Annotated in this window: 214 protein-coding genes, 3 pseudogenes, 1 CRISPR repeat array, 1 riboswitch and 1 other annotated feature; of the genes and pseudogenes, 60 read left to right on the top strand and 157 right to left on the bottom strand. The window is 46.1% G+C overall.

Annotated features, from left to right (window positions below; genetic code table 11):
* Window positions 1–106 precede the first annotated feature (106 nt).
* The 4 genes from M3212_RS08840 to M3212_RS08825 all read right to left on the bottom strand — a co-directional run bounded on the left by M3212_RS08840 (window position 107) and on the right by M3212_RS08825 (window position 2,982).
* A complete protein-coding gene (locus tag M3212_RS08840; RefSeq protein WP_251193597.1) occupies window positions 107–415 on the bottom strand; it encodes a hypothetical protein in 309 nt (102 codons plus the stop codon).
* Between the two features lie 253 nt (window positions 416–668).
* A complete protein-coding gene (locus tag M3212_RS08835; RefSeq protein ID WP_251193596.1) occupies window positions 669–863 on the bottom strand; it encodes a hypothetical protein in 195 nt (64 codons plus the stop codon).
* On the bottom strand, window positions 860–2,272 hold the full coding sequence (locus M3212_RS08830) for a sensor histidine kinase (RefSeq protein ID WP_251193595.1): 1,413 nt from the start codon (window positions 2,270–2,272) through the stop codon (window positions 860–862). The genes M3212_RS08835 and M3212_RS08830 overlap by 4 nt, the downstream gene beginning before the upstream one ends.
* Before the next feature lie 14 nt (window positions 2,273–2,286).
* On the bottom strand, window positions 2,287–2,982 hold the full coding sequence (locus tag M3212_RS08825) for a response regulator transcription factor (protein ID WP_251193594.1): 696 nt from the start codon (window positions 2,980–2,982) through the stop codon (window positions 2,287–2,289).
* 145 nt (window positions 2,983–3,127) lie between these two features.
* On the opposite strand from M3212_RS08825, the gene M3212_RS08820 reads away from it, so the two are divergent.
* Window positions 3,128–3,841 (top strand): DsbA family protein, encoded by a 714-nt coding sequence (locus M3212_RS08820; RefSeq protein WP_251193593.1) that lies wholly within the window; start codon window positions 3,128–3,130, stop codon window positions 3,839–3,841.
* Complete coding sequence (locus M3212_RS08815; protein WP_251193592.1) at window positions 3,841–4,260, top strand: disulfide oxidoreductase; 420 nt, start codon at window positions 3,841–3,843, stop codon at window positions 4,258–4,260. The genes M3212_RS08820 and M3212_RS08815 overlap by 1 nt, the downstream gene beginning before the upstream one ends.
* A gap of 382 nt (window positions 4,261–4,642) precedes the next feature.
* Here the strand turns inward: M3212_RS08815 and M3212_RS08810 are convergent, their stop codons facing one another.
* A complete protein-coding gene (locus M3212_RS08810) occupies window positions 4,643–5,110 on the bottom strand; it encodes a carboxymuconolactone decarboxylase family protein (protein ID WP_251193591.1) in 468 nt (155 codons plus the stop codon).
* Window positions 5,111–5,257: 147 nt separating this feature from the next.
* Here M3212_RS08810 and M3212_RS08805 point away from each other — a divergent pair, with 147 nt between their 5' ends.
* The gene (locus M3212_RS08805) at window positions 5,258–5,614 is read left to right on the top strand and encodes a winged helix-turn-helix transcriptional regulator (RefSeq protein WP_251193590.1); all 357 of its coding nucleotides are present in this window, start codon (window positions 5,258–5,260) and stop codon (window positions 5,612–5,614) included.
* A gap of 35 nt (window positions 5,615–5,649) precedes the next feature.
* Here M3212_RS08805 and M3212_RS08800 read toward each other — a convergent pair whose 3' ends face one another.
* The 3 genes from M3212_RS08800 to M3212_RS08790 all read right to left on the bottom strand — a co-directional run bounded on the left by M3212_RS08800 (window position 5,650) and on the right by M3212_RS08790 (window position 9,494).
* Entirely contained in the window at window positions 5,650–6,048 is a 399-nt protein-coding gene (locus tag M3212_RS08800; protein WP_251193589.1) for a RidA family protein, read from the bottom strand.
* A 240-nt stretch (window positions 6,049–6,288) separates the two neighbouring features.
* Window positions 6,289–6,852 (bottom strand): NAD(P)H-dependent oxidoreductase, encoded by a 564-nt coding sequence (locus M3212_RS08795; protein ID WP_251193588.1) that lies wholly within the window; start codon window positions 6,850–6,852, stop codon window positions 6,289–6,291.
* A 335-nt stretch (window positions 6,853–7,187) separates the two neighbouring features.
* Window positions 7,188–9,494 carry an NTTRR-F1 domain gene (locus tag M3212_RS08790; RefSeq protein ID WP_285874140.1) on the bottom strand — a complete coding sequence of 769 codons (2,307 nt, stop codon included), beginning with the start codon at window positions 9,492–9,494 and terminating at the stop codon, window positions 7,188–7,190.
* 345 nt (window positions 9,495–9,839) lie between these two features.
* Between M3212_RS08790 and M3212_RS08780 the strand changes: the two genes are divergently transcribed.
* From M3212_RS08780 to tatC, 3 genes are all read left to right on the top strand, one after another.
* Entirely contained in the window at window positions 9,840–11,480 is a 1,641-nt protein-coding gene (locus M3212_RS08780; RefSeq protein ID WP_251193587.1) for a PhoX family protein, read from the top strand.
* 12 nt (window positions 11,481–11,492) lie between these two features.
* The gene (locus M3212_RS08775; RefSeq protein ID WP_251193586.1) at window positions 11,493–11,699 is read left to right on the top strand and encodes a twin-arginine translocase TatA/TatE family subunit; all 207 of its coding nucleotides are present in this window, start codon (window positions 11,493–11,495) and stop codon (window positions 11,697–11,699) included.
* 77 nt (window positions 11,700–11,776) lie between these two features.
* Window positions 11,777–12,505, top strand: a complete 729-nt coding sequence (gene tatC, locus M3212_RS08770) for a twin-arginine translocase subunit TatC (RefSeq protein WP_251193585.1) — start codon at window positions 11,777–11,779, stop codon at window positions 12,503–12,505.
* Window positions 12,506–12,588: 83 nt separating this feature from the next.
* On the opposite strand, the gene M3212_RS08765 is transcribed toward tatC, so the two are convergent.
* Both M3212_RS08765 and M3212_RS22395 read right to left on the bottom strand, forming a co-directional pair.
* Window positions 12,589–13,383: an ATP-binding protein gene (locus M3212_RS08765; protein ID WP_251193584.1), complete on the bottom strand. Its 795-nt coding sequence runs from the start codon at window positions 13,381–13,383 to the stop codon at window positions 12,589–12,591.
* Window positions 13,380–14,051, bottom strand: a pseudogene (locus tag M3212_RS22395) (MEDS domain-containing protein); the annotation flags it as partial. The pseudogene M3212_RS22395 and the gene M3212_RS08765, both read right to left, overlap by 4 nt.
* A gap of 171 nt (window positions 14,052–14,222) precedes the next feature.
* On the opposite strand from M3212_RS22395, the gene M3212_RS08760 reads away from it, so the two are divergent.
* The gene (locus tag M3212_RS08760) at window positions 14,223–15,338 is read left to right on the top strand and encodes an IS4 family transposase (protein ID WP_251193583.1); all 1,116 of its coding nucleotides are present in this window, start codon (window positions 14,223–14,225) and stop codon (window positions 15,336–15,338) included.
* A 132-nt stretch (window positions 15,339–15,470) separates the two neighbouring features.
* On the opposite strand, the gene M3212_RS08755 is transcribed toward M3212_RS08760, so the two are convergent.
* From M3212_RS08755 to M3212_RS08695, 13 genes are all read right to left on the bottom strand, one after another.
* The gene (locus M3212_RS08755) at window positions 15,471–15,749 is read right to left on the bottom strand and encodes a hypothetical protein (protein WP_251193582.1); all 279 of its coding nucleotides are present in this window, start codon (window positions 15,747–15,749) and stop codon (window positions 15,471–15,473) included.
* A 246-nt stretch (window positions 15,750–15,995) separates the two neighbouring features.
* Window positions 15,996–16,310 (bottom strand): YbjQ family protein, encoded by a 315-nt coding sequence (locus M3212_RS08750; RefSeq protein ID WP_251193581.1) that lies wholly within the window; start codon window positions 16,308–16,310, stop codon window positions 15,996–15,998.
* A 233-nt stretch (window positions 16,311–16,543) separates the two neighbouring features.
* Window positions 16,544–17,251, bottom strand: coding sequence for a DNA alkylation repair protein (locus M3212_RS08745; protein WP_251193580.1), 708 nt, complete (start codon window positions 17,249–17,251; stop codon window positions 16,544–16,546).
* 177 nt (window positions 17,252–17,428) lie between these two features.
* On the bottom strand, window positions 17,429–18,463 hold the full coding sequence (locus M3212_RS08740) for an LCP family protein (protein ID WP_251193579.1): 1,035 nt from the start codon (window positions 18,461–18,463) through the stop codon (window positions 17,429–17,431).
* 66 nt (window positions 18,464–18,529) lie between these two features.
* Window positions 18,530–19,375, bottom strand: a complete 846-nt coding sequence (locus M3212_RS08735) for a polysaccharide deacetylase family protein (RefSeq protein WP_251193578.1) — start codon at window positions 19,373–19,375, stop codon at window positions 18,530–18,532.
* A gap of 285 nt (window positions 19,376–19,660) precedes the next feature.
* Window positions 19,661–20,785: a WD40 repeat domain-containing protein gene (locus M3212_RS08730; RefSeq protein WP_251193577.1), complete on the bottom strand. Its 1,125-nt coding sequence runs from the start codon at window positions 20,783–20,785 to the stop codon at window positions 19,661–19,663.
* Window positions 20,782–22,236, bottom strand: coding sequence for a HAMP domain-containing sensor histidine kinase (locus M3212_RS08725; protein WP_251193576.1), 1,455 nt, complete (start codon window positions 22,234–22,236; stop codon window positions 20,782–20,784). Before M3212_RS08725 ends, M3212_RS08730 begins: the two co-directional genes overlap by 4 nt.
* A 4-nt stretch (window positions 22,237–22,240) precedes the next feature.
* The gene (locus M3212_RS08720) at window positions 22,241–22,945 is read right to left on the bottom strand and encodes a response regulator transcription factor (protein WP_251193575.1); all 705 of its coding nucleotides are present in this window, start codon (window positions 22,943–22,945) and stop codon (window positions 22,241–22,243) included.
* 198 nt (window positions 22,946–23,143) lie between these two features.
* Window positions 23,144–24,202, bottom strand: a complete 1,059-nt coding sequence (locus M3212_RS08715) for a DUF4179 domain-containing protein (RefSeq protein WP_251193574.1) — start codon at window positions 24,200–24,202, stop codon at window positions 23,144–23,146.
* Complete coding sequence (locus tag M3212_RS08710) at window positions 24,177–24,725, bottom strand: sigma-70 family RNA polymerase sigma factor (RefSeq protein ID WP_251193573.1); 549 nt, start codon at window positions 24,723–24,725, stop codon at window positions 24,177–24,179. The genes M3212_RS08715 and M3212_RS08710 overlap by 26 nt, the downstream gene beginning before the upstream one ends.
* A 62-nt stretch (window positions 24,726–24,787) precedes the next feature.
* On the bottom strand, window positions 24,788–26,539 hold the full coding sequence (locus tag M3212_RS08705) for an ABC transporter ATP-binding protein (RefSeq protein WP_251193572.1): 1,752 nt from the start codon (window positions 26,537–26,539) through the stop codon (window positions 24,788–24,790).
* A gap of 41 nt (window positions 26,540–26,580) precedes the next feature.
* Window positions 26,581–27,336 (bottom strand): MerR family transcriptional regulator, encoded by a 756-nt coding sequence (locus tag M3212_RS08700; protein ID WP_251193571.1) that lies wholly within the window; start codon window positions 27,334–27,336, stop codon window positions 26,581–26,583.
* 116 nt (window positions 27,337–27,452) lie between these two features.
* A complete protein-coding gene (locus tag M3212_RS08695) occupies window positions 27,453–29,417 on the bottom strand; it encodes a methyl-accepting chemotaxis protein (RefSeq protein ID WP_251193570.1) in 1,965 nt (654 codons plus the stop codon).
* 301 nt (window positions 29,418–29,718) lie between these two features.
* On the opposite strand from M3212_RS08695, the gene M3212_RS08690 reads away from it, so the two are divergent.
* Window positions 29,719–30,837 carry a hypothetical protein gene (locus tag M3212_RS08690; RefSeq protein WP_251193569.1) on the top strand — a complete coding sequence of 373 codons (1,119 nt, stop codon included), beginning with the start codon at window positions 29,719–29,721 and terminating at the stop codon, window positions 30,835–30,837.
* A 79-nt stretch (window positions 30,838–30,916) separates the two neighbouring features.
* A complete protein-coding gene (locus tag M3212_RS08685) occupies window positions 30,917–31,201 on the top strand; it encodes a hypothetical protein (RefSeq protein ID WP_251193568.1) in 285 nt (94 codons plus the stop codon).
* 331 nt (window positions 31,202–31,532) lie between these two features.
* Here the strand turns inward: M3212_RS08685 and M3212_RS08680 are convergent, their stop codons facing one another.
* Both M3212_RS08680 and M3212_RS08675 read right to left on the bottom strand, forming a co-directional pair.
* Window positions 31,533–32,414 (bottom strand): LysR family transcriptional regulator, encoded by an 882-nt coding sequence (locus M3212_RS08680; RefSeq protein WP_251193567.1) that lies wholly within the window; start codon window positions 32,412–32,414, stop codon window positions 31,533–31,535.
* Window positions 32,415–32,586: 172 nt separating this feature from the next.
* Window positions 32,587–33,627 (bottom strand): acyltransferase family protein, encoded by a 1,041-nt coding sequence (locus M3212_RS08675; RefSeq protein WP_251193566.1) that lies wholly within the window; start codon window positions 33,625–33,627, stop codon window positions 32,587–32,589.
* 215 nt (window positions 33,628–33,842) lie between these two features.
* On the opposite strand from M3212_RS08675, the gene M3212_RS08670 reads away from it, so the two are divergent.
* Window positions 33,843–36,545: a UxaA family hydrolase gene (locus M3212_RS08670; RefSeq protein WP_251193565.1), complete on the top strand. Its 2,703-nt coding sequence runs from the start codon at window positions 33,843–33,845 to the stop codon at window positions 36,543–36,545.
* A gap of 134 nt (window positions 36,546–36,679) precedes the next feature.
* On the opposite strand, the gene M3212_RS08665 is transcribed toward M3212_RS08670, so the two are convergent.
* Together M3212_RS08665 and M3212_RS08660 are read right to left on the bottom strand one after the other, a co-directional pair.
* Window positions 36,680–37,312, bottom strand: coding sequence for a LysE family translocator (locus tag M3212_RS08665; protein WP_251193564.1), 633 nt, complete (start codon window positions 37,310–37,312; stop codon window positions 36,680–36,682).
* Window positions 37,313–37,608: 296 nt separating this feature from the next.
* Window positions 37,609–39,054, bottom strand: a complete 1,446-nt coding sequence (locus M3212_RS08660) for a DHA2 family efflux MFS transporter permease subunit (RefSeq protein ID WP_251193563.1) — start codon at window positions 39,052–39,054, stop codon at window positions 37,609–37,611.
* A 397-nt stretch (window positions 39,055–39,451) separates the two neighbouring features.
* On the opposite strand from M3212_RS08660, the gene M3212_RS08655 reads away from it, so the two are divergent.
* Window positions 39,452–40,861 (top strand): LysM peptidoglycan-binding domain-containing protein, encoded by a 1,410-nt coding sequence (locus M3212_RS08655; protein ID WP_251193562.1) that lies wholly within the window; start codon window positions 39,452–39,454, stop codon window positions 40,859–40,861.
* Window positions 40,862–40,872: 11 nt separating this feature from the next.
* Here M3212_RS08655 and M3212_RS08650 read toward each other — a convergent pair whose 3' ends face one another.
* The 10 genes from M3212_RS08650 to M3212_RS08600 form a co-directional block, all read right to left on the bottom strand.
* Window positions 40,873–41,652 (bottom strand): HpcH/HpaI aldolase family protein, encoded by a 780-nt coding sequence (locus M3212_RS08650; RefSeq protein ID WP_251193561.1) that lies wholly within the window; start codon window positions 41,650–41,652, stop codon window positions 40,873–40,875.
* Between the two features lie 35 nt (window positions 41,653–41,687).
* Window positions 41,688–42,725: an NAD(P)-dependent oxidoreductase gene (locus M3212_RS08645; RefSeq protein WP_251193560.1), complete on the bottom strand. Its 1,038-nt coding sequence runs from the start codon at window positions 42,723–42,725 to the stop codon at window positions 41,688–41,690.
* A gap of 165 nt (window positions 42,726–42,890) precedes the next feature.
* Window positions 42,891–44,591, bottom strand: coding sequence for a 2-isopropylmalate synthase (gene leuA, locus M3212_RS08640; RefSeq protein WP_251193559.1), 1,701 nt, complete (start codon window positions 44,589–44,591; stop codon window positions 42,891–42,893).
* Between the two features lie 60 nt (window positions 44,592–44,651).
* Window positions 44,652–44,907 (bottom strand) — a binding site (T-box leader).
* 79 nt (window positions 44,908–44,986) lie between these two features.
* Window positions 44,987–45,988 carry a methyl-accepting chemotaxis protein gene (locus M3212_RS08635; RefSeq protein ID WP_349774179.1) on the bottom strand — a complete coding sequence of 334 codons (1,002 nt, stop codon included), beginning with the start codon at window positions 45,986–45,988 and terminating at the stop codon, window positions 44,987–44,989.
* A 743-nt stretch (window positions 45,989–46,731) separates the two neighbouring features.
* Window positions 46,732–47,724 carry a DUF4179 domain-containing protein gene (locus M3212_RS08625; protein ID WP_251193558.1) on the bottom strand — a complete coding sequence of 331 codons (993 nt, stop codon included), beginning with the start codon at window positions 47,722–47,724 and terminating at the stop codon, window positions 46,732–46,734.
* 13 nt (window positions 47,725–47,737) lie between these two features.
* The gene (locus tag M3212_RS08620; protein ID WP_251193557.1) at window positions 47,738–48,250 is read right to left on the bottom strand and encodes an RNA polymerase sigma factor; all 513 of its coding nucleotides are present in this window, start codon (window positions 48,248–48,250) and stop codon (window positions 47,738–47,740) included.
* Between the two features lie 192 nt (window positions 48,251–48,442).
* On the bottom strand, window positions 48,443–49,108 hold the full coding sequence (locus tag M3212_RS08615; protein ID WP_251193556.1) for a YczE/YyaS/YitT family protein: 666 nt from the start codon (window positions 49,106–49,108) through the stop codon (window positions 48,443–48,445).
* Between the two features lie 59 nt (window positions 49,109–49,167).
* A complete protein-coding gene (locus M3212_RS08610) occupies window positions 49,168–49,659 on the bottom strand; it encodes a YajQ family cyclic di-GMP-binding protein (protein ID WP_251193555.1) in 492 nt (163 codons plus the stop codon).
* Window positions 49,660–49,700: 41 nt separating this feature from the next.
* A complete protein-coding gene (locus M3212_RS08605; RefSeq protein ID WP_251193554.1) occupies window positions 49,701–49,859 on the bottom strand; it encodes a hypothetical protein in 159 nt (52 codons plus the stop codon).
* 206 nt (window positions 49,860–50,065) lie between these two features.
* Entirely contained in the window at window positions 50,066–50,350 is a 285-nt protein-coding gene (locus tag M3212_RS08600; RefSeq protein ID WP_251193553.1) for a DUF2642 domain-containing protein, read from the bottom strand.
* Between the two features lie 176 nt (window positions 50,351–50,526).
* On the opposite strand from M3212_RS08600, the gene M3212_RS08595 reads away from it, so the two are divergent.
* Window positions 50,527–51,246, top strand: coding sequence for a class I SAM-dependent methyltransferase (locus tag M3212_RS08595; protein ID WP_251193552.1), 720 nt, complete (start codon window positions 50,527–50,529; stop codon window positions 51,244–51,246).
* 198 nt (window positions 51,247–51,444) lie between these two features.
* On the opposite strand, the gene M3212_RS08590 is transcribed toward M3212_RS08595, so the two are convergent.
* From M3212_RS08590 to M3212_RS08580, 3 genes are read right to left on the bottom strand one after another with little or no spacing between them, the layout of a single operon-like run.
* Window positions 51,445–52,026: a TIGR00730 family Rossman fold protein gene (locus tag M3212_RS08590; protein WP_251193606.1), complete on the bottom strand. Its 582-nt coding sequence runs from the start codon at window positions 52,024–52,026 to the stop codon at window positions 51,445–51,447.
* Window positions 52,027–52,044: 18 nt separating this feature from the next.
* The gene (locus M3212_RS08585; protein WP_251193551.1) at window positions 52,045–52,290 is read right to left on the bottom strand and encodes a glutaredoxin family protein; all 246 of its coding nucleotides are present in this window, start codon (window positions 52,288–52,290) and stop codon (window positions 52,045–52,047) included.
* Entirely contained in the window at window positions 52,287–53,474 is a 1,188-nt protein-coding gene (locus M3212_RS08580) for an LL-diaminopimelate aminotransferase (protein WP_349774180.1), read from the bottom strand. Before M3212_RS08580 ends, M3212_RS08585 begins: the two co-directional genes overlap by 4 nt.
* 267 nt (window positions 53,475–53,741) lie before the next feature.
* Between M3212_RS08580 and M3212_RS08575 the strand changes: the two genes are divergently transcribed.
* The 3 genes from M3212_RS08575 (at window position 53,742) to M3212_RS08565 (ending at window position 57,267) form a co-directional block, all read left to right on the top strand.
* Window positions 53,742–55,721, top strand: coding sequence for a YjhG/YagF family D-xylonate dehydratase (locus M3212_RS08575; protein ID WP_251193550.1), 1,980 nt, complete (start codon window positions 53,742–53,744; stop codon window positions 55,719–55,721).
* A 189-nt stretch (window positions 55,722–55,910) separates the two neighbouring features.
* Window positions 55,911–56,975, top strand: coding sequence for an AbrB family transcriptional regulator (locus M3212_RS08570; protein ID WP_251193549.1), 1,065 nt, complete (start codon window positions 55,911–55,913; stop codon window positions 56,973–56,975).
* A gap of 115 nt (window positions 56,976–57,090) precedes the next feature.
* Window positions 57,091–57,267 carry a hypothetical protein gene (locus tag M3212_RS08565; RefSeq protein ID WP_251193548.1) on the top strand — a complete coding sequence of 59 codons (177 nt, stop codon included), beginning with the start codon at window positions 57,091–57,093 and terminating at the stop codon, window positions 57,265–57,267.
* A 148-nt stretch (window positions 57,268–57,415) separates the two neighbouring features.
* Here the strand turns inward: M3212_RS08565 and M3212_RS08560 are convergent, their stop codons facing one another.
* The 3 genes from M3212_RS08560 to M3212_RS08550 all read right to left on the bottom strand — a co-directional run bounded on the left by M3212_RS08560 (window position 57,416) and on the right by M3212_RS08550 (window position 60,864).
* Window positions 57,416–57,802: a VOC family protein gene (locus tag M3212_RS08560; RefSeq protein WP_251193547.1), complete on the bottom strand. Its 387-nt coding sequence runs from the start codon at window positions 57,800–57,802 to the stop codon at window positions 57,416–57,418.
* Window positions 57,803–57,831: 29 nt separating this feature from the next.
* Window positions 57,832–59,241 carry a hypothetical protein gene (locus M3212_RS08555; protein ID WP_251193546.1) on the bottom strand — a complete coding sequence of 470 codons (1,410 nt, stop codon included), beginning with the start codon at window positions 59,239–59,241 and terminating at the stop codon, window positions 57,832–57,834.
* Window positions 59,242–59,493: 252 nt separating this feature from the next.
* Window positions 59,494–60,864, bottom strand: coding sequence for a hypothetical protein (locus M3212_RS08550; RefSeq protein ID WP_251193545.1), 1,371 nt, complete (start codon window positions 60,862–60,864; stop codon window positions 59,494–59,496).
* A 209-nt stretch (window positions 60,865–61,073) separates the two neighbouring features.
* On the opposite strand from M3212_RS08550, the gene safA reads away from it, so the two are divergent.
* Window positions 61,074–61,697, top strand: coding sequence for a SafA/ExsA family spore coat assembly protein (gene safA / locus M3212_RS08545; RefSeq protein ID WP_251193604.1), 624 nt, complete (start codon window positions 61,074–61,076; stop codon window positions 61,695–61,697).
* Window positions 61,698–61,779: 82 nt separating this feature from the next.
* On the opposite strand, the gene nikR is transcribed toward safA, so the two are convergent.
* Window positions 61,780–62,202: a nickel-responsive transcriptional regulator NikR gene (nikR, locus tag M3212_RS08540; protein WP_251193544.1), complete on the bottom strand. Its 423-nt coding sequence runs from the start codon at window positions 62,200–62,202 to the stop codon at window positions 61,780–61,782.
* 196 nt (window positions 62,203–62,398) lie between these two features.
* Between nikR and M3212_RS08535 the strand changes: the two genes are divergently transcribed.
* On the top strand, window positions 62,399–63,595 hold the full coding sequence (locus M3212_RS08535; protein WP_251193543.1) for a cation:proton antiporter: 1,197 nt from the start codon (window positions 62,399–62,401) through the stop codon (window positions 63,593–63,595).
* A gap of 57 nt (window positions 63,596–63,652) precedes the next feature.
* Window positions 63,653–64,129, top strand: a complete 477-nt coding sequence (locus tag M3212_RS08530) for a TraR/DksA C4-type zinc finger protein (RefSeq protein WP_251193542.1) — start codon at window positions 63,653–63,655, stop codon at window positions 64,127–64,129.
* A 102-nt stretch (window positions 64,130–64,231) separates the two neighbouring features.
* Here M3212_RS08530 and M3212_RS08525 read toward each other — a convergent pair whose 3' ends face one another.
* Window positions 64,232–65,107 carry a DMT family transporter gene (locus M3212_RS08525; RefSeq protein ID WP_251193541.1) on the bottom strand — a complete coding sequence of 292 codons (876 nt, stop codon included), beginning with the start codon at window positions 65,105–65,107 and terminating at the stop codon, window positions 64,232–64,234.
* 339 nt (window positions 65,108–65,446) lie between these two features.
* Here M3212_RS08525 and M3212_RS08520 point away from each other — a divergent pair, with 339 nt between their 5' ends.
* Entirely contained in the window at window positions 65,447–66,271 is an 825-nt protein-coding gene (locus tag M3212_RS08520; RefSeq protein WP_251193540.1) for a uroporphyrinogen-III synthase, read from the top strand.
* A 60-nt stretch (window positions 66,272–66,331) separates the two neighbouring features.
* On the opposite strand, the gene M3212_RS08515 is transcribed toward M3212_RS08520, so the two are convergent.
* The 4 genes from M3212_RS08515 to thpD all read right to left on the bottom strand — a co-directional run bounded on the left by M3212_RS08515 (window position 66,332) and on the right by thpD (window position 70,207).
* Window positions 66,332–66,901: a GNAT family N-acetyltransferase gene (locus M3212_RS08515; RefSeq protein ID WP_251193539.1), complete on the bottom strand. Its 570-nt coding sequence runs from the start codon at window positions 66,899–66,901 to the stop codon at window positions 66,332–66,334.
* Window positions 66,902–67,434: 533 nt separating this feature from the next.
* On the bottom strand, window positions 67,435–68,343 hold the full coding sequence (locus tag M3212_RS08510) for a copper amine oxidase N-terminal domain-containing protein (RefSeq protein WP_251193538.1): 909 nt from the start codon (window positions 68,341–68,343) through the stop codon (window positions 67,435–67,437).
* Window positions 68,344–68,426: 83 nt separating this feature from the next.
* Window positions 68,427–69,122, bottom strand: a complete 696-nt coding sequence (locus M3212_RS08505) for an AIM24 family protein (RefSeq protein WP_251193537.1) — start codon at window positions 69,120–69,122, stop codon at window positions 68,427–68,429.
* A gap of 140 nt (window positions 69,123–69,262) precedes the next feature.
* The gene (thpD, locus tag M3212_RS08500; RefSeq protein ID WP_251193536.1) at window positions 69,263–70,207 is read right to left on the bottom strand and encodes an ectoine hydroxylase; all 945 of its coding nucleotides are present in this window, start codon (window positions 70,205–70,207) and stop codon (window positions 69,263–69,265) included.
* Between the two features lie 271 nt (window positions 70,208–70,478).
* On the opposite strand from thpD, the gene M3212_RS08495 reads away from it, so the two are divergent.
* The gene (locus tag M3212_RS08495; RefSeq protein ID WP_251193535.1) at window positions 70,479–71,885 is read left to right on the top strand and encodes a hypothetical protein; all 1,407 of its coding nucleotides are present in this window, start codon (window positions 70,479–70,481) and stop codon (window positions 71,883–71,885) included.
* Window positions 71,886–72,010: 125 nt separating this feature from the next.
* Here M3212_RS08495 and M3212_RS08490 read toward each other — a convergent pair whose 3' ends face one another.
* Window positions 72,011–72,412, bottom strand: a complete 402-nt coding sequence (locus M3212_RS08490; protein WP_251193534.1) for a DUF2203 domain-containing protein — start codon at window positions 72,410–72,412, stop codon at window positions 72,011–72,013.
* 236 nt (window positions 72,413–72,648) lie between these two features.
* On the opposite strand from M3212_RS08490, the gene M3212_RS08485 reads away from it, so the two are divergent.
* The 6 genes from M3212_RS08485 (at window position 72,649) to M3212_RS08460 (ending at window position 76,985) form a co-directional block, all read left to right on the top strand.
* A complete protein-coding gene (locus M3212_RS08485; RefSeq protein ID WP_251193533.1) occupies window positions 72,649–73,470 on the top strand; it encodes a hypothetical protein in 822 nt (273 codons plus the stop codon).
* Window positions 73,471–73,473: 3 nt separating this feature from the next.
* Window positions 73,474–73,857 carry a GntR family transcriptional regulator gene (locus tag M3212_RS08480; protein WP_251193532.1) on the top strand — a complete coding sequence of 128 codons (384 nt, stop codon included), beginning with the start codon at window positions 73,474–73,476 and terminating at the stop codon, window positions 73,855–73,857.
* Window positions 73,854–74,543: an ATP-binding cassette domain-containing protein gene (locus tag M3212_RS08475; protein WP_251193531.1), complete on the top strand. Its 690-nt coding sequence runs from the start codon at window positions 73,854–73,856 to the stop codon at window positions 74,541–74,543. Before M3212_RS08480 ends, M3212_RS08475 begins: the two co-directional genes overlap by 4 nt.
* A 76-nt stretch (window positions 74,544–74,619) precedes the next feature.
* Window positions 74,620–76,002, top strand: coding sequence for a hypothetical protein (locus tag M3212_RS08470; RefSeq protein WP_251193530.1), 1,383 nt, complete (start codon window positions 74,620–74,622; stop codon window positions 76,000–76,002).
* A gap of 18 nt (window positions 76,003–76,020) precedes the next feature.
* Window positions 76,021–76,719, top strand: coding sequence for an MmcB family DNA repair protein (locus M3212_RS08465; protein WP_251193529.1), 699 nt, complete (start codon window positions 76,021–76,023; stop codon window positions 76,717–76,719).
* Complete coding sequence (locus M3212_RS08460; RefSeq protein ID WP_251193528.1) at window positions 76,716–76,985, top strand: hypothetical protein; 270 nt, start codon at window positions 76,716–76,718, stop codon at window positions 76,983–76,985. The genes M3212_RS08465 and M3212_RS08460 overlap by 4 nt, the downstream gene beginning before the upstream one ends.
* A 146-nt stretch (window positions 76,986–77,131) precedes the next feature.
* Here the strand turns inward: M3212_RS08460 and M3212_RS08455 are convergent, their stop codons facing one another.
* Entirely contained in the window at window positions 77,132–77,884 is a 753-nt protein-coding gene (locus M3212_RS08455) for a PRC-barrel domain-containing protein (protein ID WP_251193527.1), read from the bottom strand.
* Window positions 77,885–78,055: 171 nt separating this feature from the next.
* Here M3212_RS08455 and M3212_RS08450 point away from each other — a divergent pair, with 171 nt between their 5' ends.
* Entirely contained in the window at window positions 78,056–78,688 is a 633-nt protein-coding gene (locus tag M3212_RS08450; RefSeq protein ID WP_251193526.1) for an SIMPL domain-containing protein, read from the top strand.
* Window positions 78,689–78,823: 135 nt separating this feature from the next.
* Here M3212_RS08450 and M3212_RS08445 read toward each other — a convergent pair whose 3' ends face one another.
* Window positions 78,824–79,579: an exodeoxyribonuclease III gene (locus tag M3212_RS08445; RefSeq protein WP_251193525.1), complete on the bottom strand. Its 756-nt coding sequence runs from the start codon at window positions 79,577–79,579 to the stop codon at window positions 78,824–78,826.
* A gap of 167 nt (window positions 79,580–79,746) precedes the next feature.
* Window positions 79,747–80,577 (bottom strand): Ku protein, encoded by an 831-nt coding sequence (locus M3212_RS08440; RefSeq protein WP_251193524.1) that lies wholly within the window; start codon window positions 80,575–80,577, stop codon window positions 79,747–79,749.
* A 113-nt stretch (window positions 80,578–80,690) separates the two neighbouring features.
* Here M3212_RS08440 and M3212_RS08435 point away from each other — a divergent pair, with 113 nt between their 5' ends.
* Both M3212_RS08435 and M3212_RS08430 read left to right on the top strand, forming a co-directional pair.
* Complete coding sequence (locus M3212_RS08435; RefSeq protein WP_251193523.1) at window positions 80,691–82,532, top strand: DNA ligase D; 1,842 nt, start codon at window positions 80,691–80,693, stop codon at window positions 82,530–82,532.
* A gap of 63 nt (window positions 82,533–82,595) precedes the next feature.
* A complete protein-coding gene (locus tag M3212_RS08430) occupies window positions 82,596–83,459 on the top strand; it encodes a dimethylarginine dimethylaminohydrolase family protein (protein ID WP_251193522.1) in 864 nt (287 codons plus the stop codon).
* Window positions 83,460–83,688: 229 nt separating this feature from the next.
* Here M3212_RS08430 and pepF read toward each other — a convergent pair whose 3' ends face one another.
* Complete coding sequence (gene pepF, locus M3212_RS08425) at window positions 83,689–85,476, bottom strand: oligoendopeptidase F (RefSeq protein WP_251193521.1); 1,788 nt, start codon at window positions 85,474–85,476, stop codon at window positions 83,689–83,691.
* A 236-nt stretch (window positions 85,477–85,712) separates the two neighbouring features.
* On the bottom strand, window positions 85,713–85,928 hold the full coding sequence (locus tag M3212_RS08420; protein WP_251193520.1) for a YozQ family protein: 216 nt from the start codon (window positions 85,926–85,928) through the stop codon (window positions 85,713–85,715).
* Between the two features lie 146 nt (window positions 85,929–86,074).
* Here M3212_RS08420 and M3212_RS08415 point away from each other — a divergent pair, with 146 nt between their 5' ends.
* On the top strand, window positions 86,075–87,442 hold the full coding sequence (locus M3212_RS08415) for an amino acid permease (protein WP_251193519.1): 1,368 nt from the start codon (window positions 86,075–86,077) through the stop codon (window positions 87,440–87,442).
* Here M3212_RS08415 and M3212_RS08410 read toward each other — a convergent pair.
* The 9 genes from M3212_RS08410 to M3212_RS08370 all read right to left on the bottom strand — a co-directional run bounded on the left by M3212_RS08410 (window position 87,423) and on the right by M3212_RS08370 (window position 96,491).
* The gene (locus tag M3212_RS08410; RefSeq protein ID WP_251193518.1) at window positions 87,423–88,052 is read right to left on the bottom strand and encodes a LysE family transporter; all 630 of its coding nucleotides are present in this window, start codon (window positions 88,050–88,052) and stop codon (window positions 87,423–87,425) included. The two genes, M3212_RS08415 and M3212_RS08410, sit on opposite strands and share 20 nt — an antisense overlap.
* A 240-nt stretch (window positions 88,053–88,292) precedes the next feature.
* The gene (locus M3212_RS08405) at window positions 88,293–88,421 is read right to left on the bottom strand and encodes a YjcZ family sporulation protein (protein WP_251193517.1); all 129 of its coding nucleotides are present in this window, start codon (window positions 88,419–88,421) and stop codon (window positions 88,293–88,295) included.
* Between the two features lie 130 nt (window positions 88,422–88,551).
* Window positions 88,552–90,210 (bottom strand): nucleoside recognition domain-containing protein, encoded by a 1,659-nt coding sequence (locus M3212_RS22265; RefSeq protein ID WP_251193516.1) that lies wholly within the window; start codon window positions 90,208–90,210, stop codon window positions 88,552–88,554.
* Window positions 90,200–91,318, bottom strand: a complete 1,119-nt coding sequence (locus M3212_RS08395) for an NAD(P)/FAD-dependent oxidoreductase (RefSeq protein WP_251193515.1) — start codon at window positions 91,316–91,318, stop codon at window positions 90,200–90,202. The genes M3212_RS22265 and M3212_RS08395 overlap by 11 nt, the downstream gene beginning before the upstream one ends.
* A gap of 74 nt (window positions 91,319–91,392) precedes the next feature.
* A complete protein-coding gene (locus tag M3212_RS08390; RefSeq protein WP_251193514.1) occupies window positions 91,393–92,709 on the bottom strand; it encodes a metal ABC transporter solute-binding protein, Zn/Mn family in 1,317 nt (438 codons plus the stop codon).
* A 211-nt stretch (window positions 92,710–92,920) separates the two neighbouring features.
* A complete protein-coding gene (dcd, locus tag M3212_RS08385) occupies window positions 92,921–93,451 on the bottom strand; it encodes a dCTP deaminase (RefSeq protein WP_251193513.1) in 531 nt (176 codons plus the stop codon).
* Window positions 93,452–93,466: 15 nt separating this feature from the next.
* A complete protein-coding gene (locus M3212_RS08380; RefSeq protein WP_251193512.1) occupies window positions 93,467–94,669 on the bottom strand; it encodes a GTP-binding protein in 1,203 nt (400 codons plus the stop codon).
* Between the two features lie 174 nt (window positions 94,670–94,843).
* Window positions 94,844–95,839: a zinc-binding dehydrogenase gene (locus M3212_RS08375; RefSeq protein ID WP_251193511.1), complete on the bottom strand. Its 996-nt coding sequence runs from the start codon at window positions 95,837–95,839 to the stop codon at window positions 94,844–94,846.
* 16 nt (window positions 95,840–95,855) lie between these two features.
* Complete coding sequence (locus M3212_RS08370) at window positions 95,856–96,491, bottom strand: phosphatase PAP2 family protein (protein WP_251193510.1); 636 nt, start codon at window positions 96,489–96,491, stop codon at window positions 95,856–95,858.
* Window positions 96,492–96,692: 201 nt separating this feature from the next.
* Here M3212_RS08370 and mobA point away from each other — a divergent pair, with 201 nt between their 5' ends.
* From mobA to M3212_RS08355, 3 genes are all read left to right on the top strand, one after another.
* Window positions 96,693–97,322: a molybdenum cofactor guanylyltransferase gene (gene mobA / locus M3212_RS08365; protein ID WP_251193509.1), complete on the top strand. Its 630-nt coding sequence runs from the start codon at window positions 96,693–96,695 to the stop codon at window positions 97,320–97,322.
* 33 nt (window positions 97,323–97,355) lie between these two features.
* Complete coding sequence (locus M3212_RS08360) at window positions 97,356–98,264, top strand: diacylglycerol/lipid kinase family protein (protein ID WP_251193508.1); 909 nt, start codon at window positions 97,356–97,358, stop codon at window positions 98,262–98,264.
* A gap of 87 nt (window positions 98,265–98,351) precedes the next feature.
* A complete protein-coding gene (locus tag M3212_RS08355) occupies window positions 98,352–98,780 on the top strand; it encodes a CBS domain-containing protein (RefSeq protein WP_251193507.1) in 429 nt (142 codons plus the stop codon).
* 190 nt (window positions 98,781–98,970) lie between these two features.
* On the opposite strand, the gene M3212_RS08350 is transcribed toward M3212_RS08355, so the two are convergent.
* From M3212_RS08350 to M3212_RS08335, 4 genes are all read right to left on the bottom strand, one after another.
* Window positions 98,971–99,468, bottom strand: coding sequence for a L,D-transpeptidase family protein (locus M3212_RS08350; RefSeq protein ID WP_251193506.1), 498 nt, complete (start codon window positions 99,466–99,468; stop codon window positions 98,971–98,973).
* A 46-nt stretch (window positions 99,469–99,514) separates the two neighbouring features.
* Window positions 99,515–100,858, bottom strand: coding sequence for a sensor histidine kinase (locus M3212_RS08345; protein WP_251193505.1), 1,344 nt, complete (start codon window positions 100,856–100,858; stop codon window positions 99,515–99,517).
* 28 nt (window positions 100,859–100,886) lie between these two features.
* Window positions 100,887–101,279, bottom strand: a complete 393-nt coding sequence (locus M3212_RS08340; RefSeq protein ID WP_251193504.1) for a hypothetical protein — start codon at window positions 101,277–101,279, stop codon at window positions 100,887–100,889.
* Between the two features lie 225 nt (window positions 101,280–101,504).
* Window positions 101,505–102,221 (bottom strand): LytR/AlgR family response regulator transcription factor, encoded by a 717-nt coding sequence (locus M3212_RS08335; RefSeq protein WP_251193503.1) that lies wholly within the window; start codon window positions 102,219–102,221, stop codon window positions 101,505–101,507.
* Window positions 102,222–102,396: 175 nt separating this feature from the next.
* Between M3212_RS08335 and M3212_RS08330 the strand changes: the two genes are divergently transcribed.
* Complete coding sequence (locus tag M3212_RS08330; RefSeq protein ID WP_251193502.1) at window positions 102,397–104,025, top strand: GAF domain-containing sensor histidine kinase; 1,629 nt, start codon at window positions 102,397–102,399, stop codon at window positions 104,023–104,025.
* Between the two features lie 116 nt (window positions 104,026–104,141).
* Here the strand turns inward: M3212_RS08330 and M3212_RS08325 are convergent, their stop codons facing one another.
* From M3212_RS08325 to M3212_RS08300, 6 genes are all read right to left on the bottom strand, one after another.
* Window positions 104,142–105,008 carry a 5'-3' exonuclease gene (locus M3212_RS08325; protein ID WP_251193501.1) on the bottom strand — a complete coding sequence of 289 codons (867 nt, stop codon included), beginning with the start codon at window positions 105,006–105,008 and terminating at the stop codon, window positions 104,142–104,144.
* Window positions 105,009–105,103: 95 nt separating this feature from the next.
* Window positions 105,104–106,237 (bottom strand): zinc-dependent alcohol dehydrogenase, encoded by a 1,134-nt coding sequence (locus M3212_RS08320; protein ID WP_251193500.1) that lies wholly within the window; start codon window positions 106,235–106,237, stop codon window positions 105,104–105,106.
* 70 nt (window positions 106,238–106,307) lie between these two features.
* Window positions 106,308–107,021, bottom strand: a complete 714-nt coding sequence (locus M3212_RS08315) for an MgtC/SapB family protein (RefSeq protein ID WP_251193499.1) — start codon at window positions 107,019–107,021, stop codon at window positions 106,308–106,310.
* Between the two features lie 187 nt (window positions 107,022–107,208).
* Window positions 107,209–107,994: an HAD family hydrolase gene (locus tag M3212_RS08310; protein WP_251193498.1), complete on the bottom strand. Its 786-nt coding sequence runs from the start codon at window positions 107,992–107,994 to the stop codon at window positions 107,209–107,211.
* A gap of 43 nt (window positions 107,995–108,037) precedes the next feature.
* Complete coding sequence (locus M3212_RS08305) at window positions 108,038–110,047, bottom strand: ATP-dependent DNA helicase (RefSeq protein WP_251193497.1); 2,010 nt, start codon at window positions 110,045–110,047, stop codon at window positions 108,038–108,040.
* A gap of 145 nt (window positions 110,048–110,192) precedes the next feature.
* Window positions 110,193–111,263: a branched-chain amino acid aminotransferase gene (locus M3212_RS08300; RefSeq protein WP_251193496.1), complete on the bottom strand. Its 1,071-nt coding sequence runs from the start codon at window positions 111,261–111,263 to the stop codon at window positions 110,193–110,195.
* Between the two features lie 167 nt (window positions 111,264–111,430).
* Here M3212_RS08300 and M3212_RS08295 point away from each other — a divergent pair, with 167 nt between their 5' ends.
* Complete coding sequence (locus M3212_RS08295) at window positions 111,431–112,225, top strand: glycoside hydrolase domain-containing protein (protein WP_251193495.1); 795 nt, start codon at window positions 111,431–111,433, stop codon at window positions 112,223–112,225.
* 331 nt (window positions 112,226–112,556) lie between these two features.
* Here the strand turns inward: M3212_RS08295 and M3212_RS08290 are convergent, their stop codons facing one another.
* Together M3212_RS08290 and M3212_RS08285 are read right to left on the bottom strand one after the other, a co-directional pair.
* Window positions 112,557–112,919 (bottom strand): hypothetical protein, encoded by a 363-nt coding sequence (locus M3212_RS08290; protein WP_251193494.1) that lies wholly within the window; start codon window positions 112,917–112,919, stop codon window positions 112,557–112,559.
* 240 nt (window positions 112,920–113,159) lie between these two features.
* Entirely contained in the window at window positions 113,160–113,285 is a 126-nt protein-coding gene (locus M3212_RS08285; RefSeq protein WP_251193493.1) for a DUF4025 domain-containing protein, read from the bottom strand.
* A 139-nt stretch (window positions 113,286–113,424) separates the two neighbouring features.
* Here M3212_RS08285 and M3212_RS08280 point away from each other — a divergent pair, with 139 nt between their 5' ends.
* Window positions 113,425–114,819 carry a hypothetical protein gene (locus tag M3212_RS08280; protein WP_251193492.1) on the top strand — a complete coding sequence of 465 codons (1,395 nt, stop codon included), beginning with the start codon at window positions 113,425–113,427 and terminating at the stop codon, window positions 114,817–114,819.
* Window positions 114,820–115,019: 200 nt separating this feature from the next.
* Here the strand turns inward: M3212_RS08280 and M3212_RS08275 are convergent, their stop codons facing one another.
* From M3212_RS08275 to M3212_RS08260, 4 genes are all read right to left on the bottom strand, one after another.
* Window positions 115,020–115,229, bottom strand: coding sequence for a YwbE family protein (locus tag M3212_RS08275; protein ID WP_251193491.1), 210 nt, complete (start codon window positions 115,227–115,229; stop codon window positions 115,020–115,022).
* A gap of 231 nt (window positions 115,230–115,460) precedes the next feature.
* On the bottom strand, window positions 115,461–115,676 hold the full coding sequence (gene copZ / locus M3212_RS08270) for a copper chaperone CopZ (RefSeq protein WP_251193490.1): 216 nt from the start codon (window positions 115,674–115,676) through the stop codon (window positions 115,461–115,463).
* A gap of 42 nt (window positions 115,677–115,718) precedes the next feature.
* Complete coding sequence (locus tag M3212_RS08265) at window positions 115,719–116,015, bottom strand: metal-sensing transcriptional repressor (protein ID WP_251193489.1); 297 nt, start codon at window positions 116,013–116,015, stop codon at window positions 115,719–115,721.
* Between the two features lie 129 nt (window positions 116,016–116,144).
* The gene (locus tag M3212_RS08260) at window positions 116,145–116,954 is read right to left on the bottom strand and encodes a S1C family serine protease (RefSeq protein WP_251193488.1); all 810 of its coding nucleotides are present in this window, start codon (window positions 116,952–116,954) and stop codon (window positions 116,145–116,147) included.
* A 146-nt stretch (window positions 116,955–117,100) separates the two neighbouring features.
* Here M3212_RS08260 and M3212_RS08255 point away from each other — a divergent pair, with 146 nt between their 5' ends.
* The 3 genes from M3212_RS08255 (at window position 117,101) to M3212_RS08245 (ending at window position 118,796) form a co-directional block, all read left to right on the top strand.
* Window positions 117,101–117,448, top strand: a complete 348-nt coding sequence (locus tag M3212_RS08255; protein WP_251193487.1) for a YojF family protein — start codon at window positions 117,101–117,103, stop codon at window positions 117,446–117,448.
* A gap of 15 nt (window positions 117,449–117,463) precedes the next feature.
* Complete coding sequence (bshB2, locus tag M3212_RS08250) at window positions 117,464–118,135, top strand: bacillithiol biosynthesis deacetylase BshB2 (protein ID WP_251193486.1); 672 nt, start codon at window positions 117,464–117,466, stop codon at window positions 118,133–118,135.
* A gap of 139 nt (window positions 118,136–118,274) precedes the next feature.
* Entirely contained in the window at window positions 118,275–118,796 is a 522-nt protein-coding gene (locus tag M3212_RS08245; RefSeq protein WP_251193485.1) for a GNAT family N-acetyltransferase, read from the top strand.
* 172 nt (window positions 118,797–118,968) lie between these two features.
* Here the strand turns inward: M3212_RS08245 and M3212_RS08240 are convergent, their stop codons facing one another.
* The 10 genes from M3212_RS08240 to recQ form a co-directional block, all read right to left on the bottom strand.
* A complete protein-coding gene (locus M3212_RS08240) occupies window positions 118,969–120,078 on the bottom strand; it encodes an isocitrate/isopropylmalate dehydrogenase family protein (RefSeq protein ID WP_251193484.1) in 1,110 nt (369 codons plus the stop codon).
* A gap of 17 nt (window positions 120,079–120,095) precedes the next feature.
* Window positions 120,096–121,298: a CaiB/BaiF CoA transferase family protein gene (locus M3212_RS08235; RefSeq protein ID WP_251193483.1), complete on the bottom strand. Its 1,203-nt coding sequence runs from the start codon at window positions 121,296–121,298 to the stop codon at window positions 120,096–120,098.
* A gap of 234 nt (window positions 121,299–121,532) precedes the next feature.
* Entirely contained in the window at window positions 121,533–122,378 is an 846-nt protein-coding gene (locus M3212_RS08230; RefSeq protein WP_251193482.1) for an HpcH/HpaI aldolase/citrate lyase family protein, read from the bottom strand.
* 227 nt (window positions 122,379–122,605) lie between these two features.
* Window positions 122,606–123,643, bottom strand: a complete 1,038-nt coding sequence (locus M3212_RS08225; RefSeq protein WP_251193481.1) for a LacI family DNA-binding transcriptional regulator — start codon at window positions 123,641–123,643, stop codon at window positions 122,606–122,608.
* 281 nt (window positions 123,644–123,924) lie between these two features.
* Window positions 123,925–124,407 carry a hypothetical protein gene (locus tag M3212_RS08220; protein WP_251193480.1) on the bottom strand — a complete coding sequence of 161 codons (483 nt, stop codon included), beginning with the start codon at window positions 124,405–124,407 and terminating at the stop codon, window positions 123,925–123,927.
* A gap of 137 nt (window positions 124,408–124,544) precedes the next feature.
* Window positions 124,545–125,192 (bottom strand): hypothetical protein, encoded by a 648-nt coding sequence (locus M3212_RS08215; protein WP_251193479.1) that lies wholly within the window; start codon window positions 125,190–125,192, stop codon window positions 124,545–124,547.
* Window positions 125,193–125,264: 72 nt separating this feature from the next.
* The gene (locus M3212_RS08210) at window positions 125,265–126,722 is read right to left on the bottom strand and encodes a hypothetical protein (RefSeq protein ID WP_251193478.1); all 1,458 of its coding nucleotides are present in this window, start codon (window positions 126,720–126,722) and stop codon (window positions 125,265–125,267) included.
* A 15-nt stretch (window positions 126,723–126,737) separates the two neighbouring features.
* Complete coding sequence (locus tag M3212_RS08205; protein ID WP_251193477.1) at window positions 126,738–127,676, bottom strand: hypothetical protein; 939 nt, start codon at window positions 127,674–127,676, stop codon at window positions 126,738–126,740.
* 237 nt (window positions 127,677–127,913) lie between these two features.
* Window positions 127,914–128,252, bottom strand: coding sequence for a bacillithiol system redox-active protein YtxJ (ytxJ, locus tag M3212_RS08200; RefSeq protein WP_251193476.1), 339 nt, complete (start codon window positions 128,250–128,252; stop codon window positions 127,914–127,916).
* A gap of 78 nt (window positions 128,253–128,330) precedes the next feature.
* The gene (gene recQ / locus M3212_RS08195; RefSeq protein WP_251193475.1) at window positions 128,331–130,451 is read right to left on the bottom strand and encodes a DNA helicase RecQ; all 2,121 of its coding nucleotides are present in this window, start codon (window positions 130,449–130,451) and stop codon (window positions 128,331–128,333) included.
* A gap of 173 nt (window positions 130,452–130,624) precedes the next feature.
* Between recQ and M3212_RS08190 the strand changes: the two genes are divergently transcribed.
* Both M3212_RS08190 and M3212_RS08185 read left to right on the top strand, forming a co-directional pair.
* Window positions 130,625–132,214 carry an ABC-F family ATP-binding cassette domain-containing protein gene (locus tag M3212_RS08190; RefSeq protein WP_251193474.1) on the top strand — a complete coding sequence of 530 codons (1,590 nt, stop codon included), beginning with the start codon at window positions 130,625–130,627 and terminating at the stop codon, window positions 132,212–132,214.
* A 212-nt stretch (window positions 132,215–132,426) separates the two neighbouring features.
* Window positions 132,427–132,724: direct repeats of the CRISPR family, unit length 27 nt; unit sequence ACTCTATGTGAGTGCGTGGATTGAAAT.
* 217 nt (window positions 132,725–132,941) lie between these two features.
* A complete protein-coding gene (locus tag M3212_RS08185; RefSeq protein WP_251193473.1) occupies window positions 132,942–133,856 on the top strand; it encodes a DMT family transporter in 915 nt (304 codons plus the stop codon).
* A 39-nt stretch (window positions 133,857–133,895) separates the two neighbouring features.
* Here the strand turns inward: M3212_RS08185 and M3212_RS08180 are convergent, their stop codons facing one another.
* The 8 genes from M3212_RS08180 to M3212_RS08145 form a co-directional block, all read right to left on the bottom strand.
* Window positions 133,896–134,495 (bottom strand): DedA family protein, encoded by a 600-nt coding sequence (locus M3212_RS08180; protein ID WP_251193603.1) that lies wholly within the window; start codon window positions 134,493–134,495, stop codon window positions 133,896–133,898.
* An 80-nt stretch (window positions 134,496–134,575) separates the two neighbouring features.
* Window positions 134,576–134,776: a DUF6501 family protein gene (locus M3212_RS08175; RefSeq protein WP_251193472.1), complete on the bottom strand. Its 201-nt coding sequence runs from the start codon at window positions 134,774–134,776 to the stop codon at window positions 134,576–134,578.
* 166 nt (window positions 134,777–134,942) lie between these two features.
* Window positions 134,943–136,187: a 2-oxoglutarate dehydrogenase complex dihydrolipoyllysine-residue succinyltransferase gene (gene odhB, locus M3212_RS08170; RefSeq protein ID WP_251193471.1), complete on the bottom strand. Its 1,245-nt coding sequence runs from the start codon at window positions 136,185–136,187 to the stop codon at window positions 134,943–134,945.
* A gap of 16 nt (window positions 136,188–136,203) precedes the next feature.
* Complete coding sequence (locus M3212_RS08165) at window positions 136,204–139,053, bottom strand: 2-oxoglutarate dehydrogenase E1 component (RefSeq protein ID WP_251193470.1); 2,850 nt, start codon at window positions 139,051–139,053, stop codon at window positions 136,204–136,206.
* A 304-nt stretch (window positions 139,054–139,357) separates the two neighbouring features.
* Window positions 139,358–139,648, bottom strand: coding sequence for a hypothetical protein (locus tag M3212_RS08160; RefSeq protein ID WP_251193469.1), 291 nt, complete (start codon window positions 139,646–139,648; stop codon window positions 139,358–139,360).
* Window positions 139,649–139,804: 156 nt separating this feature from the next.
* Window positions 139,805–140,449 (bottom strand): nitroreductase family protein, encoded by a 645-nt coding sequence (locus M3212_RS08155; RefSeq protein ID WP_251193602.1) that lies wholly within the window; start codon window positions 140,447–140,449, stop codon window positions 139,805–139,807.
* A gap of 136 nt (window positions 140,450–140,585) precedes the next feature.
* On the bottom strand, window positions 140,586–141,575 hold the full coding sequence (locus M3212_RS08150) for a class I SAM-dependent methyltransferase (RefSeq protein WP_251193468.1): 990 nt from the start codon (window positions 141,573–141,575) through the stop codon (window positions 140,586–140,588).
* Window positions 141,565–142,869, bottom strand: a complete 1,305-nt coding sequence (locus tag M3212_RS08145; protein WP_251193467.1) for an FAD-dependent oxidoreductase — start codon at window positions 142,867–142,869, stop codon at window positions 141,565–141,567. Before M3212_RS08145 ends, M3212_RS08150 begins: the two co-directional genes overlap by 11 nt.
* Before the next feature lie 139 nt (window positions 142,870–143,008).
* On the opposite strand from M3212_RS08145, the gene M3212_RS08140 reads away from it, so the two are divergent.
* Both M3212_RS08140 and M3212_RS08135 read left to right on the top strand, forming a co-directional pair.
* Window positions 143,009–143,623, top strand: coding sequence for a lytic transglycosylase domain-containing protein (locus M3212_RS08140; RefSeq protein WP_251193466.1), 615 nt, complete (start codon window positions 143,009–143,011; stop codon window positions 143,621–143,623).
* Between the two features lie 55 nt (window positions 143,624–143,678).
* Complete coding sequence (locus tag M3212_RS08135) at window positions 143,679–144,197, top strand: manganese efflux pump (RefSeq protein WP_251193465.1); 519 nt, start codon at window positions 143,679–143,681, stop codon at window positions 144,195–144,197.
* Window positions 144,198–144,218: 21 nt separating this feature from the next.
* Here M3212_RS08135 and M3212_RS08130 read toward each other — a convergent pair whose 3' ends face one another.
* From M3212_RS08130 to M3212_RS08120, 3 genes are read right to left on the bottom strand one after another with little or no spacing between them, the layout of a single operon-like run.
* A complete protein-coding gene (locus M3212_RS08130) occupies window positions 144,219–145,262 on the bottom strand; it encodes a TolB family protein (RefSeq protein WP_251193464.1) in 1,044 nt (347 codons plus the stop codon).
* A 13-nt stretch (window positions 145,263–145,275) separates the two neighbouring features.
* Window positions 145,276–146,133: a permease prefix domain 1-containing protein gene (locus M3212_RS08125; RefSeq protein ID WP_251193463.1), complete on the bottom strand. Its 858-nt coding sequence runs from the start codon at window positions 146,131–146,133 to the stop codon at window positions 145,276–145,278.
* On the bottom strand, window positions 146,130–146,456 hold the full coding sequence (locus tag M3212_RS08120; RefSeq protein ID WP_251193462.1) for a PadR family transcriptional regulator: 327 nt from the start codon (window positions 146,454–146,456) through the stop codon (window positions 146,130–146,132). Before M3212_RS08120 ends, M3212_RS08125 begins: the two co-directional genes overlap by 4 nt.
* 631 nt (window positions 146,457–147,087) lie before the next feature.
* On the opposite strand from M3212_RS08120, the gene bla reads away from it, so the two are divergent.
* Window positions 147,088–147,993, top strand: coding sequence for a class A beta-lactamase (gene bla, locus M3212_RS08115; protein ID WP_251193461.1), 906 nt, complete (start codon window positions 147,088–147,090; stop codon window positions 147,991–147,993).
* Window positions 147,994–148,395: 402 nt separating this feature from the next.
* Here the strand turns inward: bla and M3212_RS08110 are convergent, their stop codons facing one another.
* From M3212_RS08110 to M3212_RS08055, 12 genes and pseudogenes are all read right to left on the bottom strand, one after another.
* The gene (locus M3212_RS08110; RefSeq protein WP_251193460.1) at window positions 148,396–148,563 is read right to left on the bottom strand and encodes a hypothetical protein; all 168 of its coding nucleotides are present in this window, start codon (window positions 148,561–148,563) and stop codon (window positions 148,396–148,398) included.
* 424 nt (window positions 148,564–148,987) lie between these two features.
* On the bottom strand, window positions 148,988–149,929 hold the full coding sequence (locus tag M3212_RS08105) for a fumarylacetoacetate hydrolase family protein (RefSeq protein ID WP_251193459.1): 942 nt from the start codon (window positions 149,927–149,929) through the stop codon (window positions 148,988–148,990).
* A gap of 33 nt (window positions 149,930–149,962) precedes the next feature.
* Window positions 149,963–150,991 (bottom strand): zinc-dependent alcohol dehydrogenase, encoded by a 1,029-nt coding sequence (locus M3212_RS08100; protein WP_251193458.1) that lies wholly within the window; start codon window positions 150,989–150,991, stop codon window positions 149,963–149,965.
* A gap of 33 nt (window positions 150,992–151,024) precedes the next feature.
* Window positions 151,025–151,798, bottom strand: coding sequence for an SDR family NAD(P)-dependent oxidoreductase (locus tag M3212_RS08095; RefSeq protein WP_251193457.1), 774 nt, complete (start codon window positions 151,796–151,798; stop codon window positions 151,025–151,027).
* A gap of 4 nt (window positions 151,799–151,802) precedes the next feature.
* A complete protein-coding gene (locus tag M3212_RS08090) occupies window positions 151,803–152,576 on the bottom strand; it encodes an IclR family transcriptional regulator (protein ID WP_251193456.1) in 774 nt (257 codons plus the stop codon).
* 248 nt (window positions 152,577–152,824) lie between these two features.
* Window positions 152,825–153,565 (bottom strand): SDR family NAD(P)-dependent oxidoreductase, encoded by a 741-nt coding sequence (locus tag M3212_RS08085; RefSeq protein WP_251193455.1) that lies wholly within the window; start codon window positions 153,563–153,565, stop codon window positions 152,825–152,827.
* A 996-nt stretch (window positions 153,566–154,561) separates the two neighbouring features.
* Window positions 154,562–155,607: pseudogene (locus tag M3212_RS08080) on the bottom strand (GerAB/ArcD/ProY family transporter).
* Between the two features lie 56 nt (window positions 155,608–155,663).
* Window positions 155,664–155,879 (bottom strand): hypothetical protein, encoded by a 216-nt coding sequence (locus tag M3212_RS08075; protein ID WP_251193454.1) that lies wholly within the window; start codon window positions 155,877–155,879, stop codon window positions 155,664–155,666.
* 8 nt (window positions 155,880–155,887) lie between these two features.
* Window positions 155,888–157,171, bottom strand: coding sequence for a Ger(x)C family spore germination protein (locus M3212_RS08070; RefSeq protein WP_251193453.1), 1,284 nt, complete (start codon window positions 157,169–157,171; stop codon window positions 155,888–155,890).
* On the bottom strand, window positions 157,158–158,687 hold the full coding sequence (locus tag M3212_RS08065) for a spore germination protein (protein ID WP_251193452.1): 1,530 nt from the start codon (window positions 158,685–158,687) through the stop codon (window positions 157,158–157,160). Before M3212_RS08065 ends, M3212_RS08070 begins: the two co-directional genes overlap by 14 nt.
* A gap of 102 nt (window positions 158,688–158,789) precedes the next feature.
* Window positions 158,790–159,257: a DUF420 domain-containing protein gene (locus tag M3212_RS08060; protein ID WP_251193451.1), complete on the bottom strand. Its 468-nt coding sequence runs from the start codon at window positions 159,255–159,257 to the stop codon at window positions 158,790–158,792.
* 115 nt (window positions 159,258–159,372) lie between these two features.
* The gene (locus M3212_RS08055; RefSeq protein WP_251193450.1) at window positions 159,373–160,134 is read right to left on the bottom strand and encodes a carbonic anhydrase; all 762 of its coding nucleotides are present in this window, start codon (window positions 160,132–160,134) and stop codon (window positions 159,373–159,375) included.
* A gap of 336 nt (window positions 160,135–160,470) precedes the next feature.
* Between M3212_RS08055 and M3212_RS08050 the strand changes: the two genes are divergently transcribed.
* Window positions 160,471–162,378 carry a heavy metal translocating P-type ATPase gene (locus tag M3212_RS08050; RefSeq protein WP_251193449.1) on the top strand — a complete coding sequence of 636 codons (1,908 nt, stop codon included), beginning with the start codon at window positions 160,471–160,473 and terminating at the stop codon, window positions 162,376–162,378.
* A 125-nt stretch (window positions 162,379–162,503) separates the two neighbouring features.
* Here M3212_RS08050 and M3212_RS08045 read toward each other — a convergent pair whose 3' ends face one another.
* From M3212_RS08045 to queC, 8 genes are all read right to left on the bottom strand, one after another.
* Complete coding sequence (locus tag M3212_RS08045) at window positions 162,504–163,010, bottom strand: DinB family protein (RefSeq protein WP_251193448.1); 507 nt, start codon at window positions 163,008–163,010, stop codon at window positions 162,504–162,506.
* Between the two features lie 101 nt (window positions 163,011–163,111).
* Window positions 163,112–163,573, bottom strand: coding sequence for a hypothetical protein (locus M3212_RS08040; protein ID WP_251193447.1), 462 nt, complete (start codon window positions 163,571–163,573; stop codon window positions 163,112–163,114).
* Between the two features lie 42 nt (window positions 163,574–163,615).
* Window positions 163,616–164,098, bottom strand: a complete 483-nt coding sequence (locus tag M3212_RS08035; protein WP_251193446.1) for a PaaI family thioesterase — start codon at window positions 164,096–164,098, stop codon at window positions 163,616–163,618.
* A gap of 241 nt (window positions 164,099–164,339) precedes the next feature.
* Window positions 164,340–164,546 carry a hypothetical protein gene (locus M3212_RS08030; protein WP_251193445.1) on the bottom strand — a complete coding sequence of 69 codons (207 nt, stop codon included), beginning with the start codon at window positions 164,544–164,546 and terminating at the stop codon, window positions 164,340–164,342.
* A gap of 420 nt (window positions 164,547–164,966) precedes the next feature.
* A complete protein-coding gene (queF, locus tag M3212_RS08025) occupies window positions 164,967–165,464 on the bottom strand; it encodes a preQ(1) synthase (RefSeq protein ID WP_251193444.1) in 498 nt (165 codons plus the stop codon).
* Between the two features lie 17 nt (window positions 165,465–165,481).
* Complete coding sequence (queE, locus tag M3212_RS08020) at window positions 165,482–166,195, bottom strand: 7-carboxy-7-deazaguanine synthase QueE (protein ID WP_251193443.1); 714 nt, start codon at window positions 166,193–166,195, stop codon at window positions 165,482–165,484.
* A complete protein-coding gene (gene queD / locus M3212_RS08015) occupies window positions 166,192–166,617 on the bottom strand; it encodes a 6-carboxytetrahydropterin synthase QueD (protein WP_251193442.1) in 426 nt (141 codons plus the stop codon). Before queD ends, queE begins: the two co-directional genes overlap by 4 nt.
* Window positions 166,614–167,282, bottom strand: coding sequence for a 7-cyano-7-deazaguanine synthase QueC (gene queC, locus M3212_RS08010; RefSeq protein WP_251193441.1), 669 nt, complete (start codon window positions 167,280–167,282; stop codon window positions 166,614–166,616). Before queC ends, queD begins: the two co-directional genes overlap by 4 nt.
* Before the next feature lie 120 nt (window positions 167,283–167,402).
* Window positions 167,403–167,446: riboswitch (PreQ1 riboswitch) on the bottom strand.
* Window positions 167,447–167,559: 113 nt separating this feature from the next.
* Here queC and M3212_RS08005 point away from each other — a divergent pair.
* Window positions 167,560–168,792: an aminopeptidase gene (locus M3212_RS08005; protein WP_251193440.1), complete on the top strand. Its 1,233-nt coding sequence runs from the start codon at window positions 167,560–167,562 to the stop codon at window positions 168,790–168,792.
* 154 nt (window positions 168,793–168,946) lie between these two features.
* Here M3212_RS08005 and M3212_RS08000 read toward each other — a convergent pair whose 3' ends face one another.
* From M3212_RS08000 to M3212_RS07990, 3 genes are read right to left on the bottom strand one after another with little or no spacing between them, the layout of a single operon-like run.
* Window positions 168,947–169,393, bottom strand: a complete 447-nt coding sequence (locus M3212_RS08000; protein ID WP_251193439.1) for a DUF948 domain-containing protein — start codon at window positions 169,391–169,393, stop codon at window positions 168,947–168,949.
* A gap of 25 nt (window positions 169,394–169,418) precedes the next feature.
* Window positions 169,419–169,760: a DUF5665 domain-containing protein gene (locus M3212_RS07995; RefSeq protein ID WP_251193438.1), complete on the bottom strand. Its 342-nt coding sequence runs from the start codon at window positions 169,758–169,760 to the stop codon at window positions 169,419–169,421.
* 58 nt (window positions 169,761–169,818) lie between these two features.
* Entirely contained in the window at window positions 169,819–170,688 is an 870-nt protein-coding gene (locus tag M3212_RS07990; protein WP_251193437.1) for a VOC family protein, read from the bottom strand.
* A 119-nt stretch (window positions 170,689–170,807) separates the two neighbouring features.
* Between M3212_RS07990 and M3212_RS07985 the strand changes: the two genes are divergently transcribed.
* Window positions 170,808–171,047 carry a DNA alkylation repair protein gene (locus M3212_RS07985; RefSeq protein WP_251193436.1) on the top strand — a complete coding sequence of 80 codons (240 nt, stop codon included), beginning with the start codon at window positions 170,808–170,810 and terminating at the stop codon, window positions 171,045–171,047.
* Window positions 171,048–171,161: 114 nt separating this feature from the next.
* On the opposite strand, the gene M3212_RS07980 is transcribed toward M3212_RS07985, so the two are convergent.
* Both M3212_RS07980 and msrA read right to left on the bottom strand, forming a co-directional pair.
* On the bottom strand, window positions 171,162–172,346 hold the full coding sequence (locus tag M3212_RS07980; RefSeq protein ID WP_251193601.1) for an alpha/beta hydrolase: 1,185 nt from the start codon (window positions 172,344–172,346) through the stop codon (window positions 171,162–171,164).
* Window positions 172,347–172,607: 261 nt separating this feature from the next.
* The gene (gene msrA, locus M3212_RS07975; protein ID WP_251193435.1) at window positions 172,608–173,150 is read right to left on the bottom strand and encodes a peptide-methionine (S)-S-oxide reductase MsrA; all 543 of its coding nucleotides are present in this window, start codon (window positions 173,148–173,150) and stop codon (window positions 172,608–172,610) included.
* 95 nt (window positions 173,151–173,245) lie between these two features.
* Here msrA and M3212_RS07970 point away from each other — a divergent pair, with 95 nt between their 5' ends.
* Window positions 173,246–174,184, top strand: coding sequence for a nucleoside hydrolase (locus M3212_RS07970; protein ID WP_251193434.1), 939 nt, complete (start codon window positions 173,246–173,248; stop codon window positions 174,182–174,184).
* On the opposite strand, the gene M3212_RS07965 is transcribed toward M3212_RS07970, so the two are convergent.
* From M3212_RS07965 to M3212_RS07950, 5 genes are all read right to left on the bottom strand, one after another.
* On the bottom strand, window positions 174,166–174,471 hold the full coding sequence (locus M3212_RS07965) for a HesB/YadR/YfhF family protein (RefSeq protein WP_251193433.1): 306 nt from the start codon (window positions 174,469–174,471) through the stop codon (window positions 174,166–174,168). The two genes, M3212_RS07970 and M3212_RS07965, sit on opposite strands and share 19 nt — an antisense overlap.
* Window positions 174,472–174,791: 320 nt before the next feature.
* Window positions 174,792–175,727 carry a chemotaxis protein gene (locus M3212_RS07960; RefSeq protein WP_251193432.1) on the bottom strand — a complete coding sequence of 312 codons (936 nt, stop codon included), beginning with the start codon at window positions 175,725–175,727 and terminating at the stop codon, window positions 174,792–174,794.
* 308 nt (window positions 175,728–176,035) lie between these two features.
* Window positions 176,036–176,800, bottom strand: coding sequence for a SurA N-terminal domain-containing protein (locus M3212_RS07955; RefSeq protein ID WP_251193431.1), 765 nt, complete (start codon window positions 176,798–176,800; stop codon window positions 176,036–176,038).
* Between the two features lie 488 nt (window positions 176,801–177,288).
* Complete coding sequence (locus M3212_RS22390) at window positions 177,289–177,567, bottom strand: hypothetical protein (protein ID WP_354570804.1); 279 nt, start codon at window positions 177,565–177,567, stop codon at window positions 177,289–177,291.
* Between the two features lie 27 nt (window positions 177,568–177,594).
* Complete coding sequence (locus tag M3212_RS07950; RefSeq protein WP_349774178.1) at window positions 177,595–178,515, bottom strand: dipeptidase; 921 nt, start codon at window positions 178,513–178,515, stop codon at window positions 177,595–177,597.
* A gap of 142 nt (window positions 178,516–178,657) precedes the next feature.
* On the opposite strand from M3212_RS07950, the gene M3212_RS07945 reads away from it, so the two are divergent.
* A complete protein-coding gene (locus tag M3212_RS07945; protein ID WP_251193430.1) occupies window positions 178,658–179,089 on the top strand; it encodes an Hsp20/alpha crystallin family protein in 432 nt (143 codons plus the stop codon).
* Window positions 179,090–179,102: 13 nt separating this feature from the next.
* Window positions 179,103–179,405 carry a YppG family protein gene (locus tag M3212_RS07940; RefSeq protein WP_251193429.1) on the top strand — a complete coding sequence of 101 codons (303 nt, stop codon included), beginning with the start codon at window positions 179,103–179,105 and terminating at the stop codon, window positions 179,403–179,405.
* A 136-nt stretch (window positions 179,406–179,541) separates the two neighbouring features.
* Here the strand turns inward: M3212_RS07940 and M3212_RS07935 are convergent, their stop codons facing one another.
* Window positions 179,542–180,759, bottom strand: coding sequence for an EAL domain-containing protein (locus M3212_RS07935; protein ID WP_251193428.1), 1,218 nt, complete (start codon window positions 180,757–180,759; stop codon window positions 179,542–179,544).
* Between the two features lie 168 nt (window positions 180,760–180,927).
* Between M3212_RS07935 and M3212_RS07930 the strand changes: the two genes are divergently transcribed.
* Window positions 180,928–182,487: an HD domain-containing phosphohydrolase gene (locus tag M3212_RS07930; RefSeq protein WP_251193427.1), complete on the top strand. Its 1,560-nt coding sequence runs from the start codon at window positions 180,928–180,930 to the stop codon at window positions 182,485–182,487.
* A 28-nt stretch (window positions 182,488–182,515) separates the two neighbouring features.
* Here the strand turns inward: M3212_RS07930 and metA are convergent, their stop codons facing one another.
* Window positions 182,516–183,424 carry a homoserine O-acetyltransferase MetA gene (gene metA, locus M3212_RS07925; RefSeq protein ID WP_251193426.1) on the bottom strand — a complete coding sequence of 303 codons (909 nt, stop codon included), beginning with the start codon at window positions 183,422–183,424 and terminating at the stop codon, window positions 182,516–182,518.
* Window positions 183,425–183,601: 177 nt separating this feature from the next.
* Between metA and M3212_RS07920 the strand changes: the two genes are divergently transcribed.
* A complete protein-coding gene (locus M3212_RS07920; RefSeq protein ID WP_251193425.1) occupies window positions 183,602–184,279 on the top strand; it encodes a reverse transcriptase-like protein in 678 nt (225 codons plus the stop codon).
* Between the two features lie 55 nt (window positions 184,280–184,334).
* Here M3212_RS07920 and M3212_RS07915 read toward each other — a convergent pair whose 3' ends face one another.
* From M3212_RS07915 to M3212_RS07875, 9 genes are all read right to left on the bottom strand, one after another.
* Window positions 184,335–185,192, bottom strand: a complete 858-nt coding sequence (locus M3212_RS07915; protein ID WP_251193424.1) for a PHP domain-containing protein — start codon at window positions 185,190–185,192, stop codon at window positions 184,335–184,337.
* A gap of 4 nt (window positions 185,193–185,196) precedes the next feature.
* Window positions 185,197–185,670, bottom strand: coding sequence for a DUF4352 domain-containing protein (locus M3212_RS07910; protein ID WP_251193423.1), 474 nt, complete (start codon window positions 185,668–185,670; stop codon window positions 185,197–185,199).
* A gap of 68 nt (window positions 185,671–185,738) precedes the next feature.
* Window positions 185,739–186,566 (bottom strand): ammonia-dependent NAD(+) synthetase, encoded by an 828-nt coding sequence (gene nadE, locus M3212_RS07905; protein ID WP_251193422.1) that lies wholly within the window; start codon window positions 186,564–186,566, stop codon window positions 185,739–185,741.
* A gap of 37 nt (window positions 186,567–186,603) precedes the next feature.
* Complete coding sequence (locus tag M3212_RS07900; RefSeq protein ID WP_251193421.1) at window positions 186,604–186,924, bottom strand: hypothetical protein; 321 nt, start codon at window positions 186,922–186,924, stop codon at window positions 186,604–186,606.
* Between the two features lie 173 nt (window positions 186,925–187,097).
* Window positions 187,098–187,334 (bottom strand): small acid-soluble spore protein Tlp, encoded by a 237-nt coding sequence (gene tlp / locus M3212_RS07895; protein ID WP_251193420.1) that lies wholly within the window; start codon window positions 187,332–187,334, stop codon window positions 187,098–187,100.
* A 61-nt stretch (window positions 187,335–187,395) separates the two neighbouring features.
* Window positions 187,396–187,815 (bottom strand): acyl-CoA thioesterase, encoded by a 420-nt coding sequence (locus M3212_RS07890; RefSeq protein WP_251193419.1) that lies wholly within the window; start codon window positions 187,813–187,815, stop codon window positions 187,396–187,398.
* 1 nt (window position 187,816) lies between these two features.
* Window positions 187,817–190,129: an AAA family ATPase gene (locus M3212_RS07885; protein WP_251193418.1), complete on the bottom strand. Its 2,313-nt coding sequence runs from the start codon at window positions 190,127–190,129 to the stop codon at window positions 187,817–187,819.
* Window positions 190,130–190,179: 50 nt separating this feature from the next.
* Window positions 190,180–191,790, bottom strand: a complete 1,611-nt coding sequence (locus M3212_RS07880; protein ID WP_251193417.1) for a copper resistance D family protein — start codon at window positions 191,788–191,790, stop codon at window positions 190,180–190,182.
* A gap of 257 nt (window positions 191,791–192,047) precedes the next feature.
* Entirely contained in the window at window positions 192,048–193,331 is a 1,284-nt protein-coding gene (locus M3212_RS07875; protein ID WP_251193416.1) for a LysM peptidoglycan-binding domain-containing protein, read from the bottom strand.
* A gap of 156 nt (window positions 193,332–193,487) precedes the next feature.
* Between M3212_RS07875 and M3212_RS07870 the strand changes: the two genes are divergently transcribed.
* Window positions 193,488–194,129, top strand: a complete 642-nt coding sequence (locus M3212_RS07870) for a TVP38/TMEM64 family protein (RefSeq protein WP_251193415.1) — start codon at window positions 193,488–193,490, stop codon at window positions 194,127–194,129.
* A 4-nt stretch (window positions 194,130–194,133) separates the two neighbouring features.
* Here M3212_RS07870 and M3212_RS07865 read toward each other — a convergent pair whose 3' ends face one another.
* From M3212_RS07865 to acnA, 6 genes are all read right to left on the bottom strand, one after another.
* Window positions 194,134–194,592 (bottom strand): VanZ family protein, encoded by a 459-nt coding sequence (locus tag M3212_RS07865; RefSeq protein ID WP_251193414.1) that lies wholly within the window; start codon window positions 194,590–194,592, stop codon window positions 194,134–194,136.
* A 195-nt stretch (window positions 194,593–194,787) separates the two neighbouring features.
* Entirely contained in the window at window positions 194,788–194,928 is a 141-nt protein-coding gene (locus M3212_RS07860) for an acid-soluble spore protein N (protein WP_251193599.1), read from the bottom strand.
* A 60-nt stretch (window positions 194,929–194,988) separates the two neighbouring features.
* Window positions 194,989–195,132, bottom strand: a complete 144-nt coding sequence (locus M3212_RS07855; protein ID WP_251193413.1) for an FbpB family small basic protein — start codon at window positions 195,130–195,132, stop codon at window positions 194,989–194,991.
* 60 nt (window positions 195,133–195,192) lie between these two features.
* Entirely contained in the window at window positions 195,193–195,900 is a 708-nt protein-coding gene (locus M3212_RS07850) for a DUF421 domain-containing protein (RefSeq protein ID WP_251193412.1), read from the bottom strand.
* A 73-nt stretch (window positions 195,901–195,973) separates the two neighbouring features.
* Window positions 195,974–196,120 (bottom strand): hypothetical protein, encoded by a 147-nt coding sequence (locus M3212_RS07845; RefSeq protein ID WP_251193411.1) that lies wholly within the window; start codon window positions 196,118–196,120, stop codon window positions 195,974–195,976.
* A 249-nt stretch (window positions 196,121–196,369) separates the two neighbouring features.
* The gene (gene acnA / locus M3212_RS07840) at window positions 196,370–199,087 is read right to left on the bottom strand and encodes an aconitate hydratase AcnA (RefSeq protein WP_251193410.1); all 2,718 of its coding nucleotides are present in this window, start codon (window positions 199,085–199,087) and stop codon (window positions 196,370–196,372) included.
* 262 nt (window positions 199,088–199,349) lie between these two features.
* On the opposite strand from acnA, the gene sspO reads away from it, so the two are divergent.
* On the top strand, window positions 199,350–199,511 hold the full coding sequence (gene sspO, locus M3212_RS07835) for a small acid-soluble spore protein O (protein WP_251193409.1): 162 nt from the start codon (window positions 199,350–199,352) through the stop codon (window positions 199,509–199,511).
* Between the two features lie 85 nt (window positions 199,512–199,596).
* Here the strand turns inward: sspO and M3212_RS07830 are convergent, their stop codons facing one another.
* A complete protein-coding gene (locus M3212_RS07830; RefSeq protein WP_251193408.1) occupies window positions 199,597–199,845 on the bottom strand; it encodes a DUF2524 family protein in 249 nt (82 codons plus the stop codon).
* Window positions 199,846–199,957: 112 nt separating this feature from the next.
* Here M3212_RS07830 and M3212_RS07825 point away from each other — a divergent pair, with 112 nt between their 5' ends.
* The 3 genes from M3212_RS07825 to M3212_RS07815 all read left to right on the top strand — a co-directional run bounded on the left by M3212_RS07825 (window position 199,958) and on the right by M3212_RS07815 (window position 201,249).
* Window positions 199,958–200,095 carry a small acid-soluble spore protein P gene (locus M3212_RS07825; protein ID WP_251193407.1) on the top strand — a complete coding sequence of 46 codons (138 nt, stop codon included), beginning with the start codon at window positions 199,958–199,960 and terminating at the stop codon, window positions 200,093–200,095.
* Between the two features lie 285 nt (window positions 200,096–200,380).
* Entirely contained in the window at window positions 200,381–200,836 is a 456-nt protein-coding gene (locus M3212_RS07820; RefSeq protein ID WP_251193406.1) for a LytTR family DNA-binding domain-containing protein, read from the top strand.
* Window positions 200,836–201,249: a DUF3021 domain-containing protein gene (locus M3212_RS07815; protein WP_251193405.1), complete on the top strand. Its 414-nt coding sequence runs from the start codon at window positions 200,836–200,838 to the stop codon at window positions 201,247–201,249. Before M3212_RS07820 ends, M3212_RS07815 begins: the two co-directional genes overlap by 1 nt.
* A gap of 47 nt (window positions 201,250–201,296) precedes the next feature.
* Here M3212_RS07815 and M3212_RS07810 read toward each other — a convergent pair whose 3' ends face one another.
* The 3 genes from M3212_RS07810 to selA are packed head-to-tail and all read right to left on the bottom strand — an operon-like array spanning window position 201,297 to window position 204,121.
* Complete coding sequence (locus M3212_RS07810; RefSeq protein ID WP_251193404.1) at window positions 201,297–202,175, bottom strand: TIGR01777 family oxidoreductase; 879 nt, start codon at window positions 202,173–202,175, stop codon at window positions 201,297–201,299.
* A gap of 37 nt (window positions 202,176–202,212) precedes the next feature.
* Window positions 202,213–202,722 (bottom strand): acyl-CoA thioesterase, encoded by a 510-nt coding sequence (locus M3212_RS07805; protein WP_251193403.1) that lies wholly within the window; start codon window positions 202,720–202,722, stop codon window positions 202,213–202,215.
* A gap of 1 nt (window position 202,723) precedes the next feature.
* Window positions 202,724–204,121 carry an L-seryl-tRNA(Sec) selenium transferase gene (selA, locus tag M3212_RS07800; protein WP_251193402.1) on the bottom strand — a complete coding sequence of 466 codons (1,398 nt, stop codon included), beginning with the start codon at window positions 204,119–204,121 and terminating at the stop codon, window positions 202,724–202,726.
* Window positions 204,122–204,271: 150 nt separating this feature from the next.
* Here selA and selD point away from each other — a divergent pair, with 150 nt between their 5' ends.
* Together selD and M3212_RS07790 are read left to right on the top strand one after the other, a co-directional pair.
* On the top strand, window positions 204,272–205,321 hold the full coding sequence (gene selD / locus M3212_RS07795; protein ID WP_251193401.1) for a selenide, water dikinase SelD: 1,050 nt from the start codon (window positions 204,272–204,274) through the stop codon (window positions 205,319–205,321).
* A 149-nt stretch (window positions 205,322–205,470) separates the two neighbouring features.
* Window positions 205,471–205,589, top strand: a pseudogene (locus M3212_RS07790) (transposase); the annotation flags it as partial.
* Between the two features lie 274 nt (window positions 205,590–205,863).
* Here the strand turns inward: M3212_RS07790 and M3212_RS07785 are convergent.
* Complete coding sequence (locus M3212_RS07785; protein ID WP_251193400.1) at window positions 205,864–206,598, bottom strand: hypothetical protein; 735 nt, start codon at window positions 206,596–206,598, stop codon at window positions 205,864–205,866.
* Window positions 206,599–206,772: 174 nt separating this feature from the next.
* On the opposite strand from M3212_RS07785, the gene M3212_RS07780 reads away from it, so the two are divergent.
* Window positions 206,773–208,290 (top strand): S-layer homology domain-containing protein, encoded by a 1,518-nt coding sequence (locus tag M3212_RS07780; protein ID WP_251193598.1) that lies wholly within the window; start codon window positions 206,773–206,775, stop codon window positions 208,288–208,290.
* Between the two features lie 196 nt (window positions 208,291–208,486).
* Here M3212_RS07780 and M3212_RS07775 read toward each other — a convergent pair whose 3' ends face one another.
* Genes M3212_RS07775 through M3212_RS07760 form a run of 4 tightly spaced genes read right to left on the bottom strand, consistent with a single transcriptional unit; the run spans window position 208,487 to window position 211,462 of the window.
* Window positions 208,487–209,377, bottom strand: a complete 891-nt coding sequence (locus M3212_RS07775; protein ID WP_251193399.1) for a hypothetical protein — start codon at window positions 209,375–209,377, stop codon at window positions 208,487–208,489.
* The gene (locus M3212_RS07770) at window positions 209,374–210,447 is read right to left on the bottom strand and encodes a hypothetical protein (protein WP_251193398.1); all 1,074 of its coding nucleotides are present in this window, start codon (window positions 210,445–210,447) and stop codon (window positions 209,374–209,376) included. The genes M3212_RS07775 and M3212_RS07770 overlap by 4 nt, the downstream gene beginning before the upstream one ends.
* Window positions 210,444–210,893: a hypothetical protein gene (locus M3212_RS07765; protein ID WP_251193397.1), complete on the bottom strand. Its 450-nt coding sequence runs from the start codon at window positions 210,891–210,893 to the stop codon at window positions 210,444–210,446. The genes M3212_RS07770 and M3212_RS07765 overlap by 4 nt, the downstream gene beginning before the upstream one ends.
* Window positions 210,893–211,462: an RNA polymerase sigma factor gene (locus M3212_RS07760; RefSeq protein WP_251193396.1), complete on the bottom strand. Its 570-nt coding sequence runs from the start codon at window positions 211,460–211,462 to the stop codon at window positions 210,893–210,895. The genes M3212_RS07765 and M3212_RS07760 overlap by 1 nt, the downstream gene beginning before the upstream one ends.
* Window positions 211,463–211,695: the final 233 nt, after the last annotated feature.

Raw genomic sequence — 211,695 nt, 5'->3', positions numbered from 1 at the left:
ATTTACTTACCTGCTGTCCTTTTTTCACTTGACTTGGATGATTAAAAAACTGAATGTTCAGACTTATTAGAGTGACTAAAAAACAGTGATTTGACATCAATAGAATTTATTTATGCAATGCTACTGAAATGATATAGAGAATGAGGAAGGCAAAGACAATCGTCATCCCTAAAAAAGTTGTATATTCAAACATATTGCTAACAGGAGCGTGGCCGGCAACGTACCATCTGGTTATAAAATAACTCAGCTGAGACAAGAAGCCGGTCAGAGCCAGTCCAAACCCCGTCCAGCCCCACGTCTTCCCTTTTTTCTGATTTTCGTTATTTTCATGAAACAATGACAGCGAGAACACCACCATAGCGGCAATATAAAATAAAAAGGCTACAAGTAATAAATTGCTGCTCAGTTCAATCATTTTATGCCTTCACTCCTTTTTAAAAAATTTTTTGACTATAGGAGGCTTCAACCTGAATTGAGCTGTTGTCATCAACCTAGCCAGTCGAATTATCGTGTTTCCAGAAATACTCCACCCCCTTATTTTTTTCTCCAGTAGTATAATAAGAGAATGTGAAGAATTGATGGAATTGTTCATTTTCAAAATAAATGACGATAAGAAAAAGGGTGCTTCCCAGATTGTTGGAAAGCACCAATGTTCCTTTTTCATTTGTTTACTTACGGGAACGGATAATGATATAAAGAGTAGCCGCACAAATAACCGGAATGAGAACATATATACAAATCGTTAAAAACATGAAACTAAAGTGGCGATGAAGCGCGGGCAAAATCCACGTAGCGGAGAAGGTCAAGCATAAGATGCCGGCTAAGATAAACAGCCCGCTAATCATCCATTCAATTTTTTTCATCGCTTATCCTCTCTCTTGTTCCTTCTGACTTCAGGAAGTGAAAGGGTAACGATTGTGCCTTGCCCAACTTCACTGTCTATGCTGACCGTGCCTCGATGTAGCTCGATCAGCTGTTTGACAATCGTTAACCCAAGTCCTGTACCGCCATACTCTCTCGAACGCGACTTTTCAACGCGGTAAAAACGTTCAAACAAATAAGCTACTTCTTCTTTGGGTATTCCCTTGCCAGTATCCTTAATGATAATCTGAACCTGACCAGCTCCGCTCTTTACAGAGATCACGATCTCACCTTCCTCCGTATAGCGGATTGCATTTTCGACGATATTCAGCAGCACTTGCTCCATCCGTAATGGATCAGCCATAACAAACAAACCTGGCAATGAATCAGATTCCAGTCTTAGGGAAAGCCCTTTTTCCAATGCCCGATAAGCAGTTTTTTGCAGAACCTGCTTTATCAGTTGCTCAAGTGCTACCTTCTCCAGCTTGAGCTTAAATCTTCCATCATCCATTTTCGCAAGGTCAAATAAATCGTTTACCAAGTAAGATAATCGGTTTGCTTCTTCTTCAATAATGGTCAAGTAGCGGTCTTTCTCCTCTTCTGTCTTCCACAGCCCTTTTCGCAATACTTTAGCGTATCCCTTTAAATACGTGATAGGGGTCTGCAGCTCATGCGAGATATTAGCGTAAAATTCAACCCGCTGTTTATTAATCCGGCTTAAATTAGCTGCTAAATCATTGATCGCTCCGGCAAGTGAGCCGACTTCGTCTTTTGATCGTTCCTCAACACGGGTATCGAGTTCTCCCCTTGCGATTTTTCGGGCCGCTTGTTCCATATTTATTAATGGCTGTGACAGCTTTCTCGAAAGGAAATAAGCTAGTCCAATCCCGACTAATAATGATCCGACTACTGAGATAAAGATTAAATATTGGACGGTTTGCATCGATTGAAGAATTCTTTCAAGCGATGCAAACATAATAACATGTCCTTGGTTACCATCGACTTCGATATGAGAGGAGGTTGCTAAATAAGTCACTCCATCCGTAGTTTGAAACGAATTTGTTAATAAAGGAGAATGACTCGATTCATTTAACAAACGTAAAAGTTCGATACGATCTGCAGAGCTCAGATTCATATTCGCATTTGCCCAAAGCTCCCCTTCTTTCTCTAAAATCAGCAATTTCTGATTGGACATGCGTGCGGCAACCTCCACTACTTCCATGCGGTTTTCAACTGAGCTGTCATTAATTAATGAGGCATATTGAGTAGACAGCTGTAGTGTCTCCTCCTGAGCCTGCTGAATATAGAACGCATAGAAAATCTGATTAATGACAAATCCTAATGGAAACAAAATGATCATAACCAAAAGAATCATTACAGCGCCTAACTTCAGATCAATTCGATTCATCATCTTATCATCACTTTTCAACTAAATTTGTAGCCTACTCCCCACACTGTTGCAATCCGATTCTCGGGTAACCCGGCCGCTTTTAATTTTGAGCGGAGATTTTTTATATGGGAGTCCACAGTTCGCGTTGCTCCGATATATTCAGCTCCCCAAATGAAATGAAGTAAATCATCTCTCGTAAAAACACGTTCAGGGGACGCTGCAAGTTTGTACAGCAGTTCGAACTCCTTTGCAGTCAATTCCACCAATGCTTCATTTATATACACCTGACGCTTCTCATAAAAGATCTGTAGCCCGTCAGGAAACAACAAGTTTCCATCTTTTTCCTCGGTTTGATAGCTGGTCCTCCTAAGCAACGCACGAATACGGGCTAGTAATTCTTCAGATTCAAAAGGCTTTGTCAAATAATCATCCGCTCCCACGTTTAAACCCTCAACCCGGTCGTGCAATTCTTTTCTGGCGGACAGCATTAGAATAGGAACAGCGGAGTGCGTTCGAATCTTCCGGCAAATATCAAATCCATCTTGTACAGGAAGCATAATATCCAGAATAACAAGATCAATCTTTTCCTTTTCATCAGCCAATTTCGTAAGAGCTTCTTGTCCATCCACAGCCTCAATCGTCTGAAATCCGGCATCCTGCAAATAAATTGTCAAAAGATTACGCATGTTCCATTCATCATCTACAAGTAAAATCGTGTGATCTGCATTCATGTATGAAACCCCTCATATTCGTTATACAGTAGAGTATAGACAAAAAATGTGTAAAAGGTATGAAAAAATAAAAAGTATCGAGCAACTTCATCGTTTCTCCACAATCGGTCTCTATACTAGTAGTGGTTCTTAAAGAGGTTTTGAAATGATAAAAGCTAACGAGGTGCAAAGGATGGCTACAAACACGGACAGTTTATCGAAAAGACTTGTTTGGATCACATTATTAATAATAGCAGCAGGTGTTTTAATCGTTCTTATCAGCAGTCAAAGAAATGAAGCTAGCCAGGATATTCGCTTGGGCGCTCATCCGGATATAGAAGGCCAACCAACGTTAGGAGAAATCGGCGCTCCTGTCTCCGTTGTGGAATTCGGCGATTATAAATGTCCAGCCTGTAAAGCGTGGGATGAATCGATTCTGCCCCAATTAACTGTCGATTACATTGAGACGGGTCAAGTGAAATATTCTTATATTAATACACTATTTCATGGAGAGGAATCAGGTTTGGCAGCCTTGGCCAGCGAATCAGTCTGGAATCAGAACCCTGAGGGATTTTGGCAGTTTCATAAAGAAATCTTTCGTCAGCAGCCACCAAGTCAAAATCACGATGAGTCTTGGATCACTCCTGAGAAATTAATAGACATTGCTAATGAGGTCGATGCAGATATTGACCTTGAACAGTTGGCAATTGATCTCGTTAATCAAACGTATATCGCTCATGTCATGGCCGACCAGGAGCAGGTCCAGGCATTCAATGTATCGTTAACTCCAAGTATTGTGATTAATGGAACGATGGTTGAAGACCCATTTGATTACGAGCACATGAAACAAGTAATCGAGGAAGCGCTGGAGGAACAGTAATGGGCATACGATTGTACGACAAGTTGTTCTTATATGGAGCGTGGTTAATTTCAATAATCGCGACAATGGGAAGCTTGTATTTTAGCGAAATTCGTCAGTTTATCCCATGCGAACTTTGTTGGTACCAGCGGATTATGATGTATCCGTTAACGGTTTTATTGGGGATTGCTGTCTATCACGGAGATATACAAATAAAAAAATATGTCCTCCCGCTTTCCATCATCGGAGGAAGTATTTCTCTTTATCACTACCTGGTGCAAAAGGTTCCTGCCTTTGCGCCAATTACGCTATGTGCAGAAGGAGTTCCTTGCAATATACAATACATTAATTGGTTTGGCTTTATAACGATTCCATTTCTCGCGTTAACCGCCTTTTTACTAATTATAATTCTGCTGCTCTTTGTGAAAAGTAAAAAGTAAGCATCTTTTAATCAGAAGAATGAAGATACATGGCAGCTATTTGGGAGGCAAACTCTTTCTACTTATTATTCAATTTACCAGATTGAAAAGCCTTGAAAAAAAGAAAGTCTCCTTTCTCCTCTGCGGTGCTGCTTCTAACCGGAACTGATATCGGATTCATCAGCATCTCAATTCTTGCCGCTACGGGAATAGCCGGATTTGTCGGAACCGTTGCATGGTGGAGGTTTGCTGAGCACAAGTAATGATTCCATGGGAGATTTACCACCACCCACCTTAGCCAGTTACATGCAGATGAGTTATACAAGCCCTCACCTCATTGTTGAGATGAGGGCTTGTGGCTGCTTACTTTCAGTTGGGATTAAGAGAAGCGATCTACGTATCCTTATTTAACCGCCTGAGCCTCGTAATCTTCTGGAAGCAGTTGGGCTGAAAGAGCTAATCGATTCCAGCCGTTTATCGTTATTATCATAGTAACAAGGTCGATATATTGCGTTTCATCGAAGTAGGTGCGGACGTTTTCATACACTCCATCCGGCACCGCGTCCTCTGAAATAGCCGTGACAGCTTCAGTCAATTCCAGAACTGCCCTCTCTTTTTCTGAATAAAAAGGTGTTTCACGCCATGCGCTCAAGCAATAGATTCTTTGCTCCGTTTCACCGATTGCCCGGGCATCTTTCGTATGCATATCGAGACAAAAGCCGCAGCCGTTGATTTGGTTAAGATCTGGAGTGAAATTCAAAAATAAATCCTGCACAGCATCTTCAGCATCGGTAACCGATCCAAGCATCCGATAGGCAATGGAAAAGAGAAATGGTTGATAGGTTTGATAAAGAGTATCTATTTCTGACATTTGTTCCTACATGATTATGTGCCTTTCCCCTTTTTAAGCTTCAACAACTATCATCATGTATAGTACACTCTTTTTAGACAAGTTTACACAAAAGAAGGAATTATTGCAGCTGGCTACTCAATTACCTTCCCGAAGGAGTGGATTTATATGAAAAATGAAACGGTAGAAACCTGTGTGCCATCAGGTGTAGAAATAAAGAAAACCGGGTTTGGCTATACGTTGTCTTTAATAGGTGGCAAATATAAAATGGTGATATTGTACTGGCTGGCTGAAAATAACGTTATGAGATTCAATGAGTTACAGCGTAAGATCGAAACGATTTCGTTTAAAACGCTGAGTGTCATGCTAAAAGAATTGGAAGCAGATGGGCTGATTAAACGAGAGGAATTCCCGCAAATTCCGCCAAAGGTTGAATATTCATTATCTGAGCGCGGGCGCTCGCTTCTCCCTATTCTCGATATGATGTGTGATTGGGGAGAAAAAAACATGGAACCTTTAAAATAGAAAGGTTCCATGTTCGGATGAAGTGTGGCTATCGTTTAAGCTTTAGCAGCCCATATTTCGATTTCTATCTTGATTTCAGGCAGCCCTAACGCCGTAATATAGGCTACCGTCATCGCCGGATATTCATTACTGAGCAGCTGCTCCCACTCTGAATAGAGGAAATTCCAATCAATCGGTTCAACTGCCCAAATGTTCACTTTAATAATATGTTCCGGACGTAACCCTTCCGCTGCCAATACTTTTTTAATGTTGGAAAAGGTATGCTCGATTTGTTCATTCATTTTTTCAGGGAATTGTCCGTTTTGGTCGACACCGACTTGCCCGGATGTCACGAATAATTCCGCACCTCTTGGAATTTTTGTAATATGGCTGTAATTGCCGACCGGTGCCGGCATGTTGTCCGGATTTTTGCGCGTGATTTTATTGTTCTCCATTGATCGTTCGTCTCCCGTCTCAAGAAAATTCTGCTGTTTCTTCAGCGATCTCTTTTTAGACACACTTCACCCATGAAGAGATCTCTAAAAGAAAACAGCAGTAGAGTATCCATAACCAGAGGATAAATCCTTCAGCGATCTTTTCTTCATAACTGGACACTCCTTTCTTCTGCATGGACGGATTTCTAAATTGGTAACCTTAGTATATCACAGTCGCTTAAGCAAAATCATTATCGTTTTTTATTTTTCAATTCCTTGAATGAAAGCGATATATTCGTTGGCACTTCGGCTAAGTATGTCACGATCAAGCTCCCATTCTTCTTCCTCAGTCGCTCCCGGTGCGTGTTCATTACCATAAAAGGCATAGACGGAGCGGTAATCTGCCTGGCAATAAGAGAATGTCGTTTCAAATGGAATCAACAGCTGCTCGAGCGTATATTGATATCTCCCCTGCTCGCTATAATCAGATTGCCTGATCCCAGCCGAAACAGCTAAAGCGACCTTGCGATTCTTTAAATGGCTCCCTTTTGATCCGTAAGCCCAGCCATAGGTAAAAACATCATCCAGCCATTGTTTTAGCAAGGCTGGACAGCTAAACCACTGAATCGGGAATTGCAAAATTAAGCTATCATGTGCTTCAATCAATTTCTGCTCTTTTTCGACATCAATCTTCCAGTCCGGATAAGCCTTATACAGGTCATGCACGGTATACTTCTCCGGCTGCGTCTTCAATTCTTTCAGCCACCGCTTATTGACGACCGATGCTTCCATACTCGGATGAGCAACAACGATAAGTGTTTTCATAACAAATCTCCTCCTTTAACTGAAGTATAGAAGACATCGTTCCAGCGCGTAAGTACGCACTTTTTCTTCAGCTACTTACCAAAAGGTAAGCTAAAGAATGTTGGACAGACTAAAAGAGTCCCTTCGCTCTTCCGTGTTTGAGATCAATGACTAAAAGGTTCCAACCGAAGCTGGTCCAGGTTGGCAGGATCAATGATTGCCGTCATGAGCGGATTTTTGTTTTCATCGGTTATCGTATATTTTCCGCTTGCAAATAAAGCAGAGGCTGGATTCAAATGCCCAAAAAGAAGCCTCCACATAATTGCAGAGACTTTTTTAAGCCGGCGGATTTGAGCTTAGCTCAAGGAGATCCCACCTGTATAATAAAAGAGATAAGAGGCTGCGAGTGGTGACCCTGTCGTTTCAAAGCCGCAAACGATCGCAACTCTTGTGCTCGCAGGGATGGTTTCACCAATTCCAGTCAGCTCACCAAATAAAATCGTGTTTGCCGGATAAGCTGTGCCTCCCATATATGGCGTACTGACAAAAGTTTGTGTCTCAGGAAGTATAGTGAATGTGTTACTGCCTGCTGGCGCAGTGGCTAAAGCGACATATGGGAAAATCTGCTGACCTGAAGGTGGTGTAAAGGCTAGATTTGTCACAGACATATATATGCTATCGACAGTGGCATCAAATGGCATGACAAAGGAATAAGCCTCGCCTGATGGAAAACTGAAAGTAGTTCCTCCTGTAACGGTCATAGAAGGGCTAAAGTTGCCAAACCCTGAAGCCAAAACTGTAGCGGATTCCCCTGTACTGTTAGTGGTAAGCGATACGGTATCCCCTGTTGCAAAGGTAATCAATCCTCCACCCGTACCTGCCGGTCCAGTTGCCCCTGTAGCTCCGGTTACTCCAGTAGGACCTGTTGCCCCAGTAACGCCGGTGACACCGGTGACACCAGTGACTCCTGTTGGCCCAGTAATCCCTGTGACTCCTGTGACTCCTGTGACTCCAGTGGGTCCGGTAACACCGGTTACTCCGGTTACTCCGGTAGGTCCAGTTATCCCGGTTGCTCCAGTGACTCCTGTTGGTCCAGTAGCACCAGTAACACCGGTTACTCCGGTGACACCCGTAGCTCCGGTAGGCCCGGTAATCCCAGTTGCTCCTGTTGGTCCGGTCGCACCAGTAACACCGGTTACTCCGGTGACACCCGTAGCTCCTGTAAGCCCGGTAATCCCAGTTGCTCCAGTGACACCTGTCGCTCCGGTAGCACCAGTCACTCCAGTAGCGCCAGTCACTCCAGTAGCACCAGTCACTCCAGTAACACCGGTTACTCCGGTAGGTCCCGTCACTCCGGTAGGCCCGGTAATCCCCGTGACTCCCGTAGGTCCGGTCGCACCTGTCACTCCGGTGACACCCGTGGCTCCTGTTGGCCCGGTCACACCAGTCACTCCAGTAGCGCCAGTAACACCGGTTACTCCGGTAGGTCCCGTTACTCCCGTTGGTCCAGTTATCCCCGTGGCTCCTGTGCCCCCGGTAACACCCGTCACTCCGGTGGACCCCGTAATCCCTGTTGCTCCAGTGACACCTGTCGCTCCGGTAGCACCAGTCACTCCAGTAGCGCCAGTAACACCGGTTACTCCGGTAGGTCCCGTTACTCCCGTTGGTCCAGTTATCCCCGTGGCTCCTGTGCCCCCGGTAACACCCGTCACTCCGGTGGACCCCGTAATCCCTGTTGCTCCAGTCACACCTGTGGCTCCGGTAGGCCCCGTTACTCCCGTAGGTCCAGTAATCCCCGTGACTCCTGTAACTCCAGTGACTCCCGTAGCGCCAGTAACACCCGTGGCTCCAGTAGGTCCGGTAACACCGGTTACTCCGGTAACACCGGTTACTCCGGTTACTCCGGTAGGTCCAGTTATCCCTGTTGCTCCAGTGACTCCTGTTGGTCCAGTAACACCCGTGGCTTCAGTAGGTCCGGTGACACCGGTTACTCCTGTAGCGCCCGTAGCGCCAGTAAACCCCGTGACTCCTGTTGGCCCGGTAGGCCCGGGCGCACCAGTGACACCTGTCGCTCCGGTAGCACCAGTAACCCCAGCCGGTCCAGCTGGTCCTTGAATCCCCTGTGGACCAATCGGCCCTTGGGGTCCTTGAGGTCCGGTAGGCCCGGGCGGTCCTGTCACTCCAGCACCGTTTCCAGTACCTGTTAGTAACGAAATGTCATCGACAATTACATCTGCTGAGCCTTCCGCCGGTAATGTGTTAATAAGAATTAAGGCTTGTGTCGCACCGGCCGGCGCCGGCAAACTCGTTTGGTAGACTTCAATCCAAGTATCGTTTTCAACATTTGGGATTCTGTCAACATCTATATGAGTGATTAAGCCATAGTCAATAAAATTGAAAGCACTGTCGTAGTAATTAATCGCCAATGTCATAGGCGGTGCCGGCATATCTCCTACTTTGGCCAGTGAGACAATAAGCTCAAAGCTCTCGCCAGGGGAAACAGGAACAATTTGATAAACGTATGAGTTTGTCATTCCTCCGCTTAGTTGAACCGCGCGAAACCCTGAGTGACTTTCATTACTTATGATTGTCCCATTTAGTGACACCCATGGTGATAACGTGTCCGATTCAAAACTTGTATTTGTAATGCGGTTTGTAACCATTGATTCCCTCCTTTACTCAAAAATTGATCCATCCAAATGTAGTGGAATCTCAATATTTTATGAAAACTCGGACGCGCTTGCTAACGGCTTATTATAAAATCCACCATATCCTACACATTAGTTTTAAAAAGGGCCACAAATCAGGGGGGCTAAGGACTTAAACAACAATGCGGCTCTCTCCTCGTTAGCCGGATACTTTTTTAAGATTTTGAACTAATAAGATCATATTATTGATAATCTTTTCAAAATAATAATAATTATTTACATAAAGTATACAACAAGTTAATACTTGGCCTGTACTATGTGGTATGTAAGAAAAATATGCAACTAGTGGAGGAATTAACCATGGACAAAAACCGACGTAAATTTTTAACATACGTAGGAACTGGAGTTACAGCTATGACTGTTGCTTCAACAGGATTAGGATTACTTGCGCCGAAGGCTGGAGCCGAAGAGAAAATAAGTGCAAGCAGTCATTTGTTTGGTTTCGACAAGAAAGTGTCTGGGTTGCAGTTTACACCGATCAAACCAACTGCGAAAGATGAGGTCGTTTTACCTAATGGCTTTACATATGATGTTGTCGCCGCATATGGTGATGTCATCAACCAAAAAGGTGAAACATTCGGCTTTAATAATGATTTTACCATGTATTTACCAATCAACGGCTCAAATAAACATGGGCTGCTTTGGGTCAATCACGAATATAGCAGTGATGTTTTTGTAACAGGACCAAAACAAAATGGCGCTTATACGAGCGAACAAATCAAGAAAATTCTAGAAGTACAAGGTGGTTCGATTATCGAGATTCAGCAGGATGAAGAAGGCGTTTGGAAAATGAAGACGGATTCTAAATACGCTCGCCGTATCACCGGATTGACTCCATTTGAATTAAGAGGACCAGCAGCAGGTTCAGCGGCTGTTAACGGCGCAACTACTGTACAAGGAACATTTGCTAACTGCTCTGGCGGGATGACGCCATGGAATACGGTGCTTTCCTGTGAAGAGAACTATGAAAGCACATCACGTGAAGCCGGCTTAGATGAAACTCATTATGGCTGGGTTGTCGAAATCGATCCGTTTGATGAATCTTTTACTCCGCGCAAGCATACCGGGCTTGGACGGTTTAATCATGAAAATGCTGCGGTAGGCCTGGCCAATGACGGACGTCTTGTCGTTTACATGGGCGACGATAAGAGAAACGCCGGCGTTTATAAATACATAAGTAAAGATAAATATGTGGCAGCGAACGGTAAACAAAACAGCCGTCTGCTTGATGAAGGTACATTATATGTAGCTGATATGAAAAAAGGACGCTGGATTCCGTTGACGTTGGATGTCGTTCGTGAAGCTGCTAATGGAGAGGCTGACCTGCTTGCCAAGTTCCAGACCCAAGCTGATATTTGCGTTCATACTCATGAAGCGGCGATGCTGGTTGGTGGTACACCGACGGACCGTCCTGAAGATGTGGAAATCAGTCCATTTGACAAGACAATTTTTATCGCCCATACGAATAATGATCAGCACGGAAATATTCATGGTCATATTACCCGTTTCATCGAAAAGAACGATGATCTCGGCTCTACTGAATTTTATTTCGAAATTTTTGCAGCTGGTGGACCGCAAAGCGGCTTCAGTGCGCCAGATAACCTGACATTCGACAGCGATGCAAATCTGTGGACGGTTACGGATATCTCTTCGGGCTCCTTGAACAAGGATGTATTTGAACCATTTGCCAATAATGGTATGTTCGTCATCCCTACCCTTGGAGATAAAACAGGAGAAGCTTATCAATTTGCGTCAGGCCCTGTTGAATCAGAGATGACCGGACCGTGGTTTACACCAGATGAAACGACTTTGTTCATAGCTGTTCAGCATCCTGGAGAAAATACAACGGACATCAATAACCCGACAAGCATGTGGCCACATCGTCAAGGCGACACAATGCCTCGTCCGGCAGTCATTGCGATAAAAGGTTTTAGATACTAGGAGGGTAAAGAAATGCTGTCAAACATCGGAATTCCCGGATTAATTCTAGTACTCGTTATCGCCTTAATCATTTTTGGGCCTTCAAAGCTCCCTGAAATTGGACGAGCCTTTGGAACGACGTTAAAAGAATTCAAAAAGTCGACACGTGAGCTTGTCAATGATGAACCAACTACTGAGGTCACTGACACTTCTAAAAGCGAAAAAGAAAAAGCGATTTAACTATGGACGCTGTTTACCCTCTTTAACAGGAAAAGGGTAAGCAGCGCTTCACTGTCATCATGAAAGGAGGAGATTCCATGACGGAGGAAAACGATTTTAATTTTGTCGAACAGTTAAGCGAGCTCAGGAAACGGCTGATGATCAGTGCCGGGGCCTTTCTGCTTTTTCTCGTTGTCGCTTTTATTTTTGTCCAGCCGATTTACGAATGGCTCGTAAAGGACCTTCCGATGACATTGGCCGTTCTTGGTCCGAGCGATATTCTCTGGGTTTATTTAATGCTGGCAACAGTTGTCGCCATTGCGGGTACGACTCCGGTGGCGGCCTACCAGATATGGCTTTTTGTCGCCCCGGCCTTGACCGAAAAAGAACGGAAAGTATCGCTCACTTATATCCCGGCGCTTTTTTTGTTATTTATTACTGGAATAGCATTTGGCTATTTTGTTCTCTTCCCGCTCGTATTCCGTTTTTTGCTGTCACTTTCGAGTGATTTGTTTATGACTTTTTTTACAACGGAGAAATATTTCAGCTTTTTGCTTCATATGACGTTGCCGTTCGGGTTTCTGTTTGAACTCCCGGTTATCATTATGTTTTTGACAAGCCTGGGCCTATTAAATCCTTACACTCTGAGAAAGTCGCGCAAATATGCTTACTTTTGTCTCGTTACGATTTCAGTGCTGATCACACCTCCTGATTTTCTCTCTGATGTACTTGTGATTATCCCTCTCATTTTTTTATATGAATGCAGCATGATCCTTTCCACTCATATTTACAAAAAGAAGCAAAAAGCATTATCCCTTGCTGCTTAAGGATCAAACGTTCTGTAATGACGTTTTTCATACGCGTAACCCTGTTGAGCGGAGAGAGCCGTCCAACAGGGTTATGGTTGCTTTTAACGGGTGATTGGTACTTGATACCTGGTAAGCTGCAAGCTTTCTTTGCTTGCCGGCAGCACAATCGTAAAGGTTGTACCGACATTCACTTCACTTTCAACGTGGATGATCCCCCCATGATTCTCAATAATTTGATAGCAAACCAACAGCCCGATGCCTGTTCCTTTTTCCTTTGTCGTATAAAAAGGTTCTCCAATTTTATGAAGTAACTCTTTTGGAATTCCGCTTCCGTGGTCAATGACTTGAATTTGTATCGCATCTCCGACCTTTTGTAGATTGATAAAAATACGCCCTCCATCCTCCATTGCTTCTATTGCGTTTTTAATTAAATTGATAAACACCTGTTTAATTTTTGTCATTTCACAATTCACATACATCTCCTGCGTACAGGACTGAATAACAATTTCGATACTTTTCATATTTGACTGTGGCGTTAGGAGTATCTTGACGTCTGTTATCAGCTTCAGAATATTATGATCACGACGATTCTCTGAGTGAGGCTTGGCCAGGATTAATAGTTCACTTGATATTTGTTCAATCCGGGAAAGCTCATCCCCGATAATCTGATAATACATTTCTTTATCGTCTGCTCCCTTTCGAATCATGTGAAAAAAACCTTTCACCGCAGTAAGAGGGTTTCGCAATTCATGGGCAATACTGGCCGCAAGCTCTCCGGCAATATTCATTTTCTCAGAACGGATCATTAGATGCTCATTTTCTTTTTCCTGGGTGATATCAACAAACGAATGCAGAATAGCTGGCCGTGCCTCAAATAAAATATCAATAGATTTCACGAGATAGTATCTCCTCTTATCATGACGAAGAATGAATTGATGTTTCTGTACTTTATTTCCTGATGAATGACGGTAATCCTCAAAAAAATCTTCGATTTCTCTCCAATTTCATTCTGCTCGGTAATGTGAAACTGCTTTTGTGCTTCATCATTGAAATAAAGAACAGTTGACTTGCTGCGAATTAAAATAGGAATTGGTATTTCGTTGATAATTGTTCTGAGTTTCTCCTCGTTTTGTTTGATCATTTCATTTTTGAATTTAACCAAGCTGTTTTCGAAGGTTAAATAGTGATTCTTTTGCTTTAAATACTGATTCTGCTTTTCCATTCTGTGAAGTCGGTCCAGTTCCGCCGGTGAAGGGGGCTTATGGTGATTCTGGTTGTATAGCGGGGAGATACAAAAGTCATCATCTGTCATAAAATGTGTATGGGATTTCAATAATTCGTTCTGTACATAGGAAGGGGTAGTGAATCCATTGTAGGAACAGACGGAGATGATCTTATGTTCGAAAATAAAATCATCACATCTACTTTCGTAATACCGTAATTCTTCGAGGAATGAGCCTGAAGCAGGCAGAGGAACCTGCCCCCAAGTCCATACGGGTAACCCCTGCGCCAGAAAGGGCTTGGTAAACGCTTTGAACTCTTCCCCGGCCCCTTTTTCATCAAATTGCTCCTTATTTTTTAAATAGAAGGTAAGACACTAGTATTGCATTAATTTATTTTCACTATAATAAATACTCAAAATGTTCAATTATCTTATTTTGTGCAAAGAAAAAGTCCTTTATAATGGATAAGTCAGGTGGTAACCCGTCCAAATCCACTAATAAAGGACCAACTCATGGACAAGATTACACGAAAAACTTCATTTGGACAATGGTTTTCACCAATAAATCTTCAATTATTTGAGGAACAAGTGAAAACATTGAAATTAGATTTCTATACGAAAAAACTTACGACGGAATCATTTTTAAAATTATTACTCTACGCACAGCTCGAAGAAGTAGAAAGTCTTCATGCACTGAGTGATTGTCTTTTCGATGACCAGCTTCAAAAAGGGGTCAACCTTGATTCGATCAGTATCTCTCAGCTCTCACGCCGTTTGAATGGCATGAATCCAGATCTATTTCAAAGGCTTTTCCTGGATTTAGTCGCAAAAATTCATGCCAAAACACACTACACCAAACTCATTATGCCGTTAAAAATCATTGATTCAAGCACATTGCCACTCAATTTGACTAATCATAAATGGGCAGAGTTCCGCAAAACAAAAGCGGGTGTAAAGCTGCATTTGCGCCTTGTGTTTATGGAAAAAGGGATTTCCTATCCTGAAAAGGCTGTGCTCACAATGGCAAAGGAACATGATCGTGGCCAACTAGAAATCATGGTAGACGACAAGGAATGCATGTATGTGTTTGATCGTGGCTATTTAGACTATGAACGTTTTGATCGCATGACTGATGATGGTTACTTTTTTCTATCTAGGCTCCGTAAAAACGCAGTCATACGAGAAGTTTACGATTTTAAACTAGCTGAGAATTCGACTGTTCTGTCCGATCAAATGGTGTTGATTGGTACAACTCAAAGCCGCACGGAGAACTACTTTCGTCTTCTACGAGTGCTTGATTCAAAAGGAAATGAACTTCAGTTACTGACAAATCGTTTCGATTTGAGTGCCGAAGAGATTTCAGAGATGTATAAATCACGCTGGGCGATTGAGTTGTTTTTCAAATGGATGAAGCAGCATCTCAGGATCAAAAAATTCTACGGTCAAAGTGAATGGGCGATCCACAATCAAGTGTTTATCGCATTAATCGTTTTTTGCCTACATGTACTCGTCCAACTTGAGACAAAAAGCAAGCGAAAAACCTTACAAATTAGCCGTTATCTGAGAGCAGCTTTGTGGAAGCCGGCGCATATTTGGCTTCGGAAAATTGAAGGAAAAGCCATTCCTTAATAAAGAATCAGTCGTCGTCACCAATGTCTAATTGTAAATAATATTCCAAATGGATGGAACCACCTTTAACTGGGTATTTACCTTTTTGGCTCTAAGCAGAACGAATACAGAAACTGAATATTCAGTCAAATTTTATGCAACGCTAGTGAAGGTAAGATTCTCTTTGAAATTGATTTGACTCAACTGTTTCTCTGTCAGCCCGCTTGAAGCGACCCGCTTTTTAAGGTTGGCTATGACCTCTTTCGTCTCAATGACTAAGATCACAGCGTTTTGCTGAATGCCTTTATAAATAAACTGATTTACGTTATCTATGTATTTTTCCATTTCACAAAACACATAAAGAGTATGGATTCCTCTTGTAACGCTCGCTGAATAATTTGTCAATTTGGGAATTGGACAAGTGTCACGCATAGTTTGTTCTCCTTACACATCAATTTAGCTAACGCGGGCAGTCATGCAAAAAGATCAACCCCTATACAGAATAGGACCTGATCCCTTTAGCTATAAATTCTTCATCATCATGCCATCCTTGATTGGGAACCGTCACTCGGTTTTATAATGTAAAATTCGATTCTTGCGTTTGACCAAACCGGGACCACCATATCTCTCAGGGCTCTCACTATTTTGTTTTCGCCCACTCTGTTAATAATAGAGCAGCTATGATAATTTGACAGCCGTACCTGTTGCGACGATCATCATCATGCCATCACGTAATGTTTCAAAGTCTAGGTCGATCCCGACTACTGCGTCGGCGCCCATTCGTCTTGCCTTACTCTCCAATTCTCGTAGAGCTTCCTCTCGCCCTTCTTGCAACTTGCTTTCATACGCTCCGCTTCTCCCACCAACGATGTCTGTTATTGAGGCAAAGAAATCCCTTACGACGTTAGCTCCTAAAATAATTTCACTCGTGACGATCCCCAAATACGAACTAACCGGTCTTCCTTCGACGATGGTAGTAGTTGTCATAATCATCGTACTGTCCCCACTCCTCAAAATAAGATAAACACTCTTTAAATTAATTCGCTTCTCTATTAAAAAAACCCTTCTTAAAATTGGTTCAAATTTCCTTTATTGCTTCGGTTTAGTCAATCAAACTGGCTGACGGCTTGATCGATTTGTACCGTGACGAGGAGTTCGCTGAAACGAGCACGCGTTAGAAACCGAAGTCAGGAAAATCCGGGTCGGTTCCGGCTCCTTGCCGGTTGTTACTTAGCTAAAGCTAAATAATAATCCCGCGTCTCCTTGTCAAACTTTTCAATCGCATACCTTAATGTTACTCTAGGCATAGTCGCCGCATGTTTGTCCAAAAAGCGTTTTAATGCATGATGATCCTTTTTACCAGCTTCACGAGTCCAGCTTCCTACAGCTTTCTGGATCAACTCTTCTTGATCATTGATAAGGAGCTCAGCTATTTTAAACGTATCTTCTATCTCTCCCTTTTTAATAAATGCATATGTACTAACAATTGCTGTTCTTCGTTCCCATAAATTATTTGAGCGCGCCAACTTATATAAAATATCTCTTGGTTTATCGAGAAGATAGATTCCGACCACTGAAGGAGCAGAGCGATCAACAAAATCCCAATTATTAATTCGTTCATGTCTGCGAATATACAAATCAAATAATGCCTTTCGTTCATCATTCGAAAGCTTTTTTTGTTTAGCCTGGTAATCCATAATACTGACAGCCCCCATCCTTACTTCATAATAAGGACTTTCCAATACCTTTTCAATCTCAGACAAAGGCATACCGATGAACTGTTTTGCTAACTGAAAAACCGTGCGCATGTTAAGCCCCAAACATAATGTATCAGGATCAGAACTTTTGAAAAATCGTTTCATTTTTTCCACATTCTGCTCATTTCGCTGCTTTTCTAATTCCTTAATAAAGTCATGTGCATAATAATCATTCATATCAGTGACATCCCCTTTCTTTCATAACACCTAACATTATAATAAAAGATTCCGCTAAATATTTATTTTATATTGCGGCCTTCAATATAGGATTGAGGACAGCAGCTAAAAATCCCGATTTATCTCAGGAAAAACGGATAAAATCGGGATCATGATTTTAAAATATCACCTATTCAATTATTCCCATTCTGTTTCGATATTGATTTTTTCCTGCTCGCTTAATTCTAGTTCCTCTTTTAGCCGTTGAGACGTATTGGATAACCCTTCCTCTGTCGGTATGAAATAGTAAATATTATTCACTCGTTGATCTTCACCCTCAATCTTAAACGTTTTTATAGTGGAAGTATTGATTGAGGCATATGTCTGCTGTAAACGGAAAATTTCCATCGGGCTCAGGCTCGTCTTAATGTTCTCTCCTAAAATATTTGCAATTTCGCCAATTTTAAAGAGCGTATTTGTTGAAATTACTTCGTCAATGCTCGCCTTAATAAATTGCCGTTGCCTTTCTTCACGCGAATAGACATTATTCACTTCACGTTTCCTCATTCGAACAAAGGCCAAAGCTTCCTCACCATCTAATTTCTTCTTCCCTTTTGTGAAATAAATTCGTTCTTCATCAACTGAATAGAAATTCTTTTCCCAGAACGGTTCCTTAATATCGACGGTTACGCCGCCCAATACATTGACAATATCTTTAAATCCATCAAAATTAACAGCGACATATTCGTCAATCGGTATATCAAGCAATTTTTCTACTTTTTCAACGGTAAGTTTATGACCCCCATGGTCAAACATAGAACCATACATGTACGCGGCATTTATTTTATGAAAGCCTGCATAGGGGCCGGCCTCTTCTGTTGAAAATTCCACCCTAGTATCTCTTGGGATCGTTGTCATTGTTATTTGTTTGGTATTCGGGTTTAACGTTACAACGATTAGTGAATCTGCACGACCATTATGACCACTCGGATCGTAATCATCCACTCCCATTAATAAAATAGATATTGGGTCCTCACTGCCGACTGTCACTGCTTCTTCTCTAAGCTCAGAATTTCCCTCTGGACGCTCTAACTCTACATAGGCTTCTTTTGTTGCTCCATATATCGTAATTAGAAAATAAGAAATATATATAACGCCTGCAACAGCCAGTAGTAAAATTCCCCATATTACATTCTTTCTCCATTTTTTACCTTTTGATACAGAAGTGCTCACGTGTATACTACCACCTTTAATTCTAGTAAAAATTGCTACTATTTTTGAAATCGTATTGTTCTCATGTTAATAGAATTGTACAGGTTCCACTGCTTCATCGATTGCCCTCATCTCATATCCATTATCCTGAAAATACGAGAGCAGTTTTTCTAAATGAGCGACAGTAGTTGCTTTCTCATGCATTAACACGACCAACGGCTTTTTGGAAATGTTGTTTACTTGGTTGATTACATGTTCAACGAATTCACCATTCGTCAGCTTCCAATCCTCTGAATCAATATTCCAATCCCACAGAATATGTTGTTCACGCTCAATGACAGCCTTGTAAGGGTCTGTAATGTAAGGAAATGAACCAAAAGGAGCTCTTATTAAACGAGTTTCTTGGTCCGTTATTTCTCTAATTAAATCAAGCGTCTCCTTCATTTCTCTCGCGAAGTCTTCAGGAGATTTATAGACTTGCGCTACATCATGAGTGATCCCGTGTGCACCGACAGCGTGACCGCTTTCGACCATCTTTCTTACGATCGTTGAGTTATTTTCGATGTTAGGTTTCAGCATAAAAAAGGTTGCTTTTGCATCGTAATGATTGAGCAAGTTTACAATTTCCTCTGAAATGGTTGAATGGGGTCCATCATCAAATGTTAAATAGACAACTTTTTCCGACTCCTGTGAAACGCTAGTATCGGCGCTTTCTTCTTCCATTGAATTGTTTTCGATTATTTGACTACTTTTTAAGAATGGTGTTTTTTCTTCATAGGACGCCGCTTCATGCACGATTTGATTCTTTTCTGTTGCTTCCTGCTTCTGGCCAATTACCATTGACCCTAATGAAAAACATATATATAACATCAGAAAAGCTAAAATTGATGCGGCTACTTTTCCTTTCTTGTTTAACTTGTACGTTCTTGACATTTCCTCACTCCTAAACTTCTTTGACCGATTAGCAATTTAATGTGATTCGGTAAACCAAAATCAGACAAAATCTGCTAAATTCTAATATCCTTTACTATAAAGTAAAGTTGTCATAGAAGTTTGACCTACTTGTAAACAAAATGTCACAAGATGATAGTGAGCAGAATAACGGCATCTTTTGGAGGTAGTAAAAAAGCGAAAGGGAAGGAAAAATACTTAGAATGGTGATTGATTTGATGAGGGAGTTTGCCAAAAGAAAAATCCTTTTGACACACTGGAGACTGGCTAAAATTCGACAATATAAGCCTGGTCACTGCTGTGGATAATTGGTGCTGCTGAGCTTTGACTTTGAATGGAGGAGGTTTGCTTTCGACCATAGATAAGAAGGTTGTTGCTAGTTGGACTCCAATACATGTCCATTGGAATGATTCCCTGGTAGACGGGCTCCTGATAAATGATGTTTTTCCCTTGTAATCTTCCGGCATAAATTGTGTCATTATCATACAAAGAATAAGCTATTTTTTTTCGGTCGTTCGATAATTTGAAAGTGGCTACTTTTTCGAGCAAAGAGGAAAGCTCCCCATTACGGTGATCATATTCGTATAATGTTTCCCCTTGACCGATAAACATGAACTGGTCATTTGTTAGCCATACAGGTTTCCCGCCGCCTATTTGGTTCTTATATTGAATAGTAATGCCGGTTTCAGTAATCTTTCCCATGAAAATAGTAAATTCCTGACGAGCGTGCGGCCAGCTGGTGATCAACAAACCTTTTCCATTATCAGAGATGGTAACTCCTGTAAGGGATTCATACTCCACCCCATCTAAAGAATATTTGCGATGAGTACCAGAGGCTGTGTCATATATCCCAATGTTAGCGTGATTACGGTCTTTGCCACCTATGATCAGATAGCTAACATACCGACTATTATTAGACCATGCAACGTCTTGGAGATAACCAAGGTTGTTAAGTTCAAAATCCCTTATTTCTGTCTTATTTCCGTTAGTCAATGAAAACAAATTTAAGGAGGCTCTCACCGAATCCACGGTTAACCCAACCATCTTCTTTCCATCGGGCGACATTGCTAGACTGAACGTGTTTTCGTCAATCTCTTTTAGAAGCTCAGGGTTTTCATAGGGAGCGGAGAGAGAGTAGAGGTCATTTTGTAATGACTCTGAAGACTCCTCTTCTCTAAAAACACCAACGACGGAATCGGAAAAGGACCAGCCAAACAGCTGAGTTAAGCTTGGTAACGAATAAATTGTTTTCACTTGAAAAAGTTGGCTATGTGGCTCTTCTGCATCTTTTTCTTCTAAATCTGGAATAATTATCGTTTCTGATCTTTCTCCATAACACCCGGAAGCCATTATAAAGAGAAAGAAGAGTACAATAAGGTGTCTCTGTTTCATGATGAATTCTCCTCCATATAAGCGAACTCGACATTGACGACAATATGTTCATCCGTGTTGGAGATTGTAATTGTTCCTCCATGTTCATCAACAATTGTTTTTACAATGCTCAGACCGAGGCCCACGCTTCCTTCCTCAGTGATTTTATGAGTTCCCGCGTAAAAAGGCTGAAAAAGCTTTGAATACTGGTCAGTTTCAAGTGGCGTACTTGGATTTTCGAACCGAAAATGGATACTGTCTTCTGCGATACCGGCTTTAACCAATATACTTGAAAAGGACGAACTGTATTTAATCGCATTGTCTATAAGATTTATAAAAAGTTGCCTTAATCTGTCCGGCTGCCCGGACATGTACAAGTTGTTTTCAATTTCACAATCTATATTCTTCTTATATCTCTCAGCTCGGAAAGCCATTGATTCACATACATCCCTTAAAATTTCACCAGCGTCAACTCGTTCAAATGAATGGCTGAAGGAGGTTCTTCTGGATACTTCAAGAAGCTTAATGACCAAATCGTGAAGCCGCTGACTTTCTTCTACAATATGGTTCATTCCTTTGTTAAAAAATGTATGATCTGCATCCCCTTTTTCTTTAATCATTTTGGCATATCCGATAATAGACGTTAGCGGTGTTTTAAGCTCGTGAGTGATATTATCAAAAAACCGTTTTTCCTGTTCATTAAGCTCCTTTAGCTGATCCCTGTCTCTTTCAATCGTTGATATCTGATCCCTTATTTTGTTGATCATGTCATTGAAATTTTCTGCTAGGCGCCCAATCTCATCCTGCCTGTTAAAATGGATATCAACATCTAAATTGCCTTTTTTTATTTCGGAAGAGGCTTCAGTCAGTTTAATGATTGGTTTTGTAATATGACCAGAGAGAATGTAGGAAAAGAGGAACGCTATACCAAAGATCAGAAGGGCGATGTAAAAAATAAAATTCAAAATTCCGCTACTTTGTTGATAGAGGAGGTTGAAATCTTTCGCAAACCGTAATATGCCTACTTTTGTACCGTCAATGATTACCGGATAAGAGAAACGAATCTCAGCCTGATCCTGCTTATAGGTAATATGATAAGCAGATTCACCTGCAATAGCCTGTTTAAGATCGTCATCTCTTTTTCCAGAAAACAAAGTCTCCTCTGAAGAAGACAACAAAACACCATCCACTGTATAGACACTAACCTCGCTGCCTGTAGCATGAGTTAAATCATTAACCATCTCATCAGCCATATCCATGAAATAAAATTCACTAATTGAATACTGGTTAATTAAAAATGCCTGGCGAACATACACGGTACTATTTTTCTTTAAATCTACCAGGTCTGAGGTAACGATCTTCTGATTATTGGACCAGATCGTTTCCTTTACAGTATGATTAAGCACGAGAAAAGAAAGGATAAAAATTAGAAAAAAGCCGAGTAAAAATTTTGCTTTGATCGTTCTCAGCATTTCTTTATTCCTCCTGTTTCTCGAACTTGTAGCCAACACCAAATACAGTTTTAATCAAATCTCCTGCGTTCAGTTTTTTACGGAGTCGTTGAATGTGGGTATCGACCGTTCGTGTATCTCCTGCAAAGTCATACCCCCAAACTAAATCTAATAATTCTGAACGTCTATAAATTTTCCCCCTGGAATCAATTAATGTTATAAGCAAATCAAACTCTTTAGGTGTTAATTCGACTGTTTTTCCTTCTTTCTTGACGAGCCTTTCATCTCGTATTATCGTGAGATGATTAACTTGAATTACCTTCTTATCATCTTCTGCTACTTGCTCGCTTGGTTTTGCTAGATGATCAAGCCGTCGAAGAATCGTCCGAATTCTGGCTACAATTTCCCGGACATCAAATGGCTTTGTTATATAATCATCAGCGCCGAATTCCAAACCTAGTACTTTGTCTGTAATATCTGATTTTGCTGTGATCATAAGAATGGGTATATTATATTTTTCCGTCACCATTTTACATAAATCTAAACCGCTACAATCTGGTAACATCCAGTCAAGAAGAAGAAGATTGGGTTTGAATTGATCCAAATGCCTCAATCCGGCGGCTCCGCTTGTCGCGATACAAGTCTGAAAGCCTTCTGCATTCAGACCATAAGACAGTAAATCAGCGATAGGTTCGTCGTCCTCGATGATGAGAATTTTTGTTTTATTCATGAACAAGTCACTCTTCCTTTGAAATTTGCAAATATGGGATCATTATAGCAGTCTAAATGAAACTAGTACACCGGCTCAATAGTGAAATAAACTTCATAATCTATGTACCAACGCGTAAAAATAAAAAATGACTGAACTTGTAAAGTCCAGTCATTTTAACGGTTAGAACATACCTTTCTTCGATCACTTCATTGAGTCTTACGGCAATGTCACAGTAAAGCTTTCAAACATCACAGCCTGCTGGTGGTGGTAATTCGTTGTCGTTTCTGAGCTGTTGGAGGTTGTACCGGTCGTCTCTTCCCTAATAAATGGGGTGATGGTTAATTGCTTCACTGTATCGTCAATTGGCGTAAAGACAGTTTTCCCTGAAAATATCGTCTCTTCGTCATTTACCTCTCCTGAACCGGCTCCTGAAATGACAGAAGTCAATTCTCTTCCTACATCATCAACGACAGTAAAATCTACAGAGGCAAATAGAGCAGCTTCTGATGGTGAAATCAAGTCAAAATGAATCGCGGTTCCACCTAGACCGGTTTCAATTGTTTTGACAACGAGCTCTAAATCTCCAGCTTCTTGTCGCTCGTCTACGTCAATGACGACATTGTTCTTTTGTGGCGTAACTGGGAAGGAAAAGTTCCACTTCTCTCCATTGCTACCTTCAAGTGTTAAATCAAGTGTAAATAATTCTGTCGGCAGACTATTTTCAGGATAATCGAGCTCGATTTCGAGCACACCGCTTTCCTGCCTATCATCTATTATTTCGTGTTGTGTGATACCACTTGCAACTGCCTTGGGCGTTTTTCCGTCTATCTTAATCGAGTCAAGCCCAAGCACATAGTTTTCAATCGGAGCGTCCGATTCCGCTCGATACCCGATGCTAAACCGTGTACCATCATAGAAAGCTTCGTCGATTACCACAGTAGTTCCATCGCTCTGATCAGACTGGCCAACCACCTGAGAAAGACCTTGCTCGCTGACTTTCTTCAACCCGTCATCGCCAATCTCGGTGAAAATCGAGCCGATCAGCGGAATTTGCGAGACGACATTGGCCATTGCCGGTGAAACGGAAGCTGAGCCGATCAGCAGCACACCCGCAAAAACTGCCGCGCCTGCACTATAGAGCCATACGTGCTTTCTCGATTTTTTTCGAATCGGTTCTGCTTCGTCTATCGTTTTCTCTATAATCGTATCGAGTTTATCAACTGGAACCTGAATTTGATCGATCGTTTCTTTAAATGAACGTGGCTCGTTTGTCATCTCCATCACTCTCCTTTAATTTTCCGCGCAAAAGCTGTAACGCTCTATGAATGTTTGTTTTGACCGTGCCTTCCGGATGGTTGAGCAAGGAAGCAATCTGCTTCACCGTGTAGTCTTCATAAAAACGCAGGAACAGGACGGTTTTATACTTTTCATCTAGCTTTCCGAGCGCATCGAGCAAATCAAGCTGATCCTCCGGCTGGACTCCATTGCGGGCGCTCGCCAGGCTATCGAATATTTCTTCGTTCATTGGCACAACGCACTGCTTTTTTCTTAAGTAATCAAGCGCGGTATTGATAAGTATTCGAGTGAGCCACGTTGAAAAATACTGCTCCTGTTTCAAGTCGGCGATCGCCATAAGCGCCTTATATACCGTCTCCTGAAAAATCTCCAGCGCTTCGTCTTCATTGCGGACATAGATATATGCCAGCTTATAAAGCTTGCTTTTCTCTTCCTCCATCAGCTCCTGAAAGGCTTGCTTATCTCCTCTTTTTGCTCGTTTGATTTGCGTTAGCTTTTCCAAATGTCTTGAACCTCCTTTCGTCCTCTATTAGAGAGTTGAGAGTGACAAAACGTTTCAATTTATTATTGATTAAATTGCTGCTCTGCCAGTTTTCGATAGAGAGGATGCTCTGCAAGCAGTTCTTCATGCTTACCCATCCCGGTAATTGAGCCTTTTTCCAGAATAATGATCTGATCGGCATTGATAACGGTCGACAGTCGGTGCGCAATCGCAATCGTTGTGCGCCCCTTCATTAACGTTTGCAAAGCTTTCTGAATAACGCGCTCGGATTCACTGTCCAAGCTGGAGGTCGCTTCATCAAGCATCAGGATTTTCGGATCACGGATCAATGCTCTGGCAATGGCAATTCGTTGTCTTTGACCTCCTGATAATTTCATCCCCCGTTCCCCGACCTTCGTTTCAAAGCCATTCGGAAAACCATCGATGAAATCAGCGGCATACGCCAATTCGGCAGCCTCTCTTACCCGCTCCTCCGGCACATTTTCCAACCCATAGCAAATATTTTCACGAATTGTACCATCCATTAATGGGCTCTCTTGTGAAACGTAACCAATTTGATTTCTCCAATCGGCCAGTGGTAAATTCTGCAAATTCGTGTCACCATAAAGAATCGCTCCTTCAACCGGCTGATAAAACCTTTCCAGCAAACCAAACATCGTCGTCTTCCCACTGCCGCTCGGTCCTACAACAGCTGTTACTTTTCCGGCAGGAATCGTACAGTTAATATCGGTAAGCACCCGCTCTTCTTCCTGTTGTGCTGAGGGATAATGAAATGCCACCTGTTGGAAGTGGATGTCCTGTTCCTCTGCCGGAATCGGCGTATATGTTTTTGTCTCTTCCTGGATTTGCAGCTCATCTGCATCTGAAAATAGCATCTGAATCCGCTCAGTGGCTCCCATCGCCTTTTGAAATTCCGTAAAAAACGATGTCAGCTGCGTAAAGGGGAAGATCAGCTGGAACAAATAGAGCATCATCATCACCATCGTTCCGGCAGTCAAGGCACCAGAGGCTACTTGGGATCCACCGTAGCCGATCAGTAGGACGAGCACAATCATCATCACCATTGTCATTAGCGGGCTGATGATCGCTAAAATTTTTGCCTGTCTGATTCCAAAGCGAAATAAACGGTCGACGGCCCTTGTCCCACGATTTCCTTCCTCCGATTCCGCATTATACGCTTTCACTAACCGGATATCACCAAGCACTCTCGCCATTCCTGCCGAGAAGGAGGCCATTTCATCCTGTGTCTTCAGCGAGACCTGATACATTTTTTGCCCGGCGGGATGGAGAACAACGATTGCCAGCGGTACGACAAGCAGCATCAAAAGCATCATTTTCCAATCAATAATCAGTAAAATAACAGCGGCCCCGACTACTGTAATAATCCCGGAGACGAACGATACAAGCTGATCGGTAATCAGTCGTTTCAATGTATCTGTATCATGGGTCATCCGGCTCATCGTTTCCCCAGACGGCGAAGCATCGAAATAAGAGATTGGCAAGTGCAAAATCCGCCGCCAAAGCTGCTTCCGCACATCGGCTACGACCCATTCCCCCATATAACTCATCAAATAATAGGAAATCGCACCCGCTACTGCTTGTAAAACGAAGGCTCCTATTAACACGGCAATAAGTAGAACATTCAGCTCCCCGAGCGCAAACTGATCCACAATATCACCTGTAAACACAGGCACAATCAAAATGCCCGCTGTCTCAATCAAGCTTAAAAGAAGCGCAACGGCTATCATCCATTTCGGAATTTTTGCCTGTTTAATATAAGATAAAAAAACGTTCCAATTATTCTTTTGTTTCATGTCCGTTCCTCCCTGTCGTGGCGGTTAAATCATTCTATCGGTTACGTCTCTTCTGCATAACTAACCGCCGCTGCATATAAATAGTAGACGAGTCCGAGCAGCTGCTGATCCAGCTTACTTCTATAAAACTCATCATTGATGATGACCCATGTCGCTTCAACAAAGCCGGTCGCATCGACGTCATCAACAAGATTGCTAATATAGCTGAGGCTGTTAATGTAACGAAGAAGGTCGGCAATCAAACTCTTTACTCGCTGATCACTTACCGCCCACCCTTGCTGCATGGCAAAGATCATTTTCTCTTGAAACTGCTGCTCCTGTTTCGCTGATTGCTCAAATTCCTCGCTGCGCACTTCGCTGAACACGTCCAATTGATACTTCACTCTCAAATGCGCATGATGCGCTTTCAGGCTTTCCTGCCAATGCTCTTTATTCAACCCTTTGAACATGCTTTCTTCATCCAAGTTCCTTCCGATTCTCTCAAAATGAATCGTTTCCTTAATTGTGTGTAAGATAAGGGTAATCCTTTTTACTTCCTTTTCCAGCAGGTCCTTTTGTTCTACTAAAAGCTGGTCGCGATTTTTCTTTTCCTGCAAAAGCAGTTGAATCGCATCCAACGTGAAATCCAACTCGCGGTAAAACAAAATATGCTGCAACCTTTCTAATTCCCTTTTGCCATATAGTCTGTAGCCGTTATCGGATATTTCAGCCGGCTCCAGCAAACCAATCTTATGATAATGATATAGAGCTTTCACCGTTACCCCCGTCAATTCCGCAACTTGCTTTACCGTGAGCAACGTCAACCACCTCCCTGTACATAAAACAATAGACCCTTACCTAAGGTAAGAGTCAATGGTTAGTTTAAAAAGATATCATGCTGTACGAAACCTTACAGAAAACCGGCTTTCATTCTTCAAATCTTAAATCGTTTCATTTTTTCATTCAATTCTTGAACTAGCTGGTCTAATGTATCGGTATTTTGGGCAATTTGTTCAATTGAACTTGCGGTTTGCTGAGTCGAAGCGGTTGTTTGCTCAATTCCCGCCGCTGATTCCTCGGAAATCGAGGCGATATGGTCAATAAATTGCTGCATGTCCTCCGTGTCCTGTTCAATCATTTTCAAGTCTGAAGTATTTTGATTGATTTTTGTAATCATTTCGGCTATCGCAGCTGTCATTTGATTTAAGGTTTGTCCGGTAGCATCGATCTGCTTCGTCCCAAGCTCAACCTGTGAGTAACTGGAGCGCAAGGCGTCCGTTGCCTGCCTGGATTCCGTTTGAATTCCGGAGACGTTCGCTTTAATATCCTCCGTGGAATGAGCGGCCTGCTCAGCCAGCTTCCGAACCTCATCTGCCACAACGGCAAAGCCGCGACCGTGCTCACCGGCGCGCGCCGCTTCAATCGCCGCATTTAACGCAAGCAGGTTCGTCTGCTCGGCCACCGCTTGAATCATGTTAACAAGATCAGTAATGTCGCTCGACTTCTGCTCCAGACTAACGACTTTCGCCACCGCTTCATCGACTCGCTGGTGAATCGTGTCCATTTGCGAAATCGACGTATCCATTCTATCCTTCCCTGCTTCCGTCAGCTTAAGCACATTACTGGCCGTTGAGGCGATATCATTCCCGGTTTTGCTTGCTGATGTTATTTTTGCAGAATACGATTGCATCGTTTCCGTTAAATCAACTGTAGCGGAAGCTTGTGATTCCGCTCCGTTCGACAATTCCTGCATCGTAATTGAGATTTGCTGACTGCCATTCATGATTTCTTCGGATGATTGTCTCAGCATGGCCGATTGCTGATTGACCCGCCCCGTTAAGTGAGCTAATGTCTGAATGATCTCGCGTAAATGCGTTTTTGTCTCATTTACCGATTTGAACAATTTTCCGATCTCATCTTTTCTGTCCATTATCGTCAGGTTAGCGGTGAGGTTACCATTTGAAATTTCATCCATCACTTCCGTAACTTCCTGGATTGGCTTCGAAAAGCTTCTGCTGATCCCCCAGGCAATGAACGAAATCGCCAAAACTGTTACCCCTAACACGAGAAAAAGGATAAGGACGATTCTGTTTTGAAATTGTCCAATGATCGATTCATCCTGATTAAAATTAATAATCCCGATCACCTCGGACTGGGTAGGGTCAAAGAGAGGAATGTAGGTTTCTCTCACATTGCCCCTATCCTCTGTCACCTCTTCTCCGCGCATAACTTTTTCAATAAGCGGCTCATTGAGTCTGCTGTCGATCACATCATCATGCGAAGAGACCATGATCTCTCCGTCCGTATTAAAAATGTTTAAATCAACTCGCTGTAATGAGTCAGCAATCGAATTGAGAAATGTACTGCTCAGACCAGTCTGAAGAGTCCCGATTGTTTCATTGCGATCTTTGATTGGTACAAAAGCCCGAACGGCCAGGCCGCTATTCCCAAATTCAAAGCCAGCTAGTTCCTCTCCATTTAAAGCGGATTGAATCACAGACATCGCGCTTTTATCATCGCCGAATTTTTCCGGATTATGGGCTCTATAGAAGACGTTTCCGGCCGAATCGCCAAATTCAAATACGTCGATTCCGTGCTCGGTTTGTAAGCGATTATAAACCCGTTGCATGATGAGATGAAGCTGCTCCCGATCTTGATCGATAAATGCTTGCTTCAATTCTTCATCTTCGGCATAGAGCGTAGTAAGCTCAAGTAAATCCGTCGCTGCCCGGTTCAGTTGAAGCGAGATCGACTCTTTTGTTTCATTTTTATTCTCTGTTAATAAACTGGAGAATCCGCTTTGCATTTGTGTGTAAAAAAAGATGCTTAAACATAATAAAGGAATGAGAGAGACGAGTAAAAAGATAGTAAATAATCTAGAATGAATAGACGTAAACAAGAAGCGTGCCTCCTACTACATAGTATGTAATCTACAATTTGACTAGATTAGTATATGATAATTCGACAAAATTTGCGATAAAGACGATAATAAATAACTATTTGGATGATTCTGAATAAACGGATGTTTTTCAGACACCTCTTACTTGCTTTTTAATGCAAAGCTGACGATCCATAATTTTTTATTTTTTTTTGGAAATTTCACTTTAATTCATTGACATTTTTAGATATTTTACTTATTATTGGAAATAATCACAGAAAATATATTTTGTGGTAAAAATGTAAAAGGAGAAGTGATTTTATTGAGAAAAGTCGTTATCGGAAGTTTACTTTGTTTTAGTTTACTTTTGCCCACCTCTACATTCGCAGACAGCCAGTCAAAAAATGATGTAACTAGCTTCAAAACAAGTGGATACGTGCAGGATACGCGATATGAAGAAAACAGAATTTCAACATTTTTAGTTGAGAAAAAAGCTATTCAAGACAACTTGGTTAAAGCTGACTTAGAATTAGTCGATGGTGTTGTTTCTGGAACGATACATATTCCTAATGCCACTGATGAGTATTTGACATCATATGAATTAACTTCTACAGCTTCTTTTAATGAATTTGAAGGACACAAAGCTAATGGATATACTGGAATTGTAAATAATGGAGAATTACATTTTGAAATGTTTATTCTTGAAGACGGGAATGCTGTGATTAATATTTTTGAACTAGATGAAGATGAGAATAGAATTCATCCCTTCACAATTAATTTAGATGGTGATTCCAAGCCTAAAATTGAAACATCAACTGAATTTAAAACAATCTTAAGTGAGGAAAATGAGATAGCTCTTATGAATACTGGAGATATGACAAGAACTAATGTCATTGTTAGTAATACAGGAATAAGACTAGACACTTTTACTACTCCTGGTATGAGCGAAAGAGCAGATTGGATTACTAGATTAAGACCTGTTGTTAGGGAAGCTAATACTTTAGCATCACAACCAAGCAGTGCTATTCAACAAACTTGGCTTTACGAAGCACAAATTCAAAACGGTATGCAGGGAACCGGTAGAAAACAAACTATTAACCCTGCATCTCCAGGAACTAGAAATATTTCATTTAGCATTCCGTTTACTACTAGAGATATTCCAATCTTTATACCTATATCACGTACTAACATTAACAGCACTGCTAATGTTCAGACATTAAGAGTTTGGTATCAATTAAATCTTGCAAGAGCATCAAGTTATGAGACTGATGGTATCGCAGCACATTCTCAACTTGTAATGCCCCGTGGTATGCCTTTAAATAGTAATGGTCAGGCGGTTATCACACAAAATACATGGCTGAAATATGAATATGTTGGTCATATTAGAGAATATGCAACAACTAGAGCAGATGCAACTAACTACTATAGACCTGTTCGTTAATTATTCTTAATGGTGTAAAATATAAGACGGCTCATTTAAATGAGCTGTCTTATATTTTAAAGAATTGGGAGGGAAGTAGATGATTGAGAATATTTCAACTGCTATTGTCTTCGAAAGGATATTTATTGTGCTAATTATTACATTAATATGGGTGCTAATTTTTTATGGTGCTTTATTGTTATTTACAAAGTATATCCCCTATGGATTTATTATTATCCAATTCCTTTTTGCTGTACTCGTGCTTGTGCTCATAGACTTGCTTGTTATACTGCCTGGTGCGATAGCAATAGAGCATCTCCCATATGTCTGGTATACATCGTCTTTAATAGTCCTTTATCAAAAATATTCTTCCGTTAGAAAATAACACCATATTACTAAATATATTATGAGAACCAAATAACCTCCTGTAAGGTGAAACTAAGAGGAAACATTTATCTTTTCAATTTCACCTTACAGACTAAATTTCTTAAAAAAGTGAATAAAAGTGAAATTTCTCCCTTTGGAATAGGCATTTTTTCTAATATGTCCTTGATGATATCTCGGATATACTTAACATTGATCTTTAAGGTTTCCTTGAACTCTCAGTGGAAGCAACTAATAAAGGAAGCTTGTAAGATCACCATCTCTACTATCGTCCCTTCCGTTACACACTTCGCCACTCTTCATATAAATCCTAACTTTCTTCAACCAATCAATTATACACTCCTGAATACATCGGTCATAAACTCCTGCATCAGCGGACTGATCGGACGGTCATGCCGATAGATCACTGAGATCGAACGGTCATGAATGAAGTTTGGTAACGGCCGGACGGCAAGCTTGTTCTGTTTTACTTCCTCCTCCACAGCCCGCTCTGATAAAATCGTCGCCCCCGTACCGAGGATAACCATCTGCTTGATCGCCTCAATACTCGTTAATTCCATTTGAATATGTAAGCTGAGTTTCTCCCGCTCCACCCACTTATCAATGATTTGACGCGTGGAACCGGACTGGTGAATATAAATCGGGACTTGTTCGATATCTTCAAGCGTTATTTGCTCTTTCTCCGCTAAAGGATGATCGGGGGAATGAACGAAGACAAGGCGATCCGGGACAATCGCTTTGCATAGCAGCAATGAATGCTGTAGCGGTTGAATCGAGACGATGCCGAAATCGACCTGCTTTGCTTCGACCATCTTGATGATCGTAGGGGCTGAATGAACATGGAGCGTAATTTGGACGTTCGGTCGCTTCACATGAAACTGACTGCAAATAGGCGGTAACACATAGCTTGCCGGAATCGTACTCGCCCCGATTTGCAGCTCCCCTCTTTTATACGATTGATAATCCTTCATCACCCGTTCAGCTTCCGATACGAGCAGAAGAATTTTCTCCGCATACTGGTAAAGCATCGAACCGGCCGAGGTTAGGACGGTTTCTTCCCCCTTTTGTTCATACAAGATCACACCTAAAGAGTCCCGCAGCTTTTTCAAGTGGAAAGAGACGGTTGGCTGCTTTAAATTCATCTCACGCGCGACCTTTGTGACATTTTTCGATTGGCAAAACCGATAATAAATATCGAGCTGCTGCAAGTTCATTGTAAACCCTCTCTCTCCCTTATAGATTAATTCTATCGTATCATGAGTAATTCATTGAAATTATTAATTATACGAGTGGGTTTCTCACAACGGGCTTGTGGCGTATGAAGCCATTGCCAGTAGGTCCAAAGCTAGTTTTGTCTCAAGCTCATTAATCGGTTTCATTCCTTATTTATTGTGAAGGAGTGAGTTCCCTCCACTTCCTTCTTTTCGCACCGGAACGGATTGGCTGCGCGATAAACCGCCAAGACAACGTGGCAACCACAAGCGTAATCCCCATTTGGATCAACATCCAAACGAGCCGATTTTCTCCATTTCCTGCCGGAAAGAACAAAACGATAACCGGATAATGCCATAAATAAATACCGTATGAACGAATGCCGAACCACCGTAGCCACTTCCATTCGAAAACACGATTGATCCAAGTAGAGGGGTGAACGGCGGCGACGATCAAGCCAGCTGCCGCCAATGACTGCAGCACCATACCACCGCGGTACAGGAAAGCATCATACTCGGTCGTCTTCCACATCATCCAAAGCAAACCGGCCAAGCTGACAGTCCCGATAAAATTAAGGGCGAGACGCGCCCCATTATGATCAGCCAGCTTCTCCTTGACGATTTGGCTCGGTAAACTTAGCGCAAGTGCCGCTCCGATCAGAAGAGAGAAGGCGCGGGTATCTGTCCCGAAATAGACTCTGCTAGTATCGAGTAGCCCCGGTTGATAGAGCGCTGCCATTCCAACGATCGAAGCCAGAGCTCCGATGAAGATCAAACTAGTGAGAAGCCTGTGGTTACGAACGAACCGAAGGCCAAGTAAAAGCAAAAATGGCCAAATGAGATAAAACTGCTCCTCAACAGCGAGCGACCAGAAATGCAAGAGCGGAGAAGGCAGTCCAAAATTAGAAAAATAGCCGACATCGTGAAAGATGAACCACCAGTTCGTCAAATAAAAAAGAGATGCGAACCAGTCTCCCAAAAGATTCGCTAATTGCAGAGGATGAAACAGCGCTGTCCATAGCGCGACAGCCAGTAAGACGACAAGCTGGGTAGGAAGCAGACGCTTGATTCGCCGGATCCAAAACTGGCGAAAATCAATTCGCCTCGTATTTTTCCACTCCATCATGAGAAGGTCTGTAATGAGATAGCCGGATAAGACAAAAAATACGCCGACACCTAAAAAACCACCAGGGACCGCTTCCAGAACGATGGTCATTCTTTGAACATATTATAAGAAAGCACTGTTTATAAGAAAATATCAGCCGTTTTTTTTCATTCTGTGATAAAATATGTACATGAGCTCATCTATGCTAAAAACGGGACTTCGATTTTTATTAAAAAATTTATAAAACGCTTTCAAGCTTTCTGAGCATCGTTTTAGCCATGATGATAGATTGTTGATAGAAATCTACAGTAAGGAGTTTGAAAACTATGAATTTATCTTACAAATTTGATGAAGTTGCTAGACTTCCGTTACCGGAAGATAATGTCGCAGTGGCGACGCGTCAGCTCGATGCTGGTACGGTGATTCACTATCAGGGGCAGGAGCTGACTTTGGATTATACAGTCATGGAAGGGCACCGCTTTGCGGTAAAACCAATTGCGCCGGGCGATGATATGCTTTCGTGGGCACTGCCATTTGGCGTCGCGCAGAAGGAAATCCAGCCTGGAAATTACGTGATTAACGAGGGAGTGCTTGAGGCGCTGAGTGTGCGTGGGCTTGACTTCGCCTTGCCGCCGGAGCCGAATTTTTCCGACGATGTACCGGAATTTGTTCTTGATGAGGAAAGCTTCCAGCCTGCCCCTGCCCTGCCCACGTATAAGGAAACACGGACGTTCATGGGCTATCGTCGCAGCAAAGCACGCGGGGTCGGAACAAGAAATATGGTCGTCCTGTTAGGCACAACTTCACGAACCGGCAGTTATGTGAAACAGCTGGCTGCGCGCCTGAAAGGCGAACTGCCGAATTATCCGCAAATTGACGGAATTGTCCCGGTCGCTCATACAGAAGGAGACATAAAGCAGCCGAACAACCTTCCATTGTTATTACGGACCCTTTCCGGATTTATGGTCAACCCAAACGTCGGTGCCGTTCTGCTCGTCGATTACGGAAATGAAGGCGTTACCAACAAAATGGTTGAAGAATATGCAAGAAGCCACGATTACCCGGTTGATGATGTTCTGCACCGCTTCCTTTCTATCCAGGATGGATTTGAAGAAAGCTTGGCCAAAGGGGAAGAAATTGTCCGACAATGGTTGCCGGCTGTAAATGCAATCGAACGAACACCCGAGTCAATCAGCCATCTTAAAATCGCTTTGCAGTGCGGTGGTTCCGACTCCTTCTCCGGCATTTCCGCCAATCCGTTGCTCGGTTGGATTTCAAAGGAGTTAATCCAGTATGGCGGCGCTGCCAACCTTGCGGAAACGGATGAACTAATCGGAGCTGAACCGTATGTTCTGCAGAAAGTTCGCGACGTCGAGACGGCACGCAAGTTTTTAACGTTAATCGATGAGTTTAAGACACGGACGGCCTGGCATGGGGCGAATGCCGAAGGGAATCCATCAGGCGGAAATAAATTCCGCGGACTCTATAATATTTATTTGAAGTCGATTGGTGCCGCCCGCAAAAAAGATCCGGATATGCGTCTTGATTATGCGATTGATTACGGTGCGCCAATGCACAATTCAGGATTTCATTTCATGGACAGTCCGGGGAACGATCTTGAAAGTATCGCCGGCCAGGTTGCCTCCGGCTGTAATCTGATTTTCTTTACAACAGGAAATGGCTCTGTGACCAACTTTCCGTTTGTGCCGACGCTCAAGGTCGTGACGACTTCCCGCCGGTTCGAGCTGCTTTCAAAGGATATGGATATTAATGCCGGTCTGTATCAGGATGGCATGCCGATGGATGAGCTCGGCAAGCAAACATTTGAATTAATGTTGAAAACAGCCTCCGGTCAACGCAGTGTCGGGGAAAGAGCAGGCCATGCGCAAGTACAAATTTGGCGCAACTGGCAGCAGACCGATGCGAGCAAACTTAAAGAGCTGCTCACTAAGCCGGAGCCGACTGGTGAGCCGATTGCCATCCGCACAGACGGAGCAGTCATCCCTTCTGTCACATTCAGCTTTACGCGTCAGAACGATCATCTCGCCAGTGACGCCATCGGCTTAATTTTACCGACGAGTCTCTGTTCCGGTCAGGTCGCCAATATGATCGCCAAGCGTCTGAATGAAAAAGAGCTCGGTCAGGAAAAAGGTCTGTCCCGCTTTGTGGCATTGGCTCATACGGAAGGCTGTGGGAACTCGGCTGGTCAGCCTGAACAGATGTATGCCCGCACGATGATGGGCTATCTTCGTCATCCTCTTGTTAAACATTGCCTTCTGCTGGAGCATGGCTGTGAGAAAACACATAATGACTTTATGAAAAATCAAATGAAAGAGAATGACATCGACCCGAGCCGGCTCGGCTTTGCCAGCATTCAGCTTGATGGCGGCATTAAAAAAGTAACGGAAAAGGTCGAAGCTTGGTTTACCGAGCAATTGGCCGTCACTCCGCCGCGAAAAGAAGAAGTAGTCGGGCTTGAAGGGTTGCGCGTCGGCATTATCACTGATGGTTCCGTCACTGATGTTGACGGAGAGCAGCTGGCCGCTTTAACAAAAATGATTGTCGGTGCCGGCGGATTGGTCGTCCTTCCTGAAAACAGCCAATTGCTTGAGACCGAAGCTTATCATAAGCCGCTGTTTACAGCAGCGAAAGTCGAACCGTCGTTATCATACGGTGAGCATGCCCGTAAAAATGGGTTCCATATAATGGAGGCGCCAACGACGCATTGGGTTGAGACGGTTACAGGATTAGCGGCCACGGGCGTTGAGCTCTTTATTGCCTTGACAAATGAACAGCCGATGCAAACCCACCCGTTTGTGCCGATGCTGCAAATGTCTTCAAATCTGACGATGCAGCAACGATTTGCCAATGATCTGGATCTCATCCTCAGCGGTGATCCATCGATCTGGACGGAGCAAATTTTAGAACGCTGTAAGCAAACGATTGAGCATGCTTATACCCCGCGTCTCTTCCAGCAGGGGAACATTGATTTCCAATTCACCCGCGGATTGCTAGGCATCTCATTATAAAAAGTAGAGGGATGTTCTTCCATTTGGAGGAACATCCCTAACATCGTGAATTCAACAGATTCCAAAGTTTACCAAAAATTATTTTCTACACAAACCGACAGCGGAAAATTAACCTGCTCCCTTTTATTAAAAAATTATTTAGGTTCTTCCAAAGCTAAACGGAGTCCAAAGATAATAAAAATCGCTCCACTTAAGCCCTCCATTGCCTTTTTAACACCTTCTTTCCTCATCCAAACACGAACTAGGTTTATGACATAAATGTATACTGTAAACCAAGCAAGTTTTATTAACAAATATACTGCACCAAGCACAAAGAATGTCATTAACGTATCCGTTTGAGGGGTAATAAATTGAGGAAGAAACGCCAGATAGAAAATTGTCACTTTAGGGTTTAATATATTAGCCAGGAATCCTTGGACCATGAGAGATTTTTGTTTACCCTGTGCGCTATTTGGTATCTTTTCACCTAAACTCTCCTCTTCCTTTTTCATTGATAATAAAGCTTTTATTCCTAAGTATACGAGGTAAATGGCACCCACATACTTAAAAATCATGAATGCCATAGCTGATTGCATAATAATCGCTGATAAACCTACAATGGATGCTATAGTATGGACACTTATAGCAAGGAGTGTCCCTATTAAGGTTTTAAATCCACCTGATTTCTGATGGACAATCGTATTCCTTGTAATCACTGCTGTGTCTGGCCCCGGGACTATGATCAAAAGAAAACTTGTAATTGAAAATAGCAATAGAGATGAAAGCATCTAACCCCTCCCTATCATCATTTAAACCTAAACTATAACGCTAAACGTTATCTCTTTCAATTAGAGTTTTCGTTCACTTCGGATCGGCTGCGGAATAGGGCCCTTCCCTTGCTCCCTCATTTCATGATCCATAAAAGCACCTCTTTCCATTCAATGGAGTTTCCTCCTGTTGTAAAAAACCTTTTCTATATATATGAGCTGCAAATGATGATTATTTCCTGCCAAGCAACAGAAAAAGCCCAGAAAGGAGAAGCTAGGCTCCTTTCTGGGCAAGTTGTCTATAATCAGGTTGCTGCTTAATGAAGGGCGCCTCCCTGCTGCTGCCCGCCATCCGGACTGATTGCTTTTTTCATAAATAGCGCGATGAATAACGCCGTGACGCTTAACGCAATCGCAAACCAGTAGGCATGGTGAACGCCGATTGTCATTGCTTCATCAAGCATCTGCTGGGTGACCGGTCCGGTCTGGGATTCAATAAAACGGTTGCTACCCTGTGACACGATACTAACAAAAATCGAAACACCGAGCGCTCCAGCAATCGGCTGCATCGTGGTCGCAATCGCTGTACCATGTGGATATAAATGTACAGGTAAATCATTTAACGCATTCGTTTCTGCCGGCATCATGATTGAGGTTATCGCCACCATCAGCACCAAATAGACGAGCATAAAAGTCCACGCCGAAAGCGACGGGTCAATCGTGCTGAAGAAAATCATTACCGCGACTAAGACAGTCGAACCCGGTATAATCAGTTTTCTCGGACCAAAGCGGTCAAACAACGTGCCCATCACTGGAGACAGCAGTCCGCTTAACAACGCTCCCGGTAAAAGCAGTAACCCGGCAAGTTTCGCAGAAAAGCCGAGAGGGCCTTGTAAATACATTGGCATGATGATCTCAGAGGCGAACATTGCCATGACAACAATGACAAACACGGTAACGCCCTGGGCATAATTGCGATACGTGAAGACACGAACGTCAAGAAGCGGTTCCTCCAGCCTAAGCTGACGCCGGACGAAGAAAATCAGCGACAGCAGGCTGATCACAATGATCACCAGCACGGCTGTCGACGTAAACCCTTGTCCACTTTCTCCGGCGCTGCTAAACGCATACACAATTCCACCGATTCCGATGCTTGAGAGGACAATCGAAAGAATATCGGCTTTCGGTCGGGTCACCTCTCCGACATTTTGTAAATATTTCAACGCGAATAAAATCGAGAAAATGGCAAACGGGATAACAGAGATGAATAACCAGCGCCAGCCAAGCAAATCAACGATCACACCTGATAACGTCGGTCCGAGCGCCGGGGCGAACATAATCACAAGACCGAATGTCCCCAGGATCTTCCCGCGCACTTCGACTGGATAGATTAACAGCAAAGCATTAAAAATAACCGGGATTAACAGCCCCGTTCCAACGGCCTGGACCATCCGGCCAACAAGCAGCATCGGAAAGTTAAGGGCGCAGGCGGCGATCGTCGTCCCGAGTAAAAAGATCGACATGACCCCGATAAACATTTGTCTTGTCGTAAACCATTGAATCAACAAAGCGGAAACAGGCATTAATACTCCCATGACGAGCATAAATCCGGTCACCATCCATTGGACCGTGTGAGTCTCAATCGAAAAAACAGCCATCAATTCCGTCAACGCAATATTGAGCAATGTTTCGTTTAAAATAGCAAAGAATGCCCCGATCATAAACGTGATCAGGATCGGCTTCGTCTTCATAGTAGGGTTCATTGGCTCCTCCAGGTGAATAAAATAAAAAAACTCCTTATCATTTCTGAACAGGAGGACAACCATGCGTATATACAGCACTATAAGAGACAAGCCTTTCATGCAAAAAAAGGCTTATGATTTATCAGCTATATGAAAAATACCATGATTTTATCCAATCCTATTCAAAAAACGACAAACGCAAGCGCGACTGTCTTTTTTCATTTAGAAGATTAATAATCTCTTCTTCAATAGGATTAGTAGATCATGGTAACCACCCTTCCGGCTTGTAATCATCATAATCATAGCGATCGTTCACAGAAATGTCAAGGTTTTTTTATGAGAATGTGGACAAATTATGACTGTCATATTTTGTAGAATGCAGCATATAGTAGACCATAATCTTGATGGAGGGGCTGCTATGGTCATTCATGTCGTATGGGGCGGAGAGACGCTCTGGCAAATTGCCGGCTATTACAATGTGAACATTCAGACGATCATCGAGCTGAACCAACTCGAGGACCCAAACCAGCTCGTTAACGGTCAGACGCTGATTATTCCTGCGGCTGGAAGCTCCTATGTCATTAAGCCTGGTGATACGCTTTCGACGATTGCCGCACAATACGGGGTCTCGGCCCAGGCAATCATTATCGCCAACCCGTCATTGAATCCCAATCTGCTTTACCCCGGAGAAACACTGATTATTCCACCTGTTCACTATATCGTTCAGCCTCACGATACACTTTCCCATATTGCCAACCATTTTGGTACGACAGTCGAAGCGCTTGTAGCTGAAAACCAGCTTTCCGAAGCAAATTTGATTTACCCGGGTTCCCCTTTGCTGATTCCTCGGCCGCGACCGGTCATTGAAGTCAACGCGTACACCTATCAAGAGGATCAGGATGCGGCCCGGACTATCGCCTCCCTCAGTCCTTTGCTTACGTATATGAGTCCATTCGCTTATATGATAACGGAAACGGGAGAGCTTGAGCCGGTTGAGGATGAGCTGACAATCGCAGCAGCCTGGGAAAATCAAGTGATACCGATGATGGCCGTTACCAATTTCACATCAACCGAAGCAGGTTCCAATTTAGCTCACACGATTTTGGCGAACACTGATTTGCAGGAGCGGCTGCTGACCAACATTGTGACGATTATGCGAGAAAAAGGATATAGCGGTATAAATGTCGATTTTGAAAATGTTCTGCCTGATGACCGAGAATTGTATAACCAATTTCTCGAGCGGGTTGTTGCCCGCCTTCATCCGGATGGTTATTTTGTTTCAACCGCCGTCGCCCCGAAAACAAGTGCCGGTCAGGCCGGCCTGCTCTATGAGGCTCATGATTATGAGGCCCATGGCCGGATCGTTGATTTCGTCATATTAATGACTTATGAATGGGGCTACCGGCTTGGTCCGCCTCAAGCGATCTCGCCACTATCCAATATGAGACAGGTCGTTGAATATGCGTTATCTGTCATGCCAGCTGAGAAGATTTTTTTAGGATTTCAAATTTATGCGCGTGACTGGCTCCTCCCCCATGTCGAGGGCCAGGAAGCGGAAACGTTCAGCCCGCAGGAAGCTGTGCAACGGGCAATTCGTTATCGCGCGCCTATCCAATATGATGCAGATACCCAGGCTCCCTTTTTCCGTTATACGGATGAAAGCGGGCAGGCTCATGAGGTTTGGTTTGAGGATGCCCGCAGCGCCCAGACGAAATTTGACCTAATTAAAGAGTTTCAACTACGTGGAGTCAGCTACTGGGCGCTGGGCTATCCTTATCCGCAAAACTGGGCCTTACTAGAGGCGAATTTCACCCCCCGAAAAAGGTAGTATGCCGGACTTCATTTATGACGAGAATTGCGAATCGCAGCAATCCCCTGCTTTACGGCCTGCTGGTACAGCCAGACGTCGCCTGAATAAGCGATAAAACGGTAGCCTTTTTCTTTCCAGTAAATCGCCGCTTCCACGTCCGCGACAAAACAGCCTGCTGCTTTGCCGTGCTTCTCGCAAACTTCGACGACATGCTCCATCGCCTGAAGTAAACGCGGGTGATCGTATTGCCCGCTAATTCCCATAGATTGCGAGAGATCGAGGTTTCCGACAAAGACGACATCAACACCCTCCGTTGCCGTGATTTCCTCGACATTGCCAAGCCCGGTTTCATTCTCGATTTGAGCGATGATTAATGTCTCCTGATTGCTTCGTTTCATTTTCGCTGAAATGTCTCCACCAATAAAATCATCGTGGGCAAGGCTGAAGGCTGTCCCTCTTTTGCCAAGCGGACCATATTTGGTTGCATCGATAATGCGTTTTGCCTGTTCCTTTGTTTCAACAAAAGGAATCATCAGCCCCAGCGCCCCGATATCGAGAATTCGGCTCAAATGGCTATACTGGCTATCCGGCACCCGGACGAAAGGAAGAATGGAAGCACCCCGATTATAGCTCATTAGCTGGCGCATCGAGTCCATTCCAATGCCGCTATGCTCCATATCATAGATAACAAAATCCGCTCCGGTCTGCTCCAAAATCGCGGCGACTCCTGGAGTATTAAATTCAAACACCATCGTGCCAATCGCCGTTTTCCCTGCTGCAAGTGCTTCTTTCACATGATTTTTTCTCATTATTCTGGCTCCTTTTCTTCGTAAACGCTTTCAAATTATCGTTTCGTAGCTTGATAGCGTGCGAGTTTTTGCTGAAAGCCCGGACGAGTTAATGCTGCCGGGTTGACGACGCTGTCTGGAATAAGCCCCTGGGAAAGACGGATAAGCCCACGAATATCCTCTTCGCCAAGTCCGCGGAATAATTCATCGGTAAAACCAATCGCATGCGGGGCGAGTACGACATTATCAAGCCGGGTTAATCGATCATCCGGATCAAGCGGCTCCGTTTCAAACACATCAAGTGCTGCACCTTGAATCCGGCGTTCCTCGAGGCAAACGGTGAGTGCCTGCTGGTCGATGACCGGACCACGCGAAGTATTAATTAAAAACGCCGTCGGCTTCATCAAGGAAAGCTCCCGCTCACCAATTAAATGGTAGGTAGAATCAAGCAACGGACAACTGACACTGACAAAATCAGCCTGCTGCAACAACGCATCCAATTCAACGAGTTCGACTCCGAGCGCCTGCGCTTCCTCTGGTGAAACATAAGGGTCATAAGCGATCGCCTTGAACTTTAATGGCTTGGCGATAGAAAAGAATTCCCGCGCAATTCCTCCGAGTCCAACCGAGCCGACCACTTTGTTGACAAGGCCGATTCCCATGTAATTCGGCGTCTCCTCCCACGTTCCCTGACGGACAATCCGGTCTTTTTCCATCACCCGCGAGCTCAACGTGAGCAAAAATGTCAATATTGAAACAGCCATCGGTCTCCGTACTGCTTTCGGGGCAGTAAAACAGATAATGTCAGACTCGGTACAGGCTGCTAAATCGACATTGTTATAGCCGACTCCTGCCCGGGCAATCGCCGCCAGCCGCGTCACACCCTTGAAGGATTCCTTCGTATAGCTTGGATACAGGCTGATCACCGCATCGTACCCCAATAGTTGATCCGGCGTTACGACACTCTTATATTCTTTGAAAAATTCGTATTCGATCTGCGGGTGCTGATCAAGTAAATCAAGGCCGATATCCGCCTTCAATTCCCCGTCCGGATTTAGAAAATCCCGCGTAATCCCAATTTTAAACGATGCCAAAAACGTCTCCCCTCTCTTTCGTCAATTTAATATGTAATATATCACTTAATGCCTAAAAACTCAACTTCTTATTATTGAGCCGGGCCAAGCTTATGCAATGCGCGGGCCGTCTAAGAGGAGATCAGTTCTCCTCTTAGACGGCCTGCGAACAAAGGCGAAAAATCGTTATATTTTAGCAGTTGCCGCGGCCTGCTTTTGCACCGTTGCAGCTTCAGTCAGCTTGTTTACAGCACTGAACAGTGCTCGGACGGATGAGGTCATAATATCAACATCAATTCCGCAGCCCCAATATACCGTGCCGTCTTCGGCTGTGATTCCAACATAGGATGCCGCGCGTGATTCTGAGCCAGTTTCTAAGGCGTGCTCCTTGTAGATCAAATTCGAGTAGCGAATACCGAGCTTCGTCTGAAGGGCGTTGCTGATCGCATCTAGACGTCCGTTTCCACTTCCCTTCATCTCTTCCACACGGCCATCCTTTTTCATTTGCACGGTCGTTTCAAAGTCATCGTGCTGAGTGAAGCTGTATGTGATAAACTCGATCGGTGCTGTAAGATTGACGTATTCTTTTAAGTAAATATCGTAAATCTCCCCCGGAAGCAGTTCTTTATGCTGCCGGTCTGATACTTGCTTAATCCGGTAGCCGAAGTTCTCACGCATCTTTGCCGGGAGGTCGAAGCCGTATTGCTGCTCAAGCACATAGCCGATGCCGCCCTTTCCCGACTGGCTGTTAATCCGAATGATGTCACCCTCGTATTCGCGGCCGATGTCCTTCGGATCAATTAACAAGTACGGGACATTCCATGTATCCTTCTTATGATCCTCGCGCCATTTCATCCCTTTGGCGATCGCATCCTGATGCGACCCGGAAAAAGCGGTAAAGACAAGATCGCCTCCATAAGGGTGACGCTCATGCACCTTCATTCTAGTTAATGGCTCATACGTTGCAATAATCTCACGGATATTGCTGAAGTCCAGCTTCGGATCAACACCGTGTGAATACATGTTCAGCGCAAGCGTAACAATATCGACATTCCCTGTTCGTTCACCGTTACCAAATAGTGTTCCTTCGACTCGCTGCGCCCCGGCAAGCATCGCCAGCTCGGCATCCGCGACCCCTGTCCCGCGGTCATTGTGAGGGTGGACAGAGACAATGACATTCTCGCGGAAATGCAAGTTATCGCTCATATACTCAATCTGACTGGCGTACACATGCGGCATTGAAAACGAGACCGTCGCCGGTAAATTGATAATCACCGGCTGTTCAGCGGTAGGCTGCCACACATCAAGCACGCGATTACAGATCTCGAGCGCGAATTCCATTTCTGTTCCGGTAAAGCTTTCAGGCGAATACTGGAACATGAAGTTCCCTTCGGTTTCAGCCGCGTATTTCTGAAGAAGCTTCGCGCCGGATACGGCAATTTCGATAATTTCCTCTTTTGATTTGCGGAAGACCTGCTCACGCTGAGCGACCGATGTGGAATTATATAAATGGACTACCGCTTTGTTCGCCCCGCGCAGCGATTCAAATGTTTTCTTAATAATATGGTCGCGTGACTGAGTCAACACCTGAATCGTCACATCATCTGGAATTAGATTTTCTTCAATCAGTGTCCGTAAAAACGCATACTCTGTTTCAGAAGCAGCCGGGAAGCCAACCTCAATCTCTTTAAAGCCGATATCGACTAATAATTGAAAATATTTCAGCTTCTCTTCCAGACTCATTGGCACGACAAGCGCCTGGTTTCCATCACGCAAATCGACACTGCACCAGACCGGAGCCTCTGTAATATATTCCTTCTCGCTCCATTTCATGCTTGTTACCGGCGGGACGAAATACCCTCTGGCATATTTGTTTACATTTTTCATGTTTAAACCACCCTTTCTTTTCGCATTAATAAAACAAAAAAGCCTTCCATCCCTATCGACAATAGAGACGAAAGACTGTGACATCTTACGCGGTACCACTCTGATTTCATACCGGAAACCGGTATGCAGCTTTAACAGATACGGGGCTGTTTGCCCTTATATCCTCCTATTATAACGGATAGGAACCGTCTCCACCTACTATCATTTCAGCGAGCTACTTCAAGGCGAGTTCGGATTTTTTCCACGGCTGTTTTTCACCACCCAACAGCTCTCTGAGCGCTTCGAAAATCGTACTATTCCTCTTCGTCGTATTTTAAGTGTTGGCAAAATCATACTACATCCGCCAAAGCTTTTCAAGTTTATTTTGAAAATTTCATCATGCATCGCGAAATCACTTATGTCTGTTCACTGACAATGACCGACCAGCCTTTTCCTTCATAATCATTGTATCCTTTTGTTTTGCAGTACGCGATTATTTTCCGCTTTCCTTCCACCGATTCATGCTGATAGCCGATCGTTGTTTTCCCCTGTTTAAGCAGCTGTACCGCGGTTAAGGAACCGAGGTCTTTATTTAAAATATCCTCCCTTTTCTTCGACGCAATCACCATCCCGTCTTTATTAATTAAATAAAGCTCCGTCTTCTCATCAATTTTGACTTCGTCAATGATGTCATAAATGTAATCCCAGTTAAACCATGTCGTCAGAACGCCGATGACAGCATTGGAATGATCGAATATCGAAGCGGCATAATTCATCGTGAAGCCCTGGACGGCAGGCGCGTGATACATGTCAGAAGCATACACTTTCCCTGATTCAAGCGTCTGTTGAAACCATCTCGCCGTCGAAAAATCAAGCCCGGTCAGGCTCGTGTTGGTACCCGAAGCGACGACGCTTCCGTCAAGATTGACAATCGTCAAATCGTAGTAGACCGTATAAATTTTTTGCAGCTGACTGAGCAGCGTCTCCGCTTCAGAAATCGTCCCCGGACCAGGCTCCAGCAAGCAATTTTTAACCGCTGTAAACGTTGTCCATGCCTGTACATCACAGTTGCGCTCAAATAAATTTCGATCAATCTTATCAATCGTATCAAAAGCGACATCGACGGTGCGGACCGCTATCACTTCATTTGTCTTTTCTTGAATGGTACGGATCAGCTGATTATTGATCGTATTCGCTTTAAGATTCTCATCGGCAAACTTTTTTATTTCGTTTGCCACAACTGAAAAGCCACGCCCTGCCTCCCCGGCCCTTGCCGCCTCAATCCCAGAGTTCAGTGCCAGCAAATTGGCATGGGTTGAAATTCGATTTGTCGTTTTAATGGACCCTTCCATTTGATTATATAGCTCTTTAAGTTCACTCCACAGCTTGGATACATTGAGCTCTTTTTCCCCAATCACGGTCATCCCCCCAAAATAGTTCAATCAACCTACTTATTTTGACAAAAGAAAACCGATTCCTTGTGTAAAACCAAAAACCATGTAAGGTTATCTAACATAGAAATTCCCCCGGCAAAAACTGTCGGGACAACAAGTCAAAACATCGGTTGATTTGCATTGACGGTCAGTCCTCATCATGGACCGAGGAGCGTTATTATATTAAAAAATCATTTTAGCAATTTTCTAATAAACATAATTAACCAACAAATAAGAAAGGATAAAACCGGTAATACAATGTTCCAGGTTGTCAGAGACATTTCTAAATGCGGATAATAATAATTACTATACCAGACTTCATACGATACATTTAATAGTAATGTTACTATGGGAGCAACCAACACTTTTTTTATGAGGATAGCAATAAAAACCCCTGACCCGATCACAAAAAAAGGGACAATAACCAGTTGCATGAAAAAAGGGCCAAAATAATTCGAAATTACTCCCATCCAAATTCCTCCTCCTATCACTGTGTTTTTATAACTTTCGCCGACATCTTTTAGTCAACACCAAACTCACTAGCATCTGCAATGGCGCCTTTGTACCCCAGTCTTTCATTCCAATTAACTGCCAGCATATTTGATCTCACTTCATGATTCTTAGAGTTTGCGCGGAATCATATAAACAGGAAAGCTATTTTATTACAGTAGACGTAGCGTTTGCCCTTGTCAGCAAACGCTACGTCCCCAGATAACCTAAACAGGCTTTTATCTCTGTTTTTTTAACATCACTTCTCCAATACCAGCAATTTGCAACGTCAAATCATCAAGGTCTTCAAATAAAGATAGTGGGAAATTCCCCGAAATAACAGTCGTTTCTTCATCTGTTACCTCTACTCGATAACCGCCTATTTCATACCTCTCATCATCTTCGGTCAAAATAGTTATCTGCAAGAACTCAGCCGAATGGTCACCCTCCATCTCAAATTGAATGAATAAGCTTGTTGGATATGCTGTAGCTTTAATGATCTTAATTGAATGATCTTCGTCAGATGCTTTGTATGGAACAGGATCTCCTGTATACTCTTCGTCCATATTGCTTAATGGGATATTCCATTCACCGTCTACACTACTAAATGTCCCATCCTCATGCCATAGTTTAATGGTTTCTATTTTGAATATAAATATAGAATCATGAATAGACGAAATTTCTTCTCCTATGGCGCTAAATAATAGCTCCATCTCCACCCTGCCGTCGGAGGTGTTCAATTTACTTTGCTCACTTCCTACTTGAAAGGAATGCAGCCCATCTCCTTTCAATGGTTTGGTGTCAGGAATCATCTCCAAAAGATACGTACCATCTCCATTTACTAAACGGTAATCTAAAGTAACTTCGACAATATTTTCAAGTTGCGTCCACTCGTCAAACAATATTGATAAACTTATTCCAAGCTTTCTTCCATCATAAAAGTGCTGTTCTTTTGTGATCCTTATACTTTCATCACTAATTGTTGCTCTATCGTCATTGACAAAGCCTTCATCAATCGCCAATTGAGCACCGCGATCATTTGAAAAGAATAATTGTGTAAAGCTCGCTTGAACATTTTCATTAGTTGCCATTACACCGATTACAATTAACACAACTGCAGCGCCAATCGAACGTTGGACCATGTTTTTTCTCTTTTGCATACTTGATTTCTCACGAATATCATTATACGTTTCATCTAATGCTTTACGAATGTGGTTTGGAACGTTTCCCAATTGTCTCACCCTTTCACTTGGATAATAATTCATTGCGATAATAATTATTGCGCAGACTAACCTTTCCTCTCGATAGCCTTGATTTTACTGTTCCTTCCGGGATCTCTAAAAGCTCACTGATTTCTTTCGTCGTGTAGCCAATCTCATAATGGAGAAAGAAAATTAGTTTTTGCTGATACGGCAAGCTATTTAAAGCCTCATTAAATTCAACATGACTAAACGTTTCTATTTTCCCGACAAAATAATCTTGTAATTCCACCCACTCATTTGTTTGCTTTTGTTTAGCTACATTTGAACATTTATTCAGTAAAATTCGATAAAGCCATGTTTTAAAGTATTTATTTTTCTTTAATGCATGCAATTGTTCAAATGCAGACAATATTGTATCCTGCAGTACGTCGGCAATATCCTGTTCATTTTTTAATAATCGCTTTGCTGTATAGTAGAGAACTTCTTCATATTGCTGAACCAACAATACAAAGGCATCACCATCGCCCTTCTTTGCTTTTTTTACCAACTTTTCCATACCAGCTCTCCTTCAAGATGTTTTTTTGCTTATACTAATTAGAGAAAATAAATGCCAATATAGTTCCCTCTATATTTTTTTTAGCATGACGGAGGCAATGACAGTAGCGCTTCGTTCCAATAAAAAAACAGCGAGTGAATCTGCAAACTAGCGCAGAATTCAACTCACCGTTTTGCTGTCAAAACATCCGTTTTACGATGACATCGGTGTCTTTGCAGCCGCTTCGCTCGCTTTCTCATCAAGCTTTGCGACTTGAGCTCTCCAGAAAAATAACGACGATTGAATTAGAGGGCCGATCAGGACAACGGCGAGGAAGGTTCCGATAAAGACCGGCCCTCCTCCAAGAAGCCAGCCACAGCCCAGCGCTGTCGCCTCAATCACCGTTCTCGTTAAGCGGATCGACCAGTTTAGCCTGGCCGCGAGCGCCAATGTAAAGCCATCGCGTGGGCCGGCGCCGATTCCTGAACCGACATACATCCCTGAGCCAAACCCCATCAATAAAATTCCGGCCGCAAGCAGCAGGATATGAAGCCACAGCTGTCCGGTGTCAGGGAGCAGACCACTCGCCAAAATAAGGTTAAGAAAGACTCCGACCAGGATCGCATTTAAAAAAGTCCCGATTTGCGGCCATTCTCTGTCCAATTGATATTTCATCACAATTAAAAGCATCCCGATAATAATGACACCGAGCCCAATTGAGATTGGGAATTTAGCAGCTAACCCCGTATGAAGCACATCCCACGTTGATACCCCAAGCTCCGCCTGAATCATACAGGCACAGCCCAACGCCAGTAAAAATGTCCCGATAACAAAAAGGAGCCATTTTTGCCAACTTCTATATTTTTCCTTTATTTTCATCATTTTTTCCTTTCTGGTTACACCGGTAACCAGGTTTCTCTCTGCTCCCTCACCCGTCGTTAGCGATAGTTGATAAACTGAACATCAATCGTCAGATCAGCTTCCTTCACGGCTGCGATCACAGCCTGTAGATCATCGCGGTTTTTGCCGGTCACCCGGATTTGATCATCCTGAACCTGGCTCTTTACTTTTAAGCCGCTGTTTTTAATAAGAGCTGTAATCTTCTTTGCTGTCTCCTTGTCAATCCCTTGAATAAGCTTGGCCCGTTGACGAACCGTGCCGCCGGAAGCGTTTTCGATCTTGCCATAATCCAGACTTTTGACGGAGATCCCGCGCTTGATCAGCTTGGAGACAAGAACATCCTTCAGCTGCTCGAGTTTATATTCATCGTCGGATACGAGGACGATTTCTTCCTTTTCAAGCGCGAGGCTGCTTTTGCTCCCTTTAAAATCATAGCGGTTTTGAATTTCCTTCGTCGCCATTGTCACGGCATTCGTGACTTCCGCCGTGTCGACCTGAGATACGATATCAAATGAACTATCCTTTGCCATGTCTGAATCCCTCCGTATTCTTTATAAGTTGTGCCAGCTGATTAATGTGTTGAAATCGGGCTGTCGGTTAGCCTTGGCGGGTCATCCCCATTGCTGTCACCGTTGTCCTGACCATTTGTAATCAGAATGTTCAAGATAATAAAAGCAGCAATGATCAGCCAAAGCCACCATTTCTTCCAAATCGGCTTCTTTTCTGCCATATGTATTCCTCACTTTTTACCTTCAGCTACCTCCAGTATACCACAAAATAGGCTTGTCCCAAGTTATGGAATAACAGACATGTTTCGACCGGGTGGTCATCGGCTTTTTCGGCATTTGTCCTTGAATCAAATAAAAGCGGGCAGGAAAGAACCCGCTGCCCACTTTTTGCCTAAGCGGTGTTTCTTCGAGAAAAATATAATGACGCTTACCAGAAAAATGGAATAAAAAACAAGGAAGCGATCGCGCCAAGGGCGAGTCCGGTCGCAAATCCGCCCCAACCATAGCCGCCGCCCCAGCCCCAGCCATAACCGCCGTAATAACCGTAGCTATAGCCGCCAAAGCGATTTCCTCCCCCTAATGGGCGAAGATAAACATGGTCGCGGCTGACCCGTTCAATAATCCCGCGATGCACTCGTCCGTCCTTTGTTTGAATGTGTACAGCTCTGCCGATCCCCTGTTGGCACATGTGATAATAATCTGCTGAACTCATGCAATCCTCTCCAATCATGAAATAAGAGTGTAACTCAATTTCAGCATATGTAATGATTTTCTTTTTGAATGGACAAGAGCACAAGGCAGATGTGGAAATGTGAAAGAAAGGAGCGGACCTTTTCTTTGGCGGGGCATAGGATATCGTATAAATTGGCTGAAAGGAGAGAAGGACCCATGCCAACCTACCATGATGCGCTGGCTTTTTACCGCATTCCCGCGGCTCACCCCGGTGGGATGACCTTAACGAAGCGGCTGCTTGACGAGGAGACGATTTCGGCGGACATGCGAATTCTCGATGCCGGGTGCGGACTGGGAGCGACGTCGATCTACCTGGCAAGCACTTACGGAGCCAGGGTGACCGCCGTTGACCTTAGCCGTGAAATGCTGCGGCTGGCCGACAAAGCGTGCCGGCAAGCAGGCGCCAATGTCAGCCTCTGTCATGCCTCGGTCGAAGCGCTGCCCTTCCCGGAGAACACATTTGATTTTATCATCGCCGAATCGGTGACCGCGTTCGCCGATCATGAAGCAGCTTTGTCAGAATATAAAAGGGTGCTCAGGCCGGGCGGGATCGTGCTGACCATTGATATGCTGCAAATCCAGCCTCTCTCACCAGTAGAGCTTGAAGAGCTGACCGGCTTTTACAGCATCAAACAGCTTTTAACCGAAACGCAATGGCTGTCCGCTTTTCGGCAGAGCGGCTTTTGCGAAGCAAAAACGCTTCTCTCCCTCTCGATTGCTGATTATTTACAGCAGGCCGCCGATGAGCAGATGGTCACTTCCCCGGACGATTTTTCAGCATCTTCGGAAATGGCAGCGATTATGGAAACGCACCTTCAGCTCACCCTAACTCATCTCGACAATCTCGGTTACGGTGTTTTTCGCGCGCAAAAATGATAAAAGCTGAAGACAACAGGGGAGCTTTTCCCTGTTGCCTTCAGCTTGACTTCGGTCCCGACCACAAAGGATCGAATATTGGGCAATGGCTGCCTTCGCCGCACCCCCGTGGTGAGAAGCCACATCCACCAGGGTTAAAAAATCATCGCGGTTCCGCTCATTACTTAGGGACTAGGCAACAACCTTTCTAGCCCCGTTCTACGTTTGCTGCTCGGTCAGATATGTTTTCACTGACGGAGGCTGATATGTATGAAGCTGATCAATGAGCCCTGCCGCTGTCGTATCGACCATCGTCATCGAGCGGAATTTCTCCTGTAGAAATTGCTGATCGGCCATATGATTAAAGAACGCGACAAGCGGGTCATAGTAGTTGGCGATATTCAGCAGGCCAAACGGCTTCTGGTGCAGACCAAGCTGGGCCCAAGTGAAAATTTCAAAAAACTCCTCCATCGTCCCGGCGCCTCCGGGAAGGACAATAAAGCCTTCGGCCAATTGCTCCATCTTTGCTTTTCGCTCATGCATCGATTCCACATAAATAAGCTCTGTTAAGCCTAGATGGGAGACTTCACGCGGTTCCATAAAACGAGGCAGCACGCCGATCGCTTTCCCTCCGGCCTTCAGCACCGCATCCGCGACAGCTCCCATTAATCCGACACTCGCACCACCATAGACGAGCGTAATGTTTCGTTTGGCAAGCTCCTCTCCGAGGGCGATCGCTCCTTGACGGTAAACCTCAGATGCCCCGTTACTCGAACCACAAAAAACAGCTAATGTGTTCATCACTTTCTCTCCTCCTGATCAGCCTTGTTCCCGTACAGCTTCTACTAATTTTTGCAAATCGGGGGTCAACCCTTTAATCGCATGCTCCTTGAATACGGTCACCGGCACCCCCAAATAACCGTAGGCTTGAACCTCCTTCTCATAGTCGGGATTACCCTTTATATTTTTTGTCATAAAGTCAATGCCTTCCGACTCGAGGAAACGTTTGACATATTCGCACTCTATACAGTCGTTTGTTGTATAGACGAGTACCGCTGCACTCATGAAGAACGTTTCCCCCTTTCAAGCAAGCCGCTTTCTTTCAGGTTAAGAACCGCTTTTTCTAAAAGCGCCTTTTCCTGGGCGAGTGAAATACGGACATAGCCCTCCCCGCCTGAACCAAAGGCAACACCTGGTGTGACGACAATCCCGGCTTCGTCCATCAGGGCGTAGGTGAAATCCGTTGACTGAAAGCCTTCGGGAACCCGGGCCCATAAAAACATCGAAGCACCGGGCTCGTTGACATCCCAGCCAATTGAACGAAAGCCCTGGACTAAGCAGTCCCGCCGCTCCTTATAGATCGCCCGCAAATCATCGCTAAAGCTGGAGGTCTCCGTCAGGGCGCGAATCGCCGCTTTCTGAATCGGTAAAAACACCCCGTAGTCGAGATTTGTCTTGAGGCGCTGTAACCCTTCAATGACCGTTTCATTACCAACGACATAGCCAATCCGGCACCCAGCCAGATTAAAGCTTTTTGATAAGGAATTAAATTCGATTCCTACCTCCTTTGCCCCTTCCACCGATAAAAAACTAATCGGCTTCTGTTCATAATATAGTTCTGAATAGGCAAAATCATGCAACACGATAATCTGATGCTTCCGCGCAAAGGCGACGACCTGTTCAAAAAACTCGCGCGTAGCAAGGGCAGGAACAGGGTTTCCAGGAAAATTAAGAATCATCAGCTTCGCTTTTTGGCAAATCTCTTCAGGAATTTGCTCAAGATTAGGGAGAAACTGATTTTCTTCCTGCAAAGGCATAGAATAAGGCGTCGCCTCGGCAAGAGAAATACCTGAAGCATACGCTGTATAACCTGGATCAGGAACTAAAATCACATCTCCGGGATTCGTCACCACTAACGGTAAATGAACAAGACCATCCTGAGAGCCCATTGTCATCAGCACTTGCTTATCAGCGGAAAGCGCGACGTCATATCTCCGTTCATAATAAGCGGCAATCGCCTGAAGCAGCTCGGGTGTCCCCTCTAACGAATAGCGATATAAGGAAGGGTCTTCGACAGCGCGGCTCAGTTCTTCCACAACATAAGCAGGCGGCGCGAGGTCAGGACTGCCAATACTCAAGTCGATCATCCGCTGACCCTCTTCTACTTTCTTCCGCTTGTAGACCGCTAATTCCGTAAAGATGCTTTTTTGAAAATGAGTCATTTTTTCAGCTAATTGAATGGTCTTCACATCGATCAAACCTTTCATCCGGTAATGATTTTATTATAACAGGAATGAAAGAGGGGAAACATCCCCGAAAGCTTCGGCAAATCCCAACAAAATGAAAAGAACCGTGACGATCATCCTTTTCACGGGCACGGCTCGATCGCAAAATCTTTGTTATCGCGTGTATGAAAACTATTTTTATGGTACACTAGATTCGTAATTTCAAAGCGCTTTCAACCTTGTTATTAAAAACTTAGTTTTATATTATCGAACAAAAAGGGGTTTAACACAATGAACAAACATTTAGAGTACATTATCGGTTCAAATGAGGATCTTTATGAGGTTCAGACCAATGCTGCGGGGCCAGAAGGCTCTCTCCCCCTAACTCCCGAGATGCTTTTGCATTCACCGAGCGGGGATTTGTTCGGTCTCTCGCAAAATGTCGGGATGGGCTGGAATCCGAGCGAATTAAACGGCAAGCAATTTCTCCTGTTAAGCACACAAGGCGGGATGCGCGGTGAAGACGGGAAACCGATCGCCCTCGGCTATCATACCGGACATTGGGAAGTCGGACTGCTTATGAAAGCGGCCGCGGAAGAAATCAAAGCAAAGGGTGGCGTTCCGTTTGCCGGCTATGTCAGCGACCCGTGTGACGGCCGTTCTCAAGGAACGACCGGAATGTTTGATTCCTTCCCTTATCGTAATGATGCAGCCCTCGTCTACCGCAGGCTGATCCGTTCATTGCCGACAAGAAAAGCGGTGATCGGAATTGCAACCTGTGACAAAGGCCTGCCGGCTACGATGATTGCCTTGGCGGCGATGCATGATTTACCGACGATCATCGTCCCTGGAGGCGTGACACTGCCACCGACTTCCGGCGAGGACGCGGGCAAAGTGCAAACGATCGGCGCCCGCTATGCCAATGATGAACTAACGCTTGAAGAAGCAGCAGATCTTGGCTGTCGTGCCTGCGCAACTCCTGGCGGAGGCTGTCAGTTCCTCGGAACAGCAGCGACATCACAGGTTGTCGCCGAAGCATTGGGCATGTCTCTCCCTCATTCAGCGCTTGCTCCGTCAGGCCAGCCAATCTGGGAAGAGATGGCGCGCCAATCAGCAAGAGCGGCGATTACGATGGAAAAATTGAAGCTGACAACGAAGGATATTATCACCGATGATTCGATCTATAATGCGATGGTTGTTCATGCGGCGTTTGGCGGCTCGACGAATTTGCTGCTGCATATCCCGGCTATCGCCCATGCGGCAAAATGTCGCATTCCTACAGTTGAAGATTGGAATCAGATTAATCGCAAGGTGCCGCGGATCGTCAGCGTGCTGCCAAACGGCCCGGAGCATCATCCAACCGTGCGTGCCTTCTTGGCTGGTGGTGTGCCGGAAGTGATGCTACACCTTCGAAAGCTCGGATTGCTTAAAGAGAATGTACTCACGGTGACCGGGGAAACACTTGGCTCTGTTCTCGATTGGTGGGAAACATCTGAACGACGGAAAGCGATTAAACAGCGCCTGATTGATGCCGACGGTATTCAGCCGGAAGATGTCATTATGAGTCCCGAGCAGGCAAAGGCGCGCGGATTAACATCTACGTTCACCTTCCCTGTCGGCAACCTCGCCCCGGAAGGCTCAGTCATTAAATCAACTTCGATTGATCCTTCAGTCGTCGATGAAGATGGTGTATATCGCCATACAGGAAAAGTGAAAGTGTTTACGACGGAAAAAGCGGCGATTAACGCAATTAAAACAGGTGGAATTGAAAAAGGCGACATCATGGCTGTCATCGGGCGTGGTCCTTCCGGAACAGGAATGGAAGAAACGTATCAGCTTACGTCCGCTTTGAAGCATTTGTCTTATGGGAAATATGTATCGCTAATTACCGACGCGCGTTTTTCCGGCGTTTCAACCGGGGCATGCATCGGACATATCGGCCCGGAGGCACTGGCTGATGGACCGATCGGAAAGCTGCGTGACGGTGATATTGTCGAAATTATCGTTGATCGCAATGAATTAAACGGAAGCCTCAACTTTATTGGTGCAGATCCAGACGCCCCTCTTTCTTATGAAGAAGCGGAAAAAGTATTGGCGGCCCGTGACTCTCACCCTGACCTGGCGCCGGATGCTGACCTTCCGGATGATACCCGCCTCTGGGCTGCTCTTCAGGCTGCGAGCGGCGGAACATGGAAAGGCAGTGTCTATGATGTTGACCGGATTATTGAAACACTTGAAGCTGGAAAAGAAGCGTTAAAAAACCGCAAATAGAGTTGAAAAAGAGTTGACTTTGCAGGCTTAGGCTTATAAAGTCAACTCTTTTTTGCTGTTTAAATTTTTAATTAATCATTAATTACGGTATGTGAAATTATTTTATTTTACTATTTCGCAAGGCGAAATGATAAGGATTGTGATACAATTGAGAAGATTAGAAATTTGCTAGAGATAAGGGAGTTCCCCATGAACGCGACAGGAATACGATTAATTGAAACATTACTTATTGGCTTTATAGGCGGGCTGGTGTTCTCATTGCTTCACCTTCCTCTCCCGTGGATGATGGGAGCACTTTTTTTTGTGATGGTCTGGCAAGGGGTTACAAAGCGTCAGGCTTACTGGCCGTCCCCCATCCGTGACAGCGGTTTGGTCATACTCGGTATTTATTTCGGGCTTTACTTCACTGCGGAAACTTTTTTGAGTGTTGGCCCGTATTTTCTACCATACTTAGTCGTTACAATTCTTTTGATCAGTGCCAGTATATTCATCAGTACATTAGTGACCCATTGGATTGATGTCGATAAAATGACGAGCGTATTCGGCTCCATACCGGGAGGATTAAGTGAAATGGTCATCGCGAGCGAAGCTGTCCATGCCCGCTCGTCGCTCGTAGCGATTTTTCAAACGGTACGTCTTGTTACCGTTTTGTTTGTCGTGCCGACGTCCATTTTGTTTTATTTCACCGAACGGGGTGCCGCCAACACGGTGACGCCGTTTCAGACGTTCAGTTTTGAAGGATGGACGTATTTATGGTTTGTGCTGCCGGTTATCGCCGGAATTTGGTTACGCGACAGAATTCCGGCCGGGATCGTCATCGGTGCCCTGGTCGCCACCGCCAGCCTGAATATCAGTCCGGTTGAATTAGCGGCAATGCCTCCGCAGCTGCTGATGGCCGCCCAGCTAGCAGTCGGGATCGGAATCGGGATAAAGATTTCATTCGCTGATTTGAAAATCGGCGGAAAATACTGTTTCGTTTATTTTATTACCTCGCTCCTGCTGATTTTGATTTCCTTCGGCTTAGGCGCGACTCTTGCCTATTTCACCCCTCTGACCCTGCCGACCGCGTTGCTGAGCATTGCCCCAGGCGGTTTAGTGGAAATGGCTTTGACGGCTTCGGCCGTCGGTGGAGACCCGGCGATCGTCAGTGCCTTTCAGCTGACGCGCATTGTCGTGATTATCGTCTTTGTCCCACCTTTTTTAAAGTGGTACTTCAGCTCCAAGCAGGAAGCAGAACAGCGAATGACAAACTAAGAAGGGGTGGTGACGCCTCTCCTTCTTACCACTTCTTCACGGTTTTCCGATACAAAACAGGAGATAAAACAACGATAGTCGCCACTATCTGCATGGCTATTTGAGGAGGGTTTAGATGAATTCATTTATTGAGGTAACGGATAAAAAGTCAAATGAAAAAATACTGATTAACACGATGCTAATCGTAGATGTAAGAGGGAATTGCATAACAACAACCTTAGGTTTTACGATCTACAAATACAAAACTTTAGAGACTTATGAAGAAATAATTGAAAAATTAGCCGCCAAATAACAGCCTTGAGGAGGCCGGGACATAACTAAAATGGGTTTCTAAGTCAGCACGTAACGGACATGCTTCAAAAGTGGCGTACGCCTATCCGCTGCATTTGTTCAGCTATCTTCTGTTAGCCCTTTTAGTCCCGGCTTCCCTGCTTTTCTTGTTAGCGCACCGGCTCCACCAGCTGCAGCAATTCGCCGTTCGGTCCGGTAAAGAAGCTTGTTTTCGCCCCATCAATCGCGACATTCGGTTTGTCCGTATGAAACTCGATTCCTTTCCCCTCATAAAAACGAACCGCTTCCTCCATGTTTTCCACCGTAAACGCTAAATGATTGACGATTCCTGCGGCCGCATATTCCGCGTCAGGCTGCAAATCCTGAATCAGCTCAATTTCATGAGCCGGGTCTGTTTCAAAATATAAAAATGCCATCGAACGCTGCTTATTATCGCCCTTTGTCCGCAGCGACATCCCGAAAATCGTCGAATAATAATGAATCGATTCCTCTAAATTTTTAACGATAATTGCCGTGTGCTCAATCTTTTTAATCATGTTCTTCTCCTCTTTTCTTTCTTATAATGTTAATGAATCGCGTAAACAAATAAGATACCGATAACAAACATGGAAACGATATAGATTCCGTTCCAGCGCAGCCCGACGGTCACGCCCGGTTTTCCTACCGAGCTGCTGACAAGCAAATTAAAAGGATTAACGGGGCTGAGCGCCGCCGACATCGACCAGCTCATCATAAAAAGTAGTGCGAGAACGGCCGGTGACGTCCCGATAATAGCCGGGTCCATCTGAATGATCAGGACGGTTACGACAACAATCGTATGAATGCCGATAAATGTCAACAACAAAATCATCAGCACAACCGTAACCGAAAATAGCAGAAAGGATTCAGATGCGATCAGGTTTAACCACTGATTAATGGCTGCGGCAAAGGCTGTATCAGATAAGGCCTTTGCAAATACACCCGCACTGATAAACATCACGACTTCATTATTCATCGAGCGCTCCATATTGTGGCGATACTCGGCAAACGGCTGAATCAGCGCCTTCCACTTGCGCTTCAGACTGCTCCAGACGACCGGAAATAAAATCGCCACAAGACTGACGAGCAGCATCATCGGCCATCTCGTAAGGTACTCCATCAGGAAAATAACCGTCATTAACATAGCGAGCAACCCAACAAGACGAAGCATTTTCCGACGGTAGCAGGCGGACGAATTGCTATTTGGGACGGTCCCCTGCGCCGGGTGGCTCTCCTCTTTTGTTCTGTATCGCTGCCACTTTTTATAATAGAGGGCAAACAGAAGATTACCGACGACTAATTGGATGAGTGCAAAGCTGATCCCAAGTAAAATGTAATCGGTAACATTCAGCTGCAAATAATAAAGCACCAGCGCCACTGAGGCAAAATACGGAGACCAGAGAATCACGGTGGAAAACCCGACTAAATACGCTTTGCCGAGTAGCACGGGATGTAATTTTAAATCCTTAACCATCTCATGGACAACGCGAATCGAGCCGAGATTCAAAATCGGCCCAAAACAAAACAAAAAAAGCGAGATGCTGGCAAATAGTTTCTTTGAATCTGCGACCATCTTCTGCAAATAATAATGAATCGCCTCAAAGTATCCTCCAAGCTTAAACGGGATGGATAGCAATGGAACGAGCAGCACGAGTGTTAACAGCGGCAAGTTCATCAGCACGCCATCAGACATCGCGCGAAGATCCTCTCCTCGCAAAAAAGCAAGCATAAAACCGACAGCAAACATCATCGAAGCAAAATAGCGTGGAAACGGGCTTGCTTTTGGCAGACAAAGAAAGAAAGCGGCCATTGTCAGCACTGTCATTCCATACTGCAAAATCAGGATCGGTACAAAGAAATGGACAAGGTAAAACAAGCACATGCCCAGCATCAGCCCTGACTTCAGCGTCAATGCTTTTTCTGTTGCCGGAGAATCGACTTTCACTTGAGCCTGCATACCTATCGCCACCTTACAATGTCAGAAAGTTAGCACTTCTCTCTCCCTTTTTCAGCCTGCTTGTTGCCCCCCCTTCACTAGCCTTCCCCTTTCCATGAAACAGGTAAGCTTTGAAAAGTAAGCGCTCTCGCTTTTCTCCAGCGAATAACCAACCTCTGTTTCTATCATACATGAGCACTTCTTAATATACAATCTCCCTTCATTCGGCGATTCGGCTGAAAAGGAGCTGTGCCGCCCCCTCAGCTTCGCTGCCTATAAAAGCAGATAACCGATTAAGACGCCCATTCCTCCATACACAAGGGCAAAAGGGAGATTGGCCCATGTTACGCGGTAAGGGCTTTGCTTCGTCGTCATCGATGTCATTGTCACCGTAACGCCGTACACGCCGACTGCGGCAGTAGGCAATGCCCCTGTGATCAATACCATCCCGATGCTTAATGGATTCATAATGTCATATAACGGCTGCAGCACTTCGACAAGGATTCCGATTGTCGCAATCGGATGGACACCGATCATGCTCAACATCAAATAACTAAGCTGAATCAAAATCAGGATTAAGAGCGGATATTCAGAAGCGGCAAAAAACGGCTGCTGAATATAGTGTAAAAAAGGTGTCTCATTCAATGCGCTTGAAAAGAATGCCAGCGACAAGAAAAGCACAACGAAATTTTGCATATTGTTCGTCCGCACCTTCCATGTATGCCAGCCAATCGTAATAAAGCTGTGCCACCTTTTTAACAGAATCGACCAGATAAAGGAAAAGGGCAGGATGACAAGCGTAACTGATAAGATAAAGTTCAACTCAAACACATTCCCGATCGTCACGACAACGACTAAAAAAACCGATAACGCAAGAAATAACGTGAGAATCCGGCCAACGAGCCGCCGCGGTTGCAGAGAACGGGCAGTACCTGTCGTGCCCGGCTCATAGCTGATTGACTGATATTTTTTATGACCCCACAGCCAGTCGGCAAGCAGCACCGTTACCGAGCAAATGATCAGCCACGGCAAGTACGTCATATAGCTGACCCCTGTTGCATCGACAGTTAGCGCGACGATGATCTCCATCGGACTCCATGCCAATGCGAGAGAGAAGCCACGTAATGTCGTCCGACTGATAAACGTGTCGCGCAGCTTTTTCTTCGCCTTAGCGAGATTTTCAAGCAGCACCTCCTGCGTTAAAGGAATCGAGGATAAATTGACAAAGGTACATAGCATATACGTAGTGAACGAGCTTCTGACATATAGTTTGCCGAGATTTGAGACATTGGCTTTCATCACTTCATTCATGCGGCGGTCAAAGCGTCCGGCGTGAACGACGCTGTTCATCCATGGCAATACGGCTAAAAAAGCGAGCAGCTGCATCGTCGACGTCAGATAGAGTGGAAGATCAAGGATCGGCAGGCCTGAATAAAAATAAAAAAGCATGCCTATGCTTAAAAAAATACAACCGAGCGTGCGAAAGAGCCTGCTTGCGCCCTTAAAGGATAAAAGCAGCATCGGGATCGCTAACACACCGATAACATAGTCTACTAGGGAGCTGGCTAAGAATGTATTGCCCACATACAAAATGAGAATAGCAGAATAAAAAATGTACAAATGACGGAATAGAAATGGAAACATGGTCTTCCCCTTTTCATTTGTGACCGGCGAAATATTTCGCCTCTCTACGGATCATCATTTTTTACTTTACTCCTCTTTTCCCCCTCTTTCAACTGTTTATTACACGGATTTACTGTTGATGAAAATAACGGACAAGCAATCGAATGTTTACTAAATCAGGAAAGTTTTACAGCTATACTTCATTTTCTCCTTGCCATACAATTCTGTTTATGAAACAAATGATCCGATTAACCACATTACTTTCATTGGCTGTTACCCTTGTCATTGTTACCCATCAGGAAGCCGAGGCCGCGACGACTCACACCGTAACCTCTGGCGACACGATGTGGAAAATTGCCGCCCGCTATCAGGTTGGAGTGAGCGAGCTTATTGGCGCCAACCCATCCATTTCCAATCCCGATTTGATTTATCCCGGCCAAACACTTCGGATTCCTGAAGTCAGCGCTTTTTTATCTTTCGAGGATGAGGTCGTCCGTTTAGTGAATCAGGAACGGGCAAAGCATGGCCTTGCCGCGCTCCAATCAGATTGGGAGCTTGCGAGAGTCGCCCGCTATAAGTCGGAAGACATGCGCGACCGTCGCTATTTCAGTCACACGTCCCCTACATATGGCAGCCCGCAAGAGATGATCCGCAACTTCGGGATCAGCTATCGGGCATCCGCTGAAAACATCGCCGCCGGGCAGACATCGGCCCAGGCTGTCTTCAATGCCTGGATGAACAGCAGCGGTCACCGGCAAAATATCTTATCCGCGAACTATACTCATATCGGCGTCGGCTACGCCAAAGGAGGTTCCTACGGCCATTACTGGACACAAATGTTCATCGGACGTTAATCAGCAGACAAAGAGCTTGAGAGCAAGGATCGCTTCCCTTGATTCTCAAGCTCTTTACCGATTTTCCACACTTGCCGGACCACTACTCCATCGACTCCAGTGGGGAAACGGTGAACTTCCCGTATTTGACCCCTTTTAAACTAATAAGCTGATCACTGAAGCTGCGAATGTCCTTCGCCTTTCCTTTCACGACAATAATCTCCAGGCAGTTGCTATGATCAATATGAAAATGAGTCGTCGCCAGCACCTGATCGTGCATTTCATGCTGGATAACAGTCAGCTCCTGCAATAAATCAGACTGATGATGGTCATAAAAAATCAATACACTTCCCGCAACCATTTGCTCATCATCTTCCCATGTCTGCTTGACGAGGGCATCGCGGACAAGATCACGAACGGCTTCTGACCGGTTTTCGTATCCTTTTGTTTTAATCAGCTGGTCAAATTTCTGCAGCAGTCCTTCCTCCATTGATACCCCAAAGCGTTTTAACTGTTTATTAGACAAATCGATCGTCACTCCTCACGATGAATCGGTATTGCACAATTGTTCGAAACTATTTTTCCTATTTTCACTCCTGTCTTATTATACTAGAATGCGGGCGCCGAGCATAGCGCGATTACGATCTTGCTAAAAAGGATTGAAGAACGGCAAAGATGGGAAGATAAAAAGCAATCGTACGTGAAGAAAAGAGGTGAAGCCGGTGGAGTCCTTTCACGTCATCCTGCTGCTTTTTATCGGGTATATTGTCTTTACGATTGATAAAAAGAAAGAAGCGTTTCCTGTTCCAGTTGTATTAGTCCTGCTTGGTGTCTGCCTGTCATTTATCCCTTTTTTTCATTCGATTGAATTAACGAAGGATATGATCTTTGACTGGTTTTTGCCGGCGTTATTATTTATCTCCGCTTACCATTTTCCTTTTTCACAATTTAAAAAGCGGATCGGGATGATCCTGTCGTTAAGCACAGTCGGTCTGCTTGTGATGGCCTTATTGCTTGCCGCTTCCATCTATGTCATCGCTCAGCCGTTTGTCGCGCTGTCCTTTCTTGAAGCGCTCGTCATGGCCAGTATTTTGACACCGTCCGATCCGGTTACGGTCATTTCCATTTTAAAACAAGCAAGCGGGGAAGCCGATCTTGCCTATATCGTCGAAGGAGAATCGATGGTAAATGACGGGACAAGCATCGTTTTGTTTACGGTCGTAGCAGGAGTACTGGCCACCGGCGAAAGCTTCAGGCTCATTTCTTTTTTCTCTGATTTTTTTATCGTCTCGATCGCCGGGATCCTTATCGGCGTCCTCTTCGGCTGGATTGTCACAAAAGCCGTTCACCTGACTCATCATCGTCAATATCAGATTATGCTCAGCATTATCCTCGCTTACGGCAGCTTTTACTGTGCGGAGCATCTCGGTGTTTCAGGTGTGCTTGCCTCCGTCACAGCCGGATTGATGCTTTCAAGAACGTTTGAAAAATCAGCGAAAGAGGAGCATTTCCGCCAAAGTCTCGACGGCTTTTGGGATGCGGTTGAACCGAGTATTTTAGCGCTGCTTTTTCTCATCATCGGCATTGTCGCGACGAAGTACCTCAGCTTCCAGAACGGTGGACTGATTGTTCTGATCTTTGGTGCCACCTTGCTTATCCGCTATTTGGTCGTTGCCTGGACGTCTCTGATAAAACGGTCATGGCGCAATCAAATGAACCGTCAAAAGAAAGTCATACTGACGATGGCCGGGATTAAAGGAGCGATGTCTGTCGCGCTCCTGCTCTCGCTCGAAGCCGATCTCGGTGGACAGCATCATGATGTCATTTCTTTGACGTTCGGCACGATCCTTGTTTCACTTTGCCTGCAAAGTATTCTGATCTATCCCTTGACGAAAAGCATCAGCAAACGCGGACGATAGCCGCTTCGTTTAGAAGTTGAGCGCGAGGGGAAGAAACATTGTACGGAGGTGGTACAAATGGAACTCTCAACACAACAAATTGAGCAACTACGAAGCGAACTGCTCAAGATAAAAGCCGATTTAGAAAAAAAGCAACAGCAGCATGGGCGCGCCGGCAATCAGCAGGCGAGCGGCATTGACAATCACCCTGCTGACCGTGCGAGCGACTATGAAGAAGAGGTCATGCAACAAACGTTCCAGCTCGCCGATCAACAGCGTCTTGAGGAAGTGCAAGCCTCGCTCAAGCAAATTGAGGATGGAAGCTATGGCATTTGCATCGATACCGGAAAACCGATTCCTTTTGAACGTTTGGCTGCGACCCCATACGCCAAACGGACGATTGAGGCCCAGCGCGAATTTGACGAGCGCGCCCAAGCGCTGACAAATGAACAGGCCCATAAAGAAACGATGCGCTCCCTCGCCGACGCCGAAACAGCCGCGCAAAGAAATTCCAACACGACCGCGCGCGTACGCGAGGAGCATGATGCATTTTAGCTGGAAGCTCCATTCCAGAATCCCGACCAAAAAAAAGACGAATTCTTCGCTTACTAGAATTCGTCTTTTTTGGTTGATGTGCTACTGTCCAATTTAAAATAATTACGAATCACTATTAGTTTTTCTAACCCTTATTTCACTTATAAAGGTAGACCCTAAAAGCAACAGCCCACCAACAATTTGTAAAGAGGTAAACTGTTCTTGTAAAATTAGCCCTGATATTAATATGGCTACAAATGGATCTACATAACTCAACATGGCTATACTTTGACCTTTTAAATGTTCCATTCCAGAAAAGAAGAGCCAAAACCCGACACCAGTATTCATAATCCCTAGTATCAAAATAAAAGGTATTGATGTAAAAGAAACATTGATAAAATTTAAGCCTTCTGTTATCAAAACATAAGGTAAAAGAATTAAAGCCGTTATCCCTAACTGAATAACAGTTACTTCTAAACGGTTCAATTCCTTAATGAATTTATTTAACAACATTAATCCTGCATAAAAAGCAGCCGCAATAATCCCAAAGGAAATGCCTACTATATCGCTAGTTCCAGTTGTTGTTAAGCCATTACCAACTATTAGAATCATCCCTACGACTGCAACGGAAATACATAAAACTTTTTTCAGACTAAGTTTCTCTTTTAATACAACCGGCGAAAGTAACATCACAAAAACCGGCGCAGCATAGTAACCCAAAGTAGCATTTGTCAGTGTTGTATAGTCATAAGAAGCATATAGGAAAATCCAATTACCCCCTAATGCAATTCCCGATACAAAAAGAATTAAGGCGTATTGCTTAATCTTCTGCCAAGAGAATTTTTTTCTTTGCCGCTTATAGACAACAGCTAAAAAAAGACAACCGATGGCACTACTTAATAATGCAGTTTCACTCGACGTTAAATGAATGTATCGAACAACTAAACCAATTGTTCCAAAAATAATCATCGACAATATAAACTGTATGCTAGATTTCATTTTCTACTCCTTCGAATCTGCGAAACAGCTTATATTTCGCAGATTCTTAATCTGTTTTTAATATAAGCGTGTTTATGAGTAGAAATGGTGGTGGCGGTGAAGTAGCTAATCGAACACTTGGATAAATATTTGAATATGATAATGGCATAAAACTGGCCTCCAATATTTTTGTTTTTTGATTTTACGAGTATATAGGATTTATGAAAAAAAGTTAAGAAATAATTTTCGGATCAATAGATTACACTGGTTCTTTTTAAAGCTCTCCAAGCAGGAAATTCTCTCGCCGCTCATGTTATAATGAACGGAGATTAGACAGCTACTGGAGAGGATGGAAAACGGATGGGAAAAGGATTAGCAGGGAAAACAATCGCACTTGCCGCGTCGCGAAAGGTTGCCGACATGCGGACGTTAATTGAAAAGCAAGGCGGCGTGTGCCGCTCTTACCCGTTACAAGGCACGGTCTTCCTCGCGGCGGAGGATATTGCCCCTGAATGGCGGTCGATTATTAACGGTACTCCGGACTGGTTTATGTTCACGACCGGAATTGGAACGGACGCTCTGATCGAGGCTTCCGGCGAAATTGGCTTGAAAGATGAATTACTTGGACTGTTGCAGCGCACCCCCATCGCTTTACGCGGCTACAAAACGCTCGCTGTGTTAAAGAAGTACGGCATCACGCCGGAAGTCGTCGATGAAGACGGAACAACTGCCGGACTAATCGCTGCGCTTAAGAAAAAGGAGATTGACTTCAACGGAAAGCATATCGTTGTCCAACTGCATGGCATTACGTTGCCCCGTCTTACCGCTTATCTTGAACAGCAGGGTGCGAAGGTGACGTCCATTCTCCCTTATCAGCATATTGCCCCTGAAGCAAAGGTCGTTGAGCAGCTTTATCAGGCGCTTCACAGTGACGAGCTTGATGCGGTCTGCTTTACAACTGCGATCCAGGTCCGCGCTTTGTTTGATTATGTCAAGCAGACAGGCGACGATTCCCGGACATTGGCGCTGCTCGAAAACCGGGTGGTCGCGGTAGCCGTTGGAAAAGTAACAGCCGAAGCGTTAAAAGAGGAAGGTGTCAAACGGCTGGTCGTCCCGGAAAAGGAGCGGATGGGCGCGATGATTATCGAATTGGCGAAATATTACAAAGATCCCGCTTTATCATAGTGTCAGACGTGTAAAAGCCGATATCGAAGAGTGGCGCTTCGGTATCGGCTTTCCACTGCCCTACTTTTCATCGCAGCTTTCCTGATTTTGATAATAAATATAACAGTTCCGCCATTCATTAAAATCATACAAAAACGCTTCGCGCACACATTCAAGCGTCATCCCGACGCTTTGGGCAACTTTGACGGATGGCAGATTCTCCGTATCGATATGGGCTTCGATCCGATGAAAATACAATTGATGAAAAGCAAGCTTTAGCAGCAGCCGCACACTTTCCTTCGCATACCCGCGCCGCCAAAATTGATTATGAATCGTATAGCCGAGTCTTCCCCATTGAAAATGATCCCGCATTAGCGTCGAAAGATCGACGACACCAAGATGGGCCCCGTCACTCCGGCGAAAAACGCCGAACACATAGGAAATATCCTGAAAAGCAAGCTGCTGCTGCTGGTGGATGATCGCTTGAAACCACTCCCTCGTGCAGCGTGACAGATCAAGCGGCCCTTCATCAAACTTATGCTTGGACGGATGTCTCATTTGATAATGATAATACCAGTTTTCATAATCGTTGTCTTCATGGAGCCGGATCATAACCTGATCCGATTCAGCTGCCAAGCGAAGGCGGTTCAATACAATCCCCTCTCTTCTTTCCTCTATATTTGATTGTATTACCCGATGTTCACTTTAGACCGCTGAAATGCAAAGAGCATAAACATACGATTAGGATGATCAGCCTCTGGAATGATGGAGATCCTTATCAAATTCACTCCGTTATTTGAAAAGGAAAGAGCAGCGTGTGATGAAAAAATCGCTGAAATCGTATTTGAACTGTAAAATCAAAAAACGCGACCTTAGAGAAATCCTCATTAGGTCGCGTTTATGGCGTGTATTGATCCGTTTCGTTTCAGTTGCTGACACACGCCATATTTTACGATGAAGTGATAGTTTCTTTCTCTTCGCTACCACCTAACAACATAAGAGCTTGAGACAAAACTAACTTTGGACCTACTGGCAATGGCTTCACACGCCACCAGCCCGTTGTGAGAAACCTACTCACAACGGGCTTTAAAAGATCGTGGCGGTTCCGCTCATTGCTTAGAGGCTGGGGAAAAAAGTAAAAAACAACCTTTTATCCCAGCCTCCTCTATCAAAGCGATTTCCGTTTACTTCACTAACTCATCCAGTAAAGCTTGCGGCACGTATGTTTTTCCTTCTTTTAAAACCGGTGCCTGGGCAAGCTCTACCGTGTCCCCATTAAGTTCGTATGCGGTTTGACCGATCGTCAGTGCTGCGTTCTTGTCCGCGCCGCTGATTTTTACGGTGCCCCGCTCCCATTTCACTTCATAGCCGAAGCTTTCAACGGCGGCCCGTAAAGCGATCATTGTTGTTCCGTTTTCAACATAGCTGTCCTCATCGATTGGATAGAGAACGTATTCTTCATCCTCTTCAATCGGATCTAAAGCGATGATTTTCGTAGCGGTCGTTTGCGCAGGCAGACTCTTTGTCTCGATATCATAGAAAACCGCCCATTCGTGGTCAGCTAAATCTGCTTCTTCAATCGCTTCACCGGCTTTGTTTTCCAACACGGTTTCTTCATTAATAAAGACTTGCAGCTTCTTATCCTCGCTTAAGTAATTCTCATCAAAGCGGCCAACCTTCACTTGAGTGGCTGACTCTTCATCAGGAATGATAACGACCTCAGGATAAATGACAGCCGGATAAATCATCAGCATCGGTTTCGTCCGGTCGTAAAAGACATAGAGCTCTGTCCCTTCTTCGATGCTATCAGTATCAAGACGCTCGCCCGTGTTGCTGCCGATCACTACATCATCCGTTAATGGAAAAATCGTAATTAGCGAATTTTCCTCATTTTCCACCGTGATCGTAAGGCCTTCTTCAGTCGTTTCCGTCTCTACAACCTTGCCGATCACCGGCTGATAGCGCTCTACCTGGGTGACTTCCTCACCTTCAATAACCTCTGGAGTCTCCTCAGCGGCGACAGTCGATAGACTTACCACCGCCGCACCGCTAATGAGCGCAGATGCGGCGATTACTTTGATCATTTTTTTCATCATTCATCTCTCCCTCTTTAAAGCATTTATCTGTGTAACGACAGCACGCTCGGAAAGGTGACAAACTTCCAGAAAAATTTTCTTTAACCGGACCGATCTGAGCCGCTCTTTTCCTCATAAGGCTGAACAATGACAAATCCATCGCCGGAAAACTCCATTTGAATCGATTCTCCGCTTCCCCGACCAAGAAAAGTGCGGTAGCTGATATCGGTGCGAAACTCCGGCTTTAAATGACCCGACCAAGCAACGGTCGCATTCGGGTCGGTCATCACCGGCTTTCCTGGCTCGACGAGCAACGTGAGCGGCTCATAATGGGAGGTGATCGCCACTTTTCCCTGACCTTCAAGCGTGACGTTAAATAATCCGCCCGAGACGACGCCAGCCATTTTCCGCATCAGATGAATATCCCATCTTACCGATGGCTCAAAGGCCAATAAATCATTGCCATTGACCGTAATCGACTCCCCGTTCAAATCAAGCACGGTCACCTTTTTTCCCTGATCCGCCAAATAAAGCACGCCGCGTCCGGATGCCTTCATCAATGCTGTACCCTCACCGGAAAAAGCTTTTTTAAACATTTTTCCGACTCCGTGCTCCAGTATTCCTTCCCGCTCAAATTTAATCTTTCCATTGTACGAAATCATCGAGCCCGCTTTCGCCCATACGTCTCCGGCAAGATTGACTTCAAGAATCCGTTCTGTTTCAAGCTCAAAATAATCTCGGGCCTCATCATTTTGCTTTGTCTTTTCGATAAACTCTCTGATTGAGTAATCTCTCATCCCTGTCACTCCCTGCTCGGTTGCTAAAAAGGTATTTTAATCCAAGGATAAATGATTGTCAATTCAGAATTTTCCTCCCGGCTGCTGCAACTTTACACAAATGAGGGTGTGCCAGTATGCGGCACACCCCGTCTATCCGTTTATTTGCTTCCCATCAGCACTTTCGTATTCGCAATTGCTTCGTCAATCGGCTCAATCGGTTTGATGTTCGTCCGGTTTGCCAGAAATTCAGGTCGAGGCTTTCCGCCGGAGAATGGCTCAACCAGTTTGTTTTCAATGCTGTTGAAAACGAAGAACACATTACTTCTTGAGAAAGGCGAAATATTACCGCTCGAGCCATGCATAATATTACATTCGAAGAAGAGAACGGAACCGGCCGGCCCTGTCGCCCGGTCAATTTGACCATCAGCCTGATCAACAAGCCACTTCAGGCTTTCATGATCCGGCACGCCGAGCTCCTGTTTCTTAAGTGACTGCTTGTAATTATGATCCGGTGTTGCTCCCGGGCAAGAGACATACCATTTATGAGAACCTGGAATCAACATTAGCGGCCCGTTAAACTCGTGGTTGTCGGTAAGAATAATCGAGCAGCTCACCGCTCGCATATTCGGCATTCCATCTTCCACATGCCATGTTTCAAAGTCGGAATGCCAATAAAATTCCTTCCCTTTGAAGCCCGGCTTAAAATTAATGCGTGACTGCGTAATATATACTTGGCTTCCGAGCAACTGCTGGGCGATGGAAACAAGCTTTTTATTTTTTGACAGCCGTTTGAAAAATTCACTGTTTTTATGAATTTCAAAAACAGAGCGTACTTCATCGCTGTCCGGTTCCAAAATGACATCATCACTCTGTTTTCCTTTATTTTCATTGAGCACCTGCTTCAATTCCTGCTGTAAAACGTCGATGTCCTCCTTACTGAATAAATTCTGAAAAAGGAGATAGCCGTTTTCTTCATAGCGCGCCAGCTCTTCTTTGCTTAACGGTCCTCCCGTTACGTTGGAGTTCTTGTGAATGACATCATCTTGTCTCCTCAAAATGCTTGCCTTGTCCCCGATTCTTGAAGGATACAAATCTGCTACCATACCTATCACTCCTTATCAAATATTCAAATGAATTTCGGTAACAGTACATGCCATTCCCGTTCTTTTTAAAGCTAAACGTCAGCGTAATCTATTTCTTTTTCCTGACAGCCAAGGACGGATCATGAAGGGACATTTTTATTTTAACGGGTGCATAAACTAACAACGCAACCTGTCTTCGCTTCCTGCGCTGTTCATTTTTTTGAATTGCCCTTACTTTCTGAAAGAAATGCGATAAACTAGAGATACTATAGAGAAAGGTAAGGAGAACATTATGCGCCAAATTGCTTCAGCTGGTTTTATCTTATCTTTGTCCTTATTTGCCCTTTTTCATTTTATTGAACTTCTTTATTCCTCGGCGTTCATCACAGCCGCTCTTTCCTGTTTCGGCATCTGTTCGCTCTTCTTCACCCTGATTCTTTTGCCTTGGAGGGCGCTGCTGCCACCTATGTTGATGCTGACGGCGGCACTCTTAATTATGATCACAAGCGCCGAGGTCGATCCGGCTCTATTTTTCGCGGAGGGCGCGCGGCAAATGCGGGCACTACTCGTCATGCTCCTGCTTATTCCGATGGTCGGCTGGGTGCTGAAGCAGGAGAACTATATTGGCGCCTTAACCGGCTTTTTTCAAAAGCAGCTGCAAACGAGTAAGCGCTTTTATTTCGGGGTCCTAACGACTACGCAAATTAGCGCCTACTTTCTTTTATTTGGCTCGATTCCTGTCATGTTTCAACTTTTGCAAAATATAGTAGGCTCAAAAAAGGAAGAAGACTGGGAAAGCTTCAAAGCTTCGGCTCTGCTGAGAGGCTTCTCGCTCAGCACATTGTGGGTAATCAGCACGCCGAGTCTCGCTTATGTTGTGACGATCATGCAAGCCGATATCGTGCTGATCGTTGTCCAAGGTACACTGATCGCGCTCCTTGGTGTTGTTCTGGCGGTTCTGCTCTTTCATTTTGACGAGAAGGCCTATTCATTGAACATAACCGGAGAGCTGAAACAGATCTTTTCCGATTATCAGAAAGACAAACAGCAATCATCGCTTGTGCTTGAGTTTTGCGGGCTGTTTCTCTCCTTGCTCGCGGCGATATTTTTGATGAATTCGCTTTTGCCTTTTGATATTTTAACGCTGTTGCCGATCGTCATTTTCAGCTGGACGCTGCTCTATTTTCTGCTCAAACGAAAAGCCGTTCAGCTTTATCAGGAATTCAGACAATACTTATCTCCAGCAAACGGTCTATCTTCAAGAGCGAGGGAATTTAGTATTTTTCTCGCTGCCGGCTTTTTAATTTACTCGCTAAACGGCTCAGGCTGGGGCTATATTGTCGTTGAAGCAGTTTATTCGCTTACCGAGGAAGTCGCCTGGTTAAACCTGCTTTGGTTCCTTCCGTTTACTGTTCCGCTGCTGGCAATGGGCGGGCTTATGCCATCGACGGTGATGGTGCTTGTCGGCGGTATTTTGCAGCATATTCCGCTTCCTTATCCACCGGAATTGATCGTCCTCGCCTTAACGACGGGCAGCGTGTTTGCCGTGCTCTTATCACCAATGATTGTCCCGGCGATCGTGCTAAGTGGGGAAAACGGCAGGTCGCCTTTAAAAAACAGCCTCTTAAGTCAGTGGAAATTCGCGCTCCTTTTTTACATATGTACGCAAGCTTACATTCAGACAGTGATCTGGTTTTAAGCGAGACGGAAAAAAGCCCGAACCGAAGCTGCTTTCTCCGGTTCGGGCTTTATCTGTAACTAAGCCAGGATTGCTATCTTCTGGAGCGCAATCCTGGCTTTTGCGCTTTTTCTATCTATATGAAACTATGATTCGAGCGGTTTTCGACCGGCAAATCCTTCATCAGGTCCGTGATAGTGAGTAATCTCTTTTTCCCCGAGCTTCCAGCATAGAAGCACTTCCTTCTCATTGATAAAAGCCGGAAAATCAATTAAGCCTTGCTCAACATCTTTGAGCTGGGCTCCCGATGCTTGAATATTTTGAAGATGAAGCCTAAACTGCATATCAATAAACTCAAGCTTGCTTTCCAAGAAGAAGGTGCTCTCCGTTTCTGTCTGAAGCTTTTTGTAGTGGGCGCTTTTCAAGCGTCGCAAAGTAGTGGACATCTCATGCGCCTGCTTTTGCAATTTTTGGAGTTCATGTAGTTCCTGTTCGAATGTCGGCAGCCATTCGTTCGCTTCCTCAACGGTAAAATACATTTTTGCCATTTCTTCACCTCCACCTCTATTTTATAGCAAAACGGTGACGAAAGAAAAGAAATCGGCTTCAGTTTCCCTCCTCACCCTTTTCTTCTTCCAGCGTTATCAACCGTTACGAGCTGACACAACCAAACTGCGAGGAATAGTACCAGCCTATTTTTTTACAAATGCGTTGACAGTATGATTGTATTAGTGTACTATCTAATTAATACACTAATACATTATGACAATGGGGGTTTTACAAAATGACTGCATGGTGGAATTTAACGAAAAAGGAACTACGTTTAGGATTACCGGCCTTTCTGCTTCCGCTTATTACGTACGCACTTCTCGCAAGTGTTATGTTTTATGTCGGATCACGCCAGAGCATGAACTGGGGAATGGGCTGGGAAATGGTGATGATTGTTTCAGTCGCGGTGATGGTGCTCCATCTGTTTTATCTCGTTTACTACTTCTATTACAGCCTGCAATCTGAACGAAAACGGATGCACCTCTGGCTTCACAATCCGTTGCCTGGCTATGCGCTGCTGAGCGCCAAGCTGACAGCCGGCATTGTTTCAATGATCGGCTCGCTCTTAATCATCGGCGCTGTTACCGCTTTTTCCTATTTTTTTGCCGGAGCATTCGCCGACCTCTTCCCTGCCTTGATCTGGGGGGATGTCATCAACCTCGGGCTCCTTGGTGGTGTTCATCTGTTTTTAATTGCGCTTAACTTTGCGCTTTACTTCCTGTTCTTCTGGATGATCTTCCTCCTGATCAGCCGTTATATCGGTAGCTTTTTCAGCATTATTTTGACGTTTATTCTCTTCCTTTGTTTCGTGAGCGGCTGGGCCTGGTTGACAGAAACCCCGTTTTTCCGCTTTTTAACCGAATGGGGAGAAATCAATCTCGTCCAATTCGCCCAGGGGCTCCAATTCTCGGCTGATGCGACGGAAGGAATCAGTCTCTTCGTAACGGACATCGGTGCCGCTACGATCTATCTTGGTACTTATGTCATTGAGGCGCTGATGGCGATTGCTGTATTTGCCGCCGCTTGCTGGCTGCTTGACCGCAAAGTGGAGGTGTAGGCGATGACCGAGTTATTTCAATCCTCTCAGCCGATTTATACGCAATTGGCTGACCGGATCAAGCGCCAAATTCTCAGGGGAGAATTGCTACCGGGAGATAAGCTGCCGTCTGTCCGGGAAATGGGCATTCAGGCAAGTGTCAATCCAAATACTGTAAGCCGTACCTATCGGGAGCTGGAAGGGATGAGCATTGTGGAAACAAAACGCGGACAGGGAACATTTGTGACAGAGGACGAAAGCGTTCTGACGGAAATGAGAGAAGAGCTGAAGCAGCGTGAAATTTCACAGTTTGTCAAAGGAATGCAGGAAATGGGCTATTCCTATACGGAAATTAAGGATGGCCTGCATACGTTTTTACAAGGGGAAAATGGAGGAATGAACCGATGATTATTTTCAAAAACGTCACGAAAAAATTCATGACAAAGACTGCATTGGACCGGATTGATCTTACGTTAACACCTGGAAAAATAATCGGGCTCGTCGGTGAGAACGGAAGTGGAAAATCAACGACCTTAAAACTGATCGCCGGATTAACCCAGCCGTCAAGCGGACAAATTTTAATTAACGGAAAAAAGGTAAACCGGACAATGGCAGCCGAGGTCTCCTATTTATCGGAGCTCGATGAATACTATGGCTTTTACAATGTCGGTCAAACGATTGATTTCCATGCGACACAGTTCCCCGACTTTAATCTCGAAAAAGCGGAAGAGATTCGCCTGTTTATGAATTTGGACAGAAACGCAAAGCTGAAGCATCTGTCGAAAGGCAACCGTGGTCGCCTGAAAATCGTTCTTTCATTGGCGCGTGAAGTCCCGATCGTCCTGCTCGATGAGCCGCTTTCCGGGCTTGATCCGATGGTCCGCGATTCAATCGTCAAAGGGCTGATCTCCTATATTGACCTCGAAAAGCAGCTCCTGCTGATCACGACGCATGAAATTAAAGAAATTGAAATGCTGCTTGATGAAGTGATCGCGATTAAAGATGGCGCGATTATCGGTCATCATAATGTCGAAAAGCTGCGTGACGAGCGGAATCAAGGCATCGTCGAGTGGATGACGGACTTGTATCAATAATCACGAAATGGCACACCTTTACTTTCGGTACGTGCCCCCTCGCTGGAAAAGCGTTATAATAGGGGGAGGAAAGGAGATGGTTAACACGAACCTTCATCCATTCACGAAAGCATTAGGTGTGCTTTGTTATATAACCTCAATTCTTTATCTGATTGAGCATTTTTATCACCACCGCTTTTTTGTGCTTACATACAGCATACTCGGGGCCTTCCTGCTCGTCTGTGCCTTCTACTTTTTATCAAAGATCAGCAGGCTCGTCGTTGCGCTTTTGCTCGTAGCGGGAAGCATCTGCTTTTATGTGGAACAAATCAGGATCGAAGAAGTGATCAGCGGCTTCGGGGAAAATATAAATCTACTGTCGCTCTTTCTGCTCATTCCGATTATTGGCACGTTTATGTCTTCAGCCGGTTATTTGTCAGCTTTAAAAAAAGCCGTTCAGGAACGGGAAGAGCGCAGCGGCCAGCACCCTTACCGGCTCAGCTTTCTATTAACGGCGACGATCGGAATTATGTTAAACTTCGGCTCCATGGCGATTGTGAAGCGGATCGCCGAAGAAAGCTTCTCCAGCTACCGCGATCAAAAGCTGACTTTGACGATCATGCGCGCCTTTGCTTTTTGCATGCTTTGGTCGCCATATTTCGTCAATGTCGGCCTTATTCTCGTTTTGTTTGACCTGTCGTGGATCGAAATCGGCGGCTACGGCCTGTTGCTGGCGGCGCTTTATTTGCTCGTCTGCGCCTTGATGTTTTCCCGTATCAAGTTTCCGGATGATCCGCTGATCGAGCGTCAGTCAAATGGCCGGACAGCGGTCGCGACGCCTTCACTGACGCCGTTTTTCTTATTTTGCGGGACACTGGTCGGACTATCGTTTTTACTGGAATTCTTGTCGCATGTCAACATGATTATCATCGTCTGTCTGCTCTCAATTGTACTGCCCGTTATTTGGTCACTGGCAACGAAAACATTACGGTCATTTACGCAGGATCTCGCGCTTCAGGTTCAGCATTCATTCTTTCAATTGAAAAACGAGATTGCTATCTTTATTAGTGCCGGTTTTTTTGGAAAAGCGATGGCCAGTACAGAAATCGGTGCCTATATTTCGTCCTGGTTATTCCAAGCTTCCTTCGGCTCGGTTTATATTCTTAGCTATTTAATTGTGCTGTTGACGATCTTTCTGGCACAAATCGGTATTCATCCGGTGATCATTGTGATTGGCATCGGCAGTGCGCTCTCTCCTGAAAACTTTGGCGTCAGCGCCCATTATTTAGCATTGCTCTTACTCGTCGCCTGGTCAATGGCTACCCAGCTCTCTCCTTTTTCCGGACAGATGCTAATGGCAGCAAAACTGATGAATCAGCCGGCGAAAACGATCATGAGGCAAAATGTCGCCTATGTCGCCGTGCTAACCGTCGTCCTTGTGACAGCGGTGTACAGCTTATATTTGCTTCATTTCATTTAACAAGAGAGGACATCATCTATGGAAAGTACGTTACATAAGCATTTAAAAAAACTGTCGTTGTATTGGCTAAAAGCAAAAATGACTGATTTATGCGCCAATGAAGTGAAATTATTCGTGCGTCGTAAGAAAATCCAGGCTGATGCGTTAGGAATCAACCTGAAACGGAAGGAAGCAAGAATCATTGAAGTGAAATCCTCACGCTCTGATTTTCTCCGCGATGAGGTGCTCCATTCCTCCTACGGGTATCATGAGGTTTCTGATTATGCTTATATTATGACACCGCAGGACCTGCTTACTGTCGAGGAGCTTCCGGCCCGCTATGGACTGCTTGAGGTTGATCAATATGACAACATTACCGTAAAAAAGAAGCCGACGAAAAATCCGAAACGGATCATGACGCTGGAGACACTGCTGAAGCGCACCGGCCGCGCCGCGACAAATGCAGTGCTGTTTCAGGAGCTGTCAAAGGAAACAAAGGACGTCACCGGAGGGAAATTTGCCAGCAATGCCGCCGCTTCCCTCATTCATGCGACTTGTCCGGCTTGTAAAAAGCGGCACAAGTACCTGGTCGGCACAAAGCAGGAAGAAGTGCTGTGCCAGACGGCTTCATGCAGGCAAGCGATTCCACTGGACAAAGCGCGGGTTCATATCATTACGAAATACAACGAAGACTTCTACGAGGAATTATCAGCATTAATAAAGGAGGATAAAGGATGAAACAAAATTTTCTGTTTGATGAGCAGATGATGATTCTCGTCTTTGCTCAATGGTGCATCAATCATGAGCTTGATCCGCGCGCCCTTTATCAGCAGGCTTTCCCGGGTCAAATCATTCCGCCGGCTCTCGAGCAGGCAATCTCCCTGACCGTCCCGAAGGAAGAAGCCGGTGAAATCGCTGATGACACCGTATTAGGAGTGCTTTCCCTTTATGACCAGCCGGAGCTTGCCGAATTAGTCAGGGCTGAAATCACAAAGCAGTCGTAATCTTCCGCCAGAGCGGGACAATTTCATGATATAGGGAAGCCCGTTGTGAGTGGTTCACAACGGGCTTGAAAAGGCAGAGGCCGGGACTAATGTGGCATCCCGGCCTCTTGCTTGCAGGCGCAATCAACTGTCGCGCGTTTTTATTCTTAATATGGTCTTCTGGCTTCCCAGTAAGGCTGCTGGTCATAGTGGCGGAACAATCTCATTTCATCTTCTCTCGTTAATGGTGTTTCTTCAAAATAATCCGGTGCTGCCTCAATCCGTTCCTTGTCAACATTGACCGTGATCGTCCTGTCACGCCAATTGATTTCCGAAATCCAGTCCGTTGATACGAGCACCAATTCCTTGGTGAGAAAGCCACCGACATCGACTTCAAGATACCGAATGTTCCATGTGTCACTTTCCAGTAAAAAGTCTGATACTCTGCCAACCTCGCCATTAATCGCATGTACTCTGTAATTTCGTACATCGTTGACACTTTGCAGGTGACTTTCCTCGCGTGTCTCAAGGTCGGCTGCTGCTCTTTCATGCGGCTCAACAGCTTCCTCGCCGAACAAGGATCGGCTAGGCTGGGTCAGCGGAGCAGCGCCCCAGCCGTAATATTGGCCGAGCTCTCTTTCATACTGCCTTGAAATCGGTTCCTTCTCGTCCGGCTTCGGGCTGTCCTTAATCTGCTCTTTCGTCGCATTGACTGAGATCGATTCATCGGCAATATGAACATCCGTAAACGCTTCGGGACTTAACAGTACCTTTCCTCCAAAAAACCAAGTCCGCGTATCCCCGATGAAGTACCGAACCACAAAGGATTCATCATCAAAATAAAAATCATCAATCGAGCCAATGTCGCCATCTGTTGCTCTCATTGTAAACCGCTTCAGATTCTTCGCTTTTAAGATCAACTTCATCGCCTCCTTTTTTGTAATTGTTTATGTTGTACCCGCCTGCTCAGCTCGTAAACCTCTTTTCACAATTGCCGGAAAAGATAGCTAAAAAGACATACTCGCTCCGTCTAAAAAATAATCTATAACAGGAAGCGCTCATTACAATGACAAACAATAGGAGAGAAGACGATGATCGATCCAGCAAACCGGGAGATGGAATTGCCTCAAATCAAGGTCATTGGCGAAGCAGAGCTGACTGTCGCTCCTGACCAGGCGATTGTGACGCTCGGCGTCACTACAGAGACGCTCGAATTACGTCAGGGTCAGAGCGAAAATTCAGCAACAATGACCGCTATTCTCGATGAATTAAGAAGATTGGGGATCGGGGATGAGAAGATTGCAACCGTGCTTTATCAAATTGACAGCAAGTACAATTATGAAGACGGGGTCAGCATATTTGCCGGTTATGACATCACCCACCTGTTTCAAATCACGATTGAGGAAATCAATATCGTCGGCACAATCGTAGACGCAGCAGTGGAAAAAGGCGCCAATACGGTGAGAGCCATTCAATTTACCTTGCAGCGTCCGGATGCATACCGGCAGCAAGTCCTGCAGCTCGCCGTGGAAAACGGGATCAGCAAAGCGCAGTCGATTGCGACAACACTTGGCGTTTTACTGCCCCCCTATCCAAGCAAGGTTGAAGAACAGGGGCATCCGCCCGACTTCCCTGCGCCGCGACTGCTGAGCGCCAGCGCCGCTACCCCAATTCAGCCAGGTCAGCTGACGATCCGCGCTCAAGTGCTTGTCGCTTATGAATGAAAGGACTGACAAAACGTTGAATTTCCCTGTTCACCACACGAGCCCTACATCGTAATAAAAGCCTTCCTTCAAAACAAGTCCCGGAAGAGCTGACGAACTAGCGCCATTCCTCCGGGACTTTCTTTCTTTTTATGTTCACAAATCAACCGTCAACCGGATCGGACAATGATCGCTACCGAACACGTCAGAATCAATTTCGGCTTCTACTAACGCCTCTCGGAGCCGCTCTGAAGCGAGAAAATAATCAATCCGCCAGCCGATATTGCGCTCCCTCACTTTATTCATATAGGACCACCACGTATAAGCGCCTTCTTTGTGGGGATAAAAATGACGATATGTATCGATAAATCCGGCGTCAAGCAAGCGCGACAGCTTCTCGCGTTCCTCGATCGTAAAGCCTGAGTTGTTACGGTTTGCCCGCGCGTTCTTCAAATCGATTTCCGTGTGAGCGACATTCAAATCGCCGGTTAGAATGACCGGCTTTGCCTGATCAAGTCCAGTCACATACGAAAACAGCGCGTCCTCCCATTCCAGGCGCTCACTTAATCGGGAAAGGTCTCTTTTCGCGTTCACTGTGTACACATTGATAAGATAAAAGCGGTCGAATTCCAGTGTGAGCACGCGGCCTTCATCTGCCGCGATTTCTCCTTCAAACCCATAATGAACCGCTAAAGGCTCCTTCTTCGTGAAAACAGCGGTTCCCGAGTAGCCTTTGCGTTGAGCGGAATGAAAAAACTGCTGATAGCCGGGCAACTCTAATTCAAGCTGACCTTCCTGCAGCTTCGTCTCTTGAATAAAAAAAATATCGGCATCCACCGCTTGAAAATAAGAAAGAAATCCTTTTTTTACACAGGCCCGCAAGCCATTGACATTCCAGGACACTAGTTTCATCCATTTACCTCTCTTTTCTAGCAGTCTACGTTGAAAATGATAGAGTGAAGGCTGGCGCCTGTCAAGGACGGGCCCTTTTCCTCTTCCTATTGTGAAAAGCAAAATAATCTCCAGCTCCCCTCACTGTACAGGTTGGGATGCTGGAGATTCGTATTGCCACCCATGTCTCAGGCATTCTTTTTTGCTTTCGTTGCCGTCTTTTTACGTGTCGCTGGCTTTTTCTTTTTCGTTTTGTCGATCGATGCCTGAAGGGCTGACATTAAATCGGTGACATTCGAGGCCGGTGCCTCCTGCTCCTTTGGATGAACCGTTTGCTTGCCCGTCCGTTTCTCTTCAATTAATACCATCAAGGCGGTACGGTAATCGTCTTCATATTTTGTCGGATCAAAGCTTGTTGTCAGCTGGTCAATTAAAAGCAGTGCCGTATCGACTTCTTTCTTAGACAATTCTTGGTCGCTTGGCGTATTCGGTACGTCCTCAACTTTACGTACTTCATCAGGAAAATGAATCGTTTCCATCAGCAATGTGTTTTTGTAGACTCGGACGACCGCGAGCTGTTCCTTGGAGCGGATAATAATTTTGGCGACACCGATCTTACCGGATTTTAACAACGCTTCACGGAGCAGCGCATATGCTTTTGTACCGCCATCTCCCGGAGCGATAAAATAACTGCGCTCAAAATAAATCGGGTCAATTTCCTCCAGTTGAACGAAATCAATAATTTCGACGGCCTTTGCTTCATTTTCTTTTTTCAGCTTTTCCAAATCCTCCTCATCAAGGATGACGAATTTGTTCTTTTCATACTCATACGCTTTGACGATATCTTCATTTTTCACTTCCTGCTGACAGCCCGGGCATATTTTCTGATATTGAATCGGCGTGTGGCATTCCTTATGGAGCTGCCTCAGCTTAATATCCTTATTTTCCGTTGCTGCATGCAGCTTAATTGGAATGTTGACAAGCCCGAAACTGATACTTCCCTTCCAAACTGTGTGCATCAAGACACCTTCTTTTTTCTTTATAATGTGCTTGCTTTTGCCGGCAATTATGTATGAAGTGAAATCGAAACTAACATCCTAATAAGGAAATTATTTTTCAAGGAGGAATGACGATGTACAAGCCAATGCAGCTAACACCGGCTTCCGAGCCGCCCGTTGGCAAAGGCTGGCTTTATGAGCCTAAATACGACGGCTTCCGCTGTCTGCTTTACTGGTCGGGCGACACCCCGCGTCTCGTCAGCCGCAACGGCAAAGAGCTGAACAGTCAATTCCCCGAGATCATCCAATTTTGTTCTGTCCGCCAGCAGGAGATCAAGCCGTTCCTTCCCCTGATCCTCGACGGTGAGCTTGTCCATTTGCTTAATGCCTTTAAAAGTTATTTTTCCGCTGTACAGCTTAGAGGACGGATGAAAAAGTCAGATCGCATTTCAGCACATGCCACGGCTTTTCCGTGTCACTATCTCGCCTTTGACCTGTTGCAGCTCAAAGGCAAAAGCCTGATCGATCTGCCGCTCGCCAGGCGCAAAAAGCAGCTGAAGCAGCTATTTGACAAGCTCGGCTGGGACCGGCAAATCAACCCTTACTCGGACCAAAAGCTGCAGCTGATCGAGGAAACCGCTGATCTGCCCCAGCTTTCAGCAGCAATCGAGCTTCATAACGGAGAAGGCATCATCGCCAAACAGACAACGAGCAGTTGGTCACCGGCAACGCGCTCACGCCAATGGCTGAAGAGCAAAAACTGGCGCCTTGTTCCCGTCATCATAACGAAGCATGACGAAATTAATGGCTATTTTCATGGCAGTGTCTTTAAAGAATCAGAACTGCTTGATATTGTCATTTTCAAGCATGGCTTAGCAGAGAAGGAATGGCAGACACTGCTTGCGCTCTTTAAAAAAAACGGGACAAAAAATGCTACAACCTACCATATGGCGCCGGCAATTTGCGCCTCGATTGCCTGTATCGACTTTGATGGCAAGCAGCTGAGAGAACCTCATTTTCATTCATTTTTGCTTGAGCAGGAGCCTGAGCAGTGCACGATAAAGGAAGCTGAAAAGGCGCTCCGACCGAAACCGGCCACCGTTACCGTTACCCATCCTGATAAGCCGGTCTGGCCTGCTTTGAACATCCATAAGGATGACTATTTAACGGAGCTGCTTCATCTCGGCGATTACCTCTTGCCGTACCTTCATAACCGTCATTTGACCGTAATCCGCTATCCTCACGGCGCCGATGATGAGCGTTTTTTTCAGAAAAACTGTCCAGACTATGCACCGAATTTCGTTCAGACTCATCAGCACCATGACATCAGCTACATCCTCTGCAATCATGTCGAAACATTGCTTTGGCTCGGCAATCAGCTCGCGTTGGAATTTCATATTCCATTTGAACCGTTTCATTCCGCATACCCGTCAGAAATTGTCTTTGATCTTGACCCCCCGTCAGTGACCGAATTTCCCCTGGCTGTCGAGGCGGCATTGCGCTTAAAAGCGATTTTTGATCAATTTCAACTGCAATCCTTTGTCAAAACGTCGGGTGGAAAGGGATTACAGGTTTATCTCCCGCTGCCAGAGGAAACCTATTCTTATGAGGACACCCGTCGGTTTACCGAATTCGTAAGTGCCTTTCTTTGCGAGCAGGAGCCGAATTGGTTTACGACAGAGCGCCTGAAAAAAAAGCGCGGCAACAAATTATATGTCGACTATTTACAGCATGATAAAGAGAAAACAATCATCGCACCTTTTTCACCAAGAGGAAATACCGATGGCCGAATTGCGACTCCCCTCTACTGGAACGAGGTTCATGATCAGCTTGATCCGGCTGCTTTTACAATCGCTACGATTCGGGCACGGCTGCTTGCCAACGGCAACCCGTTTCGATTCTTTCAGCAGGCAAAAGCCAACCAACCGCTTGACTTGATTCTTGAGCAGCTGACAAGTCTCACTCCTGTCAAATAACCAACTCCTGTATTGGTGCTGACCGGGTATACGAAAAAAAGCATAACAAAATGGAGGGATACGATGGGTCTGTTTACCAAAAGCAAAAAAACAGCTTTCGCTACGAGCGAGTACGATCGCCTTGAGCTGGTTATTATGTGTCAGCCTCAGTATATGACAATTCGCGATGTCATCAATGAAACGCAAAAGAAATTTAAAAATGAAGGCATTCATATTATGAAAGCACTGGAACAGCATGAGCACTTCGTAAATACATTGCGCGCTCATCATGTTGATGTCGTGCTGTTGCCGGCTAACGAGCAATTTCCGGAACAGGTCTTCACGCGGGATATCGGCTTTACGCTCGGACAGACGATTTTCGTAGCGGAGATGGCGCATGATATCCGCCAGGGCGAGGAAAATTTTTTAAAGGACTGGTTGAAGAAAGAAAAGATTTCCTACTATAACCTGATAGGTGACAAAATTGAAGGCGGCGATATCATCATCGACCGCGATACGATTTACATCGGTTTAAGCAACCGCACGAATCAAAAAGCAATTGACCATCTGCAACATTTATTATCTCAATTCAAGGTCGTCACCGTACCATTTCATGAAAAGTATTTGCACCTTGACTGTGTCTTTAACGTGCTTTCGCCTAAAGAAGCGCTCTTTTATCCAGATGCGTTTAACAAAAAAGAGCTGGATTTTCTTGAAACACGCTATGATCTGCTTGAGGTTACAAAGGAAGAGCAGTTTACCCTTGGGACGAATGTCCTTTCGATCGGTGATAAAAAGGTTCTTTCCTTACCCGTTAACCAACAAGTAAACAAGCAGCTGCAGGAGCGCGGATATGAAGTGATTGAAATTGATATTACCGAAATTATTAAATCAGGCGGCTCATTTCGCTGCTGCACGCTGCCCGTCATTCGGGAAGAACCGAAATAAGGCTTCGGACAAAAGGTATTTCCCTTTTATCGTAGCCATTAAGCAATGTTTGGAACTGAACGATCTAACAAAGCCCGTTGTGAGCCGGTTTCTCACAACGGGCAATTGCCAATCTCTCAAAGCTAGTAACATCTCACCCCGCACAACATGTGGAAAGCTTTGAACCGGTTCATCGGCTGCATGTTCCACCTTCTGTACTGGACACCGCTTACTTTATGAAACCTGCTTTTTACAGCTCGGCGAATTGTTTCACCAATCCGCCAAAGACAACTAGGGCGTCTTCGATCGTATCCGGCTTTGTTAAATCAACGCCGGTGTCTTTTAGTAATTCAAGCGGCGGCTTGGAACTGCCCCCTTTTAAAAATTGCAGATAGCTCGCCTGTGTTGCAGCATCGCCCCGCAGCAGACGCTCAGCGATCACATTGGCCGCCGCATAGCCGGTAGCATATTTGTACACATAGAACGGGCGGTAAAAATGGGGAATCCGCGTCCAACCGAATTTCACTTCTTCATCGCATTCAAGCGCGCTGCCATTATACGTTCGATAAAGCTCTTCATAAATGTCATTGAAAGCATCAGCGTGCAGCGGCTCTCCCTTTTCGGCCTTCTCATGCGTCAGCTTTTCAAACTCGGCAAACATCACCTGTGTGAAAAACGTCCCTTTAAAGCTGTCAATGAAATGGTTCAGCAAAAATTTTCTCCGGTTATCCTCTTTGCTTTCCGCCAGTAAATAACGAATCAGTAACATTTCATTGACGGTTGAAGCGACTTCCGCGACAAAAATCGAATAGCCCGCGCTGATTTGCGGCTGGTGCCGGCTTGAATACCAGGAATGCATCGCATGCCCCGATTCATGCGTTAGCGTAAATAGGCTGTCAAGATCATCGCGATGGTTCAGCAAAACAAACGGATGGACACCGTAAACTCCAATATTATAAGCTCCTGAACGCTTTCCCGGTGTTTCCCTGACATCAAAATAGCGCTTTGTTTTAAAGCTTCGCAGCGTCTGCTGGTAATCGGCGCCAAGCGGCGCGAGACTGTCGATCATGATCTCAAACGCCTCATCAAACGGGATTTCCTCTTTGACGCCGGAAACAAGCGGCACCGCGAGATCGTATGGTTTTAATTGCTCGACTTCAAGCAGCTCTTTCCGTAGCCGGATGTACTCATGCATCGGCTCAATGTTCGCTTTCGTCGTTTCAATTAACGTCTCATAGACGTCCTTCGGAACTTCGTCAGAAAATAACCCTTTTTCAAGCGCAGAGGGATAGTAACGCATCCGTGAAATCATCACATTGTTTTTAATCGCCGCTGATAACGTTGAGGCAATGGTGTTTTTCATCTGTTTATACGGTTTATAATAGGCTTGATACGCTTCCGCCCGCTTTTCTCTATCCTCATCTTCCATCCGCTTCGCATACATTCCGCGTGTTAGCGGGATTTTATCACCATTTTCGTCGGTTACCTCACCAAATACAATGTCGGCATTGTTGATCATGCCAAATGTATGGCTCGGCACCTGCAATGCTTCCCCGAGCTGTGAAAGGATTTCTTCTTTTTCTTCACTTAAAATATGCTTCTTGTAACGGTAGCTGTCATACAAATCCTCTTCAAAATAAGCCAATTCTTTCTTCTCGGCAATATATTGTTTCAGCGTTTCCGGCTTCAACTTAAGTAAAAACGGCATAAAGAACGACTTCGCCGCCGCTAAGGAAACAGCGAGCTTTTTGGCGCGGTCGAGCAGAGATTGGCTGGCGGTCACCCGCGTATCGATGTCAACCTGCAGCATTGCATACACGTATACCTTTCGAAAGTCATAGTCGATTTCTTCGGAAAGAACGAGAAACGCATGTAAGCTGTCAGCATCAGACAGGCGGCCGTTATACTGGGCGAGCTTCTCGATCTTACTCTCCAGCACCCCGCAGGCTTCCTCCCATTCCACTGTCGTCGGGAAAATATCGGAAAGATTCCATTTTTCATGTTCCGGCACGTCTTGCCTTGACGAATAGCTCTTCATCATTAGCCCCCTTATCAATTGCTTGCTTCTATGTATATTGTAGCTAAAGTATACTGATACATCGCCGGCGGTGCAATGATTATGTTCCTGCTTTTCCCATAGAAAAAAGCGACATCCGGAGCCGTGATGGCCATTTGAGCTCGCTATAAAGAAGCCGGCGCCCTCCCCCGAATTCCTATAGCTGACCATAAAAAAACCTGAGGAGCTTACATCCGCCTCAGGGAAAAGGGACGTGCTTATTCCTGAAATTCTTTAAACGGCTCTCTTCTTACTTCCTGATCCTCACCATGAGACTCATCGATTTCACCATCAATCGTTCCTTCCACATACGCATCCATCACCTGTTCATGTGTCATCGCCAAACCTCGGTCGACCGACTGTTCACTTTGTTCATCACCTGACTGATACTGATTGGTTGCGACTTGATTAGCTTGCTTTTGTTTTTCATTCATTTTCCATCCCTCCTTTTCCTTTAGTGTCTATCGTCACCTTGAAAGCATAAGCGGTAAAATTGTCCAGCCGCTTGGCGAAATTCATGTACATACTCCACTGTTTGCACAGGAAACAATAAATGAACTAAGGAGAGGATGAAGTCTAAATGGCACATTCAAAGCAAGACAGCGAAAAGCCGTTGCAATGGTGGCAGCTGTCATTATTGGGAGTCGCTTGTACGATCGGAACCGGATTTTTTCTCGGTTCAAGCATCGCGATAACGATGGCCGGACCTTCCGTGCTGCTCGTCTATATGATCGCGGCCTTAGGAACATATTTCGTATTCGAGGCTTTGGCGAAAATGACCATTTCCGACCCGCAAAAAGGCTCCTTTCGTTCGTATGCGAAAAAAGCGTACGGGCGCTGGGCCGGCTTCAGCAGCGGCTGGGTCTATTGGGCTTCGGAAATGCTGATTATTGGCAGCCAGATGACCGCTTTGTCGATTTTTTCGCAGCTTTGGTTTCCTGATCTTCCTTTATGGCTGCTAGCCAGCATCTATGCCGCTCTCGGCCTGCTCGTCATTCTCGCCGGCAGCAAAAGCTTTGATCGGACGGAAAATCTGCTGGCGGTGTTGAAGATCTCGGCGATTTTCATGTTTATCATTCTGGCGGCCTTAGCCTTGTTTGGCCTAATCGGAACAGACCCGGATGGCACCCATATCCCGCGGACAGGAAAAGAGTTCTTCCCACACGGGTTAAAAGGGTTGTTACCAGCCTTCATCTACGGATTCTATGGATTTGGCGGGATTGAAATTATGGGGCTACTTGCTGTACGATTAAAACAAATGAAGGAAGCGCCGAAATCAGGCAAGGTGATGCTGCTCACGCTTGGGCTGATTTATGTTCTCTCAATCGGACTGGCGCTGATCATGGTGTCACAAGCAGATTTTTCACATGAGGAGAGCCCATTTGTGACAGCTTTAACCGCTTATGCGATCCCTTATGTGAACCATGTGTTCAATGGTGTATTTATTATCGCCGGCTTCTCGACGATGGTTGCCTCGATGTTCGCGGTTATCCGGATTCTCGTGACATTGGCTGAGGATCGTGATGCACCGCGGTTATTCGCCAAAAAAATTCATCATAAATGGGAGCTGCCAGCCATCCTGCTCACAACGCTCGGCATTATCGTATCGATTGTGCTTTCAATCTTCATGCCGGACCAAATGTATGAATATGTCACGACCGCCGCCGGCCTGATGCTGCTTTATAATTGGATCTTTATCCTTGGCTCTTATGGTCGCCTGCTCGACTTAACGAAAAAAGAGCAAATGAAGCGGCTGATCGGCTTTCTCTTTATTCTATTAGGCGTGATCGGCACCGTTTTTCACGCCACAAGCCGGCCCGGCTTTTTTGTCAGTCTGATCTTTCTGCTTTTAATTGCCGTGGTCACGCTCATTATGAATCATTTTTGGAAGAAAAAAGGTGACGGCGACAAGCCGTCACTCACCCTTTTTACAAAAACAACACGCTAAACGCATGCATGCCGAAGTAAAGACCAAATCCGATTAAGGACAGCCCGGATAAGACTGAAATCGCAACGAGAAGCCTCGTGGTGAGAAAGCGCCGCAATGTGCTTGCCAGCCCGGCCATCGTCACGTCCCAGACGACTATCCCGGCAAAAATCGCCGCACTGTACAGCCACACTTGCCCAGGCCCCACCTCCGTCAGCGTTTTAGCAAGAATCGAGCCGAATATGCCGAGCCAAAACAAGATCGTCAGCGGATTGAACAGTGACATAAAAAAGCCGGAAAAAAAGGAAGCGGAATAAGACTGTTTAGCTGATCGTGAGGCTGACAGACCGACATTCTTCGCTCCCATCAAGCTTTCAATTCCTGTGTAGACGAGCACGAAAAAGCCGAAAAGCCATAAGAAAGTTTGAACAAACGGCAGTTCAATCAGGTGAACCACACCGAAAAAAACGAGCAGCATATAAATGCCGTCCGCGACTGTTGCCCCGAGTCCGACAAGCCAGGCGTGCAGAAAGCCGCTTTTAATCCCTCTGTCCAGCTGGGCGGCATTGACAGGTCCGATCGGAGCCGCCAAGGACAGCCCTAATAACACATAACCAAGAAGTATACTCATCTGTCCCTCCTCATCCTCAAACAATGGTACTAGCTGATGCTTGTACCATTGTATTCAGTGGAGGAGCCTGTTAATACCAAAGAAAGCACGCAAGCGATATTTTCTTGAACCCATAAACTCCAAAGAAAAAGATGTGCCACAAGAAATTGGCACATCCCCTTCATATCATGTAAAGCCGCTGCAAGAACGTCAGCTGTTATAAGTGAGTGACGCGCAGCGTGTTAAATGTCAGCTTTCGGCTTAGTATCCGCCAAAGCCTCCACCAAAGCCTCCGCCGCACCAACATGCTCCGACAATAATTAACAAAATAAAAAGCACGACGATTAAAGCAAATCCTCCGCCATATCCATATCCTGCTTCTGCACCCATTTCTATCACTCCTTCTTGAAAGTAGGATGAAGCATCATCCTCACGATTCATCGTATGCAGCCGCACGAAAAACGTTTGGGCGCATGTAAAAATAAGAAAATGGACCGTGACGCTTTGTTATGCAGCCCGCTTACATAAATAGCCGAAGGATCACAAGCAGTACTGCGGCGGAAGCAACTGACGTTATCAACTGCTTGATATAGAGTGCGGATGCCGCTTTCCAGCGCAGCTCCTTCGCTATTGTCCAAATCGTCACCAGGCAGGCCGACAGCGTTGAAGCGATGTAAACAAGAAGAAAAACAGTAGCGGGAGCAAGGCTCGAAAGTAACGCCCCTCCGCCTTCATTAAATAACAGGATGCCGTCCTTTCTGATCAACGAAAAGACGATTCCGGCAGCGGCCTCCGCAGGCGCCCCGATTAGCCTGACAAAGGGCTCGGCAACCCTCGTCAGGATCGTTAAAATTCCCACATACTCAAACAGCGAGGCGATCAGACAAATCAGGAAAAAGATTGGCATGGCCTGCGTCAGAAATTGGATGAAGACTCCCTTTACACGATAGGCTACGCGCTTGAACGACGGCCATTGCAAAAACGTTTTTCTTGCTTGAAAGTACTGAAGCCATTTCTTTTCTTTGATGGGGTACCACAGCCGGTTATGGATGGCACCAACAAAAGTTAGCATGAGCATATACGGCAGGAAAAGCCACGGCAATCCGGCGACGTGAAAAATAGACAGCGTTGCCCCGATTTGATAGCTGCATGCCGAGCCAAATGAAATAAGCGATACACATGGCGTTCTCGTTGTCGGGCTACAGCTTCTCGTTTGCTGAACGGCGACAACATTGCAGCCAAACCCGGAAATAAACGGAACGAGGTCCTGGCCGTTCAATCCAATTTTACTCATCAGCGGCTCAAGCGTGTCAACAATGCGATCCTTTAATCCAGAGTCATCAGCAAGCGCGCTGGCAAACGAAATAAACAGCACAACAGGAAAGGCCCAGACGAATGAATAAGTCCCTAATGTAAAAAGCCCATAACTTCCTGTTAGGATGGCTTGAAGCAATTCTGGCAACGTCGAGGTCCACGCTTCCATCGGTTCGGTGACATCGTAAAGCAATGGTTCGATCTCGCTCGAAAGTCGATATGCACCCATTACCGGAAGGACAAATAAGAGCATCATCATCATCAGCGCAAGCGGGATTCCAAAAACGGGGTGTTCAAACCATAGCGGTTCAGGCTCAACTGCTTCGTGCCGGATCTGAGCCATTTCCTCCCACATCGTTGGCGTGAGCCGCTTTGTTTTTTTTACCTGATTCATGATGGTCGTACGGTTCCGCTGATCGTCCCCTCTTGCATCAATCATGGTCAGTGGCCAGTTGTAGTCAACCACGCGAGCTTGTAGCGCTTTTAAAAGGTCGGGGTCCATTTTATCAGCAAATGTGACGAGGACAGTCGCTTCGACGCCGTTTTTTGGGACGAGTGAAGCTAATTGCCTGATTTCTTCGGTAAAATGAGTGCCTCTGACGACGAACAGCAAATGGCTCGCGCGCTCCAGTTCGATTCTCACTGCACGGAATGCTTCACTGTCTTTGCCGCGCAATCCCGGAGTATCAACAAATACGGCCGACTCACTTTGCTGTTCCTTCACAAAGATCGTCGACCCCTTAGCATTTAACTCCCTTCCAGCACGCCGATTCGTTAAGCAGCCAAACACACTCGTCTTTCCAACAGACTCCAGACCGACTAAAGCAACGCGCTCCTTAGTCGCTGTTGATTCATTAGCATTCACAATTAACCTCGCAGCACGCTAAATCCTCAAGCAGCATTTGGTTATCTTCATATTCTGCAATTACTTCTTCCTTTAAGTCATAGCCCCATCTTCTGAACAGCTGCTTGACGATAGCCGCATATCTTGCGCGAAATTTGTAGATGAAGCAAAATACGGCGGAACGATGCTGGACACTCGGCCCCGTTAAAAAGAGCCCTTCTGTTATCGTTGATTCATCAGCCTCTTCGGTTAAGAGCGGCTTTCCATTTTCCTGCCATTCGAACAGCGAAGCAATTTGTCGCGCTCCAGAAGCAAATCCCGTTGCTAAAATCGGCTTTCCCGTTGTCTGAATCACTTCTCCATTATCAAGCTCAATGTCGTAGCCGCCATGATGGTGCTCGATTTTTGTTACTTTTCTGTTCTCCTTAAAGGATACACGTCCAGATTGCATCGCAACCTCCATTCTTTCATAGGTATACGGAGAAAGGGTCAAGCTCGGATCAACGACCTTATCCTTCATTGACTTTTCAGTTACAACCGTTACTTGATTGCCATAGCGGGCAAGATGAAAAGCAGCATCGGCTCCACTTTCCCCGCCGCCGATAACAACATAGTGATCTTTTGCCAGCGCTTCATAGGCATCAACCTGCCCAACATGCAGCCCGTGATGAGCTCCTTCTATTCCCGTGACCTGTGGAAACTGAAATTCTCCGGTTGCCCAGAATAGCGCTTCACACGTCCATCTTTCCGATTCTGTTTCGACAGTAAACAAATGCTCTTTCTTAGACACCGCTGTCACCCTCGTATGTTCTTTCACTGTTAATTCAAAGTGTTCAGTAAGCAATTCAAGATAGTCGGCATAGTCGTCGCCATTTAAATGCTCTTTCCGGAAAGTAAAGGCGGGTGATGTATGAGGAGTGACCGCGTTCAGATCAAGTGCCCCAAAGCCTTGTCCTGTAAACGAGGGTGTAATGAATCTCATTTCCCGTGGCCATCTTCTAAAGGAAGAACCGATTTCATCCCCTTCTAAAATGAGATAAGATGTAAATCCTAATTTTTTCAAAAGAATGCCGAGACCAATTCCGGCAGGTCCGGCCCCGACAATGATGATTTTTTTGTGTTGAACCATTTTGTAAAACCTCCATAAAAGGAATGAGCAGTGCTGACCGAACAGCCTTGCTCATTCCTCATTTTTTCTTGCTATCAATCAGCCTTTAATACCGTTCGCAATGTTTCAATGTTTTCTTCCATCAGCGAGAAATAATCCGCTCCTGATTCAACATTTTCCGCGGTTAACGCTTCAAGCGGGTGAAGATAAAGGGCTTCTGCTTCTAAATAATCCTGAACGGTTTGTGCCACCGCCGGTGAAATATTGGGCTCAAACAAGACATATTCAAGTCCCAGCTCTTCTGCCTGCTCAATCGTTTCAATCAGCTGCTGCTGTGTAGGTTCATTCGTTGGGGAAAGACCGGCAATCCCAATTTGCTTGATGCCGTAACGCGCTTCCCAATAGCCGTATCCAGCGTGTGAAACGATAAACGTATCAATTTGCGCATGATCAGCAACCTCTTGAAATTGTTGGTCCAGTTCTTCAAACTGTCCACGCAGGTCTTCAAAGTTCGCTTCAAAGTACGCTTCCTGCTCAGGCATTAATTCAACGAGCAGCTGTTTAATGTGTTCAGCCATTTCGATCGAAAGTACCGGGTCAAGCCAGACATGCGGGTCATAATCGCCATGAACATGCCCATGGTCATCATGTCCGTGACCGTGATCATGATCGTGGTCACCATGGTGATCATCAATTTCGATTGCAAGAGGCTCACTTTGCGCAACAACCTCGTGATCTTCACCGAAAAGCTTTACTTGAATCAGCTGACCAGCTTCCGCTACTCCTTCGTACGTGTTCGTTCCATTGTCAGGTACCACTTCCCACGCCTCGTCATTCTCTGGATCTTCCCCTGGCGCCAGTGTGTACCAATGCCAATGATCGTGACCACTTTCATCTATTTCATGTGCAGTTAAATGGACTTGATCGCCTGTATGATAATGGTCTTTCACCCCCTCAATGCGCAGAGTTCCATTCTCGATTTCACCATGATCATGGTCGTGACCATGACTATGATCGTGATGGTGATGATCTTCGATTAACTCTACACCGGAGCTTGCTTCGAGAACCGCTATTCCTTCATTTGCGACAGCCTCGACGATCCGATCGGCAAAAGCCTCAATCCCCGCGCCATTATAAATAAAGGCATCCGCTTCCGCCACAGCCACCATTTCATTAGGCGTTGGCTCGTATGTATGGGCATCGGCACCGACTGGTACAATATTTGTCACCTCAACGAAATCCCCGCCAATTTTTTTCGTCCAATCCTCCAACGGAAAGATCGAGGTCATAATCGTTAATTTTTCCGCGGTTTCCTGATTTTCCTCCGTTTCATCGACGGTCTCTGTCTCTGTGTTCGAGCACGCATTTAATAAAAGCAATGCGGTCGCTGCTACCATTAAAAACTTTTTCAACCTAAAAAACTCCTCTCTCCATTTCGTAAACATTACGATTTGAATCTCAAAAAAATATTGCTTGCTCTAACTCGATCGATTCTGCCAAGTATTTCTTCCCCCACCCCTTAAAACGTAATTATTACGAATTATACCAGCTACTCTTCTTATTGACAACTATAAACTCTGGAAATGTCTGTTAAAGGCATACAAGACTGACTTCCTGCCTGCTTTATCGATCGCGATAGATCGCACTCCCCATTGCTCCTTTTTGCCCAAGGTACTTTCCATTGTACGGGTCTGCCTGTCCATTCACTTCAGCGATGACAATTTGACAGATTCGCCGGCCAACGGTCAACTCTATCGGCAGAGGACTTGCATTGAAAAGCTCCAAGGTGATTTGACCGAAAAACCCTGGATCAACCCAACCGGCATTTTGAATAAATAAGCCCAGACGACCAATCGAACTTCTCCCTTCCACGAAAGCTGTCAAATAAGGTGGAAGCTTTATCGTTTCGATTGTCGTTGCCAAGATAAAGGAATGGGCGGGAAGAACGATCCTTCCCTTATTAGCTGCAATCTCACGATAGGAAATTGGTTTATCCAACGTAATATGGCTTTCCTTGTGCTCGTCAATTGTTAGAAAGTGGTCGCCTAGTCTTAAATCAATCGAAGCAGGCTGAATTTGCTTATCATTGAATGGCATGATCGTTATTTCATTTTGTTTTATTTTTTGATAAATTGATTTTCCCGTTACAATCACGTTCTGTCCCTACCTTCAACTCGGCTTTTGTAACTTCCAATGAAACGGATCTTCAAAGGTTTGCCAGTCCTGCATCATTTCCGTATCTGTCAACAGACAATCATCTAATTCTTTTATTAATCTATCCTTATCCAGTTCAGTGCCGATCAACACCAGTTTCGTATGACGATCACCATATTGTTCGTTCCATTCTTGTAGAAGATCAGGATTTTCTTTTAAAATTTGCTTTTGTTCATGAAGTGGCAAACCGGCAACCCAATAAGAGACGGGCTCGACTGAGACAGCTGGTCCGGCTTGCGACATAAGTAACGCCAAATTATTTCTGCTCGCGCACCAGACAATTCCTTTCGCTCTGACAACATGATCCGGCATGGAATGAATCCACTTGTAAAAACGCATCGTATGAAAAGGCTCACGCCGGTAATAGACGAAAGAAGAAATACCGTACTCTTCTGTTTCCGGCGTATGCTCGGCATGTCCCGCCGTCAACTCACGTATCCAACCCGCCGAACTGCTTGCTTCCTCAAAATTAAATAGCTTCGTATTCAAAATTTCCCGCGGCTCAACTTCGGCATTAACTGTGCGAATGATTTTCGCCTTTGCCTGTAACGTTTTCAATACGCCTTCTAATTTTTCCAGCTCCTCTTCCGATACAAGGTCGCATTTATTCAAAATAAGCACATCGCAGAATTCGATCTGATCGATCAGTAAATCGGCGATTTCTCTTGTATCATCCTCTCCCAATGCCTCTTTACGATCAATTAAGCTGTCCCCTGATCGAAAATCATGCCAAAATCGATTGGCATCGACAACGGTGACCATCGTGTCAAGCCGGCAAAATTTTGTTAAATCAATCTTTAGCTCTTCATCAATATACGAGAATGTTTGCGCGACAGGAATCGGTTCACTGATCCCCGTCGATTCAATTACGATGTAATCGATATTACCTGTTTTTGCCAACTTCTCGACCTCGACCAGCAAATCTTCTCTTAGTGTACAGCAAATGCAGCCATTCGACATTTCTACTAATTTTTCTTCCGTTCGCGTCAATTCTCCACCCTGCTTCACTAATTCAGCATCAATGTTCACTTCACTCATATCGTTGACGATGACCGCTACCTTCAAGCTTTGACGGTTTTTCAACAGATGATTTAACAATGTTGTCTTGCCCGAGCCAAGATAGCCGCTTAATACTGTTACTGGAATCACCGTTTTCATCTCTTCCTCCTAATCAAATCGTAATGATTACTATTTTCATATTAAAGAGTGACTGGGAAATTGTCAATCCATGAATATGAAACATGCAAAAACGCTCTTATCGTCCGATAAGAGCGTCAGGTTAAAGTCTCTTGTGTTTCGCTACATTCAGCTGGTGAATAACGAATTGACTTCCTATTCAGTTATTTTTAACGCGATTTTTCCAAATTGCTCGGCGTCTTCCATTCTTTTTAATGCTGCAATTCCTTGCGATAATGGAAACACCTGATCGATCACCGGCTTTATTTGATATCGTTTAATAAAATGAAGCATTTCTTTGAACTCATCACGGCTTCCCATCGTCGTCCCGAGCATCGTATATTGCCCGTAAAAAAAGCTGCGAATGTCCAGCTTGACCTCATCACCGGCTGAGGCACCAAATGTTACGAGCGTCCCGCCTTTGCGCAATTGAGCGAGCGATTTATTGAAAGTAGCAGCCCCGACTGTTTCAATCACGATATCCGCCTTCTCTCCATTCAGCTCAGCATCCCAGTCACAATCACTGGCAATCGCCATATCGGCCCCGAGCTCAAGCGCTTTTTCGCGTTTCGCCTGCGAGCGCGAGGTGACGATTACACGCGCTCCTATCGCTTTGGCAAATAACAATAGAAAGGTAACAGCGCCACTGCCGACCCCAGGGAGCAGTATCGTATCCTTTGGCTTCGCATGCGCTCTCGTGATCAACGCCCTGTATGCAGTAAGCGCGGCAAGAGATAGCACGCCTGCTTCCTCCCACGATAAATGCTCTGGCTTTTTTTCCACGTTTAGCGCAGGAAGAACAATTGATTCCGCAAACGTCCCGTGATCAGGTAAACCGATGATTTCAAATCCATCCGGCGGTGCGGCGCTTTTTGTAATCCAGCCGAGACTCGGGTTAATAATCACTTCATCGCCGACCGCAAAATCCGTCACACCCGCACCGACTTCCTCAATGATACCGGCTCCATCTGAACCGATGATCAGTCCCGGCGCCTCTTCCGGGTGACGTTCCAGGACAAAAAGATCACGATGGTTGAGACCTGCATAAAGCAGTTTCACCTTTACTTCCCCCGCCGCCGGCTTCGCCTCCTCTATTTCCTGATAGGCAAGCCCGGCCAATCCTTTTTTTCCTTGATGAATCAATGCTTTCATCCGTCCCCACGCCCTTCTATGTAATAGAATGTTGAATCCATTGATAAATGAAAATAGAGATCGTCAATAACGTTCCACTTACTAAATACCCACCAATGACATCACTCGGATAATGGACTCCTAAATAAATCCGACTGAACCCCATAAGCAAAATCATACAGCTGGCAGCCCCGAGAAGTAAGCGGCGCGATTTCCTCTTTTTAAGATGGCGCCAAAATAAAAACGTTACCGCTCCATACAGCGTAAAAGCTGCCATCGCATGTGCGCTTGGATAGCTGAACCCCGTCTCTTCGATCATTGTAATGATCGTCGGCCGCTCCCGTTCAAAATACGACTTCAAAAGCACATTTAAGGAGACCGAGCAGAGAGAGACAACAGTGAAAAAAATGATGTCACGTTTTTTCTTCGTACATTGATAGAGTACGATTAGTAATACGATTGAAATCACGACAACCGGGGTCGTTGAGCCGATATAGCTGAGCGCGATCAGCATCGCTGTCAAAAATGGATGCTCAAGTGTCGAGACATGGTGGATCAACGCTTCATCCAGGACCAGTGTACGACCCGTCACCACACTGCGGGTCAGCAAGAGAAAAAGCATAAGCAAAACGCCACCGCAACTTAAAAGTAACAACAATGATTTATGCTGCAATACTGTCACACCTACTTGTGGAAAGATCATGATTGTTGGATAAGTTTACCTCTTATTTTAGCGTTTTCTATTCTTCAATTCAATCAGTTTGTTGCTTTCAGTCAACGCGCCCCCGTCCCTCCTGCTGAACGGGACCTGTTTTTTCGTCCTTTCTTCTCGTATACTGAAGCTACGAATGCTTTTGTAAATGGAGTTGATCGGATGAATATTGATGGAATTGTGCTCGCCGGCGGACAATCGTCCCGCTATGGCAAGCCGAAAATGTTTGAACAATACGGCGGAAAAGCATTTTATCAGCATAGCGTCACCGCTTTATCAGGAGGAGGCTGCCGCTCCGTCTGTATCGTGACGAATGGTGATCTTGCTCCTTCTTTTTCTTCCACCAATGCTTCCGTTCTAATCGAAGAAGCGCCCCATCAAGGACCGCTTGCAGCCCTTGCCTTTGCGATGGACCAGATGGCCGATACGGATTGGTTTTTTGTGCTTGCTTCTGATATTCCTTTCGTCCGCGCTTCTTTGGTCGCAGGACTGATCAAAGAAATTGATTCAGCGACGCAAATCATCATCCCTGAAAACGGACAGCGCCTGCAACCACTGGTCGCCCTTTATCACCGGGACTGTCTCGCCACCATCAAACAGCTGCTCAAAAAGGGCATCCGAAGCTTTAAGCCGCTATTAGAGGACGCTAAACTAAAACGGGTAGCCTTCGCGGACAACCAGACTGATTTTATTAATATTAACTATCCGGATGATCTCAGCGAAGCAAAACGGACCTTGCCGATGCAAAATGACCGAAAAAAAGCGAGTAAAAATTCAGCTTACAGGGAATAGAATCAAAAATATTCACTTGAAAGGAAGCTTTGGATGGTTAAGAAAAAAGCGTTGCTCGTCTATAATGCGCAGGCAGGGCAAGCGAAAGTCAACGACATCTTAAAGGAAATCACGAGTGTACTTGCTGCGGAGTATCAGGAGCTGACGATGGTGCAAACAGTTGAGAAAGGGGATGGCGAGCGGATTTGCAGAGAACGCGGGAGTGAGTATGATCTTCTGTTCATCGTTGGCGGAGACGGAACGGTACACGAGTGCGTTAACGGCTTAATGGACGTTACAGAGCCGCCGACAGTCGGCATTCTTCCCGCCGGCACCTGCAATGATTTCTCCCGCTCACTCGGTATTCCGCAATCAATTACGGAAGCAGCGGAGGTGATCAAAGCCGGTCAAACGCGGACCTGTGATATCGGCCGCTGTAACAACCATTACTTTACGAACTTTGCCGGACTCGGTTTAATTACGACTGTCTCGGAAGAAACGAATTCAACGTTAAAACATTCAGTCGGAAAACTGAGCTATTTTATTAGCGCGCTTCAGTCATTGAAAAAAGCCGATCCTTTCTCTTTCACCTTACAAACAGCAGAAAATGACCAACGAAGTGGGGAAGCTGTAATGATTTTGGCGATGAACGGATTTTCGTTAGGAACCGCTAATTTTCATCTTCCCGAGTCAAAGCTCGATGACAGCTTGTTGGAGCTGTATATCATTCAGGAAGACGGACTGAAATTGCTGAAAAATATGTATTACAAGACTTTTGCTGAAGATTGGCCAAAGGAGGCAGAAGGAATTGAGCTGATCCGTACCTCATCTTTCTCACTTACAACTGCGGAAAAAATGGATATCGATATGGACGGGGAAATTTATCAGACATCCCCCGCTTCCATCGTGCTTCTGCCGCGGAAGCTGACATTTTTCACGAATGAAGCCGCACATGAAAAATGAACGAAATTAGAGAATGATGAATAATTTTGGGTACTTGGAAAATCCTAATACTTGTTTCATGAATCTAACTTGAATGGAGTGACCAGGATGCCAAATCTAGATCAGCTCATGTCAAAAAATGTTGTTTCCATTACTGGAGATCAGACGATCCAGGAAGCAGCGGTCTTAATGAAACAGTACAACATCGGTTCTATCCCTGTCGTGGAAAATGGTCAGCTGCAAGGAGTGATCACCGACCGCGATATTACGTTGCGCTCGACAGCGGAGGGAAGTGCAACGAATGTACCGGTACGCGAATGTATGTCGACCAACTTAACTGTTGCCTCTCCATCAATGGATGCCCATGAAGCGTCGGCATTAATGGCTCAGCATCAAATTCGTCGCCTGCCTGTCGTCGATAACGGTCAATTAGTCGGCATGGTCGCGCTTGGAGACCTGGCAACAGAAGCGATTTATCAAAATGAAGCCGGCGAGGCGCTTTCGAATATTTCCGAGCATACGTCACCTCAGCAGTAAAACCCGTCCAATCAGAGATGTGTCGCTGAGGACGCCTACCCAATCGCTTCAAAAAAGCCCCGCGCTTATCAGCTCGTTTGTCTGATAAGCGCGGGGCGATTCTTTTATAGGCGAGCTTCTCGCCGCAGTGAAACAATCTTTTACATGGTGCTTCAGGTGTTTTCACACCGCGTTTGAGTCTCGTTTTTCTCTACGGTCTGATCACTACCTTTGTTCCGATTGGCACAGTCTGGGAAAGTTCAATCACATCCTCGTTGTACATCCGAATGCAGCCTTTTGACACGGCTTTACCGATTGAAGAAGGATCGTTTGTGCCGTGAATGCCGTAATGTTTTTTTGATAATGACATCCACATCGCGCCAAAAGGACCGCCTGGATTCGGGGCCTTATTAATAATGACATACTCTCCGGTCGGGGTTTCATTTAGCATTCTGCCAACAGCAATCGGGTACGTTTTAACCAGTGAACCGTGGTGGTACAATGTCAGTGTTCTGTTTAACAAGGAGACTGAAATAGAATAAGGCAGTTGATTCGGATCGGGCAGTCCTGGAATAACGAGCTCCTGACCGGCGTATATCATATCCGGATCAGCAAGCTGGTTCGACTGTACGAGGGTATGGAAGGAAATACGGTAATCCTCCGCAATCGAAAAAAGCGTCTCCCCCGGTTTGACAATATGCTTGAGCATGTATAGTCATCCCACCTTCCTCGCCTTTTGAATAACCATATGCACATCAGTCCATTTTATGCTTACTCTGGCTCAGAGGAAGACTGACAGAAAATGTACTTCCCTGATTAAGCCTGCTCTCAACCGCGATCTGTCCTCCCGCTTCTTCAACTAACCCTTTCGTTAAAGCGAGACCCATCCCCTGGCCCTCCTTCTCCTGCTGATCATCGCGATCATGAAGCTCAAAGATCCCGTTCAGTCTCTCCTCGGTAATGCCACAGCCGGTATCCGTAATCGCTATCCAAAATCGGTCTTCTGTTAGTTCCGTCCGGATTGTCAATGTTCCATTTTTCTTATTAAATTTAATTCCGTTTGTTAGCAAATTAAGTAAAATTTGCACCATTTTCGTGCGCTCGATTTGTAAAAATATCTGCTCCTGCTCCATTTGCCGCACGATCTCAATATTTTTTTCGAGCGCAAGCGGGTAAACAAACATAATACTATCATCAATTACCTGATAGACATTAACCTTCTCCACCCGCTCCTTTAACGGCTTTCCTGTTCTGTCGTTCTTGCTGCTCATCGCATTAAGAAGCCGAAGCATATGCTTTCCGGATTTGATGATTTTTTCGAGACGGTCCTGCTGCTTTTGATTGCTGCGGTCCGCTTCAAGCTGCATTAACTGAGCGTAACCGAGAATGCTGTTTAACGGGATCTTTAATTCATGGGCCAATTGAACAGACCAGAGCGGCCAGCGCTCATACCCTTCCTCAAATGTCATCCTGGCAGTTTGCCGGTTGATTTCCTTACCGATAAACAAAAAGCTCGCTTCCCCTTCCCCTTTTAAGCAAAAAACGGTAAAAAAGGTGTCATAAGTATGCCCGTGCCTGCTTTGTAACGTGAGAATCGCTTCCGCTCCCTGCTGTTTTCGACTTTCGTCTAACAGCACAGCGGCTTTTTCTCGCGAGGAGGGCGCGAAAAAAGCCGCCATCGTATGATCGGCGAGCCGCTCAGGCGGGATAGCTGATAAAGTGAGAACAGCACAATTGGCGGTGAGGATCGCTTGATTCTCATCGCAAACAAAAATCCAATAGGAATGATTCCGGTCAGCAAGGCTCTCCTGCTTTTGCCGCAATCGGCCGCCCTGTTGCGCTTTTCCATTCAGCCAGCAGCCAAGCAAAAGCATGATACCGGCCGGCAGCAGGACATAGCGAAAAAAAGAATCCAAATCCATTCCCGATGCTGAGGAAGAGCAGCGTGCCAATCCATAAAACAAATATGCGCCCAGCAAAACAAGGATGAACCCATAGACGAGAAAGTTCATCCGATTCCACTTTTTGAAACCCCGATATAAATAACCCAGTAACCATGCAAAACCAATTAAAACAAGTACAAAAAAAATGTCGTTCATCTCTTCACACTTTCATGAAAAATATCCGCTACTTTTGCGTCAGTTGTTCTTGTAAATAGTGGTAAATGACTTCCCGAAACAGGTGAATATCAAGAGGCTTGTCGACAAAACTAACTTGGGGAAAATCACGTAATTGTTCGCGGATATTCAAGTTTTGAAAAGCCGTGCAGATCGTAAAAGGCAGACAAATTTGCTCCTGCACCTTTGAAAACGTATGGATGCTTTCATGATTAATAAAATCATATATTAGCAGCTCGACCGGTTTTCTTTTCAGTTCCATGACCACCTGTTCATGACTTTCAACGATATCCAGATTTGTAAATCCCCAATCTCTTAATATGGTTTCAAACAGGAGATTATAGCCGTTGTACTCCTGATAGATTAAAATCGCTTTCGTATATAGTTCTTCTTCCGTTATCACCCAGTTCTTAACTCCCTTTTGACTAAAATGCGTATGTTGAAAATTTTACCTTTTCGCAGCCCGCTATGTCTAATAGAAACAACCCCCAAGTAGCCCGTTTCATGTACCCCATGCGGAAAGAAAAGAAGTAGTTAGTAACGGATTGAACCCTTTCACAACCTTTTATTATGAGCTAACGCGAAACAGACTGTTTTCATTTTCACCATAAAAAAACAGTCTCGTATGTTAGCGAAGCAGCTTTTGCTGAGTCGTATGAATCCGGTGTTTCGAGATGTGAGCTGCTTTATCATAATCTAAAAAATAAGCTAAGTACGTTCTTCCTGAGGATTCAATATGAGAGATTTTGTTGACATTGATAATGTAAGAACGGTGAGATTGATAAAATGAAGAGGTAAGCTTTTTTTCAAGCGAATCCAATGTCTCCAACGTGACATAGGTTTTGTCTTTCGTATGAACAAGTGCTTCCTTTCCATTCTTTTCAATAAATAAAATGTCGTTGACAGGGACGTAATACGTCAGCTTTTTATTTTTAATAATCATTCGCTGGGAGTAATCGCGATATTTTTCCAGCCCTTTCATCTCTCTTACTTTTGCCAGCGCTTTATACAGACGCCCGGCTTCAATAGGTTTCACAATATAATCCGTCGCTGAAATCGTAAACGCTTCCACCGCGTAATCTTCATAGCCTGTTATAAAAATAAATCTCAAATCTGGAACGTATTCCAGACAAATCTTTATCGCTTCGAGCCCGTTAAGCTTCGGCATACGAATATCGATCAAAACCGCATCAACATTTCTATGGAGTAATACCTGTTCTACTACTTCTTTTCCATCCACTGCTTCCGCTACTACGGTAACATCAGGCAGGTGATTGATAAGTTCAATAAGGATTTCACGTGAATCCGCATGATCATCAGCTACAATTACCTTTAAATTCTCCATCTTACCCCTTCTTTTCATTATATTCCTCAGAAGACTACCATGTTGAAAGACGTTAACCAGTTTACGATAGTGTTTATAGACTTTACTCTCAATAATGTAACATTCCTGGTAGAAAAAACAACTATGATCGGCAATATTTATGTTGTAGAATAGTGGCACAATGGAGGTGGATTCAATGAAGATGCCCCTTGCGCCACTTGCCCCGCAGCAGTCTGACTATGTGTATGTCATCGTCGATCACGATTGGCACATTACGGATCTTACACCACCTGAACAGGAACGTTTCAGCTTTGCTTTCAAAAAAGCAGCGATTGGTGACCGTTTTCTGGATGCGCTTTCTCCAGCTTTTTCGCGACAGCTGCAAACGAAGCTTTATCAAGCTTCCCAGAAGAAACAGCCGCACCACTTTGTCGAAAGACTAAATGACGGAAAGAATTCGATTCGTATTGAAATATATCCTTGTTTAAATCATACTATTATTCTTTTAAAAGATAAAACATCTGAGATTGAAGAAGAGGAAGCGTTCGAAGCTCATCTAGAGGATTTGACTTTACTCACGGAAACAAGCCATGATTTGATTTTACAGGAAAAGCCCCAGCAGTTGTTTGATACGTTATTTGCCGATCTTGCCCGTTATTTAAACCTTGACGTTTATTTTCATTATCGGCATAGCGATAGCGGAAAGGAACTTCATTTAATGAATTATTCAGGTATTTCAGCCGATATGGCCGTCCAGCTTCATTCTCTTCAGCTTGGCGAGGCAATCTGTGGGAAAGTGGCAGCAGAAAAGCAAAAGCGAATAGCCGAATATGTGGAAACCAGCGACGATCCAAGTACAAAATTGATTCGCTCGCTTGGCATAAAAGCCTACGCCTGCCATCCGCTTATATCAAATAAGCGGATGCTTGGCACTCTTGCGTTTGGTTCAAAGCAACGCTCAACATTTTCAAAACGTGAGCTGTCACTGATTGATAAAGTATGCAAACAGGTTGCGACGATCATGGAACGGCTTTTTTTCATCATTCAATTGCAAGAAATCAATAATGAGCTTACCAGCAGGAACGAGCTGTTGCTGCAAGCCAGGCAGGAGGCCGACAAAGCGAAGGTCGATTTTCTTTCAATGCTGAGCCATGAACTGCGCACTCCGTTGAACTCCATCCTTGGCTTTTCACAAATTTTGTTACTCGACAAAAAGCAGGAGCTTACAGATCACCAGATCAAAAGCATAAGAAAAATTGTTCATGCCAGCCGCCACTTACTCACGTTAATCAACCAAATTCTTGAGCTTGTCCGGATTGAATCCGGCCAACCAGCGTTAGCACCAGAAAGAATAAACGTCCATGAAGCCGTGACAAACTGCATCAAATTACTGTCTCCATTTGCTGAAAGTAAGCATATCCTTATTCATCATTGCACTCGGCGTGATCAGATTCCCGCCATCAAAGCAGATAAAATCAGGTTTAATCAAGTCATTCTTAACCTGCTTTCAAATGCAATTAAGTACAATTATGAAGAGGGACAGGTCAGTATCAGTTATTCCATTCAGGCAGATTACCTCATTATAACGATTGCTGATACAGGCTACGGTCTTTCAAAAGAAGATCAGGCCCGGATGTTTAAGGCGTTTTACCGCTCTCCGGCGCACGCCTCCCGTGTTGAAGGCTCCGGGATTGGACTGACGATCGTTCAGCAGCTACTGACGGAAATGGGAGGCTCGGTCAGCTTTCAAACGACTGACGGAATCGGCAGTAAGTTCTTCGTAAAAATTCCCCTCTATATAAAAGAGGGGATGAGCCAAAGCTAGTTAGGATGAAGCAGAATGGAAACTCTTGCCACAAGGCCATTCTAGGAAACCCGCTCATGCCTAAGGGGCTGGGAAAAAGGGAAAACACCCCTTTTGTCTCAGCCCCTTAAAACGGCTCATTTTATAAGCTGCTCAAGATTTTTCAGCTCGAGCTCAGCGAACTTTGCCCGCATTCGCTCCTCATCAACCTGATAAAGCGCCTCCTCCAAGGAACAGTCCACCTCAACCTGGCAATGGATTTGTGCCAGCTTACGGCAAAGATGAAGCATCTCTTCCTCTTCCTGAATCTTGCGGCGCTGAGCCGGCGTTAACGCTTCGACGTTGGCCAACACCCCTTCAATAGATTGATAGGTTTGCAGCAGTTTCAACGCAGTCTTTTCCCCAATTCCTTTTACCCCGGGATAATTATCACTGCTGTCGCCCATAAATGCTTTTAAATCGACCATTTGATGAGGCTGGATCGCTTTTTCGGCAAAAAAGCTTTCTGGATTATAGACCTGATAGTGGCCAATCCCTTTTTTCAACAGAATCACTGAGATGTTCTCCTGGATTAATTGCAGAATATCCTGATCGCCTGTTAAAATCATAACTTCCGCTTCTTTCGCGTACTTTTGCGCCAATGTGCCAATGCAGTCGTCCGCTTCATAATGTGGCAATCCGACATTCGGAATGGAAAGCTCTTCAACTACCTCTTTTACTAAATCGAACTGCGGTATAAGCTCAACCGGCGGCTCGCCGCGATTCGCTTTATACGCAGGATAAATGTCATTGCGGAATGTTTCACTGCCCATATCCCAGCAGCAAATGACGTGCGTCGGTTCAAATCTGTTCGTCGCGGAAAATAAATGCTTCACAAAACCGTGAATCGCATTCGTCGGTATTCCTTTGCTGTTTACCATATAATAGCCACTCATAGCCGTGGCATAAAAAGAACGGAACAGTAACGCCATTCCGTCCACGAGCATCACTTTTTTATTCTCCACTTGCTTCCCTCCTTGCGCTCAGTAACCTGTATTATACCACAAAAACAAGCCCGGAGAGGATTCGATTCTCCTCTCCGGGCGGGCGGTAAAGCGGCCTAAGGCTTCAACACAACCTTCAGACAATCATCGGTCCGGTTATTAAATTTCTCATAGCCTTCCGCGGCCCGTTCAAGCGGGAGGGAATGGGTAATGATCGAAGAAGGGTTGAGCTGGTTCTTCGTAATCAGGTTGTAAATGTCCGGCATAAAATGACGGGCCGGCGCCTGACCCATTTTTAGCGTAATGTTTCTAGTGAAAAATGGACCTAAGGGGAACATGTTATACAGTCCGCCATAAACGCCGGTAATTTGGACCGTTCCGCCTTTGCGGACTGCTTTTGTCGATATTTGGATCGGACCGAGTGTTCCCCCTTGCAGCTTCATCTTCTGCTCAATGAATTCCAGCGGTGACTTCTTGCCATCCATCCCGGCACAGTCGATGACAACATCCGCGCCGCCTTTCGTCGTTTCCTTTAACACTTCCCCCATGTCTTCATGCTTCGTAAAATCAAAAACCTCGACCTTGTTGACTTTTCTGGCGAACTCAAGCCGGTACGGAATATAATCGACTGCAATTACCCGCTTTGCTCCTTGAAGCCAGGCAAACTGCTGGGCAAACATCCCGACCGGACCGCAGCCTAATACGATCACTGTGTCACCTTTTTTCACGCCGGCATTGACCACACTCCAATAGGCCGTTGGCAAAACATCAGATAAAAACAAGAGCTGCTCATCCTCCAGCTCACAATCATCCGGTACACGGAAAGGTGTAAAGTTGCCAAATGGCACCCGTAAATACTCAGCCTGCCCGCCCGGGTGATTGCCGAATTTTTCGGAATAACCAAAATAACCGCCGGAATCATAATGAGGGTTGGCGTTGTCACACTGACTCTCCAGCTTATGGTCGCAATAAACACAGCGGCCGCAAGCAACGGTAAATGGGATAACGACCCGGTCCCCTTTTTTCACACTCGTCACCGCGGGTCCAACCTCTTCGACGATCCCCATCGGTTCATGACCGATCACATAGCCGATTGGCAGCGGGAAGTTTCCCTGATATAAATGAAGATCGGAGCCGCATATTGCCGTCGAGGTGATTTTGACAATGACATCTTCCGGGTCTTGAATATCGGGTGTTTTCACTTCTTTTACTTGTACGACATATTTCCCTTGATACGTGACGGCTTTCATTTCATCATCCCTTACTCATTGGTTTTTTGTTAGTATCTTAAGGAAGGGACTAGAATATACCTGAAGGTTCTTATTGCAAATTCTCGACCTCAACCTGGAGAACGGGGTCTAATGATTTTAATGCATAAAAGACGTCGGTCGTGTACGTTTTTTTATCGGTGACGATTAAGCAGTTAATGACGATATCATTCACTTCCTCCTTGACCTTGACCCGTCTGACCCCAAAACCGAGAAGCTTGATATTTTTAAGCAGTTCAGTCAGGTCCGTCTCTTTTTCGACATATAGTTTTGCCCTGATTTCGATTTCGTGCAACTTCTTCGGACCAATCCATTCAAACAGATCAGGAATAATTCTGACGCCCAAAAACATAAAAATAAGACCAAGTATTCCCTCGGTATAAAAGCCGACGCCAAACGTAATCCCGAGACCGGCTGAAGCAAGGACAAGAGCAGCGGTCGTCAAGCCGGAAATGGCATCATTATTTCTTCTTAAAATCACTCCCGCGCCAAGAAAACCGATCCCGCTGATCACGTAGGACGGAATCCGGCCAGGGTCCATCGGGCGTGAATAGGCTTCCGAAAACAAAAAGGCAGACTCGTAGGACACAATTGTCAGAAGACAAGCCGTAACAGAGACAATCAAACAAGTTTTCAGTCCAAGCGGCTTTCCTTTCAGCTCCCGTTCCAAGCCGATAATAAGACCACCTACTGCGGCAAGACTGATTTTCAATAATAAATCGTATTGCATTATTTCTTCTACCACGACTTCAAAGATATCTTCCATCCTTCAACACTCCCTTCCCCTTCTATACCCTTAATGACGATCTTTCATACCATCTTCCTCTCTTATCGTATAGCCGTTCGCCACCGTTTATGATTTTGCTGATAACAAGTAAAAAAGCTGCTCAAATGGTGCTTGACCATTTGAACAACTTTGGAATGAACATATTCAATTTCCCAAAAGGGATCTGTCAGGCTTGCTCCAAAATCGAGTAAAGCTCCTCCAAGTGCGTGATTTCATAATCAGGAATCACTTCATCGCTTTTTGGTTTGTCGTGGCGGTTAATCCAGACAGACTTCATCCCGACCCGCGAGGCACCGAGAATATCGGTCATTAAATTATCACCGACCATAATCGCTTCGTCCTTTTCGATCCCCATTTTTTCGAGAGCATGGGTGAAAATGGACGGATCAGGCTTGCCCCTTCCGAATGCACCGGAAATGACAATATGATCAAAGTAAGGAACAAGCTCCGGTGTAATCGTCAGCTTCGTCTGCTGAAGGTCGGGCGAACCATTCGTGAGCAATAACAGCCGGTAATCCTGCTTAAGCTTGTCCAATACTTGAAACGATTCTTCGTAGACATAAGGGTGCTTGCGACGCTCTTCCGGGAAACGCTCGGCCAGTTCATAGCCGAATGCTTCGTCATCAATCCCCAGCGCTTTTAAGCCGTTCGTCCAAGCGTCCTTCCGGTAGCCGGGTACGACCTCTTTCATCTTTTTGAAATTTTCATCCTCATCAAGAAAATTTCCCCATAATCCTTCAAACGGGTTGATGCCGATCATCTGCGTGAAGGAATAGGTTTCGTAGGAAGCATACAGTCTTCTCGCTTCCTCTCTCACCGCTTCCTCAAGTGCCTTCGGATCAATGTCGTATTTCTCGGCCGCCACTTGGCATGTGGCGTCAAATGCAGACTGCACACTTTTTTGATCCCAAAGCAGGGTATCATCCAAATCAAAGAAAATCGCTTTAATCATTGCCTACTGCCTCCGTCTCTAGCTTTGCTTATTCGTTATTCTTTTATTCTATCATGTTCTTCGCCTTGACAGTAGGGAAATCCGGTATCTCCTTATTCAACCCGTCGAGATTTATAGGTACTCCGCTTGGTAGAATAGCGTTAATGGTCGACATAAGCTCCGGCTGACGGCAGAGCTCCGCTGACAGGATCGCAACCAGTCCCTGATCGTGATGAGTACGTATCAAGCGACCGATGCCTTGGCGTAAACGCAATAACATATAAGGCAGATCAACCTCCGCGTAAGGATCGCGGGCACGGTTTCGCTTTGCGGTAAATACCGGATCCGCCGGCGGAAAAGGCAAGGACCAAATGATGACATTTGATAATGAAGGACCGGGAATATCAAGTCCTTCCCAGAGGCTGACGGCACAGAGAACTGTCTGAACTTCAGCCTGAAAGATCGAAATCAGCTGACTGATTTCCTGATCCCCTTCAAACAGGAACGGCCATTTTTGCAGACGCGGATCGCTTTTGGCCGCATGCTTGAAGTGCTGCAATTCCTCGTGGTTTGTAAACAGCAGCAAGGCGCTTCCGTCTGTTTTTTCAAGCAATTTGACCGCATGTTCAAGCTTCTCTTTCCATAAATCATCACCAGTGAGCCTCGGTGTTAACAGCCTCATTTGCGCAGCATAGTCAAATGGCGAGTCGACAGAAAATGATAAGTACTCTTCAACCCCTAGACTGCTAGCCATGTAATCAAAAGAACCGTCAACTGACAGCGTTGCGGAGGAGAAGATAAATGGAATGTTCTTTGAGAAAACCTTTTCCTTTAACACTTTCTCCACCATTTCAGGCATGATCACAAGCGTAACATGTCCATCTTCACGCTCGACCCAGGAAATCACATTTTCCTGCTCAAGATAAAGCACCAGAGCATGCTTGATCATTTCCAAATGCTCCTCAACGATCCGCAGCTGATAGTCATCAATCGTAAATAGTTCGCTCTCGAACACTAATTCTTCTTCAAGCCGCTCGATATAGTCGACCAGCCGTTGCAGTTCACTCAGCACCGGCGCCGAATCCAGCTCATGACGTATCGTCCCGGGTACGGGCTGTGAGTGCTTTTCGATCAGCTGGGTGACATATACGCTTTGTGCAAGCAGCTCTTCAATTAGAACGGCAAATCGTTCCCGCACATCATTATGCAGTAGCCTAGTTAACAGCTCTTCCAAGCTGTCATGCCGGTATTTATAGGTCAGCGCGTTTTGCGCGGCAACCTCCAATAAATGGCCTTCATCGAAGACAACCGCGCTCGCTTCAGGTAGAAAAGGAAGCTGGCCTTCTCGTTTTCGCGCTTCATATGTCCAAACATGCTCCATATAAAAATCATGGGAGCAAATAATCAAATCGGTTGCCTGACGGTAGTCATCACGTGAAAGTGTCTGACCGCAGCGGTGGCGGCTTTGGCAGACAAAGCAATCCTGAAAGGAGTCCCAGTTAATTCTGTTCCACGCTTCATCATCCAGCTCTGGATATTGCTTGCGATCGCCATAAGGCGTAAATGCCTGCATCGTTTGATTCGTGTGAACAAAGGAAGGAAGTCGATCGTAAACCATATCATAGTGGTCAGGATAGTCCTCTCTTGACCGTTCTGCTTCGAGCTTTTCAAGGCAAAGATACTGCTCCCTCGATTTAGCAAGCCGGACATCAATAGAGAGGCCGAGCAGATTTGAAAGCTTTTCAATATCTCCGTCTTTTTTGACAAGCTGTTCAATCAGGGATTCATCCGCACAGGCAATGATTGCCGGCTTTCTCATATAGCGGGCATAACAAATCGCATAAAGCAGATAGACAATCGTTTTGCCGGTTCCGACTCCAGCCTCGGCAAACATCACTTTCTTTTCACGAAATGCTTTTTCCATTTGAAACGCCATAAAAATTTGTTCATCGCGAAGCTCCATACCAGCTTCCGGCAATAAATCATAAAAGACATCGCCAATCCATTCATTCAGCTTTTCAAAAAAAGATTCATGCAACTCATAGGAAAAAGGTAATTGTTGACTAGCTTTCAAGGGTAGACCTCCGTCGTTTATTATCGTGGGCATTGACGTTTCATTATCGCAAAAAGGAAGAAGAACTGTCAATCTTCATCACAACAAAAAGGCTTAGGCAAAAGGATGTTACCTTTTGCCCAGCCTCTCAAGCTCTATAGAACCTTTATTTAATTTCAATCGTCCAATTGAACGGATCATCCAGTTTCCCTGTTTGAATGCCGGTCAGCGTGTCATACAGTCTTTTTGACAATGGACCGGTCTCACGATCATTGATCACCATTTTCCGCCCATCCCAATTCAGTTCACCGACTGGCGAAATAACGGCAGCTGTACCTGTACCGAATGCCTCCTCAAGCTGTCCGGCTTCGTACGCCTGATAAATCTCTTCCATCGAAATCCGGCGTTCACTAACACTCATCCCCCAGCTCTTAAGCAGTTCAAGGATCGACATTCGAGTAATCCCCTCAAGAATACTGCCGTTTAACGCCGGCGTAACCACTTCACCGTTTATTTTAAAGAAAACATTCATGCTGCCGACTTCTTCAATGTATTTCTTCTCGACACCATCAAGCCACAGCACCTGGGATTGCCCCATCTCCGTCGCCCGTTCCTGCGCCTTATAGGCCGCTGAATAATTCCCCGCCGTTTTCGCCGTTCCCGTTCCGCCGCGTACAGCACGAGTATAGCTGTTTTCGACATAAATGCCTACAGGATGGATGCCTTCTGCGTAATAGGAGCCGACCGGCGAGAGAATCACCATAAAGGTATACGTCTTAGACGGCGCGACACTCAAGTTCGGCTCCGTCGCAAAAATAAATGGACGAATATAAAGCGATGTCCCCTCAGCTGTTGGAATCCAGTCCTTCTCAAGCTTTAAGAACTCCTTCAAATAACCGAGCACTTTCTCTTCCTCAATCGCCGGGATGCTCAGCCGGTCACTTGAACGGTTTAAGCGCTGCAGATTCTTTTCCGGTCGGAACAATAAAATGCGCTCATCTTCCGTGCGGTAAGCCTTTAATCCTTCAAATACAGATTGACCATAATGAAAGACCATTGCCGCTGGATCAAGTGTGATCGGCTCATACGGCACGATACGCGGGTTGATCCAGCCCTCGCCTTCATGATAATCCATCATGAGCATATGATCGGAAAACTGCTTTCCAAATACTAGATTTTTTGCATCGGGCTTCGTCTTACGCTTCGTTGATTTGATAATTTCCAGCCTGTCTGTCATATTCCCTCTCCTTTACTACCGATAGAAATTAGCATGTCCTCTTTTATCGTACCATTTTTCGCTAAAAAATGGGAGCGCCAAACAAGTAAACCAGCCCATACGCTTTCGAACCCGGTTCAATAAGATGAACAGACAGGTTTAAAAAAGCTTTAGGAGGGAGTAACGATATGTCAGAACATTTGAGACCAATACTTCTTGGGCTTATCATCGCTTTCTTCGCTGGTTTTAGCCTTTTTTTCCTGGCGAGTAAAGATCAGTCGAATGATCATCCTGATCCGGCTCCGCCAAACGAGGAAACCCCGGTACCTGATTCACCATTATGGGGTGTTGATTCCGTCAATATTGCCGATGAGGACTTTATGCAATGCATTACCGGCAGTTTTGGAGACCCTGCGGTTTTCGGCCGCTATATGGTGGACAAAGAAGGGGTGTCACACGGCTTAACGAGCGAAGAGATTGAATATTTGCATGCAAATGACATCGCGATTTTGCCGATTTACAATCATTTTGAAGATGCGACGACTTATGAGGCCGGAGTTGCTGAAGCTGAGCAAGCGATCGCCTTTGCCAATGACTATCAGATTCCGGAAGGTGTGGCGCTGTTTGCCGATATCGAGCCGATCTATCCGGTCGATCACCAGTTTATTCTTGGCTGGCATGACACGATCGCCGCTTCGCCGTATCAATCTGGAATTTATGGCGTTTTCTCAGCTGACAGCGAACTAAGTGCGGCATTCCAGCAGGCTGTCGCCGAAAACGAAGACGTTCTGGCGGAAACCGTCATCTGGAGTAACCAGCCGCAGGCCGGTATTACGACGGAAGCGACGGCCCCTAAAGAATTTGTAATGGAAGGTCCTGAAGGCGGGCTGCTATATGCGTGGCAATACGGGCTTGATGCCGAAGTTTGTAATATCGACACCAATTTATTTCAGCCGGAAATCCTTGACTACCTGTGGAGATAACAGAATCTAAAAAATAGGATGTAGGGCAAAACGAATATCTTCACCTGAAAAAATCGAACGATGAAATAGATGGAGCACCGAAAAGAATTTAGTATGTAACTCGGAGAAGAAGCGATGGCTCCGCACGTTGCGCGCCTTGCTATGAGAAACCTACTCACAGCAAGGCTTTTAAAATCAGGCAACGGCTACGCTCTAAAAAAAGGGAACCCCTCCTTTTCACCAGCTTCCTGCGAAAAGCGGAGTGATCGTTCAGGAGCGTTGGATGACATTAATTAATTAATTAATTTATTTGTTCGAACGTCATGCAGGTGAAATATTTTTGACCCACCCGTTACCGAGACCGCTTCGCCTTCTGTCTGCTAATTTCTTCTTTAAAGGCAAACCACTGTGCTTCTGGCAGCTGTTCAACTTTCGTCTCCAGTACCTCGCACAATAAAGACTTATTTTTATAAAACTCCGGTTTCCCGGCCTGGTAATAATGTTTAACGACCTGTTCTTCCTTAAAGAAACTTTTCCCAATTTGTAAGAGAACCGTGACCGGTAAGTCACTGACCGAGACGCTTTCCCTCCGGTGCTGGACGCCACTTTCCTGCAATGCTTTCTTTAACGCTTTTTGGCGTATCCTTTTCTTCTTTGATTTCACCGTCAGACTGGCAATCACCGCAGTCCTCCTGTCCACTTCAATCCGATTCACAGTAAAACACTCCTTCTTTATGTAGTTCTATTTGTAGGAAACAGCACGGCTTGTCTGTCCCTTTTCTATCAATCTTATAGTAACAAATAAAAACGCTATTTTTAGCAATACGAGTTATCTTCCTATAATTACATAAATTCCGACATCGTTTCCAGTTGGCAATCGACAGTTTACGCTCAAAAATCAGGGGATGCGTTGGCATCCCCTGATTTTTTCATAGCCTTTTAGACAGAACGCTCGTTATTCTTCATCCTTTTTCCGATCGACAGTCCCTTCCTTTACTGTATCCTGGACTTGTTCCTTTGTTTTGTCAAGACCTTTCTGTTCTGACTGTTCCTTCTGTTTCTGTTCTTGTTGCTTTGTCATAGCCTTTCCCTCCTTTATACAGATAACCATACCCGCACCGGGAAGCCGCTAATCGCGTTTTGAGCTAGGCACCATTTCTGAGCTCTGCACATAGACTATCGTACAAATGTCCAGCTGGCATCATAAAGGAGTGATAGCAATGGCAGAGCTCACAGCCTCTCATTGGATGTATTTGATCGGAACCTGTTTGATCATTTTGACAATGCTCTTTAGACAGAATGTAGTTGTGCCGGCGATTGTGATGACTTTCTTAGTTGGCTGGCTCTACACCGGTTCATTCGCCAGCGGGCTGCAAACGATTTTTCAATCAAGCTTAACCGCTGCTGGTGAATTGTTTAATATATTTTTAATCATTACGATTATGACCGCTTTGCTTCAATCGTTGAAATCACTCGGATCTGACCGGCAGATGATCACCCCGTTTCAGCGTGTGATGAAAAATGGTCATCTTTCGTTTTGGATATTAGCTTTCGTCACGTATTCCCTCTCTTTATTTTTCTGGCCGACCCCGGCCGTTCCGCTAATTGCCGCCTTGTTAATTCCTGTAGCCATACGGGCCGGGCTTCCGCCAATTGGTGCGGCAATCGCCATTTCACTGGCCGGGCAGGGAATGGCGCTTTCATCCGATTACATGATTCAGATTGCGCCGATGCTGAGCGCGACCGCAGCCGGAATTTCCGTTGAATCCGTGGCTGACAGGGCGCTCGTTTTATCCTTGATTACCGGAGCTGTCGCCCTGCTATTAGCGTATTTTTTCTTGCGGAAACATATCCAGCTTCCAGACAACAGCTGTCAAGAAGTGAAAAAAATGGCGCCGGACAGTTCTCCGGCGAAGCGATTGACATTTGCGATTTTAGTACCGGTCACCTTCCTGTTGATCATCACCTATATGGTTATCTCGAAGTTTTCCAGTGCACTTCCCGCGATGGAAGGCGGGGCGGGCGCAGCATTAATTGGCGGCTCGGCTCTGTTGTTGCTGATTGCCGCCTCCGCAAGCATGAAGCTAAAAACCGCCCTGCAAAAAAGCAGTGACTATCTCGTCGACGGCTTCGTTTTTGCATTTAAAGCAATGGGACCGGTCATTCCGATTGCAGGCTTCTTCTTTCTTGGCAGCGGTGAATTTTCAGCGCGGATCTTCACGATCGCCGAAGGAAGCGAAGCGCCTTCTTTTCTGTTCGACCTTGTGCAGGCCGGGCAGCAGGCGATTCCGGAAAGCAGCTTTCTCGCCGGGTTCGGCATTTTGCTCATTGGGATGATTACCGGGCTTGATGGTTCAGGCTTCTCGGGCCTGCCACTCGTTGGGGCGTTATCCGGGGCATTAAGTGAAAGTGTCGGCGTCGATGCAGCCACATTGGCAGCAATCGGCCAAATGGGATCAATTTGGATCGGCGGCGGTACATTAATTGCCTGGTCGTCGCTCGTCGCCGTTGCCGGCTTTGCCAAAGTACCGGTGATGGAACTTGTGCGTAAAAGCTTTCTCCCTGTTATTCTCGGTCTTCTCATTTCCACATTCATGGCGCTGATGATCTTTTAAAAAGCAGCCCGGTACGACGATTTGGTCACGCCGTTGTCAAGAAGCCGCTGAAAAAGTACGATTTTCACTTTTTCAACAGCTTTTCAGTGGCCTCGTTGTCAATCGGTTTCTCACCACGGGCTAGTTGGCGGGGAACCCTTTGGCACTCAAGCAGTTTCTTTATGCAGCCTTTCAAGGTGAAGGGCGCTGGGCCGCCCTTCTTATTCTCCCTGACTCGAAAGAATCGTTTTCACCCGGCCAACCTGCCCATCCTCGAGCCGGACTTTAATTCCATGCGGATGTGTAGCGGAATTCGTTAAAATATCCTTAACTGTTCCTCTCGTTGTCTTTCCCGAGCGCTGATCCTTTTTCAGGACAATCTCGACTTCGATTCCTGCTTTAATGTCGCTTCTTTTCGTACCTGCCTGCATGTTAATTTCCACCTCCTTTAGCTATTTTTTGCACCAATACAGCTTTCATGTGTAAGAACCCACAATCGTCACACCTGATCTGCGAGGCTGATAGCCTGCTTCTGAGTCATCGTATATTTTTCACTTTCCTTACCCGTGATAGGATGAATAACGAAAGAAAGGCTGCGACAATCAAGGAAAGCGCAACCTTTAAGCAGCGGCTATGTGCAACGCGCGACTGGTCGTTTTACATTATGAAGAAGATACGACGTCGTAACCCTGCTCTTCAATTTCCTTTTCAATTGCTGCTTGAGCAACGCTTCCTTCATTGTACGAAACCGTCGCTGTCCCTTTTCCAAGATCGACCTGAACCTTTTCGACGCCGGACAGCTTACCGACACTGTTTTCAATCGCCGCGACGCAATGCTGGCATGACATCCCTTCCACTTTAATTTCAATCGTTTTCACAATTCACCACTCCTTTACAATACGATAGTAGGGTATATCCAATTAGATCTTTGTCAGCCTTTCAACGACTTCCATCAATTCTGAAATCGCCTCATCGCCATTTCCCTTCTGAATCGCATCCTTCACACAATGGCGTGTATGATCCTCCATCAAATGCAAGCTGACCTTTTTCATTGCTGCTTGGATCGCAGAGATTTGAATGAGAATATCAACACAGTAGCGATCATTTTCAATCATGTTTTGAATGCCACGCACCTGACCCTCGATCCGCTTCAAGCGATTTACCAATTGTTCTTTTTCTTTATCGTGTCGATGGTCGACTTTTTTCACGTCCTCCATAACATGCCCCCTTCTACATTACTAAGGTATCCTATGTAAAATCAGTATACTATTTCTCCTCACAAAATCAAAGCGATTCGTAAGGAATGAGCAGGGGTCTGGTTGAAAGCCCCTGCCTTCGCCATCCGGTTAGAACAGAATCTCCTCAAGCTCAGGAAGCGCGTTGAACACTTCCTCAACCGGGATCGCCAGACCGTAGCGTTCTTCCCCGCTCCACAGCCCCGGAACTGAGCGGGCATAGACGACGCCGACCACTTCTCCGTCTGCTGATAAAACCGGACTCCCACTATGACCAGGAAAAATAGAATTGGAAATTCTCATCGTCTGATAGGCGCTCTGATTTTCGATAATTTCCCCGCGATTGACGATTTGCGTCTGCGTGAGCGGATTACCAATCACAAAAATTTGTTCCTCTGCCTCAGCGGATTCTTGGCGCAGAGGCAAGAAAGGCAATTGCTCCCCTTCCACCTTTAACAGCGCGACATCAACTTCCTCCACTGCTTCAATCACTTCCGCCTGATAAATATCGCCATTTGGGAACGTCACCGCTAACGGCTGCCTATTTTCGATAACATGATGATTTGTCAGCAAATAGCCGTCAGAGGTAATGGCAAAACCGGTTCCTCTGTTTCCCTGGCCCTGAATCGTCACGACCGCTTCCATATAGGCTTCAACATCCTCTTCCTGAATGACCTGTTCAGACGTCCGCGACAGCTCAATCACATCACGGGAGAAATAAGCGAATAAACTGCTGACTCCTTGTAAGAGCAGCAAACCTGCTATCATAAAAACGCCCAGACGAATCCAGCGTTTCTTTTTAAGACGCTGCGCCTTATCTTCTTCGGTTTCCTCCTCTTCGGCTAAAAAGTCCTCCAGAGATGGTTCCTCATATTCTTCTTCTTTTTGCTCGTTCTCGTTGTGTTCGTTATAATCTTTCATCGGCTCCCCCTTACCCTACTCCATTGTCTGATGCTGGCAACCTCTGCTTTGGCAAATGACGATGAGTCAAATTCATTGGTTGTTTGCTAAAGCTTGGATTATACTTATTATAAATCATCTAGCAGTGAGGATTAAAGGAGGAGCATATGGAACTGATTTCACTTGACGAGGTGCAAGCCTACCTCAACCAATTTGCCCGGCAGGAGGTCTATCTTCATTTAGAAACGACAAATGGAGCCTACGCCTCGCATCACGATGAAAATTTCTTTTCAGCAAGCGCTTATATTCGCAATGCTCTGATCGAGTATGAACATGGAAAAATCATCGGCACCGGTCCGTATCGTGTCGGCCTTAAGCTGAAGATCGGCTGGGTTTATGCGGAAGGGCTTACTCATTACGAGCTGGATGAAAAAGGAAGGCTGCTTTTGGCCGGACACGGCTTTGACGGCAAGCTTGCAGTTGCATTGGAACTTAGTAAACAGCCATTTGAATAAGAGGAGTGTCCTATCATGAGGAAAGAAAAACATGTATTAGTTATATTCCCCCATCCCGATGACGAAGCATTCGGCGTTTCCGGCACGATTTCGATGCATACGGCAAATGATACCCCTGTCACCTATGCCTGCCTGACGCTCGGCGAAATGGGGCGCAATCTTGGCAACCCGCCTTTTGCAACACGTGAATCTTTACCGGAAATTCGCCGAAAAGAACTCGTAAAAGCTGCTGAAGCGATGGGCATCAAGGATTTACGGATGATGGGCTTCAGGGATAAAACGATTGAATTTGAAGATGATGACAAGATGACCGCCTTAGTGTCGGACCTTCTCGATGAAGTCAGACCGTCCCTCGTCATTTCCTTTTATCCAGGCTATTCGGTCCATCCCGATCATGAAGCGACCGCCCGCGCTGTCGTTCGCGCGATGAGCAAGCTGGATAAGGAAGAAAGACCCCCATTATATGCGATCGCCTTCTCTAATAATCATGAAGCAGAAATCGGGCCGCCTGATGTGTTAATTGACGTGAGCGAATTTACCGAGCAGAAAAAGGCGGCGATGTACGCCCATCTTTCACAAACCGCGTGGATGCTTCCGGAAATGGAGCAAAAATGGGCCGACGGTGACGAGGATGCCTGGAAATGGCTGACGATCGAACGTTTCTGGACGTATCCATTTCCTGATTAACAACTTGTGTTTTTAAAGGCAGAGCGCTGTGCGGATTTCCCTTCGTACAGCATGCCATCCGCCGGTCGCCTGAACGGTTGCACATTTTCACTTCTCCTATTATAATAATGTATTTGTGAGCAAGGAGAGGAGTGATTCGGTGCTTTTAACGCAGCTACGCGCGAAGGAAGAGCAAAAAACGCCTGAACAAATCGAACAGAACTTAGAAGAACTGGAATTTCAGCTTTTTCGGATGCAAGAGAACATGAAAGAGATCGCCAAAAGATGGAAAGTAATCGGCATTGAGCCGACGAATGAAGAAGAATGGGTGATTGTGTCAATGGTTGATGACGGCCACCTTTGTAAAATCATGCTCAATCAATGCAACACTGCCGACCGCGGCAAGTGGGATTTCTCAATCCAGGCACAGTATGAGACTCCCCACACGATTCACATTGGTGACATTAAAGGGCAGGAAAACAGAGGATTCGGCTCGATCTGTATGAAATATTTAAAGGACCACGCCAAAGCGCAAAACGTCCAATACATCAAAGGCGACCTCGCCAAGCGCGACTGGGATCATATTGACAGACTCATCCATTTTTACGAGAAGCATCATTTTGAGGTTGAGGTCGATTACGAAAACCTTAACGGATCAATCGTCTGGCGTGCCGATATGTGATGTAAGGGAGAGGCTTGCTAAAGAGAACAGGGGAAAGGATACTTTCTTCCCTGTTCTCTTTATATAGAACGGTATTGGGGGACACCTATAAAAAAGGTGTCTTTACTCTACCCTCTGCTCACCTGGTACAGCTTTTGTCGTTATCCTTTCTCGATAAAGGGGCAGGCTGCTTTTACCGCAACTCGCCGACAGGGATCTTTTCCATCTCCTTCACAATTGTATTTCCCAGCTCAGCAGTTGAACTTTCACCGCCAATGTCACGTGTTTTCACCCCGGAAGCAATAGCGCTGGCGACCGCTTTTTCGATCAGCAATGCGGCTTGCCGCGCTGCTTCGTATTGATGCTTATCAGCAAGCCAGTCGAGCATCATCGCCCCTGATAAAATCGTGGCGATCGGGTTGGCGATTCCTTTCCCGGCGATCGTCGGGGCAGAGCCATGGGCCGGCTGAAACATCGCGTGATTGTACCCGATGTCGCCTGACGGGGCCATTCCCATTCCACCGACTAAAGCGGCGACCAAGTCCGAGAGAATGTCGCCAAACATATTTTCCGAAACGATAACGTCATAGTTTTGTGGATTTTGAATCAACCATAAGGACAGAGCGTCAATGTAGGCGTAATCGGTTGCCACATTCCCCTTATATTGCTCGGCCACTTCCGTGTATACCTTTCTAAAAAAAGCAAGCGACTTAAAGACATTGCTTTTGTCACAGCATGTCACCACTTTTTGGCGGTCGCTGACCCGGCCGTTTCTTTTTTGGGCCAGCTTGAACGCATAATCGCAAATTTTTTCCGTCCCTGTTCTGGAAATCATCATCGTGTCGGCGACGACCTGATTGACGATCTGGCTCCCTCCTTTAAAGGATGTAAACAAGCCTTCCGTATTTTCACGCACAATAACTAAGTCAATGTTTTCTTTGTTTTCCAACGGAGTTTTGACACCCTTAAATAATTTCACCGGTCTCACTCCGGCAAACAGGTCAAGCTCAAAGCGCAATGTTAAAATGACTCTCCCCTGAACCTCTGTTCCATCCTCCCAGACCACTTCAGGCATGCCCATACTACCTAAAAAAATCGCATCACTTTCTTTGCATGCTTCGTAGGAAGAATCGGGAAACACGTCACCCGTTCTGAGATAGTAGCCCGCGCCGGCATCGTACTTTTGAAAATCAAGGCTGAACCCGCTAACGATTTTCTCAGCGGCCTGAAGCACTTTGATTCCCTCCGTGATCACTTCCGGCCCAACGCCATCCCCTGGTAATGTCGCAATGTTAAAATTCATCCTCCCGCTCTCCTCGCTTATATAATATTATTTTTTTTGAACGCTTCTATTTCTTCTGCGCTCAAGCCGAGCTCCTGATAAACTTCATCATTGCAGCTCCCTTTTTCGAGCCCTGTATTTCTGATTTTCCCTGGCGTGCGGGAAAATTTTGGAATGACATTAAGCATTTTTACCGTACCGAAATCAGAATCCGGTACATCGATAAAATTCTCACGGAAAGTAAAATGTGGATCCTGCAACATTTCCGCCGTATTGTACACAGGGGCAATGGTTGCTTCATACTTCATAAATCGTTCGAGAATTTCATCCTGAGTATGGTTGATCATCCAGTCGGCCATAATTTGTTCGAGCTCGTCGGCATGTTGCAGTCTCGCCTGGTTATCTTTAAACTGCGGATCGTCAATTAACTCCTCCCGTCCAATGGCCTTAAAGATTCTTTCGACGATCGATGGCGCCGTGCCCGAAACAGCAACCCATTTTTTGTCTTTCGTTTGGTACAGGTTTCTTGGAACGGACCACTCCGAACGATTTCCCATTCGTTTTGGCAGGACGCCGAGCTGGTCATACTCCATCACCTGATTTCCTAAAATACCCATTAACGCTTCATAAATCGGCAAATCAATCGACTGTCCTTTTCCATCAGGAGAATGCTCGCGTTCATAGATCGCCGTCATCGTCGCGAATGCCCCGAGCAAGGCCGTAACTTGATCGGCGAGCGCAAAATTCGGCAGGAGTGGTCCGCTATCCGGAAAACCATTCATATTGGCAAAGCCGCCCATTGCTTCTGCCAATGTGCCAAATCCCGGCCGGCTGCTATAAGGCCCGCTTTCCCCAAATCCAGAAACTTTCACCATAATTAATTTTTCATTTACGGCCGATAAATTTTCGTAATCAATGTTCCACTTTTTCAATGTATTGGGGCGGAAATTGGTAATCACGACATCCGCTGACTTCGATAACCGGTAAAACAGCTCCTGCCCTTTCTCCGTCCCCAAATTCAAGGTAATCGGCTTCTTGTTCCGCGACATCAGCTTCCATTCTAATGACTTGCCATCCTTAATCTTCCCGGCGTACCTTAAAGCGTCTCCTTTCGGAGGTTCAACCTTGATCACTTCAGCTCCGAAATCGCCAAGATATGTCGCCAATTTAGGTCCTGCGATGATTGACGATGCATCAATTACCCGTAATCCAGCTAACGGTAATCTGCTCTCATTTGTCATATATACCACCTTCAATTATCCTTTATTATCAACACCTACGTCCTTATTACTGCCTTTGATCCGCTTGATAAGCGATTTGATCAGCGGGAAGAAAATAGCGAGAAGCGCCAATGTCAAAATCGTTCCGCTAAACGGCCTTGTAAATAACTCCGTAAAATCCCCGCCGCCAATCGCTGAACTGAAAATCGAAGTAAGCAGAATAAATCATTTCCGAATTAGAAAAAGACATGAGTGCTAATTGCGATACGCTAGTATCTGCTGCGCTTTTTTATAAACAGGATAATCAATCATTTTTCCATCAAGCTTAATTGAGGCCAGCCCATTCCTCTCTGCCTCTTCAAATGCTTCGACTACTGCTGTGGCATAGTCTACTTCCTCCTTCGTCGGAGAAAACACTTGGTTGATAATACCAAGCTGTCTCGGATGAATAGCTCCCTTTCCTTGAAAACCGAGCGATTTGGCTTTAAAGGATTCCTGCTGTAGACCATGATCATCCTGAAAATCAGGATAGACGCTGTCAATTGGCGGCGCAATTCCCGCAGCCCGTGAGGCGATGACGAGGTGGGATTTCGCATAGAGAAATTCATCTCCTCCTTCAGTCCGAATCGCGTTTATATCAAGTTCAAAATCGACAGCGCCGAAAGAGAGCGCACAAATCTTGTCAGAGGCAGTAGCAATTTCATAGGCATTGATAATGCCTTTCGCCGTTTCAAGAATGGGACTTATTCTTCTCTCGGCGCCATCGACCGCCCCTTTCCGCAAATTTTCTACCGCTTTATGAATATCCTCCTTTTGCTCGACTTTCGGAATAATCACGCTAACATCTTTCAACGTGGCGACAGCGAGTAAATCGGCTTCAAAAAAAGCCGTCTGTCGATCATTAATTCTGATAAAAATTCTTGGAGAAAGGTCGCTATCCTCCAATGTAGCAATCAGCTGTCGTCTCGCTTGCTCTTTTTGCTCAATCGCGACCGCGTCTTCTAAATCGAGCACGACAGCATCAGCCTCCGAGCTGATTGCTTTCATCACCATTTTCTCGTTATTTCCAGGACAAAATAAAAGGGAACGAATTGGTTTCACTAGAGCACCTCCGGATTAATAAAGTCTCATTCACTAAAATAAAGCGCTTACATTTCTTCTTTGAAAAAAGCTAAGGGAACTTAGCAAAACCCATCATCCACCCTCCTTTTCCCAGCTTTTTGGCCACTACCACATGTAGAGAGAGTTTGAGGAATGCTGTTCAAGAAGAACAACTCTTCCTCTTCAATCTCGATCAGCTGATGTTTTGTTATAAATCGCCTCTGTCTTCACGGTCGATTCAGCAAGTTGTAGCCGCAGGAACTTCTCACAATTAACTCAGGCTGTAACAGCGTCGTCGCTGGCTTAAACGATTCCTTATTTTTGATGAATTCAATGATATGATTGGCCGCTAATTCCCCCATTTCAAAACTGGGCTGACTGACCGTTGTCAATGGCGAAGCCAAATGCTGCGACCAGACTGACTCGTCAAAGCCAATGTGACTTATATCATTTGGAATCGTAAGCTCCAGCTCATTGGCAGCCTCGATCACCTCTGAAATCATTGAAACATGAGTCGATAAAATCGCCTCCGGACGTTCCGGCAACAGTAGCAGCTGCTTCACTGCTTCCTTTGCGGTTCCTGGCTTTTCTTCCACTTCCCGGATCATCCGCTCATCCAAAACGAAGCCATTATCGACCATTGCTTTACGGTAGCCTTCAATCCGATCCTTCCGCGGGCTAATCCCTTGTGAATGATAAGCGATTAGCGCAATCGATTTCCTGCCTAAATCACTTAAATGATTGACGGCCAACACGGAACTCCGCACATTGTCGATTATAACCGTATCCAGAGGGAGATCATCTATCCTGCGGTTTATCAAAACAAGCGGATACTTCTCTTCGATCAACTCTTCGAATAGTGGCTTGTTTTCCATCATCGGGTTAATGATGATTCCGTCAACCTGCTTCATTTTCAAATTCTCGATATGCTCTCTTTCAAGAAGAGGATCATTATTTGAATTGCAAATCATTAAGCTGTAGCCATTGGCATGGCATCTTTTTTCGACTCCTTCGATTACGAGCGACCAGAAAGTCGTTTTCATATTGGCAAGAATAAGACCGATGACATTAGACTTCCGTTGCTTTAAACTTCTCGCCAGCGAATTCGGCTTGTAATTCAGTTCCTTAATGATCCGTAAAACTTTCTCCTTCGTTGCTTCATTGACATACTCAAAATTACCATTAATAATGCGTGAAACAGTTGTTTTTGATACGCCGGCTTTTTTGGCGATTGTATCCATATTTACTTTATTTTTATTGTTCATCGGCCCACCCATCCTCATCGACGTTTCTGAAACCGATTAACGAAACCGGTTTCATTAATCGGTTAACTAAATGGTAGCACAATACAAAAATAACCGTCAAGAACATTTTAAATTTTTTGTTTATTCTAAATCATAGGAGTTTTTCGAGCGATTTTGATTCTCAATAATAGTTTCAATCCCCTCATCTTTATTCCACAGCAAAAAACCCGGGCGAAGACTACTTTCGCCTTTCGTCCCAGGTCAGAGTGGAGGTGCTGCTATCTTTTTTTGCGCAAGCTTTGCTATAACTTGCTGTATTTTTCCCGCCATTGTGCCTGCCATTTTGGATAGTCTCCTTGTACTTCTTCGGCAGTCTTTCCGTCTAAGGAGCTTGGTGCTCCTATCAGATCATTGGTGTCTGAAATGGGGAATGACCAGCCGCCAATCACTTCTCCATTCAGCAGCCATACGGTTACGGATGTTTTCCCGATAGTGAATTTCTCATCCAAAGGATGATTCTTAACCGTGAAAGAGACGGTATCTATCCGCTTATTGACATAGTCATCCGGTTTGATCGTCTGAACCACCCACAATTGTTCATTTGGAGGATCAAGCAGTTCAGCTTCTGAAAACTCTTGCCAGTCGTCTCCGTCGTGTGACACGATCTCAAAGCCTTCGCTGAGCAAATAGTTTTGCGCAATTGTCGCATTCTCACTCAATGATTCATTTCCGTTACAGCCTGCTAGAAAAAGAATGGCACAGAGCAAACCTCCGAATTTCTTCACGTGCATCTCTCCCCTGTAAGACAAAACTAGTCAGGACTCGCAGCAATGGCTTCACTCGCCACAAGCTATTGAGACTCCAACCGACAACGGTCTTTATCAAATGGCTCAGGGCTGTGGGAAAAGTTGCTTTTCCCGCTTTACCATTCAATGGTTTCAAGCATCGCCCACATCGCTGGGGAAATTCCTTCTACCGCTTCCTTCTGCGGCAGAAACAGCGTAAAGCCAATCAGTTGGCCATTGTACTCCTTGGCTGTATGGATTATCACTGTCACACCGTCGTCATTTGTCGTTTCCTCTTTCACGACATACTCAACGTCTGTTAAAGGAACGTCTTCTCCTTCGGCAATTTCGCCTTCGGCATGCTCAACAATCATCTGTTTGATCTCTTGTGCATCCGCCTCGCTACCATGATTGATGACTCTTGTGAAAAACGCATCATCAAAGTTGGACAGGATCACATCGCGGTTCGGCTCCTCGCTCTCAAGCGTGAAGTCCTGAAGAATATAAATACCGTAGCCGATTGCACTGCGGTGAAACTGCGCTGCTCTCATTTCCGTCTCGCCTTCCACAGTCACGGGAATCTCTTTGATCTCAGCAGCATCGCTGGAGCCGAATGGGCTTTCCACCTCTCCACCAGTCGCAGCATCCTCCTCGTCTGATCGAGGAACTTCCGTCTGTCCGTCTGCTGGAGCTGGAATGTCAAGCTCTTCATTATCACCAGCATTGCAAGCTGCAAACAGCACCACACTTAACGCTACACACCCGATTACAAAAAGCCGCTTCATACTATTCCCCCTTTTTTTCTCTTATGAAACGACAATAGCTTCTAATAAGTTTCAACAGCGGAATGTTTAGCCTTAGATGCCATCTGGAGAAAAAGAGACGGACAGACTGTCCGGGAAATGCTGGGTATAGGTGACATTTTCAATTTGAACAATGAGCTCATCCGCTTCAAGCTGCCGAATGCCGGACAGTTCAACGGCGATGTACTGCCCGTGTTCATCGATATTTCCACTCATGCCAATTGTATGGAGATTGTTAACTGGCTGATCCCCTGTCTTATAGGTTAAATAAAGCGGTGGACGGCCGAATTCAAAGCCCGTTCTTTCATAAAAGGAAGCCTCCGTAAAATAAGGAATCGCCAATGAGCGACTTCCATTTTCCTTCGCTTTCACGAGCAGTTTCCATTCCAATGTATTCTGGCTGTAAGTCGCTTCCTGGAAAACAAGCTCTGCTCCAAATAATGTTCCGATGCTTTCTTCATAGATCTCATCCTGACTGCGGTCGATGCTAATCAAAAGCGAGTCTCTAATAAGCGGAATTGCAAACGATACACCCTGGTCACTCACATATGTAGCGCTCTGGATCTTCAGTTCAAGTTCTTGCGGCAGCTCGTCGACCGGCTCGAATTGAATAAATTTTTGTTCATGATCGCGAAACATCCCTTGGTAAAAAAAGCCGACAGAAATCTCGTCACCGCTGATTAAATCGACACTCAGATCAAGCAATGGATCCCCATCCTCCGAGTCTTCTTGAAACAACAGTTCCATGCCAAACGGTGTAATTCGCAGCTCCTCCATGTAAAGGCTGTTGCCATCCGCGCTAAATGCCTGCTCAATTGGAATGCTTATCGTCTTCACCTGATCGAAATCCAGCTCCATCGGAATCGAAACCTCATTCAGCTCATAGCTCTTCCCACCCTTATGAAGAGTTAAATCAAATAAGTGCAGCTCGCTGATTTGGCGGATTACCTCTCCATTTTCATCACGAACCGGATCAAAAATTAAACGATCATGGTAGCGCCCCTCGACCATTCGCGCTTCATCCGTCATCCATTGATTTGAGTAGGAGCCGTTTGATTCCAAATCGCCTTCTCCACCAATTCGCATTCTTCCACTCAGGACCGGTAAATTGTAGTATTCGTGAATTTCCTCAGGGAGGTCAACGCTGTAAAACACATGGACCTGATCCGGCGTGTACCAGATTTCTTCAATGATTAAGCTTTCGTTGCCACCTTCTTTAAAGGAAATTTCGATTTCGGGGGTAATCGTATTCTCCAGCTCTCTCGCCCTCGTCAACCCCCTTGTTCGGCTGCGCTTTAGCTGGTCCCACTCTTCATATGTCGCCTCCGGAATCTGAACGCTTAGCGGGTTGAAAAATTCCTCCGCCTCAGATTCAGTCTCTAACGGCTTTTCCTGCTCACTCTCTTCCTCTTGAGGCGCCACTGTTTTTTCCGCCTGCTCTTCATTCCAGAGCGTATAGCCTGTTAATCCAATGAGCAGGATCATAACAATTATCCATTTTTGCTTTGTCATAAAAACATTAGCTCCTTAAGCGAGCTCAACCAGCTCAGTTCTCTGCTGCTTTAGCGCCGTGATCTCACCCGTCAGCGCCTGTTCCTCTCTAGTAAGCTCACGTAAAATCCGCTCAACATGATAGACCATTTCAGTAGTTTGCGATAAAGAATCCTGAATTTTGCCGTGCACCATCCAATCAACGATAAATCCATCGAAAAAATAATCAGCAAATGTCAGGAACCCATCGATCTCAATCGTACAATCCGTATAGGCATTTACATCCTTCAGCTCTTCTTCAAAATGCCGCAGCGCGCGCTGAGCATGATGAATCTCGGACCGCGCTTCATCCACATGACTATGCTTAATCGCTGTAGAAAGCATTCCTCCGCCAAACATATCCCAAGTCGACCACCCGCTGGCACTTTCAAGAGATGAAACCGCTTTTCCAAGCGAGGCTTTAGCCTTTATCCCTGCTGTTATCGCCTCCTGGTACTCTTTAAGCTGGGCTTTTTTCTCTTCTTCGTCATCAATTAGCGAGGAAAGCTGCTCAGTCAATGGAGAATCAGTAGAAATCAGATAGGCTTTCTTTTCCATGATCAATTGTTCGTATTCTTGCTCCGGCTCGGAAAGCGACTGCAAGAAAAGCTGTATTTCCTTCAGCTCTTCTTCCAAATCCTCAATTGTGTGCAGTGCCTCTTCATATTTCAATTGCGCCTGCAGCAGCTCCTGCTGTTCCTTCTCCATCTTCTCTAATCGCCGTCCAACAATCGTATAAAACAGGTTTGTAAAACTAAGCTTTTTTAACCGTTCAACATCGGCTCTCTCACGCTCAAGCTGCTGTCTCAGCCGCTCAGCCTTTTGATGACCCTCCGTTAAATGAGTAATAGCCCGTTCCTTGTGAGCGCTCCATTTCACGTATAGACGCTTTCGTTCCTTCACTTCCGTTAACCGTTTGTGGTATTGTTCCAACATCCTGATCACCTCTATTGTGATTTACGAATGGTTAAAAGAAAAGGTTTCACCCTTCTAATCTGGCAAATGAAAATCCTGGAACGGCACCAGCCCCGGTCCAGCCGCCATGACCAAAGAGGGGGTGTGTCAAAAGGGTTGTTTTTTCCTTTTGGCACACCCCCAAAAACGGCGAGTGGATTTGGCGCTTTTATGAGCAGCTCAAGCGGAATCCAGGCTGCCAATCCTCGATGTTTGCCGTTACAACGCCGCGAGCTGCTCTTCCAGCTGCTCTTTTGTAATTCTCCAATGCGAATCATGCCAGATGACATGTTTGTTTTGGATGATAAACAGCTGAGGTGATTCATGCTTGATTTGCAATTCCTCTGCTATCGCATTGGAAACAGGACGCTGTTCAATCACTTTCACAAGCGCAAATTGAAACTCGGGCTTTTGCTGCGTCTCGATAAACTCCTGAAACACCTGAAACGCTTCGGCGCTGATTGGACATGATGTACTATGCTTAAACAAAAAGACCGTTTTGGAAGAAGACCCTTCCCAAAGATCGTGCCATTGTTCAATTGATTGTAGTTCCTCCATCTGGATCATCCTTTCATACTTCGGTAGGCATGTTTTTCTTTTCTCATGATAGCACAAATTTCACAAAGATGTTCCCAATTATCTCCATGCACTGAGAACAAAATGAATGTCCTCGTATGAAATCGAATCAGGTAAGGCGTCTTTAATTGGCTTCAAGCGCTCATAACCAAGCTCTTCAATTTTCTCTTCAATTAACCGCCTTTTTTGCGGGTCGACTTTTTCCGCCAGCCGAAGTCCCATCCCGGCTTCCTCCGCTTTCAACAAATGTCTGATGATCGTCTGCTCGGTGAAGCCTAATTCAGCCACCAGCTCCTGAACAGTAGCACCATTTAAAAACGCTTCCGCTGTTTGCTTAAATTGCCCGCTTTTTGCTTTTTGTTCTTTACGGCGCACGACCGTCCCCTGACCAGGTCCCGGCTTCCGCTCCGCAAAAGGGGTAAGAATTGCCAAAAACAGCTCGCCGTACTTCTCCAGCTTTTGCTCCCCTACGCCGGAAATCGAACGCAATTCTTCTTTCGTCAACGGCACTTTTCCGCTCATTTCCTTTAACGTCCGATCGGAGAAAATCATATATGGCGGAACCTGCTGCTCTTCCGCCAGCCGCTTTCTCTCCTGTCGCAGCGCTTCGAAAATATCATCCTGTTCTTCCACCGCCTCCGGGATCGTCGTCTCCGACAAGAGCACCTTCGCCTCTCCCGTTAAAACAGGAACCGCTTTTTCCGTCAGCTGCAGCGTTGGAAAAGAAGAATCGGTCGGCTGTAAATATCCTTCTGCTGTCAGAACATCAATCATATCAGCAACGGCCCGCTGCGTCCATTCCTTCATCAGGCCGTATGTCGACACATCGGTGAGACCGAACTGCTTTATTTTCTGGTTTTCAGAACCGACGAGCACTTGAGCGACGATCGTTTTGCCAAAACGTTCACGCAGCCGCTTCACACATGAGAAGATGATCTGCGCCTCGCGCGTCCGGTCTATTTTTTCACCGCTGTCGACGCAGTTCGAACATTTGCCGCAGCCCTCTCCGTCCTCGTCGCCGAAATAGTCGAGAATGTATTGCTGGAGGCAGCGCTCTGTATGACAGTAGCTTGTCATCTGCTGCAGCTTCTTATATTCCATCGCCTGCCGTTCATCAATCCGGTCCGATTGCTCAATCAAAAAGGTGTGCGTGCGAATATCCTGTGCGGCAAACAGCAAAATACAGTCGCTATCCTCACCGTCACGACCGGCGCGTCCCGCTTCCTGGTAATAGGCCTCAAGTGAGCGCGGCAGGCTGTAATGCAAAACAAAGCGGACGTTCGACTTATCAATTCCCATGCCGAATGCATTCGTTGCGACAATCACTTTCTTCTTATCATAAATAAACGCTTCCTGGCTGCCCGACCGCTCTTCTTCTCGCATTCCGCCATGATAACGGGCCACTTCAAAACCGGCGCCTGACAGCTCTTCAAATAACTGATCGACTTCCTTGCGGGTCGTTGCGTAAATAATGCCTGATTCCTGCTTGCGCATCGTCAAGTAAGAGCGAATAAAATCCTTCTTATTCACCCCTTTTTTGACTTCGAAGCGCAGGTTCGGTCGGGCAAACCCCATTGTAATTGTGCTCTGCTCGCGGATATGTAAATACTCCTGCAAGTCAGCGCGAACCTGCTTTGTCGCAGTCGCCGTTAAAGCGAGAACGGCCGGCTGATCCTTCAGCTGTTCCAGCCATTCGGGAATCCGCAAATAGCTTGGACGGAAATCATGCCCCCATTGCGACATACAATGGGCTTCATCAATCGCCACGAGCGAAAGAGAAACCGATTGAAGCAACTGTTGAAAATGCGGATGCTCTAGTCTTTCCGGGGCGACATAGACGAGCTTGCAGGCGCCTGCTTTAATTTGGGCATGACGCTTTTGCTCCTCCGCCGCAGTTAAGGTGCTATTTAAAAAGGTGGCTCCAACCCCGTATTCCTGGAGAGCATCAACCTGATCTTTCATCAATGAGATAAGCGGGGTAATGACAACGGTCAGTCCCGGCAGGATCAGAGCCGGAATTTGATAGCATAATGACTTCCCGCCTCCAGTCGGCATAATCCCGAGCGTATCGTGACCGGCAAGCACCTGCTCAATAATCGCCTGCTGTCCCTGGCGAAAATGGTCGTATCCGAAAACCGTCCGCAGCTTTTCCTGCGCTTGCTCCATTTGTAACGTTTGCATCGCCCTCTCCTTTCTATATCTGCTCACACTTTTTACTTACCTGCTATTATAGCAAATTCCTGCTTCACTTTGACATGATAGAAAGAGGCAAAAATATTGTTAGAACCCTATCCCTTTGTCTACAATGAATGGTATAATTCATAGGATTATGTTCAATGGAGGCTTACGCATTTATGATTACTGTAACAAATGTAGGACTACAATATGGGGACCGCAAGCTGTTTGATGAGGTCAATATTAAATTTACACCAGGCAACTGCTACGGATTAATTGGCGCCAACGGGGCTGGTAAATCAACATTTTTAAAAATTTTATCAGGAGAAATCGAGCCGCAATCAGGCGATGTTCACCTTGCACCGGGCCAGCGGCTCGCCGTATTAAAGCAAAATCACTTTGAATACGAAGAGTTTGAAGTGTTAACGACAGTAATTATGGGACATGCCCGTCTCTATCAGGTGATGCAGGAGAAAGATGCGATTTATATGAAAGAAGATTTCACCGATGAGGACGGCATTAAAGCAGCCGAACTTGAAGGCGAATTTGCCGAGCTGAACGGTTGGGAGGCCGAGTCTGAAGCGGCTGTACTATTAAAGGGTCTCGGTATCGGCGAGGATCTGCACAATAAAAAACTCGCTGATCTAACCGGAGCCGAGAAAGTTAAGGTGTTGCTTGCGCAGGCGCTGTTTGGCGAGCCTGATGTTCTGTTGCTCGATGAGCCGACGAACCACTTGGATTTACAGGCGATTCAGTGGCTTGAAGAATTCCTGATTAATTTCGAAAACACGGTTATTGTCGTTTCCCATGACCGTCATTTCCTCAATAAAGTATGTACGCATATCGCTGATTTGGATTTCGGCAAAATCCAAATTTACGTCGGCAACTATGATTTCTGGTATGAATCAAGCCAGCTTGCGCAAAAAATGGCGCAGGATCAAAACAAGAAAAAAGAAGAAAAGATTAAAGAGCTGCAAAACTTTATTGCCCGCTTTAGTGCGAACGCCTCGAAATCAAAGCAGGCGACATCGCGTAAAAAGCTGCTCGACAAAATTGAGCTTGATGATATCCGTCCGTCATCGCGGAAGTATCCATATGTTCACTTTGCGCCAGAGCGTGAAATCGGCAACGATTTACTGCGGGTTGAAAACCTGTCGAAAACAATTGATGGCGAAAAGGTGCTTAACGGCATCAGCTTTACGATGAACAAGGATGACAAAATCGCCTTGGTCGGAAGCAACGAGATCGCCAAAACGACGCTCTTTAAAATCCTTGCCGGCGAGCTGGAGCCGGACAGTGGCAGCTTCAAATGGGGCTTGACGACCTCGCAGGCTTATTTTCCAAAGGACAATTCCGCTTACTTCGAGAATTGTGACTTGAATCTCGTTGATTGGCTACGTCAATACTCTCCGCAGGATGACAGCGACACGTTTTTACGCGGCTTTCTCGGACGAATGCTCTTTTCCGGTGAGGAAGTGAAAAAGAAAGCAAGTGTGCTTTCCGGTGGAGAAAAAGTCCGCTGCATGCTTTCCAAGATGATGCTGAGCGGAGCCAATGTCCTGCTGCTTGATGAGCCGACGAACCATTTAGACCTTGAGTCGATTACCGCCCTGAACAACGGATTGATTTCGTTTAAAGGATCGCTTATTTTCTCATCTCATGACCATCAATTTAACGAAACAATTGCCAACCGGATTATCGAACTGACTGATGATGGGCTGATCGACAAAGAAATGAGCTACAACGAATATTTAGAGTTGAAAAAGTAAAAAGGACATACAGCATGTCACACAAGGTGCGAACCCCAAGTGAACATAAAATCACCGGGAGGTTCGCACCAAAAACAAATCAAAATATGTATTATTATAATGTGAGACTATGTAAAAAGTGCGCCGATTCAACAAAAATCCAGCCCCTAAAGAGCAAAACCCTACCACTCTGCGACTAAACAATGCAGGAATCACGGTCGTTTCGCTATCGTACTCTATGTGAGTGCGTGGATTGAAATCATGATTTCGAGTGTCACAAAAGAGGTAAAGGTTAAGATCGTACTCTATGTGAGTGCGTGGATTGAAATTCTTCTTCGTTGGCAAAATGACCAATCCCGCCCTCATCGTACTCTATGTGAGTGCGTGGATTGAAATTGTGAAACCATTTTTGACCATAAACACCTCTCTAGGATCGCACTCTATGTGAGTGCGTGGATTGAAATGCATAACCATAAGGCGTTATCGTTTTTTGTCCGTCTTCGCGCTCTGTGTGAGTGCGTGGATTGAAATAAGACTGATGAAGTAGAGTTCGGCGGCGGTCGTCAGTGTGGATTGAAATGCGATATTCTGCGTCATCTGCCGGTATGTCTGCCCATCGCACTCTACATAAGTCCGCACATTGAATCTAGCAAGCTATCATGAAGGGAGTGTCTTTAAGGATGACCTCTCTTCTTTCGACTGTTTTCAATACGGTACATGAAATTATCTTGAGAGGATGGAAATGACGATGTCACTTAAGCTTGCCTACTCCTTGGCGATTATAGGCGCTGCTTTATGGGGGTTAGTCGGGTTGTTCGTCCAAAATCTATATGCCCACGGATTGACGGCATGGCAGGTTGTCGCGGTCCGTTCGTTTTTTTCAATGCTTCTGCTGCTCAGCTATCTGCTTATCTGGAAGCGGCAGGCGCTGCGGATAAAATGGCGCCACCTCCCGTATTTTATCGGAACCGGGGTTATCAGCTTTGTCTTTTTTAATTGGTGTTTTTTTAAAGTAATTGAGCAAACAAATTTATCGCTCGCGGTTATGCTTTTGTACACAGGTCCGTTATTTGTCACGCTGATTTCCCGCTTTCTCTTTAAGGAATGGCTGACGACGAGAAAAGTGGCGGCAATTATCGTGACGTTGCTAGGGTGCAGCTTTGTCGTCGGCTTGCTTCCAAACGGTAGCATTGTGCTGACAGCCTCAACTTTGTTAATTGGCATCGGCTCCGGTTTCTTCTATGCGCTGTACAGCATTTTCGCCAAATTGAGCAGCCGTTACTATCAGCCTTTGACGATTACGGTTTACTCCTTTATTTGCTCGACAGTCTTTTTGTTTTTTTCGAGCAATCTTATGGAAACGCTCCCGCTTCTTTTGCAATGGGATGTTATGCTCAATAGTCTAGGTCTAGCCTTTTTTTCGACGACGCTTGCTTATATTCTTTATACAAAGGGACTGAGCCAAATTGAATCGAGCAGAGCGGCGATCTTGTCGACGATAGAGCCGGTTATCGCCATTTGCGTCGGTTTTTTCTTTTTTCACGATGAGCTGACCCTCTGGCAATGGAGTGGCGTTCTCCTTGTCTTTGTTTCAATGTTTCTTGTAGCAGAGACTTCCCGTTCAACCAGGGAAGGAAGAAGTTCGCCGCTACAACGCAAATAAGGCTGTGGCAAAAGGAAAACCTCCTTTCGACACAGCCTTTTAGTGATCATAGCCCCGGTTGCGCTGCCGTCTTTTTTTGATAAAATGATAAAGCAAGACGAGACAGCCAACGATCGCAAGCGCATAAATCATATGCTCGACAAACGACGACCAGTCTGTAATCGTTCTTCCATAATAGAAGCCGACCAGAAAGTAGAACGTAAGCCAAACGAAGGCAGAGCTAAATCCAACTAACGCAAACAAGCGATACGGGATATTCGACAGCCCGATACTAAACGGGACCGCGTGGCGAATGAAAGGAAAAAAATAACTGAAGCTGGCCGCCTTCAATCCATATTTCTCCAACAGCTCCTTGCCTCTTTCCGCGCGCTCATGCCAAATTGATTTTTTTCGTTTTACCGGTAAGTGAGCCCGCTTTGACACAACATGGCCACTGACATAAAGAATCGTTCCGTGACATATCACACTTGCATATAAAATAAAAAATGTTGGGAGCGGCTCTAAATAATACGTAGTCGCTAACAGGCCACCGGTCATTAAGAGAACCTCGTTGGGGACTGGAAAGAAAAACAGACCAACCGCCATGATTAAAAAAAGTGAAATATAGCCGTGCTGCCTGATAATATCAAACAGAAACATCCAGTCCACTACGCTCCCCCTCTTCCCTGCATCGCCTTAGAAGCGGAAACGAGGCCCCTCTCCCCTGTCCGCTTATGCTGTTAGCCCTTAAAATATTCTTTATAATAGCCACCTATTTTTCCCGTATTGTCGATTACAAAATAAAATTCCTCAGTTTCATTTTTTAGCTCATATGTTTTTCCGGCAGTCAGCGCCCGGTTCACCATGTATTTCTTTGCATTCGTATGTACGCATTCCACGGTGCGAATCGTCGGGCTTGTTTGCCACGTTTCGTGAATCATTCAATCCCACTCCTTTTTCTTCTATCTTACTATTATAAGGCTCACCTGCTTAATTGCAAACTTTTTCGCTTTCCTTAGCAGTTCATAAAAAAACAGAGGATGGCTCACCAGGTCAAAAATCAGACCCTCAGAGCCATCCCGCTAAAGAGATAGAACCATTATTGACTTAGCCTTCCAATAATAAAGATTCAGGATCCTCTAAAAGTTCTTTTACTTTTACAAGGAAGCTAACGGCTTCTTTCCCGTCGACGATACGGTGGTCATAAGACAGCGCAATATACATCATTGGACGGTTTTCAAAGTTCTCCTGGTCAATCGCCACTGGACGCCATTGAACCTTGTGCATTCCTAAAATACCGACCTGAGGCGCATTTAGGATTGGCGTAGACCATAAGGAACCGAATACTCCTCCGTTCGTAATCGTGAACGTTCCGCCTTGAAGATCAGAAAGTGCCAGCTTGTTATCGCGTGCTTTTTTTCCAAGCTCTCCAATTTCGCGCTCGATTCCGGCAAATCCTAAACGGTCTGCATCGCGGACCACTGGAACAACAAGCCCTTCATCCGTTGAAACGGCTACACCGATATCGTAATACTTCTTAACTAAGATTTCGTCGCCCTGAATTTCCGCATTTAATAGCGGGAATTCTTTTAAAGCACCGATAACGGCTTTTGTGAAGAAAGACATAAATCCAAGCTTCACACCATTCTTTTCAAGGAAAGCATCTTTACGACGCTTGCGCAGATCCATGACAGCCGTCATGTCGACTTCATTGAACGTTGTTAACATTGCCGCTGTCTGCTGGGATTCAACAAGACGCTTGGCAATTGTTTGACGACGACGGGACATCTTGATCCGTTCTACCGGCTTGGCAGAATCGCTGGAGGCCGCCGCAGCCGGAGCTGCCGCCTGCTTTTGCGGTGCAGCTGGTGCTGTTTGATGCGTTTCAACATCTTGCTTACGAACACGTCCAAGCGGATCAGCTGTTTGAACGGCGCTTAAATCAATACCGCGCTCACGGGCAAGCTTTCTGGCTGCAGGTGAAGCAAGCGGTCTGTCCTGATCTCCAGCAGGAGCCGGCTCGGCTTTTTTAGTTGGTGTGTTTGCCGCCGGCGCTGGTGCTGGCGCTGGCGCAGCTTCTTCTTTCGGAGCGGCAGGCGCTGCGCTTGCTGCACTTCCGCTTTCATCAATTACAGCAATAACTTCACCAACTTCGACCGTATCGCCTGGTTCCTTTTTGAATTCAGTAATCACGCCGGAATGCTCAGCTGTAATCTCAACGTTTACTTTATCGGTTTCCAGTTCAGCGATATATTCCCCCTGGTTTACCTGTTCGCCCACCTGCTTTAACCATTGGGCAATTGTTCCTTCAGTAATCGACTCTGCTAGTTCTGGTACTTTGATTTCAATCACGGGAAAAGGCCTCCTCTTATTGTTTGCGTGTCAATGATTCTGTCACAATGCGTTCTTGTTCTTTTTTATGAGCGATTGGGTCACCTTCAGCCGGGCTTGAACGGTGCGTTCTTCCAATATAGCTGACCGTCGCTCCTTCTGGTGTAATTTCCCGGATGCGGGATTCGATAAACGGCCACGCACCCATATTCTTAGGCTCTTCCTGAACCCAGACGATTTCCTTTAAGTTGCTGTAGCGGGCAAACATGCTGCGAATCGGACGTTTCGGGAACGGATAGAGCTCCTCGACCCGGGCGATGTGGAGCCAGCTCCAGTCTTGATCCTTGCTTTTTTGAATTTTATCAGCAATATCAATCGCAACTTTTCCGCTACAAAGGATGATGCGCTCAACCTTATCCGCTTCCTGTCCCATTCCTTCCTGCTCAAGAACAGGCTGGAATTCACCCTCAGTGAAAGCATCATGCGTAGATGCTACCATCTGGTTACGAAGCAGACTCTTCGGCGTCATGATAATAAGCGGACGTACAGCATCCTTCTCCAAAATCTTCGCTTGACGGCGTAAAATATGGAAATATTGCGCCGCGGACGTACAATTGGCGATTGTCCAGTTGTTCTCGGCAGCGAGCACGAGGAAGCGTTCAACGCGTCCACTGGAATGCTCCGGCCCCTGACCTTCGTAGCCGTGCGGCAGCAGAACGACAAGTCCGGACTTTTGACCCCATTTTGCTCTTCCTGCTGAAATCCACTGATCGAACATTACCTGGGCACCGTTGGCAAAGTCACCGAACTGCGCTTCCCATAATACTAATGTTTCCGGAGCCTGAACATTGTAGCCATATTCAAATCCGACGACAGCCATCTCCGATAACGGACTGTTATGCACGGCAAATGATGCGTTGGCTTTTTCAAAGCTTTGCAGCGGTGTGAAAACCGAATCATTTGTCCGGTCGTGCAGCACAAGATGACGATGGGCAAATGTCCCGCGCTCAGAATCCTGACCGGTTAAACGGATTGGCGTGCCATCATGCAAAATCGTCGCAAATGCCAATGTTTCCGCCAGCCCCCAGTCGACCTTGCTGTTTTCTTCAAAGGCGCTCAGGCGACGCTTTAAAATCTTTTCGAGCTTCTCGTTAGCCGAGAAGTCTTCCGGCCAATCCAACAGCTGCTGGTTGATCTCCTTCAGCGTTTCAAGCGGAACGCTCGTCTTGACCTTTGGCAGGCCGTTCACGACAAAGTCCGGCGGAACCAGCTCCAGCACTTTATTCGACTTGTTGGCCGCGACCTCATCATATTGCGACTGCAAGTATTCCTGTGTTTCGCGGTCAAGCTGATCTCCGTACGTTTCTTCGACAACGCCTGCAGTAGCAAGCTGCTTGGCATAGATTTCGCGCACGGTCGGATGCTTGCGGATGATCTCATAAAGACCAGGCTGCGTAACGGCCGGTTCATCCATTTCATTGTGGCCGAAGCGGCGATAGCCGACCAAGTCAATTAAGAAGTCCTTTTTAAACCGTTTCCGGTATTGAATTGCTAAGTGAATGGCAGCCATACAGGCTTCAGGATCATCTGCGTTGACATGGAGGATCGGAATTTCAAATCCCTTTGCCGGATCACTCGCATATGTAGTAGAACGGGAATCATGCGTTTCCGTCGTGAAACCGATATTGTTATTTGCAATGATATGAAGAGACCCGCCAGTCTGATAGCCAGTTAAACGGCTAAGATTCAGTGTTTCTGTTACGACACCCTGACCCGGGAATGCCGCATCACCATGAATTAAAATCGAGTAAGCCTTCGATACATCCTGCTGCGGGAAGCCTTTTGCTGATCGATCTTCCTGCGCTGCCCGCGCGTACCCTTCGACAATCGGACTGACAAATTCCAGGTGACTCGGGTTGTTCGCCAATGTAACAGTTGCTTCAGCGGTATTTTCTTCCCGAATCTGTCTGTCTGCTCCAAGATGGTATTTCACATCCCCTGTCCAGCCTTCGTTAATGCCTGATGAACCTTCAGAAGGGACAAGGTCTTTATTTGGTGCATGCAAGAATTCAGAGAATACTTTCTTGTAAGGCTTGCCAAGTGTATGCGTAAGAACGCTCAGACGTCCGCGGTGCGCCATTCCAATTAGAACATGCTCTGTTCCTTCATGGACGACTCCCCGTACCGCTTCATCAAGCATCGGCACAAGCACGTCAAGTCCTTCAATCGAAAAGCGCTTCTGTCCTACAAAGGTGCGGTGAATAAACTTTTCAAAGCCTTCCACTTGTGTTAATCTTTTTAACAAATTAACCTGCTGTTGCTTTGACAGATTTGGCAAGTACATGCCTGACTCTACCATTTTAATGAGCCACTGGCGCTCATCCATATCTTGAACTTGGTTGAATTCAAAGGCAATGGTCTTTGTATAAACCTCACGTAAATACTGAATTGCGGCCAATCCGTCTTTCACATGCGCAGGAGCATCAGAGCAGAGTAGATCGACCGGCACCTCTTTCAAATCCTCTTCCGTTAAATCGTAGCGACTCAACTCAAGCAACTGGCTGTTCTTCTTATCTTTGGTGATTGGATTTACATCTGATGCCAGATGTCCTTTTCTGCGAATCATATCTGCTAGTTTAACGGCGTTTACACACTTTCTGATCATATCCGGCGAAGCAGCAGAAAAAACCGGCGAAGCCGCTCGCTTACTCCCCTGCTCATCTACAGAGGCCGGAGGCGGTCCCCAGACATCAAATAGTTCTCGTAAGTCTTCATCGACTGCTTCTGGATTGCTTGAATACTCTTCATAAAGCTCGATTGCAACGCCAAGGTTGGGACCATGAAATCCTTGCCATGGTTCGTCCACTTTGTGCTCCTTGCTTGACATTTGATAAAAACCCCCTAGTTTAACTTCAATGGCAAATCTATGAATGTTAACAATTACAACGCTTTCAACTCATTTTAACATAATTGTCACATTTATTAAAGGAAATCCAAGCGCATTCATAGATTTATTTTGATCGATTTTCTAACGGATGGAGCCGGTCAATTCCAGCTTTGCCCCGCCAGAAGAATTTCGCTTTCAATTAGAAAGTGTAGTACTTTTCATATAGAAAATCCAGTTCTTTTCTAAAGAATTTTTAATTTTTTTTCTCCTGATTTTTTCCTTCATAAAAGCATCAATAACGAATTTATTTTTTGCGTGAAATCTCCCTGTGAAACCAGGCTGTAATTTGCTTTTTTTCCGTTTCTGTAAATTGGAACAGCGGCGAGTCGCATCCTTCTTCCCGCAATACGATTTGTAAAACTTCTCCAGATTCGTTAGCAATAATTAAAGCTTCCGGATCCTGCAATTGTTCAGGGAGATCCGTTCCTGAAAAACGAGCAATATAATGAGTCCATTGCCGGACCGGATAGGAGTCAACGAGACGGAACCCGTCAAGCTTGCCCTCCCGATACTGTTCAAATTGTAAATCAATCATTTCTCCGCTTCCCTCCATTAAGTATCACAAAGCTGCTCTTACCGCGCAATCGGCAGGCTTACAAAAAGACCTGTCCCGCCAGGTCTTAATTTACCTTTTCGGGACAGGTCCGAAAAAAGCGACTGGAGTCGCTGCAATTTTCATAACTCGAGCGTCTTATTTTAAGGAATTGTAAGACATAACATCCTCAATCGGTCTGCGCGCGGAGCGGTGTGCAGGCTGAGCCGCTTTCCCGATCGTCAGCAGCATAACAGGCGCATAACGGGGAGGGATTTCAAAGGCTTTGATCAATGCTTCGCGGCTAAAGCCTCCCATCGGACATGTATCATAGCCGCGTGCCTTCGCGGCAAGCATCAGCTGCATCGCGGCAAGTGATGTACTTAAAAACGCTTCATCGCGCGGAAAGGTTGACTCGCCTTCATATGCTTTATTGATTTGGCCGACCAAAGTCTCCTTTACTTCCTCTGGCATAAAACCATTATCGACCGCGCTCTGATAAATCGCATCGGCCTCTTTGTTCGCCTCCAAATCACCAAGCAGGATAAACACCGCCGCGCTTTCAACTACCTGCTTCTGATTGTAGGTAATTGGCAGCAGCTCTTCTTTTCTTTGCGGATCATCGACGACGATAAAGCGCCAAGGCTGGATATTCCATGAAGATGGGGCCTTCGTTGCGATCGTCAGCAGTTCTTCAAGCTCCTCACGCTCAATCTTTACTTCCGGATCATATTTGCGCACAGAGTGACGTTCTTCGATTGTTTGAAAAACGCCAAGCTCACCTTGCTGGGCAGTACGTTGCATCATGATTCCTCTCCTTTGTCTCTATTTTCCTACTATCGTATATGATCATTTAGCGATCTGTAAACTGTTTTGCAATTTTGAACCAAATACCAACGCTCTCTAAAAGAGAGGATGCCCCACATAGAGCCGGACTGATTCAGTGCGATCTTTTTTTGAAAGCGAGCAAATACCAGCCGCCTTCCTTAATGATCGGCGTCACTTGCTTCAAACGAAACTTCGCCTTCCGCCCGTATTCAGTCAGTTCACGCGCCGAGGGGACAGGGTACATCTTTTCATGCGCGGACATAAAGCTGTTAAAAGCCGAAGCGAAGGCTTGGCCATGCTTTGAATGAACCAACGGGGAAATTATCAACAAAGTACCGTTCCGCTCAAGAAGCTGGTTCGCCTTGTCAAAGAGCTTCTGCCGCTCCTCCGGGGAAAAATAATACAAAAGATTGTTCATCATCACCATTTGAAACGTCATTTTCGTTTCATACTCATGAATGTCGCCGGCTATAATCGTAATGCCGGTATCGTTCAGCTCTTCCTGCGCTTTGGAGGCGACCGTTTCATCGACTTCTATCCCATATAGCGTGAGATCCCGGTGTATCTCCTTCAGCCTGCGCAAATACCCGCCATAGCCTGTTCCGATATCAAACAGAGAATCCACCTTCTCTTTTTTCACCCATGAAGCGATCTTCGGAAAGGCGATCGTTTCCAGCAAAGCCGATGTGCGGGCGACAGTATCACTATAATTCTCTTCAAAGAACGTCACTTCTTTTCCCTGAATCAAATCACGATAAGAGAGCATCGTCGGAATATGAAGCTCCATCATTTCTTTAATAAGAATCCCGACGGAATCAGGACTTTCCTTGGACACATACTTAACAAGGTGACGCTTCGGTTTAATTTTGCCATTGCGCTTTTCCTTCAGATGACCAAGAACGATCCCGACATCCACCCATCGTTGCAGAAGATCCTGATTCCAATTATGGCGGGCCGCTACCTCCTCCACGGTGGCACCTTTGGAAAAATGGCGAAACAAATCGAGACTGTAGCCAAGGTGGGCATGCCAGGTCGGCAGGAAGGGCTCGTTCCGCTTCATCCATTTGCGCGCATTCCACAAGCGTAAATATTCAGTTATCATCACTGTTCACCCCACATGTCACTTGCCAAGGATAATCATCCTTCGTTGTAAAAACGTGCTGCTGTAATACCTTTCTCTTCCCCCGGAAGAAGAGATGAAAACCGTCTTTTGCTCGGAAAGGGACAAGACCGAGCCCGGAAATGTTCAGCATTTGCTTATCATGCAAACTCCTGCTGTTGACAAGGGAGCGGATAGCTGTCATCCGCAGCCTCTGCCAGGCTCTCCCTTTTGGACTGTACATCTTCGCAAACAGATGACTAAGCCATGAGATGTACTCGACCCGTTTCTTTCGAACATCTTCAAACCAATGAAACCATGTATAGTCTCTCGATTTGCCGGATTGATACATCCAGCTGATCAGCTCGCCTAAAATGTCGGCATCCTGAATCGCGAGGTTCATTCCTTCGCCGGCCATCGGATGAACGCTGTGCGCCGCATCGCCAATCACAATCAAGTTCGAGCGGTAATAGCGGTGAACCGTCTCCCTGACAGGAACCATCAATTGAATCTCCTTCCACTCAGTCACCGTCTGGACATAGCCGTCCAGACGTGGTTCAAGCCGGAGATAATGCTCGTGAACCGCAGACGGTCCAGCCTGCTTCAACTGTTTATATTCTCCCGGCCTGATCTGCAGCACGCTCCTCACCCGCTCACCGGGTAAAGGAAACAGGCCAAGAAAACGCTCTTCATCAGCAATCATTTCTCCTTCTTTCAATTCGGGCGGACATGCAAAGGAAAAGGTTAGAAAATCATGATTATACGATTGGATGTCGAACGTGATCCCGGCTTTTTTGCGGATCCTCGACCCTCTCCCGTCCGCCCCGACGATAATATTGGCGCTGATGCTCTGAAGCTCATCGCGATATTTAATCCGTGCCGTATGACTCGTCTCCAGGTCGAGAAAAACAGCCGGCCGGACGAGTTGAAAGCTTTCACAGGCAAGCGCCTCTTTCACCAACAGCTCGCGCAAACGATCATGCGGAATCATTGCCGCCATCGCATGCTCCGGCAATACTGAATAATCCATTCGCACATGGAGCAATTCCTCGCGTCTTCTCCCAACCTCTCTCGTATGAACTGCCTCAAGTGGATACATGTCAGCTTCCAGACGGTCCAAAAAGCCCAAGCGCTCGAATATTTGCAGTGTTTTTGGCTGAAGCAATTCTCCCTTATAAAGATGACCGGCTCCTTCCTCCCGCTCCACGACAATCACGGGAACACTGCGCCGCGCCAGCTTCAGCGCAAGGCTCAAACCGGCGACTCCACCGCCGATAATCAGCACCTCTGTTTTCATCCTTTTCACCACCTAACCGACATTTCCCTCAAGGCAGCGCTCTGAAACTAGTAGAACGAACGATGGGAAAATACCTATTTTGTTATGGAACTCTTCGGTTTATAATGAGATCATGCTTAGTGATAAAGGATGGAAACACGTGAAAAAATTTATGACAATTGCTTTCTTCATTTTACTGGGACTCTTTTTCCTAGTTTTATATATGTTTTTGGATAATGACCATGTACGACAGATAACCTATAAAACATTAATCGGCGAACATCATATCCCGAAGGATTATGTCCCAATTTACAAAGAAGCGGCTGAACAGTACGACATCCCATGGGAGCTGCTTGCTTCTGTACATAGAGTGGAAACGATTTTTTCGACGATGGACCCATTAGTAAGTCCGGTTGGGGCGCTTGGGCATTTTCAATTTATGCCGCGAACGTGGGTCGGCTGGTCGTACCCCGGGGGACAATTAGGGGAAATTGAAGATGACATCGATTTGACCGATCTCGATTTAATTACAGAGCACAACGGGTATGGAGTGGACGGTAGCGGAAATGGCAAAGCAGACCCGTTTGATTTGCGAGATGCCGCCTATGCAGCGGCCTACTATCTCGCAGATCACGGAGCGGCAAATGGCGAGATTGAAGAAGCGCTGTTTGCTTATAACAAAAGCGACGATTATGTTCGGGAAGTGATGGGCTACTACGAATCGTATTTGGACTATTATGAGCTTGTTTCCTTTCCAACCGCAAAATATAAATAGCATGGCCGACTACTGACCGGATGACGAGCATAGACTAGAAGCAAGAGGTGGAGCTATGCTGAACATCCTGGTAACGTTTCTGCTTTCGCTGTTAGTCAGTCTCGACGGCTATGTCATCGGTTTTTCATTCGGTTTAAAAAGGATACGGATCCCGTTGACGATCGTGGTAATGATTGCCGGCTTTTCCTCGGTCGTCATCCTCGTTTCGATGGGGATCGGCCATCTCATTGGCGAGCTTGTCCCGATAAAAAACATTCAAGTATTCGCCGGGCTGCTGTTAATTGGTGCCGGTCTTTATCACTTTTTGCAGGATCCTCCCTTATACCGCAGGTCTTATTTCTTAATGATTGCCCTGTTTATGAACATTGATAACATCGGCTACGGCATTCAAGCCGGCCTGGCACAGCGACCATTGTCGTTTGCGCCCTTAGCCGGCCTATTATTATGTGTTTCAATCGTGGTCGGCGTCATTCACGGCCAGGAAACAAAGAACCGCTTTCTGCTCCGTTATGTCTCGATTGCGCCTGCCCTGCTTTTTATTATCCTCGGTTTAAGCAAGGTTTTGCTTAGCTGATGTGACCCGCTGCTGCTTCCCTTATTTCGCCGTTTCACCGATTGTTATTTCGCTCAGCTCCCCTGTTTTTACGTCATAACGGTGAAGATGATAGTCAGGGGCCCGGCTCGGAAAAGCGCGATCCTCGGTGAAGTACAGGTACTTCTCTCTGAAGACGGGCTCCATCACATAGGTTTTTAAGCTTGTCACCTGCTCAACCTCTTTTGTCGCGAGATCGAGAAGAAACAATTCATATTGAAAGGTTCCGCCTTCATCCGCGTTCGTAATCGTGGTGAGGGCCAGTTTTTTTCCGTCTGGTGAAACGGCGAGACCGTACAGCTCCTCGTTCCAGTAACGCGGCTCGATTTTTGTCAGCTCGCCCGGCACTTCAAGCGGCATCATAAATAAGCTTTGCTTGATATCAAACATCTCTTCCGCTGTTTCTGCCGCCTGCTCATCAGCGAACATTGTCACATACAGTGCATCGTCGCTGACGGAAACCGCCATGTCAGACATATCATATTCTAGCCGTTCTGTTAATCGCCTCATTTCCGAACCATCTAGCGGGATCGCAAAAATGTCAAATTCATGCGGGCGCTGCTGGGCAATGGGCGAATAATTTTCAAAGGTCGCCGCTTTCAAGGCATAGACCACACTGTCATCACCGCCGAAGCTCAGCCTCGTGAGCAGCTCTCCGCTTTCATAAATCGTCTCGCGCTCCCCGCTGACCGTATCGAGCTTCACGAGCGAGCTTTTCCAACCCGCTCCCTGCTGAACGGTAGACACGTAGACAATATCGGTTCCATTCGGGGAAAAAACCGGGGAAGAAATGCGCTCATTTTCGCTTTCTGTCACAAGCAGCTTTCCCCCCACTCCGTTGTGATCCGCCAAGTAAAGACCAACTTGCCCGTTCACTGCATAGCGATAGAGAAGCTGCGTTTCATCATAGGATACGTCAAACCCTTCCTGTAAGCCGGTAAATTCATTCGCTCCGGCCGGCCGGTAAGACTCCCCGACAGACCAGAGAACAACAATGCCGATCAGCACGGCGATTGACAAGCTCAAAGCTACTGTTTTTTTCTTCATGCTTTCTTCCTCCCTATCGCATATACACGACTACAAACATGATCATCACACCGACCGTCAAGCCGGCACCAGCCCACATCCACGGACTGTTCTTTTTAGCGGCTTCATATTGCCACCAGTAGGAAAGCGCCCAAAAGACAATCAGCCCAAGCGGCAGCAACAGATACACTGTCAAGCCGGCAAAAATCAGCAATCCCGCCATAAATAAACCGGAAAAGCCGACAATGACGACACCTGTCAGCAAATTAAATAGATGGACCCCTTTTCGCTTCTGCTCCTTAGCCTTGGACATCTTCTTTTCCACCGGCGTTTTCAGCGCCGTCAGCACGACCAATGTCAGCGTGAGCACAATCAGCCCTCCGCCTAAAAGCTGAAGCGGCATAATGTAAGCCTGTGTGCCTGTATCAATAATAAGCAGCCCCAAAAAATAAAAAGGGATTTGCCCCGCTAAGTAAAGATTCATCAACAGCTTGCGATTGCCCATATAGGCCGGAAAAAGGGCGAGCAAGAGAAAGCCAAGTCCCGACAGGCTAACAATCGTCATCCAAATAGAATGCGGCTCCGCAAGCTGAACCGCTCCATGTAAATAGGCAAGAGCGGCGAAGATGATCGAACCGCCCCCGAGCAAGAAGAGCAGCTCCTTACGATATGGAAACAGCGAGCGCTGCAATTGCTCCCCCACTTCCTGATCACCGCCAAAATCGGCAATCGCCAGCGCGACGGCCCGTTCCTCACTTTCCCCTTCCAACAAATAATGTTCCTTCGCCTGCACCAGATGACTTCGCATTTCCTCGGCCAACTCCTCACGATCAGCCTGGTCACATTCCACATGCTGGAGGATCTGGTCAATATACTTGTCAATCGCCTTCATACCTCGCCCTCCACACATTTATAAATCAACTGATGAATCGTATTCCAGTCATTCAGCTTCGCCTGAAGCCCCTTTCGCCCCTCATCGGTAATCGCATAATACTTGCGCCGGCTCCCGCCTTCACTTTCCTTCCAGTAAGAGGTAAGACGTCCTTTTTTCTCTAAACGCTTTAATGCCGGATACAGCGTCCCCTCGCTCATATTATAAAGCTGATCGCTCGTTTCCTTTAAAGAACGCACGATTTCATAGCCATACATATCCCGCTGCGAAATAAGGGACAGCAGCAAAATATCAATACTTCCTTTCATTAATTCCTTATCCATTTCACCCCACCCTTACATTGCTTGTTTTTTACATTGTAATACGATATGCATCGTAATACAAGGGTAAATGTGGCAAATAAAGGAATAAAAAAAGCCACCTCGCAAAGCCCTGATAAGGTGCCTTGCCCGGCAGCGGTTGGTTTATTTACTTTGGCAGCTTGTCGTTTAGCGCAAAAAAGAAAGGGGCATTTCAATCGATGGACTCAGAAAGAGTGCAACGTCAGATTCGCGGTGAGTATGACCTTAAAGTCATATTTCAGTCCATGCACTTACAAAGAGTGCAACAGCGAAAATAATCCTGAATTTATTAAGAAAATACTTAAATTGATAGTATTTCCATTTACTCATTAAAAAGATATTACCATGTAATATTCCCTATCAACAACAAAATTTTGATAATATTCACTCTTTTTCTATTCAATTCACCATATCGAAAGACCTGATTTTCATCAAAATCTCTACTATCAAGTAAGGCTATAGAAAAAGCTTGCTGAAACCCCTTATTTCAAGGAAATATTGCATGCTGAGATCATGGACTAAATTAGCTTGACAAAAAAGATTACAAATGTAATATTTAATGGCGTACTTGATTTTCAGAGCTACAAACCATTCGAAAAAGGAGAACTGAGAAATGAAAATGACAAAAATAGCAGCAGCACTTGGGGTGGGAGCTTTATGTCTGTTTGGATGTTCGCAAAATAATGAGCAAGCAGTTCCCAGTCAGCCGGAGTCTAAGAAGCCCGAAAGTTCGATTGAAGAAATTTTTACTCAGCTGGAAGAAGAGTTTGACGCCCGCCTCGGAATCTATGCATTAGATACGGCTACGGGAGAGACCGTTGCCTACCGGTCAGGGGAACGTTTTATTTATGCATCCACCTTTAAACCGCTTGCGGTCGGCGTCCTCCTCCAGCAAAAATCGATTGAAGAATTGGATGAGCTGATTACATACTCACCTGATGATTTAGTCAACTACAATCCAATTACAGAAAACCATGTAGAATCCGGGATGACCTTAAAAGAGCTGAGCGACGCCTCGATTCGCTACAGTGATAACACCGCCGCCAATTTAATTTTTCATGAAATTGGCGGACCAGAAGGTTTTAAGGAAGGACTTCGGGCGATCGGGGATGACGTAACCGAGCCGAAAAATATCGAGCCTGAGCTGAATCATGTAGAACCAGGTGAAACACGAGATACAAGCACACCAGAAGCATTAGCGAAGAGCTTGCAGGAATTCGCCCTCGGCGAAGCCCTCCCGACCGAAAAACAAGAACTGCTAATCGACTGGCTCAAGCGAAACACTACCGGCGATGCTCTTATCCGCGCTGGCGTGCCAGAAGGCTGGGAAGTCGGAGACAAAACCGGAGCCGGCGCTTACGGCACCCGTAATGACATCGCCATCATCTGGCCACCCGACCAAGAGCCAATCATCCTTGCGATACTTTCCAGCAAAGACGAACCAGACGCGGCATACGATGACGAGTTAATCGCCAGAGCGACTGAGGAAGTGATGAAACTTTTGTTTGAGACAGAGTAGTAGTCATTCAAAGGTGATGAGTTGCCCCAGCAAATGAGACTGAAAAAGTCATGTGTAAAGCACTTGCATGACTTTTTCTATCATATGGATGGACGATAGTAGATAGACTCCGGATACTCTTTCGTTTTACGGGGTTCTTTGAAGCCCCTTACGAGTGCAAATCTTGCAAGTCCGTGCGCTTGTATAAGACTGGAACTTCCTCCGCAAGCCCTACCCCCTCCAATTCAGCTATGTAATTTCAATTACGTATTTATATAGAACGCGATCCACACCGACTCAAAAGTGTTTTGGTACGCGAAGATTTCAATTCACGGACTCATAAAGAGTGCAATAGTGCGTGACAGAGTGATAATGTGTATAAAAAAAGCGATACTTTTTTAGCATCGCATTAGTTCATATCCACTATCCATTTCCATCAGATTTATCTATCTTTTGAGCTATTTCATCTAACTTTTTGAGAAGTAACACATCATTATGAGTTTTAGCTCGCATATATCGTAAAACACTTATTAAGAAGTAAATGATAAAACCAAAAATTAATAGATAAATTAAAGTACCAAATCCAGCCATATTAACATACCTCCTTTACTAATAATATACATTTACGAATGGTAGTAACATAAAGTTTCAAAAAGTTCACAGAAGTATATGCGTGGTACGACCATGAAACACGGCAGCTATTTCAATCCACGCACTCACATAGAGTGCGATAGCCAAAGTCCCCTGTTTTTTTGCGTTTTTCTTCTCTAAATAAGGGATTTTGGTTGTTTGAATGGCAATATGCTTTATTTCTGCTTCGTTTTGTTACATAGTTTCACACAATTTAGTCGTTTTTTGGTGCGAACCTCCCGGGGATTTGATGGGCGCTTCGGGTTCGCACTGGCTATGTTTTGGTGAGTGTTGCTTGTCTTTATTTTACCTTATTCTGAAAGTTTGTACACAAAAAGGATTGGATCGTGTGTTGGGTTTCACTTGATCCAATCCTTTGTTGGTCTTATTTATCAGCTGCGACGGTGTTGCGGAGCTTGCCGACTTTTTCTACTTCGACGATGACTTCGTCGCCTGGCTTGAGCCACACTTGCGGAGTGCGGGACATGCCGACGCCAGGAGGTGTTCCTGTGGCGATGACATCGCCTGGTTCGAAGGTCATGGATTGTGATAGATAGGACAGGATGTACGTGATGTCAAAAATAAGATTCTTTGTGTTGGAATCCTGTAGTGTTTCTCCATTAAGTGTCAGCTTGATGTCGAGCTTGTGCGGATCCTCGATTTCATCTTTTGTGACGAGGACCGGTCCCATTGGAGCGAAGGTATCTGGCGATTTGCCCCGCACCCATTGGCCGTCGCCAAGCTGGATGTCGCGTGCGCTGACGTCATTGATAATCGTGTAGCCGGCGACATAGTCCATCGCTTCTTCTTTGCTGACTTTTTTCGCCTTTTTGCCGATGACGAAGGCGAATTCGGCTTCATAATCGATTTCGCTTGAATTAACGGGTAAGAGGATTTCTTCATCCGGTCCAATGATCGCGTTGCTGTACTTTGAGAAGATGACAGGCGATTTCGGTACGTCCATTCCTGTTTCTTCGCAGTGATCAAGATAGTTCAGACCGACACAGACGAGCTTGCCGGCTTTCGGAACTGGCGCCTGGAGGGTGACATCGTTTGCGGCATACACGATTTTCTCACCATTTGGTCCTTCCTTTTCGCCGTCGGCGACTCGCGCAATGACTTCTTCAGCCGCTTTTAAGGCGTCTTCTCCTTTTTCAAGAAAGCGGTTCATGTCCGCCGGGACGATTGCATCGGCAAGCGCGTATGGACTTGTCACCCCTTGCTCAGACAGAAGGAGTGTGTAGCCGTAGTTTAAATCGATCATCTGCTCATTTACTAATGCTCCGAGTCTCGTAATCCCATTTGTCGTAAACGTTGCTAGTTTCATTGTCTATTCCTCCCAGATTCATATAATTACTGATTAAAAGCGGAAAACTGGCTTTGGTACTTTCTTGGCGATCGCGTCTTCAAATGCCTGAACCGCGTCTTCAGGATCATAATAAGCGACGAGTTTGTCGGTTTGGATTAAGCCTTGATCAAGCATTTTGATCGCCCGTTCGAAATCGAACCAAGTAGAGGCGAAGCTCGTATAAATCGTAATTTCCTTACGCACCGCAATGGAAAGATTCGCTTCGACCGGCTTGGCAAACAAGCCGATTAGCGTGATGCTTCCTCCCTTGGCGACAACATCGAGAGTCGTCTGGAAAATAGGAGACGCACCTGAACACTCAAGCACCGCATGGACCGTTTGACGTCCGTACAGCTCCTGTAAGGCGTCAGTAATCGGTTGCTGGCTGACATTGATCGTTTGACAGCCGAGCTCCCTCGCAATCGGAAGGCGGATTTCTTCATCCGAATCAATCCCGACCACGATCGGCTCCGCGCCAACTGCTTTTACCATTTGCGCCGCCAAAATTCCGATCGGTCCAGGGCCTGTAACGAGGACAAGATCTCCGGCTCTAATATTGCTTCGATCTAAAACAGCGTGAGTCAGCACGGAAGTCGGTTCGACGAGACATGCTTTTTCAAACGACAATGAGTCGGGAATTTTGTGTAAGTCTGTTGGCGGGACGGCGACATATTCGGCAAAAATTCCGTCACGATGCATGCCGCGAATTTGAAAATCATTACAAATATGGCGGTTGCCGCGAAGGCAGCTTTCACATTTCCTGCAATAATTAATCGCTTCGATCACGACACGGTCTCCCGGTTTAAAATCCTTTACTTGCGCACCAACCTCGGCAACCTCGCCTGAGCACTCGTGCCCCATAATGACAGGTGGCTGGATGAAGTGGTGAGTAGGTGCAAAATGGTAGGCATGGACATCCGAGCCGCAAATTGAAGCGTTTTTAATTTTGACAAGCACTTCATTTTCTCCAATTGTTGGGGTAGGAACATCAAGAACCTGTACTCCACCATGTGTTCGTTCTGTTTTGACAACTGCTTTCATCATTGACCCTCTTTTCCTGATTTTTTTAAGGGCTTACGCCATTTTCCCGAAGGTAACTCCACCGTCAATGTAGAGAGGCGAGCCCATCATAAACTTCGATTCATCTGATGCAAGGAACAAAGCGGCACGAGCGACGTCATCCGGACGACCGAGATCGCCGCTGAGCTGCCGTTTACGGATTGTCGCCAATCCTTCCTCCGGATCATCATAGGAATTCTTTAAATAATTCTCCACAAATGGCGTTAAAATCGTCCCCGGAAGAAGCGCGTTTACACGGATATTGTAAGGCGCATAATCAACCTGCATCGATTTTGTCAGTGCCAGCACCGCCCCTTTTGTCGCCGCATAGACAGCGCGGTTCATCAACCCGATTTCCGCGATCGTCGAGGACATATTAATGATGTTTCCCTGCTTGCGTTCAATCATTTGCGGCAGAACATATTTTGACGGTAAAAACACGCCTTTCATATTGACATTGACGACCCTGTCCCACAGCTCCTCACTAAGCTCGTGGAGCGGACCGACTCCGGAGATGCCGGCATTATTGAACAGAACATCAATCGCGCCAAGCTTGTCAGTCGCTTCGTTGATCATTGCCTCGACTTCATCGGCCTTCGTGACATCGGCCTGAATGAAAATTGCTTCTCCCCCCTCTTCCTGAATTGCCTGGACCGTTGCTTCACCATCCTCTTTTGATAAATCGTTAATTATCAATTTTGCTCCTTCAGCCGCAAATAATTTGGCTGTGCTTCTTCCAATCCCTGACCCTGACCCAGTAATTAGAACGACTTTATTTTCCAGTCTCATCGTCTCAACCTCTCTCTTCCTTTTGATGACCGGCATGTTGGGAGATGCGATGTCCCAGACTGATAATCTCTTCCCTCGCCAGCTCTTCTTTTTCTTTCCACATTGTAGAACTCATCGATATGCTTACCGCGGCGATCATTTTGTTGGCATGGTTGTAAATCGGGGCAGCCACACAGCAAAATCCTTCTACTGCTTCGTCTCGATCAACCGCCACCTGCTGTTGCCTGATAAGCTCCAGCTGCTCATACAGCTCAGTTCGTGTTGCCACCGTGTACTTTGTTTTCGGCTCTAGCTCTTCCTCTTGAAATAGATCATCCAGCTCCTCCGCTGATAAATGAGAGAGCTGAATCTTGCCAAGTGCTGTGGCATAAGCAGCAAAACGCATCCCCGGATCAGAGACGAGCCGCATTGGGGAGGCGCTCTCTTCCTTGGCCAGATATACCACGTCTTGCCGATCAAGCATTGCTAATTGCACGGCTTCCCCGACATGACGCACCGTCATTCTCGCTTCCTGATGAAAGGATTGCATTAAATTGAACTGGCGAAAGTACGACGCGCTGATCACTCCCAAAGTCGGTCCGAGCGCATAGGTATCGCCTTTTTCCTTTGTCACCCAGCCTAATGTTTCCAAAGTCGTTAACAGGGAGTACATTGAGCTTTTATGAATATCAAGCCGATTAGCGAGATCCATTAACTTGAGACTTGAAGGCTCCTTGGCCAGCAAGGCGATAATTTTATCAGCCCGCTCAATGGCAGGAACCCAATATTTTCTTGTCATTTGCTTAAAACCTCCAAAGCGCCATCTTCAGGTTTTGTATAATAAACCTTGTTTTATATGGCAACATTAATATATCACATAAGGTAACCGCTTTCAATATTATATTCCAAAAATTCATATCATTTTTTTTTGTAAGCAAGGACTTTTCCAAATAACTGAACTACAAAGAAAAAGAGGAAGCATCACCAGGTCGGGCTCACCTGATAATCTTCCTCGGACAATAATGAAACCGCTTAAGTTTCAGACGACTACAACGTAAATCCCCCATCAACAACGATGGTCTGCCCCGTTACAAAACCAGCATTTTCGACAAGCCCCAGTGCAACTTCAGCAATATCCTCTGCTGTTGAAGCCCGGCCCAGCGGCGTACCGGCTGATAAGCGTTCAACATGATCCTCTTTTCCTTCAACCCAGCGTGTCATCACGATACCCGGCGCGATGGCATTAACCCTGACATCCGGTGCAAGCACACGCGCCAATGATTTCGTGACGCTGATCGCCGCCGCCTTTGAAGCGGCATAGGCAATTGAACTACCGGCCCCGGTTAAGCCCGCTATCGATGTAATATTAACAATCGCTCCTTGGCTTTTCTTTAAATGATCGGCACAAGCGCGACTGACCATAAAGACCCCTTTTGTATTGACAGAAAAAGCGCGATCCCAATGCTCACTGCGGAGCCCGGCTAGATCATCAAGTTCGACAAAATCAGTCGTTCCGGCATTGTTGACCAGAATATCAATTTGACCAAACGTCTTTATCGTCTCTTCGACCATTGCTTCAATTTCCTCTTCCTCCGCGACGTCGGCGCAAAACACAAAGCCGTTCACTCCAAGCGCTTTTATTTCCTCCAGCGTCGCCTGCGCTTCCTGTTCAGAGCGCGAGTAATTAACGACGATATTGACCCCTTTTTCCGCTAAGCGAAGAGCGGTCGCCCGGCCAATTCCCGTACCTCCGCCTGTAATAATTGCAGTTTTTCCTTTTAGATTCATCTTTTTCGCCTGCCTTCACCATTAATTTTTCCTCTACTATTTTCGGCACGCCCCGCCGAATCCCCTGCTAAATGGATTAGATCGATTGAATTGGTAAAGGCAGCATCTGCCCTAAGTCAGACGATGGACTTGGTAGTAGATGCTGATTCTATGGAAGAAAACAGAGAAGAATGAGGAGTGGCTTAGTAGCGGTATTTCATCTAAAGAGAGGTTGAATTGCGCTCCACTTGGGGTGAACTACGGAGAGGAGATTTCGATCCGTGCACTGATGTAGAGTGTAACAAGCAGAAGAAGACAACATACCGCTTTTCGGGTAATTTCAATCCATGCACTCATATAGAGTGCAACACGAGTTGAGAGGGTAATACGTACCCCGTGGCTCATTTCAATCCATGCACTCATAAAGAGTGCAACATGGCTTCATTTAGCATATCTCATGACCACAAAATTTCAATCCATGCTCTCATATAGAGTGCAACCCAAACGTTTACCGGTTATTGAGTCGCTCTTCAAAATTTCAATCCATGCTCTCATATAGAGTGCAACCCAAGGCTCGTCTACGATATTATCGAACATCATTATTTCAATCCATGCTCTCATATAGAGTGCGACGCTTCTCGGTTACAAGACAGTTCTTGAAATCAAATTTCAATCCACGCACTCACAAAAAGTGCGACAGCGAAAATCCGCCGTTTCCGGCATTATCCATTCGCAAAGTGGGCAGTTTCCGCTCATTTGGGGCTGTCTTCTCGATAGCCCAACCCATTATCACATACACACCCATAATTTGGTTTATTTTTGGTGCGAACCTCCCGGGGATTTCATCTGCGCTTCAGGTTCGCACCGAACTCCGATGACTAAAGCCTCCTCAATATCCAGCTCTGAGGTCGAGGGGAATCGACTTTTTCCTCGCTCCCCCGCTTGACTTTGCTTTCTTTTATATTCACATAATTTTCTGTCGCCTTCAATTATTATTTGTACGCTTCGCTGCCTGGGTTACGTCTTTTTAAGCCTGTTGATGGCAAAAAGACATAAGATGAGCGGGAGAGCGGCTCCCATCAGGAGGTTTAGAGGCACGTAGCTCTTAAAAAGAAACTCATTCAGTTCCTCATAGTTTCTCGCAAACAGGGTCGCCCCGACGCCGATCAGCCAGGCGAACGGGATGACTAATGGGCGGTATGTTGCAGCCTTTAACGCCTGGGCCGTACCGAGACTGAGACCGTAAAAAAACAGCGAGATTCGGACCGTTAGGCCGACCGTCCAGAAAAGAATCGCAATCGTATCGAACCGGTTAATGACCTCTCCGGCCTGGATATAGCGGACTTCGGTAAAAGTCGGAAACGTCATCTTTGCCGCTTCTACAGGACCAAACAGGGCAATCGGTCCGGTGATGGGACCGAGAAAGAAAATAAGCGTAATCACCGCCGTCCAGACGCCTGTTTTTACCAGCTTATTCGGGCGGCGGACATACGGGAGGATCATTCCTAAAATGACAAATTCACCAAACCACGCCATCACCGACAATGATCCTATCGCGACAGGCTGAATGCCATTTCCGAGGATCGGTAATAAATTGCTGTAATCTTTCTCTTCGCCTGTTGTTAAAAAAACGACAACGATCGCGATCACAACGAGGATCGGCAAGAGAATTTGATTGAGCCGGCCTAATGTTTCCAGCCCTAAATAAATAATAAATGACGTCAGGAGAAGAATAAGCGTCGCAAAAATCCATAACGGAATATCATCCATGATGAGCTGATAGGTTTCCGCAAACAAGCGAACCGCTAAAACCACCATAATATAGAAGTAAATCAAGTAAAGGATCCCGATGATTTTACCGAACCAGGAAAAGTTTTGAAACAAAATTTCGATTATGTCAGACCCGGGAAAGCCTGAGATAATTTCACCAGTGAAATGATCCCAATCAGTCCCAGTATGGTTCCGACAATCGCCGCTATCCAGCCGTCTTGTCGGCTCTGCGCAAAGACAACGGTTAATAAAATTAAATGGCCAATAATCGTTAAGGATGTAATCGCCAGCATCGCGGCCTGCGTGTTGCTAATTCTGCCTTTTTCAATCATGATGCGTTACCCTCCCTTCATTTCTCAAGTGGGCTTACTGTATTGAGCAGATTTGAAATAGAGAAATAGGAGAAATCATGGATGACATATATGCCTGCCAGCACGGCCAAGCCGACAATCCCTACCTGGGCGATGAACATTTTATAATCCTTCTCTTTCCATACAAAGTACATATGTCTCAATGTCGTCAGCAACAGCAAAACGACAAACAATAAGCTCATCAATAGTTTCATCTGTTTCGTTACCTCGATTCATTGGCTTTGCTTGGATCTTTTTGCTGGCCGTAGCGGATAATATTCGCTTCGACGTTCAGGTCAATATTCATCTCTTTCAATAAGCCATTTCTCCATTCAGGCGCCATTTGGTCCCATTGCTTCGGATACTTGCGATAAATTGCTTCACCGAAACCAAAAATATCGGTTTCCCACTGCTTTTGCGCTACGTTTAACACACTAGTTACATCCTGTCTAATCGCTTTTTCCAGTTTCCTATTCAGCAATTCAATTTGGTCAGTGTCAACATTGAAATCCAAACAGGAAATTTCTTTAAGCTGCGCGTTAACCTGAATGTTGAGGGTCATGTTTAGTTGCTGAGCGCTAATTTCCGGTATCAATTGAGATTGACTGTTCTGCAACAATAAACCGATTGCGCCCGGACCGTTTTTGCCACAATCTAGGACGAGGACATCATTACTAAGCTCTCCTTGAATGGACAAAAGCCCACGCGTTTGCCTTTCATCAAGGAAGCCTACCAGCTCTCCTCCTTTAAAGGCCGCTGTTCCATACAGGCTGAGGGTTTCCATATTTTCTTGTTCATTTTCTTCCGTGTTCGCCTGTTCCTCTGCCCCTGGTTCATTTTGATTTTCCGAACCCATGTCTTCACTGCGCACCTCTACTCTCAGCTGTTCTGCCGGTATCACGACACCGGTAACCGGGTCAATCGTATTGCTGGAAACATGCTTTCTAAATTGCATCAGATCATGGATAACCTGTGTGCTGGCAAACTCATTAATGTTCACCAAGTCATTGATTTCTGAGCCAAGCGTTGAATTAAATTGAGGGCGCAGCTTCAGCAAATCAGCCGCCTGTCCTTTCGTCACAAGCATATTGATATTCGGGCGAAAATCATTTTCTCTTTTAAAGAAATCAAGGGAAGTCTCCATGTGATTTCGGGCGGCTCTTTCGCCGAATATCACTGTCGATACATGACCAAAATAGGCCTCTTCTGACACAGCACTTGCCAGCTTGCCGATCGCTTCAAACATATCCTTTCCTGTCGACGTGTGAATGAGAAATTTGTTTTTATGCTGACCACCGGCTCCACCGACAAAGGTGTCAGAGAACAGGGACTCTGCTTTAATAAATAAAGCTGAAACTTCAAGGTCGCCAGCTTCGTTTTCATCTACGCCGAGAACGCTAATAATCGCCAGATCATTAATTTCCCTGTTACTCCAACAGCCGGCAAGACAAATGGTAGCCAGCAGAATCAGCACACCGATGTGTAATGAAGCTTTATTTTTCCTCATCCCGATCCCCCTTTTGTTCTTTTCGTGCAGGATCGCCACTATTTTCTTGCCGGTAGATACGATCAATATCAAATCTGGCAGACTCCATATTCACCGCCCACCTCGGCGCCCGTATAAACACGTCTTTCCAGCCTGCTCGGGTCGCAGGGGAAATCGGCGCAAAATATGGAACGCCAAACGAGCGCAAACTCACCAAATGAGTTAACAGAAACAAAAGCCCGACCAGAAGTCCCATAAAACCAAACACTCCCGTTAAGATGAGGATGATAAACCCGCTAAAGCGGATAATTTGATGAAATTCATAATCCGGTAAAATAAAGGAAACGAGCGCCGCGAGCGAGATAAAAATCATCGTTACGGCTCCAATCAACCCGCCTTGTACAGCGATTTGCCCGATCAGCAGCAGCCCTAAAATTGTAACGGTCGAGCCCCCAAGCGTCTTCGGCATTCTAAAGCCCGCTTCGCGGATCACTTCGAACGTAATTAACATAAAAATCGCTTCAACCAATACAGGATACGGTAAATCTTCGCGACTGGCAGCAATCCGAATTAAGAAAGGCGTCTGGATCAGATCCTGGTGATACATCGTCAGACCGATATAAAACGACGGAAGAATCAAGGCGACCAGCAGCCCGAAAAAACGTACCCAGCGGATCGCAGATGATAGGAATGAGTTCTCAAAGTAATCCTCGCTGGATTTGAAAAAGTCAAAGAACACCGCAGGAACGGTCAGGACGAAAGGTGTACCGTCGATCAGAATGGCAATTTTCCCATCCAGCAATGCTCCGCAGACCCGGTCAGGACGCTCCGTTGTCACTACTGTCGGAAAAGGCGACTTGGGCGCATCATTAATCATCGTCGCTACAGATTGACTGTCCAAAATGCCATCAATTTTGATTTGCGCCAAGCGCTCGAGCACTTCTTGCACCATCTCGTCATTCGCCACGCCTTTCACATAGGCGACACTAACTTGTGTATTCGTTTTCGTACCGAGCGTCATGTGCTGAATCTTTAATGCCGGGTTTCGTATTCTTTTGCGGATTAACATCACATTTGTCTGGATGTTTTCGATAAAGCCTTCCTTTGGCCCCTTGATGGTTTGCTCCGTGCTCGGCTCAGTAATGTTTCTGCCTGCCGTATTGGATGGAAAGATAAAAGCATGTTTTTCCTGATCGATTAAAAGGATGGCTTGCCCGGCCAGCAGTTGTTTCATAACGGAATCCAGATCGTTTACTTCCTCAACATTGTTGATCGATAACCGATTGCGGATAAATGTCGGCAGGTCTTCCTCATTATGGTTAACCCTCAATAGTCCTTGTTCCATTTCGAACAAAGTTTGGCTATTTATCATATCAGCAAAATAAATAAAACAGAGCTTTTTCGTTTCAATTTCCGCAAAATGATAAACAAGATCATCACATTCTTCAAATGTGTTTTTTATGAATGCCACATTTTCATGTAAGGATGCGGATAGAAGTTCGGAATGCGTTTCCCTGTTTTTAACATGCTCTAACATTTCTTTACACCACCTTTAACGTTAACTTTCCATTAAAAGTGGTATTTATACGAAAAAAAACGCCTCAGACTTCCACCCAACACTCAAAGTCGGCGCCCCTTCTCAAATCAACCATAGACCAAGGATCGCCCTCCCCATATTCGTAATGGCTCCAGGCTCCCAGATGACGTAAAGCAAAAAATAAACAGTGATCCCTGTGACAGCTGAAATAAACCAAATAACAGCCGCCCACCGGCCAAGCCTTTTATGCTTTTTGAATTGCTGCTTCCTCGCATAGCTGATCGTCACTACTCCAAATGTGACACCGATGACAGCGAGCGATATGTGAAAAAGGAGGAACGTGATGTAATAGGGCTTCAAGTTGGCCGGCCCACCAAAGGAAGTATTTCCAATCATGATTGTTCTCGTGATATAAATCGTAAAAAACAACACCGCAAACACAGCTGCGACTACCATCGTTTTTTCGTGGGCTTCTTTTCTTCCCTTGACGATTAAGTACCACCCACGCGCCACAAAAAGCGCACTCATTACAATACAAAACGTACTAAGCAATGGTAAAAATGATGTCATCTGTCGTCGCCTCCCTTCTATTCCTTCATTGAGGATTGAAGCGTCCCGTTTTCCGCTCCGCCGAATTGAACCAGCACCGTCCCGCCAATTCGGCACGATGCTGAGAATGCTTCTCCTATTTTAAGATGATCTTATAAACATTCCGGTCGTTTAAAGGCTGCACCGCACGGTAATATTCCGGAAAGATCTCGGCGAACATAGCGAATTGTTCTTCTGTTACACCGATCGGTTCGGTGAGCACGACCCATTTGACACCTTCAGTACAAGGCGGGGTTGTAAGCGAGCCGTCATAATAAAAGCCTTCTTTGTTTGGCGGAAGGAGCTGATGCAAGTCAATCTCCCTCATTTCCGTCATATTAACAGGGAGATGCTCCGGCGAGAGCTTGGCCAGTTCTGCGCTTGCTTCTCCTTTTTCCAGAAAAACCCCCAGCACGGCAAGCTGTCCGGCTGCATTTTCATGGACGAAATGAAGCTCCATATCAAATTGCTCTCCCTCGACTTCGTGTTCGGAGGGAATATGGAAATGAAGCTGAACCAGATGATAGCTCTCTCCGGCGATTTCCATCCTATTTTCTGATGAAACTGCAAGGGCTCGAATCGTATGGCCCGTGTTTTCAATTGTAAAAAGGCTTGGTTCATAAAGGACCGACACCTCTTCCTCATCCGCAATCGCCAGTGCTTCTTCCAGATTAATCGGCGATTGTTCCTCACCCTCGGCACATGCTCCAAAGGTGAAATCGAGTTCCCATCCATGTTCCGGTTCATCTTCATTTTGCAGCTGCCTTTCCTGATAACCGAAAACGGTTGAAGAAAATCCCGTTATGATGATACTGATCGCGGCAAGTGCACATGCTTGTCTCCATAAATGATGTTTCACGGCTTTCCTTCCCTTGCTCCAGACTGAAAAATGTAAAGCTACTCCTCTTATCCTTACCAATAAAAAAAGGAAAAACCCGCTTCTTTCCTGATTTTTTCATTTCTTTCCTCTTTTGCCCTCTAATCCTTCAGTTTAATTCTTATTAATAATCATTCTTACTAGGCTTATTAACCAATTATCTAATGATAATAATTATCATGTTAAAATAAATAAAATTTATGTTATAATGCTTTATAAGCTTTTAAACGTCCAATATCAAGCTATAAAGAATGATTTTTATTCTCAATTAAAATTTGTTTATTCACCTAATTGAGAATAACGGAAGGAGAGAATATGATGCTTGCAGACACACAACAGCCAACAAAACCATTCAAATTATGGAGTCAATTTCAAACACATTGGGAGCTGATCTTTGCACTTCTGGCCGGGGTCTTTATTTTAATCGGATGGCTTCTTTCACACTATGGTCATTCCGGACTTTCTGTGCTTGCTTATATACTTGCCTTTGGGATTGGTGGTTTTGCGAAAGCGAAGGAAGGGATCGTTGATACGCTCGAACATCGAAAATTAAACGTGGAAATGTTGATGGTAATCGCCGCGGTTGGCTCAGCGTTGATCGGCTATTGGGTAGAGGGCGCGATCTTAATTTTAATTTTTTCATTAAGCGGAGCATTAGAAACGTACACGATGAACAAAAGCAAGAAAGAAATATCGTCTTTAATGAGCTTACAGCCGGAGAAAGCGGTGCGCTACGAGGACGGGATGGAAACAAGCATCCCCATCGACTCTCTGCGCGTCAACGATGTCATTATTATTAGAGCCGGCGAACGGGTTCCCGCTGACGGCGAGCTGATTGACGGAGAGACAACCTTTGATGAAGCTGCGATCACAGGGGAAGCCATTCCGGTGTTAAAATCTACAGGCGATGACGTTTTCGCTGGCACGGTCAATATACGAGGAACGATTCTCGTCAAGGTAACGAAGCCTTTGAGCGAAACACTGTTTCAGCGCATTATTCATATGGTGCAAACGGCTCAGAGCGAAAAATCGCCTTCCCAGCTTTCTATCGAGCGGATGGAAGGCACCTACGTAAAAGTTGTCTTGCTCGTCGTCGCGCTCATGATGGTTTTACCGCATTACGTGCTTGGCTGGAGCTGGACAGAGACCATTTACCGGGCGATGATTTTATTGGTAGTTGCCTCACCCTGCGCCCTCGTCGCTTCCATTATGCCGGCGACATTGTCAGCCATTTCAAGCAGCGCCAAACGCGGAATTTTGTTTAAAGGCGGCGTTCATATCGAAAATCTCGGTCATCTTAAAGCGGTCGCCTTTGATAAAACCGGAACGTTAACGAACGGTACTCCGGAAGTAACCGATGTCGTGATCCGTGATGACCTGCAGCGGGACTCCTTTTTCTTTCATGTCGCTTCTCTTGAAACATATTCGAACCACCCGCTTGCGCAGGCGATTGTCGCCTACAGCGAGCCTCAATTAGCAGATCGGATAACGAAGCCGGAGCAAATGGAAGACATTTCGGGCTACGGCGTCCAGGGACTGTTCGCTGACGGACAGTGGAAAGCCGGAAGCGCCGCCTTTGTCGGCGAACAGGAAGCAGCGTCATTTCAGCATAACGTGGCAGAGCGCCTGGCGGCCGAAGGGAAAACCGTCGTCTTTATCAAAGATGACAAGGGAATTGCCGGCGTGATCGCTTTAAAGGATACCATTCGTCCTGAAGCTGTCGCGGCCATTGAGGCGTTGCGAAAAGAAGGGATTACGCCGGTGATGCTGACGGGAGACAGCGAACAGACCGCGAAAGCGATCGCCGCTGAAAGCGGATTGACTCATTATGAAGCAGCCTGTCTGCCGGAAAAGAAGGTAAGCCATATTAAAGAGCTGCAGCAGCAATTCGGCACGGTGGCAATGGTTGGAGACGGCATTAATGACGCCCCCGCTCTGGCGACAGCCAATGTCGGTGTCGCGATGGGAGACGGCACCGATGTCGCCCTTGAAACCGCCGATGTCGTCTTAATGAAAAATGATTTGCCGCGCTTGGCCGAAGCGGTGAAACGCTCGAAGAAAATGAACCGGATTATTAAACAGAACATTGTCTTTTCATTAAGTGTCGTCGCGCTGTTAATCGCCTCGAATTTCATGCAAGTATTAGATTTGCCACTCGGCGTCATCGGCCATGAGGGCAGCACGATTCTTGTGATTTTAAATGGATTGCGGCTGTTAAAATGGTAAAAGAAAACAGCAGGAGCGCTCTCAACATAGCTTGAGACCGCTCCTTTTTCACTCGCTGTCCTATCCTGACAACTCACCTGTTTTCCAGTCAAATTAATCGCATGTAGTTGTCAAGCGCTAAACTTCTAAGACTGCTCTCTTGCCGCTTTCATTGCGGCTGTTTCTTCTTCATTCGGTCCATACACGCCCGGTGCTACCAGCCCCGCCTGGCGCATCAGGATCGTAAGCTGACCGCGATGATGAATCTGGTGACGGACAAGCTTGTCAAGCACACCAGCATACGTAGTATCAATGAAACCAAACAGCTTCACTTCCTCAACGAGCTTGTTGTCCTGTCCTGCCCATTTTTTAGTAAATTCGGCAATCGCTGATTCGTTCGTCCTGCTATAAGCGTTGACGATAGCCGCTGCGGAGCTTTCTTCAACTGCCGGGATTTCCTGTTCCAGGCCAAGTTGGTTAAAAAACACACTGACGCTCTGGACGATATGCCAGGCGATCTCGCCAAGTGTACGCGGCTGTGCCTCAGACACTGCCTGGCTTAACGAGGCGTCTGTTAGCCTGTCCAGCACCTGTATTGTCAGATCAGCTTCTTCTTTCCAATCATTCAAAAATGCTTCGACCGTTGCATACATGTTCTTCACTCTCCCTTATTTTTCTTTCAATTAATCGTTATAGTTTTACTAAGAAGCTACATTCTTTATTATACATTCAATTTTCCATCCGGGAAAACTCATTAGAATGCTGCAAAATCTACAGTATCCGTAAAGATCATTCCAAAATAGCTGTACCTGATATGAACGGTTTTTACTTCTTCATGATGAATCACACTAACCCCATAGATTTCATCTATAGCAGAAGAAAGAGAAGCTGCTCTTTTTATTGCTGTCTCGTTCACATCCGTAAAGCGATACTCATCCGCATCTTCACCAGTAAAATCATCGGTTATGATGAAGCCGTGCGAAGCATTGCTGACTTGCAAGCCTGTTTTTAAAGGCTTTTCCTCATGATTTACCAATACCTCTACTATTTCCACGTCACGAAAGCCGTTATTGGCAATACCAACAACTACTGAAGTAGTGTCGCCGCTCGCAGCAAGTGTTCCCGTCTCTATTGGAGGATTTAGCTGCAAGAAGCCATACGCACCGCCGATCATTGTTACTAAAAACAGAGCGAAAAGCCAAACTCTTTTCTTCACATTCTCCCTCCTTTTCTTGCCGAACTCATCCTAACCTCTTTGTTACTTTTTCTTGTTCACAATATAGAACGTTCCCACACTATGGGCGACAAGGCTTTCCTTTTCATCGGTAATTTGACACTCTGCTACAACGGTTGTTTGTCCCTTATGTAAAAATTTCGTTTTCGCCCATACTTTGCTGCCTACACCTTTTTTGATAAAATTCATTTTCATTTCAAGTGTATAAACTTCCTGATCTTCCTTCAGTTCATTCACGATGTTCATTCCAATACTTATATCGGCTAGCGTATAAAGCGCCCCTCCCTGCGCCACGCCGTATGTATTTTCATTAAACTGACCCAGTTCCATAAATAACTCTCCATCATCTCCCCAATCAATTCCTAAAAATCTGGCAAAATAATGGAGCCTTGCTCTCTTATCGTCTTTTGCGTCAAAGGGAAGCTTGTAGAGCTGGACGACTCTCTCAATTTCTTTTACTTGTTCAGCTGACAATCCTTTAAGATCATTCATGATTTTATCTAGCATCAATCGAACACCCCATTCTAAAATTTCAGACATCTCCGTCATCTTATTATAACTTAAGAATCATTGCCATCGATAAAAGCTCTAAAATCAATTCAACATTATTTATACCTAACTATGTTTAGTATGAGAAACATAAAAATACCTGCCGATTATCAGCAGGTTTGAGTACATTTTCAGAATTATATTTTGCTCTTTTCTATCAGTTGAGTAAGCTCATAGATAGCTTTGAAATATCCATAAGTCATTTCTTTTTTTGAAACATTGATAATATTTTAGCTTCTGTTGGGTGTTTAGGTCTGACTCTACCAGCTATCATGCCTTTACTCTTAGTCTCTTCTTGAAAGCTAGAGATCGCTTTTTTGTACTTCTTATTATTTTTTTTAACTCTCGTTTCTAAGTCTTTAAGTCTAATAGTAGTCAATTTCCCCCCACCCTTTCTTTTTCTCATATACATCACCTCTTAAGGAAATGTATATGGAGATTTACAGTATTATAACTATTCTACTTGATTCTTTCAATGAGATAAACAAATAAGGTAGATCATCATTTCTAACAATACTATTTAAGGGATAATTAAAGGTGTACCCATATATGAACTTTTACACTTGATTAGTAAAAATATAACCTATAAACATAACAGGAACACTTATTCGTAATATATATCCCCCTCAAATTTTTGATGGAGCTTTATTTCATACTTGTGTGCCATTCCCTTAGATACTCTCGCAAAACGCAAAGCTTAAAAGTTAAGCTTTGCTTAGCCATAATAAAACACCCCAAAAGGGAGATTTTTGGCTCTCTACCTTTTGGGGTGCCCTCAATTTTGGTCACTATCAATCATACTTTTACAAGGAACTCTTTCTTCCTTTTACCGATTATCAACTGTCTCCGGATACATGTCATGGTTCATCAGGCGGTGCTCGGCGATTTTTTCGTATTTTGTGCCGGGCTTGCCGTAGTTTGTATATGGGTCAATGGAAATCCCGCCGCGTGGCGTGAATTTGCCCCACACTTCGATATAGCGCGGGTCCATCAGCTCGACGAGGTCGTTGAGGATAATGTTCATGCAGTCCTCGTGGAAATCGCCGTGGTTTCGGAAGCTGAACAAATAAAGCTTCAGCGACTTGCTTTCGACCATTTTTTTATCGGGAATGTAGCTGATGTAAATCGTCGCGAAGTCCGGCTGATTTGTTTTCGGACAAAGCGAGGTGAACTCAGGGCAGTTGAATTTCACAAAATAATCGCGGTAGGCGTGTTTGTTTTCAAACGCTTCGAGCAGCTTTGGATTATATGAGAATTCATAGCTTGTTCCCTGGTTGCCTAATAGATTGACTCCTTCTAACTCCTGTTCACTTCGACCACTCATCTGTCGTTCCTCCTTGATTACACGCCGCGCTTGTTGCCCCAAAGCAGGGCATGGAGCTGCGGCAGTACTTTGACGTCATTCATTTTCTTTGATTCAATCGTGCGCTCAATCAGCCATTCAAATCTTGAGAGCAGCTTGGCGACCAGCGCCTCGTCATCGGTTGTCGTACTATCATCATTGCCGATCTGAAGAAAGAACGGCACCGCCGGGTAGCGCGTGTGGACGTGCTCGGCATAGGTGAAGTCAGCTTCATCAAAGACGACGACCTTTAAGCTGGCATTTGAGTTGGCGGCTGTCAGCTGTTCGATATAATGATCGAGCTTGGCAAAGTCCGTTTCCATCCCGGAGCTCGGCGGCTTCGGTGAAATCGTCACATCATCAATCGCCAGCATCCAGTCCTGCCAAATAGAGCCTTGCGTTTCGACGGCGACCTTCCAGCCGCGCTGATGACAAAGCTCAATTAGCTCGCCGATTCCTTTATGGAGGGCCGGATTCCCACCGGAGATCGTCACGTGGGAAAAGCGCTCTCCCCCGATCTTCTCCAATTCAGCGACAATCGCTTTCGCCTCCATCAGCGTGCTGCGCGCGCTGCCATCCCATGTAAAGCTCGAATCACACCACGAGCAGGAATAATCACAGCCACCTGTTCTGACAAACATCGTTTTTTGACCGATGACCATGCCTTCCCCTTGAATCGTCGGACCGAATAGTTCCATTACCGGAATTTTCATTGCAATTCCTCCGCTTTCGGCCGGTAGACGACATAGCTCGTCGGTGTTTCTCGCACGACGACCTGCAGGCAGTTCGGCTTGTTCGGCAGCGTCACAAGCTCCTGCTGGACCGCCTTCCAAATTTGCTCGGCAACCCGTTCGGTGGTTGGCGCGACCGCTTCATACTCTTCGTGGTCGTTCAAGAGCGTATGGTCATAGCGTTTATGGACAATTTCCTTCAGCCGTTTAAAATTGACGAGAAAGCCAAGCTCGTCCAATGAATCCCCGGCAATGGTAAGATTGATAAAATACGTGTGCCCGTGCATCTCCTGGCACTGACCGGCCCGTTCATCGGGAATGAAATGCGCCGCGGCAAGATGCATATCTTTATTCAGCTCATAACGATACGAGTGAGGTACCTGCGGATAAAACTGCTGGATCATGCGCTCTCACCTCCGCTCTTGTCAGCGAGGTAGCTTTCCAGTCCCTGGCGACGCAGCCTGCAGGCCGGACATTCGCCGCAGCCATCGCCGCGGATTCCTTCATAGCAAGTGAGCGTTTTTTCTCTGACAAAGTCAAGCGCGCCAAGCTCATCGGCGAGCGCCCATGTTTCTTTTTTATTCAGCCACATTAACGGTGTATGGATGACAAACTGGGCATCCATCGCCAAGTTTAAGGTGACGTTCAATGATTTAATAAAACTGTCTCGACAGTCGGGGTAGCCGCTAAAATCGGTCTCACAGACGCCGGTGATCAGATGGCGTGCGCCGATCGCATCGGCATAAACGGCAGCAAACGATAAGAAAAGATGGTTTCTCCCCGGGACAAAGGTTGATGGCAGGCCGCCATTTTCCCCTTCCTTCACCTCAATATTGCTGCGGGTAAGCGCGTTAGCTGACAGCTGATTAATCAGCTTCATATCGAGCACATGGAACGACACACCAAGCTCCTCGGCAATTTCCCGTGCGCAATTGATCTCATCAGCATGGCGCTGCCCATAATCAAATGTGACGGTCGCCACTTCTTTAAATTGTTTTAACGCCCATAGTAAACAGGTCGTGCTATCTTGGCCGCCGCTGAACACGACGACTGCTTTTTCATCTTTCATCTCTCATTTCTCCTTTGAGAAAGAGCATCCGATAAACTCCAGTCATCGGATCAGTTCCGTTTTTCACGATAAATCAGGAACAAATCCGGACATAACAAGAAAACTGTACAAGGCACAGTTTCCAGCATAGTTTTTTATAGAGGGAGTTTGCGAACCTCTTGATTTCATTCAGCCTTAATCATAGCATAGATGACCCGCCCGCGGCTATCCTTTTGCCTTTCGTGAAATTTTTGGTAAAATCATCATGACAGATATGATACAGAAATGAGGAATCGATATGAGCAGCTTTCAGGAAAAGATTGAAAAGTACGCCGAGCTGGCTGTAAAAGTCGGCGTCAATATTCAGCCAGGTCAAACATTAGTCGTCCGTACGCCGCTGACAGCCGTTGAGCTTGTCCGCGCCGTCGCCAAAAAAGCCTATCAGGCCGGAGCAAAAAATGTTCACGTCGACTGGAGCGACGAAGCACTGATTAAAACGAAATACGAGCTCGCTCCTGACGACGCCTTTCATGAATACCCGGAATGGATCGCGAAAGGCTATGAAGAGCTTGCGGCGAACGGGGCAGCTTTTTTAAGCATTACCGGCTCTGATCCCGATCTGTTAAAGGATGTCGATCCAGAGCGTGTCGCCAACGCCAATAAAGCGAGCGGAAAAGCAATGGAGGGCTTTCGTTCCTACATTACCTCTGACAAAATCAGCTGGTCGATTGTCGGCGTTCCGTCTGAAGGCTGGGCGAAGAAGGTCTTCCCGGATGACACGACAGAGGAAGCAGTCAATAAGCTGTGGGAAGCGATTTTTGCGGCAACGCGAATTAACGAGCCGGATCCGGTTGAGGCCTGGCAAAAGCATCTCGCCACATTGGATGAGAAAATGCATGCCTTAAATGACAAGCACTACCACGCCCTTCACTATATGGCGGAAGGAACGGATCTCGTGATTGAGCTGCCGGAAACTCATATTTGGGTCAGCGGCGGCAGCATCAACAAAGAAGGCATTCCGTTCGTCGCCAACATGCCGACGGAGGAAGTGTTTACTTCAGCGAAAAAGACCGGCGTCAACGGCACGGTTTCAAGCACGAAGCCGTTAAATTACGGCGGCACCCTGATCAATAACTTTTCGCTAACATTTAAAGACGGAAAAGTGATCGACTTTAAAGCCGAGGAAGGCTATGAAACGTTAAAGCGGCTGCTCGATACGGACGAAGGTGCCCGTTACATCGGGGAAGTCGCGCTTGTGCCGCACCGCTCGCCGATTTCTGATACGAACATTATTTTTTACAACACGCTCTTTGATGAAAATGCCTCGAACCATCTCGCCTTAGGCAGCGCCTATGCTTTCTGCATCGAGGGTGGAAAGGACATGAACAAGGAAGAGCTGGAGAAAAACGGCTTAAACACAAGCCTGACTCATGTCGATTTCATGATCGGAGAAGCGGATATGAACATTGACGGCGTCTATGAGGACGGCCGACGCGAGCCGTTTTTCCGCAATGGAAACTGGGCATTTTAAAGGAGATCGGGTAAAAGACGGGCTTCCTTTTGCCATAATTGCGAAGTAGTGATTCTAACTCCTGCAAAGATGATTCGTAAACGACGACATTTCAAAAAAGCCCTCTCGCAAGATCAGCTTCAGCTTGCGGGAGGGCCTTTTCTTACTGCTCTCATCAGGAGAGCACGGCGGCTTTTTTCTCTGTTTTCGCTTTATTTGCTTTTCGTAAGTAGTAGAGGAAGGCAATTGACTTCATCAGCCCTTTGACATTTTTCCGTTCGGCAGCGTCGATTCCCGCTTTCGCCTGCTCACTCCGCTCAAACGTGTAAGCTGACACAGTCGACGTCAAATGATGGGCGGCTTTTCCCGCTTCTTCGACGATGTCAAATACCGGATCGAGCTTCGCGACTTTATGGTTGATATCGATCAACGTCTCATTTGTATTATATAAGACAAGCTTCGTCTCGCTTGTGACATCCTGCAATGTTTTCTCGGCCTGGGCGACAGTGGTCGCCGTCCGGTCAAGCGTGTTTGTCAGCTTGCGTAAAACCGGAATGAGAAATCCGACCAATACAGCAAATCCAAGAGCTATGATAAATACTCCAATCCCTAACCAATCCATCCAATCACCTCAATGTTTGTTGTTATCATTCACGATATTGTTCCACAACTTCCAGTAAATTAGCGATAGATTCTCCGATAACCGGCAAAGAAATCATCTGGCTTAACAAAAAAACAAGCAGGGCAATAAACAGGGCGGTGCCGATCGTCAGTCCGACGCCGCGGGAGATGCCGGCAAGCAAATTGACCTTAATCACCTCTTTTTTGTTCGTGAAGTGATAGGCCATATCCTTCAGGCGGCCGTTCGTGGTCATCTCTTCCAGCTTATCTAACAGCTTCTCAAAGCGCTCATTTTCCTCGGCCCGTTTCTCATCCTTTCGATGCTTCGGTGGGAGCTTCCGTTTCTCCTGCTCGGCAGTCAGAGGCATGTGACCACTCCTTTCTTACTTGAGTCGCATACCTCTTTTTACCCTTGACTGTATTCAGTTAAACGACTTTCTCTCCATACGTAAGCAGGTGAATGGCCGTACCTGAAGGATCTTCAACCACAACGCGACCATCAAGCTCGGTTACCGGGAAACCAAGTGACTGAAGGCGCTGGACGACCGCCGTTCTCTTTTCCACGCTTGGCATAATGAGCGTGAAATAGCGCAGCCCAACGCTTTCCGGCGCTGGAGCAGGCGCGCCGAGACCATTCCATGTATTTAAGCCGATATGATGGTGATAGCGGGCGGTTGAAACAAAAAGTGCCTGCTGTCCGTAGCGACAAACGATTTCGAAGCCGAGTCCGTCGCAATAAAATTTTTCCGTCTCCGGCCATTCCGCAACATGAAGGTGAATATGACCAATGATCGTCTGTTCGGACATCCCGCTCCATTCCTTTGCCTCTTCTGACAATAGATGTTGATAATCAAGCGGCTCCGTCGCCATCAGCACTTCGCCATTCTCCCACTTCCATGTCGCAGCTGGGCGGTCGCTGTATATTTCAATTCCATTGCCATCCGGATCTGCCAAATAAATCGCCTCGCTTACGAAATGATCCGCCGCTCCTTGCAACGGCCATTTCACCTCCAGCAAATGGCGAAATACATCCGCTAACTCGCGGCGTGATGGCACAAGCAGGGCAAAATGGTACAAGCCTGTGGTTCGCCCCTGCTTTTTCGAGACATTTTCCGGCTGTTCGAGCACGAGCAATGGTGCTTGTCCGTCAGCGGTCAGCGACGCTCGGCGTGCTTCTTCCTCTAGGACTCGGAGGCCGATCACCTCCGTATAAAATTTCAGTGAGTGCTGTAAATCGCTTACGTTCAAAACCACCTGCCCAACATGGATGTTGTGCGCATGATGAAACTCTTTCATCTACTCCACTCCTCCTCTCATCGTCCTGAATCATATGTCGTCATTTTATGTGAGAATGTTTCATTTGTCGAGTGATGAAGTTTTAAAAAAAGGAAATACTTATCGTAAGGAGGGATTCTATGACACATCCATATCTTTGTCCAAACTGTAAAACAAACCGCTCACGCTTTAATTTAATCGAGCAGGTCGCAACCCCTGTTAAAATCGATGCAAAAAGTGGTGACATTCTGGAGTCTTATCAAGCGGATGAGGCCGGTCCTTTCCATCTTCCTTACCGGGGGCCGCAGCTTAAGGTGCAATGCGCGACATGCGGACTGATCGAGGATGAGCAAATGTTCATAAAACGTGCTCAGCATTAAGAAAGGGGCGTGACGTCGCTTCCTCTTGAATTCTCCCTTTATACTTTTCTTCTCATTTAAAAAAAGATGCATCAAAGGAAAAAAAACAACTCCTTTTGATGCATCTCCATGTATTTATGGAACCCGGCTTTCTCCTGAAGCATATTCGGGGCTTAAATAGGAAAGCGCCTGTTTGCCAAGTAAAAAGCTGCCAATCGCATAGGCCTCGACCTGATCCCGCAACTGTGAGGTTCCTTTTACTCCGTTAAAGACGTGAAGCTCATACGGCTCATATTGCGGCTCCGTTTCAAAAGAATTACGTAAAAACTTCGCCGTTTCGCTTAAACCATGGTTGCCACGGTACATAACCTCGTAAAATGAAATGAAGCCATGCATCACACCATTATAGCGAATCGCCTCGACGGGGACGCCATGATCGGCTAATCGCTCTGCGTATGCTTCCCCCTCATCGCGAAGCGGATCAAACTCAGCCGTAATCACTAAAGCCGGCGGCAGCCGGTATAAATCCTCCGCTTCAAGCGGCGACGTATAAGCCAGATTCCACATCGACTGGTCCGGCGTATACGTATCCCGTGCCCTGAGCATGACATTTCGTGACAACAGATAGTAGCCGCTATCATACTTGAGGCGTGAATCAAACTCGATATCCTGAAAAGTCGTCAGCGGATAGAGCAAGGCCTGGGCTGTAATATCTGGTCCCTGCCGATCCCGGGCCATCAGCGAAACAACGGTCGCAATATTTCCACCCGCACTGTCACCAACAACCGCGATTCTCGTTGGATCTCCATTGATTTCAGCGGCGTGGGACTCCGCCCATCTGAGCGCGTCATAGCTGTCCTCAATCGCTGTTGGAAACGGGTATTTCGGGGCGACGCGGTAGCCGACCGCGATCACAATACTATTTGTCCGTGCTGCTAAAGAACGGACGATGTTATCATGTGTATGAATACTGCCATAGCCTTCCATAAAAGCGCCGCCGTGATAATAGAGAATAATTGGATGCGGACCTTCCTGAAGAGGCTGGTACATCTTTGCTTCGATCTTACTACCATCGGAAACAGGAATGTCAATCATTTGGCTTGTATAGCTGGGCTTACCGCCCTGCGAAAAGAAGCTTGGCGCTTTCATATCCGGCGTGACAAGATTATGATGAACGGCATGGAGGAGCACAGCTGTTTTTGGTGGGACTTTGCCGGCTTCGGTATGAGTCCAAAAATGAACGGAAATAATCACAATTAAGGCGCAAACGATCCCTGCCAATGAAACAATGCTTGCCCAAAGTGTAAACTTATTTATCAATTTTCTCACTATGCTCCCCTCCTTAGATGTCTGACAATTCTATTATCTCCATCATATCAAATTTCACATAGATTTGTAAGAGTTTTTACAACATTTTAATAGATTCTTACACAATGACGAATCGTGTCGATCTTTGTTTTGTATGCGCTTACAATATTATATACTGAAAAACTTGTCCAAGTGTGAGAATAAAGAGGAAATGTGTCAAAGGAAAAGTCATTTTCTTTTGACACATCCCCAATAGCAGCGGCTGAAGCCCGCCTAGCGCCAGTTCTCTTTAATAAATTCGTCCCTGCCGGACTGCGCACGGTCCTGTTTATATTCGGCTGGATTTTTCTTATGGAATTGCTGATGATATTCCTCTGCCCGGTAAAAGACTTCCGCTTCCTTTATTTGCGTTACGATCGGTTTTTTAAAACGGCCGCTTGCTGCGATCTCCTCTTTTGAAGCTTGCGCCAGCCGCTTTTGCTCGGCTGTATGGTAAAAAATCGCGGTGCGGTATTGCGGCCCGCGATCAGCAAATTGACCTTCCGGGTCGGTCGGATCAATTTGCGGCCAGTAAAGGGAAAGCAGCTTTTGATAAGAAAACAGCTCTGGATCAAAGGTGATCTGGACGACTTCATAATGACCGCTGTCCCCTGCTTTTACTTGTTCGTAGCTTGGATGTTCGATATGACCACCCATGTAGCCCGATTCGACGGCGATGATTCCCGGCTGTTCTTCAAACGGGCTGACCATACACCAGAAGCAGCCCCCGGCAAACGTTGCTTTCTGATAGCGATTGATTTCTTGATTTCCGTTCATTGTATTCCCTCCTTCCTGATTTGCTCTTTTCTATTCACCGACTAAAAAGGGCGGCACTCACATACACTAAATAAAGAAAATTATAGGGTGATCTCATGAAAAAAATGATTCTCTTCGCCGATCCAGGCATTGATGATGCTATTGCGCTGCTCTATGCACTACGCCAGCCATCCTTCGATATTCTCGCTGTTGTCGCCGAATACGGCAATACATTTCGCCACTACGCCTTGAGCAACAGCATTTATTTATTAAAAGAAGGCGGGAGAAGCGACATACCGGTTTTCACCGGAGCAGAACGTCCATTCACTGGGGAAGCGCCAGATGTCCAGCCGACGATCCACGGTCCTTACGGATTGGGAGATTTGCAGCCCTTTCTGCTCATTGACCAACCGTCCGAAAACATCGATCAGCTGATTCCACTGATTGAACAGCATGCCGAAGAGCTTACGATTGTCACATTGGGGCGACTTACCACCTTAGCAACGCTGTTTCTGCTCTATCCTATTTTGATGAATCGCATCAAAGAATTCTATCTTATGGGGGGAGCTTTTTCTGTGCCCGGAAATATTACCCCCTTCGCCGAGGCCAATATTTACGACGATCCCGCAGCGGCAGAAATTGTCGTGCAACAGGCGGCCAACCTCACGATCATTCCTTTAAATGTCACCAATGATGTCCTTTACCCACCCAGATTTTTTACCGAGATGGAAGCAGCAGGTGCCAATCCGCTGATTCGGCGGCTGGCTGAGTTTTATCAGCGTTTCAACAATCAGGAAAATGGCACGAGCACAATCCCGGTTCATGATTTACTGACGCTCGTCGCGTTCGCTGAACCTGACCTGTTCTCTTACGGCCTCTACCATGTTGAGGTTATTACGGCGGCAGGACTGAGCAGAGGAATGACGGTTGCCGATCTGCGTCCTCTCTCAGAACAACCCGCGGGGCCTCTTCCACGCATCGCGCTCGACGTCAATCCTACAGCTGTGCTTCAACATGTTTTTCACATTTTTACCACTCAGCCTTCTGATTTTTGATGAACGAATTCGATTTCATCGAGCTTGCGGCTGTATTTAATCGTGACATCGTGGTCGTTAAAATACCAGATATCGGCTTCCTCAATATAAAATATAATCCCGTCCACTGTTGTCTGCGCCCCTATTTGAGCAGGAGGTTCCTGCGTGATTCCTAATGAAAAGCCGCTTTGAATTGAGCCGCATCCACCATAGCGGGCGAATAAACGAATATAATTTTCTCCCTCGGCTGGAAAGGAAAATTCTTCTTTAAACCATTGTAAAGCCGGCTTTGTAATTGTAATGTTCATTTCACTCACTTCCTTCTTAGCTATCATATCAATTTATTATCGGACTGTCTAAAAAAACACAAGCAGGCGTAAGACCATAAAAGTTTATCTAAGGAAACTTTTATGGCATCGGCGAATAATATGTTGTAACCCCAACAAAAAATAAAGGAGTGTCGTGATGACAAAAACAAACTTCTATGGCTTGCTGCTTCTTAAATTAGGACTGCTGACAAAAGAACAGCACGAAAGCTTGAAGCAAATGCAAAAAAAGAAGCCGGATTAAATGGATGATTGCACCATTTAACACCGGCCCCCTTAGCTGATTGACCTTCAGGATTTCCTCATGCTGTTGCCTGGGCCTGACTTTCAGCAAGAAGTTTATCAATTTTCTCAACGAGCTGAACAATTTCCGGCTTGCTGATCTGTGCCTCGGCCCCAACTTTCTCACCTTTATGAAACAAGTCCTCCGTAATTAAAGAAGAAAAAATAATAATCGGAATATGCTGAAGCTGCGGGCTTTCCTTGCAGCGCAAGGTGAGATGATGTCCATCCATCTGCGGCATCTCAATATCCGTAATAAGGATATCAATCACTTCGGCAACAGCGTCCTTCCCTTCAAGCGCCCTGCCTTCAAGAAACTCCCATGCCATTTTTCCATTTTCAAAGAAAGTCAAATTGGTATAGCCAGCCTCCGTTAATGTATCAGAAAGCAGCTTTCTCAGCACAGCCGAATCCTCGGCAATACAAATTCTTTTTGCTGACCGTTCCCGTACGCCCATCGCTTTGACACGATCAACACTCAGCCCTGTATCAGGGTTAATATCAACAACAATTTTTTCAAAATCAAGCAAGAGGGACATCTCATCCTCAAGCTTTACGATGCCGATCGTATGGCTTAAATGTCCTTGCGCAAGTTCACTCGGCTTGTCAATCTGCTCCCATGAAATCCGGTGAATTCTCGATACACTATGAACATGAAAGGCGACTTTCATCTTATTCAGCTCGGAAATAATAAATTTATCCTCTTTTGGCTCCTCCGATGCGGGCAAGTTAAGCACTTTTGCCAAATCAACGACTGGAATAACCTCCTGCCGTAAACGGATGACGCCTTCTACATGCTCATGTCCATTTGGAGTATCGGTGATCGGCAACGGATTTATAATTTCCCTCACCTTCAAAACATTGATTCCAAATGTGCCTTGAGCGACTTTAAACATGACAATCTCCAGTTCATTCGTACCGCTTTCCAGCAAAATCCCGTTATTGTTCAACTGCATTCGGCCTACTCCTCCATTATTCCTGTCCGCCTTAGCCATTGCGCCTTTGTTCCTAAGACGAAAAGAACAGTATTGATACCTCTAGTGTATAAGAGCCGGTATCATCGGGCAAGTTTATTTTTCGAAAATAGAGGGAAAAAGTGGCTGTATTCGTTTTAGCCGCTGTAAAGGCAGGATGGAACAACACTTTGCGGGTTTTTCTTAAAAATCGGCTTTCTCAGCAAAAAAGCAGCGATCCGGCGGTACCGGCGGAAAAGAAAGCTTCCTTTCTTCCCGCCTGATGCCGCTCAGTTCGCTGCCTTGCACTGTTAAATATGAATCGTAATGTCGCTTTCCGCCCGTAAATCTTCGATAATCTGTGAAAGCTGTTCCTGCTGCTTTTCACTTTGCAGTTGAGCCTGAAGCTCTTCACGATATTCTTCGAATGTCGGAAGTCCTCCGTCTTCTCCGGCCATTTCCGCTAATTCATCGTAAGCAGCCTGAAGCTCTTCTTCCGATACTTCCTCGGTCGTTGTGTGAGCTTCAACATATTTATCACGCTTCACAAAATCGGAAATATCAGAGCGTAATTCTTCCATCGTCACACCTTGCTCATCAAGAACCTCCTGAAGCTGCTCCTCCGATTCAAATTGAGAAGTGATCAATTCAAGCTCGGCGTCAATTTCTTCGTCCGTCGCTTCAATTCCTTCGTTATCCGCTGCCTGGATAATCATCCGCTCATTAATGATTTGCTGAAGCAGCTGCTCTTCAAGCATTTCAAGATAACCGGCGGCTTCTTCGCTTTCAAGCTCAATCCCTTGCGCCAACAAAAGGTTGGCCTGCTGCTCCAGGGAAGCAACATAAATATCCTTATTGATATCCTCGCCATTTACTGTTGCGATGACGTCGGGAATATTCTCCGTATCAAGGACTGATTGAGGATCCTGTGCAGCTTCTTCGTTCTCCGGAGCCTGTTGATCTGTCTCTGCTACATCTTCCTCCGGGGTATCGGCTTGTTGTTCCGAGTCTCCACCACATGCTGCCAGACTGAGAGCCAGTAGGCCAGTCCCAAAAATCATAAACATCTTTTTCATATTTTTCTCAATCCCCTTCCTTATCAAAACCTTTAGCTATTGTAACACAAATGACATCTCCTTACACCGCGAGCAGTCGCTTCCTCCGCCAGCTTCGCCACTAACAAGCTTTAATATGAAAATATATGAAAGAAAGAAGACGCCAAAAACCTTGTTATTCCACCGCGGAAAGGAAGGGTTGTAATACACTTTCAAAAACTGTGTAAATTTTCGATTCCATTGGAACGAAAAGAGGAAAAGGAGCTTAAGACAACGCCTCGGTAATAGCTCCACACACGGCAAGTCCGCACATTGAGAAAAGGCTGGGCAAAAGGGGGAAAAACACCCTTTTGTCCCAGCCTTCTAAAGCAGCGAACGAAGTCTGAACCTGCTGATAAAAATCGGTATGAACCGGCTGTCTTCTGCCAGTCCATCGTTTCATTCCAAACCTGACTTTTGGTTCCTGCCTCTTTCTCTGATTCCCCATCATTCAGTTGTGACGGTTATTGTTAGCATTGGTCCTGTCCGACAATGACAAGACCGCCACCACCGTCTGTTTCCTGATAGTCAAGAGTAACTGTCCGGACACTCTCTACTACTCCTGCTTCTATCGCAACTTCAATCCCATTAATCGTTTCCCTTACATCGGTTTCTGCCGGCTCATCCAGAGCCAGTCCAAGCTTTGGACCTCCTCAGCCCATGCCTGCGAAAACGACCCGGATTGTAGAGATGCCGTGCTCTTCCATCGTGCTTTTCACAAAGTCGCGTGCTTTATCTGTTATGTTCAATGCAGTGCCACCTCACTTTATTCTATTTTATTTTGGAACCGTCCTTCTGAAGTTATCCCCGAGAAAACCTTTGACAACTGTAGCAGAATAGTGTTTTTCCAATTCATTGACCAGTTTACCATAGTGCCCGCTATGCTTCAATTGATCGACATAAACATCAATCCCGTCAAAATCCGAACCGAAGCCGATATGACGGCTTGCCCCGAGGTCACACATGTGTTCGACATGACGCAGAACATCATCTATCGTCGCCTGCTCCTTCTCCGTCAGAAAGAGCGGGTGAAAGACAAGCCCGATAAAGCCGTCACGCTTAACAAGAGCGCAAATTTGTTCGTCCAGCAGGTTTCGGCGGTGTGCGCACAGCTTATAGGCATTGGAATGACTGGCAATCGGATAATCGGCTAACTCGATCACATCCCAAAAGCCCCGGATGCTCAAATGCGAGACATCCGTTACTATCTGCTTCTTATTATGTAGCTCGACTACCTCTTTGCCGAGCAGCGACAGCCCGGCCCCGCGCGGCTCGCCGACGCCGTCTGCGCAGAGATTGGCCTGATTCCAGGTCAATCCGACTGATAACACACCAAGCTGGAGCAAAATCGACAGCTTCGTCAGATCATCACCGATCGGATCAAGTCCTTCCAGCGTTAATACTGCTCCGATTTCACCGTCCTGCAGCTCATCCAGTTCGCTCCACTTTGTAATATGGCGCATAAATGGATACGGGGAAATAATCTTCTCGTGAAAAAGCGAAATTTGCTCGAGCACCACCTGGAATTTTTGCTCCTGCTTGATCCACGGTTCGACAAAAATTGCAAACAGCTGAACCTGGACATTCCCTGCCTTTAGCCGGCTGGCGTTCGTATCGATTTCTGCTGAGTCGAAAAAGGAACGGTTCGGCTGCTCCCACAGCTTTAATAAAGCATCGCAATGCGTATCAATAATCACAGACAATCTCCTTTCGTTAAGAAAAGATAACAACGGGTTTTCCTGTTGAATTAGGGCCGCTGAATCCGCTGACGGCATGCACATTTATCGAACCTCCACATATGGATATAGTAACAACACGCACACAGGAGGAGGGACGGACATGTCTGAGCAACGCGAGTCCAAAAAAAGTCATGGCTATCATGATATTTTAAAATCGATTGATGATTTCTTTACTAACACATATCAGCAATTACACGATCATCCGTTGTTCCTTGCTCCGATTCCGGTTCGCATCAGCGAAGACCAGGAGCATTGGATCGCTGAAGCTGAATTGCCCGGAATAGACAAACGGCAAATTCAGCTTGACATCTATCGACAATCCATCCGGATTCAAATTAATAATGAAGAACATACCGAGTACGCTGATGATACAAAAGGTGTGACCAAACGCCACTCACAAACCCAAATTCGCCAGCGGACGATTCCGGTTCCGTTCTACATTGATGAGAAAAGCGTCAAAGCCAGCTATAAAAACGGATTGCTGCGCATTGTGATCCCAACAAAGCGCAAGCCGATCTCAATTGATTCGTAAAGGAGGAACAAACATGTTTCCACGGCAGCGTAACCGACAAATGCCGCCTTACCAGTACGGCCACCATCCGTATCCATTCCCGCCGCACCAACGGCCCGGACGTCCCTACCAACAATATATGCAGCAAATGAACCCATCATCTCAAGCCTTTGGCTATAAACCGAAGAAGACTTCATTTTTAAAATCAGCCTTCATCGGTGAAGACGGCAGCTTTGATGTCGGCCGGACCGTCCAAACTGTTGATCAAGTTGTGAAAACCGTAAGCCAGGTCAGCCCGATCGTCAAACAGATTGGCAGCTTTTTTTTGAAGAAATAATACGCATCTCTTTCACCTGATAAACGCAGTCAGTGTCCGAGTGAGCCTTGCACGGAAAAGCCGCTCCAGCACCCTTGCAAGGCTTGTTATCTGTTTCTATGTTTGCCCTGGCGCTTAATAGCATAAAAGACCTGCTTTACAGCAAGCCTTCCTGTTCAAATAAATAATCGTAAGGAATATCAAGAAACAAATAAAGGTCCTCTGAAATCGGATAGGAATAGGTCCGTATTCGTTCATCTCGGTCAATATCCGTGTACAGATCCGAAAGAAAGCCTCTCTTTTCAATATTCATTCGTACAATATTTTCTAAAAAATACGGACGCCAGCTCCAATTTTTAAAGCGCCCTTCCTCACGAAGCACCCAGCTTTTCTCTGCATTCTTTTCAGCATTCGACGATTGCTGGAAGCCCTCCGCATTGCAAAGATACACCCGAAACGCGTACCCGTCGCATTCTTTTGCCACTTTCATAATCATTTCGTCATATGTATCTTCGGGATTCATCATTTTCATGACCTGCTTCAGCTGCTGGTTTAATTCATTCGTTAATGCCAGCTGAGCTTCCATCTTTTTGCGCTCATACACAATAAAATGCTGAAATTCTTTTTGCATTTTTTCCTTGCAGCAGTCCGCTTCCACAAAGTCAGCCTTCTCCCCTTGCAAATACGAGCCCTGATAATAGCGGCCGCCATTTCTCCAGGCATAATTGAGCTGATTAAAATTCGTTATTCCGTCAAACAGCAGCGTCGCCCCGATTTTGCGGGAAAGCATCGATAAGGAATGATGAACTTCACGATACAGATGAGGCAGCGCGTCCTCATCCAAAAAAGCGACATTCACCTTGACGATATTCGGTTTTAACATCGCGATCCGGTCCAAATAGCTGCCTGTTTTTCCCACCTCGTCAATGGCGATTCTGATACCCGTGCTTTGTATATAGGCGAAAAAATGCTTGTATTCACTGATCCGTTCCACGATTTCGCTTTCCTTTAGCTTCAGGACGATCTGGTGGTGATTCAGATCATACTGCTGATACGATTCAAGACAACGGATGAACGTCTCCGCATTATCTTTATACAACAGTTCAATATCATAGGCAAAAAACAATGTCGACGTTTGATCGGTGGTCACAAAAACGTCCAGCGCGCCCCGCTGTAGATATTCGTTTAATTCCAATCTATATTCATCGGGGATACTTTTATCTTCCAGAAGATCGTCAAAGCCTTTTACGCCCTCGTCTGTCTCCAGCTTTGCCAATACGTCATACCCGACGACCAGCTGCTTATCCGCACTGATAATCGGCTGAAAATACGGCCTGATCAGCTGTTTGTTCATCATGACATCTAATGGATCCATTCATCCACCTCCCTAACAAACCCTTGCCTTTTAATTATATCACAGCTTTAAAAAAACGGTGAACGGCGTGACAAAATTAGAACGTTTCAGAAAAGGGATTGTTCCATAACGCCCGGCGCTTTACAATAGATACTATCAATCACTTTCAAGAAAGAGGCCGAGCCGCACATGGGTACGTACCAAACATTTGTGACGCAATTATTTAAATACTATTTTATCAGCTCCATCATCTCTGTCATCGGGGTGGGTGGCGTGCTGTTTGCCACGACTCTTCAGCTTGAGCGTGGCGATATTCCAGTGTTGCTGCGGATTGTGATCCTCTCCTTTTTCATCATGCTTGTCGTCGAATGGCTGATTTACCGACGCGACCGCAAGCCGATTCAACAAGCGTTCAACACCCCCGTTCCCTCAAAAGAACAACTGAGAACCGCATACGAGCAAGCTCACCGCTTCCCGATGCTGACAGGGCTCAGGGTAATGGGCCCCCATCTGTTCGGATTAAGCATTCCCGCCCTTCTCTTAACATGGCAGGCGATTCGCAAAGGTCAGCTTTCCTTCTCTTATGATTATTTGTTTTATGCGCTCCTGTGTGCCGGGCTCATCTCCGCGATGCATGCCATGATTGAATATTTTAAAACATCACAGGCAGTAGAACCCGTCCTGCTCCGACTTCAACAGCTTTCTTTGGAACTGTATCAAGAAAAATTATCCTTTCATGGCAAAGTTCTCGTCTCCATCCGCACGAAATTTCAATTGAGCGCTCTGTTGATCGGAGCTTTTCCGCTGCTTCTTTTTAGCGTCGCCACTCAATTCCGGCTCTCACAAAACCCGTCTTTGCCAATGGAGCAATTTATTAGCTGGTCACTGATTGTGCTCGCCATCGGCATCTGTCTGTCAATGTACGGCGCATGGCTGCTCTATACGACCATTATGACGCCATTAGCGCGCTTGACAAAAACGATGAATGAGGTGGAGCAGGGAAAGTTTGACGTGCGGCTTGGGGAAGTTTATTCGGATGAGTTCGCGACCGTTACCGAAGGCTTTAATCATATGGTCGAAGGGCTAGAGCAACGGGAAGTGATGAACCGGAAAATGAACGAAAGCTTTTTTTCGACATTAGCCGCCGCCCTCGACGCCCGTGATGCCTATACGGCAGGACATTCGGAGCGCGTCGCCCGGTACGCCGTCGAAATCGGCCGCAAAGCGGGCTTTTCAGCTAAAAAAATCGCGCTGATCAAGAAAACCGGCCTGCTGCATGATATTGGGAAAATCGCCATTCCCGACGCCGTCCTGTTAAAGGAAGGTCGTCTGACCGATGAGGAGTTCACCATTATTAAAGAGCATCCGGTGCGTGGCGAAGAGATCTTAAAGCAAATTCAGCCGCCTGAGCTGATGGCCGACTATCTCCCGGGTGTCCGCTCCCACCATGAGCGGATGGACGGGCGCGGCTATCCAGATCAGCTCAGCGGCAAAGAAATACCGGTAATCGGCAGAATCCTTGCTGTCGCCGACGCGTACGATGCAATGACGTCCGACCGCCCGTACCGGAAAGGAATGGACGTGGAAAAAGCGATTACGATTTTGGAAGCTGGAAAAGGAACACAATGGGATGAGCTCTACGTTGATTATTTTATAGAGTGGTTACGGGAACAGGAACAGCTAAAAGAAAAAAGCAGGGAAGCCGGTCAGCCGGCAAAACACGAGGAGTCCGCGCTCTCGGTAAAGTGATCGCGCGGACTCCTCTGTTTTTGCTTCTCTACTCCAAATGATAAGGTGTTTCCTGATACACATAATAATTGAGCCAGTTCGAAAATAAAAGATTGGAGTGCGCTCTCCATCTCAATTTAGGCAGTTTTTCAGCGTTGTTTTCAGGAAAGTAATTTTCCGGTACGTCGATTTCCATCCCTTTCGTTACATCGCGCTCGTATTCCTCCTGCAACGTACAGGCATCGTATTCCGAATGCCCGGTAACAAAGATTTGCTTGCCGTTTTTTGAAGCCACGATATACACGCCGGCCTCTTCCGACATGCTGAGCAACTCAAGATCGTTCACCTTCTCGATATCCTCGCGCCTTACTTCCGTATGCCGGGAATGCGGCGCCAGAAACTCATCATCGAACCCCCGCAGCAGCTTGACATTCGATTTCTCAATCGTATGCGTATACACGCCAAATTTTTTCTCGGCTAACGGGTATTTTTTTATGCCATAATGATGGTAAAGCCCGGCCTGGGCTCCCCAGCAAATATGCATCGTTGATGTTACATTGTTGACGCTCCAATCCATAATCGAGGTCAGCTCATTCCAGTAATCAACATCTTCAAACTCCAGCTTTTCAATCGGCGCCCCGGTGATGATCATGCCGTCAAAGCGCTCCGTCTTAATCTCATCAATCGTTTTATAGAAGGAGGCCAGATGCTCATGTGAGGTGTTTTTGGAAACATGAGTATCCGGGTGAAGCAATGAGACTTCCACTTGCAATGGCGAGTTACCGAGTAAGCGCAGCAATTGAGTTTCAGTCGTCTCCTTGACAGGCATCAAATTTAAGATCACAATCTTTAGTGGACGAATGTCTTGAGTGTAAGCGCGGCTCTCGTCCATGACGAAAATATTTTCTGCATTTAATATCTCTTTAGCAGGTAAATGATCGGGAATTTTAATCGGCATTGCAGTACGAACTCCTTTACTATTGAATCTGTTTTTCGTATGTTCTCTTTTCACTCCATCCATACTACTAAAAAAACGTAACATTTCGATAATTTAACTTATCATGAATAAGATGATTTCGCAATTATTATGAAGAAAATCGGCCGTGCCGCTTTTCTTCTATAAAGGGTGATGACAATGAAAGTTCGCGTAGAATGCCACTATCAGCCAGCCAAGACAAGCAAAAAGTTCGAGCTGCTGTCGGAATGGCTGCGCCTTGAAGAAGCGCTTCAGCTCGTGGAAGACCTTGAAAAAACAGGCCGGCTCAAAGAGGTTGTTTTTTACGATCAGCAGGAATCGAGCTGGACGAAAAAAGAAATTCTCCGTTTTCTTAAGCAGCTGGAAACAGAGCCGCAGGACGTCATAGCCTATATCGACGGCGGCTATGATCGCGAAACAAAAAAAGCCGGGATTGGCGTTGCGATCTATTATGAACAGCATCATTCACATTGGCGGCGGCGTTTCAATGACTGCCTTGAGCTACTCCAGGATAACAATGAAGCAGAGTACGCTGCTCTATACCGCTGCATCCAGGAGCTGGAGAGCATGGATGTAGCCCGTCAGGAAGTGACGATTTACCTCGATTCGATGATTGTCGCCAATCAGGCGGCCGGAGAATGGCCCTGCTATGAAGAGCACTATATTGCATGGCTCGAGCGGATCGAACAGCTGAGCAAAAAGCTTGACCTTATTTTACATTATCAGCTCATTGACCGCAATCAGAATAAAGAAGCCGACAGCCTGGCGGGACAGGCGCTGAGCGGCATTCAGATTGAAAGTACGATTGAACGCAGCAGCCGGCCGCCAAAGGCGTAACTGGGAGCTGACAGCATAAACCTCAAGGATGCCTCACGTCAAGGCATCCTGGCTTTTATTTCAAAAGTCGGGCGACTTTTTCGGCCAGTCCGGTATCGAGCCGGGTCACGCCGAGCGGCTCAGGCACCCGGCCATATTCTTCATGATGAAAATCCGAGCCTCCGGTCACATAAAGTGTCTTCCTTTGCTCCCGTTCAATCTCCTCCACTAAAGCACAATAACGGGCGATCGCCTGATCATCATGATCACGGTGATACACTTCGATGCCATCAAGGCCCCACTCCAACACCCACCTTTTAATATCCTCATCTTTATCATAATAAAGCGGATGGGCGACAATAGCGATGCCACCTGTCTGATGAATCCAGTTAATCGCTTCCTTGATCGACAATTCCTTTGATTTCTCGACATAGGCCGGTTTGCCTTCAGCTAAATAACGGTCAAACGCCTCGGCCACTGATCCGACATAGCCAGCATCAATTAACGCCTTAGCGAGATGGGGCCGACCGACGCTTCCGCCATCGACATAGCGCAGCACCTGCTCCGGCGTTACCCTGAGACCGAGAGCAGCGAGTCTGTCAAGCATCGTGTGCAGCCGTTCCTGCCGCAGCTCTTTTTGCTCAGCAAGCATCAGCTGCAGCGCCCGATCCTTCCAATCGAACGCATAGCCGAGGATATGTATGCTCTTTCCTTGATATGTAGTGGAAAATTCAATGCCGGGAATGACCGTGATGCCAAGCTCCTGTCCTGCCTGACGCGCTTCGTCAATCCCGCTGACGGTATCGTGATCCGTCAGGGCGACGATTTCAAGGCCCGCCCGGCTGCATTTTTTCATTAATTCAGACGGAGAATACCCTCCGTCTGAAGCGGTTGAATGCAGATGTAAATCGGCATTTTTCGGATGTTTTGTCATTATGTTATTCCTCACTCAGGGAAATATCCCAAACTAGCTGGCCGGTCCGCAAATGGTCTGTATAGACCAGCTCATATTGACTTCCTTCAGGCACAAGAAACGCGACCTCCCCGCGATTCGTGCGACCTGGATGAAGCTGACCGCCGAGAATGCCTTTCGTTTCGATCGAGGAGACATGATTATACGCATACCCCTCCTGATCGACCAGCGTCATCTTATACATCGAAAATTCATACACCGTGTCACGAACGTTCTCCAAAGTCAGATCAGCAATCACGTAATGCGAGCCGGCTTCTTCGGACGGCTCCGTTCTGACGGCATTCAATGTAATTTCAAGGCCGTTCACTTCGCGGCCCTGCCCATCACTGGAGACAACAGAGGTTGTCCGCCCCTCTGACTGGTTCAGTCCGCTATAGCCAATTAATACAACCAATCCTAAACATAAGCTTAAAAAAAGTAATACTTTCCCCTTCATCATTTCTGTCTCTCCTTCACCTTGTCTTCCTAGTACGTTATGATTTATGGAGAGAGGTTATACCAGAACTTTTACCTCCACCATGTATCGAAAATGGTAACAGGAAGCTGGCGTTTATGTTCCGTCTGTAGATAACGAGCTTCAATTTTTTCTTTTACGTCAGCTTGAACATTTCTGCCTTCCAAATAATCGTCAAGCTGTTCATATGTCATCCCAAGCGCCACTTCATCCGGCAGACCCGGCTTGTCGTCCTCAAGATCGGCGGTTGGGGCTTTTGTGTATAAATGAGCCGGGGCTCCGAGCTCTCTAAGCAAAGCCTTTCCTTGGCGCTTCGATAAGCCGAACAATGGGACGATATCGCACGCACCATCGCCATGCTTTGTAAAAAAGCCCGTGATCGCTTCAGCGGAGTGATCCGTGCCGATGACAAGGCAGCCGTAATGAGCGGCGACATCATATTGGACTTTCATCCGTTCACGCGCCTTCGTATTCCCCTTCGCGAAATGCGATAGCGTTTCACCTGTGGCTGCCTCAAACGCGCGAACCGAGGCATCGACCGCTTCTTTAATATTAATCGTCAGCGCCTTCGTCGGTGCGATGAATTCCACCGCCGCCTTCGCATCTTCTTCATCAAACTGCTCGCCGTACGGGAGACGGATCGCGTAGAAACTGACCGTCTTTGTCGTCGCCTCCTGATTCAATTCATCAACCGCCAGCTGCGCCAGTTTACCAGCTAGTGTTGAGTCCTGTCCTCCCGAGATTCCAAGCACAAAGCCGTTTGCCCCGCTATGGACAAGATATTCCTTTAAAAAGTTAATGCGGTTGCGGATTTCGATCTTTGGATCAATTTCACGTTGGGACTGTAAATCAGCAATAATCGATTTCTGTGTAACTGCCATCATTCATCCTCCTATCAAGTTCTTGTCTCCTATTATATCAAGTTTTATGCTGAATGGTAGGTATCCCCAACTTCACTAACTGTTCTTCTTTTCCCTCTTTAGACAGGATAAAACGCTGTTTCTCCCCAAGCAGATCAAAATGAGGAAAAGGCTCACGCTGATGGATCCACTCTTCCTTTAAACCATATTGCCTCCCCCACTTTACAAGCTTCTTCCGGTCAGCACAAGCGACTTTTGTAACAGTTGTACAGTCCGGAAAGCGCTCATCCAGCCAGTAATGGGTGAGAAACGCAATCTCTCCCGCTTCGGCCTGCCTCTTCCAGGCTATTAACTCTGCCCTCTTGATTCCAAATGCCATCTTGACCCCTCCATCTAATATTCTTGTCATTATAGCATAGGAAAAGACGTTTTACCGTTCTTTTGATTGGAGCTCCGACCTGCTGAAAGGGAGAAAAAAAGTGTGCCAAAGGGAAAATTCCCCTGTGGCACACTTTTGAAGCAGCAACCGGCATCCTCTTACCAGCGCCGCTTCTATCGCTCTTTCTGATAGCCGTGTTTACGGGCGTCGATTTCATCGGCGATTTCCGCATCGAACGCCTTCATGCTTTCTTTCCGTCTTTTATTCTTGGCTTTTACCGCCTTCTTCTGTTCGCGTGACATGTCCGTATCGGCGACTGCCTCTTTCGCAGCCTCCATGTTATGCTTCGTGTTTTCCTTCATTTTCTTCAGCTTTTCTGCATTATCAGCACGATTATCCGGCTTTGCCATCAAAACCCCTCCAAAAAGTAATTAGGTGTTGCGTTCATTAGTATGGAGAGCTTCCTCGTATTTATACATGCACGATTCGTTTGTAAGCCTGATCCCAGTCGGGCAGGTGCTTGCGGATCGAGACGGGGCGGAACGTATCTTTTTTGACACAGACATGGGTGCTGCTTCCAGTGACGCAGATCACGCCTGATGCGTTGACAACCTCATAATGATAGGTCACCCGCAGTCCGTCGTAGCGTGCGACCGATGTTTTTACCGTTACGGTTTCGCCGTATGTCGTTGGATTCTTATAGGAAACCTGGATATCCGTCACCGGAGAGAGAATCCCTTCCTTTTCCATTTCGGCATAATGAAAGCCAAGTTCCTTGATCAATTCAGTCCGTCCTACCTCAAACCAGACAAGATAGTTGGAATGGTGAACGACGCCCATTTGATCCGTTTCGGCATAGCGGACGACGACCGGTGTTTCTGTCACATACATACTATTGTCCCCCTTCGGATACGAGCAAACGTATATCTTCTTCTGTAATCGTCATTAGCTGTTCAGCGTCATGCGCCTGCTGCTCCTGCAGGCGCAAAGCCTGAAGCTGTACAAGCCGTTCGAAAACATCCACCGCATAGCGAGCGTTGGCTGGATGCTTCTTTGGCACGACCTCTGCCTCAAGCATGGTCTTCGCCTGCTGGCTAAAGCGGTAGTCAGCATGCTCAGCGCGATCAAGCACAATTTCAACAAGTTCTTCCTTCGAGTAATCCTCAAAGGCGAGCTGCTTTTTAAAGCGAGAGCGTAAGCCGGGATTGCTGGCAAGCAGCTTTTCCATCTCCTGCTCGTATCCGGCGAGGATGACGACGAGGTTTTCCTCGTGGATCGTCATTTCCTGAACGAGCGTGTGGATCGCCTCCATGCCAAAGTCGCCTTTTCCAGATGAAAGCAACGCGTAGGCTTCATCAATAAATAAAACTCCGCCAAGCGCGTCGCGGACGAGCTCCTTCGTCTTTTGCGCGGTTTGACCGACATAGCCGGCGACAAGATCCGCGCGGCCAGCAACAACGAGATGCCCTCTCTTTAGCAGGCCGATTTCATGCAATGCTTTTGCTAACAGTTCAGCAACTGTCGTCTTGCCGGTCCCCGGGTTACCGGTAAAGACGGCATGAAGTTGCAGCGGCAGCGCCTGCAGTCCCTGCTCGCGCCGCTTTTGCTGAACATCGGCGAATGAGGTAAGCCGTTTGATCTCCTGCTTCACCGCATCCAGGCCGACCAGTGAATCCAGAGTCTGAATCGCATCCTGTCCTGTTTCCTCCTTTGCCTGAAAATGCTCGGCATCGAGAAACACGAAGTCATCGGCTTGTGCTTCAGCCAGCGTCAGCTCGGCTCCCTTTTCAAAGATCGCCTCGAGCACAAGGTTTTTCACCGTGCGGGCATTGCCAAACGACTCATCAACCGTCGCTTGCTCAATTCTCCGTTGCAGCTCCCTTTTCGCTCCCTGTGTCAGCATATAATCGTTCTCCAGAGCCATCTTCGCCCCGATTTGCAGCAGCTCGTCAATCGTATAATCTGACAGGTGAATATGATTCTGTTCGGGAAAGCGGCTGCGCAAACCCGGATTGGAGCGAAGAAAGGTGCGCATTTCCGCGGGATAGCCGGCTAAAATAACCGCAAATTGACCTGCGTATTTGCCACTCGTCATCGCCGAAACGAGCGTATCGATGACCGCTTGTCCGTAATCGTTTCCCGAAGCATCCGCCCGGCGCAGGCTGTATGCTTCATCGATAAACAGTACCCCGCCAAGTGCCCGTTCAATGGCCTTTTGGGTCTGCTCTTCTGTTTGACCGACATAGGCGCCGACGAGGGCGCCACGGTCAACCTCGTACACTTCATTTCGTGTCAAAAGGCCAAGCTCATAATAAATTTTCGCGATCACGCGGGCAAGATGAGTTTTGCCTGTCCCGGGATTTCCGGTTAAAATCATGTGCATCGCAATGCCGTCTTTTATTTGAAAGCCCTGCTCCTGTCTTTCTTTTTGATAATGCAGAAAGCGATGAAGCTTGGCAATCCGCTCTTTTACTTCGGCAAGGCCGATAAGCGATTCCAATTCCGCAAGAGCTTCAGGCTCTTTCTCCTCCGTCGACTGCGGCAATAGATCATGAATCCGGGCAAAGATTGCTTTAATCTCTCCTTCCGCCTCCTTTATTTGCTTAAACTGGGAAGCGGAATAGTACACACCTTTAACCGAGTCGGCGTATTCAGCCGTAGCGTCCAAAATGCGGGAATAGGGTTGACTCAGCTCCGCCACGAGCTGATACAGACGCTCAAGCACCTCTCCTTTTTCTTGATCGTGAAGAGAATCCGGCAGCTCCTTCTGCTCATTGATGAAGGCTTTCTCAAAGGCGAAAAACCGTTCGGCGATCCGGCGGTATTCGTTCGCTGCCTTTTTCTTAGCCGCGCTATGATCGGTTTCGCGAATAACTGGAAAATCAGGCAGCCGCAAACGCTCCTCTATTTTTTTCAGGATCGTTTTGCAGGTGAGCTGCTGGACACATTTATTTTCAGGAGAAAGAGCGACCGCCCTCTGCTGCCAACGCTCAATCACGGGATCAAGCTGTCCCGTCCGTCCGAGCCGCGCTTCAGCCAGTAAAGCATATAATTGGGCGCGGTAAACGGGAGCCAGTTCTTCGTCCCTCCCTTCAAGTTCTTCAAGGATTTCCCATGCTGTTGCCTCTTGCAACGACTGTTCTTGTTCGCTTCCAATCTCAATCCACTGCTTTATGGCCTCCAGTGACCATTTTCGCTGTAACATTTTATCACGTCCTCTTGACTCTTCTGCCTCATTTTATCACGATGACACTCTTAATGGCAGTAGACCCCTCTTTCCATGACATTACGGGCATAGGTGTCAATCACTGTGCCATCGTCCGCGAGAAAATCAATCGGATGTTCCTCCTGCCAGTTCTCATTGCTTGTGGTCACATTTAGAAACACTTGATTTTCGAGCGGAGCAATGAAGGAGCCGCCCTCGTAATGAATTTGCACTCTGGCGACATTTTCCGGCTGCTGAATCATGCCGAAGGTGACATAGGTCGCCGCATACTCATCATCATGCCAATTGCCGCTTTCCACACGAAACGTGCGGATTTTTTGTTCTTCTTCCATGACCGCCGTCCCACCGACAGTCAGCATCGCCGCAGGTAGCCGCTTAAAGCCGCCTTCAACCTGCTCCAGCTTTTCAGCAACGAGCTGCTCGCCGTTGACGGTGTAGACGACATGCCATTCCTCTTCCTCCTGCCGGGCAACAGCAATTTCAATCAAATCATCACGTTCATAGGGTTGCGAAATCGCGCTTTCGATCGTCGGATAAACCGTCTGATCCCCCGGCTGCTCATCCTGTACAATCAAACTGGACATCACGCCGTGATACCCGACGAGAATACTCAGCAGAAACAGCGAAAACACGAGCTGAAGCTTGTTCCGGCGCAAAAGAAGAAAAGCAGTCACGGCAAGCACCGCCGCTCCGGCTAAAATCACGATTGCCATAAAAGAAGGGGCAAAACCGATCATACCGGATTGAAGCTGCTGCTCGGAAAGATAGAGGAACAGCACGGAGACGATTGACTCCGTTTGCAATGTTTGGGCTACTTCATGGGGTGGCGTCTGCTCCGTCATAAATGCCGAAATCGCCAGGATGAGATACGCGAGCAACGACTCAAGCCGAAAGCTTCCTATCACTCCACTGGCATTCAGCTCCTCCTGCTTCCGCCTGCCAAGCCAAAAATGGTGAAGACCGAACAGAAGCAGCGGCGCGTAGATCAAATGCTTAAGCAGGAGAAGCTGTCCATAAGTGATTTGCCAGGCTTGCACGTATTGCGGGACAATATCGTTCATCAACAAAAAACCGGATAAGGTAACAACCAGGACTGCTAAAACGGCAAGCGGGGAAAACCAGCGGAAAAACTCTCCCGGCAGCCTTTCTTTGGCCGTCCACGCGATTACCGTGAGTGGACCGATCCAGACAGCAACTCCGGCCAGATGAAGACTGTTGCCGATCAATCCTGTTATACCGGCGACGGCAGCACCGTGGCCGGCCCAACTAACTGTAACGATTAAAACAATAAGCAAAAAAAGGGCAAAAGCTGCCGTTTTCCTTGATTGTGACAATGTTACGATGCTCATCAGTATCCAGGCGAACACGCTGGCAAACAAGAAAGCCTGTCCCGCGGCATATTGCAGCAGCACCGTGAAAATCGCCTCAAATAATTCCACCTGAAATTGACTGTAAAGCATATAGACAAGGCGGACTACCGTCAGGAAAAGCGCCAGCGGGATCGCGAGGACAGCGGCTTTCAACAGCCAGAGCGGCAGCGTGACTGCGCCCTGTTCCTTAGACATAAAAAAAGACAATGTGAAATAGCCTGTTAATCCAATAAAACTGGCATAAAGTAAGAGATTACCGATAATTTCCATAGTAAGTATAAGCCTCCAAGCTTCCGGCAGGGTGATGTCGTTATTACATTTCCTACAAAACCACTTTGCTTTAATTTTAACAGAAGATTGAGGAAGAGAACATAGAAGAGAAGCCGAGCCTCACCTCGTATAAAATAAAGCAGGAAAGCGGTATCCCTTTCCTGCTCCAGTTGAGTTGGTGAAATCATCACTTTAGCATGCTTTGACAGCTGCTTTAGCCCTGCCCGGACCGATCATTTTTAGCTCACAATTGAGGTTCAGACCCGTTTGTTGACTTCAAAGTTATCCTGAATTAACAGCCAATTTTGCGGGAATTCAATTCTTAGAACCCAATAGCTGACCCCGCGCAGCCCTAACTCCCTGACGAGATCAAACTTCGCCTGGATGCTGCGCGCATCTTCAAACCAGACTTCATGCTCCGTACCGTCTTCCTCCTGATAGAAGAAGAACGGGGACTGGGCTTGCTCGTCATACTGGATCGTCGCTCCGTACTGAACAGCCAGTTCAATCGCCTGCTGCGGGCTGATCGCCCTAGCAAACTCGCCACCCTCTTCATATGGCAGTGTCCAGTCATAGCCATAAAGCGGAATACCCATCATGATTTTCTCCACTGGCATGACTGATGCCGCATACTCTACCACCCTTCTTACCTGGTCAAGCGGAGCAACAGCCATTGGCGGTCCTCCGCTCCAGCCCCATTCATAAGTCATCAGCACGGTATAATCGACAATTTCTCCATGAGCTGGATAATCATGTGCTTCATACCATGCTCCGGCCTGTTCGCCGCTGACTTTTGGCGCCAATGCCGTCGACACCGTATAACCATGTTCCCTCGCACGCTGCACCGCCAAGCGTAAAAACTGATTATACGGCTCGCGATCCTCCGGACGTAAATGCTCAAAATCGATGTTTAAGCCAAGATAGCCCTTTTCCGCCATAATTGCAAAAGCTTGATCAAGCACTTGATTTTGCCGGTTGATATCATTCAATATCGCCTCTCCAACATCGGCGTCAAATTGATTTTCAACCATATTGGTAAGGACGAGCACCGGGACAATTTGAAATGGATAAGCAGCTTGTATCGAGGGGGTATCTTCGACCGGGACAAGCCCCCCTTCGGCTGTCACATGATAGCTGAAAATCGATAAGTATGTCAATTCATTCCCGACATTCTGAATAACCCGAGGCTCCGTATCCAATGGCGGTCGTGGCTCAATATAGCCGTTGACATCAATCGCGATCCGGTTGCGCGGCGGCAAAACAAGGCGCTGATCGATCGCCAGTGGCTGATTTGGGTTTAACTGATTTAACGAGATAATCTCCTCCATCGACACTTGAAAACGACGGCTGATCTCATATAAGCTGTCACCCGGCTGAACATAATAGACGCGTCCGCTTACCGGAATAACGAATGTTTGACCGATCACAAGGTTGTTCGGGTTTGGAAGAGCATTTGCCTGAATAATCGCTTCTGTCGTTGAATCATAGGCATTGGCAATACCAGTCAGTGTCTGACCTGGTCTCACAACGTGAATTTGCACAGCATTTTCCCCTCTCCCCAGTACATTTGCTTCATTGTACGCCGGAGCAGCTTATCCTATCACAAAAATTCACGAACATGTCAGGGACAGCGTAGAGACAAACTGGCAGCAGTATGAGAAACTAAAATAAACAGATTCAGCACGAAAGGAATGACTATGATTAAAAAGAGTTTTCTTGTTTTAAGCTATGTAATCATCGCCATTTTGCTTTCCATTTATGGCGAGCAGCTATTGCACTGGCTGCAGTCGGGCGGAACCCATTCACTCATCTTAACCTCAGTGGCAGCAACGATGTTTGCCCTCTTTCCGGTAATTCCTTATCCGGTGATTGGCGGCATCCTTGGCGCAGCCTACGGTCCCTGGGTCGGAAGCGGTCTGACATGGCTCGGCTCATCGCTGGCGTCAATCATCATGTTTTCCGCTGTGCGATATGGCTTTCAAGATTGGGGTCGTTCCCTGCTTTATCGGTACAAGCAGACAGCTACAATCACTCATTTATTCGAACGAAACGCCTTTATGACGATTTTCATCTCACGATTGATCCCGGTTATTCCTTCAATCGTCGTTAATATCTATTCTGCTTTAAGCCGCGTTCCGTTCTGGCCCTATGCTTGCGCTTCGTCTCTCGGGAAAATCCCGTCGATGTTTTTGTTTGCCGTCGTCGGTAATTCACTTGTGACGAGTCCGCGAAATCTTGTTTTTATTTGTTTCGTTTATGCAGGATTCTTACTCGTTGTGTATCTCATATACCGCTTTTTTAACCGGCATGCCGCGGCGGTTGACCGTAAACCGTTGTAGCAATTCATGCATGAAACAGAACAATATGGCGTTTCAGCCATAGTGACACATAAAAGAAACCGTACCCGATCCATACTCCTAAGGAATTCAGGATCACATCATCGACATTTGCGACGCGGTGGGTAAACAGAAATTGACTCGTTTCAATCATGATCGAGAAGCCCATGCCGATCAGGACAACGACAAGCGCGTGACGAAGAGGTCTCCAGAGCGCCGGCAGTAAAAAGCCTAACGGAACGAAGAGAAGAATATTGCCGACTAAAATTCGCAAAGGATCAAGAATCGTCGGACTAAAAACGCCGATCCGGTAAATACTCCGAAAAGGAATGAGGTTATAATTTCGACCGCCTGGTCCCGCCGGTCCGAGGGAAGCCCCGTAATTCCAGGCCAGCAATGTAATATAGAGCACCACAACGATATATAGGAAAAGCAATGTTCGTAAAATCAGCGTTTGCTGCTTCATCATCTTAGCCTCCTGCTTCTTCATCCTCCTCTATTATTTCGTCGATCCTGAGGTTTGACAAGTCATTTTGCTCGACAAAGGAGAAGAGGAATGTCCAAAAAGGTCGAGGCACCTTCCCAAAAAAAAGAAATTCCCCGCATTGAAAAAGCATCTCAAACCCGCCCGTGCGGTTTTTGAGATGCTGGTTTTTTAACCCTACCCTTTCGGCGGGACATAATCCGGCTGTTCATTGCTTTTTGTATTCATTTGTTTCCCTTTGTTAGAACGGCTTTCTACCGGCTGTGTCCCAAGGTGATCGGGCCGAAATTGAGCTGAAGTTGATTTGGCACTTTTGATGATAATCCCCTCCCTCCTTTGTATCTTTCCTCGACGGGGGGTGAATTATTCAGCAGGCTCCTAAAGCTCTACACGTTCTGCCGGAAGCGCCCGCTTTAATTCCCACTTCTCTTCTAAACGGTCCAGCGCATCCTGATCATTCATCAGCTGTTCTTTGTTTTCTTGGACTAATTCCTCAAATGACACTTTTCTGACTCTTCTCAACAAAAACACTCCTTTTTCTTTTACCTCTATTGTGGAATAAAAGGAGTGATTTTATACCTGTTATTTCTTTTTCGGACTAATAAAGACATTACCGGCCTCATCGAACGTTAATAAAAAGATCTCTTCAGCGTTTGAATAACCGTACTGTTGAATAATTCCCTTCAGCCAATCCAGGGTTCCCACTTTTTTCACATTCGCTTCAATAATATGCCCATCCTCAATCAGGACGCTTGAATATCCTTTCGACAGTGGACTCTGCTGCAAGTCATTCGGGGTAGCCGCGTCATATTTTGATTTTTTGATCACACTGATCGTACCGTTCATTTCTAAAATCGCATAATCAATTTCCGACAAATCACTCGCGCTGCGCAAGCGTAAGTCCATTAAAAATGATTCAAGAGTGATTTTCGCTTTGCGCAATTCATCGTGGAGAATCACTCCATGCTTCATTAAAATAATCGGTTCGTCTTCAATGATCCGGCGAAAACGCGGGGTATGAAGAGCAATCATTGAAAGCGTTAAATGTAAACCGGCAATCAATGCCGCCGCGGCGACAGGACCGCTTAAAGGGAGTTCTCCATCCGTTAACGGCTCTCCGAGAATATCGCCGATGACAACGCCAAATATAAAGTCAAGCGCGTCAATTGAACCCATTGACCGCTGCCCGAGCACCTTAACAATTAAAAAGATATATCCATAGACGATGACGGCCCGAATCATAAACCCATAAATCGGTAACGTTTCTGAACCCAGCCAAAATTCAAACATTCTGCCTACCTCCAGGGACATGGTTTTAAACGGAGTGACGTATTTCTTCCGTTAAAACACCCTAATGAACGCTTTACTTATTTTTTTGATCCCGACTCATTTTCTCTGCTTCTACCTCTGCGTAGGAAGCAAATTCAGTTTCTGCTTCGTTCCGTTTCCCTTGCTTTTTGGCATTGTTATTGCGCTGTGCATTGGCATTTCCTTTTTTCTGTCTACCCATACGCTTGTAGCCTCCTTCTAACAGGATGTTTTTGTTCAATCAGGTTTTAGGGTATCCGCTTATTGCTTTGTTCACCCAGCCATCTTTATCCATTACGGTATGTGAAATTATTAAAACTATTCTCTTTCATCAAAAAAGATGAGGCATCACTAGTTAACCAATGGATTTAAAAGAGATCGTGGCGGTTCCACTCATAGCTTAAGGGCTGGGAAAAAGGTAAACACAACCTTTTTCCCAGCCCCATTTCAATTAGACGTTTGCTATTTTATTGCGGAGTACCATTTGCAGAATACCACCGTGACGGTAGTAATCCATTTCGACTTCACTATCGAAGCGGACAACGACGTCAAATTCTGTTTTTGTGCCATCCGCTGCAGTAGCGACAACTTTCACAATGTCGCGCGGCTTAACATCATTTGTAATTTGAACATCAAATGCTTCCTCGCCTGTTAAACCAAGCGTTTCGGCGCTGTCCCCTTCTTTGAATTGAAGTGGAAGTACACCCATTAATACAAGGTTACTGCGGTGGATCCGCTCATAACTTTCAGCGATAACGGTTTTAATACCGAGAAGGTTTGTTCCTTTCGCTGCCCAGTCACGCGAGCTTCCCATCCCGTAATCTTTACCGGCAAGAATCGCAAGACCAGTATTATCTTCTTTATATTTCATAGCCGCATCATAGATGGACATTACTTCTCCGGTTGGCCAGTACGTTGTATAACCGCCCTCTGTGCCAGGAGCTACCTGGTTACGAATCCGGATGTTCGCAAATGTCCCTCTCATCATGACTTCATGATTTCCACGGCGGGATCCGTAGGAGTTAAAGTCTTTCGGCTCGACCCCTTTAGAAATGAGATACTTCCCTGCTGGAGTATCCTTGCCAATCGCTCCGGCCGGTGAAATATGGTCGGTCGTGACAGAATCGCCAAATTTGCCGATTACGCGGAGTCCGGCTAGCGGCTTAATGTCTTCCGGATCTGGAGAAAGCCCTTCAAAGAACGGCGGGTTCGCGATGTACGTTGAATCCTCATCCCACTTATAAAGCGCATCATCTGTTGTTTCAATTTGATTCCAGCGAGGATTGCTGCTGAAGACTTCCTCGTATTCGCGACGGAACAATTCTGGAGTAACCGTTTTATTCACGACTTCTTTCACTTCGTCAGCAGTAGGCCAAATATCAGCGAAATAAACATCGTTGCCATCCTTATCCTTGCCGAGCGAATCGTTTCTCAAGTCGATATCGACTGTTCCCGCAAGGGCGTATGCGACAACAAGCGGTGGAGAAGCAAGGTAGTTCGCCTTGACAAGCGGATGAATCCGTCCTTCAAAGTTACGGTTCCCGGATAACACAGACGTTACCGTTAAATCGCTTTCGGCAATTGCTTTTTCAATTTCTTCCTCTAAAGGTCCCGAGTTACCGATACATGTCGTACAGCCGTAACCGACAATGTTAAAGCCGAGCTTCTCCATATACGGAAGCAAGCCGGAATCTGTTAAATAACCTGTTACAACCTTTGAACCAGGAGCTAGGGAAGTTTTGACAAATTCAGGTACTTTCAGTCCAAGCTCTACCGCTTTTTTCGCAACTAGCCCCGCACCAACTAAGACATACGGGTTAGACGTATTCGTACAGCTCGTGATCGCGGCGATCGCAATTGAACCGGTCTTCATTGTTGTGTGACGGCCATCTTTAAAGTTAACCGTAACTGTCTTGTTGAACTCATCTTCTGTAAGTCCAAGTCCCTGCGTTCCTTGAGGAGCGACAACCGCACTGCGGAACGATTTTTGCATATCAGTAAGCGGAACAAGATCCTGCGGACGCTTAGGACCTGAAAGGTTCGCTTCGATTTTGCTAAGATCCACTTCAACAACATCCGTGTACGTTGGATCCGCTGTTTCACCGGCAACATAGAACAGTCCATTTGCACGGCAGTATGCTTCAACAAGCTTGATCTGCTCTTCTGAACGACCAGTTAAGCGCATGTAATTAAGTGCTTCTACATCAACCGGGAAGAAACCGCAAGTCGCGCCGTATTCAGGTGCCATATTCGAGATCGTCGCACGGTCGGCCAAAGGCATTTCAGCAAGACCCGGACCGAAGAATTCGACGAACTTGCCAACAACCTTCTTCTCTCTAAGCACTTGCGTTACTTTTAAGGCGATATCCGTTGCAGTCGTACCGCTTGGAAGCTCACCAACAAGCTTAACCCCGATCACTTCAGGTACAGGGAAGTATGAAGGCTGACCAAGCATGCCTGCTTCTGCTTCAATCCCTCCGACACCCCAGCCAAGAACGCCGATACCGTTGATCATCGTTGTATGGGAGTCAGTACCTACTAATGTATCAGGGAATGCCACTGTTTCGCCATCCTGCTCAATCGCATGAACGACATTGGCAATATATTCAAGGTTTACTTGGTGAACGATACCTGTTGCTGGCGGCACTGCGCGATAATTATCAAAGGCTTTCTTTGCCCAGCTTAAAAATTGGTAACGCTCCTCGTTCCGTTGAAATTCCAAATTCATGTTATACACGAGGGAATCTTCTGTTCCGGCTTTATCGACCTGAACCGAGTGGTCAATAACTAAATCAACCGGGATTTCCGGGTTAATTTGATCCGGATTTCCACCCATATCGGCCATCGCTTTGCGCAATGAAGCCAAATCAACAACAGCCGGCACTCCGGTGAAGTCCTGCAAAATAACACGAGATGGTTTGAAAGGAACGTCGATATCCTTCAATTCACTCGTGCCCCATTTGGCTAGATTTTCCACATGTTCTTTTTTGATTACATAGCCGTCATATTGACGCAATACTGATTCCAATAACACTTTTACTGAGTATGGTAGATTCGAAACGTTTCCTAAACCCGCGTCCTCCAGGGCTTTAAGCGAGTAATAGTTGATTGTTTTTCCATCCAAAGAAAAGGATGATCGTGCGTTGAATACATCATTACTTTTTGACATATGTATACCCCTCCTTCACATGACTATCATAACGTAAACTGCCGGGATTGTCTAAAATCATGTCTCTAGTCCCCCCGCCTACTATAGTCTAGAGGTAATTTTTCGCTTCCCAAACAGTCCTTCTTTAGCATAGCAAAACTTGTCTAAAGAATAAATGAGTTTTTCTAAATTTCGTATGTTTTCGTCTTTATCCATGTGAAAAACGGTTCGATGTATAAGATTGACCGGCAAAACAGAAGGTAATACATGGAGGTGAAGGAATATGGCGAAGAAAAAAGCAAACCATCAGATGAGCGGAATGAATGATGCCCCGGCCCAAGGAAAGGACACCGGCTACAATGGCGCGTTCGAAACCGAGTTGGCCAACGAGCCTTTAACAGAAATGCAGCGTCAGAACAATAAGAAAACGAAGAAACGACAGTAGACGAGACTTAGACAAAAGGGAAGCTCCCCTTTTGTCTAAGCTCGATTCCAACTTCGACTACTGTCTCAGCCTTGCCAGACTCTTTTTAAATCTGTTGCTTAAGCTCGTCAATTGTTTGTTGAAATTGCGTGAGCTGCTCGTGCTGGTGCTCCGTCGAAACGGTTAACGCTTTCTCAATTTGGAGCTCGGCTTCTTCAATTTCCTGACGGGCCTGCTTCAGTCGCGTTCCCTCATCGGGCTGGTGGCGTTCAATCGCCGAATAGGCTTCCTTTGCCTGTTCCACCGCCTGCTGAGCGGCTTGAAATGCCTGCTGCTTATCCTTATGATAAGGCATTGTCTTCTCCTCCTTTGCTTTGCTGTCCCCACTAGGATGTACAAAAAGCCCGCTGATATGCGGATAGGAAACAAACCGGCTGCCATACTACTAGGGAGAAGGAGGGATGACAATGACGGAGAAAAACACATATAAGGACCAGCGCCGCAACGCGACAAAAGGAGCGGATTCTGGTCAGCCGGAACCGTTAAGTGGCTCAAAAAAGGTAAAACAGGCCAATCACGTCAACCAGACAAACGGCGAAGGCTGATCCTCTTTTTGAGCATTGAACGATCATCGAGCATCGGCAAGACTGAGACAGCAGTCGGGCTTTGCACATAACTGGCTCAGAGGCCGGGTCAAAGGTAAAAAACCTTTTGACCTGGCCTCTTTCACGTCCCCCGGCGCTCGTTTTGATGCAGCTCACTTCGTCTTGACCGCCACTTACCTGCCACGATTTGCGACTTACTTGATAAGGGGAGACAGCGCAGCATTTTATGACTACACTGATAGTAACAAACAGACATTCATTTCTTTTCGGAAAGCGGGTGATGAGTTGAAAGTCCATTTGGATATTAACGACAGCTACCAGGAAACGGTGATCACGATCCAATGCAAGGAAGCCGATCAAACGATTCTTGATCTGCTGCATGATATTAAACGCAGTGAGACGCCATTTATTGTCGGGCAGCAGGGTGAGATGCAGCATCTGCTAAAACCGGAGAACATCCACCTGTTCCGCGTGCAAAATGAGAGCGTACACGCGATTACCGCCGAAGGAGCGTTCAAAGTAAAAGAAAAACTCTACGAGCTCGAGGAACAGCTGTCGTCCGGTAAGTTTGTTCGCTTATCAAAGTCGGTGATTGCCAACCTTTACGAGCTGAGTCACTTTGAAGCATCGTTTCACGGAACGCTGCGCGTCTACTTTCATTCAGGCGAAACCGAATACGTTTCCAGACATTACGTCAACGGCATTAAAGAAGCATTGAAATTGAACAGGAGGAAACCATGATGGTAAAAACCTTTTTATTCAGAAGTATAATGGGGATCTTTTTCGGGGCGTTTCTGACCGTCCTGGCGGCGATCTGCTTTGTCTATCTTGGCCAGCAGCCTGTGCTCGATGGTGAGGTATTTGTTAAAAACGCGCTTGGCACCTTGTTTTGCGGCTGGTTTTTCACCGTTAGCCCGCTCTATTTTGAAGTCAAATCGTTAAAGCTCTCCCAGCAGACGCTGCTTCATTTTTGCACAGTCGCGCTCCTTTACTTCGTGCTCGCCTTCGGCATCGGCTGGATTCCCGTTCAGCTAAATAGCATTCTCTTTTTTATCGCCCTGTTTCTCGTCTTCTACGCCGTGATTTGGAGCGCCTTCTACCTTTACTTTCGTCATGTCGCCAAAACATTAAATGGCGAGCTGAAAAATTTATAGGAAGCAGAGGCTGGACCAGCTCGTTTTGTCCCGCCTCTTGAAGCATCCTACAGTTCCGTTAGCGCCTCATCCATTGTCCTGAACTTGAACGAGAAGCCTTCCTGCTCAAGCCGCTCCGGAATGACCCAGCGGCTTTTTAAGACGAGCTCCGTTTCCGTTCTGATGATCCGTGCTCCCAGCTCAAGCAGCCATTTTGGCGCCGGGAGGCCAAACGGCGCATGATGTCTATTCCGCAGCTGTTGCATAAATTCGCGATTCGTCACAGGAACCGGCGCAGCGCAGTTAAACACGCCACTCAGCTCCGGCCTTTCTTGTAAAAAGAGGATGATCTGAAACAGATCCTCGATATGAATCCAGCTGAACATCTGTTTGCCTGTCCCCTGTACCCCACCGAGACCGAAGCGCACCAAATTCCGATACGGCGTCATCACGCCTCCTTCTTTTCCTAACACAATCGCAATCCGCAGCGCGACCTGTCTTGTTGCCGCAGGTGAAAAAGAAAAGAAGGCCTCCTCCCAGGCTTTGGCGACCTCGACCGAAAATCCAGTGCCGATTTCACCTGCTTCCTCGGTCATCGGCTTATCCTCGGCATGGCGGTAAATCGTCGCCGTACTGGCATTGATCCACAGCCCGGGCGGTGTCCGACAACCGGCGAGAGCTTCCCCGAGAATGCTCGTCGTCTCAAGCCGTGAATGCAAAATCTCGCGCTTATTGCGCTCATGATAGCGGCAGTTCACTGATTTTCCGGCAAGATTGATGAACAGCGCCGCACCATCCAACGCCTCGGTGATTCTGGCGCGATCATCCCAGCTGATATGCGCGCTTTGCCTTGAGATGATTTCCACTTTACTGCCAAGCTGCTCAAATCGTTTCTTGAAATAGCGTCCGACAAAGCCCGTCCCTCCGGCAAGCACAATTTTTTCCATCTTCTCTCCCCCATTCGACTGCTTTCACATGCCGTCTCTATTCATCCTTCATAAGTGCTTCAAGCTTTTGTCGCTCTTTGCGCTGCTGTCTCCGCTTTTGCCTCTGCTCGTGCCGCTCCTGGGCACCGGCATATTGGTATTTCTCTTCCTCTGTTTCAGGTACGACAGGCGGTACCGGTGTCGGCTTGCGGTTTTCATCCAGGGCGACGAAGGTTAAATAGGAGGTCGCCGTCAGCCGGCGTTCCCCGGTCAATAAATTTTCTGCTTCCACCTTAACATAGACCTCCATCGACGTCTGGCTCGTATAACTGACATAGCCTTCCAGACAGATTGCTTCCCCTGTCTGAATCGGCGAAATAAAATCAAGGCTGTCGCTTGAAGCGGTGACGACCATGCTTCTCGCGTGACGCATTGCGGCAATACTCGCGACCTTATCTATATAAGCCATCACATTCCCGCCAAAAATCGTGCCGTGATAATTCGTATCAGGCGGTAAGACGATGTCGGTTAACACCGTGCGTGACTCTGCTGCTTTCTTTTCCTTCATTTTACAATCTCTCCTTTATGCACTCCTGCAAGCGATGATGCAAAGCTGATTGTTCTTTTTCTTCAATCGTCCGAAAATCTAAAGCAACCTGTTCGTTGACAATCCGACTGATGACAGCCGGCGAGCCGTTGCGCAGCTCACGCTGAAGCTCATTGGCGCTCCAGACGGGATGTGTCAGCAACAGGACGTACGTCGGCAACTGAACTTCGGGCATCGTCCCTCCCCCGACCTGGGAAAAAGACTCGCAGATCTCTGCCTTCCATGCCGGATCGAGCGCTATCTGAAACCGTTCGATCCGCTCCAAAACCTCTTCCGGGGTTAGCAGAACGGCACGAACTGTCGGGATTTCCGTTAACGCTTCCTCCTCATCACGGTAATGAGCAAGTGTCGCTTCCAGCGCAGCCAATGTCATTTTATCGACGCGCAGCACACGGGCGAGCTGATGTTTTTTTAAGCGGTCAATCCATTTCTTTTTTCCGGCGATGATCCCGGCCTGCGGTCCGCCTAAAAGCTTGTCACCGCTAAAGGAAACGAGATCAGCTCCCTGGGCGATTGCCTCGTGCACGGTCGGCTCGGAACCGATTCCTTTTTGCTTAAAATCATAGAGAACTCCGCTACCAAGATCCTCAAACAACGGCAGATCATTGGCGTCGGCGAGCGGCTTCAGTTCTTTAGCCGTCACCGCGTCGGTAAAGCCGATCATTTTAAAGTTGCTCGTATGAACCTTCATCAGGAGTGCCGTCTCGCTTGTAATCGCCCGCTCATAATCCTCGTAATGCGTTTTGTTTGTCGTCCCGACTTCCTGCAGAATTGCCCCGCTTTCCTCCATAATCGATGAGACACGGAAGGAACCGCCGATTTCCACCAGCTCCCCGCGCGAGACGATAACTTCCTTGCCTCTCGCCAATGCCGAGAGGACGAAATAAACAGCTGCCGCGTTGTTATTGACGACGATCGCCGCTTCCGCTCCGGTCACCTCTCTCAATGCCGCTTCAATCAAATCATGACGGGAACCGCGCTTGCCACTTTGCAGCTGATATTCAAGATTCGTATATGAGGAAGCCGCTTCGATCACTTTCTCCAGCGCCTGGTCGCTTAGGCGCGCCCGTCCTAAATTCGTATGTAGTACAGTACCCGTTCCATTTATGACATGCTGCAATTTCACGCTCGCTTCTTTGCGGACATAGGCCTCAAGCTGTTGAAACAGCTCGCCGTTTATACGCTCGGCTGCCAGGCTCATATCTCCAGTAAGCATCCGCTGACGCACGGAAGCGACGACATGCTTCAGCATCGTTGTCAACTGCGGTGACGTCAGCTGATAGATGTCCATTATCTCTTGGAAGCGCTGATGCTTTTGCAGCTCATGGATCGCAGGCAGCTGCCTTACGAAATGCTTCACTACCCTTCCCCCTCTTCGTTTTTGATCTCAGTGGTCAAGCGAGCACATGACGCCCCTTTCGTTTTGCTTTACTTTGTTTTCTTTTCTATTGTAGGATAAGACATTGAAGGATGCAAAAACTATTCATATAAATGTTAGGGGGTGGCTCACTTGAACGATAAACAGCAAATCCGCCTGACTGCTTTTTCAACAAAAGCTGGTTGAGGCTGCAAAATTGGTCCAGAGGACCTGGCGCAAGTTTTGCGTCATTTACCAAAGCAAGATCATGATGAAAATGTCCTCGTCGGCTTGGATACATCCGATGATGCAGGGGCCTACCGCTTAACTGATGATCTGGCAATGATTCAGACGGTTGATTATTTTACCCCTGTCGTTGATGATCCTTATATGTTCGGCCAGATTGCCGCCGCCAATGCCTTAAGCGATGTTTACGCTATGGGCGGCAAACCGACGACGGTTTTAAATATCGTCGGCTTTCCAATCAAGACGTTGGCGCCTGATATTTTGGCAGAGATCCTTAAAGGAGCTGCGGATAAAACGAAGGAAGCCGGAGCAACCATTGTTGGCGGACATTCCATCGATGACCAGGAGCCTAAATTCGGGATGGCCGTCACAGGGCTCGCTCACCCTGACCGGATCTTTACCAATGTCGGCGCACGACCGGGGGATTGGCTGATTCTTACGAAGCCGATCGGTGTCGGAATTTTGACGACGGGCATTAAGCGCGGCGCGGTAACGCCGGAGCAGGAGCTCGCCGTTACGGAAACGATGGCCGCGCTGAATAAACGCGCCGCCGAGCAGCTTGAAGGCCTTCACCCCAACGCTGTCACCGACGTGACGGGATTCGGCCTGCTTGGCCACAGCTTTGAAATGGCAAAGGGAAGCGACGTCAGTTTCGAGCTTGAATTTGCCAACGTTCCACTGCTTGCCGGTACTCGCGAGCTTGCGGAACAAGGTATTATCCCGGGCGGTTCAAAAGCAAACGAGCGCTGGCTTGAAGAGCAGGTTTCCTATGCGGATCGGATTACCGCCGTTGAAAAAAGCATTTTATGTGACGCGGTGACTTCGGGCGGGCTGCTGATCAGCCTTCCGCCGGAAGATGCCCGGCTCTATCTTGAACGGATGGAGCGCGAAGAGGCGCAGGCCGTCGTTATCGGCACGGTCACGGCTAAACAGGACAAACCAATCATCGTAAAATAAAAAAACGCCTTAGGCGTTTTTTTAGCCTGTCGATAAAGTCTCGAAAAGCGAGAGGGTCGACAGGCTTTTTTGGTAGAAGGATTTGTCACGATCCAGAGCTTCGAACCCGCTCCCGGAATGGGGAAAAAAGAGGTTGCTTGACCATAAAGAGAGAGATCTCTGCAAGACGGAAAGCAACGCTTGAACGAGTCTTTGCGATCTTAAACAAAAGCATGGACTACGTAGGCCGAACGTGAAGGGGCTCGAAAAAAATTCCATGCAAGCCATACGAAAAAACAAAAACGAGCCTCAGCCCTAACTACTGTGTTTACCTGAAAGTCGAATAAAGCACTACCGTAGGGATGAAATAGACGGAGACTCCTGCGGGAGAAAAAGCAACGGTGAGACCCCACAGGGCGTAGCCCGAGGAGGCTCACCAGCTTCCCGCGGAAAGCGAAGTCTATTTCAGGAGCGACGGATTCCCCGCTTTTCATTTGTTCGGATAGTCATATAGAAAATACGTTTGACCCGCCCTCGTTTCGTATTTTACTAACCAAAGACGCCTATCCCTCTTTCCGCGCTTTCTCCATCGTTTTTCGCAACGCTTTATAGCCTATTCTCGTCAGGTTTAACTCTTCATCTACATAGTCCTGCTTTTTTAGCGCTTCGATTGTCTCCGGCGTCAAAGAGCTGCTCAGCTCCTTTATCATTTCGTTTAAAGACGTGATGGAGCCTTCCGCGATTTTCTCTTGGTCAATTGCCGCCGCCACCTCTTTAAGCGGATCTGCTTTGACAAAATATTTCTTTGTCTCGGTAACTGCTGTGCTGAACCTGCCTTTTACCTTCACCAGCTCTTCCAGTAAAGACGAGCGCTCCGCATCCTTTTGTCTGATTTTCTCCCGATACGTCTGCTTTTCCGCTTCCTGGAGCTGCGCTTTGGCAAAGAGCTCCTCGAGCAGTTGCGTGCGGTCAAGATCGACGAGTGTCAGCTCTTCTTCTTTTTTCTGCAATTCTTTTTCATAAATAATCGTCTCCTGATTGGCCATTACAGGTTCAGGGACCGATGTTATTGGCTCATTCTGAAATTCCGGTTTTTGTTCCTTTGTTCTTGACAGGACAACATAAGCAAGCCCGGCTAGAAAAAGAACAACGAACAAGCGGAAAAGCACTTCATATTGAACAACAAAGTAGAGAAGAACAGCAGCGAGGATCAGCCCGGCAATTCTTTTTCCCCAGCCGGCCCGCTTCTGCTCCCGCTTAGGGGATTGATGAATTTCTTTCTTCAACTGTTCGTTCATTTGCTTACTCCTTTACCTCGAACTGCACAACATCATATCATACTTTCCCTAAGTCTATTGATCTATTTTTTGTTATTCCAATTTTTGTTTCCTTCTTTTCTTGCAAAATCTCTTCTAAACTAGCAAAATAAATAAGAGTGAATGAAAGATCAAAGGAGGCCATGCTTTTTGACTATGTGTAAACCAAGAAAATGGTTCGCCGGCCTGACAGGGGGCTTGCTCGCTACGATGCTCTTCCTGTCTCCTCCAGCTTTTGCAGCGGAGGATGTCGCTGAGGCCTGCGGCTATGAACCTATCCCCGGAGAAAATCCGCATTATCAAGTGACCAACTGTCTGCTGACGGAGACGGCGCTCGCCTATGATATTCCACCGGAAATCGTTAAAGCGGTTGCCCACAAGGAAAATGGCGATTGGGCCCATTTCCAGCCTAACGGCGAAGCGATTGAAACCGCTGATGGTGGAATCGGACTGATGCAGATTACGAACTATCAGCACTATAATGTTGAAAGACTAAAAGCGGATCTGATCTATAATATTCAGGCCGGTGTGGAAATTCTCGATCAAATGTTTGACCGCCGTGATTTGCCGACGATTAATGATGGCAATCGCGCTGTAATTGAACATTGGTATTTTGCCGTGCTTGCTTATAATGGAACGATGCCGGTCAACAGTCCTGTCATCCAGGCTACCGGCGAGCGGAACACAGAGGCCTATCAGGAGAAGGTTTGGGATATTATCGAGGAGTACCACCTCCTTCCGCTCGTAAGAATTCCGTTTGAACCAGACGACTTCCGCTATGATCCTGAGGTGCGGGCACCGATTGAATTCGTAACGGCTCATTTTGAAACGGAGCGTCCTTTAACGGAAACAACCTATCACTTTCTAAATGGCGATACGGTTTATTCCACAACAGCAGGTCTTCAGTTCCGTGAGAGACCGACCCGGGAAAGCAGAAGCCTTGGAACGATTGGCGCGGGGGAAGCATTAACGGTTACCGGCTCATTTGTTTACGATGAATCAAACCCGGTGCGGACCAATCATTTTGTCTGGTACCCTGTTCAAAGAAGTGACGGTACAAACGGCTTTGTCGCTTCGAGCTATTTAACCACTCAAGGAACAGAGCGTCCTGATCCGGTGGAGCCGCCACCAGCGCCTCCGACTGCACCAGGCGAATTTTCGGATGTGCCGGCCGGACACTGGGCGGCAACAGCAATCTATCAGCTGAGTGAACGTGGCGTCATCCAAGGCTATCCAAACGGAGCCTTCGGACTGAATGACTCGATAACACGGGCACAGGCGGCGACGCTTTTAGCGCGGGCCGAAGGAATTTCCTTTGATAACCGGCCGAATCCGAATTTCCGGGATGTTCCACGCGATCACCCTTATTACGCAGCAATCGCCGCTGCTGTCGATGAAGGAATCTTCTCCGGCGTGACAGCGACGAGCTTTCAGCCAAGCGCGCCATTAACGCGGGCGCAAATGGCCGTTCTGCTTACGAGACTGTATTCGTTTGAATCAGGAGGCACGTCCCATCCATTTACCGACGTTCCCGACGGCATCTGGTATGAGCATGCCGTCCAGACCCTGTATGCCAACGAAATTGTCGCCGGTATTACCGCGACTACCTATCGCCCGTCGATGGAAGTAACAAGAGGGCAATTCGCCGTCTTTATGCAACGCGTTATAGACTAAAACAACAAGTCCCAAAAGCAAATGCTTTTGGGACTTGTTGTTGAGGCAATGCGCGAAGCCGCTGCAAGATTGTAGGTCAACTAGGAGTGACTTTCTTCTCGTTGACGAGCAGCGTGCGAAGCCATTGCCGCTATGTGCTAAACCCATTCATTAGCTCGCAGCTACTACGACCTCGAATAAGCCGGGGTTTCGGTTCCTATCCCATCGTTAATGTAAGCTGAAACGCTTCAATAATTGTAATCTGATGCGTTCCATCGCCTAACATAAAGCTGCCTTCTTCTGTAAGGAGGCGATTGATGCTTTCATCCTCTCCCACCGTTTCTTCGACTCTGATTGCCGACACCTCCACATTATTTTCACGCTGTAAATAAAGGGACACGGCCGAAGCGTTTTCGACTGTCCAGCTGCTCTCGGCATTGCGGGGCTTCAGGTTGACCGGATACCCCTTCCCGACGACCTCCACTTCAACATCGCCCGGAACAAAGATAGTCGCTTCCAATTGCGGCGTGCTTCGCCCGAAGGCGGTGATTTCCTGCGGCAGCTGCTTGACGATCAGATAAAGCGTATCACCGCGCTGATATATCGAGGCGTATTCTTCCGGTCTGGACAAAAGCGTGTCCTCCTTGCCCAATGAAGCCCGGTATGTTCCAAACAGCGACAGTTCAGCGTCGGCTGTCGCTTCAACCGTAAGCGGGTATGGACCGCCTTGGACGACGACGCGATTGATCCCGGACGAGAGCGCATGAGAGACCGGCGGCAGATCAAGCGTCCGCTCTTCCCGGGCCAGCTCATTCTCCACAAAATCGAGCAACCCGGTCGAGCTGGCGAGCGCAAAGGCGATGCCGGCCGTGCCAATAATCGCGACAAAAAATATACTTAAAAAATCATAATGCAAGAGCGGCTTTTCTTGCTTTGATAAAAAGAGGTAGACGAGCATCTCCAGTCCTAAAATAATCAAAATGACCGGCCACCAGGCCAGCATAATTTGCGCAACACTGACCTCACTAAATTGTGCGATTAAAAGAATGACCCCCAACAGGAGCAGGGACGCTCCCATTGAAATCGTACCAACACGCCAAACCCTCATGATACATCCTCCTTGTTTTTCCGCTTGCTGCCGATCAGCAGCTTGATTCCTCCGCCAATAAGCAACAGGCAGACGATCGTCGTCTGGAAATAATGATCAAACCAGTACCTGAAATCAACATTAAGCCATTCATCGAGCAGTGGCGCGACCGCCGGCAATGCTATCTGACTCGTTAAATAGTAAAGCCCGAGCAAAATGAGCCCGATACCGACCCATTTCTGCTGATTAAGAAGGTACGAAATAATCGGTGTATCATCCAGTTCCTCTTTCCCATATACGGAGGCCTTTTGCAGCCCGTCAAAAAAGCTGTAAAACCAGATAATCGGAATAAGAAACAAAAATATGCCGAGCCTGAGTACGTCCAAAATATAGATCGAAAATAAGAAAGCGGCCATTAATTGAATTCCACGTCGCTGGAGCCCGAGATAGAGGTGACCTGCGCCAGGAAAAAACGACAGGGCGACGGCGATCGATTTGCTTTTCTTCCCATTCACCCGATTTAATTCAATGTCTTCGAGGATCGAGCGGTCTACCAAATCCTCTCCTTTGTGCTTTTTATTTAGCTGATGGATCGCATCAAAAAATCCATACACCCAGATCACCGGCAAAATGGCGAGAAACAGCAAAAACTCTTCTCTCGATGTGAGGACTGTCACGAAGAAGACCATCATAATCGTGCCGACAAACGCCATAAACAGCGTCAAACCACGATTCATCAGCCTTAGTTGAAAATGGCCCAGACCCGGTATAAATGAGAGAAGAATCGTAAAAAAACGTTCCTGCTCCTCAGTCGGGTTCTTGTTGCCCTCCGCTTGATTGGCAGCCGTCGGATATGCCGTTTTCGAAGCGGTAATCGCCGTGTCAACAAGGTTGACAATGTAAAGAATAACACCCGCTATCACAACAAAGAACGCCAGCCCATATTCCCAATGTGCATACAGAAAAATGCAAATCACAATTAAACCGAACTCTCCAAACATATAGGCGAGCCCGCGAAGCGGCTTTCGTAAATAAAGCAAGCCTCCGCCAGGGAAGAATGCTAATAAAAATGCTAAAATCGGATTTTTCATTGATCGTTCTCCTCCCTACTTTTTTGTTCAATAACATTGAGCCAGCCAACGGTTTTATTGACAAGCTGCTCCGTTACCGAAGACGAGCTTTCTGTGAACGCCGGACTTTGGATAGTGGTGAGCGACTGAAAGAGACCGGAGGCCATGAACAAGACGGTTATCGCCGCCGCGACCGTATAATGAACAATTGTCCTTTGATAAAACGGTCGTGCCGCTTCAGCCCGCGTCCCTTTTGGCTGTTCCTTCACTTTCTCAAGGACCTGTCCGGTAAAGGCAGCCGAATCGGTCACATCAGGAAGCTCTTCCCCGTAAGCAGTCACGGCGTGCAGATAAAGCTCAAGGCATTGATCGCAGCGATACAAATGCTCCTCATACTGCCGCCGGGTAGAGAGGTCAATCTCATCCTGTACGTACGTTTTCCATTGTTCTTCGCTGATATGATTCATCAAAACTCCTCCTCCTTCCAATGCTTTTTCATCCACTGTCGCGCCCGGTAAAGCTTTGTTTCAATCGTTTTCACCTGGACCTGCTGTTCTTCAGCCATTTGCTGGTAGCTTTTCTCGGCAATATAAAAATCATAGACGACTTCCCGGTAGCTGCTCGGCAATTGATCGAGTTTCTTCCGCACGAGACGCTGCTTTTCCGTCAGCATCACTTCGGCTTCGACGTGATCCCTGGCTGAAACTGCCGCTTGAGACGCCAGCGGCTCAGTTATTTCCTCACGTCTGCGCTCCCGCTTCCTTTTCATATCAATCGCATGATTAACAGCAATGCGCGTCATCCATGTCTTAAATCCCTGATTCTCGAAGGTGGGGAGAGAATGATAGATTTTAATAAACACTTCCTGCGTCGCATCTTCAGCATCCTTCTGATCACGCAAAATCGCGTAGATGACCCGGAAAAGCTCTGTGCGGTATTTCTCCACAATGAGCCTGAAGGCATGATCATTGCCGTTTTTGATTTTCTCTAGTAAAACCTGATCGCTAATTTCTCTCCCCCCTTTTTCGCCACACACTTAATAGACGACAGCGGTTGCCCGCACCCCTACACTTTTTTCAAATTCCAGCTTATCTTATCATTTTCCCAATAAGAAAACTGCACAGCGGCTTTTCTTAGACTTGAATCAAAACCACCCGTGAGAACGGGTGGTTTGTTCTACGGCTGGAAGCCTTTGTTGCTGACCAGACCCTAAAGGGCCACTGAACGGTTCGCCATTTGTACTTCTTCTACTGGCCAGACCTCAAAGGC

It is taken from the genome of Halalkalibacter oceani (genome assembly GCF_023715705.1).
Classification (GTDB): Bacteria; Bacillota; Bacilli; order Bacillales; family Bacillaceae_D; genus Halalkalibacter; species Halalkalibacter oceani_A.
Note: the sequence above shows the minus strand (reverse complement) of the source record. Positions and strands in the feature narration are given on the sequence as shown.

What these genes read in the sequence shown, in the direction of transcription:
- queF (WP_251193444.1), bottom strand. Translation starts at nt 165,464, where the DNA reads ATGAGTGGTCGAAGTGAACAGGAGTTAGAAGGAGTCAATCTATTAGGC.
- mobA (WP_251193509.1), top strand. Translation starts at nt 96,693, where the DNA reads ATGAATATTGATGGAATTGTGCTCGCCGGCGGACAATCGTCCCGCTAT.
- M3212_RS08650 (WP_251193561.1), bottom strand. Translation starts at nt 41,652, where the DNA reads ATGAGAAAAAATCATGTGAAAGAAGCACTTGCAGCAGGGAAAACGGCG.
- pepF (WP_251193521.1), bottom strand. Translation starts at nt 85,476, where the DNA reads ATGAAGAGCTATTCGTCAAGGCAAGACGTGCCGGAACATGAAAAATGG.
- recQ (WP_251193475.1), bottom strand. Translation starts at nt 130,451, where the DNA reads ATGCAAACGTTACAAATGGAGCAAGCGCAGGAAAAGCTGCGGACGGTT.
- M3212_RS07815 (WP_251193405.1), top strand. Translation starts at nt 200,836, where the DNA reads ATGGTAAAAACCTTTTTATTCAGAAGTATAATGGGGATCTTTTTCGGG.
- M3212_RS08825 (WP_251193594.1), bottom strand. Translation starts at nt 2,982, where the DNA reads ATGAATGCAGATCACACGATTTTACTTGTAGATGATGAATGGAACATG.
- M3212_RS08100 (WP_251193458.1), bottom strand. Translation starts at nt 150,991, where the DNA reads ATGAAAGCAGTTGTCAAAACAGAACGAACACATGGTGGAGTACAGGTT.
- M3212_RS08175 (WP_251193472.1), bottom strand. Translation starts at nt 134,776, where the DNA reads ATGATTCACGAAACGTGGCAAACAAGCCCGACGATTCGCACCGTGGAA.
- M3212_RS08395 (WP_251193515.1), bottom strand. Translation starts at nt 91,318, where the DNA reads ATGGTTCAACACAAAAAAATCATCATTGTCGGGGCCGGACCTGCCGGA.
- M3212_RS08595 (WP_251193552.1), top strand. Translation starts at nt 50,527, where the DNA reads ATGCCAACCTACCATGATGCGCTGGCTTTTTACCGCATTCCCGCGGCT.
- M3212_RS07910 (WP_251193423.1), bottom strand. Translation starts at nt 185,670, where the DNA reads ATGATGAAGGGGAAAGTATTACTTTTTTTAAGCTTATGTTTAGGATTG.
- M3212_RS08260 (WP_251193488.1), bottom strand. Translation starts at nt 116,954, where the DNA reads ATGAAAGATTATAACGAACACAACGAGAACGAGCAAAAAGAAGAAGAA.
- M3212_RS08510 (WP_251193538.1), bottom strand. Translation starts at nt 68,343, where the DNA reads ATGAAAAAAATGATCAAAGTAATCGCCGCATCTGCGCTCATTAGCGGT.
- M3212_RS07885 (WP_251193418.1), bottom strand. Translation starts at nt 190,129, where the DNA reads ATGTTACAGCGAAAATGGTCACTGGAGGCCATAAAGCAGTGGATTGAG.
- M3212_RS07870 (WP_251193415.1), top strand. Translation starts at nt 193,488, where the DNA reads ATGATTAAAAAGAGTTTTCTTGTTTTAAGCTATGTAATCATCGCCATT.
- M3212_RS08320 (WP_251193500.1), bottom strand. Translation starts at nt 106,237, where the DNA reads ATGAAAGCCGTCACGTATCAAGGGAAATATGTCGTACAAGTAAAAGAA.
- M3212_RS08800 (WP_251193589.1), bottom strand. Translation starts at nt 6,048, where the DNA reads ATGGAGAACAATAAAATCACGCGCAAAAATCCGGACAACATGCCGGCA.
- M3212_RS08585 (WP_251193551.1), bottom strand. Translation starts at nt 52,290, where the DNA reads ATGAGTGCAGCGGTACTCGTCTATACAACAAACGACTGTATAGAGTGC.
- M3212_RS08085 (WP_251193455.1), bottom strand. Translation starts at nt 153,565, where the DNA reads ATGAATCTAAAAGGAAAAACTGCAATTATTACAGGCGGAGGTACGGGA.
- M3212_RS08375 (WP_251193511.1), bottom strand. Translation starts at nt 95,839, where the DNA reads ATGAAAGCATTGATTCATCAAGGAAAAAAAGGATTGGCCGGGCTTGCC.
- M3212_RS07970 (WP_251193434.1), top strand. Translation starts at nt 173,246, where the DNA reads ATGAAAAAAATGATTCTCTTCGCCGATCCAGGCATTGATGATGCTATT.
- M3212_RS07900 (WP_251193421.1), bottom strand. Translation starts at nt 186,924, where the DNA reads ATGGCATTTGGAATCAAGAGGGCAGAGTTAATAGCCTGGAAGAGGCAG.
- M3212_RS08130 (WP_251193464.1), bottom strand. Translation starts at nt 145,262, where the DNA reads ATGAAGAAAAAAACAGTAGCTTTGAGCTTGTCAATCGCCGTGCTGATC.
- M3212_RS07960 (WP_251193432.1), bottom strand. Translation starts at nt 175,727, where the DNA reads ATGCAGTTGAACAATAACGGGATTTTGCTGGAAAGCGGTACGAATGAA.
- M3212_RS08415 (WP_251193519.1), top strand. Translation starts at nt 86,075, where the DNA reads ATGGCACATTCAAAGCAAGACAGCGAAAAGCCGTTGCAATGGTGGCAG.
- M3212_RS08660 (WP_251193563.1), bottom strand. Translation starts at nt 39,054, where the DNA reads ATGAACCCTACTATGAAGACGAAGCCGATCCTGATCACGTTTATGATC.
- bla (WP_251193461.1), top strand. Translation starts at nt 147,088, where the DNA reads ATGAAAATGACAAAAATAGCAGCAGCACTTGGGGTGGGAGCTTTATGT.
- leuA (WP_251193559.1), bottom strand. Translation starts at nt 44,591, where the DNA reads ATGAAAAATGTAAACAAATATGCCAGAGGGTATTTCGTCCCGCCGGTA.
- M3212_RS07845 (WP_251193411.1), bottom strand. Translation starts at nt 196,120, where the DNA reads ATGGGTAGACAGAAAAAAGGAAATGCCAATGCACAGCGCAATAACAAT.
- M3212_RS08285 (WP_251193493.1), bottom strand. Translation starts at nt 113,285, where the DNA reads ATGACAAAGCAACAAGAACAGAAACAGAAGGAACAGTCAGAACAGAAA.
- M3212_RS07965 (WP_251193433.1), bottom strand. Translation starts at nt 174,471, where the DNA reads ATGAACATTACAATTACAAAGCCGGCTTTACAATGGTTTAAAGAAGAA.
- M3212_RS08820 (WP_251193593.1), top strand. Translation starts at nt 3,128, where the DNA reads ATGATAAAAGCTAACGAGGTGCAAAGGATGGCTACAAACACGGACAGT.
- M3212_RS08685 (WP_251193568.1), top strand. Translation starts at nt 30,917, where the DNA reads ATGATTGAGAATATTTCAACTGCTATTGTCTTCGAAAGGATATTTATT.
- M3212_RS07955 (WP_251193431.1), bottom strand. Translation starts at nt 176,800, where the DNA reads ATGAAAAAGATGTTTATGATTTTTGGGACTGGCCTACTGGCTCTCAGT.
- M3212_RS07880 (WP_251193417.1), bottom strand. Translation starts at nt 191,790, where the DNA reads ATGGAAATTATCGGTAATCTCTTACTTTATGCCAGTTTTATTGGATTA.
- M3212_RS08495 (WP_251193535.1), top strand. Translation starts at nt 70,479, where the DNA reads ATGCGCCAAATTGCTTCAGCTGGTTTTATCTTATCTTTGTCCTTATTT.
- M3212_RS08715 (WP_251193574.1), bottom strand. Translation starts at nt 24,202, where the DNA reads ATGACAAACGAGCCACGTTCATTTAAAGAAACGATCGATCAAATTCAG.
- M3212_RS08665 (WP_251193564.1), bottom strand. Translation starts at nt 37,312, where the DNA reads ATGCTTTCATCTCTATTGCTATTTTCAATTACAAGTTTTCTTTTGATC.
- M3212_RS08145 (WP_251193467.1), bottom strand. Translation starts at nt 142,869, where the DNA reads ATGAAAACAGAGGTGCTGATTATCGGCGGTGGAGTCGCCGGTTTGAGC.
- M3212_RS08810 (WP_251193591.1), bottom strand. Translation starts at nt 5,110, where the DNA reads ATGTCAGAAATAGATACTCTTTATCAAACCTATCAACCATTTCTCTTT.
- M3212_RS08755 (WP_251193582.1), bottom strand. Translation starts at nt 15,749, where the DNA reads ATGCGTGACACTTGTCCAATTCCCAAATTGACAAATTATTCAGCGAGC.
- M3212_RS08730 (WP_251193577.1), bottom strand. Translation starts at nt 20,785, where the DNA reads ATGAAACAGAGACACCTTATTGTACTCTTCTTTCTCTTTATAATGGCT.
- M3212_RS08460 (WP_251193528.1), top strand. Translation starts at nt 76,716, where the DNA reads ATGAAACAAAATTTTCTGTTTGATGAGCAGATGATGATTCTCGTCTTT.
- M3212_RS08445 (WP_251193525.1), bottom strand. Translation starts at nt 79,579, where the DNA reads ATGAAACTAGTGTCCTGGAATGTCAATGGCTTGCGGGCCTGTGTAAAA.
- M3212_RS08610 (WP_251193555.1), bottom strand. Translation starts at nt 49,659, where the DNA reads ATGGCAAAGGATAGTTCATTTGATATCGTATCTCAGGTCGACACGGCG.
- ytxJ (WP_251193476.1), bottom strand. Translation starts at nt 128,252, where the DNA reads ATGGAGGAACTACAATCAATTGAACAATGGCACGATCTTTGGGAAGGG.
- M3212_RS08830 (WP_251193595.1), bottom strand. Translation starts at nt 2,272, where the DNA reads ATGATGAATCGAATTGATCTGAAGTTAGGCGCTGTAATGATTCTTTTG.
- M3212_RS08435 (WP_251193523.1), top strand. Translation starts at nt 80,691, where the DNA reads ATGTACAAGCCAATGCAGCTAACACCGGCTTCCGAGCCGCCCGTTGGC.
- M3212_RS08070 (WP_251193453.1), bottom strand. Translation starts at nt 157,171, where the DNA reads ATGAGGAAAAATAAAGCTTCATTACACATCGGTGTGCTGATTCTGCTG.
- M3212_RS08525 (WP_251193541.1), bottom strand. Translation starts at nt 65,107, where the DNA reads ATGAAATCTAGCATACAGTTTATATTGTCGATGATTATTTTTGGAACA.
- M3212_RS08530 (WP_251193542.1), top strand. Translation starts at nt 63,653, where the DNA reads ATGGAACTCTCAACACAACAAATTGAGCAACTACGAAGCGAACTGCTC.
- sspO (WP_251193409.1), top strand. Translation starts at nt 199,350, where the DNA reads ATGGCGAAGAAAAAAGCAAACCATCAGATGAGCGGAATGAATGATGCC.
- M3212_RS08125 (WP_251193463.1), bottom strand. Translation starts at nt 146,133, where the DNA reads ATGAAGGCGATTGACAAGTATATTGACCAGATCCTCCAGCATGTGGAA.
- M3212_RS08430 (WP_251193522.1), top strand. Translation starts at nt 82,596, where the DNA reads ATGGGTCTGTTTACCAAAAGCAAAAAAACAGCTTTCGCTACGAGCGAG.
- M3212_RS07945 (WP_251193430.1), top strand. Translation starts at nt 178,658, where the DNA reads ATGTCTGAGCAACGCGAGTCCAAAAAAAGTCATGGCTATCATGATATT.
- M3212_RS08345 (WP_251193505.1), bottom strand. Translation starts at nt 100,858, where the DNA reads ATGAACGACATTTTTTTTGTACTTGTTTTAATTGGTTTTGCATGGTTA.
- M3212_RS07830 (WP_251193408.1), bottom strand. Translation starts at nt 199,845, where the DNA reads ATGCCTTATCATAAGGATAAGCAGCAGGCATTTCAAGCCGCTCAGCAG.
- M3212_RS08405 (WP_251193517.1), bottom strand. Translation starts at nt 88,421, where the DNA reads ATGGGTGCAGAAGCAGGATATGGATATGGCGGAGGATTTGCTTTAATC.
- M3212_RS07995 (WP_251193438.1), bottom strand. Translation starts at nt 169,760, where the DNA reads ATGCCTCTGACTGCCGAGCAGGAGAAACGGAAGCTCCCACCGAAGCAT.
- tatC (WP_251193585.1), top strand. Translation starts at nt 11,777, where the DNA reads ATGACGGAGGAAAACGATTTTAATTTTGTCGAACAGTTAAGCGAGCTC.
- M3212_RS08090 (WP_251193456.1), bottom strand. Translation starts at nt 152,576, where the DNA reads ATGACAAGAAAATATTGGGTTCCTGCCATTGAGCGGGCTGATAAAATT.
- M3212_RS07935 (WP_251193428.1), bottom strand. Translation starts at nt 180,759, where the DNA reads ATGGATCCATTAGATGTCATGATGAACAAACAGCTGATCAGGCCGTAT.
- M3212_RS08330 (WP_251193502.1), top strand. Translation starts at nt 102,397, where the DNA reads ATGAAGATGCCCCTTGCGCCACTTGCCCCGCAGCAGTCTGACTATGTG.
- M3212_RS08790 (WP_285874140.1), bottom strand. Translation starts at nt 9,494, where the DNA reads ATGGTTACAAACCGCATTACAAATACAAGTTTTGAATCGGACACGTTA.
- M3212_RS08075 (WP_251193454.1), bottom strand. Translation starts at nt 155,879, where the DNA reads ATGAAACTATTGATGAGCTTATTGTTTGTCGTTTTGCTGTTGCTGACG.
- M3212_RS07985 (WP_251193436.1), top strand. Translation starts at nt 170,808, where the DNA reads ATGACACATCCATATCTTTGTCCAAACTGTAAAACAAACCGCTCACGC.
- M3212_RS08605 (WP_251193554.1), bottom strand. Translation starts at nt 49,859, where the DNA reads ATGGCAGAAAAGAAGCCGATTTGGAAGAAATGGTGGCTTTGGCTGATC.
- M3212_RS08750 (WP_251193581.1), bottom strand. Translation starts at nt 16,310, where the DNA reads ATGATTATGACAACTACTACCATCGTCGAAGGAAGACCGGTTAGTTCG.
- M3212_RS07825 (WP_251193407.1), top strand. Translation starts at nt 199,958, where the DNA reads ATGACGGAGAAAAACACATATAAGGACCAGCGCCGCAACGCGACAAAA.
- M3212_RS08410 (WP_251193518.1), bottom strand. Translation starts at nt 88,052, where the DNA reads ATGAGTATACTTCTTGGTTATGTGTTATTAGGGCTGTCCTTGGCGGCT.
- M3212_RS07865 (WP_251193414.1), bottom strand. Translation starts at nt 194,592, where the DNA reads ATGAAGCAGCAAACGCTGATTTTACGAACATTGCTTTTCCTATATATC.
- M3212_RS08420 (WP_251193520.1), bottom strand. Translation starts at nt 85,928, where the DNA reads ATGAATGAAAAACAAAAGCAAGCTAATCAAGTCGCAACCAATCAGTAT.
- M3212_RS07805 (WP_251193403.1), bottom strand. Translation starts at nt 202,722, where the DNA reads ATGAAGGAAAAGAAAGCAGCAGAGTCACGCACGGTGTTAACCGACATC.
- M3212_RS08030 (WP_251193445.1), bottom strand. Translation starts at nt 164,546, where the DNA reads ATGAGAAAAAGAAAGGGTGGGGGGAAATTGACTACTATTAGACTTAAA.
- M3212_RS08355 (WP_251193507.1), top strand. Translation starts at nt 98,352, where the DNA reads ATGCCAAATCTAGATCAGCTCATGTCAAAAAATGTTGTTTCCATTACT.
- M3212_RS07810 (WP_251193404.1), bottom strand. Translation starts at nt 202,175, where the DNA reads ATGGAAAAAATTGTGCTTGCCGGAGGGACGGGCTTTGTCGGACGCTAT.
- M3212_RS08310 (WP_251193498.1), bottom strand. Translation starts at nt 107,994, where the DNA reads ATGATTAAAGCGATTTTCTTTGATTTGGATGATACCCTGCTTTGGGAT.
- M3212_RS08485 (WP_251193533.1), top strand. Translation starts at nt 72,649, where the DNA reads ATGACTGCATGGTGGAATTTAACGAAAAAGGAACTACGTTTAGGATTA.
- M3212_RS08720 (WP_251193575.1), bottom strand. Translation starts at nt 22,945, where the DNA reads ATGAATAAAACAAAAATTCTCATCATCGAGGACGACGAACCTATCGCT.
- M3212_RS08335 (WP_251193503.1), bottom strand. Translation starts at nt 102,221, where the DNA reads ATGGAGAATTTAAAGGTAATTGTAGCTGATGATCATGCGGATTCACGT.
- M3212_RS08180 (WP_251193603.1), bottom strand. Translation starts at nt 134,495, where the DNA reads ATGTTTCTGTTTGATATTATCAGGCAGCACGGCTATATTTCACTTTTT.
- queC (WP_251193441.1), bottom strand. Translation starts at nt 167,282, where the DNA reads ATGAAAGATGAAAAAGCAGTCGTCGTGTTCAGCGGCGGCCAAGATAGC.
- M3212_RS08680 (WP_251193567.1), bottom strand. Translation starts at nt 32,414, where the DNA reads ATGAACTTGCAGCAGCTCGATATTTATTATCGGTTTTGCCAATCGAAA.
- M3212_RS07765 (WP_251193397.1), bottom strand. Translation starts at nt 210,893, where the DNA reads ATGAATCATATCAGCGAAGAACAATGGAAAACGTACGTACAGGATGAG.
- M3212_RS08210 (WP_251193478.1), bottom strand. Translation starts at nt 126,722, where the DNA reads ATGACAAAGCAAAAATGGATAATTGTTATGATCCTGCTCATTGGATTA.
- M3212_RS08745 (WP_251193580.1), bottom strand. Translation starts at nt 17,251, where the DNA reads ATGAATGATTATTATGCACATGACTTTATTAAGGAATTAGAAAAGCAG.
- M3212_RS08575 (WP_251193550.1), top strand. Translation starts at nt 53,742, where the DNA reads ATGAACAAACATTTAGAGTACATTATCGGTTCAAATGAGGATCTTTAT.
- M3212_RS08835 (WP_251193596.1), bottom strand. Translation starts at nt 863, where the DNA reads ATGAAAAAAATTGAATGGATGATTAGCGGGCTGTTTATCTTAGCCGGC.
- M3212_RS08620 (WP_251193557.1), bottom strand. Translation starts at nt 48,250, where the DNA reads ATGGAAAAGTTGGTAAAAAAAGCAAAGAAGGGCGATGGTGATGCCTTT.
- nadE (WP_251193422.1), bottom strand. Translation starts at nt 186,566, where the DNA reads ATGGCAGTTACACAGAAATCGATTATTGCTGATTTACAGTCCCAACGT.
- M3212_RS07850 (WP_251193412.1), bottom strand. Translation starts at nt 195,900, where the DNA reads ATGTTTGAATTTTGGCTGGGTTCAGAAACGTTACCGATTTATGGGTTT.
- M3212_RS08000 (WP_251193439.1), bottom strand. Translation starts at nt 169,393, where the DNA reads ATGGATTGGTTAGGGATTGGAGTATTTATCATAGCTCTTGGATTTGCT.
- M3212_RS08205 (WP_251193477.1), bottom strand. Translation starts at nt 127,676, where the DNA reads ATGTTGGAACAATACCACAAACGGTTAACGGAAGTGAAGGAACGAAAG.
- M3212_RS08190 (WP_251193474.1), top strand. Translation starts at nt 130,625, where the DNA reads ATGATTACTGTAACAAATGTAGGACTACAATATGGGGACCGCAAGCTG.
- M3212_RS08155 (WP_251193602.1), bottom strand. Translation starts at nt 140,449, where the DNA reads ATGCAACGTACTGCCCAGCAAGGTGAGCTTGGCGTTTTTCAAACAATC.
- M3212_RS07780 (WP_251193598.1), top strand. Translation starts at nt 206,773, where the DNA reads ATGTGTAAACCAAGAAAATGGTTCGCCGGCCTGACAGGGGGCTTGCTC.
- thpD (WP_251193536.1), bottom strand. Translation starts at nt 70,207, where the DNA reads ATGGTAGCAGATTTGTATCCTTCAAGAATCGGGGACAAGGCAAGCATT.
- M3212_RS08475 (WP_251193531.1), top strand. Translation starts at nt 73,854, where the DNA reads ATGATTATTTTCAAAAACGTCACGAAAAAATTCATGACAAAGACTGCA.
- M3212_RS08045 (WP_251193448.1), bottom strand. Translation starts at nt 163,010, where the DNA reads ATGTATGCAACGGTCGAAGCATTTTTGAATGATTGGAAAGAAGAAGCT.
- M3212_RS08555 (WP_251193546.1), bottom strand. Translation starts at nt 59,241, where the DNA reads ATGCAGGCTCAAGTGAAAGTCGATTCTCCGGCAACAGAAAAAGCATTG.
- M3212_RS08470 (WP_251193530.1), top strand. Translation starts at nt 74,620, where the DNA reads ATGGTTAACACGAACCTTCATCCATTCACGAAAGCATTAGGTGTGCTT.
- M3212_RS07920 (WP_251193425.1), top strand. Translation starts at nt 183,602, where the DNA reads ATGAAAGTTCGCGTAGAATGCCACTATCAGCCAGCCAAGACAAGCAAA.
- M3212_RS08655 (WP_251193562.1), top strand. Translation starts at nt 39,452, where the DNA reads ATGGTCATTCATGTCGTATGGGGCGGAGAGACGCTCTGGCAAATTGCC.
- M3212_RS07990 (WP_251193437.1), bottom strand. Translation starts at nt 170,688, where the DNA reads ATGAAAGAGTTTCATCATGCGCACAACATCCATGTTGGGCAGGTGGTT.
- acnA (WP_251193410.1), bottom strand. Translation starts at nt 199,087, where the DNA reads ATGTCAAAAAGTAATGATGTATTCAACGCACGATCATCCTTTTCTTTG.
- M3212_RS08120 (WP_251193462.1), bottom strand. Translation starts at nt 146,456, where the DNA reads ATGGATAAGGAATTAATGAAAGGAAGTATTGATATTTTGCTGCTGTCC.
- M3212_RS08760 (WP_251193583.1), top strand. Translation starts at nt 14,223, where the DNA reads ATGGACAAGATTACACGAAAAACTTCATTTGGACAATGGTTTTCACCA.
- M3212_RS08705 (WP_251193572.1), bottom strand. Translation starts at nt 26,539, where the DNA reads ATGAAACAAAAGAATAATTGGAACGTTTTTTTATCTTATATTAAACAG.
- M3212_RS08035 (WP_251193446.1), bottom strand. Translation starts at nt 164,098, where the DNA reads ATGCTAGATAAAATCATGAATGATCTTAAAGGATTGTCAGCTGAACAA.
- M3212_RS08150 (WP_251193468.1), bottom strand. Translation starts at nt 141,575, where the DNA reads ATGATAACTGAATATTTACGCTTGTGGAATGCGCGCAAATGGATGAAG.
- M3212_RS08360 (WP_251193508.1), top strand. Translation starts at nt 97,356, where the DNA reads ATGGTTAAGAAAAAAGCGTTGCTCGTCTATAATGCGCAGGCAGGGCAA.
- queD (WP_251193442.1), bottom strand. Translation starts at nt 166,617, where the DNA reads ATGATCCAGCAGTTTTATCCGCAGGTACCTCACTCGTATCGTTATGAG.
- M3212_RS08050 (WP_251193449.1), top strand. Translation starts at nt 160,471, where the DNA reads ATGCTTGCAGACACACAACAGCCAACAAAACCATTCAAATTATGGAGT.
- M3212_RS08380 (WP_251193512.1), bottom strand. Translation starts at nt 94,669, where the DNA reads ATGAAAACGGTGATTCCAGTAACAGTATTAAGCGGCTATCTTGGCTCG.
- M3212_RS08675 (WP_251193566.1), bottom strand. Translation starts at nt 33,627, where the DNA reads ATGACCATCGTTCTGGAAGCGGTCCCTGGTGGTTTTTTAGGTGTCGGC.
- M3212_RS07915 (WP_251193424.1), bottom strand. Translation starts at nt 185,192, where the DNA reads ATGACAAAACATCCGAAAAATGCCGATTTACATCTGCATTCAACCGCT.
- M3212_RS07785 (WP_251193400.1), bottom strand. Translation starts at nt 206,598, where the DNA reads ATGAACGAACAGTTGAAGAAAGAAATTCATCAATCCCCTAAGCGGGAG.
- M3212_RS08440 (WP_251193524.1), bottom strand. Translation starts at nt 80,577, where the DNA reads ATGCACACAGTTTGGAAGGGAAGTATCAGTTTCGGGCTTGTCAACATT.
- M3212_RS08565 (WP_251193548.1), top strand. Translation starts at nt 57,091, where the DNA reads ATGAATTCATTTATTGAGGTAACGGATAAAAAGTCAAATGAAAAAATA.
- M3212_RS08280 (WP_251193492.1), top strand. Translation starts at nt 113,425, where the DNA reads ATGGCAGAGCTCACAGCCTCTCATTGGATGTATTTGATCGGAACCTGT.
- M3212_RS08110 (WP_251193460.1), bottom strand. Translation starts at nt 148,563, where the DNA reads ATGGCTGGATTTGGTACTTTAATTTATCTATTAATTTTTGGTTTTATC.
- M3212_RS08480 (WP_251193532.1), top strand. Translation starts at nt 73,474, where the DNA reads ATGACCGAGTTATTTCAATCCTCTCAGCCGATTTATACGCAATTGGCT.
- M3212_RS08450 (WP_251193526.1), top strand. Translation starts at nt 78,056, where the DNA reads ATGATCGATCCAGCAAACCGGGAGATGGAATTGCCTCAAATCAAGGTC.
- M3212_RS08505 (WP_251193537.1), bottom strand. Translation starts at nt 69,122, where the DNA reads ATGAGAGATTACTCAATCAGAGAGTTTATCGAAAAGACAAAGCAAAAT.
- M3212_RS07770 (WP_251193398.1), bottom strand. Translation starts at nt 210,447, where the DNA reads ATGAAAAATCCGATTTTAGCATTTTTATTAGCATTCTTCCCTGGCGGA.
- M3212_RS08725 (WP_251193576.1), bottom strand. Translation starts at nt 22,236, where the DNA reads ATGCTGAGAACGATCAAAGCAAAATTTTTACTCGGCTTTTTTCTAATT.
- M3212_RS08775 (WP_251193586.1), top strand. Translation starts at nt 11,493, where the DNA reads ATGCTGTCAAACATCGGAATTCCCGGATTAATTCTAGTACTCGTTATC.
- bshB2 (WP_251193486.1), top strand. Translation starts at nt 117,464, where the DNA reads ATGAGGAAAGAAAAACATGTATTAGTTATATTCCCCCATCCCGATGAC.
- M3212_RS08570 (WP_251193549.1), top strand. Translation starts at nt 55,911, where the DNA reads ATGAACGCGACAGGAATACGATTAATTGAAACATTACTTATTGGCTTT.
- M3212_RS08255 (WP_251193487.1), top strand. Translation starts at nt 117,101, where the DNA reads ATGGAACTGATTTCACTTGACGAGGTGCAAGCCTACCTCAACCAATTT.
- M3212_RS08235 (WP_251193483.1), bottom strand. Translation starts at nt 121,298, where the DNA reads ATGACAAATGAGAGCAGATTACCGTTAGCTGGATTACGGGTAATTGAT.
- M3212_RS08350 (WP_251193506.1), bottom strand. Translation starts at nt 99,468, where the DNA reads ATGCTCAAGCATATTGTCAAACCGGGGGAGACGCTTTTTTCGATTGCG.
- M3212_RS08005 (WP_251193440.1), top strand. Translation starts at nt 167,560, where the DNA reads ATGAGCAGCTTTCAGGAAAAGATTGAAAAGTACGCCGAGCTGGCTGTA.
- M3212_RS08550 (WP_251193545.1), bottom strand. Translation starts at nt 60,864, where the DNA reads ATGTTTCCATTTCTATTCCGTCATTTGTACATTTTTTATTCTGCTATT.
- M3212_RS08185 (WP_251193473.1), top strand. Translation starts at nt 132,942, where the DNA reads ATGTCACTTAAGCTTGCCTACTCCTTGGCGATTATAGGCGCTGCTTTA.
- M3212_RS08315 (WP_251193499.1), bottom strand. Translation starts at nt 107,021, where the DNA reads ATGGAAGATATCTTTGAAGTCGTGGTAGAAGAAATAATGCAATACGAT.
- M3212_RS08095 (WP_251193457.1), bottom strand. Translation starts at nt 151,798, where the DNA reads ATGAGACTGGAAAATAAAGTCGTTCTAATTACTGGGTCAGGGTCAGGG.
- M3212_RS08065 (WP_251193452.1), bottom strand. Translation starts at nt 158,687, where the DNA reads ATGTTAGAGCATGTTAAAAACAGGGAAACGCATTCCGAACTTCTATCC.
- M3212_RS08295 (WP_251193495.1), top strand. Translation starts at nt 111,431, where the DNA reads ATGTCAGAACATTTGAGACCAATACTTCTTGGGCTTATCATCGCTTTC.
- M3212_RS07930 (WP_251193427.1), top strand. Translation starts at nt 180,928, where the DNA reads ATGGGTACGTACCAAACATTTGTGACGCAATTATTTAAATACTATTTT.
- M3212_RS07775 (WP_251193399.1), bottom strand. Translation starts at nt 209,377, where the DNA reads ATGAGGGTTTGGCGTGTTGGTACGATTTCAATGGGAGCGTCCCTGCTC.
- M3212_RS08160 (WP_251193469.1), bottom strand. Translation starts at nt 139,648, where the DNA reads ATGATTGATTTACAATTTGAACAGTATCGGGAGGGCAAGCTTGACGGG.
- queE (WP_251193443.1), bottom strand. Translation starts at nt 166,195, where the DNA reads ATGAAAATTCCGGTAATGGAACTATTCGGTCCGACGATTCAAGGGGAA.
- msrA (WP_251193435.1), bottom strand. Translation starts at nt 173,150, where the DNA reads ATGAACGGAAATCAAGAAATCAATCGCTATCAGAAAGCAACGTTTGCC.
- M3212_RS08265 (WP_251193489.1), bottom strand. Translation starts at nt 116,015, where the DNA reads ATGGAGGACGTGAAAAAAGTCGACCATCGACACGATAAAGAAAAAGAA.
- M3212_RS08560 (WP_251193547.1), bottom strand. Translation starts at nt 57,802, where the DNA reads ATGATTAAAAAGATTGAGCACACGGCAATTATCGTTAAAAATTTAGAG.
- M3212_RS08815 (WP_251193592.1), top strand. Translation starts at nt 3,841, where the DNA reads ATGGGCATACGATTGTACGACAAGTTGTTCTTATATGGAGCGTGGTTA.
- M3212_RS08780 (WP_251193587.1), top strand. Translation starts at nt 9,840, where the DNA reads ATGGACAAAAACCGACGTAAATTTTTAACATACGTAGGAACTGGAGTT.
- M3212_RS08135 (WP_251193465.1), top strand. Translation starts at nt 143,679, where the DNA reads ATGCTGAACATCCTGGTAACGTTTCTGCTTTCGCTGTTAGTCAGTCTC.
- metA (WP_251193426.1), bottom strand. Translation starts at nt 183,424, where the DNA reads ATGCCGATTAAAATTCCCGATCATTTACCTGCTAAAGAGATATTAAAT.
- tlp (WP_251193420.1), bottom strand. Translation starts at nt 187,334, where the DNA reads ATGGCAAAGCCGGATAATCGTGCTGATAATGCAGAAAAGCTGAAGAAA.
- M3212_RS08490 (WP_251193534.1), bottom strand. Translation starts at nt 72,412, where the DNA reads ATGGCAAAAATGTATTTTACCGTTGAGGAAGCGAACGAATGGCTGCCG.
- M3212_RS08465 (WP_251193529.1), top strand. Translation starts at nt 76,021, where the DNA reads ATGGAAAGTACGTTACATAAGCATTTAAAAAAACTGTCGTTGTATTGG.
- M3212_RS08735 (WP_251193578.1), bottom strand. Translation starts at nt 19,375, where the DNA reads ATGTCAAGAACGTACAAGTTAAACAAGAAAGGAAAAGTAGCCGCATCA.
- M3212_RS08795 (WP_251193588.1), bottom strand. Translation starts at nt 6,852, where the DNA reads ATGAAAACACTTATCGTTGTTGCTCATCCGAGTATGGAAGCATCGGTC.
- M3212_RS08805 (WP_251193590.1), top strand. Translation starts at nt 5,258, where the DNA reads ATGAAAAATGAAACGGTAGAAACCTGTGTGCCATCAGGTGTAGAAATA.
- M3212_RS08240 (WP_251193484.1), bottom strand. Translation starts at nt 120,078, where the DNA reads ATGAATTTTAACATTGCGACATTACCAGGGGATGGCGTTGGGCCGGAA.
- M3212_RS08165 (WP_251193470.1), bottom strand. Translation starts at nt 139,053, where the DNA reads ATGTCAAGCAAGGAGCACAAAGTGGACGAACCATGGCAAGGATTTCAT.
- M3212_RS08275 (WP_251193491.1), bottom strand. Translation starts at nt 115,229, where the DNA reads ATGCAGGCAGGTACGAAAAGAAGCGACATTAAAGCAGGAATCGAAGTC.
- M3212_RS08840 (WP_251193597.1), bottom strand. Translation starts at nt 415, where the DNA reads ATGATTGAACTGAGCAGCAATTTATTACTTGTAGCCTTTTTATTTTAT.
- M3212_RS08300 (WP_251193496.1), bottom strand. Translation starts at nt 111,263, where the DNA reads ATGACAGACAGGCTGGAAATTATCAAATCAACGAAGCGTAAGACGAAG.
- M3212_RS08590 (WP_251193606.1), bottom strand. Translation starts at nt 52,026, where the DNA reads ATGAACACATTAGCTGTTTTTTGTGGTTCGAGTAACGGGGCATCTGAG.
- M3212_RS07890 (WP_251193419.1), bottom strand. Translation starts at nt 187,815, where the DNA reads ATGTATGTGACAGAAACACCGGTCGTCGTCCGCTATGCCGAAACGGAT.
- M3212_RS08615 (WP_251193556.1), bottom strand. Translation starts at nt 49,108, where the DNA reads ATGAAAATAAAGGAAAAATATAGAAGTTGGCAAAAATGGCTCCTTTTT.
- safA (WP_251193604.1), top strand. Translation starts at nt 61,074, where the DNA reads ATGAAACAAATGATCCGATTAACCACATTACTTTCATTGGCTGTTACC.
- M3212_RS08105 (WP_251193459.1), bottom strand. Translation starts at nt 149,929, where the DNA reads ATGAAACTAGCAACGTTTACGACAAATGGGATTACGAGACTCGGAGCA.
- M3212_RS08520 (WP_251193540.1), top strand. Translation starts at nt 65,447, where the DNA reads ATGGGAAAAGGATTAGCAGGGAAAACAATCGCACTTGCCGCGTCGCGA.
- M3212_RS07940 (WP_251193429.1), top strand. Translation starts at nt 179,103, where the DNA reads ATGTTTCCACGGCAGCGTAACCGACAAATGCCGCCTTACCAGTACGGC.
- M3212_RS08600 (WP_251193553.1), bottom strand. Translation starts at nt 50,350, where the DNA reads ATGAGTTCAGCAGATTATTATCACATGTGCCAACAGGGGATCGGCAGA.
- M3212_RS08215 (WP_251193479.1), bottom strand. Translation starts at nt 125,192, where the DNA reads ATGAAGCGGCTTTTTGTAATCGGGTGTGTAGCGTTAAGTGTGGTGCTG.
- M3212_RS08060 (WP_251193451.1), bottom strand. Translation starts at nt 159,257, where the DNA reads ATGACATCATTTTTACCATTGCTTAGTACGTTTTGTATTGTAATGAGT.
- M3212_RS08225 (WP_251193481.1), bottom strand. Translation starts at nt 123,643, where the DNA reads ATGAACAATAAAAATAAAGTAAATATGGATACAATCGCCAAAAAAGCC.
- M3212_RS08670 (WP_251193565.1), top strand. Translation starts at nt 33,843, where the DNA reads ATGAATTTATCTTACAAATTTGATGAAGTTGCTAGACTTCCGTTACCG.